The sequence below is a fragment of the Pseudomethylobacillus aquaticus genome, from assembly GCF_003730115.1.
Taxonomy (GTDB): Bacteria; Pseudomonadota; Gammaproteobacteria; order Burkholderiales; family Methylophilaceae; genus Pseudomethylobacillus; species Pseudomethylobacillus aquaticus.
The window spans coordinates 1-229859 of sequence record NZ_RJVP01000003.1; the positions used below are offsets into that span (position 1 = coordinate 1).

The 229859-nt window shown below is 57.3% G+C and carries 233 protein-coding genes and 4 tRNA genes; 91 read left to right on the forward strand and 146 right to left on the reverse strand.

All coding sequences use genetic code 11. From position 1 onward, the window contains the following. The 11 genes from ED236_RS06395 to flhD form a co-directional block, all read right to left on the reverse strand. Positions 1-2065: methyl-accepting chemotaxis protein (locus ED236_RS06395; protein WP_275669218.1), on the reverse strand; the 2065-nt coding region annotated here is incomplete at its 3' end. Between the two features lie 41 nt (positions 2066-2106). Next, positions 2107-2238, reverse strand: coding sequence for a hypothetical protein (locus ED236_RS12730; protein WP_275669220.1), 132 nt, complete (start codon positions 2236-2238; stop codon positions 2107-2109). Between the two features lie 7 nt (positions 2239-2245). Beyond that, on the reverse strand, positions 2246-2746 hold the full coding sequence (locus ED236_RS06400; RefSeq protein WP_123237153.1) for a chemotaxis protein CheW: 501 nt from the start codon (positions 2744-2746) through the stop codon (positions 2246-2248). Continuing rightward, positions 2743-5028, reverse strand: a complete 2286-nt coding sequence (gene cheA / locus ED236_RS06405) for a chemotaxis protein CheA (protein ID WP_123237154.1) — start codon at positions 5026-5028, stop codon at positions 2743-2745. Before cheA ends, ED236_RS06400 begins: the two co-directional genes overlap by 4 nt. Positions 5029-5065: 37 nt before the next feature. Continuing rightward, complete coding sequence (locus tag ED236_RS06410) at positions 5066-5431, reverse strand: response regulator (RefSeq protein ID WP_123237155.1); 366 nt, start codon at positions 5429-5431, stop codon at positions 5066-5068. A 53-nt stretch (positions 5432-5484) separates the two neighbouring features. Continuing rightward, a complete protein-coding gene (locus tag ED236_RS06415) occupies positions 5485-6027 on the reverse strand; it encodes a chemotaxis protein (RefSeq protein WP_123237156.1) in 543 nt (180 codons plus the stop codon). A 66-nt stretch (positions 6028-6093) separates the two neighbouring features. Then, positions 6094-7029: a flagellar motor protein MotB gene (motB, locus tag ED236_RS06420; RefSeq protein WP_123237157.1), complete on the reverse strand. Its 936-nt coding sequence runs from the start codon at positions 7027-7029 to the stop codon at positions 6094-6096. A gap of 2 nt (positions 7030-7031) precedes the next feature. Further along, positions 7032-7895, reverse strand: coding sequence for a flagellar motor stator protein MotA (gene motA / locus ED236_RS06425; RefSeq protein WP_123237158.1), 864 nt, complete (start codon positions 7893-7895; stop codon positions 7032-7034). Positions 7896-8055: 160 nt separating this feature from the next. Further along, positions 8056-8850, reverse strand: coding sequence for a class I SAM-dependent methyltransferase (locus ED236_RS06430; protein ID WP_205125648.1), 795 nt, complete (start codon positions 8848-8850; stop codon positions 8056-8058). Beyond that, on the reverse strand, positions 8816-9394 hold the full coding sequence (gene flhC / locus ED236_RS06435; protein ID WP_123237160.1) for a flagellar transcriptional regulator FlhC: 579 nt from the start codon (positions 9392-9394) through the stop codon (positions 8816-8818). Before flhC ends, ED236_RS06430 begins: the two co-directional genes overlap by 35 nt. A 65-nt stretch (positions 9395-9459) precedes the next feature. Next, positions 9460-9777 (reverse strand): flagellar transcriptional regulator FlhD, encoded by a 318-nt coding sequence (gene flhD / locus ED236_RS06440; protein ID WP_123237161.1) that lies wholly within the window; start codon positions 9775-9777, stop codon positions 9460-9462. Positions 9778-10179: 402 nt separating this feature from the next. Here flhD and ED236_RS06445 point away from each other — a divergent pair, with 402 nt between their 5' ends. Beyond that, on the forward strand, positions 10180-11640 hold the full coding sequence (locus ED236_RS06445) for a sensor histidine kinase (protein WP_162299586.1): 1461 nt from the start codon (positions 10180-10182) through the stop codon (positions 11638-11640). Between the two features lie 204 nt (positions 11641-11844). Beyond that, positions 11845-12486, forward strand: coding sequence for a response regulator (locus ED236_RS06450; RefSeq protein ID WP_123237163.1), 642 nt, complete (start codon positions 11845-11847; stop codon positions 12484-12486). Between the two features lie 432 nt (positions 12487-12918). Here the strand turns inward: ED236_RS06450 and ED236_RS12785 are convergent, their stop codons facing one another. The 5 genes from ED236_RS12785 to ED236_RS06475 form a co-directional block, all read right to left on the reverse strand. After that, the gene (locus ED236_RS12785; RefSeq protein ID WP_205125659.1) at positions 12919-13083 is read right to left on the reverse strand and encodes a putative holin; all 165 of its coding nucleotides are present in this window, start codon (positions 13081-13083) and stop codon (positions 12919-12921) included. Between the two features lie 96 nt (positions 13084-13179). Beyond that, positions 13180-14046, reverse strand: a complete 867-nt coding sequence (locus ED236_RS06460; protein ID WP_123237164.1) for a DNA adenine methylase — start codon at positions 14044-14046, stop codon at positions 13180-13182. Between the two features lie 41 nt (positions 14047-14087). Beyond that, on the reverse strand, positions 14088-15524 hold the full coding sequence (locus ED236_RS12380) for a hypothetical protein (RefSeq protein ID WP_148042259.1): 1437 nt from the start codon (positions 15522-15524) through the stop codon (positions 14088-14090). 33 nt (positions 15525-15557) lie between these two features. Further along, entirely contained in the window at positions 15558-15926 is a 369-nt protein-coding gene (locus ED236_RS06470; protein WP_205125650.1) for a VpaChn25_0724 family phage protein, read from the reverse strand. Positions 15927-16165: 239 nt separating this feature from the next. Further along, positions 16166-16708, reverse strand: coding sequence for an NYN domain-containing protein (locus ED236_RS06475; RefSeq protein WP_123237166.1), 543 nt, complete (start codon positions 16706-16708; stop codon positions 16166-16168). Between the two features lie 491 nt (positions 16709-17199). Between ED236_RS06475 and ED236_RS06480 the strand changes: the two genes are divergently transcribed. The 11 genes from ED236_RS06480 to ED236_RS06525 all read left to right on the forward strand — a co-directional run bounded on the left by ED236_RS06480 (position 17200) and on the right by ED236_RS06525 (position 24754). Continuing rightward, positions 17200-17817: a hypothetical protein gene (locus ED236_RS06480; RefSeq protein ID WP_123237167.1), complete on the forward strand. Its 618-nt coding sequence runs from the start codon at positions 17200-17202 to the stop codon at positions 17815-17817. A gap of 177 nt (positions 17818-17994) precedes the next feature. Then, positions 17995-18165, forward strand: a complete 171-nt coding sequence (locus ED236_RS12455; RefSeq protein WP_155522420.1) for a hypothetical protein — start codon at positions 17995-17997, stop codon at positions 18163-18165. Then, positions 18159-18989, forward strand: coding sequence for a flagellin N-terminal helical domain-containing protein (locus tag ED236_RS06485; RefSeq protein ID WP_123237168.1), 831 nt, complete (start codon positions 18159-18161; stop codon positions 18987-18989). Before ED236_RS12455 ends, ED236_RS06485 begins: the two co-directional genes overlap by 7 nt. A 146-nt stretch (positions 18990-19135) precedes the next feature. Next, a complete protein-coding gene (locus tag ED236_RS06490; protein WP_123237169.1) occupies positions 19136-19534 on the forward strand; it encodes a flagellar protein FlaG in 399 nt (132 codons plus the stop codon). 46 nt (positions 19535-19580) lie between these two features. Then, positions 19581-21551 (forward strand): flagellar filament capping protein FliD, encoded by a 1971-nt coding sequence (fliD, locus tag ED236_RS06495; protein ID WP_123237170.1) that lies wholly within the window; start codon positions 19581-19583, stop codon positions 21549-21551. Positions 21552-21565: 14 nt separating this feature from the next. After that, entirely contained in the window at positions 21566-22024 is a 459-nt protein-coding gene (gene fliS / locus ED236_RS06500) for a flagellar export chaperone FliS (protein ID WP_123237171.1), read from the forward strand. 1 nt (position 22025) lies between these two features. Beyond that, positions 22026-22370: a flagellar protein FliT gene (locus ED236_RS06505; RefSeq protein ID WP_123237172.1), complete on the forward strand. Its 345-nt coding sequence runs from the start codon at positions 22026-22028 to the stop codon at positions 22368-22370. Positions 22371-22427: 57 nt separating this feature from the next. Beyond that, the gene (fliK, locus tag ED236_RS06510) at positions 22428-23294 is read left to right on the forward strand and encodes a flagellar hook-length control protein FliK (RefSeq protein WP_123237173.1); all 867 of its coding nucleotides are present in this window, start codon (positions 22428-22430) and stop codon (positions 23292-23294) included. After that, positions 23291-23602 carry an EscU/YscU/HrcU family type III secretion system export apparatus switch protein gene (locus ED236_RS06515; protein ID WP_240032058.1) on the forward strand — a complete coding sequence of 104 codons (312 nt, stop codon included), beginning with the start codon at positions 23291-23293 and terminating at the stop codon, positions 23600-23602. The genes fliK and ED236_RS06515 overlap by 4 nt, the downstream gene beginning before the upstream one ends. 239 nt (positions 23603-23841) lie before the next feature. Continuing rightward, positions 23842-24462, forward strand: coding sequence for a nucleotidyltransferase domain-containing protein (locus tag ED236_RS06520; RefSeq protein WP_123237174.1), 621 nt, complete (start codon positions 23842-23844; stop codon positions 24460-24462). After that, positions 24410-24754 carry a hypothetical protein gene (locus ED236_RS06525; protein WP_205125651.1) on the forward strand — a complete coding sequence of 115 codons (345 nt, stop codon included), beginning with the start codon at positions 24410-24412 and terminating at the stop codon, positions 24752-24754. The genes ED236_RS06520 and ED236_RS06525 overlap by 53 nt, the downstream gene beginning before the upstream one ends. A gap of 241 nt (positions 24755-24995) precedes the next feature. On the opposite strand, the gene fliE is transcribed toward ED236_RS06525, so the two are convergent. Beyond that, positions 24996-25346, reverse strand: coding sequence for a flagellar hook-basal body complex protein FliE (fliE, locus tag ED236_RS06530; RefSeq protein ID WP_123237175.1), 351 nt, complete (start codon positions 25344-25346; stop codon positions 24996-24998). A gap of 190 nt (positions 25347-25536) precedes the next feature. Between fliE and fliF the strand changes: the two genes are divergently transcribed. The 13 genes from fliF to fliR all read left to right on the forward strand — a co-directional run bounded on the left by fliF (position 25537) and on the right by fliR (position 36868). Further along, positions 25537-27213, forward strand: a complete 1677-nt coding sequence (gene fliF, locus ED236_RS06535) for a flagellar basal-body MS-ring/collar protein FliF (RefSeq protein WP_123237176.1) — start codon at positions 25537-25539, stop codon at positions 27211-27213. Continuing rightward, positions 27206-28201 carry a flagellar motor switch protein FliG gene (gene fliG, locus ED236_RS06540; RefSeq protein WP_123237177.1) on the forward strand — a complete coding sequence of 332 codons (996 nt, stop codon included), beginning with the start codon at positions 27206-27208 and terminating at the stop codon, positions 28199-28201. The genes fliF and fliG overlap by 8 nt, the downstream gene beginning before the upstream one ends. 65 nt (positions 28202-28266) lie before the next feature. Continuing rightward, on the forward strand, positions 28267-28971 hold the full coding sequence (locus ED236_RS06545) for a FliH/SctL family protein (RefSeq protein WP_123237178.1): 705 nt from the start codon (positions 28267-28269) through the stop codon (positions 28969-28971). Beyond that, positions 28968-30410, forward strand: coding sequence for a flagellar protein export ATPase FliI (fliI, locus tag ED236_RS06550; protein ID WP_123237179.1), 1443 nt, complete (start codon positions 28968-28970; stop codon positions 30408-30410). The genes ED236_RS06545 and fliI overlap by 4 nt, the downstream gene beginning before the upstream one ends. Beyond that, a complete protein-coding gene (fliJ, locus tag ED236_RS06555) occupies positions 30407-30859 on the forward strand; it encodes a flagellar export protein FliJ (protein ID WP_123237180.1) in 453 nt (150 codons plus the stop codon). The genes fliI and fliJ overlap by 4 nt, the downstream gene beginning before the upstream one ends. 2 nt (positions 30860-30861) lie before the next feature. After that, positions 30862-32355 (forward strand): flagellar hook-length control protein FliK, encoded by a 1494-nt coding sequence (locus ED236_RS06560; RefSeq protein ID WP_162299587.1) that lies wholly within the window; start codon positions 30862-30864, stop codon positions 32353-32355. Positions 32356-32484: 129 nt separating this feature from the next. Continuing rightward, on the forward strand, positions 32485-32976 hold the full coding sequence (fliL, locus tag ED236_RS06565) for a flagellar basal body-associated protein FliL (protein ID WP_123237182.1): 492 nt from the start codon (positions 32485-32487) through the stop codon (positions 32974-32976). Positions 32977-32985: 9 nt separating this feature from the next. Beyond that, complete coding sequence (gene fliM, locus ED236_RS06570) at positions 32986-33990, forward strand: flagellar motor switch protein FliM (protein WP_123237183.1); 1005 nt, start codon at positions 32986-32988, stop codon at positions 33988-33990. Then, on the forward strand, positions 33980-34429 hold the full coding sequence (gene fliN, locus ED236_RS06575; protein WP_123237184.1) for a flagellar motor switch protein FliN: 450 nt from the start codon (positions 33980-33982) through the stop codon (positions 34427-34429). The genes fliM and fliN overlap by 11 nt, the downstream gene beginning before the upstream one ends. A 22-nt stretch (positions 34430-34451) precedes the next feature. Next, complete coding sequence (gene fliO, locus ED236_RS06580) at positions 34452-34970, forward strand: flagellar biosynthetic protein FliO (RefSeq protein ID WP_123237427.1); 519 nt, start codon at positions 34452-34454, stop codon at positions 34968-34970. 16 nt (positions 34971-34986) lie between these two features. Further along, positions 34987-35772 (forward strand): flagellar type III secretion system pore protein FliP, encoded by a 786-nt coding sequence (gene fliP / locus ED236_RS06585; protein WP_123237428.1) that lies wholly within the window; start codon positions 34987-34989, stop codon positions 35770-35772. A 9-nt stretch (positions 35773-35781) separates the two neighbouring features. Beyond that, complete coding sequence (gene fliQ, locus ED236_RS06590; RefSeq protein ID WP_123237185.1) at positions 35782-36051, forward strand: flagellar biosynthesis protein FliQ; 270 nt, start codon at positions 35782-35784, stop codon at positions 36049-36051. A 37-nt stretch (positions 36052-36088) separates the two neighbouring features. Next, positions 36089-36868: a flagellar biosynthetic protein FliR gene (gene fliR, locus ED236_RS06595; protein ID WP_123237186.1), complete on the forward strand. Its 780-nt coding sequence runs from the start codon at positions 36089-36091 to the stop codon at positions 36866-36868. A gap of 219 nt (positions 36869-37087) precedes the next feature. On the opposite strand, the gene ED236_RS06600 is transcribed toward fliR, so the two are convergent. Beyond that, positions 37088-43309 carry a DEAD/DEAH box helicase gene (locus tag ED236_RS06600; RefSeq protein ID WP_123237187.1) on the reverse strand — a complete coding sequence of 2074 codons (6222 nt, stop codon included), beginning with the start codon at positions 43307-43309 and terminating at the stop codon, positions 37088-37090. Between the two features lie 14 nt (positions 43310-43323). Then, the gene (locus ED236_RS06605) at positions 43324-46758 is read right to left on the reverse strand and encodes an STY4851/ECs_5259 family protein (protein ID WP_123237188.1); all 3435 of its coding nucleotides are present in this window, start codon (positions 46756-46758) and stop codon (positions 43324-43326) included. A 344-nt stretch (positions 46759-47102) separates the two neighbouring features. Between ED236_RS06605 and ED236_RS06610 the strand changes: the two genes are divergently transcribed. The 5 genes from ED236_RS06610 (at position 47103) to ED236_RS06630 (ending at position 50066) form a co-directional block, all read left to right on the forward strand. After that, positions 47103-47366 (forward strand): BrnT family toxin, encoded by a 264-nt coding sequence (locus tag ED236_RS06610; protein WP_123237189.1) that lies wholly within the window; start codon positions 47103-47105, stop codon positions 47364-47366. Next, complete coding sequence (gene brnA, locus ED236_RS06615; protein ID WP_123237190.1) at positions 47356-47607, forward strand: type II toxin-antitoxin system BrnA family antitoxin; 252 nt, start codon at positions 47356-47358, stop codon at positions 47605-47607. Before ED236_RS06610 ends, brnA begins: the two co-directional genes overlap by 11 nt. Positions 47608-47865: 258 nt before the next feature. Then, positions 47866-48207, forward strand: a complete 342-nt coding sequence (locus ED236_RS06620) for a helix-turn-helix domain-containing protein (protein ID WP_123237191.1) — start codon at positions 47866-47868, stop codon at positions 48205-48207. After that, on the forward strand, positions 48191-49462 hold the full coding sequence (locus ED236_RS06625) for a type II toxin-antitoxin system HipA family toxin (RefSeq protein ID WP_240032059.1): 1272 nt from the start codon (positions 48191-48193) through the stop codon (positions 49460-49462). Before ED236_RS06620 ends, ED236_RS06625 begins: the two co-directional genes overlap by 17 nt. A gap of 31 nt (positions 49463-49493) precedes the next feature. After that, positions 49494-50066 (forward strand): DNA-3-methyladenine glycosylase I, encoded by a 573-nt coding sequence (locus ED236_RS06630; protein WP_123237192.1) that lies wholly within the window; start codon positions 49494-49496, stop codon positions 50064-50066. Between the two features lie 255 nt (positions 50067-50321). Here ED236_RS06630 and flgL read toward each other — a convergent pair whose 3' ends face one another. From flgL to ED236_RS06685, 11 genes are all read right to left on the reverse strand, one after another. Continuing rightward, a complete protein-coding gene (gene flgL / locus ED236_RS06635; protein ID WP_123237193.1) occupies positions 50322-51236 on the reverse strand; it encodes a flagellar hook-associated protein FlgL in 915 nt (304 codons plus the stop codon). A gap of 26 nt (positions 51237-51262) precedes the next feature. Further along, a complete protein-coding gene (gene flgK, locus ED236_RS06640; RefSeq protein ID WP_123237194.1) occupies positions 51263-52900 on the reverse strand; it encodes a flagellar hook-associated protein FlgK in 1638 nt (545 codons plus the stop codon). A 57-nt stretch (positions 52901-52957) separates the two neighbouring features. Beyond that, on the reverse strand, positions 52958-53944 hold the full coding sequence (flgJ, locus tag ED236_RS06645) for a flagellar assembly peptidoglycan hydrolase FlgJ (protein ID WP_123237195.1): 987 nt from the start codon (positions 53942-53944) through the stop codon (positions 52958-52960). A gap of 12 nt (positions 53945-53956) precedes the next feature. Then, positions 53957-55057 carry a flagellar basal body P-ring protein FlgI gene (locus ED236_RS06650; protein ID WP_123237196.1) on the reverse strand — a complete coding sequence of 367 codons (1101 nt, stop codon included), beginning with the start codon at positions 55055-55057 and terminating at the stop codon, positions 53957-53959. Between the two features lie 3 nt (positions 55058-55060). Continuing rightward, positions 55061-55738, reverse strand: a complete 678-nt coding sequence (locus ED236_RS06655; protein WP_123237197.1) for a flagellar basal body L-ring protein FlgH — start codon at positions 55736-55738, stop codon at positions 55061-55063. A gap of 13 nt (positions 55739-55751) precedes the next feature. Further along, a complete protein-coding gene (gene flgG / locus ED236_RS06660) occupies positions 55752-56534 on the reverse strand; it encodes a flagellar basal-body rod protein FlgG (RefSeq protein WP_123237198.1) in 783 nt (260 codons plus the stop codon). A gap of 105 nt (positions 56535-56639) precedes the next feature. Next, the gene (gene flgF / locus ED236_RS06665; RefSeq protein ID WP_123237199.1) at positions 56640-57374 is read right to left on the reverse strand and encodes a flagellar basal-body rod protein FlgF; all 735 of its coding nucleotides are present in this window, start codon (positions 57372-57374) and stop codon (positions 56640-56642) included. A gap of 159 nt (positions 57375-57533) precedes the next feature. After that, a complete protein-coding gene (gene flgE, locus ED236_RS06670) occupies positions 57534-58769 on the reverse strand; it encodes a flagellar hook protein FlgE (RefSeq protein ID WP_123237200.1) in 1236 nt (411 codons plus the stop codon). Between the two features lie 54 nt (positions 58770-58823). After that, on the reverse strand, positions 58824-59492 hold the full coding sequence (locus ED236_RS06675; protein WP_123237201.1) for a flagellar hook assembly protein FlgD: 669 nt from the start codon (positions 59490-59492) through the stop codon (positions 58824-58826). Positions 59493-59542: 50 nt separating this feature from the next. Next, positions 59543-59950 (reverse strand): flagellar basal body rod protein FlgC, encoded by a 408-nt coding sequence (gene flgC / locus ED236_RS06680; RefSeq protein WP_123237202.1) that lies wholly within the window; start codon positions 59948-59950, stop codon positions 59543-59545. A 51-nt stretch (positions 59951-60001) separates the two neighbouring features. Continuing rightward, entirely contained in the window at positions 60002-60502 is a 501-nt protein-coding gene (locus ED236_RS06685) for a flagellar basal body rod protein FlgB (RefSeq protein ID WP_193726071.1), read from the reverse strand. 251 nt (positions 60503-60753) lie between these two features. On the opposite strand from ED236_RS06685, the gene flgA reads away from it, so the two are divergent. The 4 genes from flgA (at position 60754) to ED236_RS06705 (ending at position 63046) form a co-directional block, all read left to right on the forward strand. After that, the gene (gene flgA, locus ED236_RS06690) at positions 60754-61473 is read left to right on the forward strand and encodes a flagellar basal body P-ring formation chaperone FlgA (protein ID WP_240032060.1); all 720 of its coding nucleotides are present in this window, start codon (positions 60754-60756) and stop codon (positions 61471-61473) included. A gap of 170 nt (positions 61474-61643) precedes the next feature. Beyond that, on the forward strand, positions 61644-61955 hold the full coding sequence (gene flgM, locus ED236_RS06695) for a flagellar biosynthesis anti-sigma factor FlgM (protein WP_123237204.1): 312 nt from the start codon (positions 61644-61646) through the stop codon (positions 61953-61955). A 10-nt stretch (positions 61956-61965) separates the two neighbouring features. Next, complete coding sequence (locus tag ED236_RS06700; RefSeq protein ID WP_123237205.1) at positions 61966-62421, forward strand: flagella synthesis protein FlgN; 456 nt, start codon at positions 61966-61968, stop codon at positions 62419-62421. 163 nt (positions 62422-62584) lie between these two features. Further along, entirely contained in the window at positions 62585-63046 is a 462-nt protein-coding gene (locus ED236_RS06705; protein ID WP_148042260.1) for a hypothetical protein, read from the forward strand. Between the two features lie 48 nt (positions 63047-63094). Here the strand turns inward: ED236_RS06705 and ED236_RS06710 are convergent, their stop codons facing one another. Genes ED236_RS06710 through flhB form a run of 7 tightly spaced genes read right to left on the reverse strand, consistent with a single transcriptional unit; the run spans position 63095 to position 70797 of the window. After that, positions 63095-63898, reverse strand: coding sequence for a flagellar motor protein MotB (locus tag ED236_RS06710; protein ID WP_123237207.1), 804 nt, complete (start codon positions 63896-63898; stop codon positions 63095-63097). Further along, a complete protein-coding gene (locus ED236_RS06715; protein ID WP_123237208.1) occupies positions 63895-64635 on the reverse strand; it encodes a flagellar motor protein in 741 nt (246 codons plus the stop codon). Before ED236_RS06715 ends, ED236_RS06710 begins: the two co-directional genes overlap by 4 nt. Further along, positions 64617-65363, reverse strand: a complete 747-nt coding sequence (locus ED236_RS06720; RefSeq protein WP_123237209.1) for an RNA polymerase sigma factor FliA — start codon at positions 65361-65363, stop codon at positions 64617-64619. The genes ED236_RS06715 and ED236_RS06720 overlap by 19 nt, the downstream gene beginning before the upstream one ends. A 9-nt stretch (positions 65364-65372) precedes the next feature. After that, positions 65373-66062, reverse strand: coding sequence for a MinD/ParA family ATP-binding protein (locus ED236_RS06725; RefSeq protein ID WP_123237210.1), 690 nt, complete (start codon positions 66060-66062; stop codon positions 65373-65375). Beyond that, entirely contained in the window at positions 66055-67542 is a 1488-nt protein-coding gene (gene flhF, locus ED236_RS06730; RefSeq protein ID WP_123237211.1) for a flagellar biosynthesis GTPase FlhF, read from the reverse strand. Before flhF ends, ED236_RS06725 begins: the two co-directional genes overlap by 8 nt. Further along, positions 67539-69614 carry a flagellar biosynthesis protein FlhA gene (gene flhA / locus ED236_RS06735; RefSeq protein ID WP_123237212.1) on the reverse strand — a complete coding sequence of 692 codons (2076 nt, stop codon included), beginning with the start codon at positions 69612-69614 and terminating at the stop codon, positions 67539-67541. Before flhA ends, flhF begins: the two co-directional genes overlap by 4 nt. Before the next feature lie 19 nt (positions 69615-69633). After that, the gene (flhB, locus tag ED236_RS06740; protein ID WP_123237431.1) at positions 69634-70797 is read right to left on the reverse strand and encodes a flagellar biosynthesis protein FlhB; all 1164 of its coding nucleotides are present in this window, start codon (positions 70795-70797) and stop codon (positions 69634-69636) included. A gap of 224 nt (positions 70798-71021) precedes the next feature. Here flhB and ED236_RS06745 point away from each other — a divergent pair. Further along, positions 71022-71098: transfer RNA gene (locus ED236_RS06745), tRNA-Arg, on the forward strand. 110 nt (positions 71099-71208) lie between these two features. Here the strand turns inward: ED236_RS06745 and ED236_RS06750 are convergent. The 9 genes from ED236_RS06750 to pqqA form a co-directional block, all read right to left on the reverse strand. Next, entirely contained in the window at positions 71209-72468 is a 1260-nt protein-coding gene (locus ED236_RS06750; protein WP_123237213.1) for a type II toxin-antitoxin system HipA family toxin, read from the reverse strand. Beyond that, on the reverse strand, positions 72458-72811 hold the full coding sequence (locus ED236_RS06755; protein WP_193726072.1) for a helix-turn-helix domain-containing protein: 354 nt from the start codon (positions 72809-72811) through the stop codon (positions 72458-72460). The genes ED236_RS06750 and ED236_RS06755 overlap by 11 nt, the downstream gene beginning before the upstream one ends. 337 nt (positions 72812-73148) lie before the next feature. Next, the gene (locus ED236_RS06760) at positions 73149-76307 is read right to left on the reverse strand and encodes a type I restriction endonuclease subunit R (protein WP_123237214.1); all 3159 of its coding nucleotides are present in this window, start codon (positions 76305-76307) and stop codon (positions 73149-73151) included. A gap of 248 nt (positions 76308-76555) precedes the next feature. Then, on the reverse strand, positions 76556-77977 hold the full coding sequence (locus tag ED236_RS06765; protein ID WP_148042261.1) for a hypothetical protein: 1422 nt from the start codon (positions 77975-77977) through the stop codon (positions 76556-76558). Positions 77978-77991: 14 nt separating this feature from the next. Further along, positions 77992-79188, reverse strand: coding sequence for a restriction endonuclease subunit S (locus ED236_RS06770; protein ID WP_123237216.1), 1197 nt, complete (start codon positions 79186-79188; stop codon positions 77992-77994). Then, a complete protein-coding gene (locus ED236_RS06780) occupies positions 79178-80899 on the reverse strand; it encodes a type I restriction-modification system subunit M (protein ID WP_205125652.1) in 1722 nt (573 codons plus the stop codon). The genes ED236_RS06770 and ED236_RS06780 overlap by 11 nt, the downstream gene beginning before the upstream one ends. 364 nt (positions 80900-81263) lie before the next feature. Beyond that, a complete protein-coding gene (locus tag ED236_RS06785; protein WP_205125653.1) occupies positions 81264-82004 on the reverse strand; it encodes an RES family NAD+ phosphorylase in 741 nt (246 codons plus the stop codon). Beyond that, positions 81970-82350, reverse strand: a complete 381-nt coding sequence (locus ED236_RS06790) for an MbcA/ParS/Xre antitoxin family protein (RefSeq protein ID WP_123237218.1) — start codon at positions 82348-82350, stop codon at positions 81970-81972. The genes ED236_RS06785 and ED236_RS06790 overlap by 35 nt, the downstream gene beginning before the upstream one ends. A 196-nt stretch (positions 82351-82546) precedes the next feature. After that, positions 82547-82618 (reverse strand): pyrroloquinoline quinone precursor peptide PqqA, encoded by a 72-nt coding sequence (gene pqqA, locus ED236_RS12735; RefSeq protein ID WP_123236554.1) that lies wholly within the window; start codon positions 82616-82618, stop codon positions 82547-82549. A 273-nt stretch (positions 82619-82891) separates the two neighbouring features. On the opposite strand from pqqA, the gene ED236_RS06800 reads away from it, so the two are divergent. After that, positions 82892-83551, forward strand: coding sequence for a pyridoxamine 5'-phosphate oxidase family protein (locus ED236_RS06800; RefSeq protein WP_123237433.1), 660 nt, complete (start codon positions 82892-82894; stop codon positions 83549-83551). A 128-nt stretch (positions 83552-83679) separates the two neighbouring features. On the opposite strand, the gene ED236_RS06805 is transcribed toward ED236_RS06800, so the two are convergent. Continuing rightward, positions 83680-85452, reverse strand: coding sequence for a monovalent cation:proton antiporter-2 (CPA2) family protein (locus tag ED236_RS06805; protein ID WP_123237219.1), 1773 nt, complete (start codon positions 85450-85452; stop codon positions 83680-83682). Positions 85453-85624: 172 nt separating this feature from the next. On the opposite strand from ED236_RS06805, the gene ED236_RS06810 reads away from it, so the two are divergent. Next, entirely contained in the window at positions 85625-86245 is a 621-nt protein-coding gene (locus tag ED236_RS06810) for a 3'-5' exonuclease (protein ID WP_123237220.1), read from the forward strand. Between the two features lie 205 nt (positions 86246-86450). Here the strand turns inward: ED236_RS06810 and ED236_RS06815 are convergent, their stop codons facing one another. Both ED236_RS06815 and ED236_RS06820 read right to left on the reverse strand, forming a co-directional pair. Then, complete coding sequence (locus ED236_RS06815; protein WP_123237221.1) at positions 86451-86978, reverse strand: group I truncated hemoglobin; 528 nt, start codon at positions 86976-86978, stop codon at positions 86451-86453. 69 nt (positions 86979-87047) lie between these two features. Continuing rightward, complete coding sequence (locus ED236_RS06820; RefSeq protein WP_123237434.1) at positions 87048-88028, reverse strand: DUF3034 family protein; 981 nt, start codon at positions 88026-88028, stop codon at positions 87048-87050. 264 nt (positions 88029-88292) lie between these two features. Here ED236_RS06820 and azu point away from each other — a divergent pair, with 264 nt between their 5' ends. The 3 genes from azu (at position 88293) to ED236_RS06835 (ending at position 90506) form a co-directional block, all read left to right on the forward strand. Further along, a complete protein-coding gene (azu, locus tag ED236_RS06825) occupies positions 88293-88748 on the forward strand; it encodes an azurin (protein ID WP_123237222.1) in 456 nt (151 codons plus the stop codon). 320 nt (positions 88749-89068) lie between these two features. Next, positions 89069-89956, forward strand: coding sequence for a polysaccharide deacetylase family protein (locus ED236_RS06830; RefSeq protein WP_148042262.1), 888 nt, complete (start codon positions 89069-89071; stop codon positions 89954-89956). Between the two features lie 316 nt (positions 89957-90272). After that, positions 90273-90506 carry a TIGR02450 family Trp-rich protein gene (locus tag ED236_RS06835; RefSeq protein WP_205125654.1) on the forward strand — a complete coding sequence of 78 codons (234 nt, stop codon included), beginning with the start codon at positions 90273-90275 and terminating at the stop codon, positions 90504-90506. A gap of 37 nt (positions 90507-90543) precedes the next feature. On the opposite strand, the gene ED236_RS06840 is transcribed toward ED236_RS06835, so the two are convergent. Together ED236_RS06840 and ED236_RS06845 are read right to left on the reverse strand one after the other, a co-directional pair. Further along, entirely contained in the window at positions 90544-91869 is a 1326-nt protein-coding gene (locus ED236_RS06840; protein ID WP_123237224.1) for a M48 family metallopeptidase, read from the reverse strand. A 188-nt stretch (positions 91870-92057) separates the two neighbouring features. Then, positions 92058-92798, reverse strand: a complete 741-nt coding sequence (locus ED236_RS06845) for an SDR family NAD(P)-dependent oxidoreductase (RefSeq protein ID WP_123237225.1) — start codon at positions 92796-92798, stop codon at positions 92058-92060. Positions 92799-92995: 197 nt separating this feature from the next. On the opposite strand from ED236_RS06845, the gene ED236_RS06850 reads away from it, so the two are divergent. Then, on the forward strand, positions 92996-94000 hold the full coding sequence (locus tag ED236_RS06850) for an NAD(P)/FAD-dependent oxidoreductase (protein ID WP_240032063.1): 1005 nt from the start codon (positions 92996-92998) through the stop codon (positions 93998-94000). A 58-nt stretch (positions 94001-94058) separates the two neighbouring features. On the opposite strand, the gene ED236_RS06855 is transcribed toward ED236_RS06850, so the two are convergent. After that, on the reverse strand, positions 94059-95003 hold the full coding sequence (locus ED236_RS06855; RefSeq protein WP_240032064.1) for a response regulator transcription factor: 945 nt from the start codon (positions 95001-95003) through the stop codon (positions 94059-94061). Further along, entirely contained in the window at positions 94996-98415 is a 3420-nt protein-coding gene (locus ED236_RS06860) for a hybrid sensor histidine kinase/response regulator (RefSeq protein WP_123237226.1), read from the reverse strand. The genes ED236_RS06855 and ED236_RS06860 overlap by 8 nt, the downstream gene beginning before the upstream one ends. 257 nt (positions 98416-98672) lie before the next feature. Between ED236_RS06860 and ED236_RS06865 the strand changes: the two genes are divergently transcribed. Continuing rightward, positions 98673-100688, forward strand: coding sequence for a TonB-dependent receptor (locus ED236_RS06865; protein ID WP_123237438.1), 2016 nt, complete (start codon positions 98673-98675; stop codon positions 100686-100688). Positions 100689-100768: 80 nt separating this feature from the next. On the opposite strand, the gene ED236_RS06870 is transcribed toward ED236_RS06865, so the two are convergent. Next, positions 100769-101263, reverse strand: a complete 495-nt coding sequence (locus ED236_RS06870; protein WP_123237227.1) for a FlgO family outer membrane protein — start codon at positions 101261-101263, stop codon at positions 100769-100771. 38 nt (positions 101264-101301) lie between these two features. Beyond that, positions 101302-101997 (reverse strand): hypothetical protein, encoded by a 696-nt coding sequence (locus ED236_RS06875; RefSeq protein WP_148042263.1) that lies wholly within the window; start codon positions 101995-101997, stop codon positions 101302-101304. A 328-nt stretch (positions 101998-102325) separates the two neighbouring features. Here ED236_RS06875 and ED236_RS06880 point away from each other — a divergent pair, with 328 nt between their 5' ends. After that, entirely contained in the window at positions 102326-103852 is a 1527-nt protein-coding gene (locus tag ED236_RS06880; RefSeq protein WP_123237229.1) for a helicase-related protein, read from the forward strand. Between the two features lie 377 nt (positions 103853-104229). Here ED236_RS06880 and ED236_RS06885 read toward each other — a convergent pair whose 3' ends face one another. The 16 genes from ED236_RS06885 to ED236_RS06960 all read right to left on the reverse strand — a co-directional run bounded on the left by ED236_RS06885 (position 104230) and on the right by ED236_RS06960 (position 118185). Further along, entirely contained in the window at positions 104230-104802 is a 573-nt protein-coding gene (locus tag ED236_RS06885) for a HupE/UreJ family protein (protein WP_123237230.1), read from the reverse strand. A gap of 164 nt (positions 104803-104966) precedes the next feature. Next, positions 104967-105572: an urease accessory protein UreG gene (gene ureG / locus ED236_RS06890; protein WP_123237231.1), complete on the reverse strand. Its 606-nt coding sequence runs from the start codon at positions 105570-105572 to the stop codon at positions 104967-104969. Positions 105573-105632: 60 nt separating this feature from the next. Further along, positions 105633-106349 carry an urease accessory protein UreF gene (locus ED236_RS06895; RefSeq protein ID WP_193726074.1) on the reverse strand — a complete coding sequence of 239 codons (717 nt, stop codon included), beginning with the start codon at positions 106347-106349 and terminating at the stop codon, positions 105633-105635. Continuing rightward, positions 106346-106843 (reverse strand): urease accessory protein UreE, encoded by a 498-nt coding sequence (gene ureE, locus ED236_RS06900; RefSeq protein WP_123237232.1) that lies wholly within the window; start codon positions 106841-106843, stop codon positions 106346-106348. Before ureE ends, ED236_RS06895 begins: the two co-directional genes overlap by 4 nt. 50 nt (positions 106844-106893) lie before the next feature. After that, a complete protein-coding gene (gene ureC, locus ED236_RS06905; RefSeq protein WP_123237233.1) occupies positions 106894-108600 on the reverse strand; it encodes an urease subunit alpha in 1707 nt (568 codons plus the stop codon). Positions 108601-108715: 115 nt separating this feature from the next. Then, on the reverse strand, positions 108716-109024 hold the full coding sequence (locus tag ED236_RS06910) for an urease subunit beta (protein ID WP_123237440.1): 309 nt from the start codon (positions 109022-109024) through the stop codon (positions 108716-108718). Between the two features lie 45 nt (positions 109025-109069). Then, positions 109070-109372, reverse strand: coding sequence for an urease subunit gamma (gene ureA, locus ED236_RS06915; protein WP_123237234.1), 303 nt, complete (start codon positions 109370-109372; stop codon positions 109070-109072). A gap of 28 nt (positions 109373-109400) precedes the next feature. Then, positions 109401-110246, reverse strand: a complete 846-nt coding sequence (locus ED236_RS06920) for an urease accessory protein UreD (RefSeq protein WP_123237235.1) — start codon at positions 110244-110246, stop codon at positions 109401-109403. A gap of 70 nt (positions 110247-110316) precedes the next feature. Next, positions 110317-111006, reverse strand: a complete 690-nt coding sequence (gene urtE, locus ED236_RS06925) for an urea ABC transporter ATP-binding subunit UrtE (RefSeq protein WP_123237236.1) — start codon at positions 111004-111006, stop codon at positions 110317-110319. Between the two features lie 12 nt (positions 111007-111018). Further along, complete coding sequence (gene urtD, locus ED236_RS06930) at positions 111019-111762, reverse strand: urea ABC transporter ATP-binding protein UrtD (protein WP_123237237.1); 744 nt, start codon at positions 111760-111762, stop codon at positions 111019-111021. Next, positions 111759-112910 carry an urea ABC transporter permease subunit UrtC gene (gene urtC, locus ED236_RS06935; RefSeq protein WP_123237238.1) on the reverse strand — a complete coding sequence of 384 codons (1152 nt, stop codon included), beginning with the start codon at positions 112908-112910 and terminating at the stop codon, positions 111759-111761. The genes urtD and urtC overlap by 4 nt, the downstream gene beginning before the upstream one ends. 11 nt (positions 112911-112921) lie before the next feature. Then, positions 112922-113839 (reverse strand): urea ABC transporter permease subunit UrtB, encoded by a 918-nt coding sequence (gene urtB, locus ED236_RS06940; RefSeq protein ID WP_123237441.1) that lies wholly within the window; start codon positions 113837-113839, stop codon positions 112922-112924. Between the two features lie 260 nt (positions 113840-114099). Continuing rightward, positions 114100-115344, reverse strand: a complete 1245-nt coding sequence (gene urtA, locus ED236_RS06945) for an urea ABC transporter substrate-binding protein (protein WP_123237239.1) — start codon at positions 115342-115344, stop codon at positions 114100-114102. A 76-nt stretch (positions 115345-115420) separates the two neighbouring features. Further along, complete coding sequence (locus ED236_RS06950; RefSeq protein WP_123237240.1) at positions 115421-115780, reverse strand: FmdB family zinc ribbon protein; 360 nt, start codon at positions 115778-115780, stop codon at positions 115421-115423. Between the two features lie 16 nt (positions 115781-115796). Further along, positions 115797-117020, reverse strand: a complete 1224-nt coding sequence (gene fmdA / locus ED236_RS06955) for a formamidase (protein WP_123237241.1) — start codon at positions 117018-117020, stop codon at positions 115797-115799. A gap of 49 nt (positions 117021-117069) precedes the next feature. Next, entirely contained in the window at positions 117070-118185 is a 1116-nt protein-coding gene (locus ED236_RS06960; RefSeq protein WP_123237242.1) for a porin, read from the reverse strand. 206 nt (positions 118186-118391) lie between these two features. On the opposite strand from ED236_RS06960, the gene ED236_RS06965 reads away from it, so the two are divergent. From ED236_RS06965 to ED236_RS06985, 5 genes are all read left to right on the forward strand, one after another. Then, positions 118392-119171, forward strand: a complete 780-nt coding sequence (locus tag ED236_RS06965; protein ID WP_148042264.1) for a hypothetical protein — start codon at positions 118392-118394, stop codon at positions 119169-119171. 92 nt (positions 119172-119263) lie between these two features. Next, entirely contained in the window at positions 119264-119836 is a 573-nt protein-coding gene (locus tag ED236_RS06970; RefSeq protein WP_123237244.1) for a thermonuclease family protein, read from the forward strand. 186 nt (positions 119837-120022) lie between these two features. Beyond that, positions 120023-120472 carry a hypothetical protein gene (locus tag ED236_RS06975; protein WP_123237245.1) on the forward strand — a complete coding sequence of 150 codons (450 nt, stop codon included), beginning with the start codon at positions 120023-120025 and terminating at the stop codon, positions 120470-120472. 55 nt (positions 120473-120527) lie between these two features. Further along, on the forward strand, positions 120528-121139 hold the full coding sequence (locus ED236_RS06980) for a 2OG-Fe(II) oxygenase (protein ID WP_123237246.1): 612 nt from the start codon (positions 120528-120530) through the stop codon (positions 121137-121139). Between the two features lie 24 nt (positions 121140-121163). Further along, positions 121164-122612 (forward strand): pyridoxal phosphate-dependent decarboxylase family protein, encoded by a 1449-nt coding sequence (locus ED236_RS06985; protein ID WP_240032065.1) that lies wholly within the window; start codon positions 121164-121166, stop codon positions 122610-122612. 17 nt (positions 122613-122629) lie between these two features. On the opposite strand, the gene ED236_RS06990 is transcribed toward ED236_RS06985, so the two are convergent. The 24 genes from ED236_RS06990 to ED236_RS07100 form a co-directional block, all read right to left on the reverse strand. Further along, a complete protein-coding gene (locus ED236_RS06990; RefSeq protein ID WP_123237248.1) occupies positions 122630-123562 on the reverse strand; it encodes an NAD-dependent epimerase/dehydratase family protein in 933 nt (310 codons plus the stop codon). Continuing rightward, complete coding sequence (locus ED236_RS06995) at positions 123544-124116, reverse strand: NUDIX domain-containing protein (protein WP_123237442.1); 573 nt, start codon at positions 124114-124116, stop codon at positions 123544-123546. Before ED236_RS06995 ends, ED236_RS06990 begins: the two co-directional genes overlap by 19 nt. Before the next feature lie 76 nt (positions 124117-124192). After that, positions 124193-125032 (reverse strand): L,D-transpeptidase Cds6 family protein, encoded by an 840-nt coding sequence (locus ED236_RS07000; protein ID WP_123237249.1) that lies wholly within the window; start codon positions 125030-125032, stop codon positions 124193-124195. Between the two features lie 49 nt (positions 125033-125081). Further along, positions 125082-125378, reverse strand: coding sequence for a DUF2818 family protein (locus ED236_RS07005; protein ID WP_123237250.1), 297 nt, complete (start codon positions 125376-125378; stop codon positions 125082-125084). A 1-nt stretch (position 125379) separates the two neighbouring features. Then, positions 125380-126825 carry an NADH-quinone oxidoreductase subunit NuoN gene (gene nuoN / locus ED236_RS07010; protein WP_123237251.1) on the reverse strand — a complete coding sequence of 482 codons (1446 nt, stop codon included), beginning with the start codon at positions 126823-126825 and terminating at the stop codon, positions 125380-125382. Positions 126826-126845: 20 nt separating this feature from the next. Next, entirely contained in the window at positions 126846-128333 is a 1488-nt protein-coding gene (locus ED236_RS07015; protein ID WP_123237252.1) for an NADH-quinone oxidoreductase subunit M, read from the reverse strand. A gap of 112 nt (positions 128334-128445) precedes the next feature. Beyond that, the gene (nuoL, locus tag ED236_RS07020; RefSeq protein WP_123237253.1) at positions 128446-130458 is read right to left on the reverse strand and encodes an NADH-quinone oxidoreductase subunit L; all 2013 of its coding nucleotides are present in this window, start codon (positions 130456-130458) and stop codon (positions 128446-128448) included. A gap of 7 nt (positions 130459-130465) precedes the next feature. Next, complete coding sequence (nuoK, locus tag ED236_RS07025; RefSeq protein WP_123237254.1) at positions 130466-130774, reverse strand: NADH-quinone oxidoreductase subunit NuoK; 309 nt, start codon at positions 130772-130774, stop codon at positions 130466-130468. Further along, on the reverse strand, positions 130771-131403 hold the full coding sequence (locus ED236_RS07030) for an NADH-quinone oxidoreductase subunit J (protein WP_123237255.1): 633 nt from the start codon (positions 131401-131403) through the stop codon (positions 130771-130773). The genes nuoK and ED236_RS07030 overlap by 4 nt, the downstream gene beginning before the upstream one ends. After that, positions 131400-131891, reverse strand: coding sequence for an NADH-quinone oxidoreductase subunit NuoI (gene nuoI, locus ED236_RS07035; RefSeq protein ID WP_123237256.1), 492 nt, complete (start codon positions 131889-131891; stop codon positions 131400-131402). Before nuoI ends, ED236_RS07030 begins: the two co-directional genes overlap by 4 nt. Before the next feature lie 14 nt (positions 131892-131905). Continuing rightward, a complete protein-coding gene (gene nuoH / locus ED236_RS07040) occupies positions 131906-132922 on the reverse strand; it encodes an NADH-quinone oxidoreductase subunit NuoH (protein WP_123237257.1) in 1017 nt (338 codons plus the stop codon). Beyond that, positions 132922-135330 (reverse strand): NADH-quinone oxidoreductase subunit NuoG, encoded by a 2409-nt coding sequence (gene nuoG, locus ED236_RS07045; protein WP_123237258.1) that lies wholly within the window; start codon positions 135328-135330, stop codon positions 132922-132924. The genes nuoH and nuoG overlap by 1 nt, the downstream gene beginning before the upstream one ends. 144 nt (positions 135331-135474) lie before the next feature. Next, positions 135475-136779: an NADH-quinone oxidoreductase subunit NuoF gene (gene nuoF, locus ED236_RS07050; RefSeq protein WP_123237259.1), complete on the reverse strand. Its 1305-nt coding sequence runs from the start codon at positions 136777-136779 to the stop codon at positions 135475-135477. Further along, on the reverse strand, positions 136779-137252 hold the full coding sequence (nuoE, locus tag ED236_RS07055) for an NADH-quinone oxidoreductase subunit NuoE (RefSeq protein ID WP_123237260.1): 474 nt from the start codon (positions 137250-137252) through the stop codon (positions 136779-136781). The genes nuoF and nuoE overlap by 1 nt, the downstream gene beginning before the upstream one ends. Next, positions 137239-137397 (reverse strand): hypothetical protein, encoded by a 159-nt coding sequence (locus ED236_RS12460; protein ID WP_155522421.1) that lies wholly within the window; start codon positions 137395-137397, stop codon positions 137239-137241. Before ED236_RS12460 ends, nuoE begins: the two co-directional genes overlap by 14 nt. Continuing rightward, on the reverse strand, positions 137394-138647 hold the full coding sequence (locus ED236_RS07060; RefSeq protein ID WP_123237261.1) for an NADH-quinone oxidoreductase subunit D: 1254 nt from the start codon (positions 138645-138647) through the stop codon (positions 137394-137396). Before ED236_RS07060 ends, ED236_RS12460 begins: the two co-directional genes overlap by 4 nt. Beyond that, a complete protein-coding gene (locus ED236_RS07065; protein ID WP_123237262.1) occupies positions 138640-139251 on the reverse strand; it encodes an NADH-quinone oxidoreductase subunit C in 612 nt (203 codons plus the stop codon). The genes ED236_RS07060 and ED236_RS07065 overlap by 8 nt, the downstream gene beginning before the upstream one ends. A 16-nt stretch (positions 139252-139267) precedes the next feature. Then, positions 139268-139744 carry a NuoB/complex I 20 kDa subunit family protein gene (locus ED236_RS07070; RefSeq protein WP_123237263.1) on the reverse strand — a complete coding sequence of 159 codons (477 nt, stop codon included), beginning with the start codon at positions 139742-139744 and terminating at the stop codon, positions 139268-139270. Between the two features lies 1 nt (position 139745). After that, positions 139746-140102, reverse strand: coding sequence for an NADH-quinone oxidoreductase subunit A (locus ED236_RS07075; protein ID WP_123237443.1), 357 nt, complete (start codon positions 140100-140102; stop codon positions 139746-139748). A gap of 61 nt (positions 140103-140163) precedes the next feature. Continuing rightward, a tRNA-Leu gene (locus tag ED236_RS07080) sits at positions 140164-140248 on the reverse strand. Positions 140249-140281: 33 nt separating this feature from the next. Continuing rightward, positions 140282-140617, reverse strand: a complete 336-nt coding sequence (gene secG, locus ED236_RS07085; RefSeq protein ID WP_123237264.1) for a preprotein translocase subunit SecG — start codon at positions 140615-140617, stop codon at positions 140282-140284. Positions 140618-140629: 12 nt separating this feature from the next. Then, the gene (gene tpiA, locus ED236_RS07090; RefSeq protein ID WP_123237265.1) at positions 140630-141433 is read right to left on the reverse strand and encodes a triose-phosphate isomerase; all 804 of its coding nucleotides are present in this window, start codon (positions 141431-141433) and stop codon (positions 140630-140632) included. A gap of 114 nt (positions 141434-141547) precedes the next feature. After that, a complete protein-coding gene (recJ, locus tag ED236_RS07095) occupies positions 141548-143245 on the reverse strand; it encodes a single-stranded-DNA-specific exonuclease RecJ (protein WP_123237266.1) in 1698 nt (565 codons plus the stop codon). After that, positions 143232-144167, reverse strand: coding sequence for a hypothetical protein (locus tag ED236_RS07100; RefSeq protein ID WP_123237267.1), 936 nt, complete (start codon positions 144165-144167; stop codon positions 143232-143234). The genes recJ and ED236_RS07100 overlap by 14 nt, the downstream gene beginning before the upstream one ends. 164 nt (positions 144168-144331) lie before the next feature. Between ED236_RS07100 and ED236_RS07105 the strand changes: the two genes are divergently transcribed. The 5 genes from ED236_RS07105 (at position 144332) to ED236_RS07125 (ending at position 148295) form a co-directional block, all read left to right on the forward strand. Next, the gene (locus ED236_RS07105) at positions 144332-144784 is read left to right on the forward strand and encodes a SixA phosphatase family protein (RefSeq protein ID WP_123237268.1); all 453 of its coding nucleotides are present in this window, start codon (positions 144332-144334) and stop codon (positions 144782-144784) included. Positions 144785-144916: 132 nt separating this feature from the next. Further along, complete coding sequence (locus ED236_RS07110) at positions 144917-145537, forward strand: ParA family protein (RefSeq protein ID WP_123237269.1); 621 nt, start codon at positions 144917-144919, stop codon at positions 145535-145537. Between the two features lie 19 nt (positions 145538-145556). Further along, entirely contained in the window at positions 145557-146186 is a 630-nt protein-coding gene (locus tag ED236_RS07115; RefSeq protein WP_123237270.1) for a CYTH domain-containing protein, read from the forward strand. Positions 146187-146198: 12 nt separating this feature from the next. Continuing rightward, the gene (locus ED236_RS07120; RefSeq protein ID WP_123237271.1) at positions 146199-146573 is read left to right on the forward strand and encodes a DUF6394 family protein; all 375 of its coding nucleotides are present in this window, start codon (positions 146199-146201) and stop codon (positions 146571-146573) included. Between the two features lie 60 nt (positions 146574-146633). Beyond that, positions 146634-148295 carry a potassium channel family protein gene (locus ED236_RS07125; protein ID WP_193726081.1) on the forward strand — a complete coding sequence of 554 codons (1662 nt, stop codon included), beginning with the start codon at positions 146634-146636 and terminating at the stop codon, positions 148293-148295. Between the two features lie 200 nt (positions 148296-148495). Here ED236_RS07125 and ED236_RS07130 read toward each other — a convergent pair whose 3' ends face one another. Further along, a complete protein-coding gene (locus tag ED236_RS07130) occupies positions 148496-149110 on the reverse strand; it encodes a glycine zipper 2TM domain-containing protein (RefSeq protein WP_240032066.1) in 615 nt (204 codons plus the stop codon). A gap of 261 nt (positions 149111-149371) precedes the next feature. On the opposite strand from ED236_RS07130, the gene ED236_RS07135 reads away from it, so the two are divergent. After that, positions 149372-150397: a pentapeptide repeat-containing protein gene (locus ED236_RS07135; protein ID WP_123237273.1), complete on the forward strand. Its 1026-nt coding sequence runs from the start codon at positions 149372-149374 to the stop codon at positions 150395-150397. Between the two features lie 157 nt (positions 150398-150554). Here ED236_RS07135 and ED236_RS07140 read toward each other — a convergent pair whose 3' ends face one another. The 7 genes from ED236_RS07140 to cysS form a co-directional block, all read right to left on the reverse strand. Next, entirely contained in the window at positions 150555-152681 is a 2127-nt protein-coding gene (locus tag ED236_RS07140; RefSeq protein ID WP_123237274.1) for a molybdopterin-containing oxidoreductase family protein, read from the reverse strand. Positions 152682-152810: 129 nt separating this feature from the next. Next, positions 152811-153146, reverse strand: a complete 336-nt coding sequence (locus tag ED236_RS07145; protein ID WP_123237276.1) for a P-II family nitrogen regulator — start codon at positions 153144-153146, stop codon at positions 152811-152813. 28 nt (positions 153147-153174) lie between these two features. Next, the gene (locus tag ED236_RS07150) at positions 153175-156276 is read right to left on the reverse strand and encodes an efflux RND transporter permease subunit (protein ID WP_123237277.1); all 3102 of its coding nucleotides are present in this window, start codon (positions 156274-156276) and stop codon (positions 153175-153177) included. A 3-nt stretch (positions 156277-156279) separates the two neighbouring features. Then, positions 156280-157458, reverse strand: a complete 1179-nt coding sequence (locus ED236_RS07155; RefSeq protein WP_123237278.1) for an efflux RND transporter periplasmic adaptor subunit — start codon at positions 157456-157458, stop codon at positions 156280-156282. Then, on the reverse strand, positions 157459-158703 hold the full coding sequence (locus tag ED236_RS07160) for a TolC family protein (protein WP_123237279.1): 1245 nt from the start codon (positions 158701-158703) through the stop codon (positions 157459-157461). A gap of 185 nt (positions 158704-158888) precedes the next feature. Beyond that, complete coding sequence (locus tag ED236_RS07165) at positions 158889-159182, reverse strand: hypothetical protein (RefSeq protein WP_123237280.1); 294 nt, start codon at positions 159180-159182, stop codon at positions 158889-158891. 23 nt (positions 159183-159205) lie between these two features. Beyond that, entirely contained in the window at positions 159206-160606 is a 1401-nt protein-coding gene (cysS, locus tag ED236_RS07170; protein ID WP_123237281.1) for a cysteine--tRNA ligase, read from the reverse strand. A gap of 140 nt (positions 160607-160746) precedes the next feature. Between cysS and ED236_RS07175 the strand changes: the two genes are divergently transcribed. From ED236_RS07175 to ED236_RS07195, 5 genes are read left to right on the forward strand one after another with little or no spacing between them, the layout of a single operon-like run. Continuing rightward, the gene (locus ED236_RS07175; RefSeq protein WP_123237282.1) at positions 160747-161715 is read left to right on the forward strand and encodes a tetratricopeptide repeat protein; all 969 of its coding nucleotides are present in this window, start codon (positions 160747-160749) and stop codon (positions 161713-161715) included. Positions 161716-161747: 32 nt separating this feature from the next. After that, positions 161748-162971, forward strand: coding sequence for a L,D-transpeptidase family protein (locus ED236_RS07180; protein ID WP_193726076.1), 1224 nt, complete (start codon positions 161748-161750; stop codon positions 162969-162971). A gap of 56 nt (positions 162972-163027) precedes the next feature. Next, positions 163028-163696 carry a peptidylprolyl isomerase gene (locus ED236_RS07185; RefSeq protein WP_123237446.1) on the forward strand — a complete coding sequence of 223 codons (669 nt, stop codon included), beginning with the start codon at positions 163028-163030 and terminating at the stop codon, positions 163694-163696. Positions 163697-163747: 51 nt separating this feature from the next. Continuing rightward, positions 163748-164239, forward strand: a complete 492-nt coding sequence (locus ED236_RS07190) for a peptidylprolyl isomerase (RefSeq protein ID WP_123237283.1) — start codon at positions 163748-163750, stop codon at positions 164237-164239. A gap of 10 nt (positions 164240-164249) precedes the next feature. After that, complete coding sequence (locus ED236_RS07195) at positions 164250-164999, forward strand: UDP-2,3-diacylglucosamine diphosphatase (protein WP_123237284.1); 750 nt, start codon at positions 164250-164252, stop codon at positions 164997-164999. Between the two features lie 4 nt (positions 165000-165003). Here ED236_RS07195 and nusB read toward each other — a convergent pair whose 3' ends face one another. Together nusB and ribH are read right to left on the reverse strand one after the other, a co-directional pair. Then, positions 165004-165477: a transcription antitermination factor NusB gene (gene nusB, locus ED236_RS07200; RefSeq protein WP_123237285.1), complete on the reverse strand. Its 474-nt coding sequence runs from the start codon at positions 165475-165477 to the stop codon at positions 165004-165006. A gap of 20 nt (positions 165478-165497) precedes the next feature. Next, a complete protein-coding gene (gene ribH / locus ED236_RS07205; RefSeq protein WP_123237286.1) occupies positions 165498-165947 on the reverse strand; it encodes a 6,7-dimethyl-8-ribityllumazine synthase in 450 nt (149 codons plus the stop codon). A 286-nt stretch (positions 165948-166233) separates the two neighbouring features. Here ribH and phoB point away from each other — a divergent pair, with 286 nt between their 5' ends. Genes phoB through ED236_RS07220 form a run of 3 tightly spaced genes read left to right on the forward strand, consistent with a single transcriptional unit; the run spans position 166234 to position 169011 of the window. Beyond that, complete coding sequence (gene phoB, locus ED236_RS07210) at positions 166234-166920, forward strand: phosphate regulon transcriptional regulator PhoB (protein WP_123237287.1); 687 nt, start codon at positions 166234-166236, stop codon at positions 166918-166920. Between the two features lie 37 nt (positions 166921-166957). After that, entirely contained in the window at positions 166958-168259 is a 1302-nt protein-coding gene (gene phoR, locus ED236_RS07215; RefSeq protein ID WP_123237288.1) for a phosphate regulon sensor histidine kinase PhoR, read from the forward strand. 23 nt (positions 168260-168282) lie between these two features. Next, positions 168283-169011: a hypothetical protein gene (locus tag ED236_RS07220; protein WP_240032068.1), complete on the forward strand. Its 729-nt coding sequence runs from the start codon at positions 168283-168285 to the stop codon at positions 169009-169011. A 242-nt stretch (positions 169012-169253) separates the two neighbouring features. On the opposite strand, the gene ED236_RS07225 is transcribed toward ED236_RS07220, so the two are convergent. After that, entirely contained in the window at positions 169254-173072 is a 3819-nt protein-coding gene (locus ED236_RS07225) for a DUF3683 domain-containing protein (protein ID WP_123237289.1), read from the reverse strand. Positions 173073-173194: 122 nt separating this feature from the next. On the opposite strand from ED236_RS07225, the gene ED236_RS07230 reads away from it, so the two are divergent. Genes ED236_RS07230 through ED236_RS07240 form a run of 3 tightly spaced genes read left to right on the forward strand, consistent with a single transcriptional unit; the run spans position 173195 to position 174883 of the window. Continuing rightward, positions 173195-173710 (forward strand): peroxiredoxin family protein, encoded by a 516-nt coding sequence (locus tag ED236_RS07230; RefSeq protein WP_123237448.1) that lies wholly within the window; start codon positions 173195-173197, stop codon positions 173708-173710. A gap of 1 nt (position 173711) precedes the next feature. Further along, on the forward strand, positions 173712-174125 hold the full coding sequence (hemJ, locus tag ED236_RS07235; protein WP_123237290.1) for a protoporphyrinogen oxidase HemJ: 414 nt from the start codon (positions 173712-173714) through the stop codon (positions 174123-174125). A gap of 14 nt (positions 174126-174139) precedes the next feature. Beyond that, the gene (locus tag ED236_RS07240; RefSeq protein WP_123237291.1) at positions 174140-174883 is read left to right on the forward strand and encodes a hypothetical protein; all 744 of its coding nucleotides are present in this window, start codon (positions 174140-174142) and stop codon (positions 174881-174883) included. A 108-nt stretch (positions 174884-174991) separates the two neighbouring features. Here the strand turns inward: ED236_RS07240 and ED236_RS07245 are convergent, their stop codons facing one another. Further along, complete coding sequence (locus tag ED236_RS07245) at positions 174992-175510, reverse strand: SRPBCC family protein (protein WP_123237292.1); 519 nt, start codon at positions 175508-175510, stop codon at positions 174992-174994. 259 nt (positions 175511-175769) lie between these two features. On the opposite strand from ED236_RS07245, the gene ED236_RS07250 reads away from it, so the two are divergent. The 5 genes from ED236_RS07250 to ED236_RS07270 all read left to right on the forward strand — a co-directional run bounded on the left by ED236_RS07250 (position 175770) and on the right by ED236_RS07270 (position 179480). Continuing rightward, positions 175770-176324: a TetR/AcrR family transcriptional regulator gene (locus tag ED236_RS07250; protein ID WP_123237293.1), complete on the forward strand. Its 555-nt coding sequence runs from the start codon at positions 175770-175772 to the stop codon at positions 176322-176324. Between the two features lie 60 nt (positions 176325-176384). Beyond that, entirely contained in the window at positions 176385-177341 is a 957-nt protein-coding gene (locus ED236_RS07255; RefSeq protein WP_123237294.1) for a carbohydrate kinase family protein, read from the forward strand. Positions 177342-177409: 68 nt separating this feature from the next. Continuing rightward, positions 177410-177862, forward strand: a complete 453-nt coding sequence (locus tag ED236_RS07260; RefSeq protein WP_123237295.1) for an outer membrane lipoprotein — start codon at positions 177410-177412, stop codon at positions 177860-177862. Between the two features lie 98 nt (positions 177863-177960). Beyond that, positions 177961-178707: a GNAT family N-acetyltransferase gene (locus tag ED236_RS07265; protein ID WP_123237296.1), complete on the forward strand. Its 747-nt coding sequence runs from the start codon at positions 177961-177963 to the stop codon at positions 178705-178707. A 59-nt stretch (positions 178708-178766) separates the two neighbouring features. Beyond that, positions 178767-179480 carry a lysophospholipid acyltransferase family protein gene (locus tag ED236_RS07270; RefSeq protein WP_123237297.1) on the forward strand — a complete coding sequence of 238 codons (714 nt, stop codon included), beginning with the start codon at positions 178767-178769 and terminating at the stop codon, positions 179478-179480. Positions 179481-179519: 39 nt separating this feature from the next. Here ED236_RS07270 and ED236_RS07275 read toward each other — a convergent pair whose 3' ends face one another. Beyond that, positions 179520-180350, reverse strand: coding sequence for a symmetrical bis(5'-nucleosyl)-tetraphosphatase (locus tag ED236_RS07275; protein WP_123237298.1), 831 nt, complete (start codon positions 180348-180350; stop codon positions 179520-179522). A 57-nt stretch (positions 180351-180407) separates the two neighbouring features. After that, positions 180408-180923, reverse strand: a complete 516-nt coding sequence (locus tag ED236_RS07280; RefSeq protein ID WP_123237299.1) for a c-type cytochrome — start codon at positions 180921-180923, stop codon at positions 180408-180410. A gap of 118 nt (positions 180924-181041) precedes the next feature. Between ED236_RS07280 and ED236_RS07285 the strand changes: the two genes are divergently transcribed. After that, positions 181042-181118 (forward strand) — tRNA-Arg (locus ED236_RS07285). A 262-nt stretch (positions 181119-181380) separates the two neighbouring features. On the opposite strand, the gene ED236_RS07290 is transcribed toward ED236_RS07285, so the two are convergent. From ED236_RS07290 to ED236_RS07305, 4 genes are read right to left on the reverse strand one after another with little or no spacing between them, the layout of a single operon-like run. Next, positions 181381-184737: an SNF2-related protein gene (locus tag ED236_RS07290; RefSeq protein WP_148042265.1), complete on the reverse strand. Its 3357-nt coding sequence runs from the start codon at positions 184735-184737 to the stop codon at positions 181381-181383. Beyond that, the gene (locus ED236_RS07295) at positions 184721-186154 is read right to left on the reverse strand and encodes an EH signature domain-containing protein (protein ID WP_123237301.1); all 1434 of its coding nucleotides are present in this window, start codon (positions 186152-186154) and stop codon (positions 184721-184723) included. The genes ED236_RS07290 and ED236_RS07295 overlap by 17 nt, the downstream gene beginning before the upstream one ends. Further along, on the reverse strand, positions 186138-186866 hold the full coding sequence (locus ED236_RS07300; protein ID WP_123237302.1) for an OmpA/MotB family protein: 729 nt from the start codon (positions 186864-186866) through the stop codon (positions 186138-186140). The genes ED236_RS07295 and ED236_RS07300 overlap by 17 nt, the downstream gene beginning before the upstream one ends. Before the next feature lie 4 nt (positions 186867-186870). Next, a complete protein-coding gene (locus ED236_RS07305) occupies positions 186871-188736 on the reverse strand; it encodes a methyl-accepting chemotaxis protein (protein ID WP_123237303.1) in 1866 nt (621 codons plus the stop codon). 146 nt (positions 188737-188882) lie between these two features. On the opposite strand from ED236_RS07305, the gene ED236_RS07310 reads away from it, so the two are divergent. Next, on the forward strand, positions 188883-189332 hold the full coding sequence (locus ED236_RS07310; RefSeq protein ID WP_476704265.1) for a helix-turn-helix transcriptional regulator: 450 nt from the start codon (positions 188883-188885) through the stop codon (positions 189330-189332). A gap of 208 nt (positions 189333-189540) precedes the next feature. Further along, positions 189541-189930 (forward strand): DUF3293 domain-containing protein, encoded by a 390-nt coding sequence (locus ED236_RS07315; RefSeq protein WP_162299589.1) that lies wholly within the window; start codon positions 189541-189543, stop codon positions 189928-189930. Positions 189931-190087: 157 nt separating this feature from the next. Here ED236_RS07315 and ED236_RS07320 read toward each other — a convergent pair whose 3' ends face one another. Both ED236_RS07320 and ED236_RS07325 read right to left on the reverse strand, forming a co-directional pair. After that, complete coding sequence (locus tag ED236_RS07320; RefSeq protein WP_123237306.1) at positions 190088-190768, reverse strand: HAD-IA family hydrolase; 681 nt, start codon at positions 190766-190768, stop codon at positions 190088-190090. Positions 190769-190833: 65 nt separating this feature from the next. After that, entirely contained in the window at positions 190834-191616 is a 783-nt protein-coding gene (locus tag ED236_RS07325; RefSeq protein ID WP_123237307.1) for a PD-(D/E)XK nuclease-like domain-containing protein, read from the reverse strand. 120 nt (positions 191617-191736) lie between these two features. Between ED236_RS07325 and ED236_RS07330 the strand changes: the two genes are divergently transcribed. Next, entirely contained in the window at positions 191737-192315 is a 579-nt protein-coding gene (locus ED236_RS07330) for a LexA family protein (protein WP_123237449.1), read from the forward strand. Positions 192316-192457: 142 nt separating this feature from the next. Here ED236_RS07330 and ED236_RS12465 read toward each other — a convergent pair whose 3' ends face one another. Further along, positions 192458-192634: a hypothetical protein gene (locus tag ED236_RS12465; protein WP_155522422.1), complete on the reverse strand. Its 177-nt coding sequence runs from the start codon at positions 192632-192634 to the stop codon at positions 192458-192460. 290 nt (positions 192635-192924) lie between these two features. Here ED236_RS12465 and ED236_RS07335 point away from each other — a divergent pair, with 290 nt between their 5' ends. Beyond that, positions 192925-193842, forward strand: a complete 918-nt coding sequence (locus ED236_RS07335) for a ChaN family lipoprotein (RefSeq protein ID WP_123237308.1) — start codon at positions 192925-192927, stop codon at positions 193840-193842. On the opposite strand, the gene cyoE is transcribed toward ED236_RS07335, so the two are convergent. The 4 genes from cyoE to ED236_RS07355 are packed head-to-tail and all read right to left on the reverse strand — an operon-like array spanning position 193832 to position 197132. Then, on the reverse strand, positions 193832-194749 hold the full coding sequence (gene cyoE, locus ED236_RS07340) for a heme o synthase (protein WP_123237309.1): 918 nt from the start codon (positions 194747-194749) through the stop codon (positions 193832-193834). The genes ED236_RS07335 and cyoE overlap by 11 nt on opposite strands. Before the next feature lie 13 nt (positions 194750-194762). After that, the gene (locus ED236_RS07345; protein ID WP_240032069.1) at positions 194763-195782 is read right to left on the reverse strand and encodes a COX15/CtaA family protein; all 1020 of its coding nucleotides are present in this window, start codon (positions 195780-195782) and stop codon (positions 194763-194765) included. 10 nt (positions 195783-195792) lie between these two features. Continuing rightward, the gene (locus ED236_RS07350; RefSeq protein WP_148042266.1) at positions 195793-196353 is read right to left on the reverse strand and encodes an SCO family protein; all 561 of its coding nucleotides are present in this window, start codon (positions 196351-196353) and stop codon (positions 195793-195795) included. Between the two features lie 8 nt (positions 196354-196361). Then, positions 196362-197132, reverse strand: a complete 771-nt coding sequence (locus ED236_RS07355) for an SURF1 family protein (RefSeq protein ID WP_162299590.1) — start codon at positions 197130-197132, stop codon at positions 196362-196364. A 127-nt stretch (positions 197133-197259) separates the two neighbouring features. On the opposite strand from ED236_RS07355, the gene ED236_RS07360 reads away from it, so the two are divergent. Further along, the gene (locus tag ED236_RS07360) at positions 197260-197454 is read left to right on the forward strand and encodes a twin transmembrane helix small protein (RefSeq protein ID WP_123237313.1); all 195 of its coding nucleotides are present in this window, start codon (positions 197260-197262) and stop codon (positions 197452-197454) included. Positions 197455-197517: 63 nt separating this feature from the next. On the opposite strand, the gene ED236_RS07365 is transcribed toward ED236_RS07360, so the two are convergent. The 7 genes from ED236_RS07365 to ED236_RS07390 form a co-directional block, all read right to left on the reverse strand. Further along, the gene (locus ED236_RS07365) at positions 197518-198408 is read right to left on the reverse strand and encodes a cytochrome c oxidase subunit 3 (RefSeq protein WP_123237314.1); all 891 of its coding nucleotides are present in this window, start codon (positions 198406-198408) and stop codon (positions 197518-197520) included. A gap of 79 nt (positions 198409-198487) precedes the next feature. Then, positions 198488-199045, reverse strand: coding sequence for a cytochrome c oxidase assembly protein (locus ED236_RS07370; protein WP_123237315.1), 558 nt, complete (start codon positions 199043-199045; stop codon positions 198488-198490). Beyond that, the gene (locus ED236_RS12740; protein ID WP_275669227.1) at positions 199033-199158 is read right to left on the reverse strand and encodes a hypothetical protein; all 126 of its coding nucleotides are present in this window, start codon (positions 199156-199158) and stop codon (positions 199033-199035) included. The genes ED236_RS07370 and ED236_RS12740 overlap by 13 nt, the downstream gene beginning before the upstream one ends. Positions 199159-199253: 95 nt before the next feature. Continuing rightward, positions 199254-200846: a cytochrome c oxidase subunit I gene (gene ctaD / locus ED236_RS07375; protein ID WP_123237316.1), complete on the reverse strand. Its 1593-nt coding sequence runs from the start codon at positions 200844-200846 to the stop codon at positions 199254-199256. A gap of 31 nt (positions 200847-200877) precedes the next feature. Then, positions 200878-202041, reverse strand: a complete 1164-nt coding sequence (gene coxB / locus ED236_RS07380; RefSeq protein WP_123237450.1) for a cytochrome c oxidase subunit II — start codon at positions 202039-202041, stop codon at positions 200878-200880. A 27-nt stretch (positions 202042-202068) separates the two neighbouring features. Then, positions 202069-202521, reverse strand: a complete 453-nt coding sequence (locus tag ED236_RS07385; RefSeq protein ID WP_123237317.1) for a DUF2244 domain-containing protein — start codon at positions 202519-202521, stop codon at positions 202069-202071. Positions 202522-202853: 332 nt separating this feature from the next. Then, positions 202854-202938, reverse strand: a tRNA-Leu gene (locus tag ED236_RS07390). Positions 202939-202972: 34 nt separating this feature from the next. On the opposite strand from ED236_RS07390, the gene queA reads away from it, so the two are divergent. Further along, complete coding sequence (gene queA / locus ED236_RS07395) at positions 202973-204001, forward strand: tRNA preQ1(34) S-adenosylmethionine ribosyltransferase-isomerase QueA (protein ID WP_123237318.1); 1029 nt, start codon at positions 202973-202975, stop codon at positions 203999-204001. Positions 204002-204063: 62 nt separating this feature from the next. Continuing rightward, positions 204064-204963 carry a hypothetical protein gene (locus ED236_RS07400; RefSeq protein ID WP_123237319.1) on the forward strand — a complete coding sequence of 300 codons (900 nt, stop codon included), beginning with the start codon at positions 204064-204066 and terminating at the stop codon, positions 204961-204963. 115 nt (positions 204964-205078) lie between these two features. On the opposite strand, the gene ED236_RS07405 is transcribed toward ED236_RS07400, so the two are convergent. The 12 genes from ED236_RS07405 to ED236_RS07460 all read right to left on the reverse strand — a co-directional run bounded on the left by ED236_RS07405 (position 205079) and on the right by ED236_RS07460 (position 214340). Further along, a complete protein-coding gene (locus ED236_RS07405; protein WP_123237320.1) occupies positions 205079-205582 on the reverse strand; it encodes a DUF1097 domain-containing protein in 504 nt (167 codons plus the stop codon). Positions 205583-205744: 162 nt separating this feature from the next. Further along, positions 205745-206296, reverse strand: a complete 552-nt coding sequence (locus ED236_RS07410; RefSeq protein WP_123237451.1) for a lytic transglycosylase domain-containing protein — start codon at positions 206294-206296, stop codon at positions 205745-205747. A gap of 29 nt (positions 206297-206325) precedes the next feature. Next, on the reverse strand, positions 206326-208059 hold the full coding sequence (locus tag ED236_RS07415) for a proline--tRNA ligase (RefSeq protein WP_123237321.1): 1734 nt from the start codon (positions 208057-208059) through the stop codon (positions 206326-206328). Positions 208060-208203: 144 nt separating this feature from the next. Continuing rightward, the gene (locus ED236_RS07420; RefSeq protein ID WP_123237322.1) at positions 208204-208830 is read right to left on the reverse strand and encodes a hypothetical protein; all 627 of its coding nucleotides are present in this window, start codon (positions 208828-208830) and stop codon (positions 208204-208206) included. Continuing rightward, complete coding sequence (locus tag ED236_RS07425; RefSeq protein ID WP_240032070.1) at positions 208811-209359, reverse strand: TPM domain-containing protein; 549 nt, start codon at positions 209357-209359, stop codon at positions 208811-208813. Before ED236_RS07425 ends, ED236_RS07420 begins: the two co-directional genes overlap by 20 nt. Further along, positions 209316-210185, reverse strand: a complete 870-nt coding sequence (locus ED236_RS07430) for a TPM domain-containing protein (RefSeq protein ID WP_123237323.1) — start codon at positions 210183-210185, stop codon at positions 209316-209318. Before ED236_RS07430 ends, ED236_RS07425 begins: the two co-directional genes overlap by 44 nt. Positions 210186-210197: 12 nt before the next feature. Next, positions 210198-210785: a LemA family protein gene (locus ED236_RS07435; RefSeq protein ID WP_123237324.1), complete on the reverse strand. Its 588-nt coding sequence runs from the start codon at positions 210783-210785 to the stop codon at positions 210198-210200. 33 nt (positions 210786-210818) lie between these two features. Next, positions 210819-211712 carry a uracil-DNA glycosylase gene (locus ED236_RS07440; protein WP_123237325.1) on the reverse strand — a complete coding sequence of 298 codons (894 nt, stop codon included), beginning with the start codon at positions 211710-211712 and terminating at the stop codon, positions 210819-210821. A 19-nt stretch (positions 211713-211731) separates the two neighbouring features. Then, positions 211732-212193 (reverse strand): ribosomal protein S18-alanine N-acetyltransferase, encoded by a 462-nt coding sequence (rimI, locus tag ED236_RS07445; RefSeq protein WP_193726077.1) that lies wholly within the window; start codon positions 212191-212193, stop codon positions 211732-211734. Continuing rightward, the gene (gene tsaB, locus ED236_RS07450) at positions 212190-212882 is read right to left on the reverse strand and encodes a tRNA (adenosine(37)-N6)-threonylcarbamoyltransferase complex dimerization subunit type 1 TsaB (protein ID WP_123237326.1); all 693 of its coding nucleotides are present in this window, start codon (positions 212880-212882) and stop codon (positions 212190-212192) included. The genes rimI and tsaB overlap by 4 nt, the downstream gene beginning before the upstream one ends. Before the next feature lie 77 nt (positions 212883-212959). Beyond that, complete coding sequence (gene arfB, locus ED236_RS07455) at positions 212960-213385, reverse strand: alternative ribosome rescue aminoacyl-tRNA hydrolase ArfB (protein WP_123237327.1); 426 nt, start codon at positions 213383-213385, stop codon at positions 212960-212962. Beyond that, positions 213372-214340: a LysR family transcriptional regulator gene (locus tag ED236_RS07460; RefSeq protein WP_123237328.1), complete on the reverse strand. Its 969-nt coding sequence runs from the start codon at positions 214338-214340 to the stop codon at positions 213372-213374. The genes arfB and ED236_RS07460 overlap by 14 nt, the downstream gene beginning before the upstream one ends. 164 nt (positions 214341-214504) lie before the next feature. Between ED236_RS07460 and ED236_RS07465 the strand changes: the two genes are divergently transcribed. The 3 genes from ED236_RS07465 to ED236_RS07475 are packed head-to-tail and all read left to right on the forward strand — an operon-like array spanning position 214505 to position 218197. Next, complete coding sequence (locus ED236_RS07465) at positions 214505-214963, forward strand: (2Fe-2S)-binding protein (RefSeq protein ID WP_123237329.1); 459 nt, start codon at positions 214505-214507, stop codon at positions 214961-214963. An 11-nt stretch (positions 214964-214974) separates the two neighbouring features. Then, a complete protein-coding gene (locus ED236_RS07470) occupies positions 214975-217152 on the forward strand; it encodes a xanthine dehydrogenase family protein molybdopterin-binding subunit (protein ID WP_123237330.1) in 2178 nt (725 codons plus the stop codon). 7 nt (positions 217153-217159) lie between these two features. After that, on the forward strand, positions 217160-218197 hold the full coding sequence (locus ED236_RS07475) for an XdhC family protein (RefSeq protein WP_123237331.1): 1038 nt from the start codon (positions 217160-217162) through the stop codon (positions 218195-218197). 30 nt (positions 218198-218227) lie between these two features. Here ED236_RS07475 and ED236_RS07480 read toward each other — a convergent pair whose 3' ends face one another. After that, positions 218228-218920 (reverse strand): nucleotidyltransferase family protein, encoded by a 693-nt coding sequence (locus tag ED236_RS07480; RefSeq protein ID WP_123237332.1) that lies wholly within the window; start codon positions 218918-218920, stop codon positions 218228-218230. Continuing rightward, positions 218889-219785: an NAD(P)-dependent oxidoreductase gene (locus ED236_RS07485; protein ID WP_193726078.1), complete on the reverse strand. Its 897-nt coding sequence runs from the start codon at positions 219783-219785 to the stop codon at positions 218889-218891. Before ED236_RS07485 ends, ED236_RS07480 begins: the two co-directional genes overlap by 32 nt. 106 nt (positions 219786-219891) lie before the next feature. Here ED236_RS07485 and ED236_RS07490 point away from each other — a divergent pair, with 106 nt between their 5' ends. Then, positions 219892-220317: a globin family protein gene (locus ED236_RS07490; RefSeq protein WP_123237334.1), complete on the forward strand. Its 426-nt coding sequence runs from the start codon at positions 219892-219894 to the stop codon at positions 220315-220317. On the opposite strand, the gene ED236_RS07495 is transcribed toward ED236_RS07490, so the two are convergent. Next, positions 220314-221198 (reverse strand): DMT family transporter, encoded by an 885-nt coding sequence (locus ED236_RS07495; protein ID WP_123237335.1) that lies wholly within the window; start codon positions 221196-221198, stop codon positions 220314-220316. The genes ED236_RS07490 and ED236_RS07495 overlap by 4 nt on opposite strands. Positions 221199-221400: 202 nt before the next feature. Next, positions 221401-221529: a DUF2798 domain-containing protein gene (locus tag ED236_RS07500; RefSeq protein WP_123237336.1), complete on the reverse strand. Its 129-nt coding sequence runs from the start codon at positions 221527-221529 to the stop codon at positions 221401-221403. 439 nt (positions 221530-221968) lie between these two features. On the opposite strand from ED236_RS07500, the gene ED236_RS07510 reads away from it, so the two are divergent. Next, positions 221969-222211 (forward strand): AbrB/MazE/SpoVT family DNA-binding domain-containing protein, encoded by a 243-nt coding sequence (locus ED236_RS07510; protein WP_123237338.1) that lies wholly within the window; start codon positions 221969-221971, stop codon positions 222209-222211. Then, positions 222205-222513: a type II toxin-antitoxin system PemK/MazF family toxin gene (locus ED236_RS07515; RefSeq protein ID WP_123237339.1), complete on the forward strand. Its 309-nt coding sequence runs from the start codon at positions 222205-222207 to the stop codon at positions 222511-222513. The genes ED236_RS07510 and ED236_RS07515 overlap by 7 nt, the downstream gene beginning before the upstream one ends. Before the next feature lie 122 nt (positions 222514-222635). Here the strand turns inward: ED236_RS07515 and ED236_RS07520 are convergent, their stop codons facing one another. Genes ED236_RS07520 through ED236_RS12830 form a run of 3 tightly spaced genes read right to left on the reverse strand, consistent with a single transcriptional unit; the run spans position 222636 to position 225267 of the window. After that, positions 222636-224570: a DNA repair helicase YoaA gene (locus ED236_RS07520; RefSeq protein ID WP_123237340.1), complete on the reverse strand. Its 1935-nt coding sequence runs from the start codon at positions 224568-224570 to the stop codon at positions 222636-222638. A 3-nt stretch (positions 224571-224573) separates the two neighbouring features. Continuing rightward, positions 224574-224999 carry a tyrosine-type recombinase/integrase gene (locus ED236_RS12825; RefSeq protein WP_123237341.1) on the reverse strand — a complete coding sequence of 142 codons (426 nt, stop codon included), beginning with the start codon at positions 224997-224999 and terminating at the stop codon, positions 224574-224576. Further along, positions 224947-225267, reverse strand: coding sequence for a phage integrase N-terminal SAM-like domain-containing protein (locus ED236_RS12830; protein ID WP_123237342.1), 321 nt, complete (start codon positions 225265-225267; stop codon positions 224947-224949). The genes ED236_RS12825 and ED236_RS12830 overlap by 53 nt, the downstream gene beginning before the upstream one ends. Positions 225268-225411: 144 nt before the next feature. Here ED236_RS12830 and ED236_RS07535 point away from each other — a divergent pair, with 144 nt between their 5' ends. The 6 genes from ED236_RS07535 (at position 225412) to ED236_RS07565 (ending at position 229842) form a co-directional block, all read left to right on the forward strand. After that, positions 225412-226017 carry a hypothetical protein gene (locus ED236_RS07535; protein WP_148042267.1) on the forward strand — a complete coding sequence of 202 codons (606 nt, stop codon included), beginning with the start codon at positions 225412-225414 and terminating at the stop codon, positions 226015-226017. Positions 226018-226123: 106 nt separating this feature from the next. Then, the gene (locus ED236_RS12560; protein ID WP_205125655.1) at positions 226124-226666 is read left to right on the forward strand and encodes a hypothetical protein; all 543 of its coding nucleotides are present in this window, start codon (positions 226124-226126) and stop codon (positions 226664-226666) included. 113 nt (positions 226667-226779) lie between these two features. Beyond that, positions 226780-227763 (forward strand): hypothetical protein, encoded by a 984-nt coding sequence (locus tag ED236_RS07545; RefSeq protein ID WP_162299591.1) that lies wholly within the window; start codon positions 226780-226782, stop codon positions 227761-227763. Between the two features lie 421 nt (positions 227764-228184). After that, entirely contained in the window at positions 228185-228820 is a 636-nt protein-coding gene (locus ED236_RS07555) for a glycoside hydrolase family 19 protein (protein ID WP_123237346.1), read from the forward strand. Between the two features lie 82 nt (positions 228821-228902). Next, complete coding sequence (locus ED236_RS07560) at positions 228903-229307, forward strand: hypothetical protein (protein WP_123237347.1); 405 nt, start codon at positions 228903-228905, stop codon at positions 229305-229307. Continuing rightward, the gene (locus tag ED236_RS07565; protein ID WP_148042268.1) at positions 229273-229842 is read left to right on the forward strand and encodes a hypothetical protein; all 570 of its coding nucleotides are present in this window, start codon (positions 229273-229275) and stop codon (positions 229840-229842) included. The genes ED236_RS07560 and ED236_RS07565 overlap by 35 nt, the downstream gene beginning before the upstream one ends. Positions 229843-229859: the final 17 nt, after the last annotated feature.

Sequence of the window (229859 nt, forward strand, 5' to 3'; positions counted from 1 at the left end):
GCTCACCCGCACGCGCCGCTTCCACCGCCGCATTCAACGCCAGGATGTTGGTCTGGAACGCAATCCCGTCGATCACGCTGATGATGTCTTCGATCTTGCGCGAGCTGTCCGAGATGCCGCTCATGGTAAGCACCACTTCGCTCACCACCTGGCCACCACGTACCGCCACACCCGACGCCGCCGATGCCAGCTGATTGGCCTGCTTCGCGTTCTCCGCATTCTGCTTCACCGTCGAAGCCAGTTCTTCCATGCTGGAGGCCGTCTCTTCCAGGCTGGAGGCCTGCTCTTCCGTCCGCTGCGACAGGTCGTTGTTCCCCGCCGCGATCTCGTTCGCCGCCGTGTTGATGGTGTCGCCCGCTTCCTTGATCTGAGTGATGATGTCGGCGGTACTGGAGATCAGTGCATTGATGCCACTGCACAAATCAGCGATGTCGCCCGTCTTGTCACTGGTCTCGATATGTTGTGTAAGGTCACCCGCTTTGGCTGCGGCGACCACTGCCTGCGTCTCTTCCACGGCTTTGACCAGTGCACGCTGTGCCTGCACTGCGGCGGTGATGTCAGAAGCGAACTTGACGACCTTGACCACCTTGCCTGTGACGTCCTTGATGGGGTTGTAGGAAGCTTGCAGCCAGACCTCGCGCCCACCTTTGGCAAAGCGCTGATACTGACCTGCGTAGAATTCACCATGCCCCAGTCGTTCCCAGAAAGCACGGTATTCAGCACTATTACGGTAAACCGGATCAACGAATGTGCTGTGATGCTGGCCGATCGCTTCGGCCTCGCTGTAGTCCATCAACCGCAGGAAGTGCTCATTGACACGCGTCACCTTGCCATCTGGTGTGAACTCGATCACCGGCTGGTTGGCGTTGATGGCGGCCAACTGGCTGCTGTAATCCTGGTTGAGCGCCTCCTGTGCACGGATGGTGGTGACATCGGCCCATTCCAGGATGTTGCCTTCATAGTTGCCCTGCGCATCGAAGCTGGCCCCCACATTCAGTGCGAACTTGAGGTCACCCACCTTGATGTCGGTGCGATAAGGCAGATTCTTCGGATCTGCCAGCAGATTGCGCTGGTGTGACGGGTTCTTGTGGAACATGTCGATGCAACTGCCGATGATCTTGGCCGGGTCGAAGGTAGGCCAGATCTTGCGGAAGTTATCGGCATTCTTTTGCAACATGGATTTGGTGGTATCGTTGACGTAGGTCACCACAAAATCGCGGTCCACCATCATGATGGCCGTGCTGGTATTGCGAATGGCCGCTTCCAGCCGTAGCGAAACGCGGCGTGACTGCATCTCGTCTGTGGCACATACGGCATACTTGACCACCTTGACCACCTTGCCGGTCTTGTCTTTGATCGGGTTGTAGGAGGCTTGCAGCCAGATCTCGCGCTTGTCCTTGGTGTAGCGCTGATAGTAGCCGGTGTCATGTTCACCACGCGCCAGCTTGTCCCAGAAGGCACGGTATTCGTTGCTGACCCTGTGTTCAGGGGAGACGAACAGACTATGGTGCTGCCCCAGGATTTCATTCAACTGATAGCCGGAGGCCTTGAGGAAATTGTCATTGGCATGAATGATCCTGCCATCGGGCGTGAAGTGGATCACTGACTGAGTGTTGCTGATCGCAGCGATCTGACCGGCATAGTCGATGTTCTCCAAGGCCTGCGAGCGCTCAGCCGTCACATCACGCCATTCCAGCACGTTGCCGATGTAGTTGCGCTTGGCATCGTAGCTGGCGGTGATGTGCAGGGTAATGGTGAGCTTGCCCACCTTGATGTCAGTCTTGTAAGGCAGATTGGCAGGGTTGGCCAACAACTGGCGCTGATGTGCGGGGTTCTTGTGGAACACATCAATGCAGGTGCCGATGATGCGGCCTGGATCAAAACTCGGAAACGCCGAGCGGAATTCTTCAACCGCGTCGTTGAACAGTCGCTTGGACGATTCATTGACATAGGTGACCATAAAATCACGGTCCACCATCATGATGGCAACCGAGCTTTGATCCAGTGCACCTTTAACGGCCGTCTGGGTATTTTTCGCCTTGCGGCTGAAGAGTTGTTTAAACATGTCGCATGCTCCTGAGAAACGAGTTCTGTCAATGATCTGGATTAAAGCGGATAGGCCGCCAGCCATGAAGCCCACAGCACCAGCGCCTGGCCGATGGCATGCAGCGTGTCGTGTAATGTCTTCATGGTGGTGCTCCTTGTGATGTCGCGGTTGTAATAGCGCTCGTGGTGCAATACCGGCTTAATGCACCGTCACGCTGTCGAGCAGTTCCATCTCCTGGCTGCCCATCAGTCGTTCGATGTCCACCAGAATCAGCATGCGTTCTTCCACCGTGGCCAGCCCCAGGATGTACTGGGTGTCGATACTGCTGACCAGTTCTGGCACATTGCGGATGTGTTCTTGTTGCAAAGCCATCACGTCGGAGACACCATCCACCACGATGCCGACCACGCGGCCGCCCAGGTTGAGGATGATGACCACGGTGAATTCGTCGTACTCGATCTTGCCGAGATTGAATTTGATGCGCAGGTCCACGATGGGCACGATGCGGCCACGCAGATTGACCACCCCCTTGATGAAGGCTGGCGTGTTGGCGATCTTGGTCACCGTGTCATAACCACGAATCTCCTGCACCTTGAGGATCTCGATCCCGTAGGATTCTTCCCCAAGTACAAAGGTCAGGTATTCGCCCGCGACACTGGGCGTGGTGCTGGCAGCCGTTGCCATGCTGGTGGCGGTCATTGCGTGTACTCCTTGGTCTGTGGTGGCCTGCTGGCATAGGCTGCAGCACCGGTGATGTAGTTATGGCTTTGCCCCATCTGGATGATGGCGGGCACGTCCAGGATCAGCGCCACCGAGCCATCGCCCATGATGGTGGCGCCGGAGATGCCGCGTACACGGCGGTAGTTGGTTTCCAGGCTCTTGATGACCACCTGCTGCTGGCCGACCAGACCGTCCACGAACAAGGCCGATTTGCGGCCTTCGGCCTCGATCAGCACCAGCACGCCCTGGGTCGGGTCGGTGATGTCCGTGTCATGGTTGAACAGGCTGTGCAGCGCGATGATGGGCAGGTATTCGCCGCGCACATGCACCATGCGGCCTTCACCGGTCACGGTCTTGATGTCCTGCGCGCGCGGTTGCAGGGTCTCCACGATGAGGTTGAGCGGGATCACATAGATATTGCTGCCCAGCGACACCGACATGCCATCCAGGATGGCCAGTGTCAGCGGCAGCGCGATAGAGATGGTGGTGCCCAGGCCAGGCACGGAGCGGATCTCCACCGTGCCGTTCATGGCGGTGATATTGCGCTTGACCACGTCCATGCCCACGCCACGGCCGGACACATCGGTGACCGCTTCTGCGGTGGAGAACCCAGGCGCGAAAATCAGCTGATACACCTCGGCATCGCTCATGTTCTCGCTGACCGGCAGGCCGTTCTGCTGCGCTTTGGCGAGCAGGCGTTCCCGATTGAGGCCGGCACCATCGTCAGTGACTTCGATGACGATGCTACCGCCCTTGTGCGCCGCCGACAGGGTCAGTTGTCCGGTCTCGCTCTTGCCGCGTGCACGGCGCTGTTCAGGCAGCTCGATACCATGATCCACGCTGTTACGCACCAGATGCGTGAGCGGGTCCACGATGCGTTCGATCAGGCCTTTATCCAGTTCGGTGCTAGCCCCCTGGGTGACCAGTTCCACCTTCTTGCCCAGCTTGCCCGCCAGATCGCGCACCATGCGCGGAAAGCGCGAGAACACGAAATCCATGGGCATCATGCGGATGGACATCACCGCTTCCTGCAAGTCACGCGTGTTGCGCATGAGCTGGCCGGCACTGTTGATCAGACGCTCATGCTGCACTGGATCCAGCGCCGCGATGCGCTGCTCTATCATGGCTTGCGTGATCACCAGTTCGCCCACCAGGTTGATGAGCTGATCCACCTTCTCTACCCCCACGCGGATGGAGGTGGTCTCGGCGGTGGATGCCGCCTTTTCGTTGTCCTTTTTGACCGGTTTGTCGCTGAGCTTGTCTGTACTTTTTTGAGTGCTGATTTCAGTGTTTTTTTCTGGCTGCCGGGTTGTGCGTTGCGCAGCCTCCACTGCCGCTGGCAAGGGGGTCTCGTCACCTATCATGGTGGTGACCACCGCGTCGGGATGCGGGGTGAACGGCGCAAAGAAGCCATAGCCCTCTTCCACCTTGTCCTGCTCCAGCGTCTCGAACAGGCCATATCCCACTTCCTCCTGCACCTCCACACCTGATTTGCTCTTGGTATCGGCCCTGGCTTCCAGGCCGACTTCGATATCATGCTGTGCTGCTGCAGCGACTGCCTCAAGCGCCGGCATGTCCTCGCGGCTGACCCGCATCTGGTCCACATCGATCACGAAAGAGCAGATGGACAGGATGTCATCGGCGCTGGAATCGGTATCCAGCAGCCACTGGCTGCGGCCATCGGCCAGCACATGCTGACTCACGCTGCCCAGCAGGCCCAGTTCGTCACGCAGGTTGCGGTCATCACGCTCATTGAGCACAGGCAGATCAAGACAGAAGCGCGTCAAACCCGGAGCGGCAGGGGGCATGGCGCTGACCACTGCGGCAGGCGCTGCAACAGGCGCCGTCAGGGTGGGCACTGGCGCGATCGCCACGCCTTCCGACAGCCCCTTCAGCATCATGGTCACGTCGGCCACCTGCTCGGGGTCCACGGCAGTGGCCAGCCTGTGGCCATCCAGCTGCATCTTGAGCACGTCCTTGGCGGCCAGGAAAGCATCCACATGTTCGGCAGTGAGTGCCATCTCCTGCTTGCGGATCTTGTCCAGCAGGTTCTCCAGCACGTGGGTGATCTCGGCCATGTCCATCATGCCGAAAGTGGCTGCGCCACCCTTGATGGAATGGGCTGCGCGGAAGATGGCATTGAGGTCTTCCATGTCCGGGCTTTGGATATCCAGGCCCAGCAACAGATGCTCGGCCTCGGCCAGCAACTCGTCCGATTCGTCGAAGAACACTTCGTAGAACTGGCTCATGTCGATGCTCATGACCGGCCTCCTGTATCGATTGGAGTGGCAGGCATCATCAGCCGATCACTTTCTGTACCACTTCGATCAAGCGCTTGGGATCGAACGGTTTGACCAGCCAGCCGTTGGCACCGGCGGCTTTGCCCTTGGCTTTCATCTCGTCGCTGGATTCGGTGGTCAGCATCAGGATAGGCACTTTCTGATAAGAGCCCAGGCCGCGCAGCTGACGGATCAGTGTGAGGCCGTCCATGATGGGCATGTTCTGGTCGGTGAGCACCAGGTCCACGGTCTTCTCCTTGGCCTTGCTCAAGCCATCCTGGCCGTCCACGGCCTCCACCACCTGATAACCCGCCGCCTTGAGGCTGAACGCCACCATGGCGCGTAATGAGCCTGAGTCGTCAACGGTTAAAATCGTTTTTGCCATTGTTGTTTCATCCTGAAGATATGCATCGTTATCGGTTGATCTGGTGTGGCGCTTTAGAACAGCTCCACATCGCCACTGGCCATGTGTTGTTGTTTCACGGACTGTCGCAGGCCACCATTGAGTGCCTGACTCTTGTCGCGCACACGCTCGTGCATGTTGTGCAACAGCAGGCTCAGCGCTTCGTGTTCGTCCGCATGCGGCATCGCCGTCTGGCCGTTCTCCAGCGGCGCGAGCAGGTCGCGCAGACCGTCGATGCGTTTCAGCATGCGGCCTATGAGCTGGCTGGTCATGTCCTGGAACTGCATGGCGGTGATCGCGGCACCCACTTGTGCGCCTATCTCCTCGCGCAACTGCCGTAGCGGTTGTGCGGCTTCGGCCTGCACACCTTGTGCGGCCAGCAGTTCATCCAGCGCCAACTGCTGTGCCGCCACAGCGGCATGGATGGCGTTGAAGCTGGCCGACAGCGTTTCGATGGCCTCGCCCAGCAATAGCGCGGTCTGCTGCAGGTCTGCTTCCACTTCACTGAGGTGCTGGTTGCCGTGGCCGGAGACACCGGTCAGCAACTGTTTCAAGGCTTGTACGGGGATGATGTTCATGGAGTTAAGAATATCCGCACCGGGCTTAGGGCAATCGGAGGATAAGAAGGCGAAACACCGGCTGTTTCATGGTGCTGGCACGGCCATGCCATCCGCAAAGGCATCACCGAAGGCTTCGGCAGAAGGCAGCTGCATGGCGGAAGCATCTTCGATGGCGTTCAGCTCGGCCTTTTTGTTCATGATGATGATGCTGATACGGCGGTTGACCGGGTTGAGCGGGTTGGTCTTGTCGAACAGCACCGCGGACGACAGCCCCACCACGCGCAGCAGCTTGGTCTCGTCCATGCCGCCCTTGACCAGCACGCGACGCGAGGCATTGGCGCGGTCTGCGGACAGCTCCCAGTTGCTGTAGCCCTTCTCGCCATTGGCATAAGCCACCGCGTCGGTATGGCCGGACAGGCTGATCTTGTTGGGCAGACCATTCAGCATCTGGCCGATCTCGGTGAGGATCTCGCGTGCATAGGGCTGCAGCTCGGCCTTGGCAGAAGCGAACATGGGGCGGTTCTGCTCATCCACGATCTGGATACGCAAACCTTCGCTGGTGATGTCGATCAACAGCTGGTTCTTGAACTGGCGCAGTGTGGGGCTGGCGTCGATGGCCTGCTCGATCTTGCGCTTGAGCTGCTGCAGGCGCTCGTTCTCCAGCCGTTCCAGCTCGGCTTGCGCGGCTTTCATGTCGGTCTTTTTGATCTTGACGTCGGAATCGGTCTTGCGTACCTGACCGTCTTTCTTGGTGACATCCTTGCCGCCACCCTTGATGACGATGGCACTGGTGCCGGAGGATTGACCACCCGCCATGGCCGTTTGCAGCGGGGTCTTGAAGTATTCGGCGATGCCTTCCAGATCACCGCGCGTGGTGGAGCCCAACAGCCACATCAGCAGGAAAAAGGCCATCATCGCGGTGACAAAGTCGGCATAGGCGATCTTCCAGGCGCCGCCATGATGGCCAGCGGCAGTGCGCTTGATGCGCTTGACGATGATGGGACGTGCGTCTTCCGCCATGATCAGCTCTTGTTCTTGGCTTGCTTGACGTAGTCTTCCAGCTCAAGGAAGCCGGGGCGCTCGGTGGAATACAGCACCTTGCGGCCGAATTCGACCGCGATGGCCGGCGCATAGCCGTTCAGACTGGCGATCAGGCTGACCTTGATGCACTGCAGCATCTTGCTGGATTCTTCGGTCTTCTGTTCCAGCAGCGTCGCCAGCGGGCCCACAAAACCATACGCCAGCAGGATGCCGAGGAAGGTGCCCACCAGCGCATGCGCGATCATCATGCCCAGTTCGGCCGGTGGGGCACCCACCGATTCCATGGTGTGTACCACGCCCATCACCGCCGCCACGATGCCGAAGGCCGGCAAGCCGTCGCCGATACGGGCGATACAATGCGAAGGCACCAGGCTTTCGTGATGGTGCGTGTCGATCTCGTTATCCATCAGGTTCTCGATCTGGAACGCATCCATATTGCCGGTGACCATCAGACGCAGGTAATCACACAGGAAATCGACCAGATGATGGTCGGCCAGCAGGCGTGGGTATTTCTGGAACAAGGGGCTCTGTTCCGGCGCTTCCACATCGGCTTCGATGGACATCAGGCCGTCTTTACGCACCTTGGCCAGCACTTCGAAGATCAGTGCCAGCAGATCAAGATAAAGTGCCTTGCTGAATTTGGAACCTTTGAGTATCTGGGGCAGCGCTTTCATGGTGGCCTTGATGGACTTGGTGTCGTTACCGACCAGGAACGCACCCAGCGCTCCGCCGCCTATCATCAACAGTTCCAAGGGTTGGAACAATGCCGCCAGATGGCCCCCGGCGAGCGCAAAGCCGCCGAACACCGAACCAATGACCACCAGATAGCCTAGAAATACAAACAATTGACGCCCCCGTTACCCAGTCACTTCTTGATTGCTCACAGCCTAACAAGGCGTGGCTGAGGACTATCCCTGAATGAAACAGGGATTTACCCCTCAGTAACTTGCTTACGGCTTAAACGGGGAAAACTTGAACCGGCGGGGGCCGTTATCAGGCGATGGATCAGAACCGCCAGATATACAGTGCCGGTTTATCCGGCAGCGGGCGCACGGCACAGCTAGGTGCGGGCGCACCGGGGATGTCGAACTCATAACTCACCAGCTGGCTGCCGGCACGCATCTCGCGGCTGGCTTTTTGCCACAAGGCCGGCATGACCGCGGGCGACAGGTAAGCGAACACCAGGTCATAGCGGGCAAAATCCAGCGCCTGATAATCGCCACGCGTGAACGCCGCGGCTGAACGACGCCAGCGGGCGCGCAGCCAGCTCAGCAGCCAGGGCAAAGGCGCGATCTCGATACCGGTGACCCGCGCGCATGGACGCTGCGCCGCCACGTGCATGGCAAGATCACCCAGACCACTGCCGATGTCGATCATGTGCACCTCGCCCTCGGCAGGCAGTAACTGCGTGACCTGACGCCACACCGGCAAACGTGAAGGATAGAACGGCACCTGGGTGCGGTAGGTGGACCAATAGAGCGTGAGGAACAACAGGAACAGCACGAGGTAAAAAGCCGGCGGCAGCCCCAGCTGCTGCACCGTATAGACCCCCAGCGGGAACAGCAGCAGCATGCCACGCCACCACCAGGCCAGCCGCAGCAGACAGGCCAGTGTCAGGGCGATGGCGCCCTGGGCGGCAAGGAACAGTACGGGATGCTGGTCGGGCACGCCGAACAGCAGCAGCATCGCGGCCAGCGCGGCCAGACTGATCAACAGGGCACTGACGGCAGGGCGCAAGCTGCGCCGCTCACGCTGCATGACAGGCTCAGGCCGCGATGTGCCCGGCAGCCTCAACGCCATGCATGTCGGCATTGTGCTGCTCGCGTGCCAGTTTGGTCTTGCCGGCGCGCGACGGGATATGACAGATGCCGCAGACAAAGTCGCTGTTCAGGTCGTAGCTGTCCACCACGAACTGGCCGCTGCAGCAACGGCAAGGGGTGAGTTTCAACATGTGGCTGTCAACAAAACGTACCAGGGTCCAGGCACGCGTGAATGACAACACCGGCTCATGACCTTCGTCCAGTGCGACCTGCTGCTGATACAGCTCATAGGCCTTCATGACCGCCTGGATACCGCTGATACCGGCATGCTTGAGCATGAAATTGTAGATATTGAGGAAGATGGACGCGTGGATGTTCGGCTGCCAGGTCAGGAACCAGTCGGTAGAGAACGGCAGCATGCCCTTGGGTGGCGAGACGCCCTTCAACTCCTTGTACAGTTTGATCAGCTTCTCGCGCGACAAGGTGGTTTGCGATTCCAGCAACTGCAGGCGTGCGCCCAGTTTGATCAGCTGGATGGCGAGTGTGATCTGCTCTGATTCACCGACGATGGTCTTGGTCTTCATGATATCCCCCCGGATAGATACGACTTGAATGCCTGGTGCTAATGCTTGGTGCTAATGCCTGCTGCTCAGGCGAATTCTTCTACGCGCTGATTGGCCATCAGGATCGCGGCCTGCGAGTTGCTCAGTGCGCGGTCTTTCTTGTGGTCAGTCAACATGCCCAGGATCAGCCCGTCTTCGAAACGGAAGCGCGCCAGCATCATGTTGGAACTGGCCAGCTTGAGCAGCTGTGCGGTGCTCAACTGCTCGATCAGGGTAGCGATCTCGGCACTGATGCCCAGGCGGAAGATGGCGGCCGGGCGGTCTGCGCGTACCAGTTGCTGGGCCAGCATCAAATAACTGAGGTTGGCATCACGGATCTCATTGAGGATTTCGTCTTCACGCATGTTATTGCTCCCTGTTCGTCTGTTATCGATCAAATTTGGCGCTGTTGCATGAGACGTACTGTGCGCTTATGACCAAGAAAGCAATATCGGACGACACCGGTATTTTGTGACGGAAGAATGGCGGACGACCTTGTAGGTGTTTGTCCTACAAGCGCGCAAATGGTTGGCACAGCAAGGGGTTGAGATGCCGCAAGGTGAGCACAGAGCGACTCGCTCAATCAGCCCGGCATTTGCTATATTGTGACGCATGCGTCTGGGGTAGCCCTCAGGCTATATCGGCCAGTGCTTTTGTTTCTTTAGGCCGATTATCAAAATAGATTTCAAAACAATCGACATGACCATCAGCGCCCTCGTTAAGCTGACGCGATCCAGTTATGACGCAAGTATGGGATGGTAGAACACATGCAAACCATGGCAAGCCCAATGGCACCACCGGACGAGCTGGAGTTCTGGCTGAGTACGCTGTTCAACGTCAGCGGCAAGGAGATCTACATCATCGACGCGCATAGCCTGCGCTTCGTGCAGGCAAGCGCCAGTGCGCTGAAGCGCTTGCGCCTCAGTCTGCCGCTGCTGCGCGAGATGAGTCCGCAGGATGTGTTCAGCCGCGTGGACGACAACACCCTGCGCACCGTGATGCAGGCACATGCCGACCAGCATCAGGCTTGTGTGCTGATCGAGCGCATCAAACGCCCGTTCGACCGCGACAGCACCGAGCTGCGCTTGTACTACGCCAAGCAGGGCAAGCATGAGGCCCTGCTGGCGCTGGGTCACGACCAGGCCACCGTGCATGCCATGCACGACAGCGAGGAGCGCTTCCAGGCGATCGTGGCCAATATCCCCGGGCTGGTGTTCCAGTGCCGTGTGGGCAGTGACAACCGCATCCAGTTCGATTACCTGAGCCAGGGCTGCAAGGCGCTGCTGGGCTTATCCCCGGACGAGTTGTACCTGGTGCCGGAGCGCTTCGTGAGCCTGATTCTGGTGGATGACCAGATGGATTTCATCACCAGCATGCGCCATGCCGCCAGCGAGCAGCTGAGCTGGAACTGGGAAGGCCGTATCTGGATCGAGGCCTGGCAGGATATCAAGGTGATCAACCTGCGTGCCAGCTTCCGCCGTGGCAATGCCGAAGAAGTACAGTTCGCCGGCATCATGAACAACATCACCGAAAGCAAACGCGAAAAGCTGGAGATCGAACAATCCCATGCACGTCTGGCCGAACTGTCGGCCCACCTGGTCAAAGCGCGCGAGGAAGAGCGTATCCATATCGCCCGCGAGATCCATGACGACCTGGGCGGCAACCTGAGCGCCATCAAGATCGGGCTGATGTCGCTGAAGAACAAACTGAGCGGCGAGCAGGCGCCCGTGCTGCAGCAGCTGGAACGGTTGTCCATGGTGATAGACCAGACCTTCGAATCGGTACACCGTATCGCCAGCGACCTGCGCCCGGATATCCTGGAGCTGGGCATCGTGGCCGCCATCGAGTGGCAGGCGCGCAGCTTTGAGCAGCAGATGGAGACCACCTGCGATTTCAGCTGCAATCAGGAACACATCAAGGTCAGCCCGGAACAGGCCATCACCTTGTTCCGCATCTGCCAGGAAGCGCTGTCCAACATCGCCAAATATGCACAGGCCAGCCAGGTGGATATCCTGCTGCAGCTGCGCGGCGACGAGGTGGTGCTCATCATCAACGACGACGGCATCGGCATTTCGCCGGAAGACCAGCTCAAACAGAACAGCTTTGGTCTGCGCGGCATGATGGAACGCGCCGCCGCCGTGAACGGCAGTTGTGCGATCGGGCCCGGTGTGCAAAAAGGCACACGCGTGCGCGTCACCTTGCCCCTGTCCGCACAGGATGAAAGCTAAACACTTGCATGCGAGGGAATGACGTGACAGCATAGGCCATGTTGATATGGCAAGACGGATCGCTACTCAAGATGGCGACCGCAACCAAAGCAAGCTTAAACAAGCAATACTGTAAAAAAGACCAAGGCAGCGGCCACAGGACATTTTGTCACTGCGCGACCGGGATCGCCAACCAGCACTGACGCGTGGGGAGCGTAACAGAGCATGACAGAGAAAATCCGGGTATTCATCGTGGACGACCATGCCATTTTGCGCACCGGTCTCAAGCAGATACTCAATGAGTCAGATGATGTCTGCGTGATCGGCGAAGCCGATTGCGGCAGCAAAGCGCTACACAGCCTGAGCCAGCTACCCAGCGATGTGGTGCTGCTCGATATCTCCCTGCCTGATCGCAATGGGCTGGAAGTGCTCAAGCTGATCAAACGCGACCAGCCCAAGACAGCGGTGCTGATGCTCTCCATGCACCGTGAAGACCAGTACGCCATCCGCAGCCTCAAGGCCGGCGCCTCCGGTTACCTCAGCAAACAAAGTGCCGACAGCGAACTACTCAACGCCGTGCGCGTGGTGGCCTGTGGCAAGAAATACGTCAGCCCGGAAGTGGCGCAAGCGCTGGCCAACCAGATCGGCGAACCGGAAGACAAACCCCGTCACGAAACCCTGTCAGACCGTGAATTCGAGACCCTGCGACTGATCGCCTCCGGCCTCACTGTCGGCGACATCGCAGAAAAACTCTGCCTGTCGGTCAAAACCGTCAGCATGTACCGCGCACGCCTGCTGGAAAAGATGCAACTGCGCCACAACGCAGAACTCACCCACTACGCCATCCGCAACAACCTCATCGACTAACACCGCTTGGTCTGCGTGTCGGCATAGCACGTACCACGCAACAGCAGCCACTCACTAGCGGTCAGCGCCATCTCGCCAATCTTGCATTGGGGAACATCACTGTGAGGGCTAGCGCGACTCCAATATGCCGACCAACAAGTAGGACGCAATAGCAAAGTGTATTGCGCCGGATCAGCGAATCAATTGAACAAGCCTAGTGCGGCGCAATCATGGGTAGGCGTCGCTATCGAGAGGCAGAGCGAAATAAAAATGGTGTCAGACATTCATGTCACAAGTTTAAGCTCCGCCTTGCCTAGATTTGCTCACGTGCGATGTGACGCTGCGGATCATGGCGGCGACAAACACCGGCTGGCATGCTGCGCTGACTGATTTATTCGGGATGAACGGTGCGCCGATACTCACGGCCTGCTGCATAAAGTCATGCGGTCAGGCTTAGGGGAATGCACTGCGGTCGATCCAGTAGCCAATGACGGCCGCCATCGTGATCAGTGAAAGTTTGTAGAGTGAGATGGGAGTTGCTGCGGGGCTACCTGGTCGATCAGGTACATCAGCAACAGCGTGACCAACAGCCAGTCGGTCATGTGGGGCGGGCGGAATTTAAGTAGGGTTTTCATGGCGCCAGCATAGGCAGCATGAGAGATGAGTCACATTAACGCAGATTAAAATCGAGGTGAGACAGATTTTTAAAGTCCCTCAAACTGCTTGTTCTAAGTTGCAGTTAGGAGCATCGACAGGTACACGCAGTTTGGTGGAAAACACAACCAACTCATTGGCCTTTCGTTTCACTTGCGCTGAATATAACAAGCTGTTTCTGTAAGTGGGATGACCTTTGTATAGCTCTTCAATGCTTGGGACATCATCGTAAGTTAGCATCCAGCGCTGGCCCAATGAAAGGATTACCGTCGATAACGAAGTGTGGTCTTCTGGCTGGAAGTGGTTCAAATACAAAGCCTGGCCTTGTTCGTAGTATGGTGGATCAATATTGATCAAAGATCTTTCAGGAAGAACACTATCCCAATACGACAGACATTCTGAAGCGTCCAGATTGCTCAGCTTTATGACTGATTTATGAATAGCTATTCGGCGAATTTTCCTGCAGATATCTGCTTTGTTAAATCGACAATCAAGTTTGTAATTACCAGCCTGCGACAGGCCTCCGATTACACCACCTTTGAGAATGCCAGAACGATTAGTTCGATTCAAATAAAGGGTGGCGAACCCAAGTTGTAAAGGGTCGTAGGCGTCAGGGTTAGAAAGGATATTACGTTGAGATTGCCATTCCTTGAGATTGATACCCGTACTGTCTATCAGTTTGCAAAGGTCTTCCGGCTGATTCAAGACGCTATTCCAGAAAGCATATATTGCTGGATCCAGATCGTTGATCCAAAGCTCGGCTGCCCATCCACTGAACAGAAGTTCTAAGCCAAGGCCAGATCCGCCTGCAAAAGGCTCTGCATAGACGCATTTGCGGAGATCATTTTCAATAATGATATCTCTGAGCAAAGGGAAAAGTTGCGTCTTTCCCCCCGGATAACGTAGCGGGCTATGTGTGACGGGCATAATGCAAGCAGGATAATCAATCGGAGCAGACTTGCACAGACCTAGTTACCATGATCCAACATGAAAATTAATGCGGCTCTCCAAGTATCAAATTTAGAAAGCAATTCCCGCTTAGTTGGAATGTGACTACCATGTACTGCGCTCCCGAGCGCAGATAGGCTATGACCTATCATAGGATTTGATGCTGCCTGCCCAAGTACTTGAGTTACGCCTCGATCTGCATTTAAAGTAGTAGCTAAGTCACGGGCGTGCTCAGTTATTTTCTGATCAGTAAGATTCGCGCCTTTAGCAATCTTATTATTGCTAAGCAAAAACCGTATCATTACTCGCTCAACGAAAGCCCTCAGCAGGTAATTCGCTGAGAACTCATGTCCATCTACTGGCAGCCGTCTCATTTCAGTCAGCAACCTAATTAATACCTTATCGTCAGGTGCTTTCACCACAAAACTGGTATCAACTAGATAGACCCTACTGCTTGGGTCCGCTGTGCTGCGCCTTTGACTAGTTTTATTGGAATTAGGCTGTTCATCAGACTTTTCGGTATTGGCATTATCACTTTGGTGGACGCCAGTATTATTTGCATCTGATTGCGAATCTGACGGTTCATGAAAAACGATTTCACTTGGAGGTCCTGGCGGTAAGCGAACTGAAGATGGCCTGACATTTCGAGTTGCGAACTCAACTGCGTATGCCCTCCGGTCTGAGGCATCTGTTCTTGAATTTAAGAGTTCATTCCCACCTTCACTCAATGGTAATGAATCCAAAACAAATATATGCAGCGCGTGATCTACTTCACTATCCTCAAAGTTATAAATTAATTCCGAGTTGTCACCAAGCCCTAAGACATCACGGACTGTTGGCGTGCTTAAGTATCTGCTCAAGGTTGTAATTGGAACCATACTTTTTTGACTGTCCGACAGCAGTCTCAGCTTTGACAGGCGATCTATGATTGCTTGCGCTAGTATATTTTGTGATGCTGCTATAGCCCTCCCAGGGATGGAGTTGCTTCTTGCTAGACTACGCGCTTGCTCCTGAGCGCCCCATGCTCTAGTACCCACCCCATCTAGTTCCCCCAAGTGGCGTCTATCCATCCAAGGAAGGGCCTCTTCCAGATTCTGTAACAGCGATACGGTTATCCGTTCTGGAAGAGGTGATTCAATAAGTAGCTTTGCTTTTGCGATTTGTGATTTTATCTGTTCAGTTGGAGCAAGATTTTCATCTGTCAAAAGCTTAAGTGCGCATATTCGACGATTTCCTTCTACAACTAGGTAATGCCCCTCAATGTCAGCAATCGGAATAACTCCAATCGTCTCAAATGGCGACAAGCCACGAATTGCAACATCTCTGAGTAATTTTCCGACTTTTTCATTCTCGTATAAGTGCTTCACGATAAGTGATTCATCAAGAATTTGATTGTGCCTTGGGTTTTCACTGTCTAGGTGCAAATTCTGAACCGATACTTCAATGTACGTAGCCATTCACATCCCCATTGCTTGTTGAAAACTAAATTTTTATGTTGGCCTTGTGACTGAAACCCCAGGAACAGTGGCCCTACCAGTTGCAACATCTTGTCCGCGCTGAGTCAATCGAGCGACAAACAGACTATCGGTAGCAAGCAATTCAATCAGTGTCATTTCTGCCAGCCATGCAAGCTCTACCCTAGTTTTGTCTGACGATATCAAGTGACCAAGCTGCGCGAGCATTTCATTCAATACAACTTGATTAGCTGTATAGCCTGGCGATTTATCTAGCACTTCGAGTATGCGTAGCCGCCGATCCTCAGCAAAAATCCTTTCAAGAGAAACTGATTCAATCTCGCTCCTGGCAGAAAATGTCTGACTCGCTAGCTTATCCATTGCTGCCTCTTTGGTGTCTCTCATAGGCTATCTTGTCCGCGCCGCGCCAAGCAGTCGCAGCGAATGGTGCTGCGATGCACTCGCGACCCTAAAGCTCTCGCATGATGTCAGCAGGCGGCCAGCCCTGCGAATGTAAAAATGAGGTCAGACTCCATAAAAACTCAATAAAATCAAAAAATGGCTGTGAATATCGTGTCTTATCCCATTCGTTCCATCCAATCGGGTACGCCCTACCGCGCTGGCTCGAATACAGGGTTGGGCACTTATTTATGACTAAGATGAGAAAGGTAATCATCAAGCGAGATAAATTTCGTAGCGGCATCTTTCAGTTCTCTGGCGGCATGCCCCCAGAATACAACGTGAACCGGGATGTTGCGTTTTCTAAGTTTTTCGATGGCAGGGACGTAATCTGCATCTCCAGCGACAAGGGTAACTTCATCCTTTCCAATAGTGAGGATTTCATATGAGTCCTCAATCATTGTTGCCACAATATCGGTATCGATTTTCTTTTCGTGATTTGCAACATTTCGGTCATAGACAACGACAGTAAACCCTTTTCTTTTTGCAATGTCCCAAAGGGAGTCGTTTTTGGGTGGGCGAGAACCAAAAAGGGTTGCTTTCTTTACCTCGGTTTTGTCGCCCCCTGCGAATTCATACAGTTTTCCGAAGTCAAGCTTCCAGCTATAGTCACATATATCGGCCTTTACGGCAGTCCAGACATCTGGAGCCTTCCCAGATTTGAATGCCGCGACATGCAGCCCCTCAATCCAGATGTTTGAGTTATCCACATAAAGCAAATTTGCCATGCAAAACTCTCCTTTTGTCTAGGCCCAACGTAAATTAGACACCAACTAACGTGCCTAGCAATTTAGCAGGTCTGGTGTATAAACTGGATTCACGTTCTGATTTTTTCATTCAATCAATCCTTTATCGTTTTCAAATGCCCCACAAACGCGCATATCAACATAGCAAACACACCAGCACATTCTTAGCCACCTAAATGGCTTGATCCCATGTTTTTGCCTGCGGGGCATCACACTCATCCACCTGCTGAGCACATATACCTCGCTTGAGTTAAACGATACCTCAGATACCCCCCGATGTAACACCCCCGAAAGTTAGGGGCTGGGCATGTATAGCGTTTAAGCCACAAGCCAGTAAAGCACACCGCTTCCGCCCGTACCGCCCCTGGCATCAAGTCTGGAACAGGCACCCTTTCCCTCGCCTGTTATGCGTTTTGCCGACCCACGCGCGGCATTACCATGCTTCATCCCTGATCGCATGCCAGTAAAAGGCCATGACTGACAACGTAGAACCCCTTTCCGCCGAAGCCGTCCTGATCGCGCTATCGCGCAGTTATGCCCTGCTTGGCACGGATAGTGCCCTGCGCATGGCCTCCGCCATCGAAGAGAAGCAGTGGCCTTTGCTGGGGCAGGAGCTGCTGCAGTTACTCAAGGCCGAGCAGCCGCAACACCATGATCACTTGTCGCACTTCGCCGAAGCCGATGGCGATCCGCAGATCTGGAAAGACCTGCTGGCACGCCTGCTGATGCTCACCTTGCCCACCCTGCTGCGTGAGGACAACCCGCTGGCGAACACCAGCATGCAACTGGGTAAACGTGTCAAAGCGGCACGCACCTACGGCACCAGCAATGCATTGGCGCATGACGTGCGCGACCTGGTGCTGCAGATCGATCAGTACCAGCAGGCACTGGATCGTCAGGAACAAGCCTTCAACCGTGTGCTGGCCATGCTGGTGGAAAGCTTCCGCGAGCAGACCCTGCTGGAAGACTGGCTGGACCGCGCGCTGCTGCAGTTTCAGCAACTGATGCAAAGCGCACCCGGCAGCCGCACGCGTGAACAGGGCATGCAGCACATACGCGATGCCATCATCAAGCACCGCACCACGCGCTGAAGCCGGGACAAGCGCCGTATTCAACAAATACCGCACGTGCATTGAACGCCATTGAAACAAACGCATTAAAAAAACGCGTTAAAACTAACGCGTTAAAACCAAAGAGACCAGACCATGAAAGGAGCCAGGATTAAAGATTGGGCGTAAGCCGTCGTTACAGGAATCAGCACTGCCACTTTGCAGCGCAAGCAGAAAAAAAAGATTCAACTTTCTGATTACGCTGCCGATAACAGTCTTAACAGCGAGACCTCCGGCAAGTTTGGTGGTGGCGCTAGTGGCAAAAAGCCGATTCATAAGTTAACGACCTCAAGCGCAGTATCAATTTTTAATTTAGGAGAAATATCATGACTGGCATCAACACCAACATCGCTTCCCTCAACGCTCAACGTAACCTGTCGTCCTCGCAGACCAGCCTGAGCACCTCCCTGCAACGTCTGTCTTCCGGCCTGCGTGTGAACAGCGCCAAGGACGACGCAGCTGGCCTGTCGATCGCCACCCGTATGGATTCCCAGGTTCGCGGCATGAACGTGGCCATCCGTAACTCCAACGACGCCATCTCGTTCAGCCAGACCGCTGAAGGCGCACTGGGCAAGGTGACCGATGCACTGCAACGTATGCGTGAACTGGCGGTTCAATCCTCCAACGCCACCAACAACGCCGGTGACCGTGCCAACCTGGGCACTGAATTCTCCGAGCTGCAGGCCGAGATCACCCGTCTCACTGGCAACACCAAGTTCAACGGCACCAACGTACTGTCCGGCGGCACCAATGTGTATCAAGTGGGTGCAGACACCACCGATACCATCAGCGTCACCACCACCGACCTGACCGCTGGTGCCAGTGCCACCGCTACCGCCGCTGCCAACACGGTGCTGATTGATGACGCTGCCAACTCGGCACTGGCCATCACCGCCATCGACGACGCGCTGGACGAGATCAACACGGAACGTGCCACCTACGGTGCGGTACAGAACCGCTTTGAATCGGTGATCAGCAACCTGAAGGTGTCGGTTGAGAACTCCTCCGCAGCCAAGTCCCGCATCATGGATGCCGACTTCGCAACGGAAACTGCCAACCTGACCCGTGCGCAGATCCTGCAACAAGCCGGTACGGCGATGCTGGCCCAGGCCAACCAGTTGCCTAACAACGTACTGACCTTGCTGCGTGGCTAATCAGGCACCACAGACCGCCGGCCCTGACGGCCGGCTTGTCTGGTCCAGTCGGCGTTGAGCATGCCGTACGCTCAAACTGCACCAGCAGCAATGTGTGACAAGCCCCTGTGGTCGGATGACTGCCGGGGCTTTAAGGAGTCTGCAAAATGACGACAATTTCAGAGAACATCAGCGTGATGAGCGCCACATTCGGCAAAGTCGCCCAGACAAGCACGCCCGCCACCAACCCGGCTACCAGTTCAGTGAGCAGTGCCGCAGCCACATCCGCCCCGGCAAGCCCTGCGCCCGAGATATTCGGCAGCAGCGCCAATGCGCAAGATAGCGCCAACACCATCGACGATGCCGTCGGCAACATCAACAGTTTTATCGCCAAGGCCGCGCCTGGCATCGAATTCTCCATCGACGAAGAAAGTGGGCGCGCCATCGTCAGCATCATAGACCGCGAGACCGACATGATCATCCGGCAGGTACCCACCGCAGAAGCGCTGGCCATCTCCAAGACCCTGGATCGTCTGCAAGGCCTGCTGATCCGGCAATTCGCCTGATACGGCCACCACTTTAACGGCAACCTTTTAGCTTACGGATACCACCATGGCGCTTACCTCAGCTGGCATAGGATCAGGTCTCGATGTGGCCAGCATCGTGCAAAATCTGATGACCACCGAACAAGGGCCATTGACCAATGTCACCCAGCAGAAGACCAGCACCCAGGCCAAGATTTCGGCCTATGGCAGCCTGCAGAGTGCCTTGTCCAGCTTTCAGACCACGCTGGGCAATCTGTCCAACATCAGCAAATTCAATGCGTTGACCGTGCAGAGCAGCGATGCCAGCACGGTGAACGCCACCGCCACGGGCAGCGCCACTGCCGCCAGTCACAGCCTGCAGGTAGACCAGCTGGCACAAAGCCACAAACTGGCACTGGCGCCCAAGACCAGCCTGGCAGATATCGTCGGCATGGGCACGCTGACTATAGACTTCGGCAGCTATGACAGCACCGGCAACACCTTCACGGCAGGCAACAAGGCGGCGCTGACCATCAACATCACCACCGGCAACAACACGCTGAGTGGTGTGCGTGATGCCATCAATGCCGCCAATGCCGGCGTGAGTGCCAGCATCGTCAATGACGGCACTGGCTATCGCCTGGTGCTGAGCAGCAAGGACAGTGGTGCGGGCAACAGCCTGCGCATCAGCGCCAGCGATGCTGACGGCACCAACACCGACAACAGCGGCCTGTCGCAGCTGGCTTACGACCCGACCGCGCTGGCGGGCAGCGGCAAGAACCTCAGTCAGGTGCAGGAGGCAAAGAATGCGCTGCTCAGCATCGACGGCATCAGCATCAGCAAGCCCAGCAATGTCATCACCGATGCGCTGGAAGGCGTGACACTGACGCTCAGCAAAGTGAGCGCCAGCCCGCAGACCCTGACCATAGGCCGCGATACCAGCACGGTGGAAGCCAACGTCGCCAGTTTCGTCAAAGCCTATAACGACCTCAACCAGACACTGCGCAACCTCACCAAATATGACGAGGCCAGCAAGACCGGCGGCGCGCTGCTGGGCGACAGCACCGCACGCGGCCTGGCCTTCCAGCTCAAGTCCGTGCTCACACAAAGTGTGGGCAGCACCGGCGCGCTCACCTCGCTGTACCAGATCGGCGTGACCTTCCAGAAGGACGGCACGCTGGCGCTGGACAGCAGCAAACTGAAATCCGGCATGGAAAGCAATTTCAGCGAGATCGCCGGCCTGTTCGCGGCCACCGGCAAAGCCACCGACAGCCAGATCAGCGTTGCAGGCAACAGCAGCAGCACGCTGGCCGGCAACTATGCGGTGAACGTGACCCAACTCGCCACACGCGGCAGCCTGGCTGGCAGCGATGCGGCCGGGCTCACCATCACCGCAGGCGTCAACGATGCCATCGCCCTCAATATCGACGGGGTGGATTACAACCTCACCCTCACCGCAGGCAGCTACGCCAGCAGCAGCGCCCTGGCCGCCGAACTGCAGAACCGCATCAGCGCGGCAGGCTCCGCTGCCAGCGTCAATGTCAACGCGGGCATGCTCAGCGTGACCTCGGTCAACTATGGCAGCAGCTCCAGCATCCTGCTCGGCAGCGCCAATGGCAACGCCAACCTGTTCGGCAACAGCGCCGTGAGCAGCGCCGGGCTGGATGTCGCAGGCAGCATCAACGGCGTGGCCGCCACTGGCAAGGGACAGAACCTGATCGGCGCCACGGGCGATGCCAACGGCCTGATCCTGAAAGTGGATGGTGGCGCACTCGGTGCACGCGGCACAGTGAATTTCACCCTGGGTTACGCTTATCAATTGCGCCAGCTTGCCGATAACTATCTACGCAGTGATGGTCTGCTCACCGCGCGTACCGAAGGCCTCAGTGCCAGCGTCACCCGGCTCACGCGTCAGCAGGAAACCTTGCAAGCCAGGTTGGCCGTGATCGAGCAACGTTACCGCGATCAGTTCACGGCACTGGACACGCTGATCAGCAGCATGCAGAGCACCAGCAGCTACCTGAGCCAGCAGATCAGCATGTTGCAATCGAATAGTTAGTCACGGAGAGAAGCATGTTCGGAACGCAAACACTGGGTGTACAAGCCTACGCCCGTATCGGACTGGAAACGGGTGTCGCGGCCAGCAATCCACATCAGTTGATCGTGATGCTGTATGACGGTGCACTCACCGCCTGCCGCAGCGCACTGGTAAGACTGCAATCGCAGGACCTGGGCCAAAAGAGCGCAGACCTCTCCAAAGCCATCATCATCATCGAGAACGGCTTGCGCCAAAGCCTGGATAAAGAGGCAGGCGGCAGCCTGGCGGACAGCCTGGACAGCCTGTACGGTTACATGGTGGACAAACTGTTCCGCGCCAATCTGGATAACGACCGTGCCGCCATCGAAGAAGTGATCGCCCTGCTGGCCGATATCCGTGGCGCCTGGCTGGCCATCGCAACACCGGCCATGCCGGCCAGCGGCCTGGCCGCCTATGCCGCCCCAAGCACCGCCAACGCACCGTTCAGGGCCTGATATGCACGCCAACCCCTCCCTCGCGCAATACCAGACCATCGCCGAGATCACAGCGCAGATGCTCACGGCTGCCCAGGCAGAAGACTGGGAGACGCTGACCCGGCTGGAGCAGCAATGCGCAGAATGCGTGCGCAAACTGCAGATGCAATCCCTGCTCAACCCGGCGGCACCGCTGGCCGGCGCCGAGCGCGAGGCCAAGCTGCATTGCCTGCAGAACATCCTGGCGCATGACCGCCAGATCCGCGAACTGGTCAACCCGTGGATGCGCAAACTGAGCAGCATGATCAGCAGCAACATCGCTGAGCGCAAGCTGGCGCGCCACTACGGCAACTCGCCGCCGATGTGAATCCGGCGGCAGCTTCCAGACCCAGCACTCAGACCCAGCACTCAGACCATAGCCCGCATGGCCAGCGCACTCCAAGACAGCCTCAACCCCGTCACCCGCATAGGCGAGAACCCGCTCGGCATGCAGGTGCAACAGCAGAGCCTGCGCAATACCCTACTGGCCTCGCTACTAGGCACCCAGCCTGCGCTGCCCGGTGCGAACAACGCGGTCAGCACCCAGCTCAGCGCCGGGGCGCAACTCATCCAGCAAGCCTTGCAGCAATCCGACCTGCCCGCCACGGTGCGCCCGGCCAACAGCTTGTTGAGCCTGTCTGCCACGGCAGCGCTACCCGACAGCCGCCAGATCGCACAGGCGCTGCAACACTCCCTGTCACAAAGCGGCTTGTTCTACGAAGCCCATCTCCATCAAACCCTGCAAGGCAAACGCAGCAGCGACAGCCTGCTGCAAGAACCACAGAACCAGCCGTCACGCCCGCCCGCCGAAGCCGCCAGCCTGCTATCCCAGCAATTGCAGGTACTGGAACAGCGCCGTGTGCACTGGCAGGGGGAGGTCTGGCCCGGCCAGCCCATGCACTGGGAGACCGAGCTGGAAGAGCAGGGCCAGGCTCGGCGTAATAAGGAAGACGGCCGCTCCAGCCATGCCGACATAGAGGCCGCCCCTGCCGTCACCAGCCGCTTGCAGCTGCAGCTGCCCGCACTGGGCAATGTCAGCGCCGTGATCAGCTTGCGTGAACAATGCCTGCATATCCGCCTGCAAGCGGATGAGGCCGAGACCGGTGTGCTGTTGCAGACGCGCCTGGCAAAGCTGGTCAATGCCCTGCAGCAACTGCCAGCCGCGCGGTTGGATAGCCTGCAGGTACAAAGCGGCAAGCCTGCTGCTCCAAGTGCAGCAAGCGCACACAGCGCGGTCGCACCGCTGGCATGATGCGCAAGGACACCAATAAGCCAGAAGGCGGCCAGCCCTGGGCCAAGCCGCCGGAAGCCGTGGCGCTGGCCTATGAAGCGGGTGCCTACGCACCCAGCGTGGTGGCCAAGGGCCGTGGCCTGGTGGCGGAGCAGATCATCGCCAGGGCCAAAACGCATGGCGTGTTCGTGCACGAATCCCCGGAACTGGTCGCGCTATTGATGCAGGTGGATCTGGATCAGCATATCCCGCCCGTGCTATACCAGGCCATCGCCGAGATCCTCGCCTGGCTGTACCAGCTGGAACAGGGCAAGCCGCTAGGTAAATAGCTCAATAACCAGGACAGCCCGCTAACTGTCTAGCCCCTTGATCAGACGGCTGGCAGCAGGTTCAACCAGGCGGCTTCTTGTCCGTTGAGAATAACAAGCAAGGTTCCAGAAAACGCCCAATCACTCCAAATGCACTGCATGAAGCACGTGATGCTGAATTCGACTTTGGCTGATGTCACTTGATTTGCTCCTTCTTATGTAGCAAAATTTGCTTCATTCGTAGCCATTAAAGAAACATCATGCTATCCAATCTGCTGTTTGGTGAATATCGGAAACGTGTTCTGGGGCTTTTGCTGTTGCATCCCGAGCAAAGCTACCATGTGCGCGAATTGGCCAGGCTTACGCATACCAGTGCCGGCACCCTGCATAAAGAACTCAGCAAACTGTCTGAGGCGGGCATTTTGCAGAGCACAAAAGTGGGCAACCAGCAGCGCTACAGTGCAAACGTGCAATGTCCCATTTTCGAAGAGTTGGCTAGTATCTTGCGCAAGACATCCGGTTTGGTGGAGGTGATAGCGAATGCGCTATCCAGCATCAGCCATCAGATCGAACTGGCTTTTGTATTTGGTTCGGTCGCTCGTGGTGAGCAACAGACCAACAGCGATATTGATGTCATGATCATCGGCGACATCGGCTTTGGGGATGTTGTGGGCCTGTTGCATCCATGCCAGACCACTCTCAAACGGGAAATCAACCCTGTGGTGTATTCCATCGACGGATTCAACAGTCGCATGGCAAAAAACGACTCCTTCTTGAAAGAAGTCCTGCAAAAACCAAAGCTGTTCATAGTGGGTGATGATCATGAGCTTGGAAAATTTACTGAAAACCAAACAGCTGCAATCACATCAACCCTCCAGTGAAGCGCTGCTTCGCTTACTGGACGCCATCAAGCGCAATATTTCCGACTCCAGGATTGAAGCTGTCAGTGACGAAACAAGATTTGATGCGGCTTACAAGGCCATTATGCAATGTGCGATGCTGGGTTTGTGGTTACACGGCTATCGCACATCGACAAGTCAGCCGGGACATCATCAAACAGCGATTCAAACACTGCAAACGACACTGGGCACACATGCATCGACGGTCATCGTTCTGGATGCCCTGCGCAAGCAAAGAAATATCAGCGATTACGCAGGTGATCCGGGCAGGTGATCCGGTAAGTGACGAGGCCGTTATTGAGTGTATCAAGCAAGCCGAAACGCTGTACCAGCAGACGCTAGACTGGATCAGGTCTAATCGCGCCGAATTATCCAGATAAATTCACCTGCCCATGCTTAGGCGCAGCGCCTCCACCATGCCCTGACCGGAAGCGGATTCAAAGCTTAGGGCGGGCAGCCGCCTCCAGGTCCACATAGCCTCAAATTGGCTCGCCATGGGCATGCTGAATGCTTGATCACACCTGCATGTTCATGATGTCCTGATACGCGCTGACCAGCTTGTTGCGCACCTGCACGGTGGCTTGGAAGGCGATGCTGGCCTTTTGCCCGGTGATCATCACGTCGGACAGGCTGACCTTGTCGTCGCCCAGGACGAATTGCTGGCCCAGCTTCTCCGATTGCAGCTGCATGCTGTTGACCTGGTTCAGCGAGGCTTTCAGCGCTTCGGCGAAATCCAGCTTTTGTGTGCCCTGCGCACTCGCCGAGCCAGCGGCAGGCAAGGCGGCCGTGTCTGGTCGCTGCGCGGCCTGTTTCAGTTGCGACAGCATGGACTGGATGCGACTGGCATCTATGCCTTCGATGGCCATGTTGTTTCCCTTCTTCACGAAGTAAGTGACGACGAATTTCTACACGCCTACTTTAGCAGCCCGTCCTGGCGCGACTAGCGCAAATAAGGCGGGTAAATACGCTCTGTTCCAGCCTTTGAATTGGCAGGCCAGCGACATAATGGCTCCCAATATGGCAGTCATGCCAGCTTTAGCAGATTGAGGAATCGATATGGCAGCGGTCACGGATGCGACCTTTTCGAACAGCCCACCGGGTGGCATGTTCTCGTCAGCCCTGGGCAACCGGCTGTTGCTGGGGGTCGGCATCGCGGCGGTGATCGCGGTGATGAGCGCCTTCTGGCTGTGGAGCCAGCAGCCGGATTATCGCGTGCTGTTCTCCAACTTTTCCGATAAGGATGGCGGTGCCATCGTCGGGGCGCTGGAACGGATGAACGTGCCTTACAAGTTCTCGGAAGGCGGCTCGGCCATCCTGGTGCCCGCCGCACAAGTGCATCAGGCACGTCTGCGCCTGGCTGCCGAAGGCCTGCCCAAAGGCGGCAATGTGGGCTTCGAGATCATGGAGCAGCAAAAATTCGGCGTCTCGCAGTTTCTGGAGCAGGTGAATTTCCAGCGCGCGCTGGAAGGCGAACTGGAGCGCAGCGTGCAATCCATCGCGGCGGTACAGAACGCCCGCATCCACCTGGCCATCCCCAAGAGCAGTGTATTCGTGCGTGACCAGCAGAAACCCACTGCCTCGGTGCTGCTCAACCTGCAGCCTGGCCGCACGCTGGACGCCCAGCAGGTCAGCGCCGTGGTGCATCTGCTGGCCAGCAGTGTGCCGGAACTGACCGCCGCCAACGTCACCGTGGTGGATCAGAACGGCAACCTGCTGTCCGACAGCGGCCGCCAGGACAAGACCAACAAGCTGGACCCGAATCAGATCAAGTACGTAGAAGCCCTGCAGCAGAGCATCGCACGCCGCGTGGAATCCATCATCAGCCCCATCGTCGGTGCCGAGAACGTACGCGCTGAGGCCAGTGCCGATGTCGATTTCGCCAACGTGGAACAGGCCGCCGAGATCTACAAACCCAACCAGACACCAGACAGCACGGTGATCCGCAGCCAGCAATCCAGCGAATCCGCCACCGTGCCCGGCAACAACCTGAATGGCGGTGTGCCGGGCGCACTCAGTAATCAGCCGCCTGCCGAGGCAAGCGCCCCGCTGGTACAGCCCGCGCCTGCCGAAGGCGCAGCCACTGCCGCACCTGCCGCCGCCAATACTCCGCCGCTCATGAACACGCAAAAGAACGCCACCACCAATTATGAAGTGGACAAGACCGTGCGTTACTCCCAGCAGGCCATGGGCGGCATCAAGCGCCTCACGGTAGCCGTGGTGGTCAACTTCAAGCGCGAAGCCGGCAAGGACGGCAAGCTGCAGGACAGGCCGCTCAGCGACGCCGAAAAGACCCAGATCGCCGATCTGGCGCGTCAGGCCATGGGCTACAACGAAGCGCGTGGCGATACGCTCACCGTGGTGAACAGCAGTTTCGCTGGCAACTTGCCTGTGCTGGAGCCCGAAGTACCGCTGTGGAAACAACCGCAGAACATCGCCATGGGCATGGAAGTGCTCAAGCTGCTGGCTGGTGTGCTGGTGATGCTGATGCTGTACCTGCGCCTGCTGAAACCCATGCTGCGCAAGCTGGTGACCCCGGCGCTGCCAGCCCCGGCTGCGCCTGCACTGGCCGATGACAGCGAGAACCCTGTCCTACTGGAGGCAAGTGGCCCGGCCACACCGGCCATCACGCAACGCGGCTATGTGCAGAACCTGGAGACCGCCAAGAGCATCGCCAAAGACAATCCGAAGATGGTCGCCAACGTCGTTACCAACTGGGTGAGCAATAATGATTGAGAACGGGATCATGAAAGGCGCCATCCTGATGCTGGCGCTGGGGGAAGAAGAGGCCGCCGAGGTGATGAAACACCTCGGCCCGCGTGAAGTGCAGAAGCTGGGCGCGGCCATGGCCACCATGAAGAGCATAGGCCACGACGATGTGGAAGCCGTGCTCAGCGAGTTCGTCACCAAGGTGGACGAAAGCACCTCCATCGGCCTGGATTCCGACGACTATATCCGCTCCGTGCTGACCAAGGCACTGGGCGATGACAAGGCCTCCGGCCTGCTCAACCGCATCCTGCAGGGGCGTGACGCTAGCGGCATCGAAAGCCTGAAATGGATGGATGCGCAGACCGTGGCCGAATTCATCCGCAACGAACATCCGCAGATCATCGCCACCATCCTGGTGCACCTGGAACGTGACCAGGCCTCGGAGATCCTCAGCCATTTCACCCCGCGCCTCAGGGGCGATGTGATGCTGCGCATCGCCACGCTGGACGGCGTGAAGCCCGCTGCGCTCAAGGAACTCAATGACGTGCTGACCAAGCTGATGAGCGGCAACGAGAACCTCAAGAAGATGCCGATGGGCGGGGTGCGCACCGCCGCCGAGATCATGAACTTCATGAACAGCGACAACGAGACCTCGGTGATGGAAACGCTGAAAGACCATGACATCGACATGGCGCAGAAGATCATGGACCAGATGTTCGTGTTCGACAACATCATCGACATCGACGACCGTGGTATCCAGACCATACTGCGCGAAGTGCAGTCCGAAATGCTGATCCTGGCCCTCAAGGGCGCCACCAATGAGCTGCGCGAAAAGATCTTCAAGAACATGTCCACACGTGCCGCCGAAATGATGCGCGAAGACCTGGAGGCCAAAGGCCCGGTACGTCTTTCCGAAGTGGAAGCACAGCAGAAGCAGATCCTGCAGATCGTGCGCAGACTGGCCGACGAAGGCCAGATCATGCTGGGTGGCAAAGCCGAGGATGCCTATGTTTAAGCAGGGTGCTGAGCCGGTCGATGCTATGTGTGCCGCGATGTGCAATGCCGTGACGAGGGACGCGCATGTCTGACCCGGCCGCATTACCCAAAGAACAACAGACTGCCTACCAGCGCTGGGAGCTTTCCTCGCTGGAACAGGTGAAGGTGACGCCACCGCTGGCCAGCCTGCCGGAAGTGGCCGCGCTGATCAGCCAGGCTGAAAAAGAAAGCTATGCCAAAGGCGTACAGCAGGGCTATGCCGCTGGCGTGCAGCAGGTGAACAACGCCGCGCAAGCCGAGCGCCAGCAGTTGCTGAACATCGCCCAGCAGTTCAACGCCACCTTGGCCGGACTGGAACAGCAGATGGCTGCGCCGCTGGTGAAACTGGCGCTGGATATCGCGCAAGCCATGCTCAAACAAACGCTGCAACAGTCGCCAGAACAGCTATTGCCCGTGGTGCGCGAATGCCTGAATTATCTGCCCAGCGTGGAACAACCCGCCCGCCTGACCCTGCACCCGGACGATGCGGCCATCGTGCGCAACAGCCTGACCGATGCGCTGCGTGAACAACACTGGATCATTCAGGAAGACCCGCATCTGGAACGCGGCGGCTGTCTGGTGGACACCCCGGCCAACCATATCGATGCCAGCATGGCGACACGCTGGCAACGCATCAGCGAAGCACTGGGTCAGCCACATGTCTGGGCCAGAACTGAGACCAGCAGTGAAATCAGCAGTGAGGCGAAAAGCGCAATGAGCAGCGAGATGCGCACGGGGCTCGCAGCATGACCGCCTACGCCGCGCCCGCCATCAGCCCCGACCATACATTACGCCAGTGGCAATACCACCTGCGCGACTGCAGCGAACTGCTCAATCTGCAACAACAACTGGCGCCGCTGCAGGTGGCTGGCCGCATCACCAAGCTCACCGGCCTGGTGATGGAGGCGGTGGGCATCCAGCTTTCCGTCGGCAGCGTATGCCATATCGCGCTGTCCGATGGCCACCATGTGGAAGCCGAAGTGGTCGGCTTCGATGGTGACCGCCTGCTGCTCATGCCGCAAAGCCATGTAGGCGGCATAGGCCCGGGCAGCAAGGTGCTGCCGCTCAATGTCTCCGAGACCCTGCCCGGCCCGCATGCCAGCCCGCATCCACGCCGCCGTGCCGCGGACCGCTCGCGTCATCTGCCGGTCGGGCCGGAACTGCTGGGCCGTGTGGTGGATGGCGGTGGCAAGCCGCTGGACGGCCTGGGCCCCTTGCGTACCAGCCACAGTGCACCGCTGCATACCCGCCCGCTCAACCCGCTGGAACGCGACCCCATCCAGCACACGCTGGACGTGGGCGTACGCGCCATCAACAGCATGCTTACCGTGGGGCGCGGCCAGCGCATGGGCCTGTTCGCCGGCTCGGGCGTGGGTAAATCCATGTTGCTGGGCATGATGGCGCGCTACACCAGCGCCGATGTCATCGTGGTGGGGCTGATCGGTGAACGTGGCCGTGAAGTAAAGGAATTCATCGAACAGATCCTGGGCAGCGAAGGCCTGGCGCGTGCCGTGGTGGTGGCCGCCCCTGCCGATGTACCCGCACTGATGCGCTTGCAGGGCGCCCATTACGCCACCACCATCGCCGAACATTTCCGTGATGCTGGCCTGAACGTGCTGCTGATCATGGATTCACTGACCCGTTATGCCATGGCGCAGCGCGAGATCGCACTGGCCATAGGCGAGCCACCGGCTACCAAGGGCTATCCGCCTTCCGTGTTCGCCAAGCTGCCTGCGCTGGTGGAACGCACCGGCAATGGCCGTGCCGGTCAGGGCTCGATCACCGCGTTCTATACCGTGCTGACCGAAGGAGATGACCAGCAGGACCCCATCGCCGATGCGGCACGCGCCATCCTGGACGGCCACATCGTGCTCAACCGCAGCCTGGCCGAGAGCGGCCACTACCCCGCCATCGACATGGAGCAATCCATCAGTCGCGTCATGCACAGCATCACCAGCACCGCCCATCAGCAGGCGGCGCGGCGCCTGAAACAGCTCAATTCACGCTATGCACGCAGCCGCGACCTGATCAGCGTAGGCGCGTATCAGGCCGGTAGCGACCCGCTGCTGGACGAGGCCATACGCAAGCACGAGGCCATCGCGCATTTTCTGCAGCAGGGCATCGCGGAATCCGCCAGCCTCGCCGACAGCATCGTACAACTCACTGACTTGACTGCGACCCCGGCATGACCAGCAAACCCAACACCAGCCTGCAACTGCTCATCGAACTGGCCACCCAAGCCACGGAAGCCGCCGCCCTGCGCCTGGGTGAACTGAATCAGAAACTGGCACAGGAGCAGGACAAACTCGCCATGCTGCAATCCTTCCATGCCGATTACCTGCAACGTCTGCAAGGGCAGTTGCAGCGCGGCCTGTCGCCACGGGAATACCAGAACTACCAGGCTTTTGTAGGCAAGCTGGAAACCGCCATCAGCGGGCAGCAGGACCTGCAGAAGCAGTTGCAGGCGCAGATCGGGGCGCAGCGCCTCAACTGGCAGGAATGCCAGAAGAAACAGCTGTCTTACGAAGTGCTGGTAGCGCGTCAGGAAAAAGCCGAACAGCAGCACCAACGCAAAAAAGAACAACAACAACTGGACGAATTCGCTGCGCGTGCCGCACGCCTGCGCACCGCCTCCTGACCATGATGATGAACCCGACCAGCTCGGCAGCCAGCAATGCGGTGAACAGCCAACCCAAGCCAACAGCCACAGAACTTAGGGCGTCCGAGGCGAATACCCCGCCTTTTCAGCAGGTGCTGGCTGCGCACACGCGGACAGCTGAGGCAGAGCCGCCCTCGCCCGTCATGTCCGGCAACCCCAGACTCAAAGCCAGCGGGGTGCCAGGCAAACCGGTCAGCCCGCCAGCCCTCGGCGACAAACCGCTCAACCGCCAGGCGGTCAGCACAGACAAGGTCACCAGCACAGACAAGTCCATCAGCACAGACCAGCCCGCCAAGACCGAAACGCTCAACACTGCACAGGCTAGCGGGGGCCATAGCAACACGGCTGATGCCGCGCTCGAACCCCAGGATAGCAGCAGCCAAGCCGCACGCGAGTCGCTGCAGGTGCTGAATGAATGGCTGGGCATACCTGCATCTACAGCAGGCACGGCGGCAGAGATTGTGACGGGAATACCCCCTGCACCTGCTGTAGCAGTAGCGGCCGTGCCGGATCGGAACCTAGCAGGCTCAAGCGCAGCAAAAACAAGCGCAGCTGAAACAAGCGCAGCTGAAACAAGCGCAGCAGAAATAAGCGCAACACAGTTCAGCACAACGCGTTCAGGCTTGCCCGCTACCGACAGGCTGGCGGGGCAACACACCGAACCCAAGCAAGCGCCGACGGCAGGCAAAAGTGCTTATCTGGCTTTAGCAGACGACACGTTGGCAGACACGCCGCAGCAAAGCCGCAGCGCACCGCTGTTGCAGGAAGTGCCGGGCCGTTCCGAGCTTGGCGCTCGTCAGCCGGATGCCGCGCTGGCGGCAGTCAGGCCGGATACACCAGGCAGCACCGCTGCTCATGGCGCCAACAGTCCTCTGCCCAATCACGCACTCGCTGAAAGCGGTCAGATAACTGAAAACAGTCAGATAACTGAAAACCGTCAAATAGCATTCACACCTGCACCACAAACCAGCAGCGCGCCCGCCACGCTAACGATCACAACGGCCAACACAGTGGCCAGCCTGTTGCCGCCCGCGCCTTATATCGACCGCTATCCGGGCCACAGCGGTTGGAACCAGGCCATCAGTCAGCAGGTGCTGTGGATGGTGGGCGCACAGGAACAAACGGCCACCTTGAGCCTGAACCCGCCCGATCTCGGGCCGTTGCAGATCGTGATCCAGGTGAGCAATGAGCAGGCCAGTGCCAGTTTCAGCTCCGAGCATCAGGAGGTGCGCCAGGCCTTGCAGGACGGCATGGAGCATCTGCGTGAACGCATGAAAGAAGCCGGTGTGACGCTGGGCGAGACGTCGGTCGGTAGCGGTCAGGCGCAGCAACAGGCACAGCGCGATGGCGCGCAGGCCACCCGTCATGCAGCTGGCCATGCACTTCAACCAGACAGCGGTACCACGCTGCAAGCGCTGAGCAGCGCAAACCCGCGCACCACCCTGCAGCAAGGCCTGGTGGATCTGTATGCCTGATTGCAGCATGGCTGGCGCCACGCGCTGCCAAGCAGCAAAATAGGCGGCCTTTCCCTTTCTGTTCCGCGCATGCGTGGAGGTGCTTTTCTTCAATAATGCAGCCATCACCTCTGATTCAAGGAATTCGGTATGGCACAGCAGGCAGAAGACGCCGTCTCCGCGACAGCGCCCACATCACGCAAGAAGCTGCTGATGGCACTGATCGCCCTGCTGGTGGTGGGTGGCGCAGGTGGCGGGGCCTGGTATTACCTGCAGGCCAAACCCGCACACGCCAAGCCGGTGGAAAAGCCGGTGGAAGTACCCAAGCCCCCGGTGTTCGTCACGCTGGAGACCTTCACCGTCAACCTGCAATCCGATGTCACCGATGAATACCTGCAGGTGGACATCACCCTGCAGGTGCAGGACGAACTGGCCATGGCCGCCCTCAAGGAGAACATGCCGCAAGTGCGCAATCGCCTGCTGATGCTGCTCACCAGCAAGCAAGCCAGCGCCCTGGCCACCGTGGAAGGCAAGCAGCAACTGGCGGGCGAGATCCGTCAGCAACTCAACCTGCCCTTCAACAGCAGCGACAAGACCGAAGAAGTCAGCGCCGTGTTCTTCACCTCGTTCGTGATCCAGTAGGCACCCACCATGGCCGATACCTTTTTATCGCAGGAAGAAGTCGATGCGCTGCTGCGCGGCGTCAACAATGACGGCGACGATGCGGTCGAGGAGATCGACCGTACCGGCGTGCGCGATTACAACCTGGCCACCCAGGAACGCATCGTGCGGGGCCGCATGCCCACGCTGGAGATCATCAACGAGCGCTTCGCGCGCCTGCTGCGCATCAGCCTGTTCAACTTTCTGCGTCGCAACGCGGAAGTGTCGGTAGGCCCGGTACGCATCTCCAAATACAGTGATTTCATCCGTAATCTGGTGGTGCCCACCAACCTCAACCTGGTGCAGGTGAAGCCGCTGCGCGGCACTGCACTCATGGTGTTCGACCCTGGCCTGGTGTTTATGGTGGTGGACAACCTGTTCGGCGGCGATGGGCGTTTCCATACCCGTGTGGAAGGCCGCGATTTCACCCAGACCGAGCAGCGCATCATCCAGCGCATGCTGGACATCGTGTTCGAGACCTATGCCAAATCCTGGGAGCCGGTGTACACGCTGGAATTCGAGTACATCCGCTCCGAGATGAACACCCAGTTCGCCAATATCGCCACTCCCAACGAAGTGGTGGTGGCGGTGACTTTCAGTATCGAGATCGGCTCCTCCACGGGCGACATCCATTTCTGCATGCCGTATTCCATGATAGAGCCCATTCGCGATCAACTCACCTCCACGCTGCAAGGCGAGATCCTCGGGGTGGACAAGCGCTGGGTGCGCCTGATGACCCAACAGATCCAGAGCGCCGAAGTGGAACTGATCGCCGACCTGGGCAAGATCAACATGCGGCTGGGCGACATCCTCAACATGCAGGTCGGTGACGTGATCCCGATGGCCGTGCCCGAGGAAGTGGAAGCCCGCGTGGACGGCATCCCGGTGATGCAATGCCGCTACGGCGTGTTCAACGGACAGTACGCCATGCGCGTCGAAAAGCTGTTGCGCGCCAATTCAACCGAATACATCAAAGGAGAAAGCCATGGCGACTAATGCCAATGCACTGGATGGCAACATCACCCAGACCATCGCCGAAGACGACTGGGAGGCCGCCATTGCCGAGCAGAAAGCCTCGGCCAGTGCCGCCAACCCGGTGCTCACCGGTCAGAACGAACGCAATCAGGTGTTCACGGAATTTTCAGCGCAGGGCAAGAATACGGGCAGCACGCAGAATGACATCGACTTCATCCTGGATATCCCGGTGCAACTCACCGTGGAGCTGGGCCGCAGCAAGATCGCCATCAAGAACCTGCTGCAACTGGCGCAAGGCTCGGTGATCGAGCTGGACGGCATGGCGGGCGAACCCATGGACGTGCTGGTCAACGGTTGCCTGATCGCGCAGGGCGAAGTGGTGGTGGTGAACGACAAGTTCGGCATACGCCTCACTGACGTGATCACGCCTGCGGAACGCATCCGCAAGCTGAACAAGTAAGCGCACCAGAAAGCAGATGACCATGCGTGTTTCCTCATCGCTGCACCTGAACGCCAGCCTGGGCTTAGCCAGCCTGCTGTGCCTGCCCGGCCTCGCCCATGCCGAGGCGCCTGTTTCCGGCACCGGCAGCCTGCTGCAAGTGGTGCTGGGCTTGTCGGTGGTGCTACTGGTGATGATGGCGCTAGCCTGGCTGGCCAAGCGCTATCAGCTGAGCAACCCGCATGGCGGCAGTGTGGCGCGCGTGGTCGGCGGGGTCAGCGTAGGCACACGTGAACGCGTGGTGGTGATCGAGGTGGGTGAGCGCTGGCTGGTGGTGGGCGTGGCCGCTGGCCAGGTCAGCAGCATCGCCAACCTGGCTGCAGGCGAGTTGACGGGCAGCAGCGCTGTGGCGGCTACTCCGCTGCAAGGCAGCTTTGCAGCGCGTTTCAAACAGGCGCTAGGCAAGGTCATCGTCGGCGACCAGAACAAGCCGAGCCAAGACAAACCGCTCCAGGGCAAGTCAATTCAAGACAAACCCACCCAAAGCAAACCGGATGCCTGAGCAGATGACGCGCCTGATGCATACCCTGCAAACCACCTTAAGGCATGCGCTATCCAGGACAGGCTGGCTGCTGCCTCTGCTGGTGCCCGCGCTACTGCTGCTGCCTTCCAGCAGTGTTGCCGAAACTGCCGGGCTCACCGTGCTATCGGCACAACCCGCCGCCGGTGGCGGCCAGAATTACACCCTCAGCCTGCAGACCCTGCTGCTGCTCACGTCACTGAGCTTCCTGCCCGCCGCCCTGCTGATGATGACCAGCTTCACACGCATCATCATCGTGCTGTCGCTGCTGCGTCAGGCACTGGGTGTGCAATCCGCACCGCCTAACCAGGTACTGGTGGGGCTGGCCCTGTTCCTGACCCTGTTCGTGATGGGGCCGGTGATCGACCGCATCTATGCCGAGGCCTACCAGCCGCTGCAGGAGAACCGCATCACCATGCAGGAAGCCATGGAAAAAGGGGCCGCGCCACTCAAGCAGTTCATGATGAAACAGACCCGCGAGAATGATCTGGCCATGTTTCTGAAGATGTCGCGCAGCCCGGCTGTGAATGGCCCGGACGACGTGCCGCTGCGCGTGCTGATCCCCGCCTTCATCACCAGCGAACTCAAGACCGCGTTCCAGATCGGCTTTGCCATCTTCATCCCCTTCCTCATCATCGACATGGTAGTGGCCAGTGTGCTGATGGCCATGGGCATGATGATGGTGTCGCCCGCCATCGTGGCACTGCCGTTCAAGCTCATGCTGTTCGTGCTGGTGGATGGCTGGACCCTGCTGCTGGGCTCGCTGGCACAAAGTTTCTATTAAGGGAGGCGTATGAGTCCGGAAAGTGTCATGGTGATGGGCCGCCAGGCCATGGAGATCACGCTGTGGGTGGCCGCCCCCATGCTGGGCGTGGCGCTGTTCATCGGCCTGCTGGTCAGCATCTTCCAGGCCGCCACGCAGATCAACGAAACCACCTTGTCCTTCATCCCCAAACTGCTGGGCGTGTTCCTGGCGCTGGTCATCGCCGGGCCGTGGATGCTGACAATGATGCTGGACTACATGCGTCAGGTACTTACCGGCATCCCCGGCATGGCCGCCTAGGCCCGGCTCAGCACTAGCCGCCTCAACACTAGCCGCCATGATCACCATTAGCCAGGAACTGCTGCTGGGCTGGGTCAATGGCCTGCTGTTACCACTGACGCGCATCCTTGGCCTGATCGCCATCGCCCCCATCTTCGGGCACCGCTCCGTGCCCCGCCGCGTCAAGCTCGGCTTGGCGCTGGCGCTCACGCTCATCGTGGCGCCCACCCTGCCCTCGCAAGCCACTTTCGACCCGCTCACCCTGCCCGGCGCACTGATACTGGCGCAGCAACTGCTGATCGGCGTGGCCATGGGCTTCAGCATGCGTATCGTGTTCGCGGGGGTGGAAATGGCCGGCCAGGTCATCGGCATGACCATGGGCCTGGGCTTCGCCATCTTCTTCAACCCGATGACGCAGGGTCAATCCAGCCCCATCGGCCAGTTCTACATGGTGATCGCCATGCTGCTGTTCCTATCCATGAACGGCCATTTGCAACTGCTGGCCACACTGATCCAGAGCTTCGACAGCCTGCCCATCAGCCTCGCAGGCAGCAACAAACTCGACTTCTTCGCCATCGCCAGGTGGGGCGAGATCATCTTCCGCGCCGCGCTGCAGATCTCCCTGCCCGTGGTCGCCGCGCTGCTGGTCACCAACATCGCGCTGGGCATCCTCACCCGCACTGCACCGCAACTCAACCTGTTCGGCATCGGCTTCCCCATCACCATCTTCGTCGGCCTGCTCATGGTCGCACTCGCCTTCGCCAGCATGGAAGCGCCGCTCAGTCACTATATCGAGACGGGGCTTGGTCAGTCGCAGCGTATCGCCAACCCCGGTTAAGGTGCTGAATAACGACTGAACTTCCTGCGATCTAACAAGTACGAATCACGCAAGTAACTTTCAGCAAACAATCCATCCAGTAGAATTGCCAGCAGCTCATAAAAACCCAATTTGGGAATCTTAATACCCAAATTGGGAATGTTAGTTGCTCGGTTCCATGCCAAGTCACAAAGGACCAGCAGACTTAAACAAAACCACCTCCTCGAAACTCCGGACGATTCACTTTCGGAGTGTGATAAATAACTCTGTTGGGATACTTTCTCCCACAATCATAATATCTTTGAGCTCAAGAACAGCCTTTGCCTGATTTACTTCTTCAGCACTAAAATCAAACTGGTTAGATGTGCTGTATCTGTTTAGTTTATTATTCACACGCCAGTAAGAAACGCCTTTATCTAGTTTTATTGCCAAAGTTGTGTTGTTTTTAAAGTGAACAACCAGTGAACGACTATGCTGTTGGGTTGCTTTAACAGTAGCGTCTATGCCAACTTCCTTGAACACATTAATCAGCACTTGATTTCGCTCTTGCGAATTTAGCCAATCTGAATAAATCATGCCCTGTGGCCCCTTATATTCAGAGTAGCTTCGCTTTTCCACGGTATGCACAACAAAATTAACTGATTTCCAATGATCAAACCCAACGCACTGTCTCAGTCCAACTACTATCTCTTTCAGCAATCCGATTGAAATTGGGGTGAAAATGTATTTATCGCTATATTCGACAGAGACTACTTCATCTGATTCTAATAACCTCTTTAACTCGCTATGTTCTTGTGACAGGTATTCCCAGAATCTTGAGCCAAAGCCAAGGAGTTTGCCGTCGAGTTCGTCTTTTACCAGAACCTCTTTATCTCCTTGCACAACCACAGGCAATTGAATTTCAGTATTGTTAACGGTGCGAGGGTTTTGTAAATGAGTGGCTTTAGATTTACCTCGAACGATAGGGGTACATTTGCCCCACATTTCATTGGCATTCATGAATGCGACATCTGATATCGCCCATGCCCAATATTCACCATTTTGAAATACGACTTCTGCAATCACATGGCCATTTTGGGCTTTAGGCATTTCTTTAACAGCAAGTGCATTTATTTGTTCATGGTCAACAAGGCTTCTCAAGGTGATGAGGTCATCTTGCGGGTAGCTTTTTAACGCACTTTCTTTGAGTATGAGATTTACTTCTTTTTTGCTAACAATTGCCAAGTCATAAGCCAGTTTTCTAAAATCAGCCATCGCAAAATCAGCATGATCTGTTGACTCACCCAAACACATATTGATTTTAGTCACAGTCGGGCGCTTGCCAGCTGAAAAGATGGATTCAGAAAGTGTTTTAACTTCCACCTCTGACGAGTCACCAAAGTAGCTAATTTCTTTGGGGATGACCAGGCTATTGAGCCAATCACGAGTTAAAAATTGCTGTGCACTTCTGCGGTTTAATTTGTCAAACTCATGTCTATGTTCAAAATCAAGAAGACACGATGGACAAGCGCTATCACATCCACGAGAACAATCAAGTTGCTCAAATGTTTTCTCAAAAAGTGGATTGATTAAGTAGTCAATGTTGGAAGTGTAGCCAGCATTATTTTCATCATAAATAAAAATAGACTGAACATAATTACCATCTTCGGTTTTTATCTCCTGAACTGATGCCCCAAGTTCTGATGCTTGAATACCTAATTCTTCAGCCAGTGCGTTGCGCATAGCAACTGAGACGGTGTTGGCAACCGTTGAGTCATTAAGCCATTTACCGTTGAGATCTTTTAATTGAATTTCAAAAATATCTGTAAAAGTTTCAAAGCCAAAGCTAATAGATTTCTTTATCATCCATGACTGATCACTGGCAGAGCACCGGCGTTCGTCTTTCTTTGCAATCAAACGATTATGTCCTTTTTTGGGGCTAAGTGTTTTGGGATACTCTCTGTCTTTTGTCATGGGTTCAGCACGACCGCATCCTAAGCATAGTGCATAACCAGTGCCATTTTCGCCTTTGGATTGATAAAATATTTTCCCAGTGTCACTCGAACGATATCTTCCTAAATTAGGGTTTTTGAGCGGTGACCACTCACCATGAATAGATAGCGTTGGACTTTCAGGTTTAATGAATTTTTGTTTAGTAATGTCATTAGTGACTGGTTCGTAAAAATCAACTGCGAAACCCGCTGGTTCAATATATTCTGAGAATTTTTTCTCTAAATCAGCTTGGCAATTAGAGCACTTACTTGGTAGCGCACCTGTAACAGCTGAAGCGCCACATTTTTGGCATTTCCAAAAAAATTTAATGAGTTGAAGTTCATTTTTGGCTTGTAACTCGCTTGCAGGCACATGCCAATTTAATGTGATTCCTGCAGACTTATAAACGGCACCATCCATGACAATGTCTGAACCAGGAGCGTATTCTCTCAGTGCCGTAACTATATCTCTAGTGGGTAACTCTGCACGAAAGCGACGGTTATCTTCTCTCTGTTTTGATTCACTATCATATTTTGGTTTATGTTTAAGATTGTTAAATGTCACTAGAGAGGTAGGAAACCCATAGCCAGGTAAAAAGCCATAGTTAGCTAAATCACTAAGTAAATATTCCCCTTTGTGGCGCTCTTTACGATATTCCAATGCATTTGCAGCAGGATCGTTTTGATTAGCCTGCAGTCTTTCTTGCTCCGCAATCAGTGCAGACCATTCTTCATGCCATATCCCCCTAACCTTATTCATCATTCCAGCAGAGTTGGCCATAAAAGTCTCATATGATTGATGCTCATATGGCGAGTTCTTAACCAGTTGCTCTATCGCCTTTTTATAACTTTCGTTATGTTTGCTGTATTTGTTAAGGTTATTTACAAAGCTTTTCCAAGGGCCTTCTTCACCAATAAAGAAATCGCCACTCGTCAATTTTAGTGCACTATCAGTACTGCCATTTAAGAACATGCCAAGCAAATAAGAATTAATGTGCCTTTGAATAATTACATCACTCGAAAGGGAGACTTTAGGCGTCGGAAACTTACTGCCGAATGCCCAGCTAGTGTTTTCAAAAACGTGCTGGTCATGCGGATTGGCTTTGCAAAGTGTCACTGCCGCTGACTTGGTTTCAGAACGTCTACCAGCTCGTCCAGCACGTTGTAAATAGTTAGCGGGGTGGGGTGGTACATTATTCATTGCTACAAGCTGAATGCCGCCAATATCAATCCCCATTTCCATCGTCGTAGAGCAAGATAGAATATTGAGTTTTCCTGATTTAAAGTCTTTTTCGTAATTCTCTAAGGTTTTAGATTTTTGCTGTGCAGAATGCTCGGCTGTTTTGTAAAAAGGCGCATTTTCCAACACTTGATCAGCATAGGTTGACCATATCGCTTGTTGTCTTAGTTCTTGAATTTTTTCTGAGTTCAAAATCCAATTGCGTGCTTCAGTCATAAAGCCTAGTGATGACACATCAAAATCTCTAGGAAAAATCGGTGCATCAATCTTTTCGCATTTCACACGCTCCCTATTTCTAATCGGGGTGTACGGGCTAAATCCATTTAGCGTAACATCAAGAAACCGTCTTGAATATGGGCATATCCAAAGTTGTTTGGGGGCAGTGAAAGAAATGGATTCTAGTTTTAGATTGTATCCACTTGCGCTGTTTTGCAATAAATCCACTTTAATTAAATCATTCCACGCTCTTTTTAATATCTCATCAAGTATGTCCTCACCATACTCTGTCTTTGCATCTAAATTGGTCACAATAGACAAGAGTGATACTAGGACACTTTTGGAGTTTGATTTTTTTACCGATGGCCATCGCCTTTGATTTTTTGCTTTATCCCTATCCGCTGGAATTAGCCAATTATTTGGTAATTTAATTGATAGCCAATTTCGCCAGTCTTTACCATGCAGGTCTAGAGAGCTTCCAGCCCGCACAAAAAAATCCATACAAATTTTTAAAAAGTCACGCCAGTCATCAATTTTTAAACCAAACTCACTCCACCTTTCAGGTGCTGAATCAATTTTTTGTAATTGTGGGTAGATCAATGAAATTAAACCTAATGTTTCTAAGTTATTGCTTTTTTTAGGTCTGCGCGCCAGCTCCCTAAATATAAGCATTTCAGCGACTTTGTCTGCACCATCGGCGGTACCAAAAGTATTTGATTCATAGTTCTTATATATTTGATGAACCCTATCAAAATCTTGACCTTGGTTACAGATGCTTCTTTTTAAATCAGAAAAGGTAATCCCTGTTGGCACAGCAGATTTGCTCAAGGCTTGTTGTAATTTTTCTTCAATATCTCTCTTAATGTCCTCGGAAGTATTAGCAAACTTACTGTACAGGTCCCTTAAACTTGCTACTTCAGCACTCTCTGGCACTTCACTTGATAGTTTATTAATTTGATGGAATACCCAGCTTCTTACTTTTGCTCTTTCAGCGTCTTGTTGTAACTTTGTCGCAATCCTCGCTGTCCCTTGACGGCTATCATTAAAAGTCAACAAACGACGACCGTTGTATGGCTTGTTGATTGGGTCATCTTGTCCGTCAGGCGCATACTCAAGCAAAGTAGGCAAAATGCCACTAAGCAAGTATGGTGTGCCTACGCGACCGTTTTTAATTTTGCTTCGTTTGCCGTTAAGAATCGCAGAACATGATGGACATTCAAGCACGTCTGATGATTGCGTGATTTGAATGGTTAAAGCATCAGGATGATTGGACTCGCAAAATTTTCTTGTTTTTTTATTTATGGATTCAGAAGCTATGACAGCGTCTTGAAAAGGTCGGTTGGTAATCAGTAACCTAGCTTGTTTTCCTGCATGACTCTCATCAGCATCTTCTTCCTCGTCACCCTCACGCTCTAGCTCAAATTCATCAACGGTTTTTTTATCATCAAAGGGAGTAAGTTCAATGCTGTTTTCTTGCGCATTAAGGTAAACCTCACCACAGTCATCGCAAAAAATCAGTTCGTATACTGGTGCGCCACAAAGGCAGTGGTTTCTCGGAGATAAATATACTTCACCATAAGGCCAGTCTTTATGAACTAACTTAGGGCTATCTTGATGTTTTTCTGAGCAATTTTGATCTGCGCAGCCCCATAACCCGGTCATGGTTTGATGGTAAATGTGTGCCCGAAGCGGCAAATACGCTAACCCTTTGGCGTCTTTTGCGCTTGCAAGCAGGTCTAACCATTGCAAAGCTTGGGTTTGTTCTCCAAGTGTGTATTGTTCCTTTTTGCCGAATAGCCGAATGCAAACATGTCCAATATCTAAAGTTTGGGTGGGTGACGAGCTGCCTATTTTTTCAGTAGGTGCAAATAACTTTCGGATTTTATAAGCGAGTGAATGCTTCAATAATTCATCATAAAGCGCTTCATGTCCTTCACAAGACTGAAGTGCGTTTAGCGATTTTGGCTGATTATTTTGTGGCTCTGCAATGGCAGGTACTTCCCGCACACCATAACGTAACTCAACTTGGCTGATATCAATCCCACCAACATCTGCCAAGAACCGACGAAGTGACTGACCGGCCTCCCCTTCAGGGTCACCAATGGTTGCAGAGGTTGCAATAAAACGCACTTCACTGGGCTCAACGTCAAAAGCATGAATTACACGCCTAATCAGTAAAGAAAGCTCTGCCGCCTGCGAGCCCACATAAGAGTGAGCCTCATCAAGCACAATCCATTTTAATTTGCCTTTAGACTTTTCAATGATGGGTCTGTCGTCATTGCGCACCAACATGTATTCCAACATGGTCGCGTTAGTGACCAAGATTGGCGGGGGAGAGGCTCGTAAGGTTTTTCTGTCAGCTACTTCACAAAGATTCTTGCTGCCACCACGCTCAGGTTGCTCTGGTGTGTTTCCATTAAAAAGACAAAACCTAACATTGCGTTCAAAGTGGCCTGTCCAGGCTAAGAGGCGATCTTTTTGGCTATTGATAAGGGCGTTTAGTGGATACAAAAGCAGTGCTTGCACACCAACTAATGGCTTTCTTTGTTGTTCATGCTCTCTTACTAGACAATCAAGAATAGGAATCATGAAGCATTCTGTTTTCCCAGAGCCAGTACCGCTAGTGACTACCAAAGATTTTGGTTTGCTATCGCTGAGGACTTGCCATGATTCGAGCTGGTGTTGATAAGGTTTAATGTCTTTAAAAAAACGATAGTCCTCGATCTTTGACTTAGTTCTTTTAGCTTCTTGTAGCTTCTCTTCGGTAATATATGGCTTATCTAAAGCATCCACCAATTTTTTTGACAGTAAGCTATTGCTTAATTCTCCCATGGTTTGTTGGCATGGTCGCCAGCCAAAAACAGGCTCAAATGTCGGGCTGGCAATAAAACTGCCCTCAGCGCCATATGGGCGATTAAACAGTTCAAACAGATGCTGCCTTAAAGGCAAATTGCTCACATTGAGCCAACTCATCACACCAGAGGTGGTGCGCTGAGAGAGGTCGTTGATTAAGCCCGTGAAATATTGGGTCTGCATGAATATCCTAATTTTTATAACTGCACATAGCCAAGGGTTATGCCCCTCGCAATGGTTTTGTCAAAAGCTGAATCAAACCAGTCTTTATCAAAATTTTTAAGCTTTTTCAAATCAATAAAAGCACTTTCATCTACCAACCATTGGGGTAACTCTTGGGTCAGCGTGTTAATTGCAACTACAAATGGAAAATTAATAACAGGGTCTTTAAAAGCAAAGTCTTGTAGGCACATCAAGTGTTGATGTTCAGATTGCTTATAAGCCCTAATTTCATTAAAAAAATCACTAGGCCAACTGGCTGTTTTAGTACGTAACAGATTTTGTAAGTCGGAGTTTTCACCTTCAAAAATCTGAGATTTGAATACATCAGCAAAGATTTGGGGATGATTTATAGCCTTTTGCATCTCCTGATTTACAGCCAACTGATTTTTATGCTTAATTACCTCAAACACCATATTCAAAGCTGGATATTCATTAAGCAAGATACTCAGCTTGTTTTGAAGCAAATACTCGAAATATTGTTGAGCCGACTTTTCTTCTTGATAACGTTGGAATATCTGTTTCTTTAGATAAAAGGCAGCATCCAACCAAGCCTCTAAACTGACTAGCTCCCACATAAAAGGCAACTCAGCTGCAAAGCGCAAAATAAACTGCGTTGTAAACTTAGACTCCCTTAACGCTAAAGCCGCCATGGCACGCTTATTTTTTGCAAACAACCGCCACAAATGCAAACTAGTTAAATTTAAATGGCCAAGGCGTTCTGCCAAGTACTCAACATGCTGCCAAGCTGAATCATCAAAGTCTGATGTCAGCTCTTCAAGAACAAGGTTTATCGCTGCTTCGCGTTGTTTATCATGCGCAATATTCAATGCAAACTTTAGACTCCCAACGTCTTCTTCAACCTCTTTTGTGTCATTTCTCAAAGGTAAAATCATTGCTCTAAACTGAATAGAGGAATTGCTTGAGGGGTGAATCATCCATGTGCCATCAGCATACTTGTGAGTAGGAAACCCCCATATACCACTATAAACACCCCCATTGATAGATTGTTCAAGCGTCACAATGTCATCGGACTCATCAATGCGTGTAGCTACAACTTCGCAACGCTCAACCACCTCATTGGTAAAGTTAGCTAACTGAGATTGCTTAATCATAAAATAAGGCTCAGCCACCTTATGCTCAAACTCAATTTCGTACTTGTTGACAAACAATACAAAATCGCTGGCACCAGTCACCTTCAATCTAAACTCCACTTTTGTATCAAGCTGATCTACTGCATATAACAAATCAGCAATCTGCTCTTTATAATCAATCAGCCTAATTTCAACTCTAGAGCTATCTTTTTCGCGTTTAAGTCTGATGGTTGTTGGCTCAATATTAATGCCACCTGTGTCTTTTAAATTGAGCTCAATTTCAACATGGTTTCCTTGACTCAATAATGAAACCACACGCACCCCATAAAGTTGACGCAGGCTTAGCGTTTTTCGTTTTTCAATTCGGTGACTATCGCCGTCAAACGCCATTACCCCACTCGATGGAAAAGGTAACTGAATGATTGCAGCTTTCGGGTTGTGTGCCCAATAAATCTCCAGCTTGATAAGTTCTTGCGGCGTGGATGAGCCTGTATAGCTGCACTCAATCGTTACGGAATCGCCATTGATAAGTGGCTTGATACTAACTTTGTCATCCAAGCATTTCACGTTGGAAATTTGCCATTTGTTAAGCAATAACTTCCCGTGGCTTGCGTCACTGCCTGGCAGAATTTGATAGCTTGCGTCTGATGGTAATACCGCTAATTTTGCACCCCAAACATGGCTGCTTTGCTCTTTCACGCTTAAATTGAGCGGCCCATAAACCCCTAATTCAGGATTAAGTGGTTTGTTGTCTAAGTTTTTACAAAATACACTGGCGGTTGATTTTTTATGTAACGACGTGGCGCTAACATATTTAACGACCTGAGGGAAACCACAGAAGGCAATGGCAGGTTTTTGAAAAACATGCCATATGCGATTACCCATCAGCGCAAAATCTTCTTCATCCGCATCCCCACAACTAGGCTTAATCTCATATTGCTCATCCTCATCACTTAAACAAGCGACTGGCACATCAATGACATAACATTTCTTCTCACGGTCACGCGACCAAGCAATTGGCTCAAACGAACTCATTTCACTCAAAGCTTGTAAATGAAATCGCGCAGGCACCACAACATAAAGGCTAGGCGATCTAAACTTACCACCACCTATTTTTAAAAACTTACCTTCATCACCCTCACTATCGGCATCAAACACCCAAGGAGTGTCATCATCCAGTTCAAAGCCGTTGGCTAAGGTAATATTTTTGCGCACATTGTCAGCGTTTTTAAGTATGGCAACATGCTCCTCATGCGCGTGTTTAAAAAGTGGTGTTGTCTCAAGATTAAAACGATAGTTAAGTTGGCCTGCTAATCTACCAAGTGTGATTTCATGTTTTTCAGCTTGATTGCTCACCTGAAGCAGCATGACCCTCGTGATAAATCCTTCAGCAATATCAAACGCTTTGATTACTGACTCTTGATCAATATTGTTCTTGGGAAAATCAATTCGCGCCTCGACATTAAAAATACCATCAAGGGTGTGTAAGTAGCGTTGTAGCGTCAAACTAAAAGCGAGTTTGTCAGCTTTAATTTTGACACCTTCTTGGATAAACCTTTCCAACACACCACGTGCATTTTCGTCGTCCATAGGCAATGGAAAACTATCACGCCAGTTAGATTTGTGTTGATCCAGTTTCTCAAGCGGGTTTAATGCGCCGCTAAGGTTGGCATCATTTTTAAAGTGCACAAAGGTGATAATAATTTCTGCTAACAAGCTAAAAATTAAAGGCTGTCGGTAAGATTTAGGAAGCTCACCGCGATGACTTTCAATAATGCTTAAAATGCTTTTCTCATCAGGAAAGCCAAGATTGACTGTGTCTTTAAGGACGCGATTTAAAAGGCGATTTAAATTACCACGGCCACTGGCAATAAGATTCAAAGGCAAACCACCTTGACTAGCAATATTTCCAATGAACTTTAAATTTCCAATATCTGCATTTAAAGCTAAGTTCCATTCACGGAACCCACTTTCAATCATCTCCGAGCGTGTAACACTGTTTAATTCAGAGTAATCAATTCCAATCGATGTAAAAATCGGGTCCCATGACATACCTGTGCCATCATATTTGCGCTGCCACCAATTGGCGGCGTACAAGACAAATAGAGGAGAAAAATATGATGACTTCTTGCAGATTTCGTCAATTTGGTAATGACTCAAATAAATCTCTAAATTTGAGGCCAAGCAATGTTGCAAGCTCATGAACTCTTCGGCTGTCATCTTGTAGGAATAGAGTGGTGCACCATTAAGAAGACCTTCATTGAGACCTTGTCGATTATTCTTTGCTAAGAAAGCATTTCTCCATTCGTCAAATCTCATTTTTCTCCCCAAATCATCTAGAGCACTCGGTAGTAGTGCTTAATTTTCTCTGCCGTCAGCTTTTTGTGAGTTTTTAAAAAGCCTTCAAAATTACCAAAAGCATACTGTAACCCGCCCCATTTTTAGCAGCTGTCAGGAGTAGAGTATGTTAAAAAGAGCTGCCTTCTGTTCCAGGGTAATGTCGGCTAGAACCATATTGGATCGTTCGTGATTGTAGTTGCGCATCCAGTCATTAGCATAGTGCTGCACCTCTTCTATTTGATTGGCTTTCTCAAGCACTAAACCAGTTATTCAAATGATCCTGCTGCTTGAGTTTTTGTCAAGAAAGGTATAATTTTTATACTATGGCAACGTTTGAATTTGACGAACAAAAAAGTCAAAGCAATCATCAAAAACATGGCATCAATTTTATTGACGCTCAAGGATTGTGGGATGACCCGAGCTTGCTCGAAATTCCTGCAAAAACAGAAGATGAACCACGCTACCTAGTGATTGGGATGATTTTTGGCAAGCACTGGTCTGCCGTGATCACTTATCGAGGTAGCAATGTGCGGCTTATTTCCGTACGCCGCTCACGCATTGAGGAGGTACAACTTTATGAAGGCTAAAGATTTTGATACGCAGTTCGATGAAGCTGTCGATATCACCAGTGCACTGGACTTAAGCAAAGCAAGCCGTGTGCAGCAAACCCAGAAGCGCGTGAATGTGGACTTTCCCACCTGGATGATTGAATCACTGGACCGGGAAGCCAGCAAACTTGGCGTCACCAGACAGTCCATCATTAAAGTCTGGCTGGCCGAACGCTTGGAAAAAGCGGCGTCAAGTCATCCAACAAGCGAGCCCCGATAGGGCCATTCTGTGATGGCCAAACCGATTTTTGGTAGCGACCAGAAAGATATTTAACGAGTCGTCTATATATCAGGTTTGCTGTCAGGTTTGATTGTTTTCGGCGCGATGTTTTCTTATTGGATACCTCGCTAACCGCTCACCGATTTGTTTCTCAAACAACAAGCGGACACCTCATTAGCACCCCCGCTTAAATACCGCTTGCTTGGCAGTTAAAAATCAATAGAATGTATTTTATTAAACTTAATAGTTATTCTATTGATGCCTAGACAGGAACCCGACATCGTCAACACCAACCAGGAAGTGCGCAGTGCGCTGGACGCACTGGGCGCCCGCTTGCGTGCGCATCGCATTCAACAGGGCTGGACGGTGGACAATATGGCTAGCCGTCTTTTTTGTTCCGCCACCACGTATCGCGCACTTGAAGCGGGCAAACCCGGCACCAGCATCGGCATGCTGGCCAACGCGCTATGGATGCTGGGGCAGCTCGATAGTCTGGACAGCGTTGCACCGCCCATCGCGGCGTTTCAGTCCGTACGCCGGGTAAGGCGCAAGGCACAGCAGGCGCCCGGCCAGATTGGCGATGATGAACGTGACTTCTGAGCGCACCATCTACCTCGGCCTGGCTGACCAGTCGAGTGAGCCAACCAGGCCAGTCGGCATACTCAAGCTGGTGCGGCGCGGTGTGATCGAATCCGGCGAGTTCGCTTACGGCACGCGCTACTTGCAGGCAGAGGATGCCGTGGCGCTGAACCCGGAATATTTGCCGCTGCAGGAGGGTATTTTCAAGCTGAGTGAGCGGCGTCTGCGTGATGGCGGCGCGCTGCCGCTGACCTTGCGCGATGCCTTGCCCGACAACTGGGGAAGAGCAGTGCTGGAGGCCAGACAAGGTGGCCCGGTGGACGATATCGATGCCTTGCTGATGACCAACCGCCACCGCATCGGCGCCATGGTGTTCAACGAAACACTGCCCTTGCCTAGCCCTTTGGCCACCGAAGCCACACACGATGCAGACGCGCACGATGACGCCATACCCCTGACGGCGCTGCACGAGGCGGTGATGCGCATTGAACGGCACCTTGAGATCACGTCCGAGATGCGCCGCCTGTTGCAGCGTGGCGGAACGCTGGGCGGCGCACGTCCCAAGATGAATTTCATTCACGACAACAGGCGCTGGATCGCCAAATTCCCGTCCGCCAGCGACGACCATGATGTTGAAGTACTCGAAGCAGCCACTCTGGAACTGGCTGCGCAATGCGGCATCGAGGTGCCGGCAAGGCAACTGGTCGCCATTCCGAACGGTCACGCGCTACTGGTGCAGCGCTTCGACCGGCTTGGTCCACTGGGGCAGGAACGCTGCTTGCATTACCTTTCGGCAGCGGCACTGCTGGATGCCCCTTACGAAAGCAGCCTGGGCAGTTATGTGGAACTGGCGCAGTTGATACGTCGCATCTCGGCGCAGCCCAGACACGACTTGGTGCAATTATTCCGGCGACTGGTGCTCAATCTGATCGTCGATAACACAGACGATCATGTAAAAAATCATGGCATGCTCTACGCAGGCAATGGTCAATATCGCTTGTCGCCCGCTTTTGATATGGTGATGCAACTAAACAACCTGGGCTATCAGCAACTGGCCATCACGCCGGGCGTGATGCAATCCAGCCTGTCACTGGCACGGGATGCCGCGGTGCAGTTCGGTCTGGATAAAACAAGCACCGAAGGCATCATCACCCACACCAGACAGCAAGCCGAAAACAGTCTGGCGACTATCGTGCGCTCGCTAGGCGGCAATGAAGTGTTGATCGCACGTGTACGCACCTGCCTGGAACGGCAATGGCGCATCATCAACGCGTGATACACCGCAATATCAGGCATAAGGAAACAACATGCACACGTCCGACTCACTCCACCGCTGCGCCTGGGCCGGCAGCAATGCGCTGATGCGCCATTACCACGACACCGAATGGGGGGTGCCGCAGCACGACAGCCGCATGTTGTGGGAGATGTTGATGCTGGAGGGGTTTCAGGCCGGTTTGTCCTGGCTGACGGTGCTGCGCAAACGCGAGGCGTTCCGGCTGGCGTTCGCCAACTTCGAGCCTGCCCTGGTGGCGGCGTTAGGTGAGGCCGATGTGCTGCGCCTGATGGCAGACCCCGGCATCATCCGCGCACGCGCCAAGATCGAGGCCACCATACGTGGTGCGCAGATCTACTGCCAGATGGCCGAGCGCGGCGAGGCGTTCAATGATTTCTGCTGGGCGTTCACCGAAGGCCAGGTACTGCCTGGTGATGGGCAGTCGGTGCCGGTACAGACGCCGCTTTCGGAGCACATCTCGAAACAGCTGAAGAAACGCGGTTTCAAGTTCGTGGGGCCTACCATCGTCTACGCCTGGATGCAGGCGATCGGCATGGTGAACGACCACAGCGCGGCTTGCTTCCGGCGCGACACGCACCGGGTTTAAAGCGCGGCGCTGTAGTGCCTGCGGCATGGGGATTAGGAGCGATGGGCCATTAACGGCTTGGGTGGGGGGAAAGCCGATAACGACCCACCGTCCTAAAGTTGACTGTTAAATCTTGTTAGTAAATCTTGGTGCTGAATCTCACTGCTGAACCTTAACCCTGCACTTGAGCGCTCAAGTTAGGTGCTCAAGTTAAGTGATAGCACACCCGTCTGCAAGGCCCGCTTTCATAGCTGACGACAGCTTAGCTGGCCTGCATTACAGCAAGTCGAACAGCGACAGGCTGGTGGTTTGTACAAACGATTTCTGTGCCGCTTCCAGGATGGTCTGTTGCTGGCTCAGATCGGATAGCGCTTTGGCATAATCCAGATCCTGCAAGTCAGACAGCGATTCGGCGTACTGCAGCTCGCGGCTCTTGCCCGCCTCGTCCAGTTGTTCCAGCTCGTTCAAATAGGTGCCCACCTGGGCGCGCTTGGTGAGCACCTGATCCAGCGTGGTGCCCAGCTCGCCGGTCAGCGTGGCCAGGCCCGCGTTCAATGCGTCCTTGTCGGCTTGGGTCGTGATCGGCGTCTCCAGCAGGCTGGCCAGGTCGTTCAGGGTGGCGAACACATTGCGCGTGCCCACCTGGAACAGGCTGCCGCCGTTCTCGGACACCGGCATCGTGCGTGCCGAAGCGACCTGCACCAGTTGCTGCCCGTTATCGCCCTGATAGGTGGCGCCACCCGGGCTGGCAACGAAGGCAGGGGTGGCGCTCTGATACCCGGAGAACAGGTAATTGCCAGCCCCATCGCGGCTGTTGGCGAGGCCGATCAGCTGGTCCAGCGCACCACGCAGCTCGGTGGCGAGGTAACCGCGTTGCTGGTTATCCAGCGTGGGGTTGGCCGCGCCGACCAGGTTGGATTTGGTGGCCACCAGCAGGTCGGTGATGCTGCCCAGCGTGCTTTCCACCTGACTCATCTGTGTGGTGGCGTGTTGGCGGTTGTCGGCATATTGCGCGTTGAGGCTCTGTGCCTGCTTGATCTCCAGCGCACGCGCAGCGGCGACCGGGTCGTCCGAGGGCGTCAGGAGGCGTTTGTTGCTGGCGATCTGCTGCTGCAGGCGCGCCTGCTGTGATTGCAGCTCGCTGATGCGACTGATGCCAGCCTGATAGAGGGTGTTGGTGCTGATGCGCATGGCGGCTCCTGATTAGCGTCCTGAACTTAACGACCTAGCGCGAGCAGAATGTCGAACATCTGATCCGCGATCTGCATGAACTTGCCCGCCGCCTGATACGCCTGCTGATAACGCAGCAGATTGGTGGCCTCTTCGTCCAGGTTCACCCCCGATTCCGATTGTTGCGCGGCGACACTGTAGGCCAGCACGCGCTCTTCTGCGGCGCCGGTGATGCTGAGCTCGCGGGTCTTGTTACCCACCATGCTGATCAGCTGGTTATACGCGCCCTGATAGGTGGTGGTGCCGCTGTTCAAGGTGTTGCTGGTCTGCAAGCCAGCCAGCAACAGCAGATTGCGGTTATCCGCACTGCCACTGGGGGCCGGGCCACCTGCGGCGATCTGGCTGATGTCATCCAGCGTGACCTTGATGGTGCTGGCCACGTTGTACGTGGGCTTGATCACAAATTCGTCACCGGCCGCCAGGCTGCCGGATGCCAGGGCGATGCGGATGCCATCCACCGTCTGCGGCAGGCTGTCGTACGCTTGCACCTGGCCATCATTCAGGCGGGTGAGCTTGTACTGACTGCCATCGTATTGCAGCCGGTAGTCGCTGGCGGTGACCGCCCCGCTCTGCACCACATTCACGCTCAGTTCAGCGCTGCCGGTATTGCGGCCACTGGCACTCACCAGCGGCGCGGCCACACTGAAAAAATCCGTTCCGGCTGCACCAGTGCTGTCCAGCCCCTGCTTGTGCTGGGTGTTGAAGGTATCGGCCAGCACCAGGGCGATACGCCCCAGCTGGTTCTGCATGGCATCCAGCGACTCGGTGCGGAATTCCAGCAAGCCGCCCAGGCTACCGCCTGCCAGCGTGCCGGGCGCCAACAGACTGGTGCTGCTCTTGCCCTGATAAGCGATCTCGAGACGGGTAGGGTCGGTGGGGGACGCCATGGTTTGCAGGCCATAGGATTGCGTGCCCACCACCAGCGGCAGGCCGTTGCCGATGAACAGGTTGTACTCGCCGTTACCCTGATTGACCACCGAGGTCTTGACCAGCTTGCTGAGTTCGCTAACCAGCAGGTCTCGCTGATCCATCAAGTCATTGGGTGGGTAACCCTCTGCGCCGATGGCCTTGGAGATCACGTCATTGAGCCCGGCGATCTGCTTGGCATAGCTGTTCACTTCGGTGACATGGCCCTGCAGCTGCACGTTGATGCCGCTGCGTATCTCTTCCATGCGCTCACCCAGGTCCTGAAAGCGCCCCACGAAGGAATGCGCGGTGGACAACATGGCCTGACGGCTGGGAGCATCACCCGGGTTGGTAGATAAGGTCTGCAGGCTGCTGAAGAACTGCTGCATGGCCGATGAAAGCCCAGCGCTGTCGTCGGCCAGCAGGTTATCGAGTTGTTTGATCTGTGCCGAGTAGGCGTTGATGGCGGCGCTGCTCGACTGGCTGCTGGTCACCTGCCGCGACAGCAGCTCGTTGTAGACACGCGTGACTGCCGTGACCTGCGCGCCCTGCCCCACATAGCCATAGCCGAAGTTCTGCGATTGCGCAGCCGACTGCACCACCACCTGGCGCGAGTAGCCGGGCGTGGCCGCGTTGGCGATATTGTGGCCAGTGGTGCTGATACCCACTTGTGCCGCTGCCAGCGCGCTCTGGCCGATGTTAAGGATATTGGAAGCCATGATGCTTTCAGATCACCTGATATGTTTGAGCTGTTGACGGCATCAAAATCAAAAACTTTAAGCGCTCATGCTGCGACGGATCACTTGCGCCAGCTTGCTGGCGTAGTTGGGGTCGGTGGCATAACCGGAAGCCTGCATGGCCTGAGCATAGGCTTTGGCGTCACTCACATTGGCCATCACGCTCTGGTAGCGCGGGTTGCCGCTGATGAGCCTGGCAAAATCGGCGAACGCATCGGCATAGGAATCATAGGCGCGGAATTTCTCCACGCGGGTCTGTTTGACGCCGTTGATATATTCGGTGGTAGGCACCTCGGCCACCTTGCCCTGCCAGTTGCCCGTGGCCTTGATGCCGAACAGGTTGTGGCTGCTGGAGCCATCGGCCTGACGGATCTGATGACGACCCCAGCCACTTTCCAGTGCGGCTTGTCCCACCATGAAGGCGGCCGGGATGCCGGTGGCAGCGCTGGCGGCTTCCGCATGTTGCAACATGGTTTGGCGGAACTGCGTCACATGACGGGGGGCGTTACGGTTGGCAGCGCTGTCGACAGCCGGCATGGCCGTCATCGGCGCTTTGACCTCGGGCCGGTTCGACACCAGCAACTCCGGCACTGGTGCCAGCATGGCGCCGATCTGCTGATAACGACTGAGCGGTTTGCTGAGCTCAAGCTTGTTTATTTCGAGCTTGCTGGTTTGTGCACTGTTCAGGTCAGGCACGGCGGGGGCGCGTGCGCCCAGCTGGCGTGCCAGCACATCGGCCAGGCCCAGGCCACGCTTGGCCATGGATTGACTCAGCTGCTGGTCCAGCATGGAGGTGAAGGTGCGGGTCTGTTCATTATCCAGCATGCCATTCTGCGGACTGGCGTCGCGCATGCTTTTCAGCATCATGTTCACGAACATGGCCTCGAACTGCACCGCCGTGGCTTTGATGGCTTCAGGAGCGTTGCTGCGTGCGGAGCGCTTCAGCGCTTCCAGGCTGCCGGCATCGGCGGCGAGCTGCCCGGTGGCGGCCGGCAGTTTGTTGGTGTTTTGTGGGGAGTCGATCATGGCCGGTCTGCCTTAGATGATTTCCAGCTCGGCACGCAGCGAGCCAGCCGCCTTCATGGCTTGCAGGATGGCCAGCAGGTCCTGCGGGCTGGCACCGATGGCGTTGAGTGCCTTGAGCACATCGGCCAGCGAAGCGCCGCCTTCCAGCAGCATGACCTTACCCGGTTCTTTGTTGATCTCGATCTGCGAGATGGAGGTGGACACCGTGTCGCCACGTGAGAATGCGCCGGGCTGGCTGATCACTGGCGCGGTGTTGATCACCACCGACAAGTTGCCGTGCGAAACCGCGCAATCTTCCAGCGTGACGTTCTGGTTCATCACCACCGAACCGGTACGCGCATTGAGGATGACCTTGGCACTGGAAGCACCCGGTTGCACATTGAGGCTTTCCAGGCGGCCAAGGAAGGCGACACGCGCCCCGCTGTCGGCTGGCGCACGCACGCGGATCACGCGGCCGTCCTGCGCCGTGGCGGTGCCCGGACCGAACTGGCGGTTGATGCCTTCCACCACCAGGCCGGCGGTGCTGAAACTGGATTCGATCAACTCCAGGTTGATGGTATCGCTGTGTAACAGGGTGCTGGGCAGGGCGCGTTCCACCGTGGCGCCGCCCGAGACGCGGCCCACACTCAGGTGGTTGATCTGTGTGCTGCTGCCACTGGCCGCCGCGCCCACGCCGCCCACCAGCAGGTTACCCTGCGCCATGGCATACACCTGACCGTCGGCCCCCTTGAGTGGGGTCATGAGCAAGGTGCCACCGCGCAAGCTCTTGGCGTTACCCATGGACGAAACGGTGATATCGAGTTGCTGACCCGGCTGCGCAAAGGCGGGCAGGCTGCTGGTGACCATCACCGCCGCCACGTTCTTGAGCTGCAGATTGGTGCCTATGGGCAAGGTGATGCCCATGGACTGCATCATGTTGATGATGCTTTGTACCGTGAACGGGGTTTGCGTGGTCTGGTCGCCGGTGCCATCCAGGCCCACCACCAGGCCATACCCCAGCAACTGGTTGCTGCGCACACCTTGGATGGTGGCCAGGTCTTTCAAACGCTCGGCATGCAGCGGCAGGCTGGTGAGCAGCAATAAAAGCAAGGAAAGGCAGCGCATCATGGTCATGGCCTACAGCGGGATGAAACTCAAAAAGAAACGCGACAGGATGTTGGCGATCTGCGCGGCATCCACCTTGGCGCCGGAACGGTACTCCACACGGGCATCGGCCACGCGGTTGGACGGCACCACATTACCCAGTGCGATGGTGTCCGGGTTGACCACGCCAGAGAAGCGCACGAACTCGGTGCCCTTGTCGAAGGACACCTGTTTCTCGCCACTGACCAGCAGATTGCCGTTGCTGTAGACCTCGATGACGGTCACGCCGATGTTGCCAGTGAAGTTGTTGCTGGCATTGCTGGCCGCCTTGTCCTCGTAGCCGAGATCGGAGCTGGCCGACATGGTGGCACTGCCGATGGGGTTACCACGGAAGGCGGCGATGGCACCGCTCACCTCACCTGATTTATTGGCCGAGCTGGTCCCTGCCTTGTTGGCGCTGGTGTTCTCGCTGATGGTGATGGTGAGGATGTCCCCCACCAGACGTGCACGTCTGTCCTCGAACAGGGGACGATAGGCACCCGCTTTGTAGATGCTGCCGGAGGTGCCGGCCACCTGCTCGTTGGGCACCGGTTTGGCCGTCATGGGGGTTTTGACGATGCTGTCCGGCGTCACGGCACAGCCGCCCAGTAACGCCAGCATCAGGCTAGCGGTCAGGCTAGCTATCAGAATCGGATTAGCGTGCAGGCGCATCAAGGTCTCCAGGTTAGAGCTGGGTCAGACGCTGCAGCATCTGGTCCGAGGTGGTGATGGCTTTGCTGTTGATCTCGTAGGCGCGCTGGGTCTGGATCATGTTGACCAACTCTTCCACCACGTTGACGTTGGAGGTCTCCACATAGCCTTGCACCAGCAGACCGGCCCCGTTGGTGCCCGGCGTGTTGGTGTTGGGGGTGCCTGAAGCCGCAGTTTCGGTGTACAGGTTCTCGCCCCGGCCCAGCAGGCCGGCCGGGTTGATGAAGGTGGCCACTTGCAGCGTACCCACTTGCACCGCCTGAGCAGAATCCGGCTGCGTCACCGACACCACGCCGTCACGGCCTATGGTCAGGCTCTGCGCATTGGCCGGGATGGTGATGGCAGGTTGTACCGGGAAGCCGCTGGAGGTGACCAGTTGGCCGGTGCTGTCGGCATGGAACGCACCGTCACGCGTATACGCGGTGCTGCCATCCGGCATCAGCACCTGGAAGAAACCGGCGCCCTGGATGGCCACATCCTTGTCGTTGCCGGTCTGCTGCAGATTACCCTGGGTGAAGATGCGCTCTGTGGCCACCGGACGCACGCCAGTGCCGACCTGCAAACCGGTGGGCAGTTGCGACTGTTGCGAAGATTGTGCACCGGGCTGACGCACGGTCTGGTACAGCAAGTCTTCGAACACGGCACGCGTGCGTTTGAAGCCATTGGTACTGACGTTGGCCAGGTTGTTGGCGATGGTGTCCATCTGGGTTTGCTGCGCATCCAGACCGGTCTTCGATATCCACAATGAACGTATCATGCTGGTTTCCTTTTTGCCTGACGGCTGTCACCGCTTGCCCGTGACATGCATCGGTTTTTCATGGCCCGAGGCCAAGTTGATGAGCTCATACTAAAGCCTGTGTGCTCAAGTCAAACTGAGGAGCTGACCGGCTTTATTGGCGTTATTCTCGGCGTTCTGCAATAACTTCATCTGTGCCTCGAACTGCCGCGCCAGCGAGATCATGTTGACCATGGCCTCGATGACATTGACATTGCTGCCTTCCACCGCCCCGCTCACCACCGTGACCCTGGCATCCGACTCGGCGGCCTGACCGTTCCTGGTCTGGAACAAGCCGTCGGCACCGCGCAGCAGGCTGTCCTGCGGCGGATTCACCAGCTTGAGACGGCCGATCACGGCGGGGGGCGTGTTGTTGCTGGCGATGGCCGACACCGTACCGTCCTTGGCGATGCTGACCGTGGTGTTGGGGGGCACACTGATGGGGCCACCGTCACCCAGTACGTTGAGGCCGCTCTCGGTCTGCAACATGCCGTTCTCGTTGATACGCAGCGAACCGTTGCGGGTGTAAGCCTCGCTGCCATTACCGCGTGCCACCGCCAGCCAGCCCGCGCCGGGGATGGCCACATCCAGCTCGCGGCCGGTCTCGTGCAAGGGCCCAGGGGTGAAATCACTGCCCACCTCGCTATCCACCACAAAGGCACGCGTAGGCAGGCCTTCGCTCAGTACCGGCACCGCGCGGAACGCGTCGATCTGCGCGCGAAAGCCATTGGAGGACACGTTGGCAAGGTTATGCGCCGTGGTGGCCTGCTGCTCCAGGATGTTCTTGGCGCCTGTCATGGCGGTGTAGATCATGCGGTCCATGGAAATCTCCGATTCAGTCTAGTCAGGCAAAGCAAGGCAAGTTAAAACAAGCGACGCCTGCAAGCCTGACGTGAACGGGTGCGCGGGATGCAGCGACTGGCCCGTTCAGGCCAGCCATCACGCCGCGATGCCCCCGCCGCCTCATTCATGCCGTTCTAGTTAACGCAGGTTCACCAGGGTCTGTAGCACCTGGTCCTGGGTCTTGATGGTCTGCGCGTTGGCCTGATACACGCGCTGTGCGGTGATCATGTTCACCAGCTCGGCGGTCAGGTCCACGTTGGAATCCTCCACTGCGGAGGATTGCAGCACGCCCATGCTGCCAGTGTTGGGTGCGCCCACCAGCGCAGCGCCGCTGGTAGAGCTTTCTGCCCACACGTTATTGCCCAGACTGCGCAAACCGTTCGGGTTGACGAAGTTGGCCAGCGCCACTTGCGCGAGGTTGGCAGACTGACCGTTGCTGTAACGGCCGACGATCATGCCATCGGCTGCGATATCAAACCCGGCCAGACGCCCGGAACCATAGCCGTCCTGGGTCAGGCTGTTGACACTGAAATTGGCACCGAACTGGGTGCTGCCGGAAAGATCGACGGTCACGGCCAGCGGTGCTGCACCGGTAGCCACCGTGAAGTTGACGGTCGGAGTGGCCGGGTTGATGGTGGGTTGCACACCGGTGCCGGAGAAGCTCATGGTGGCGGTGGCGACAGGCGCGGCCGGTGGCGTGTAGGCGCTAGGCGTGCCGTCCACGGTGGTCATCACGCTCCATTCGCCGGGGGCGGTCTTCACAAAATAGTTCTGCAGCGTGTGGCTGTTGCCCAGGCTGTCGTAGACGGACACCGAGGTGGAATGGTGATAAGTGGTGGGATCTTCCGGGTCAAAACCGGCCAGTGTCATGGCGTCCTTGCGCGAATCCAGGTTGACCAGACCGGTCACCGCAGCGGAAGCGCGGGGTGCCAGATCCTGGGTGTTGATGTTGATGTCGGTCGCTACACCTGTCGCCACCTGGCCTGCTGGATTGGCCGTGTAGCCGGTGAGGCGCTGGCCTTCGGCATTGACGATGAAGCCTTCCTTGTCCAGCTGGAACTGGCCGTTACGGCTGTAGCTGATGTTGCCATCGTTGCTGAGGCGGAAGAAGCCGCCACCGTTGATGGCGAGGTCCAGCGAATTGTTGGTGGTGGTGATGTTGCCCTGGGTGAATTGCTGCTTCACCTGTGCGACCTGCACGCCGATGCCGGTCTGCGAGCTACCGCTGCCATTCAGCGAGCTGGCATATACATCAGCGAACTGGGTCTGGCCCTGCTTGAAACCCACCGTGTTGGCATTGGCGACGTTGTTACCGATGACTTCCAGATTCTTGCTGGCGGCGTTCAAACCGCTTAAGCCCTGTTGAAAACTCATGTCGTGCTCCTCGTGATAACCACCCGAAAAATGGACTGCTTGTGTTTGCTGCGTTTAGAAGATCTGCTGCACCTGACCGATAGGCGTGCTGCCGCTGCGGCTCAGCAGCAGCTCCACGCCCTGCGCGGTATTGGCCACGCCGGTGACCACATCACGTACCTGTGTGCTGACATCCACGGTCTTGCCGCTCTGGCTGGCCTGTACGGTCAGCTTGTAATGGCCGTCCGGCAACTTGGCGCCCGTGTTGTCCAGTCCGTCCCAGCTGGCATTGCTGTTACCTGCAGGCAAGGCACCCAGCGCGATCTCGCGCACCAGCACACCGGCGCTGTTGTGGATCTGCGCGCTGACCTTCTCGGCAGAGCTAGGCAATTCGACGATAAACGGGCTGGCTGCCCCGTTGTTCAGTGCCAGGCTGTTACCGGGCAGTTGCACCTCGCGGCCGATGGCACTGGACGCCTGCAGCGCCTGGCTGGCCTGCACGCTGCCGATCAGGCCGGACATGGTGCTGTTGAGCTTTTCGATGCCGGTCACCGTGGACAGCTGCGCCATCTGGCTGGTGACCTGGGCATTGTCCAGTGGATTCAGCGGGTCCTGATTCTTCATCTGCGTCACCAGCAGTTTGAGAAAGCGGTCCTGCGTATCGGCAGTCTGCGTGGCGGCCGCCGCCTTGCTGCCGTTGACGCTGTCTAGCAGCGTGGGTGAGACGTTCTGTACTGTGCTCATGGGGCTACCTTTTTAGTGGCGAGTGTTTAATGGCGCGTGATGCGGGCCGGTCAGGACTGGCCGATGTTGAGGGTCTTCATCAGCATGGTCTTGGCCGTGTTCATGGTTTCGACGTTGTTCTGATAAGCGCGTGAAGCCGAGATCATGTTCACCATCTCCTCGGTGACATTGACGTTGGGCATGGCGACAAAGCCCTCTTCGTTGGCATTGGGGTGTTGCGGGTCGTACACCAGCTTGGCGGCAGACTGGTCTTCCAGCACCTGCTGCACACGCACACCGGCCGCCCCGCCCTCACCCAGCGGGATGGCCGCGAACACCACCAGTTTGGCCTTGTAAGGCTGGCCGTTGGCACTGGTGGTGCTGTCGGCATTGGCGAGGTTGCTGGCCACGGTGTTGAGACGCTGCGATTGCGCGTTCATGGCCGAGCCGGAAATATTGAATACATTGAAGAGCGACATGCTGGACTCCTTATCGTGGCAGCGGGCTAGCGGCTGGGGGCTAGCGGCGACTTAACCCTGGATCGCCGACATCAGCTTCTTGATCTGACCGTTCAGCATGGTCAGGCTGGCTTCATAGCGCACTGCGTTATCGGCGAACTGGGCACGCTCGATGTCCATGTCCACCGTGTTGTTATCCACACTGCCCTGCAGCACATTGCGGTACTGGATCAGGCCGTGACTGACGGCAGGCGCGTTGGCAGCGTCCAGTGGCCGATGTTGTGCCGATGACATGGCCAGCGGCAACGGCCCCAGGCTGCCTCCCATCACCGGTGCCAGTGGCAGGGGCCCGAGCCCACCGGAGGGGGCGGCAGCAAGCGATGAAGATCGCCCTCCAGCGGTGGCCTGCGGGTTCAGTGCCGCCTGCATGGCAGCGGCAAAATCCATGTCGCGCGCCTTGAAATTGGGCGTATCGGCATTGGCGATGTTGGCAGACAGCAATTCCTGGCGTTGCGCGCGCAAGCGCAGCGCGGTCTGCTGGAAATTGAATGCGGCATCCAGTTGGTTGATCATGCAGTGCTCCTGCGGCCTCAAGTTATTTGCGGAACGGCCGTTAATCCCATCAACAGCCAGTCCATCAGATGAAGGCGAGTGTAGGCGTGCGCGCAAGCGTGCAATCGGTGGAGCAACAGCAGAAACATCCCTTTATTTGAAGCTTGACCAGACAAGGGCGTGCGTACACTGCATGGTGTATTGTTCCCGCAGCACCTGTAGCCAGGTGGACTGCTACCACCACCAAGCGCTGACCGCGCATGGAGATGCTCATGCTCAAACACACACGCCTGCCCGGCTGGCTGACACTGATATTGGCGCTGGTAACACTGGCACTGCTACCAGGCGTAAGCCGGGCCGCTAACGGCTGGCAGGAGTTGCCGCAATTGCGGCAACTGGCCACGCATTGGCTGCAACAACAAACCACCGGCCTGCCCGGCCAGGTGAACGTACAGGTCGGCGCCATCGACACCAAGCTGAAGCTGGCCAACTGTGTTGCGCCCGATGTGTTCCTGCCGGCAGGCAGCCGCGCCTGGGGCAAGACCAGTTTAGGTATACGCTGTGCGGAAAGCAGCCCGTGGACCATCTACCTGCAGGCGGAGGTGAGTGTGATCGGCCAGTATCTGGTGACCGCCACCCCGCTGATGCAAGGCCAGGTGATCACGGCACAGGATCTGGTGTTCCAGTCCGGGGATTTGAGCAAACTGCCACCCGGCGTGCTCACCGACCCGAGTCAGGCCATTGGTCGCAGCGTGAATGTGGCCTTGATGGCGGGTGCCATGCTGCGCCCTGAGCAACTGCGCATGCAGACCGTGATCAAACAAGGCCAGACCGTGCGCCTCAATTCCACAGGCAAGGGCTTCAGCATCAGCGCCGAAGGGGCCGCCATGGGCAATGCCGGTGACGGCCAGACCGTGCAGGTCAAAGTGGCAGGCGGCCAGATCGTCAGCGGGGTCGCACGCGGCAATGGCGTGGTGGAAGTGGCGTTTTGAGCCTGCCTGAGCAGCACCAGTGCAGATTACAGCGGGCTGCAAAACAAAATGAACAAAAAAACGTCTTGCACATTAAAGTTCAAGCACACCTTGCCGATAACTGACGTAACAGGCAATGCGGCGAGCATTGCGCCATTCAAGGCATGAGGTCAACGCATGAGGACAACACCATGAAAATCGACGATACGCTGGTCAACCAGGTGCGACTGAAACAGGAAGCCCAGGAAACCGCATCAGACAAAAAAGCCAAGGCAGTAGCCAGCCCGGAAGCCGGCAGCAATGGCAATGTCACGCTGTCCCCCCTGGTGGCGCAGCTGAAAGCGCTGGAAGCAGCGGCCAACGGTCAGCAGACCTTCGACACCGAAAAAGTGGAGGCCATCAAGGCCGCCATCCGTGACGGCCAGTTCAGCATCCATCCGGACAAGATCGCAGCCGGCCTGATCGACAGCGTCAAAGACCTGCTCGGCACCAAGCCTGCCTGAGGCCTGAGCCATGACTGCCTTGATGCTGGAAACCGAAACCACGCAAGCCGCCGGGCTGCTCAAGCTCTTGCTACGTGAGCAGGAGCTGCTGGTGGCGGGCGAAGTGGCCACGCTGCAAGCGCTGCTGCACCAGAAATCGTCACTGATCCAGAGCCTGCAACATAGCAGCAAACTGCGTTATCAGAAGCTGGCATTGCAAGGCTTGCTCGCCAATGAGCAAGGCATGCAAGCCTGGCTGGCAAAGCACCCGGAAGCCGCTGGTGAATGGGAGACGCTGCGCCGTATCCTGGAAGAAGCCAAAGAGACCAACCGCGTCAACGGCCTGTTGATCCAGAAACACCATGGCCGTACCCAAAGCACGCTGGGTATGCTGCAAAAAGCCCGCAACGGCGACAGCGGCCAACTGTATGGTCCCAGCGGCCTGACCCGTCATCCGCTGCAGCTGGGTAACAGCATCGCCAGCTAGTCACGTCTCTCAGCGGATAACTTCTCGACAAACAGCGGATGCCCCGTGAGTTTGACCAACAGCTACACTCAAAACGCTCCATAATCCGCTCTGTTTCATTGGTACAAGAGTTGGTACAGTGTGTTTATCGCCGTGCCAACTCACTCTGATGAAAGCCCATCTCATGAAACCATCGCTACATTTTTTCGCGCCGTTACTTGTCTTGTTGTTAATAAGTCCGCTGGCTGTACACGCCGAGCCGCGCTGCAACACGCCCGAAGGCGCCGCCACGGTCAATAGCGAAGTGGAAGCCGAGTTGCAGACCATCAAGGAAAAGCAGCGCAACACCGAAGCCGGTATCGACAAGGATCTGGACGCCAAGGCTGAAGAAAAAAACTGGAGCAAGGAGCAACGTTCTGCCTTTGTGGTGGGCATCCTGAAATCCGCCGAATTCCGCGCCTTCGAGCAGGAGAAGAAGCCCTATACCGAAGAGATCACCGCGCTGATGACGGCCCCGCTGGACCGCTCCGACACCAAAGCCAGCTGCCTGTCCGTGTCCAAACTGCAGGCCATCGTGCGCAAGATCGACGCCATCAACGTGCGTCAGTACGGCTATCTGTCGGCACAGGTCAAGGCCGCAAAGTAAACTGCACACCCAACTCAACCCTAGCCTTTCAGCCTAGGCTCGCAAGGCTCAGGGCTGATACGGCATATCGGTTGCCTGTGCCTGCTCTGCTGGCTTCTGGTACATCACCATCACCGACACGCGCCGGTTGCTGGCGCGCCCTTCCGGCGTGCTGTTGTCCGCCACCGGCCGCGTATCGGCAAAGGCCTGCGCCGCCAGACGCGACGCGGCGATGCCCGCCTCCGCCATCACATGCAGCACCGCCGTGGCGCGCATGGCCGACAGTTCCCAGTTGGAATCGAATAGCAGGTTACGGATCGGCCTGTCGTCGGTGTGGCCTTCGATCTGCAATGGATAAGGCAAGCCACGCAGCGTGCTGGCGATCTCGTTGAGCGGCGGCAACGCGGCCTCTGCAAGCGCAGCAGAACCACTGGCGAACAGCAGGCTGTCGGCGATGTCGATGCGGATGCCCTGATTGGTCTGCATCACACGCACCTTGCCCTGCGCCACCAGCGGAGCCAGCTGCTGGTTGAGCGCCAGGCCGGTGGCCACCATGCGTTCTCGCTCACGCCGGTATTGCTCGCTTTTCACCACCAGCGGCGGGATAGGGTTGAGGCGCAGGCTGTGGCTGCTGGTGCCCAGCGGGCTTGCGGTGCTCCTGGCTTGCGGCCTTAGTTGATCGTTGCCGCCGAAGGCGTTGCCCAGCGCGTCACTGAGTTGCAGATACTTGGTCTGATTGACGGAGGACACACCGTACATGACCACGAAAAAGGCGAACAGCAAGGTGATGAAATCCGCATACGACACCAGCCAGCGGTCGTGATTTTCCGGCTCTTCAACAAGGGCACGGCGGCGTGTCCCGCGACGGCTCATTGCAGATAGCCCTGCAGGCGCTCTTCCAACTGGCGCGGATGTTCATAATTGGCGATGGCGGCCAGCGCTTCGACCACCATCTCGCGCTGGCTGACATCCACCTGGATCAGCATCTTGAGTTTGTTGAAACAGGGCAGGAACACCAGATTGGCCAGCCCCACGCCATAGATGGTGGCCACGAAAGCCACCGCGATGCCGCTGCCCAGCAGGGCCGGGTCGGACAGGTTCTCCATCACATGGATGAGGCCCAGCACCGCCCCCAGGATGCCCACCGTAGGCGCGTAACCGCCCGCGGCTTCCCAGATGCGTGCTGCGCTGCGCATGCGTGCTTCGTACTGATCCAGCTCCAGATTGCAGATCTCGCGCATGCGCTCTGGCGGCGCACCGTCGATAAGCAGGCGCAGCCCTTTGCGCGCGAACGCATCCTGCTCCAGCTCCAGTTGCGGCTCCAGTTGCAAGATGCCTTCGCGGCGGGCGATGTTGCTCCACATGGCGATGCGGCGCAGCATGGCACGACGGTTGTCCACAGGCGGCACGAACACCCAGCGCAGCAGGCGTACGCCTTCCATCACATGATGCATGCGGCTTTGCAGCAGCACCGCGCCCAGCGTGCCGAACACTACTACCAGGAACGCGGCCGGTTGCAGCAGGGAGGACAGATGCCCGCCCTCCACCGCCTGCCCGAGCACGATGCCGAGCAGCGCGAGCGCAAGCCCGACTAGGCTACTCCAGTCCATGCCTGTTCCCTGAGCCCTGCGCGCAGGCGACCAACGGCCTGGCTATGCAATTGACTCACGCGCGATTCGGACACACCGAGCACCGCGCCGATCTCCTTGAGGTTGAGCTCCTGCTCGTAATACAGCGCCATGAGCAGCTTTTCGCGTTCAGGCAGCTCGGAGATGGCCTCCACCAGCGCGCTGCGGAAGCCTTCCGACATCAAGGTCTTGAGCGGATCGCCACTGATTTCGCTGCTATCGTCCGCTACGCCATGCCGGTCCAGAAAATGCGCGTCACCGTCATCACCGAAATCATCGTAATAGATCAGCTGGTGGCCACTGCAATCATCCAGCATGGCATGGTAGTCGGTGATGGAAAGGCCCATGTGCCGCGCCAGTTCGGCCTCGGTGGGCGGACGGCCCAGCTGTTGTTCCAGCTGACTGATGGCGCTCTCCACGGTGCGCATGTTCTTGCGCACGCTGCGTGGTGCCCAGTCGGCACTGCGCAACTCGTCCAGCATGGCACCACGGATGCGCTGCACGGCGTAGGTCTCGAATTGCGCGCCGTGGTTGTCTTCGTAGCGGTTCACCGCATCCAGCAAGCCCATCATGCCGGTCTGGATCAGGTCGTCCACTTCCACGCTGGCAGGCAGCTTGGCTTTGAGCTGGTAAGCCAGCTTCTTGACCAGTGGCGCATGTTGCTTGAGCAGCTGGTCCTTATGGTTCAGTTTGCCATTGCAGGTATACATGGCGGCCTCCTAGGCGGCAACGGCAGCGAAGGCCGCATGCGGTAGGGTGGTGAGCGTGGCGTCGCCGATCAGGCGCTGTGCCAGCTCACGGAATGCGCGCGAAGCCAGTGCCAGCGGGAAGGCTTCCTGCACGGCACGGCCACTCTGCGCCGCCAGTTGCAGGTGCTGGTCCACCGGGATCACGCCGAACAGCTCGATCTGCAGACGCAAATAACGATGCGCCACATCGGCCAGGGTCTTGAAAGCCTGCTGTGCGCGCTGCGGGCTCATACCGTGCACCACCACACCGAACGGCTGGCCGCCCTGGCGGCTGTAGATGGCTTTGATCTGGCTGTAGGCCTGCTTGATGCCTTCTGCACCCGGCCCCAGCGGCAGCAGCACGGTGACGTCTTGCAAGTGTTTGCTGGCAAGCACCGCGCTATCGGCCAGATCCACCAGCAGCAGGTCATGCTGACTGGCCAGTTGTTGTAGCTGTTGCCCCACCTCGGCCGGGTCAGCGGCCTGCCAGGCATCGCTGCGCAGCCATTGCACATTGACTGCCTGCGCACGCAAGGAGAACACCAGGTTATCGGCGATGTCGAGCTGATCATCCGGCGCAGACAACAAGGCCACGATACGCGGCTTGGGTTTGTGCATCATGCGGCGCAGACCGGCCGCCTGATCGCCACGGCCCAGCATGGGGGTACGGACATCAGACATGGCGCACCTCCGTATGCTGCTGTGGCGCCTGCCCTTGTGCCGCCATCACCAGCGGCAGTTCGTCGTCCAGCAATTCGAACGGTCGGCTGAAGCGCGGTCGGCTGTTCAATACCATGTCCACCAACTGGTCGCGGTCGGCCAGGGCGATGTCCTCCGGCACGCGCTGGCCGTTGCAGACGAAATACAGTTTGAGGCGTTCGCGGATGACGATATCCAGCGCACTGCCCAGGCTGGCCGCTTCGTCCAGCTTGGTGATGATGCAGCCGTCGATCTGGCGCTGCGCGCCCTGACCGCGGTAAGCACTCACCACGTCCATCAGCGTCTCACCGCCGCAAGTGGCGTTCAGGCACAGGATGCGCTTGATGCTGCTGTCGGCGTTGCGCAGCATGGCGATCTGCTCGGCCACCATCTGGTCGCGCTGGCTGACGCCCACGGTATCGATGAGGATGGTGTGCTTGCCACGCAGCTCTTCCAGCGCCAGCTTGAGGTCGGTCTCGTCCTTCACCGCATGCACCATCACGCCCAGGATCTTGCCGTAGATGCGCAGCTGTTCATGGCCGCCGATCCGGTAACCGTCGGTGGTGATCAGCGCCAGCTTCTGCGTGCCATGCTTCATGACATAGCGCGCCGCCAGCTTGGCAGTGGTCGTGGTCTTGCCCACGCCGGTGGGGCCGATCAAGGCGTACACACCGCCCTGATCCAGCATCTCCTGCTCGGAGTCCAGCGTATTGAGGTTACGCAGCAAGGTGTTCCTGGCCCATTCCAGGGCCTGGGCATCGTCATGCCCTGCGGGCAGCTTGTCGGCGATGAGGCGCGCAAAGCTGGCACTGAAACCGCTGCCCAGCAAACGCTTGAGCAGACCGGACTTGGCCGGTTGCTGGCGATGGGCATGCTCCCAGTGCAGCTCGGTGAGTTGCGATTCTATGGTGTGGCGCATGGCGCGGATCTCGTCCATGACGCGGGCGATCTCCAGTGGCGAGCCTGTCGGCGCTGCTGCAGATGCTGTCGGCTGCGCTACTGGGCTAGCACTGGCTAATGGGCCAGCACTGGCCAGTGCTGCAGGCGCGGCTGCTTGTGCAAGCACGGCCTGCGGCATGCGCGGCGCAGTGCTCGGGATGACACGGCCATCCCGTAACGGGCGCACGATGCTGGCTGGGTTGCTGATAGCTGGGTCGATGCTGGCTTGATGGCTGCTCTGGCGACGCTGGTTGAGCAGCGACATCAGTGTTTGCGGCTCATCTGCTTGAGGCGCTTGCTGCATGGCCGGCATGAGGTCGGCCGGTGTGGCTACAGAGCTGGCTGCAGGTGTCGCGGCCGGTTGGGCCACCATGCGGCTCACGTCCTGATCGCGCATGGCGAGGATCTCGTTACCGCCGTCCACACGACGGTTGGCAAGGATGATGGCATCCTCGCCCAGTTCCTCACGCACCAGGCCCATGGCCTGTCTGGAAGTGGCGGCGAAATAACGTTTGATACTCATGGTTGTGCTCCAATCAGGCTAGTCACACGTATGGTTTTGGTTTCGGGGAGTTCGTCCTGCGACAGCACGCGCAGATGCGGCACGGCGCGGCGCAGGAACTTGGCCAGGGCCATGCGCAGGCTGGCGCTCACCAGCAGCACCGCGGGCATGCCCATCTGTTGCTGTTGTTGTGCGCCCTGCTCGGTCTGGCGGATCAGGGTGTCGGCCAGGCCGGGTTCGATGGCGGAATTGCTGCCCGCCTGCATGGCCTGCATCAGCAGGCGTTCCAGCTGGTGATCCAGTGCCATCACGTTCAATTCATGTGCATCCGGATACAGCTGCTGCACGATGGCACGGCCCAGCTTGACGCGCGTGACGGCGGTCAACTCATCCGCGTCCTGAGTGCGCGTGGCATGCTCGGACAGCGTTTCCAGGATGGTGCGCATGTCGCGGATATGCACGCCTTCGGTGAGCAGGTTCTGCAACACTTTTTGCAGCAAGGCCAGGGACAGTGCCTTGGGGATCAGGTCTTCCACCAGCTTGGGCGCGCTCTTGGCCACGTGGTCCAGCAGTTGCTGTACCTCCTGACGGCCCAGCAGCTCCATGGCATGGGTGCTCAGCATGTGGTTGAGGTGGGTGGCGATCACGGTGCCTGCATCCACCACGGTATAGCCCATGCCTTGTGCCTGATCGCGCAGCGGGCTTTCCACCCACACTGCGGGCAGGCCGAAGGCCGGGTCGGTGGTGGCGACGCCGGGCAGACTGCCCGCCACCATGCCCGGATTGATGGCCAGGAACTGGCCGTTGTGGGCTTCACCACCGGCGATGGTCACGCCCTTGAGGGTGATGCGGTATTCGGAAGGCTTGAGTTCCAGGTTGTCCCGGATGTGCACGGCGGGTGAGAGGAAGCCGACCTCCTGTGCGAATTTGCGGCGTATGCCCTTGATGCGCTTCAGCAACTCGCCGCCTTGCGCGTTATCCACCAGCGGGATCAGGCGATAGCCCACTTCCAGGCCAATGATGTCCACCGGCAGCACATCGTTCCAGCTGGCTTCTTCGCTCTCTTGCGCAACTGGCGCGGGCGCATCGTCCACCTTGCTGGCGGCCACGGCCTGACGTTTCTCCACCAGCCAGCCCAGGCCGGTCAGCAACAAGGCCAGCATCAGGAAGGCAAAGTTGGGCATGCCGGGGATGAGGCCCATGCCACCGACGATGCCGGCCGTGGCGTACATCACCTTGGGGTTGCTGAACATCTGCTGGGCCAGCTGCGCGCCCACGTCATTGTCATTGGCCACGCGCGACACCACCACACCGGCGGCGACCGAGATGATCAGCGAGGGGATCTGCGCCACCAGGCCATCACCGATGGCCAGCAGCGTGTAGTTCTTGACCGCATCACCAAATGCCATGTCGTGCTGCAGCATGCCGACGATAAGGCCGCCGAAGATGTTGATGACCGTGACCAGGATGCCGGCGATGGCGTCACCGCGCACATATTTACTGGCACCGTCCATGGCACCGTAGAACTCGGATTCCTGACCCACTTCTTTACGGCGGCGGCGGGCTTCGTCCTCGCCGATCAGGCCGGCATTGAGGTCCGCGTCAATGGCCATCTGCTTGCCGGGCATGGCATCCAGCGTGAAGCGTGCGCCGACTTCGGCGATACGGCCTGCGCCTTTGGTGACCACCACGAAGTTGATGATGGTGAGAATCACGAACACCACGATGCCTACCGCGTAGTTGCCGCCGATCAGAAAGTGACCGAACGCCTCGATGACCTTGCCAGCAGCATCCGGGCCGGTATGGCCTTCGGTGAGCACCACGCGCGTGGAAGCCACGTTGAGCGACAAGCGCAGCATGGTGGTCATCAGCAGCACGGTCGGGAAGGCGATGAAATCCAGCGGGCTGCGCGTTTGCAGGCCTATCATCAGCACCATGATGGACAGCGCGATGTTGAAGCTGAACAGCACATCCAGCGCGATGGCGGGCAGCGGCAGCACCATCATCGCCAGCAGCATCACGATCAGCAGCGGCGCAGCGGTATTGCGGCCACTCAGCATGCCTAGCCAGTTGGGGAGTTTGAGCTTATTCATCAGCGCATCGACTCATTCATCAGACAGGCATCAAATTGATGGGCGAGGTTTGCAGGTGCGGGTCCAGTGCGTCCGGCACATCCAGCGCCTCCGGCTGCTGCGGCTGCTGACCGCCGTGGCTGTGGTAGACGCGCAGCTGGTACACATAAGCCAGCACTTCGGCCACGGCCGCGTACAAGGCTTCGGGGATCTCGTCACCCAGCTCGGTATGGGCATACAGGGCACGCGCCAGCTTGGGCGATTCCAGCACGGGCAAGTGATGTTCAGCAGCGATCTCGCGGATCTTGAGTGCCACCGCATCGGCACCCTTGGCCAGCAGCACCGGCGCACGCATGCCGTCTTCCTTATACTGGATGGCCACGGCATAGTGGGTAGGGTTGGTGATCACCACGTCGGCATTGGGGATCTCGGACATCATGCGGCGGCGTGCCATCTCGCGCTGTTGCTGGCGGATGCGCGCCTTCACCTCGGGGTTACCTTCCGATTCCTTGGATTCCTGACGCAGATCCTGCTTGGTCATCTTGAGCTTGTTGGCGTAGTGATGCAGCTGATATGGCACATCGATCATGGCGATCAGCACCAGCGCACCCACGATGGCCATGGTGCTCTTGAACAGCAGGCTCTCCATATAGCCTATGCCCTCGTCCAGCGGCAGCATGGCCAGGCCCAGCATCTCGTCAAGGTCGGCGACGATCACCAGATACGCCACCGTGCCGACCAGCACCGACTTGGCCACGGCCTTGATCAGCTCAACCAGCGAATTCTTGGAGAACAGATTGCCGAAGCCGCTGATGGGGTTAAGGCGACTGAACTTGGGCATCAAGGCCTTGGCGCTCATGTTCCAGCCGCCGATGAACACCGGCGACGCGATCGCCACCAGCAACACGATCAGGCCCAGCGGCGCGAACGCCAGCAACAGGTCGGCGATGCGGTCCACCAGATGCAACAGGAACTGGGCCGGATCGAAGATCTCCTCGCGCGTGAAGCGCAGGCCCAGCGTCATGTTCAGCTTGAGTGCCTCGTTCATCTGCCCGGCCAGGCCCCAGAAGGCCAGCCCGGAAGCCAGCAGCACGGCACAGGTGGCCAGCTCGCGCGAGCGTGGCACATCGCCGTCTTCCCGCGCTTTCTCGATGCGCTTGGGTGACGCCGGTTCTGTTTTCTCTAGATCGCTGTCTTCAGCCACACTCACTCCGTCATTGGGAGACCACTGCTGCGACTACAGGGAGTCGCACTGATTAGGGTGGATTATTGGTGGCGCACGAGCAAAACAAAGCGTGGAATAAGGGGAGGAAAACGTCGGTAATCACCCGCAGAGGGCGTCAGCACGCCATTTCGGCGGGGTGTGAATGGGCTGTGAAAATTGCGCTTCGCAAATCAGGACAGATTACGTATAATGCACGCCTCGACGCGCCCGTAGCTCAGCTGGATAGAGTACTTGGCTACGAACCAAGGGGTCAGGAGTTCGAATCTCTTCGGGCGCGCCATTTCAAGACTTAGGCTACTTTTTGGTAGCCTTTTTCTTTTTCTACAGGGAAAACGTCACAATTCCCCGCCAGACGTCGGCGTGGCCGCCGGTTGGATGTTGGCAAGCTTGCTAAATCCAGCCCTCCAATGCAAACGGATTAAGAAACTGCCGCCCCCACAGAAATGCACGCTCTACTTCATTAAGGTTAGCTTCATTACATACAGCCTCCCATTGAGAGCGAATTGTCTCAAGCTGGTCGTCAATAATTGCGCGCGCGCGGCCCTCTTGAAGCAGAAAATGTGGTGCAACTTCCATGCAAATCGTTAATTGACTGAATCTGTTCTGGCCAGTAATCAACATCGCTTGCGTGGCTTCGCCGCCTGTCCGTCCTTGCGGACAGATATCATAGGCAGGCGTTAATGTAAGTGCCTGACCATCCCAGAAGGCAGCATGGTTGCGGGCATGGTCATCGGTATTACCAGACAGGATGTTAAATACAATCCGTCCAAACAACTCTTCGAGTGTTCGCGTGGGTTCAGTGAAACGGTGTCTGATCAATGTTGCTAAATCTTCATAGCTGGCATATCGCGCCTCTGTTTCATCCAGTTCCAACATCGTCAACGCCGATACCAATGCGCGTCGTGTCCAGCCGTTTTCAACAGAGATACGATCAAACCGTTCAATCAAAAGCACATCTTTACCTAAGGCGCGGGTTAGCCTAACTGGCGCAACATTTAGACCAACAACAGAAGCAAGCCTCATAGCAACGAACTCTGCTTTCACGACGTTGTAGAGGTCATTGCTTGCTGAGAATTTGGCAATGTATTTTCTATCTCCGTCAACAATCAAAGCCTTGGGACGCGCTCCTCCCAAAGAGGTACCGTGTTGAAGCGCAAGATCAAATTCAGGGCTGAGCGGAACACCTTGTTCCACACGCTCTGCTGATTGAATCAATTCATCCAGCGTTGCATTCTGGCGCTCTCGCGTTACGTATTGCGTGGCCGAGCCTTGAAAATCCAGTGCGCCAATACGATCAGAGCCAGACTCTAAAAGATAGGTCAGCTCATCAAGTTCAACAGGATCAGCATTACGTCCTTTCAGCCCCAATGTCCGGTTGATAATGACGCGTCGCCCCCATGCATCCGGGGATGCATCGCGGATACAACTAGGCAACTTCATATTTTCACGCAACGGAATTTCACCTGATTGAAGCGGCAATTCCGGTGCATAAATAGCAATCGCATTGTTCCGGGCTAAATAGCTTCGACCATAGTTAAATAGCAGCCTTCCATCGTCTTGGCGGGCAATACGACCGGCAACGACTGGCTCACTTTCATTTGGCAGCCATATCCAGACATACGCTTCAGCAGCAGGATGATTAGAAGTCATCTTTTACCACCGTTCTTGTTTTATGAACGGCTTTAGGAAGCAGACGTAACTTATCTTCCTGCTCCTTGATATGCATCGTCAGTGTATTGCTGCTATCCGCTTCAAACAGCGCAACCCCTACAATCGTAGCGGCTTCGATCACAACACCGATACCACAGCGCGGATCACCTTGCTCAATCCGTTGCATCATGTCGCGCGAAATGCCGACGCGTTCAGCCAGCGCTTGAACAGTTAGCTTGCGTTCGATGCGATTAATACGAATTAAACTGCCGAGCAAAGTCACCGCCTCCCGCGCATAGCGGGAGTAAGTACGTACAATTGTTGGGCGTTGAGTGGTGTCCATATCCAAAATCCTGTTTACACAGCTTAACTTTAACTAAAAAAACGAACACCATCAATAAAAAATAACTATATGTAAGTCATATATAGACTAAATGTATTTTAAGTAAGTCAAATAAATAATTTAAGTGTATGCGCGGACAAGTTGGCTCCAGAGCGTCTAAAAATAGTGGCAATTCCGCGCCACATCACAAAAAGGCTTGCAACTTAACGGTTACAAACCTTTTTTGTATCCATCATTCCGGCGGTAACGCAGCGAACCACAAAGGTAGCCCAGCGAACCACAAAACCATTTCGCGGCTTAGCTTGTTTTCCATATCGCCAACCCGAGCGGGATCGACTCAACTCCAGGCTTCACCCAACGCTTCTGCCTGCTGCAACACAAGCGTGATGGCGTTTTCCTGCTGATCCGGTGGGTATTTGTATTTGCGCAGGATGCGTTTCACCATCAACCGCAGCCTGGCGCGCACGCTTTCCCGTGCAGACCAGTCCACAGAAAGGTTCTGACGCAGGTTTTCGGTCAGTTCGTGGGCGATTTTTTTGAGTGTTTCGTCAGTCAACTCACGCACTGCGGATTCGTTGTCGGCCAGCGCATCATAAAAGCGCAGTTCATCCTCGCTGAGGCCCAATTCCACACCACGGTTTGCCGCCGTGCGGAATTTTTTGGCCATGTCGATCAGTTCCTCGATCACCTGAGCAGTCTCGATGGCACGGTTCTGATAGCGCTTGATGACATTGGCCAGCAGCTCGGAGAATTTCTTTTCCTGCACCACATTGCTGTTGAATTTGCTCTTGATCTCGCCTTGCAGCAGGCGCTCCAGCAGCTCGATGGCCAGGTTACGTTCCGGCAGATTACGCACCTCGGCCAGGAAAGCATCATCCAGTATGCCAATATTGGGCTTGTCCAGGCCCACGGCCTGAAACACATCCACCACGTCTTCTGACACCACGGCCGAGCCGATAATCTGCCGGATAGCCAGTTCGCGTACTTCATCGGTGCGCTTTTGCTGGCTGATGTCACGCTTGGTGAGTATCACCTTCACGGCCTGCATGAAGGCCACCTCATCGCGGCGCGCCTTGGCTTCATCCAGCGTACAGCACAGACTGAACGCCTTGCTCATGCCTAGCGCTGTGTCCGCAAAGCGCTTTTTTCCGTCGCGCTGGCCCAGCACATGGTTGGCGGCACCGGCCAGGCGCTTGTGACCCACCGTGGTAAAGTCACTGTAATCATAGCCATGCAGCAGGCTACGCAGTACATCGAGTTTTTCTTCCAGCACGGCGTAGGCTTCTGCCACATCCACCGTGGGGCGGCCACGCCCCTGACTGGCGGTGTATTCCTTGAGCGCACTCTTTAGCTCATTGGCAATGCCGATATAGTCCACCACCAGCCCGCCCTGCTTGTCCTTGAACACGCGGTTAACCCGGGCGATGGCCTGCATCAGGTTATGGCCTTTCATGGGTTTATCCACATACAGCGTGTGCACGCACGGCGCATCAAAGCCAGTCAGCCACATGTCCCGCACAATCACCATCTGCAGCGGGTCTGCCGGGTCTTTGAAACGCTTTTCCAGACGCTTTTTCACCTGCGCACTGTAGATATGCGGGCGCAACAGCGCCTTGTCACTGGCCGAGCCTGTCATCACAATCTTGATGGCGCCTTTTTCGGGGTCGGCATCATGCCAGTCCGGGCGCAAGCGGATGATCTCGTTGTAAAGGTGCACGCAAATCTCGCGGCTCATGGCCACCACCATGGCCTTGCCAGTCTGGGCGTGATTGCGCTGTTCAAAATGAGCCACCATGTCTGCGGCCACACTGGCCACTCTGGGTTCAGCGCCCACCACCTTTTCCAGCGCGGCCCACTTGCTCTTGAGGCGGCTCTGCTGGCTTTCTTCCTCGTCTTCCGCCAGCTCGTCCACTTCCTCATCCAGCTGCGGCAACTCGGCCTGATTCAGCGACAGCCTGGCCAGCCGCGACTCAAAGTAGATCGCCACCGTGGCGCCGTCTTCCTTGGCCTGCTGCATGTCATACACATGAATGTAGTTGCCAAACACCGCGCGCGTGTCGCGGTCCTCACTGGAGACCGGCGTACCGGTAAACGCCACAAAAGTGGCATTGGGCAAGGCGTCACGCAGATGCTGTGCATAGCCCACCTGAAAACGGGTTTGGTATTCCGCATCCGGCTGGGCAGCCTTGAGCGTTTGGGTTTGATTAGCGGCAGGCGCTGGCGCCTTCAGGGTTTTCAGCTTGGCTTCAAAGCCGTATTGGGTGCGATGTGCTTCATCGGCAATCACCACGATGTTGTGACGGTCGGAAAGCATGGGGAAACTGTCTTCATCTGCGCCCGGCATGAATTTCTGGATAGTGGCAAACAGAATGCCGCCCGAAGGCCGGTTAGTGAGCTTGTCGCGCAAATCCTGGCGCGTTTCAATCTGCACCGGCTGCTCGCGCAACAAATCCTGCGCCAGCGAAAACACACCGAACAACTGGCCGTCGAGGTCGTTGCGGTCGGTGATCACCACAATGGTGGGGTTCTGCATGGCGGCTTCCTGCATCACACGTGCCGCAAAGCAGGTCATGGTGATGCTCTTGCCGCTGCCCTGCGTGTGCCACACCACACCGCCCTTGCCGCGCACCTTGGCATCACCATCGGCACGCGAAGCGGCCACCACCTGCTGGATGGCGGCACGCACTGCATGAAACTGATGGTAACCAGCCACCTTCTTCACCAGTGTGCCGTCGTCCTCAAACAACACAAAAAAGCGCAGATAATCCAGCAGCGTGACCGGGGCCAGCAAGCCCTGCACCAGCGTTTCCAGCTCGTTGAACTGGCCCAACGGGTCCAGCGTCACGCCGTCGATGGTGCGCCACTGCATGAAGCGCTCCGCATTGGCAGAAAGTGACCCCAGACGCGCCTCGCTGCCGTCCGAGATTACCAGCAGCGCGTTGTAGTGAAACACATCCGGGATCTGTTCCTTGTAGGTTTGCAGCTGCTCGTAGGCCTTCCAGATATCGGCGTTTTCGTCCGCCGGGTTCTTCAGCTCCAGCAGCACCAGCGGCAGGCCGTTCACAAACAGGATGATGTCCGGGCGGCGGGTGTGGTGCGGCCCCTTGATGGAAAACTGGTTAATGGCCAGCCACTCGTTGCGGGCCGGCTCGGCCCAATCCATCAGGCGCACCAGATCGCCACGCGTTTCACCCTCCTGCTGGTATTGCACCGGCACACCGCCCACCAACAGCTTGTGGAAATGACGGTTGGCTGACAACAATGCCGGGATACCCAAATCCAGCACCTGCTTGATGGCATCCTCGCGGGCCGCCGTGGGAATGTGCGGGTTTAGCCGCTGCACTGCCTCACGCAAGCGGAACGGCAGCAGCACCTGCCGGTAATCGCTGCGCTCGGGCTGCTCGCCATCGGGCGCAATGTCCGGGCCGTAACGATGCTGGTAACCTTGCGCCTGCAGCCAGGCCAGGGTTTCTTGTTCGAGTTGGTCTTCGGTCATAAATGTTGACGGCAAGGTTTTGTGTTTAAGCACTTAAATTGTTGATTTAGTTGCAACATCCGCCAGAATCCTCAAGAGGTTCATTTTGAGTTTAAGCCCTCTCATGCCCAGAATGGAAGATACCGGGCATAACGGGTAGAGGTTGTCTTCGATTCTAAACCCGTTGTTAACGCATGCTTTAATTTGATGCATGGGTTTTAAGGTGTTCGTTAATAACAAGCGTTGTGAAAATACACAATCGAAAGCCGTTATTGCTTCACAAGAGTTTGTTTCTGGAGGTTCTCCCAGTAAGCTCGTTCATACCAAAACTCGCGTCGCAGTATGTTTGAACCGGGCTGGATCGCCACTGGAGCTGGCAACTCAAGCAGCTTGAACACCAGCCTTTCCAGAAGGATGGTCAAATGCCACTGTGCAACCGCGAGGCTTTGATGATGGATGCTGCGTGTATCCGTATGACTCAGTGTATCTCGTATCTCCTTCAAGCCTGGCTTTTCATCAGTGCCCGCAATTGGCCACAAATCCTCCACACTGCCTTTCATAAAGGATGAAATAAAACCATCAATTTTGTGCCTGAGGGAAGGTTTATCTTGTTGAATATTATTGATAAAACCATCCAGACGTTTATTTAAAGCCGAGGCTTGATCGGAATCAGGATTTTCTATTTTCGCCTTCTTCAGGTTGTTAATAAAACCGGACAAGATTTCAGTTTCAATTAGCGTGGTTCGAGCTGCCACCTTTGGCGTGATGATAAATTTCTCAAGCATTCGATACTGAAAAATAAACTTTTCTTCCGTGGATTCATCAAGATGCGGCGCAAGTGCGTATGAAAAATCCGATAACTGCTCTTGTTCCTCGGGATTTTTATCCGGCCATGATGCCAGGCCCGATAAGGCCACTTCTGTGAACTCATCATCCTCAACAATGAATCTACCCGGCTTAGGTGGCATGAATGGAGTTAGCCGCTTATCAAGCGGATCAAGATAGACCTCTATTCGTTGCCCTGCATTCTCAATCGTCCAGCCTAGCAAAACAATACGCTGTCGAACCAGAATCGATAGCCAATCCAGCATCTTTCTAAAATGGCTAATCAATAACTCATGTTCACCATCCGGCATTGTGACGGCGGCGTAGTAGCCGTAATGTACGGTCGCCGTTCCATTGCTGGCTTCAGCAAGATCAAACACCCACTCCTTGCTAAAAACAATCTGGCCCAACTCAGGTGTAGCCAGCGTGAAAAGTTCAGCTGTCTGGTCCGCACTCGCACCGTAATTGAGCTGTGCATTCAAATGCTCTACAAAAAACTTGGTCGTAGAGAGGTGAAATCTGATGATTGGTGTACTACATGCACCTGACATTGCAACACGCCTGGTTTCGACTTTTCCGACATGCGTAATCAAAATTGCCGGCATTGAAAAACGACGGTGTGGCAACTGAGACCGAGGCAAGGAGCGACACTGAAAGTCACTTATTTCAACATGCACATCAGGCGTAATACTCGTGATGCTGCATGGGTTTTTAATCTTTGGTATCTGCTGCAACCCAATCGGCACACGGACAATGATATTGGCCACCTCCCCAGCGACCAAAGGCGGTGTAACAGAACAATCCACCTCGATTTTTTGACCGCATGCACCCGTCAACACACCATCAAAAGCAATCTCTCTGCACATGCTCTCGCTCCGGTTTAATTATCGTGTGGCAGGCGCAACTGACCCGAGATCAGGCGGGGTAGCAGCGTGTCGCGGAGGGTGGCGAGGGTTTGGGCTTGCACCAAATTCACAACGATACGCTCAATAAACGGACTAAGGATTTCATCAACAGCCTTCAAGACGGTATCCGATGCCACAACCACCTTGGCATCCGATAAATGGCGTCTCTGAATATGCCCCATAGTTGTCGCTTTGCTGGCTGCGATCTGTCGAAAGTTATCAAGATGTTGGCGCGTCCACAGGTAATAGAACCACTTTGGATAGTCCGACGAAGTAACTTTGAACAGATGCTGATTCAGAGCGCCCTCACCACCACACCAAATCTCAACTTCGAGACTGCCTGACCAAGAAAATAATACATCACCATTTTTAACAACATATTCAGGCTTGATCGTGCGCGATGCCAAGTCAGATCCTACCGTGTCCCCCTTTCTGAGCTGCGCAATCTTGATAACTGGCAAGTCGTCGATGCCAGTTGGCGGAAATTTCTGTAGAGCCAGTCCGTTTAGGAAACTAGCAACGGCATCAAGCGACGTGACGCCCCACCCCTTCGGGACCAACCCCAATTCCGATTCCTCGAAGCTGTCCGGGAACAGGGTGGCTGTGGCTTCATCCATGCCTTCGGGGGCGCGGCCTTCCATCTTGGCGCGCACGGGGTCGAAATCGACAAACCACGACTTGAACAGCGCATGGGCGATGGCTTCGAGGGTGGCGTTGGTTTCGCGCAGGAGGGAGATGCGGTCGTCGAGTGCACCGAGAAAAGAGGCGATTTCGGCCTGCATAGCAAGTGAAGGTATGCATACTGCGACAGCATGTGCGTTTTCGCGGTTTAGGCCTGGAACCGCGCTATCCGAATTCATTTCGGATAGCGCCAGTGTCTTAAGTAAATAGTAAGTAAAGCGGATGTCCCGATTTGTGGGATCATCCTCAACATAGAACGCAGTGTCGATTGGCCAGAATGGACCAGGTGCGAACGTAACGCTCCCTGCCGTTCCCTTTCGCCCGATGACGATGCCAGGAGACTTCACCAAGGGCTCAGTGTGACTCGCCACAACACCCGCTGAGCTCATCACTGGAAACAATCCTGCCACTCGCGCCCGCTGAGGAAGCCCTTTTCCGTACTTGAACGGACAAAACTCACCAACGGTGCTGGTAGTCCACTCAGAACCCATACCCCAGCCCCCCCAGCTTCTGCCGAATCAGCGCATCCAGTTCTGCGCCCTTGGCCATCTGCTCACCCAGTTGTTCGGTGAGTTTTTGCATCTTGTCGGCAAAGGCTTCATCGTCGTCCTCCACCTCTTCGGCGCCCACATAGCGGCCCGGGGTCAGCACATGACCGTGCTGGGCGATTTCGGCCAGGGGCACGCTGCGGCAATAGCCCGGGATATCCTGATAAGGCTGTGGATTCCGGCTTTCGCCGGAATGACGGGGGGTGTTGAGCTGGGCTACAGTTACGCCGGAATGGCCGGGGCTATTGGGCTGGGTTGCAGTTTCGCTGGAATGACGAGATGTATTGGGGTGGGCTATGGCTTGGTCGGAATGACGGGCTGCGTCAGGCTGGGCTGACAGCTCACCAGCAAGTGACGGCTCGCCGCGCCAGGCGGCCACCGTGGCGGCGATGCGGGCGATGACCTCATCGGTGAGTTCAGACTGCACGCGGCTGATCATGCTGGCCTGCTTGCGGGCGTCGATGAACAGCACTTCGCCTTTGCGTTGTTTTTGCTTGGCCAGGAACCACAAACAGGCGGGGATTTGCGTGTTGAAGAACAACTGCCCGGGCAGGGCGATCATCACTTCTACCACGTCGGCCTCTACCATGGCGGCGCGCAGCACACCTTCGTTGTTCTGGCTGGAGCTCATGGAGCCGTTGGCCAGCACAATGCCGGCGCGGCCCGTTTCTTTCAAGTGGTGCAGCATGTGCTGCAACCAGGCGTAGTTGGCGTTGCCTTGCGGCGGGGCGCCGTACACCCAGCGCGGGTCGCCTTCCAGGCTGCCGTGCCACCAGTCGCTGATGTTGAACGGCGGGTTGGCCAGGATGAAATCCGCACGCAAATCGGCGTGCTGGTTGCGCGTGAAGGTGTCGGCGGGCTCGCGGCCCAGGTTGAAATCAATGCCACGGATGGCCAGGTTCATGGCCGCCAGCCGCCAGGTGGTGGGGTTGGCCTCTTGCCCGTAGATGGACACATCGCCCAGCTTGCCGCCGTGGGCTTCGATGAATTTCTCGCTCTGCACAAACATGCCGCCCGAGCCGCAGCAGGGGTCGTACACCTTGCCGTGGTGCGGGGCCAGCACCGCCACCAGAGTTTTGACGATGCTGGCCGGGGTGTAGAACTGCCCGCCCCGCTTGCCTTCGGCGCTGGCGAACATGCCCAGAAAGTATTCGTACACCTGCCCCAGCACGTCGCGGGCCTTGCCCGGCTCCACCCCGAACCCGATGGTGGAGACCACATCTACCAGCTCGCCCAGCTTGCCGTCTGGCAGTTGTGCGCGGCCATAACGCTTATCGAGAATGCCCTTGAGCTTGGGGTTTTCCGCCTCGATGCTGGTGAGCGCATCGTCGATGCGCTTGCCGATATCCGTCTGCTTGGCTGCCGCCCGCAGGGTTTCCCAGCGGGCAGTCTCGGGCACCCAGAACACGTTCACCTCTTTGTAGTAATCGCGGTCTTCCAGCTCGCCCGCGGTCAGCGTGGCATCGTCCAGATAATAATCATCGGCCGGGTCGGCAAAACGCCGCTGCAGCTCCGCACGGCGTGCGGCGAAGGTGTCCGAGATGTATTTAACAAAGATCAGGCCCAGCACCAGGTGCTTGTATTCGGCAGCGTCCATATTGGCGCGCAGCTTGTCAGCAGTGGCCCAGAGGGTCTTTTTGATGTCTTCCAGCATGGGGTATCGGCTTCTTGATGTGTGGTGACGGTTCGGCACTGATTATAGAGGCTAGCCGGCTGATGTGGCGGCCAACTTCAGGCCACCAAGATAAGCCCAGGCCGGCTCACTGAGTGAGCCTGTGCTGCGCAAACTTCGTTGGGATGAGGTTACCGAACAGACGCACAGCGAGTGCCAGGTAATGATGGATGCTGGGTGCGCAAGGACACATGTGTCGACAAATCAAGCTTTTAACGACACATTTTGGCTGCGTGTCGATTCAAACGACACATCCCCCCACGGAATGCATACCTCGGTTAGTTTGCTTGCCTGGATTCCGGCCTGCGCCGGAATGACGAGCGGTAAATCAGCGCTTGTAGGCTGTTCAACCCAGTCTGGAATCGACCGGGAATTGGAAAGCCCAGCTTTCCCCAGCAATATCACGCTGCCAAACCGTGAGATTAGGCGGTTGAATCAACAGCGTCCAGCTTTGCTGGTTGTTCCTGTACGGTTCCTGCACTGCTTTGAACACGTGCGGGGTCAGCAACGCCAGGCAGTTACCACCGCTGTGACGCACTGACTGATAACGGATCACCTCGATATTGGCCGCCCGTGCCTGCTCCGCCAGTGCTTGTGTGCCGCTGTAGTCATGCGGGTGCATCCAGATTGCCTTGTCCTCAATCAAGGGCGGCAGGCTGAGGTCTATGCTGCGCTCGCTTGCGGCGTGAAACTCGAACAGTGTCAGCGGCACAGCTTTTTGCTTAGCCGCCAGACCTTCACTGTCCATCCACATGCGCAAGCGCCAATAGCCACTTTCTGCGCAGGCGGTCTGCCGGTCTTCCGCGCCGTAAAAGACGCCAGGGTCGTTATGGCCACGGAAGCGGGAACCGCCGGGCAAAGGATAATAACGGAATGGCGTGGACAACAGCCAGTGCAGGCCCTGGGCGGCGGCCGGGATCAAGGGCTTGGCTTCGTCCAGAATGGCTTCCAGCACAGCCTGATCCGCCAGCGAGCCGTGCACCAGGCTCATGGTGGAGATTTTGTGCTGCGCCTCTACCGCCCGCCAGCCACTGCCCTGCCAGGGGCGCGCTTCAGATGCGAGCGCGGTGGGCGTCCAGGTATTCACAGGCACGTACCAGCCCTTCGACACGTTTGATCTCTTGCGCAGGATGCCTTCCGCCCATGGCGCGGTTAGGGCTGTGCATCCATGCGCGGGCGAGTGCGTCGTCCCCGCCGACCATGGAGGAAAGCGAGCGGTACATGCGCACCAGCAGGGCCGACAACTCCCACGGCTTGCTGCCTTCGGGGATGCCATAGTAGCCGTTAAGCAAACGTGATGCGGTGGACTGGCTTACGCCGATGATGTCTTTGAGCTCGGTGGAGCCCAGCTCAAAACGCTGGGCGACCTCTTGCACGGCGCTGGTCAGCACGCGTGAGCGGTCTGGATTGATGTGTGCAGCTTGGGCGGTCATATTGAACTCTAACTTATTCTAAAGAATAAATAGTAAAACTATTATTCTACTGAATTAGCACTAAGTCAATGCGCGTTATTCGCTATGCGCAGATAGATCAGGCTCGCGGGCTGGAATGTGCAAGCAATATACGCTGACGAAACACAAATAAAAACGGCGCACTGGGCGCCGTTTTTATTGCCGTTGCAAGCGCTGATTAGCGGTTGCAAACGTACATGGTGACTTCAAAGCCAAAACGCATTTCGGTCGCTGCTGGGGTGGTCCACATGGTGTATCTCCTCGTCTCGTTTTTGATAGGTATGCGTTAGCGCATAAGTTGCATGTTACGCCGCCGCGTGCGTTTCCTTCTGCCTGTCATCATGAGTTGCGGCTCAGGATTATCATGATTGCGAGTGAGTATGACTTTCACCCCCCAGCCCGGATTTTTACTGCCAGATAGCCGCAAGCAGCGGCAGATTCTTTATCATCGGGCATGGCCATGACGCGGCAGCCAGCCAGCTGGCCAGCCTGTAACACCCCGATCAACGCGCAAGGAGACCCCATGAGCCGATTATTTGGCGACACACACCGCAGCCTGCAGGACGAGCTGGGCACCCGCAAGCTGGCAGACCGCATCGAGGAGATCGCCTGCAAAACCGAGTTTGACGAGGAGACCAAGGGCTTCATCGCAGCCATGGACATGTTCTTTCTGGCGACGGTGGATCACAACGGCCGCCCGACCGTGTCCTACAAAGGCGGCTTTCCCGGTTTTGTGAAGGTGATCGACAGCACCACGCTGGCCTTCCCCAGTTATGACGGCAACGGCATGTACCTGTCCGTGGGCAATGTGGTGCAGAACAGCGAGGTGGGCCTGCTGTTCATCTCCTTCGAAACGCCGCACCGCATCCGCGTGCAGGGCGTGGCCACTGCCTCGCGTGACGACCCGCTGATGGCGGAATACAAGGAAGCCGAGTTCATCGTGCGCGTGAAGCTCAGCGAGCTGTGGCAGAACTGCCCGCGTTATATCCACCGTTACACGCGTGAATCCGCCTCACGCTATGTGCCCAGCCCGCAATGCGAAACGCCGGTGGCGGGCTGGAAGCGTATCGACCTGATGCAGGACGTGCTTAGCCCGCAAGAACATGCGCGTGCTGAAAACAGCGGGCTGATCGGCATAGAGGAGTGGATAGGCCAGGTGAAGACTGGCGACCCGCAAGCCTGACCGACTGGAGCTAGTCGCGAGTTTTGGTGGCTGGGCGATGACAGGCGCCATCGCCACCATGCACTTCGCTGTGCTCCTCCTTGGCTATGCTCCTCTCTAGCTATGCTCCTCTCTAGCTATGCTCCTCTCTAGTTAGGCTCTTCCGGGCTGGCGCGCTCCATCTGCAGCAAGGCCTTCAAATCCTGCCTGCCCTGCTCGGTGATGTTCAAAATGGCTTCGCGGTCGTTGCGCACCTTGAGCGTGGCATCCAGTTGTTCCGTATCGTGCTTTTCGAAGTGTTTGACGATGCCGGCCGCCGCGCGGCTGGATTCACCCAGCGCCATCAACGCCTGTCTGGCGGCTTCCAGCGAGGAGTGAAAGGTCTCGCGGATGGGCTGCAGGCCCAGTTCACGGAAATCGAAGGCGTCGGTACGGCTGCGCGCCCGCGCCACGATCTTCACCTGCGGCCAGCGCGCTTGCACCAGCCTGGCCATGTCCAGCGCGGCATGCGTGTCGTTGACGGCAATGACCAGCAGGCGGGCGTGGTGGATGCCCGCTTCTTCGAGCAGATCCATGCGTGACGCATCCCCGTAATAACATTTCCAGCCGAATTCACGCATCAGCTCGACCTGATTCGGGTCCTTATCGATCAAGGTGGCCGGGGTGCCATGAGCCAGCAGCACACGGCCGACGATCTGCCCGAAGCGGCCAAAGCCGGCGATGATGACCTGGTTGGATTCGGTGATGGCCTCACGCGGACCTTCTGGGCTTTTCATGCTGACCAGGCGGCTGTACAGCACCATGAGCAAGGGCGTGACCAGCATGGAAACCGCCACGATGGCATTCAGCAGATCATAGGTTTCGCGTGGCAGCAGCTTTGAGCCCAGCGCCACGCCGAAGATCACGAACGCAAACTCGCCCACCTGCGACAAGGTGACCGCCATCAGCAGCGCCTCACGGCTTTTCAGGCTGAACAGCTTGCCCAGGCCGAACAGGATGGCCATTTTGACCACCACGATCAGCAGGGCCAGGCCGATGACCGTGCCGGGCTGTGCGGCCACCAGCGACACATCCACCGACATGCCCACGGCAATGAAGAACAAGCCCAACAACAGGCCTTTGACTGGCTCGATATCCAGACGCAGCTCATAACGGTATTCGGAATCGGCCAGCAGCACCCCGGCCAGAAAGGTCCCCAGCGCCATGGACAGGCCTACCGCCTGCACGGACATGGCGACGCCGATCACCAGCAGCAAAGAGAACGCGAAGAAGATCTCGCGCATGCCGGTCTGTGCCACGATGCGCATCACCGGGCGCAACACGGTGCGGCTGGCGATGATGATGAGCGCGATGACGCCCAGCGCCTTGGGCACGGCATACAGGTCTACCGCATGCTGCGAAGCCGCTGGTGCGATCAGCGCCAGCAGAATGAAGATCGGGATCACCGATAAATCCTGGAACAGCAGCACGGCGAACGAGGACTGGCCGCCCGGCGAGCCCAATAGCTTCTTTTCTTCCAGCGAAGCCAGGCCGATGGCCGTGGACGACATGGCGATGCCCGCCCCGGCGACAGCGGCGATCTGCCATGAAGCGCCCGTCAGCATGGCCACGCCCATCACCAGCGCGATGGTCCACAGTACCTGCTGACCGCCCAGCCCCAGCAAGGGTTTGCGCAGCTCCCAGACTTTTTCCGGCTCCAGCTCCAGACCGACCAGGAACAGCAACAACACCACACCGAATTCGGCAAAGTGCAGCACCTGTTCCGGGTCCGGAATCAGCGCCAGCGCATACGGGCCGATGAGGATGCCCGCGATGAGGTAGCCCAGCACCGAGCCCAGCCCCAGCCGTTTGAACAAGGGCACGGCGAGTACCGCCGCCGCAAGATAGATGCAGGCCTGCGCCAGAAAACCGGTGGATTCCATGCCAACTCCGTATGTCGATGATGGTGAGAGTTTACCTGCGCGCATGGCAGCCCGGCATGCGCATTTGGGCGTGCGCGTTTGGACATCACCGCATGCTGCTAACGCAAGCGCCACTACGCTCAGCGCGAGGCCGGGGTATCATCCGGGTTGACCATCCTGCCACCTGAAGCCCATGACACGCCCCGCCACCCCCACCAAAACCGAACTCAGCCTGCTGGAACCCTACCAGGGGGTGTCATTGGCGCAGATCATATTGCCCAAAAGCAGCACGGAACTGGCCGAAGCGTTGCACCACCTGGCTCTACAGCGCGTGGTCGGCTTCGATACCGAATCCAGACCCACCTTCAAGGTGGGGGAGGATTCCGGCGGGCCGCATCTGCTGCAATTCGCCACGGCCGAGCGTGTGTATCTGTTTCAGCTTGATTCAGAAGCGGCTATCCAGGCGGTACGTCAGTTGCTGGGGGATGAACACCTCATCAAGGCCGGCTTCGGCCTGAAATCGGACCGTTCCAAGATACGTCAGCGACTGGGCATGCAGGTGGCCGCCATCCTGGACCTTAACGACGTGTTCCGTGCGCGCGGCTACCACAAGGAGATCGGGGTGCGCATGGCGGTGGCGGTGCTGTTCGGGCAACGCTTCGCCAAGAGCAAAAGCGTCACCACCTCCAACTGGGAATCCAAGCTGCTCAACGACAGACAAAAGCTGTATGCCGCCAATGATGCCTACGCGGCCTTGCAGGTGTTCCAGCAACTGGGGATGTCTGAGCAGGCCTGGGCGGAATTTCTGGCTTAAGCGCTATGCACTTCTAGGTTAAGCGCTATGCGCTGTGGGCCTGAGTGTTATGCCTTAGCGGCTGCGCCGGGGCAGGAACATTGGCAAGTACGGCAGGCTGCTGCACCAAAAACAACAACGGGCTTGATGTCATGCATCAAACCCGTTGTGCGGTCAGTGCCGCGATAGTCTGCCCGGAAAGACAGGCTACCAGATCAGCGGCGGCTTACTTGGCGACTGGTGGCACCAAGGTCGCGGAAGCCGCGCCCGTGGTGGTTTCAATGTCACGGTACATGGGCGCCAGCTTGGCCAGCAGCTTGTTTTGTGACGAGAACGGCACATTGTGTTTGTCCATGGCCAGCTGGAAATCCTCGACCAACGCATTGAACGCCTCGCGGTTCACCCGCATGGTGGCATGCGAGCTTTTCATGTCGCGGCCCGGATACTTGCAACCGCCATTCAGGATCTCGCACATCTGCTCGACCAGCATGGCCTTGATGAAAGCCTGCTTTTCGTTATCAAAGAATGGTTTGGTTCTTGGGTCGGCGATCAGCAGCACCATGAAGTCATCCATGATCTTGACCAGACCTTCCTTGCCACCAAAGTCCTTGAAAACAGTGGGGTCCTGGATGATGGTGGTACCCAGATTCGGGCTGGGTACCGGTGTGCCGTCTGCTGCGCTGGCAGTGAACGATGCAGATAGCATCAGGCCAAGCACGGCGAGGGCAGACTTCATTTTTACATTGTTGAACATGATGATGTTTCCTTTAATGATCTGAACTTGAATGATCTGAATTTGGGAGATGGATGCCGGTGACCTGCATCAGAAGCCGACCTGGGCCGACAGATAAACGCCGTCTTGTCTGCCGAAATCGGCACCCACGGCTTTTACCGTGGCGATGTTGCCCAGATTCACATAGGCCAGCGTCAGCGAGACATTCTTGTTGGGTGCATAGGCCACAAACAGGTCGAAGGCATCCTGTTCCTTCAGTTCAACCACATTGGCACCACCGAACAGCAGGCCGTTGGCCGGGCTTTCAAGGTTGTTTGGCTTCATGCGGTATTCAGCACCGATGGCGACATTCTTGCTGAGCAGATAAGCGGCTGACAGCTCCAGCTGTGGTTGGTAGTTGTCATGCCGGTCGCCACCAAAACCAAGCAAGCCGAACTGATTGGCTTTGGTCATGCGCAAGGTCGTGTTCAACAACAAACTTTGTGCCAGAAACAATTTGGTGGCCGCTACATAGAAGTCATAGCCGCTGTCGTCCTTGGCACCCACCACTGCACTTTTCACAAAGTCACCATCATGGTTCTTTTTGTACTGCACACCGATGGCCACTTGTGGGAGCCAGGTATCGGCATCGAGTACCGCTTCACCGAATACACGCAGCTTGGCGCCTACGATGGTCTGGCTTAACTCGCCACGCCCGATGGCGCCAGGCAAGGCGGCATCGACTTTGTTACGCAAGTTGCCAACATCAAACTTCTGCTCGGCGATGGACAGCTCGAAGCGATCGTAGAAGCCCACCGTGATGCCGTAACTATCCAGATTGAAGTCGCCCGTCTTGGCATAGGTGTAGTGCACGTTGGCACCGATCTCATTGTTGGTGCCGTAACCACCGATGACCGCCCATGGGGTCAAACCACCGCCTGCAGCGCCTTCCACTTGGGAGACGCCACCGGTCAACAGCAGCTTGTTGCTGACCGAGGTTTCTGCCAGAACGTTGGTGGACAGCGCAGAACAGAGGCTGGCGACTGCAAGCATGGCCATCCGTGTTGATCGGGTATTCAGACTGTGTTTCATGTTCATCCTTTTATGTGAAGGTACTGGAATCTGATGTGAAGTTTTACTTCCCCTCACTAATACGTCTCACAATTTATTTGGATGCAAAATAATTAACTTTTCTTTTGACCTCACACGCTGGCCGCAGGTGCAGCCAACACAAATGTCCTTAATAAAGCGATAACTTCAGTACGCAATGTCTCAATTTTTGAGTGCGGTGTTTTGCGTGCGAACTAATTTCCATCACCCCCTTCTTAATCATGTAAATCAACTATGGAGACACACATGAAATCAATCGCAATGGTAGGTGCTGTGATGCTGGCTGGTTTGTTCGCACAATCGGCGAGTGCCAATGAATGCGTGCATACGGTGGAAGCCACCGCTTCCATGGCCTTCAACGTGAAAGAGATCGCGGTCAAGAAGAGCTGCAAGGAAGTGACCATCAATCTCAAAAACACCGGCACCATGGCCAAGGCCGTCATGGGCCACAATATCGTGATCACCAAAACAGCTGACATGAGCGCTGTGGCGAATGACGGTATGGCGGCAGGTGCAGACAAGAATTACGTGAAGCCGAATGACGCACGCGTGATCGCGGCCAGTACGGTGATCGGTGGCGGCGAAACCACCACCTTCAAGTTCAAGACGGACAAGCTCAGCGCCAAGGAAGCCTATTCGTTCTTCTGTAGTTTCCCTGGCCACTCCGGCATCATGAAGGGCACCTTCAAGGTGGTTGGTTAAACGCCCGGTGCGATTCTGATGGTTCATTCGCGCATGTGAATGAGCTCACCATAAAAACGGCGCCTGGAGCGCCGTTTTTATTGGTTGTTTTTATTGCAGTGCTGTTATTGCGTTGCCCTCGCAAACGCGCCGTCTGCAGCAGACGTTATGATCGGTCGTGGTGATCAATACCGTGTCTGTTATGGGCGTGTGGTTTAACATACGCCGAATCCATCACCACCCGAAGCCCACACCCGATGCACCTGCCCAGACTGCTGCTAGTACTGTTGCCTTTACTGATAGGGGGCGCTTGCAGCCACACCCCCCCCAGCGCCAGCCCTGTGCAGAAAACGCTGCAAGTCTACGTAACGGTGGATTGGGAAGGCGCCACGCTGGATGAAGAAAACATCGAGGCGATGCAAGCCTTCCGGCAGAAATTCCCACAGGTGCCCTTGTGGCACTTTCTCAACCCGGCCTACTTCGTCAAACCCGGCATGGATGCCCAACTCGCCGCCAGCAGCATACGGCGCACCTTGCGGTCGCATGACCATCTGGGCTTGCATCTGCACGGCTGGCAGTCCCTGATGCGCTATTGCCGCGTTCCGTTCGTCGAGGCACCCAGCATCGTGACGTTGCAAGAAGATTGTGAGCATCAGGATTGTGGCTATGCCGTCAGCCTGGAGCTGGCCTACGACACGGCCGCGCTAAGCCGCCTGCTGAGCTGCAGTCAGGCGCTGATGGTGAAGCATGGATTTCCACGTCCGGACAGCTTCCGCGCCGGTGGCTGGCAGGCCGGCCCGAAACTCAGGGAGGCGCTGGTAGCGAATGACTTTAAGGTGGATAGCTCGCATATCGACTATCGCCAGATCAGCAGTTCCTGGACGGAACGCAGTGCGCTGGTAAAGTCGCTGACCAGGCTGCACCCGGGCGCCTCCGTGCTGGACCAGCCCTACCCTGTACCCGGCGGGCTGACGCAATACCCGAACAATGGCAGCCTGGCCGACTATTTCACGCCAGAGCAACTGGTGGGTTATCTACAGACACTGATCGCCGCCGACAAGCAGGTGCTGGTCACCGGCTTCCATCAGGAAACAGCGGTGGATTTTCTGCACAGGCTGGAGACCGCCATTCCCATGATGGAACAGGCAGCTGCCGATGCAGGGGTGACGTTACGTTGGATGGCAAGCCCCAAGCTGTTAGAATCGCACAATACAACATCGAATAAATGATTAGCGCACAATGAACCTGCGCCTGATTAATACGTCTATGTAAGTGCATGATTTATGCGCGTAACTTACAAGGCCGGGCGACCCCCGGCCTTCTTTTTATTCGCTGCCTGGCCAGCGCATGCATTTGACAGGATGGACGTTGAAAACCAAACCTTGCCAGTTATGCCAGCAAGACCACAGCACGCTTTACCGGGTACGGCTAGAAGCGCATGCGGACTGGTGCTTTGTTTGCAGCGCATGCTGCAAACGTGCAAAAGTACTGGAGGGCTACCGCTATGGCGGTACCTGGCAAGGCAAGCGTCACTAAAGGAAGCCTATGCACCAGATGACGTCACGTAGACTCAACCCGCAAAAGCTGCTCAACAGCAAATGGAGCAAGGTCGCCGCTGAGCACAAGGAAAAGCACTTCATGGTGGTGAAATTGCTGCTCGCGGAGGACGAAAGCAGACGAGTCGAGCAAGTAGTGCTGGAGGCGGTACTGACCAGACGGCAATGGACCATGCCCTGGCAAAAGCTGCTGGACGAGACACAGTGGAAGCAGGGCTGGTGACCTCGGCCTGGCCACCAAGCACTCACCATACGGTTACTTAAGGGTTGACTGCCAAGGCGTCGAGATCCACGCCATCACATTTATTGAAGCTGGCTTTGGCGCAGGAGAACTGTTCTGAGCCGGACAGGCTCTGTGCTTTGCTGAAGTAGCCGGCAGCGGCTTCCGTGTAGCCCAAGCCGCGTGCGGCCAGCCCCAGATAATAATAGGACAGGTCGAAGTGATAGCCCACCTTGACCACTTTCTGCATCAGCCCGCGCCAGTCCTGCTTTTCCTGCAAGGCTTTGAAATCGCTCTGATTCAAATAGAACTGCAGGCCGCAGCTTTGACACGGCAGCTCGGTGCGCCCTTCCTTGAACGCTTCCTGCTCAGGCGAGTAGAACGCCAGCGCTTTGCTGGCATCCACTGCGGGGGGCTCAGCCAGATTGACCTTGCCCTCCTCGATCACGCGCACATTGGAGGAATTGAACCCGGCCGTGTCCGTGCCCACACGCACATATTGATATTCGGCGGCATCGTCACGCGCGGCCAGCGCAGCGCGGTAGATCTTCTGCATCGGTGCCTGCAGCGCCTGCAGTGCTTCGATACGCTTGTCGGAAGAAGGGTGGGTGCTAAAAAAATCGGCTTGCTGTCCGCTGGCACTGTTGTTGGCAGCGCCCATCTTTTCCCATAAGGTCACCGCCGCAGCCGGGTCATAACCGGCCTGTGCGGCCAGTTCGATACCCAGTTTATCGGCTTCACTCTCGGCACCACGGCTGTTGGGCAAGGTGATGAAGGCAGCAGCAGCCAGGCCTGCGGCGCTGTGTGCAGTCTGCTGATTGTACTGACGCTGGCGTGGCGTGGCATTGGCATCACCACTGGTGGCGGCCACCGCCACCGCTGCCACCGCGATCTGGGAAAGGATCTGCATGGACATCTTCTCGGCGCCGTGATTCGCCAGCGCATGCGCGATCTCATGGCCCATCACCTGGGCCAGTTCGTCATCGGTGGGCTGGATCTTGTCCAGCAGGCCCTTGAACACTGCCATCTTGCCGCCCGGCATGCACGTGGCATTGATGGCGTCGTTGTCGATGACATTGACCTGCCATTCCCAGCTCTGTGAATCGGGACGGTATTGCACCGCACGCGCGATCAGCCGGTTGGTCAGTGTCTGCAGGCGCTTGTTGATGGCCGGGTCGTCGATGAGCTTGTTCTGTTTGCCATAGCCTTCGATCATGGAGGCATACAGTTGCGTGCTCTGATTGATGGCCGAGGCTTCAGACACCAGACTCAGTTGCGAGCGGCCTGTCATCGGATTGGTGGCACAGCCGCTGAGCTGGCTCAACAACGTCAACACGATCAAACACCACAAGCCACGCATACGCATCCCGCCTCCCTCATGCCAATCCATCCTAGCGCCAATAAATCCTAGCGCCAATAAATTCTAGCGCCATCATGCCATATCCGGACAGGTTTTCTAGCCCCGCCAGCCAGCTTGACCAGTCAGCACGATAGGCACGGTTCTCCTGCCAGGCACTGCGCGCGCGATGACACCACAGGCGATGGCGCGCTGCCTTATTTGACCAGCGGACGGATGGCGGCATAACCACCATCCAGCGACCACACCTGGCCGGTCACCCGTGCCGCCTGCTCCGACAGCAACCAGGCCATCAGGCTGGCCAGTTCCTGCGGCTGACCGATACCGGCCAAGGGATATTGGCGCGCTGCCAGTTCACGGCCAGCTTCACTGGCCAGCAAGGCACTGGCGGCTGGCGTTTCCATGAGGCCGGGTGCCACGGCGTTGATGCGTATCTGGTATGGCGCATAAGTCGCTGCGGCACCACGCACCATGGCCTCCAGTCCGCCTTTGGCGGCCGCGATGGCCTCATGATTGGGCGTGCCTATGCGTGCTGCCGCCGACGACACCAGCACAGCAGCACCCGGCTGTTTGGCGACACGCAGCGCCTTGAGGAACGCTGCCAGCATGAAATAGGCACTGAACAGATTGGCCTGCATGCATGCCATGAAATCGGCTTCGCTCATGCGGTGCATGGCACCCAGACGGATGTTGCCCACGCAATGCGCGAGCAAGGTCGGCACAGGCCGTCCACGGCTTTCCAGCTGTTGCAGCACCGCGTCGGCGCCGGCCAGGCTGGTGCAATCGGCCTCGATCTGCACATGGTCATCGCCATACATCTGCTGCAAGCGGGCCGCGTCGCGGCTAACCAGCACCAACTGGTGCCCGGCGGCCAGTTGCGCGGCCATGGCTTGCCCCAGGCCACCGCAGGCCCCCGTGATCAATGCAACTTTTTCCATGCGTATTCCTCTACCAGACCAGCCCGTGGCTGGCGATCGATAAAAAAGCAGGCTGACCGTGTTGACAGCCCGGCGATCAGTCCCGTTATAGTCTGACAGCGCTGCTTGGTCAGCGCCTGCAGGCAAAGATTCAACCTTAGTTAAGCAATCACACCTTAGTTAAGCAATCACAAAAGCAACGACAGAAAGTGAACGACGTGAACACACCACATCAGGTCGCCATCATCGGCGCCGGCATGGCAGGTCTGGCCTGCGCACAGGCCCTGCAGGCGCAGGGCATACGCAGCCTGATCTTCGAAAAGAGCCGTGGCCCCTCCGGCCGCATGAGCACGCGCAGAACCGACCAGTGGCAGTGCGACCATGGCGCGCAATACTTCACCGTGCGCGATGCGGTGTTCCAGGCCGAGGTGGCACGCTGGCAGGCTGCCGGTCTGGCAGCGCCCTGGCACGGCAACATCACCATACTGCCTGCGCATAGCGGCGCAGGCCGACACACCCAGCCCGTGACCCGCTATGTGGGCGTACCGCACATGACCTCGCCCGCCCATGCACTGTATGCAGGGCTGGACCATACTGACCAGTCTACGGTGCAGTCCATCCGCCATGACCGGGGCCAATGGCACATCACCACGGCCGAGCATGGCTTGCACCCGGCCGGATTCGACGCTCTGGTGCTGGCCATCCCGGCACCGCAGGCAGCCAGGCTGCTGGCGACGCAGGACAGCCCGGTGGCAGGCTTGCCGGCACAGGCGGTGATGCGCGGTTGCTGGACGCTGATGCTGCAATATGTCGCGCCCGTCCGCATGGACTTCGATGCTGCTTTTGTGAACCAGGGACCGATCAGCTGGCTGGCACGCAACAGCAGCAAGCCGGGCCGCAGCGGTCAGGAATGCTGGGTGGTGCAGGCCAGCCCGACCTGGAGCGAGGCGCATCTGGGACAGGAGGCGGCCTGGGTGACCACGCAACTGCTGGAGGCAGCGGCCTTGCTTGGCCTGCCTGCACCTGTCAGCAGTACCGCGCATCGCTGGCGCTATGCCGACACCGAAAACGCACTCAGTGTGCAGTTCGGCTGGGATGCCGACAAAGCGCTGGGACTGTGTGGCGACTGGCTCAATGGGGGACGCGTGGAAGGTGCCTGGACCAGCGGCCATGCGCTGGGCACACAGGTGGCAGCAGCGTTGCGGCGTAAGGCGGCAGGCTAAAGCAAAGGCAACTCACCACACCGCCCAGCCAAGGTCGAGCCCGTGAGCGCAGCTGGGCTCAGGACAGGTGGCGCAGCTTGCGTGTGACCAGGGAGGCGGCGGCGGTGCGCGTCTCCACCCCCAGCTTGGTGAACACATGCTCCAGATGCTTGTTCACGGTGCGCGGGCTGGTGCCCAGGATGTCGCCGATGTCACGGTTGGTCTTGCCTTTGACCGCCCAGTACAACACTTCGGATTCGCGCCTGGTCAGCGTGAAGTTGGCCATCAGTGCCTCGATCTGCGCGGCGTCCGACTCCTCGCGCAGCAGCAGGATCCATTGCTCCTCGCTCTCCAGATCGGCAGGCGTGAAGATCAGTCGGCCATCCGGATGGAAGATGGTGAGCGGCAACAGCTGGTTCTCGCGGCTAGTGGCCAGCTTGTTGACCCAGGCCAACAGGGTGGCGGCCGGGTCATCCGTAGCCTCCGGGCGTTCCAGATATTTCTGCATGAGCTGGCGCGCCAGCGGTGTCTGCCAGACGATCTTGCCGTTGCCCGGCAACACGGCGATCGCGGCCTGACCAAAGGCATCCAGTGCGCCGCGTGTCTGGTGCATCAAGCGCGAGGCCTGCAGATGGGTGGCGATGCGCGCCAGCACTTCGGCGGTGCGTATCGGCTTGGTGACGTAATCGGTGCCGCCTGCCGAGAAACCCGCCACCACATGCTCGGATTCGGTCAGGCCGGTCATGAAGATCACCGGGATGTGGCGCGTGTTGAGGTCGGCCTTGAGCTGACGGCACACCTCGAAACCGTCCATGCCCGGCATGATGGCATCCAGCAGGATGATGTCCGGGCTGGCTTCAACAGCCTGTTTCAGCGCACGTTCACCGCTATTGGCCACCAGCACGATGAAGCCGGACTCGTCCAGCGCATCGTGCAACACCGCCAGGTTCTCGGGCACGTCGTCCACGATCAATACCACGGTGGTCGCCTTGGCCTGCATGCTCAGCTCGGTGGATTCAGTCATGGCTTAGCACCTCCTCCATAACGTGCTGCATGGCCTGCAGCTGGAACTGCTGGGCCATGCTGCGCAGGCGCGTGATGAACGGCCCGCATTCCGGCTCCAGCGTGGCCAGCTCGTCCAGCTTTTTCTGGATGCCACGCATATAGCCGAGGTTGATCAAACGCATCAGCTCATCCAGATGCGCGCGCGCTGGATAGCGCATGGTGGTTTGCGCCTGTGTGACCGGCGTGGTCAGCGCGGCCACATCGGCAGCGCTGATCCAGCTGATATTGAGGCGGTCGCCCAGCCAGCGCAACAGCTCTTGCACATTGACCGGCTTGAGGATGAAGTCAGCGGCGGTGATATCGGCCGTGTTCTCCAGGCCCTTGTCGAAGGCATTGGCCGACACGATGGCGATGGGCACATCCGACTCGTGCACCTTGCGTATCATGTAGCTGGCCTCCCAGCCATCCATTACAGGCATGGCCAGATCCATCAGGATGAGGTCGGGGCGGAACTCGGTATACATCTGCAAACAGTCACGTCCGGTGGCCGCTTCGGCCAGCTCGAAGCCCAGCGGCTGCAGGATGTTGATGATCAGTTCGCGGTCCACCGGCTCGTTGTCCACCACCAGGATGCGGCGGCGCGGGCCTTTGTAACCGATGGGCCGCAATGGCGTCACCGATTCGATATCGTGCTCCACACGCACTTGCGGCAGGAACAGACGGATGTAGAAAATGGTGCCCTTGCCTACTTCACTCTTCAGGCTGAGCTCACCACCCATCAGCTCGGTGAGCATCTTGCTGATGGTGAGGCCCAGGCCGGTGCCGCCTATCTTCTCGGCCGCACTGCCGCGCGAGAAGGGCTCGAAGATCTGCTCCAGCTCGCTCTCGCGTATGCCGGGGCCGGTGTCTTCCACTTCGATGGCCATCATTTCGCGCGCATAGTGGACGCGGAACACCACGCCACCGTGACGCGTGAACTTGACCGCATTACCCAGGATGTTGATGAGGATCTGGCTCAGACGCTTGTGGTCGGCACGCACCACACGCGGCAGCTCGCCACTGAGGATGTAATTGAAGGTGATGCCCTTGTTGCGCGCCTGCAGCTCGAACATGCTGACCAGCTGCTGGATGAATTCCGGAAAGCGCAGCGGCCGGGTATCGAAGGTGAGTTTGCCGCCCTCGATGCGTGCGATGTCCAGTGTGCCTTCGATCAATGACAGCAAGTGCTCACCACTGCGACGGATGACGCGTATGCCCTGCATGCGACTGTCGTTGATGGAGGTGTCGTTATCGAGCAGCTGCGCGTAACCCAAAATGCTGTTGAGCGGCGTGCGCAGTTCATGGCTGATGCCGGTGATGTAACGGCTCTTGGCCTGATTGGCCTGCTCCGCCAGCAGGCGCGCCTGTTGCAGCTCGGCATCGGTCTGGCGATGCAGGGTGATCTCGCGTTGCAACAGCCGCGTCTGCCGGTTGGATTCTTCCTGTGCCACGCGCCGACTTTCCGAGGTGAGCACCAGCCACCAGGCGATGATGCCGCTGATCAGCACCAGCGCCGCAAAGGCTTTCATGTAGCCCAGCTTGAGTTGCGGCAGCAGCTGGCTGGCATGCTCGGACAAGGTCAGCGATTCGTGCAGGTAGATCAGGCCGAAGATCGCCCCCAGCAGCGACAGGGTCACCGCCATCAGCAGCAGATAATGCCCCATGCCACTGTCCAGATACCGCCACAGCGAGCGCGGCAGGATCTTCTTCATGGCCGTTTCCCACTGCCGGCTGATGCGGGCATTGGGTTTGCAGGCGTCGTTGCAACGCGCGTCCAAACAGCAGCACAGGGAGCAGATCGAGCCCTGATAGGCCGGGCAGTAGGCGATGTCGTCGATCTCGTATTCACGCTCGCAGATGCTGCATTTGTCGGTGCGCTTGCCCGGCTGGTAGCTGACCGGTTTGCGGGCGATGTAATACTTGCCTCTGGTGTACCAGGCGATCAACGGGGAAGTGACCAGCGCCGTGATCAGCGCGATGAAGGCCGAGAAGGCCTGTGCCTCGATGCCGAAGGTGCCGATGAAAGCCAGCACCGACAACAGCGAGGCGATGGCCATGGCCCCCACCCCTACCGGGTTGATGTCGTACAGGTAGGCGCGGCGGAACTCGATGCCTTTCGGGCTCAGCCCCAAGGGCTTGTTGATGACCAGGTCGGCCACCACGGCGGTGATCCAGGAGATGGCCACGTTGGAATACAAGCCCAGCACCTGCTCCAGCGCCTGGAACACGTCCAGCTCCATCAGCATGATGGCGATCAGCGCGTTGAACACCACCCACACCACGCGGCCAGGATGGCTGTGGGTGAGCCGCGCAAAGAAGTTGGACCAGGCCAGCGAACCGGCATAGGCATTGGTCATGTTGATCTTGAGCTGCGACAACAACACAAAGAACACCGTCACCGCCAGCACCAGCTCCGTGTTGGAGAACACCTGGCTGAAACCCACCAGATACATCTGGTTGGGGTTGACCGCCTCCTCCACCGAGCGCCCGGCCGTGAACGCCATGTACGCCAGCAGCGCGCCACCCAGCATCTTGGCCATGCCCAGGAAGATCCAGCCCGGCCCCGAGATCAACACCCCGGCATGCCAGCGCCAGCGGTTGCTTGCGGTCTTTTCCGGCATGAAGCGCAGAAAATCCACCTGCTCGCCGATCTGCGGGATGAGTGCCATACCGATGGCCATGGCGGTGCCGAACATGTATAGATTGAACCCATCGTCATAACCGGACTTGCCAGCAAAGCCCATCAGGCCGTCCAGCACGCCAGGGTCTTTGTACAGGATGAAGATGAACGGCAACGCCATCAGCGTGAGCCAGATCGGCTGGGTGATCATCTGGATACGGCTGATCAGGGTGACGCCGTGCGTGACCAGCGGCACCACCACCAGGGCACACACCAGATAGCCTATGTACAAGGGCATGCCGAAATACAGCTCCAGGGCATAGGCCATGATGGCCGCTTCCAGCGCGAACAGGATGAAGGTGAACGAGGCGTACACGAACGAGGAGATGGTGGAGCCGATATAACCGAAGCCAGCCCCGCGCGTCAGCAAGTCCATGTCCAGTCCAAACTTGGCCGCGTAGTAGCTGATGGGCAGACCGGTCATGAAAATGATCATGGACACCGCAAGGATGGCCCAGAACGCGTTGATGAAGCCATAGTTGATGGCGATGGTGCCGCCTATGGCCTCCAGCACCAGAAAGGAGATGGCGCCGAATGCCGTGTTCGACACGCGAAAGATCGACCATTTGCGGAACGAGCGCGGCGTGAAACGCAAGGCGAAATCTTCCAGCGTCTCGTTGGCGACCCAGGTGTTGTAGTCGCGGCGTATCTTGACGATGCGCTGCGGCGCATTCTGGTCGTCCACGTCCAGTCGTTCGTTCACCGTGTTCAAATGTGTTCCGTGTGCTGCTCTGATGGGTGGTTGGAATGAAATAGCGGGACATCGGCGTGTGCAGTCGTTTGCTGAAGCAAATACGTTGCAGTCGCGTTCAAATCAACATTCACAACAAGTACGCGCAACAACTGTGCCAAAAGCACCCCACCGTATCCTAAAACAGTGCGGCTTGTCTGCCTGTACGCAATTTGACGTATTGCTGCTGGCAGCCTGCCCGCTAAAGTCTGGGCATCCGCAACCTCTCCATGGACGCCATGCACAAAGCTCTCGGCCTGCTGTTGTTGCTGAGCAGCCCGCTACACGCCGAACTCGTCACCGCGCCTGTCAAGGTCACCAGCCAGCGCGACAATCTGCTTGGGGTGGCTGAAAGCGCCAGCGAAGGCAGCGTCAGCCAGGCACGCATCAGCCAATTGCCGCTGTCGCGCCCTGGCGAGGTGCTGGAGCTCACGCCGGGCATGGTGGTCAGCCAGCACTCGGGCGATGGCAAGGCCAACCAGTATTATCTGCGCGGCTTCAACCTCGACCACGGCACCGACTTCTCTACCTGGCTGGAAGGCATGCCGCTCAACATGCCCACGCATGCGCATGGCCAGGGCTATACCGATACCAATCTGCTGATCCCGGAACTGATCAGCGGCCTGCACTACCGCAAAGGCCCTTACTACGCCGAGGCTGGCGACTTCTCCGCCGCCGGCACGGCCAGCCTCCGTTATGCACGCACGCTGCCCAAAGGCATCGCCCAGATCAGCATGGGGCCCAATCAGTACCAGCGCCTGCTGAACGCGGATTCCATAGCGCTGGCGGGCGGTGACCTGCTGTATGCCCTGGAATTGCAGCGCGATGACGGGCCGTGGGACAGCCCGCAGGACCTGCGCAAACTGAATGGGGTGTTGCGCTACAGCCAGGGCACACAAGCGCAAGGGTTTGATATTCTGGCCATGACCTACCAGAACCACTGGGATGCCAGCGACCAGGTGCCGCAACGGGCAGTGGAGAGCGGGCAGATCGGCCGCTTCGGCAATATAGACCCCAGCAGTGGTGGCGAAACGCAGCGTACCAGCCTGTCGGCTGACTGGCGCCAGGGCCCCTGGCAAGCCAGTGCCTATGCAGTTTCCAGCCACCTCAACCTGTTCTCCAACTTCACTTATTTTCTTGACGACCCGGTCAACGGTGACCAGTTCGAACAAGCGGACCGGCGCCGCATCTACGGCGGCAAGCTCAAATACGGTTGGGATCAGGCCCTGTTTGGCATACAAGGCCTGCATGATGTGGGCGTGCAGATCCGCTTTGATGACATCCGCAATGCAGGGCTTTACCACACGCGCGACCGGGAACGTCTGGACACGGTGCGGCAGGACAAGGTCAAGCAAGCAAGCGCAGGTTTATGGTGGCAATCCAGCTGGGCGCTTGCACCAAATTGGCGCGTGATCACCGGTTTGCGTGCAGATCAGTACGCGTTCGACGTGAACAGTGACCTGGCCGCGAATAGCGGCACCGAGCAGGCGCATATCCTCAGCCCCAAACTCGGTCTGGCCTGGCGCGCCGGGCCAGACACCGAACTGTATGCCAACTGGGGGCGCGGTTTTCACAGCAACGATGGCCGAGGCTCCACCATACGCATGGACCCTGGCACGGCTGACCCGGCCAACCGTGTCGATCCGCTGGTGCGCGCGGTGGGGCAGGAAGTCGGCCTGCGCGCGCACTGGCTGCCGGGCTGGCAAAGCACGCTGGCGCTGTTCCAACTGGAGCTGGATTCAGAACTGCTGTTCATCGGCGACGCAGGTGCCACCGAAGCCAGCCGGCCTAGTCACCGGGTCGGGGTGGAGTGGAGCAACGCGCTGCAAGTAGGGCGCTGGGGGGAGCTTGAAGCCGATGTGGCACTGACACGTGCCCGGTTCCGGGATGCCAGTGCCGACGGTAACCACATCCCGGGCGCAGTGGAAAGCACTGCCTCGCTAGGCTACCGCCTGCAACGCGGCCCCTGGTCGGGAGCCGTGCGCTTGCGTTATCTGGGTCCACGCGCCCTGATCGAGGATAACAGCGTGCGCTCGGAGGGCGCACTGCTGGTCAACAGCCGGGTGGGCTATCAGATCAACCCGCAACTCGGCATCGCCGTCGATGTGCTCAACCTGTTCGACCGCGAAGTTTCCGACATCGACTACTTCTACCTGTCGCGCCTGCCCGGCGAAGCAGCAGGCGGTGTAGCCGACCTGCACAGCCATCCGGCACAACCGCGCATGCTGAGAGTGAGTGTGCGGCTGAGCTATTGAACATCACTAACTCTAGCCTGAATGGCACCAGCCTGAATGTAAGCACTCAGGCCGGCGTCAACGATAGGTCGAAGCAATGTTTAACGCAGCATGTCCACCATGTTGCGGGTTTTTGGAATCGAATAACTTGAAGCAGCAAGAACCAGATTGGTATTGGGCTGCACCACCTTGAGATTCACGAAGACATCAGTTCCATTCACTGCATAAGTGCCAACTACCACAGCCTGTGAACTTACCGATGTCGCCAGGTCTTTCAACTCGCGTGTCAGCAGAAACTCGCCCTGATCATCCTTGATCAGCACATCATTTCTCATCTTCATCTCGACGACACTGTATTTTTGCTGAGTGAAGCGACCAGAGATCTGCTCCGTCAGCAGGCGTCCAAACGAGGACGTTTGCGACAACTGGTTCATATTGACGATGGTGGATATCACAATCGGATAATCCTTGTGCACCTTGCCGGACATTTGTGTCGTCAAACTATCGACGGCTTTGTGGTTTCTGTTGATGAACTCCTCGCCGGAGATGTTCTTGTTACGCAGGTTGCTTGAATAGGTGTTGCAGCCCAGCAGCATGGATAACGCGACCAGACTAAGCGCTGTAATTAAGATTCTCACTTGGCTTCTCCGACCAGTCTGTAGTTCTTCAGTAAATTCTCATAAAGCCGCTTGTCAGACTCGGCGACATAGTAAATGTCCTTGGTCACAGCAAGGTACTCTCCGTCTTTGGAGGTAACCAGATCAATGATGATTTCCGTTTTTGGCACCGGTCCATTGATCTTTTGCTGGTTGAACCAGTTGTACGCATCGAACCCGAATGCCGCCAGTGTCAAACCACCCGCAGGCGTCGTTTCAAGCAGATCAAGCACCCACAACCCGGAAGCAATCATGCTAGGAACGCCAACGGCAGCCGCCTGGGTTCGTCCTTTTGAAAACTCCAGCACTTCTGTTTCCACGTCAATTTTTACGGAGTAGCTCAGCGCATCAGGCCGGACACTGCCACTGGGCTTGATCACGCGGTAACCAGTTTTGGTCAGCGCTGCAATCAGATCGAGTGAAACCGAACGTGAGAAAGCGGATTTCTGCGCCGTCTCCACGTAAATCCTGTCGCTCTTGCTGACCTTGGATTGAATATCGGCAATCAGCCTGCCGGATATGTTTTTGGCAATCAGCTCCCAATGTCTGGCGGCCTGCAGCTTGCCTTGTTCACTGGCTTCAAACTTGGTTGGTGTCGGTGCTTCCGCATATTTTGATGCGCATCCAGCACTCAATAGCGCAGCAATCAGCAGCATAATGGGGTAGTTAGGCATTCTCACTTGGGTAAATCTTTCAGTAAAAAATTTAGGAAAACAAAGACTGCACCCGCCAAAAAATGGCTTATATCAACCAATGGTGGCTGCTATAAACCAGATTGCCGTTGCCATCTGAGCCAAGTCACTGATTTGCAGTAGCAGGGCTGCTAGTGCGCAATATCCGTACCATCAAGGCCGCAGTGAATTCCATTTCATCGAACAAACAAAGACGAACAATTCACCCACGTAAGCCGCATGCAGCATGCGCCGAGGTCAAGCAATGTCGGTTTCCAGGCCGGAGCTGGATTAGCGGACTGGATTAGAATGACAGCTCAGCTCACCTGACATGACCATGACACGCTCAACCTCTCCAGACCTCAGCTACCCAGCCAGTTTCCCGGTCGCCCGCAGCCTGGGCCGGCATCTGCATTTCCATCTGGGGCCGACCAATTCCGGCAAGACCTACCATGCCCTGCAGGTACTGCAGCAAGCCGAGTCCGGCGTGTATCTGGCGCCGTTGCGCCTGCTGGCCATGGAAGTACGTGACCGTCTGCTGGCCGCCGGGGTGCCCTGCAATCTGGTCACAGGCGAAGAGCGCCAGCTGATTCCGGGTGCGCGGCACACCGCCTGCACGGTGGAGATGATGCGGGCGGACCAGATCGTGGACGTGGCCATCATCGACGAGATCCAGATGCTGCAGGATGAAGCACGCGGCCACGCCTGGACTGCGGCACTGGTTGGCGCGCCTGCCAAACAGGTGTTCATCTGCGGCTCGGATGCGGTCACCGGCCTGTGCCTGCAAGCGGTCGAGGCCATGGGTGAGCACTACGACATCACGCGACTGGAACGCATGACGCCGCTGCATCTGGAGGAACAGGCCTTGTGCGGCGCACGCTATCGTCGCGCCTCTCTGAAGGGCAAGCTGCAAAAAGGCGATGCGGTGATCGCCTTCTCGCGCAAGGATGTGCTGACCCTGAGCGCACGACTGCGGCAATGGGGTTGGCGCGTGGCCTCCATCTACGGTGCGCTGTCGCCCGAAGTAAGGCGTACCGAATCACGGCGTTTTTCAGAAGGTGAGGCGGATATCCTGGTGGCCACCGATGCCATCGGCATGGGCTTGAACCTGCCGATACGCCGCGTAGTGTTCAGCACACTACACAAGTTCGATGGCCTGGCGAGCCGCCTGCTGGGGGCCACCGAGACGCGGCAGATCGCCGGGCGTGCCGGGCGTTATGGCCTGTACCCGACCGGCTACGTCACCGCCTTCGAGAACGACGAACTGCTGCATCTGCAGCACATGCTGACCACCTCGGACCACAGCGAGCTGCAACGTCTGCCGGTAGCGCCGGTGTGGAGCAGCATAGAACAAAGTTCGGCGCGCCTGCATACCGGCCGCATCGGTGAACTGCTGGAACGCTTCGGCGAGCGGCAGACGAAAGGGAACCTGTTCGAATATGCCAGTGCAGGGGTGCAGATCGCGCTGGGCCAGCTCATCGACCTGCATACGCCGCAACTGGATCTGGCTGACAAATTCCGCTTCGCCTGCGCGCCCGTGTCGCTGGACAAGGCACACGAACTGGATTACTTCCTGAGTTGCCTCAAGGCGGTGGCCACGCACACACGCAAATTCCTGCCCGACGATGTGGATTGGCTGGCAGGCACCGGGCCGCAGCATCTGGAGCGTGCTGAGCGCTTGAGTCAGGACATCAGCCTGTATGCCTGGCTGAGTTTCAAATATCCGGCGACGTTTGTGGACGCAGCACGTGTACCCGTCCTGCGTGCGCAGGTCAGCCGCTACATCGAGCGTGCCCTGCTGGTGCAGGCTGGCTATGGCGATATCACACGTGAGTTGATGCAGGCGGAGTTTCGGTAGCCAGCGCGACGACCAGGCTGCAATTTTAGACTCAGCGATCAAAATCGACAGCACGACTCAGCCTGACTGACTGGATTCCGGCCTACGCCGGAATGACGGATCTGGATATTCGAGATGGCCTGGGTGGCAATGATGACCTGGACGCGTAGGGCAATAAAATGGACACCCCCCCTGATGGCATCGAGATGTGCCAGCGCGTAGGGTGCACCCGCTTGCGGTGCGCCGCATTCTTGGATTCGGCGGACTGCTGAAGCGAGTCCGCCCTAGCTTTCTGCAGCTTTAGACTAAGCCATCAAAATCGATAGCACGATTCAGCCTGAACTGCCTGGATTCCGGCCTACGCCGGAATGACGGAAGAATAATCCTCATACATCCAGTCAAGCCAGCAGCATCCAGGCGCCCGCCATGGCGATGCCTGCGCCCAGCGTACGTTGCAAGGTTGCTGCCAGCGCAAAGCGCTGGTGCGCGAGCAGCAGGCCGATGCCGTGCAGCAAGCCTGTTGCCAGCAACATCCCCACCAGGGCCGCCACTTGCGCGCCCAGCTCGCCGCCGTGTGCCCAGCCATGCAGCAGCGCGAACAGGCCGACCAGGCCAAGTTGCAGCGGACGCTGCAGTGACAGGCGCATGGCAAGGATGAGTCCCAAGGCCAGCACACTGGCGGCGATGCCGCTTTCCAGACCCGGCAGAGGGCTGCCTGCCAGACCGGTCAGCGCGCCTAGCATCATCACCGCCATGAACATCAACGGCAATTGCCAGCGTGCTGCGCCGCCCAGACGCCCGGCCCACAGGCCGACCGCCAGCATGGCCAGCAGGTGATCGAGGCCACTGAAGGGGTGCAGGAAACCCGCATTGGCACTGGCCAGCACATGTCCGGGGTGTGCAAGCGCCAGCGATGGCAATACAAGCAGGCCCAGTGCCAGCGCCCAGTTGGATGGAAATGGTGTTCTCATGGTGGACCTTTCTATTGGTATTGATCGCAGCATTGCAGCTGCCAGTTTAATGCTGGCGGCTGCACGGCCCTGATAGACACGTCACAGCAGCACATGGTGATGGGCAGCGATTGCGCACTGTGCCGACCCACACGTTACATACTTGCCCTGTCATACATCGCACATCACTGCATCAAGCCCTGTTTTTCGATGAACCTGACGATAGCTTCCAGGCCATGGCCAGTCTTGAGGTTGCTGAACTGGAACGGGCGTTCGCCGCGCATGCGCCGCGCGTCACGGTCCATGACTTCCAGCGAGGCACCCACCATGGGGGCAAGATCGATCTTGTTGATCACCAGCAGATCGGACTTGGTGATGCCGGGCCCGCCCTTGCGCGGGATCTTCTCGCCCGCCGCCACGTCGATGACGTAGATGGTCAGGTCGGACAACTCGGGGCTGAAGGTGGCCGCCAGATTATCCCCACCACTCTCCACAAACACGATATCGAGCGGTGCGAAGCGTTTGCTGAGCTGCGCCACCGCTTCCAGGTTCATGGAGGCATCTTCGCGGATGGCGGTGTGCGGGCAACCGCCTGTCTCCACCCCGATGATGCGCTCCGGCACCAGCGCTTCATTGCGGGTGAGGAATTCGGCGTCTTCCTTGGTGTAGATGTCATTGGTGACCACGGCGATGTTGTACACATCGCGCAGCCGTTTACACAGCGCCAGCGTGAGCGCGGTCTTGCCTGAGCCGACCGGCCCGCCTATGCCTACGCGTAGAGGTTCTTTCATGATGAGGTCACTTTCTGGTTTGCAACAAGGTACTTAGTTGGGTCGTTGATGGCTGCCGCCTCATGAGCGGAACAGCCGCGTGTACTGGGTCTCGTGGCGACAGCCCGCGATGCTGAGTGCCGGGCAGAAATTACTGATGCCGTCATCATCGCGCTGCATGGCCGTTGCCACCAGCGCAGGCAATTCCGCGCCCAGTGCGAACAGCATCTTTTGGCCGGCCACCTGACCCAGCGGCACGGTCTTCATGGCCGCGCTGACCTGATTCTCCACCCAGGACCAGGCATAGGCCTGCATGGCCTGCGCCAGCGGAATATGCCAGTGGTAAGCCACGCCTGCGTAAATGGTCGGAAAGGCAGGCTCGGCCAGTTGCTCGAATCGCGCCAACACCGGCTCGGGCAGCGTCTGCAGCCCTTGCAGCAGGCGCACCAGCGAATAGCCCATCTGGCGGCTCTCGGCGTGTGCTTCGGCGGTATCGCGCCCGGCCTGGAAATAGGCATCCCAGTGCTGTAAAAGCGTCATATCGTCCGCCTGCCAGGCCTGATGCAAGCGCTGCAACACGGGCAGCTCGAACCCGGCCTGATAGATGTGCAGCACATCGCCTATCCAGGTTTGCGCACTGGCCAGGTCATGCACATCGCCACACTCGATGGCCCATTCCAGGCCTTGCGAATAGCTGTACGCCCCGACTGGCAGCATGGGACTGGCCAGTTGCAGCAAGCGTGTCAGCGCCAGCGGGGAGCCGATGACAGGCACAGCCTTGATGTGGGCGGCACTCATGCCGGCTTCTTCAATCGCAATATCGGCCGCAGGCTGGGGGCTTCCTCATCGCCGTGATGACGATGGCCGCTGCCGTAGGCACCGGCTTCGGGTTCGAATGGCGCCTGCCAGTCGCGCACCTGGACGCCCAGCCCATGTAGCATGTCCTTGAGCACATGGTCCTGCTCCAGCCGCAGCCAGTCCGGGCCGACCTGCAGTGGCACATGACGGTTACCGAGGTGATAGGCAGCACAGGTCAGCGCCTGTGCGCTATCGGCATACACATCCATGACCGCCTGCGGGGCCGCCTGTACTTCCACAATCATCCCGTCCTCGGCACGCAGCAGGTCACCACCGCGCAGGATGGTGCCGCGCGCGACAAACAATGCAGCTTCGCGCCCCGAGCGCAGGGTCAGGCGCAAGCGGCTCTTCTGGCGCAGGTCGAACGGCAGCGCCACCGCATCGTCGATGCGTGGCTCACTGCCAGCGGGGAGCACTTCAATCAGGTGTATCATCGCGTTTTGGCTTAATCCAGCATTGGTCAACAAGCGCTTTAATCCAGCACTCAGAACAGGAAATAACGTTGCGCCATGGGCAGCACACTGGCGGGCTCACACACTAGCAGCTCGCCATCGGCACGCACCACATAGGTTTCCGGGTCCACATCGATGACAGGCAGCGCGTCGTTGAGCACCATGTCGGTCTTTTGCACACCACGACAATCACGCACGGCCACCAGCGGTTTGTGCAACCCCAGCGCAGCAATGGCGGGGTTAGCTAGCGCAGCTTGCGACACGAAGGTGACCGAGGTATTGAGCGCCTTGCCGAAGCTGCCGAACATGGGCCGGTAATGCACGGGCTGTGGCGTGGGGATGGAGGCATTGGCATCGCCCATGGCGGCCGCCGCGATCATGCCGCCCTTGAGGATGAGGCTGGGTTTCACGCCAAAGAAGGCCGGTTTCCACAGCACCAGATCGGCCAGTTTGCCGGGGGTGATGGAGCCGACTTCATGCGAGATGCCATGCGTGATGGCCGGGTTGATGGTGTATTTGGCGATATAGCGACGTACGCGGAAGTTATCGTGCTGGGGGCTATCCTGCGGCAAAGTGCCGCGCTGCAGCTTCATCTTGTGTGCGGTCTGCCAGGTGCGGATCACCACCTCGCCCACGCGGCCCATGGCCTGCGAATCGGACGACATCATGGAGAAAGCACCGGTGTCGTGCAGGATGTCCTCCGCGGCGATGGTCTCGCGGCGGATGCGGCTCTCGGCAAAGGCGATATCCTCGGCGATGGAAGGGTCCAGGTGATGGCACACCATGAGCATGTCCAGATGCTCGTCTATGGTGTTCACCGTATAGGGGCGGGTCGGGTTGGTGGAGGACGGTAGCACGTTGAGCGAACCGATGGCCTTGATGATGTCCGGCGCATGGCCACCGCCCGCGCCTTCGGTGTGAAACGTATGGATGGTGCGGCCCTTGAACGCGGCCAGCGTGGTTTCCACAAAGCCGGATTCATTGAGCGTGTCGGAGTGTATGGCCACCTGGATGTCCATCTCGTCGGCCACGGTGAGGCAGTTGTCGATGGCGGCAGGCGTGGTGCCCCAGTCTTCATGCAATTTAAGGCCGATCACACCGGCTTCCACCTGCTCACGCAGCGGTTCCGGCAGGCTGGCATTGCCCTTGCCGAAAAAGCCCATGTTCATGGGGAAGGCTTCAGCAGCCTGCAACATGCGGTGGATGTGCCAGGGGCCGGGCGTACAGGTGGTGGCATAGGTGCCGGTGGCCGGACCAGTGCCGCCACCCAGCATGGTGGTCACGCCGGACATCAGCGCTTCTTCGATCTGTTGCGGGCAGATCCAGTGGATATGGCTGTCGATGCCACCGGCAGTGAGTATCATGCCTTCGCCCGCGATCACCTCGCTACCCGCGCCCACCGGGATGGTCACGCCGGGCTGGATATCCGGGTTGCCGCCCTTGCCTATCTTCCAGATGCGGCCGTTCTTGAGACCCACATCGGCTTTGATGATGCCGAGTTCGGCGTCGATGATGAGGGCGTTGGTGATGATGGTATCGGCCACTTCAGCCGCCAGACCCTGACCCTGACCCATGCCGTCGCGGATGACCTTGCCGCCGCCGAATTTCACTTCCTCGCCGTAGATGGTGTAGTCCTGCTCCACCTGCACCCACAGCTCGGTGTCGGCCAGGCGCAAACGGTCGCCCACGGTGGGGCCGAACATCTCGGCATAGGCTTGTCGACTGATCTTGACGCTCATAAACGCACTCCAGCACTTGCGAACTTCACTCGATCACTACCTACTTCTAGATCGCTCATTCGAGCGCTGCTCAACCCTGCCGCACTCCTTCGAGCGCTGCTCACTTCCGCCGCACTCACTCGAGTGCTCCCATGACCCGACCGGCAAAGCCATATACCTTGCGGGCACCAGCCAGCGCCACCAGTTGCACGGTGCGGGTCTGGCCGGGCTCGAAGCGCACGGCGGTACCGGCAGCGATATCCAGCCGGAAGCCATAGGCAAGCGCACGATCGAACGCCAGCGCGTCGTTGGTCTCGAAAAAGTGGTAATGCGAACCGACCTGGATAGGCCGGTCGCCGGTGTTGGCCACGGCCAGCGTCACGGTGGCGCGCCCGGCATTGAGTTCGATCTCGCCCGGTGCGGCCTGCAGTTCGCCGGGGGTGATGTTTGTTGTGGTACTGGCAGTATGGGCTGACGTCATGCGGCCTCCTTACACGATAGGGTTGTGCACGGTCACCAGCTTGGTGCCGTCGGGGAAAGTGGCTTCCACCTGGATCTCGGGGATCATCTCGGCCACGCCGATCATCACGTCTTCACGTGTCAGCAGGGTCGCGCCATCGCCCATCAGTTCAGCCACGGTGCGCCCGTCACGGGCGCCTTCCATGATGGCAGCCGAGATATAAGCCACCGCTTCCGGGTAGTTCAGCTTGAGGCCGCGTGCACGCCTGCGCTCGGCCAGCAAAGCGGCCGTGAACAGCAGCAGCTTGTCTTTTTCACGTGGGGTGAGTTCCATAAACCGTCTTGTGCTCCTTCATGCTGACTCAGGTGTTCCATACGCGTGGTGCCAAAGCGGCGCGTGCTGCATACCAGGGACGCAGCACCTGACGCAGCGCTTCAAAATAACGGCGTGCCTGGCTCGCAGAGTGTCCCAGGTAGCGCACCGCCAGCACGTTCTGCACCACGCTGACGCCATGCCATGCACCCGCATCGGGCACGATCTCGCGGCAGGTGTCGATCAAGGCGGCAGGTACGGCACCGGCCGCCACCACAAAATTGCCCACCACCGGGCAGCCACGCAAACCGGCCACCGACTGCATGCACAGCGCATCCGGCTCTAGTTGACTGCGTTCCTGCCACAACAGCCTTTCTTCGCGCTGCAAGGTCAGGCGCTGTCCGAGCACACCGCGTTGCCAGTGTTCGCCACTGGCCTGACGCCCGAAACAGAGGATGTCCCAACCTGCGTACACTGCCGTTGCGCTCAGCTGCATACGACTGTTCCAAGCAACTTCAGCGCCATCGAACAGGATGTTCTCCTGTGGCAGCCATTCCAGCACTGCGCCATCCGCCACCTCGAACTGCAGGGACTGACTGGCAAGACGCCCTCCGGATTTGTACCACTTGCCTGCACCAGGCGTGGTCAGCAGCGCGTGCGCGGAGCTAGCCAGCTGCACTTGCAGACTGAGCTGATCGCCGCCCACCACACCCCCTGGCGGGTGCACGATGATGGCGTGACAGACGGCATCGCCTTCCGGATAGAGCGGCTTTTGCACCACCAGCGGGCCGCGATGCGCACGTCTGGCCAGCAAGCTGCGGCCCATGCGCTGCTCGAATTGCAGCTTGAGCTCCGCCTGCCAGCCGCCGGGCGTCGTCGCCTGCATTGATGTCATGGGCACGTCACTTGCGCCAATGCCATACGCACTTCACCTGCGTCAATGTCATGCGCACCTAAGCTGCCACTTAAACAGACAGATAGCCTTTGATCTTGGCGGCGTCCACGTTGTCGCGCAGGTCTTCGTGGATGAAGGTGCCCTTGTCGATGACGATGATGCGGTCGGCGATGTCCATGGTGAAACTCAGCACCTGCTCCGACACGATGATGGTGATCTCGCGCATCTTGCGGATCTCGTTGAGCACCCTGGCGATGTCCTTGATGATGGACGGCTGTATGCCCTCGGTAGGCTCATCCAGCAGCAGCACCTTGGGGTTGGTGACCAGCGCGCGTGCGATGGCCAGTTGTTGTTGCTGACCGCCGGACAGGTTGCCGCCCTTGCGGTGGCGCATCTCGTGCAGCACCGGGAACAGGGCGAAGATGTCTTCCGGGATCTCGCGTGATTTGGATTTCTCCAGCCCGGTCTCGATGTTCTCCTGCACCGTCATGTTGGGGAAGATCATGCGGCCCTGCGGCACATAAGCCAGCCCGCTGGCCACACGCTGATAGCTGTCGGCACCATTCAGATCCACGCCATCCACCACCGCCTTGCTGCTGGTGCTGGGCAGGATGCCCATCAGGGATTTGAACAAGGTGGTCTTGCCCATGCCGTTACGGCCCATGATGGCCAGCGTTTCGTTCTTGTTCGCCTTGAAGCTGAGGCCGTGGATCACGCGGCTCTGGCCATAGCTGACGTTCAGGTTTTCGATTTCAAACATGTGATGACCCTCTCAGTGACCCAGATAGACTTCGATGACCTTCTCGTTCGCCTGCACCTTGTCCATGGGATCTTCAGCAAGAATCTTGCCTTGATGCAGCACGGTCACCTTGTGGGCGATTTTTTTGACGAACTCCATGTCGTGTTCGATCACGATCACCGAGCGGTTCTTGCAGATCCGGTTGAGCAGGTCGGCGGTCTGGTCGCGCTCCTTGGCGCTCATGCCGGCCACCGGTTCGTCCAGCATCAACAGTTCCGGGTCCTGCATCAGCAGCATGCCGATCTCCAGCCATTGTTTCTGGCCGTGACTGAGCAAAGCGGCTTCCATGTCCAGCGCATCGCTGAGCAGGATCTCGGCGGCCACTTCGCGCACCCGGTTCTCCACTTCCGCGGTCTGCTTGAAGAACAGGCTGCCGAACACGCCACGCCCCTTGGGGTAGGACACTTCCAGATTCTGATACACGCTGAGGTTCTCGTAGATGGACGGCGTCTGGAACTTGCGCCCCACACCGGCCCGCACGATCTCGTGCTCGGAAAGTTTGGTCAGCTCCTGGTTCTTGAACTTGATCGAGCCCGAGGTGGATTTGGTCTTGCCGCAGATCAGGTCCAGCACGGTGGTCTTGCCGGCACCGTTAGGGCCGATCACCACGCGCAGTTCGTTCTTGTCGATATACATGGTCAACTTGTCGACCGCCTTGAAGCCATCGAACGAGACCGTGAGGTCTTCCACTGCCAGCACAAAGTCGGTGATGCTCATGCTTTTGCTCCCTGTGTATTGCTGTCAGCACTGGTGTTGTCTGCCTTGCCCTTGCCTTCCATGATGCGGCGGATGAAGCCCACCCGTTTGGCATACTTGTCCCACACACCGGCCAGGCCGTTAGGGAAGAACATCACCACGGCAATGAACAAACTGCCCATCAGGAACAGCCACAGTTCCGGGTAGGTTTCCGAGAACATGGTCTTGCCGAAGTTGACCAGCAGGGTGCCGTACACCGCACCGATCAGCGACATGCGCCCGCCCACGGCGGCGAAGATCACCATTTCGATGGAAGGCACGATGCCCACGAAGGACGGTGACATGAAACCCACCTGCAGCGTGAACATCGCGCCACCTACCGCCGAGATCAGCGCTGACACGCAGAAGATGAAGATCTTGAAGTTGGATACGTCATAACCGGAGAAGCGCACACGCTCCTCTTTGTCGCGCATGGCCAACAGCAGCATGCCGAACTTGCTGGACAGGATGTAGCGCGACAGCAGGATGCTGCCGATCAGCAGCAAGGCGTTGACGTAGTAGAGCATGTACTTGGCGCCGTCGTTGCGGATGTCCCAGCCCAGCATGGTCTTGAGGTCGGTGATGCCGTTGACGCCACCGGTATAGCCCTGCTGACCGACGATGAGGATGCTCAGGATCAGCGCGATGGCCTGGGTGATGATGGCGAAATACACGCCGCCCACGCGCCGTTTGAACATGGCAAACCCGATGATGAAGGCAAACAGCGCCGGGATGGTAAGGATGGCCAGAATGGTGAATGGCAGGCTGTTGAACGGCTCCCAGAACCAGGGCAAGGCAGTCAGCTGGTTCCAGTCCATGAAGTCCGGGATGCCGGGTGTGGTCTGGATCTTGGTGCTGATCGGGTCCGAGGCTTCCAGCTTGAGGAACATCGCCATCAGGTAACCCCCCAGGCCGAAGAAAATGCCCTGCCCCAGGCTCAGAATACCGCCATTGCCCCACAACAACACCAGACTGACCGCCACGAAGGCATACGTGGTGTACTTGCCTACCAGCCCCAGCCGGAACAGGTCCAGCGACAAGGGGAGTATCACCAGGATCAGCAGGGCCAGCACGGCCAGGCCGATGGCGCCCTCCCTGCCGCCCAGAATCTTGCTCATGGTTACCGTCATACGATCTCTCCTTATTTGCGAAGCTTGGATGCGAACAGGCCTTCAGGGCGCATCATCAGGATGCCGACGATCACCATCAGTGTGGCGACCTTGCCCATGGAGCTGGTCATGAAGAACTGGAGGATCGATTGCGCCTGGGCGATGCCGAAGGCAGACGCGATGGTACCCAACAGGCTGGCGGCGCCACCGAACACCACCACCATGAAGCTGTCCACGATATACAGAGAACCGGTGGTCGGCCCGGTAGAGGCGATGGTGGTGAACGCTGCACCGGCCACACCGGCAATGCCGCAACCGAGGGCGAAAGTCACCCGGTCCACCTTCTTGGTGTTGATGCCCACGGCACCGGCCATGATGCGGTTCTGCACCGTGGCGCGCATGCGCAGGCCCCAGCGTGAGCGGAACATGAAGATGTACACACCGACCGTGACCACTGCGGCCAGTACCAGCACGAACACACCGTTGATGGGGATATCGATATCGGGCGTAGGCTGGAACGAACCCAGCAGCCAGTCCGGCAGCGTAGCGCTGACTTCCTTGGCCCCGAAGATGGAACGGAAGGTCTGCTGCATGATGAGGCTCAAGCCCCAGGTCGCGAGCAGCGTGTCCAGTGGACGTTTATACAGATGCCGGATCAGGCCGTATTCGACCAGATAACCGACAATGAAGGCGACGATGAATGCCGCCACAATGGCGAAGATGAAGTAGTAGCTGACGATGTCATAGCTCACCGCCACTTGCGAGAACAAGACCGTGGTGTAGGCGCCCAGCGCCATGAATTCACCATGGGCCATATTGATGACCCCCATCTGGCCGAAGATGACAGCCAGGCCGAGTGCCATCAGCAGCAGGACACTGAACAGGCTGATGCCGGAAAACCCTTGCATCACCACGATATTGCCTATTTCTGCCATTGAATAATCGAACATCATCCGACCCCTTGCATTTGACTCTTGCGTTAACTATGGGAACCCGCATGCGCGTACAAACTCACGCTTGTAGCCATGATTAGTAGTACGTTCAGTGGTGTATCTGGTTGGCACTACACGGCAACCCTTGCGGGTTGCCGTCAGGCCTGGTTGATAAACGCTATCCATTGCTCGACTTGTGACTGCTCAGGCTGTAACGGATAACGCTGCGCTTGTTTCTAAAGCTTTAGCTTCTAAAGCCTTACTTGATACGATGGCTATTATTGATAACCCTTTGGGAACGGATCCGGTGCGATCAGCTCGGACTCGAATACCACGTCGGCCTGACCATCGGTACGCCACTTGCCGATACGCAGCTTGCTCCACAGGTGATGGTTGGCATCGACCTTGACGTAGCCTTCTGGCGCATCCTTGAACTCATAGCCAGGCAATGCAGCAGCCACCTTGTCCACATCGAAGCTACCGGCACGCTCTACTGCAGCTTTCCACAACCATGGGCCCAGATAAGCGGCTTGGGTCACATCACCGATCACGGATTTAGGCCCCCACATCTTCTTGAACTCGGCAACGAATTTCTCGTTGCTTGGGTTCTTCTGGCTCTGGAAGTACTTCATTGCCGAGTAGAAGCCGGCCAGGTTCTCACCACCGATACCCAGCACTTCGTCCTCGGTCACCGAGATGGTCAGCATGGTCTGCTTGCTGGAGTTCAAACCAGCGGCGTTCAGCTGCTTGAACCAGGCCACGTTACTGCCACCCACCACAGCCGCGTAGATCACATCCGGCTTCTTCAGCTTGATCTTGTTGATGACGGAACCAAATTGCGTGTCACCCAGTGCGATGTACTCTTCACCCACCACCTTGCCACCCAGATGCTGCTCGATGTGTTTACGGGCGATCTTCATGGAGGTACGTGGCCAGATGTAGTCAGAACCGATCAGGTAAAAGGTTTTGGCTTTCTTTTCCTTGGCGATCCAGTCCAGACCAGCAAGGATCTGCTGGGTGGCTTCCTGGCCGGTGTAGAACACGTTCTTGGATTGCTCCAGGCCTTCATAGAAGGTCGGGTAGAACAGCAGACCGTTTTCCTTTTCGAACACCGGCAGCGCCGCCTTGCGTGAGGCCGAGGTCCAGCAGCCGAACACGGTGGCGACCTTGTCGTTCACCAGCAGCTTCTTGGACTTTTCCGCGAAGGTAGGCCAGTCACTGGCGCCATCTTCCTGGATCACTTCGATCTTGCGACCCAGCACACCGCCCATGGCGTTGATCTGGGCGATGGCCAGCTTCTCGGCCTGGATGGAACCGGTTTCACTGATGGCCATGGTGCCGGTGGCCGAGTGCAGGATACCGACCTTGACGGTCTTGTCCGTCACAGCCAGCTTGGTGGTGTTGACCTTGGCAGTCGGGAAATCAGCGGCCATGGAAGGCGCGCTCATGATCCCGGCTGTCAGCAGTGCGCCCACCAGGGCGCCCATGCCAGTCATGAATCGACGTCGGTTAAAGTATGTCATCAGATTTCTCCTGGTAAAAAAAGGGGTAGCGCGTGTTGCTTAGCGAGCGTGGCGATCCACGCCGTGGATGGGCGGCCTAATGGCCCAGCATCCATGGACGTGCGGTCTTTTTGGTTTGCATCTTCAATAAGCTTCCTTTCTGTTTGGCGGGCGCACTGGTGTTGCTGGCTTGCGTATCCGCGGCCGGTTTGCAGGTGTGACCACCGGTGCAACCACAGCTGGAACGGCGCGCAGCGCGCGGTGCATGTGCAGATTTCTCGTTGCGTTCATGGGCGATACGACTGGCCTTATCCAGCACCGCGAGGCGCGGTGCGGACTGGATGCGCTGGCCCAGGTCGCCACAGAATTCGCATGGCGCAGGGTCCTGCGACTCGCTCATCTTGCGCAGCGCCGTGAAGGTGCCGCAGTGCGCGCATTCATACTCGTAAAGTGGCATGTGGTCGCTCCCGTGCTCAGCTCGTGGACGCCATGTCGGCACCCGGGGTCACCAGTTTCAGTGGCCCGTCGGCATTGGGTTTGAGGTCGAAATCGAAGATCTCGGTGGGCAGCCACAAGGTGGCGCAGGCATTGGGGATATCCACCACCCCGCTGATATGCCCTTCCACCGGCGCCGTGCCGAGGATGGACAAGGCCTGTGCACCGCTGTAGCCAAACTTCTTGAGATATTCGATGGCGTTCAGGCAAGCCTGGCGGTAGGCCACATGCACGTCCAGGTAATGCTGCTTGCCCTGCTCGTCCACCGAGATGCCCTCGAAGATCAGGTAATCGCGGTAGTTGGGGGTGAGCGGGCTGGGCTGGAACACCGGGTTCTTGATGCCGTACTTCTTGACGCCGTCCTTGATGAGGCTGACCTTGATGTCCAGATAACCGGCCATCTCGATGGCGCCACAGAAGGTGATCTCGCCGTCGCCCTGCGAGAAGTGCAGGTCACCCATGGACAAGCCGCCGTCCTTGACGTACACCGGGAAGAACACCTTGGAACCCTTGGTCAGGTTCTTGATGTCACAGTTGCCGCCGTGATCGCGTGGTGGCACGGTGCGCGCACCTTCCATCGCAGCGGCCTTGGCCGCCTCGCCTGACATGCGGCCCATGACCGCTGCGGTGGCATTGGGTGGCAGGCCCAGCGGTGGCACCCGTTCCGGGTCGGTGGCGATCAACTCCGCCTCGCGCTTGTTCCAGCTGTCCAGCAGCTCACGTGAAGGCAGACAGCCGATCAGACCCGGGTGCATGATGCCGGCGAACTTCACATTCGGCACATGACGCGAGGTGGTGTAGATACCATGAAAATCCCAGATCGATTTGCGTGCCTCCGGGAAATGGTCGGTCAGGAAACCACCGCCGTTTTCCTTGGCAAACAGGCCGTTGAAGCCCCATTGCGAGTCATCAAAGGTGCCGACATCGAGAATATCGACCACCATCAGGTCGCCAGGCTCGGCGCCCTCGACCCCGATAGGGCCGCTCAGGTAGTGCACCTGCAGCAGATCCACATCGCGTACGTCGTTGGCACTGTCATCGTTCTTGATCTGGCCGCCGGTCCAGTCCATGCACTCGACGCGGAACTCATCGCCGGGCTTGACCATGGCAATCATCGGAATGTCCGGGTGCCAGCGGTTGTGTATCTGTCCGTCCTGTTCCCAGGGCTTTTTGTCCAGATCGAGTTTCACCAGGGTTTTCATGCATCCACCTCCTGTGTTGAAGTCAAATAGTTAAGATTGCAGCCAGGCTCTAGAACTGCAGCTGTACGCCCACGATGAACTTGTCCACTTCCTTGCCCGTGGTCTGCTCCACCTTGCTGTAGGTTGCAGCGAGCTTGGCGTTGAAGCCGTCGATCACGTAATTGAGGCCAAAGTCATACTGCTTCTTGTCGGCCGCCAGCACCGGATTGTCATCGCGGTCGAATTTCTGATAACGGACATGCGGCTGGAATCTGCCCCAGCCGAAGACTTCATTGAAGATGTAACCCAGGCCAAGCAGGTAGGCGGTGCCGTCCTCGGACTTGATGACGCCGTCGGTGTCGTACTTGTAGTAAGCGCCTTCAGCCGTGACCGCGCCTGGGCCTGCCTTCTTTTCCATCAAGCCATCCAGGTTCCAGCCGGTGTAATCGCCGGTGCTGGTGGCACTCACTGCCCCATCCTTCTGGTATTGCGCGGCTACACCGACGGACAGCACATCGGCTGCGCCAAAGGTGGTGCTGCCGGTGTAGAAGGCTGGCGCGCCGTTCGGCGTCCAGAAGTCATACTGCAAGCGGGCTGCGACCAGCGGCTGATCCGAGGTGCCAGGGGTGGTGCCGACACGGGTGCCGACGTTGTGGCCTTCGAACGCGCCCAGGTTATAGATCAGGCGGCTATCCAGCAGCTTGCCCCAAACGGCCGCACCGTCATCGCGGCCTGTGGTTCTGCTTGGGTAGCGCGACACGATACCTGGGTAGGAGAACGGCAGCAGGTAGTAAGGGCCATTCAGGTTGGAACGGTCACTGGCTGGCAGCATGCGGCCCGCCCAGATATTGAACTCAGGCATGAACTCGAACTGCGCGATGGCATCGATGACCCCGATCGATTCATCGGCTTTCTTTTCGGTGTTGAAGGTGCCCTTGATGTACTTGTTGAGCGAAGCGTTCATGTACAGACGCACACTGTCCAGCGCGAAGTCGTTACTGTTGGAACTGCCGTTGGTGGCGCCGTCCTCGGTACTGGTGAAAGTGGAGCGTATGCCCAGACCGACCGACACCGATTTATCTTCACCGAAGGTGATGGTGCCGGCGGCCTGCGCCAACGGTGCTGCCATGCCTATGGTGCTGGCAACAGCAGCGAGCAAAGCGGATTTCCTTAACGTCTGTTTCATGTCACACCCCTTTGTCATAGTCAAAAATCAAAAAATCTGCAAAATCTGGAAGCTGCCAGTCATGTGAGGCTGGTGGTCTGTGTGCAGCTAGATTAGCGAGCGGGGGTGGTGACTCAAATACGTCAAATTGCGTAAGTCATGCCGCGGAAGCGCGGCGCGAACTGTGCTAACTTGGCTGCAGCAACCACTTCATGGAGCTTGTGCCTATGTCTGCCATCCTTGCCCGCGATGCCTGTGCTTACGCCCGCGTAGTCAGCCGCGCAGTCGCAGCGATTTCCCACCGTACGGCGTCGCGCATACCTGGCCGCGCGGTAGCGCTATCAGTCGGTCGCGCACTAGCGCTGGTAAGCGCCGTGCTGTGCCTGCAACTCGCCGCCTGTGGCGAGTTCTCCTACAAACGCGGGGCCAGTGCCGGGGATCTGCAGCAAGCAAAAAGCCGTTGTGAACGCCTATACACACAATCAGCCACACAGGCCGCCGAGGTGGAACGTTGCCTGGCCGCCGAAGGGTGGGTAGTGAAGGATTTTGATAAGGACGATCCGGTGCTATCGGTGATGTTCACCGATAACCAGCGTGCGCCGGGGCCGGTAACCAGCTATGAGCGCCGTGAGGCCGATATCCCGGCCCGGCCCGCTACCAGCCCGGCCTCGGAACCCGGCGATCTGGCAGCCAGCGATCCTGCATCCAGTAACCCTGGCAAAGCGCAGACCGCTGCCGATAGCGCGACCACGCTGGCGACGCCAGCAGCGCCAGCAACGCCATCTGCGCCCGCCGCCGCTCCAGCGCCCAAAGACCCGCTGGATATCTTTCTGATCAGCTCCTGGTGGAAAGTGGGCGGTGGGCCGGACGCCTTGAAGGCTGACACCGATGCCTGCGTCACGACATTGGGTGAGGCGCATCGCCCCGACCGAACCACGCTCAAGACCACACGCGGCCTGCTGCTGTGCATGCGTGATCGCGGCTGGCGGGCACTGCAGGCCAAATAGGCTGCTACAGCCAACGCCCAAGGGCTGGCGATCACGCGCGTCAGCCGGTCTGCGGTGTGACCACAGGGCGGGAATTGCGCTACCATCCGGGCATGCCAGCGATTTCACACCAGCACCCGCACATCAGGCCGGGATACGCCCTGTTACTCACTACGCTCGCTGCCCTGCCCTGGATGGCTTCCATGGCACTGGCCGACAGCACGCTGGATGCACGCGTGCTACGCGTCCACGATGGTGACACCATCACCGTGCAAGCCGCCGATGGCGCGAAACTGAAAGTGCGCCTGATCGGCATCGATACGCCTGAACTGCATCAGACCTGCGGCAAGCGTGCGCGTGAGCGTCTGTACACCCTGGTGCAGGGACGCACGGTCAGCCTGCAATGTGCCAGGCAGGACCGCTATCAGCGTCAGTTGTGCACGGTGTATGCCGGGCAGCAGGACATCAACCTGCAGCTGCTGGCGGAAGGTCTGGCCTGGCACTATGCACAATCCCGCGAGCTGTCGCCGGAATTGCATGGTGACTATGCCGCCAGCGAACGCGCGGCGCGTGCTGCCGGTCTGGGCCTGTGGCAGCAGGACGAACCACTGCCGCCCTGGCAATACCGTGCCTTGCAACGGCAGGGCGGCACTCCGCCGGCCGCTCTCCACAATGCCTGTGGGTAAGTTTGTGGTCAGCCTGGGTACAGATGACTTAACACGCTGTCCTGTATCCGGAATGACGATACGGTGAAATTTTGAGCACGCGCGCGCGTGCGTTGCGGTTTGCTACACTGACAGAAAATGTCAAGTCAAGATCTGAACGGCAAGGTCAGGCCACTGGTCTGAGCCTCACATCCCGGGAGAAGCTGCATGAAGAAACTGGCTGTTGTGGTGGCAGTGATCGTGTCCGTGTATCTGGGCATGCACTATTTTGGCTCGATGCAGGATGGCAGCAAGGACAGCGCCACCCTGGACCATGCTCTGGTCACGGCCATCGACCACTGCCGCGATATCAGTGTACGGGCCACGGCCAGCCGCACCGCCATCGTGGAGTTCCAGCGTCTGGAGATCGCTGGTGTGCAAGCCTCGTCCTTCCAGCGCTGCATGCAGGACCAGGGCTATCAGCAGAACCCGGACTGGCTGCAACAGGCACGCCAACAGCGGAGCGCAAACGCCGGATCAGCCCCCTCGGAAGCACTCTCCGACGAAGCCGCATTGGAGGCGATGCGCCGCGAGCACATGAACAGCGTGACCCTGCTGCAAGGCCTGCCCAGCTACTGGCGCAAGGCCAGCGGCACGACGACGCCCGCGGCTAAATAAGCCCGGCCAGCACGCGGCTCTTGCCCTCCGCCGCCGCAGCGGTAAACTGCCGTGTATGACCCCCATCCCTCATAGCATCATCAGCGCACTGGAAACCAACGGCTATAGCATCTACGATGACTTTCTGCCAGACAGCGTCATCCGCCAACTGGCACAGGAAGCGCGCGACATGGCCGCCGCGGGCACACTCAAACCAGCCCGGGTCGGTCTGCAAGCGCAGTCCCAGCGCGATATCCGCGGTGACCTCACCCACTGGCTGGAAGATCGCGGTGACAGCCCGGCACAGCAGCACTACACGCATGTCATGAACGAGTTGTGCGGGGCATTGAACCGCAGCTGCTTTCTGGGCCTGCACACGCTGGAAACGCATTTTGCCGTGTACCCGCCCGGCACCGCTTATGGTCGACATCTGGACCAGTTCCGCGATTCCCAGCAACGCATCATCAGCAGCATCCTCTACCTCAACGACGACTGGTCGGCCAGTGATGGCGGTCAGTTGCGCCTGTATCTGGAACAGCCGGAGCGGCCGCATCTGGACGTGGTCCCGCATGGCAACCGCTTGGTGTTGTTCGAATCGGCACGTTTCTGGCACGAAGTGCTGCCCGCCAGCCGCGAACGCATCAGCCTGACCGGCTGGTTCCGCGCGCGCGACCCCTCGCCGCTGTGAGCGCTCTGCTGTGACCACGCTGCTGTGACCAAAGCTGCCAGGCTGGCCGGGATGTTCAGCCCGGAGATGTTCCGTTTGCATGGCCATAGCCTGATCGACCTGCTGGCAGATCGGCTGAGTGCTCAGTTGCAAGGTCAGGGGGCCGTGCTGCCCTGGCGTGATCCTGTCACCGAGGACACACGCTGGCAACGGCCGCTACCACAGCAGCCCACACTCGATGCCGAACACTGGCTGCAACAGCTGCAGCAGGACATCCTGCCGGGCGGTCTCGCCATCCACCATGTGCGCAATATGGGTCATCAGGTGGCAGCGCCCTTGCCGATGGCCGCCTTGTGTGACCTGGTGGCCTCGCTCAGCAACCAGGCCATGGCGGTGTATGAAGCCGGGCCGACCGCCACCATGCTGGAGCGTCAGGTGATACGCTGGCTGAGTACCCTGGTGGGTTGGGACAGTCCCAGACTTAACGGCCTGCTCACCTCGGGTGGCAATCAGGCCAACCTCACTGCCCTGCTGGCGGCACGCCAGCGTGCCTTGCCCGGCAACAGCTGGCAGCAGGGTGTGCCAAGCCAAGGCCGGTTATGCATCCTGGCTTCTGAACACAGCCATTATTCCATCAGCCGCGCCGCTGGCATCATGGGATTGGGCACGGCAGCCGTGGTCACCGTCGCCTGCGATGCCGAGGGGCGCATGCAGCCCGCTGCGCTGCAGCAAGCGCATGCCGCCTGTGTGGCGCAAGGTCAACAGGTGATGGCCGTGGTCGCCAGCGCAGCCTGCACGCCCACTGGCAGCATAGACCCGCTAGGCGCGATCGGCCTGTACTGCCGGGCTCACCAGCTCTGGCTGCATGTGGATGGCGCGCATGGCGCTTCCGGCCTGCTCTCGGCCCGGCACCGCATGGCGCTTGACGGCATCGCGCTGGCGGATTCCGTGGTGTGGGATGGTCACAAATTGTTGTACATGCCGGCCACCGTGTCCGCCGTGCTGTTCCGCGACCCGGCCAACCGTCATGCCGCCTTCGCACAGGAAGCGTCCTATCTGTTCCAGGGCGATACGATGGATGATTTCAACACCAGCACCAGCACACTGGAATGCACCAAGCGCATGATGGGGCTCAAGCTGTGGACGGCATTCTCACTGTATGGCGTGGAGGGATTGGGGGCGCTGGTGGATCAGGTGTATGGCCTTGCGCAGCAACTGGCGCACAAGCTGGCAGCAGACCCGGCCTTCGAACTGCTGATGGCGCCGCAGACCAATATCGTCTGCTTCCGTCACCGAGGTGAAGATAGCGACCGCCACGCCATGAATGCACACCAGGCCGTATTACGGCAGCGGCTGGTGCAAAGTGGCGCATTCCATATCACCCAAGTGACCCTGGATGGCCAGATCTGGCTGCGCACGGCACTGATGAACCCGTTCACTTCGGCAGAGGATCTGGATGCGCTGCTAGCGGCATTGCAGCAACCTTTGCAGTAACGCTGGCGGCTTGGTGCCTAAATGGACTGTCCGCGTGCGAGCAGGCTGGCGTAGCCATGTTGATAATCCGGATACTGCAATACAAACCCCGTGTCACGCATGCGCCGGTTGCTGAGTCGTTTACCGCCCGTGACCGGCGGCACGGCCTGGCCGGCAACATCGACGCCTAGCTGGCCTGCGATCCAGCCCAGCACCTCGTACTGGCTCACTGGCGCGTTGTCGGTGACCACATAGCGGTCCGCGAGCGGCTGTTGTGCCAGCACCTGGTGGATCAGATGCACGATGAACGCGGCCGCGTCATCGCGGTGGATACGGTTGGTCCAGCTGTTCTGTGCCGGCCACAACGCAGGGTCTGCCGCCAGGCGCAGCATGCGGGTGCGGCCCGGGCCATAGATGCCGGACAGCCGTAATACCGTCGCCGCGCAAGGCAAGGCCGCCAGCAGGCGCTCCGCTTCCAGCAGGCGTACTCCACCGAAGTCCGCAGGTTCGGCTGGCGTGGTCTCATCCAGCAAGCTGTCAGTCTGCTGACCCGTGGTCTGTTGCCCAGTTGCCTGTTGCCCAGCGGTCTGCTGACCATAGACGCGGGTGCTGGACACGAACAACACCTGCTGCAAGCTGTCGTGCACTATCGCATTCAGCACATTGCGCAGGCCGTCCACATAATGCGCACGGTAGTTGTCATCGCTCTGCGCACTGGCAGCGACACAGTAGAGCAGGATGTCGGGTTGCAGGCTGTTCAGTACCGTCAGTGTGCTGGCGTCCGTGACATCCGCCCGGATAGGCTGCACACCAGCAGGCAGCGGCCTGGCGCTGTAGCGCAAACCGTGGATCTCGAATACAGAAGTTGCGGATGCCTGGTCAGGCGGGGACTGCAATCGGCTTGCTAACAGGCGCTCCGCCACGGCACAGCCCAGATCGCCACAGCCTGCGATCAGGATGCGGCGGGCCATGTGCCTTGCAGGTATTTCTCGGCCCAGAACAGGGCGATGATGGTCTTGCCGTCGGTGATCTCGCCGCGCTGCACCATGGCGAGGCACTCATGCAGGCTGGCGTCGAACAGCTGCAATGCCTCGTCTGCATCGCGCTGATGGGCACCGGCGCTGAGCCCACGTGCCAGATAGACATGAATGACTTCGTTGGAATAGCCTATGCAGGGATGCTGCGCACCGAGATAGACCCATTCGGTGGCCGTATAACCGGTCTCTTCCAGCAGTTCGCGCTGGCCAGTCTGCAGCGGAGGCTCACCCTGGTCGATCTTGCCTGCCGGCAACTCAATGAACACGCGGTGCAGCGGATAGCGGTACTGGCGTTCCAGCACCAGCTGGCCGTTGTCGAGCAAAGGCACCACCAGCACCGCGCCCGGATGCAGCACATATTCACGCGTACTTTGCATGCCATTGGGCAGCCGCACTTCATCGCAGCGCACCTGCAGCATGCGCCCCTGAGCAAGCACCTGACTGCTCAGGCCGACTTCTTCCAGCGCCGGGTCGTGGTGATCAAGCATGCTGGAGACTGCATTCGCTGGTGTCAGATGCGCCAGCCGCAAGTCGTTGCCATTGTCACGCTGCGCACTCATGTGCTCACTGCTTGCTGAAGGTTTCAGCGCGGATCAGCCAGCGGCCGTTGTCACGCACCAGCTCCAGCATTTTCTCGCCTACATCCCGATAACGCTTGGCGCTGTAGGTCTGGGTGAAGCTGATGTTGGCGTTATCACTGTCAACGACATCGATCTGCAGCGCCGTCATGCTGACCTGTATGCCCGCTTGCGGATTCAGACGTGCGCTACGTGCCTTGCGCCAGGCAGAGGCCGAAGCCGCCTCGCCCTTGAAGTCGGTCACATAGTGCGCGAAATAAGCGGCGGGCTGTCCGGACTGCCAGTCTGTCAGCCAGGCTTGCAGCATCTGCTCGATGTCGGTGCGGGTGGCCTGCAACGCCTGCTCTTCTGCTGCACGTGCTTCGGCTTCGGGGTCTGGTTTGACCTCGGCTACCGCCACCTCCGGGCTGTCATCCACTTCGAGGCGATAGCCCAGGGCCGCCTGCAATTCACGCGCCTGATTGATGGTGGCCTTGTTGTCATTGTTGACAGGCAGGTTGATCACCATCTGGTATTGATTGTAGGCCTGGGCCAGATGGCCTTTGGCGGCGTAGATCTGGCCTTGCAGCAGCATCACGCGCGCGCTTTGCGGTTGCAACATGCGGGCTTGTGCAGTGCGATTCTCGGCCTTCAACAGATTGCCATCATGCAAAGCGGCCTCAGCTTGCACGATATGGCTATTGAACTCACTATTGGGGAGCATCTTGTCATACAAGCCACAGCCGCTTGTGAGCATCATGCTGAACAGCAGCAGTGCGGAGCAAAGATGGCGGGCAGAGAATGGCTGGGCTACAGGGTCAATGGTAGGGTCGATGGTCGTTTTCATGTGAGCACCTTATCAAAAAAAGGCCGATCGCGGTGCCCCCACGTTCTGGTTATCGCGCTTGCGGCAACCAGAAATTCCGGTAGATGAAGCCCGGGAATGAGAACACCAGAAACAGACAGGCATTGATGGTATAGAACTCCCAGCCCTGCGGACTGGTTTGTCCCAGCGTGGCAAACTCGGCATACCAGGCCAGCAAGCCCATCACGACAAAATACACGGCCAGTTCCAGCATGCTCCAGTAGACGCGTTTGGGCTGCGCCACCGGGATCAGCAGGAACAGGCGGCTGGACAACCAGGGCAGGTTGGCCAGCAGTATGGCCAGGATCAGCAGCGTGATCTGCGCCATGCTAGAGGCTCTGCACGATGGCGTAAGCGCAGATCGACATCAATATCTGTGGCAGCAGACCCAATACCAGCAGAGACAGCGCGTTGACGCTGAGTGCGGCCTTCATCCCGAACGGAGCGACGATGGGGCTGTGATCCTGTGGCTCGTCGAAATACATGAGCTTGACGATGCGCAGGTAGTAATAGGCACCGATGGCGGCCATCAGCACGGCGAACACCACCACCCACAGGTAGCCCGCCTGCAAGGCGGCCTGCAACACGGTGAACTTGGCATAAAAGCCCAGTGTGGGCGGAATGCCCGCCATGGAGAACATGGTGATCATCATCAGGAAGGCATACCAGGGACTGCGCTGGTTAAGGCCTTTGAGATCGTCCAGCGTATCCGCTTCAAAGCCTTGGCGCGACAGCAACAGGATGACGCCGAATGCCGCGAGCGACATGATGGTGTAGGAGGCGATATAGAAGAATGCCGAAGCCAGGCCATTGCCACTGACGCTCATGAAACCGAACAGCAGGAAGCCGATATGCGAAATGGTGGAATACGCCAGCATGCGCTTGAGGTTGGTCTGCACGATGGCGGTGATGTTACCGATGGCGATGGACAGCACCGCCATGATGACCAGCATGTTTTGCCAATCGACGGCCAGCACGGCCAGGCCCTGGATCAGCAGACGGATCACAAACGCGAACGCAGCCAGCTTGGTGACAGAACCGATCAGCAGGGTCACCACGGTAGGTGCACCTTCATACACATCCGGGATCCACATCTGGAACGGCACCGCACCCAGTTTGAAGGCCATGCCCGCCACCACGAACACCAGGCCCAGCACCATCACCGCATGGTGATCACCGCCATTCATGAGGCGGCTGCTCACTTCGCTGATATGCAGGCTGCCAGTGGCGCCATACAGCATGGACATGCCGTACAGCAACATGCCGGAGGCGAGCGCCCCCAGCACGAAATACTTCATGGCCGCTTCGGTAGCGCGCACATTGTCGCGGTCCAGCGCGACCAGTGCGTACAGGCTCAACGACAGCAATTCCAGCCCGATATAGAGCGTGAGGAAATGCTGACCGGACGCCATCACCATCATGCCCGCCAGTGAGAACAGCACCAGCGCGTAGAACTCGCCACGGAACATGCCACGCAGCTGCAGGTATTGGCGCGAATACACCAGGATCAGCGAGGTGCCGATATACATCATCACCTTGATCACATCGGACAAGGTGTCGTCCACGAACATGGCATTGAAGGCATAACCCACCGTGGGCACATGCGTGACGATGGTCAACACGCCTGCGCCCAGCAAGGTGAGCTGCGATGCAAGGTAGATCAGGATGCGCTGTTGCGGCTTCAGGAACAGGTCCAGCAACAGGATGACCATGGCCATGCTCAGTACCCACAGCTCGGGCAAGGCGGAGAACAGGTCGGATTGTAAGGCGTTCATTATCTAGGTTCCGTTCAGCTTTACAGGGCAGGCAACTTGCTCTGCGCCAAATGCGACAGCAACTGGCTGACACTGGCGTGGGTCATTTCGGTGATGGGCTGCGGATACACACCGAAGCCGATCACCAGCACAGTCAGCACACCCAGGATCAGGAATTCGCGGCGGTTCAGATCCTTGAGTTCGGCTACATGCGCATTGGCGATCTCGCCGAAGAACACGCGCTTCACCATCCACAAGGTATACGCCGCACCGAAGATCAGCGTGGTCGCGGCCAGGAAGGCATACCAGAAATTCACCTGCAGGCTGGCCAGGATCACCATGAACTCACCCACGAAACCGGAGGTGCCCGGCAGACCGGCATTGGCCATGCCGAACAGCACGGCAAAGGCAGCAAAGGTGGGCATGGTGTTGGCTACACCGCCGTAATCAGCGATCTGGCGGGAGTGCATGCGGTCATACAACACGCCTACGCACAGGAACATGGCGGTGGAGATGAAGCCGTGCGAGATCATCTGCACCACGGCACCTTCCATGCCCAGCGGGTTGAACAGGAAGAAGCCCAGCGTGACAAACCCCATATGCGAGATGGACGAATAGGCGATCAGTTTCTTCATGTCCTGCTGCACCAGCGCCACCAGCGCGATATAGACGATGGCGATCAGCGACAGCGTGACCATGAAGCCGGTCAGGTAGTGTGCGGCATCCGGCGCGATCGGCATGGCGAAGCGCAGGAAGCTGTAACCACCCAGCTTGAGTGCGATGGCGGCCAACACCACGGAGCCGCCGGTGGGGGCTTCCACGTGCGCATCAGGCAGCCAGGTATGCACAGGCCACATCGGGATCTTGACCGCGAACGCCATGAAGAAGGCCAGGAAGATCAGGATCTGCACATCCAGCGCGATCGGCATGCGGTAGTAATCGACGATCTCGAAGCTGTTGGTCTGATGGTATAGATAGATGAATGCCACCAGCATCAGCAAGGAACCCAGCAGGGTATACAGGAAGAACTTGATGGTGGCATACACGCGGTTAGGACCACCCCAGATACCGATCACCAGGAACATCGGGATCAGCATGGCTTCCCAGAACACGTAATACAGGATGGCATCCAGCGCACTGAACACGCCTATCATCAGACCGGACATGATCAGGAAGGCGGCGTTATATTGCGCGACGCGCTTCTCGATGACTTCCCAACCCGCGATGACCACGATGATGGTGGTGAAGCTGGTGAGCAGGATCAAGGGCACCGCGATACCGTCCACGCCCAGGTGATAATTGATATTAAAGGCAGGTATCCACTGGAACCCTTCCTGGAACTGGAAGCCACCATCAGCGAAATCGAAACCGGTGTACAGCGGTACGGTGACCGCAAACGCCACAATGCTGCCGATCAGCGCCAGCCAGCGTGCCTTGCCGGCATGCTGGTCGCCCCCCGTGAACAGCACGAGGATGCCGGCCAGAATGGGCACCCAGATAGCAAAACTGAGGATATGGGATTCAAACATGGTGTGGGTCGATTCCAGGCAAACCAGCCAGCAGACCAGCTGCTGGTGCTAAAACGATGGCGGGCATTGTATCTGTCGTGGCTTTGTATGGCATGGCGTTATATGGCATGGCTTAAAGCAACCGCAACAATACAAAACTCAACAACAGGAACGCGCCTATGATCATGGAGAACGCATAGTGGTAGATCAGGCCGGATTGCAGATGACGCACCACGGCAGAGATACGACCAATCAGCCCGGCGGTACCGTTCACGACGAAGCCATCGATCCATTTCACGTCACTGGTGCGCCACAGCACGCCACCCAGCAGACGTGAGCCACCGGCGAACACCTTCTCGTTGAAATCATCGAAGCCGTATTTGTTCTCAAGCAGCTGATACAGGCCGTTGCAACGCGCCTTGATCGCTGCCGGGATGTCCGGACGCTTCATGTAGAAGAACCAGGACAGCGCCACGCCAGCCGCCGCCAGCAGGAATGGCGGCGTGGTCAAAGCATGTGTGGCCATGGCCAGCGCGCCATGGAAATGATGCGCCAGCTCATGCATGGCCGGGTGCGCGGTCTGATCGATTTTGATGGCGTCGCCGAAGAAGCCGCCGAACAGCAGCGGCTCGATGGCCACATACCCGATGGCCAGGGAAGGCACTGCCAGCAGCACCAGCGGCAAGGTCACCACCCAGGGTGACTCGTGTGGTTTGTCGTGCGGGCCCAGGCCGTGGTGGTGGTCGTGTGCATGGTTGTCATGATCATGATGTGCCGCTTCCATCCAGCGCTCCTTGCCGTGGAACACCAGGAAGTACATGCGGAAGGAATAGAACGCGGTGACGAACACGCCGGCCAGCACGGCAAAGTAGGCAAACCCACTGCCCGCGATGCTGGAGAACTTCACCGCCTCGATGATGGAATCCTTGGAATAGAAGCCGGAGAACAGCGGCGTGCCGATCAGGGCCAGCGAGCCGATCAGCGAAGTGATCCAGGTGATGGGCATGTATTTGCGCAGCCCCCCCATGTTGCGGATGTCCTGGTCATGGTGCATGCCCATGATCACGGAACCGGCACCGAGGAACAGCAAGGCTTTGAAGAAGGCGTGCGTCATCAAATGGAACATGGCCACCGAGTAGGCCGATACCCCGAGCGCCACGGTCATGTAACCCAGCTGCGACAGCGTGGAATACGCCACCACGCGCTTGATGTCGTTCTGGATGATGCCCAGGAAGCCCATGAACAGTGCGGTGATTGCACCGATGACCAGCACGAAAGACAGCGCCGTTTCGGACAACTCGAACAAGGGCGACATGCGTGTCACCATGAAGATACCCGCTGTGACCATGGTCGCCGCGTGGATCAGTGCCGAGATCGGCGTGGGGCCTTCCATGGAATCGGGCAGCCACACATGCAAAGGCACTTGTGCGGATTTACCCATGGCGCCGATGAACAGCAGGATGCAAGTCACGGTCATCAGCGACCATGGCTGACCGGGGATGAGTTCGACCTTGGCATCCGCGAACTGGGGTGCCACGGAGAACACCGCCGCATAATCCAGACTACCCAGGTAATACAGCACCATGCCGATGCCCAGCAGGAAGCCGAAGTCACCGACGCGGTTGACCAGAAACGCTTTCAGATTGGCGTAGATGGCGGTCGGACGCTTGTACCAGAAGCCGATCAGCAGGTAAGACACCAGGCCCACCGCTTCCCAGCCGAAGAACAGCTGCATGAAGTTGTTGGCCATCACCAGCATCAGCATGGAGAAGGTGAACAGCGAGATGTAACTGAAGAAGCGGCTGTAGCCCGGATCTTCCGCCATGTAACCCACCGTGTAGATGTGCACCATCAGCGAGACGAAGGTGACCACCAGCATCATGACGGCGGTCAGCCGGTCGATGAGGAAACCGACTTCAAAACTGTGGCCGCCGCTGGTCAGCCAGGTGTAGACCGGGCCGTTGAATTCATAGCCCTGCAGCACATCCATGAACACATACACTGACAGGCCGAACGAAGCTGCCACGCCGGCAATGGTCAGCCAGTGTGCACTGGCACGCGGCAAGCGGCTACCGAACAGGCCGACCACAGCCGCAGCGAACAGAGGCAGCAGTGGTATCAGCAAATAAATCGTTTGCATGCTCATCAGTACATCAACCCTTCAGCGCGTCTAGATCGTCAACATGGATCGTACGCAGATTACGGAACAACACGACCAGAATCGCCAGACCAATCGCGGACTCTGCCGCCGCCACCGTCAGGATGAAGAACACGAACACCTGACCGGCGATGTCGTTCAGGTAATGCGAGAACGCGATGAAGTTGAGGTTCACGGCCAGCAACATCAGCTCGATGGCCATCAACAGGATGATGACGTTCTTGCGGTTGAGGAAGATGCCGATGATGCTGATGGCGAACAACAGCGACCCCAGGATCAGGTAATGGGAAAGGGTCACGCTCATGGCTTGGGCTCCTGCTGTGCCTGTTCGGCTTCAGGCTCCGTGTAAGACGGCATGCTGACCATGCGCACACGGTCATTACGTTTGACCTGCACCTGTGCTGCCGGGTCGATGAACTTGGAATCCTTGCGCTCGCGCAGCGTCAGGGCGATGGCCGCCACGATGGCCACCAGCAACAGCACCGCCGCCAGCTCGAAGGGCAACAGATAATCGGTATACAACACGCGGCCCAGCTCGGCAGTGTTGCTGTAACCGGCAGGTTTGGCCACAGGCGCTGCCGCTTCGATGAAGTAGCGACCGCTCAATACCAGCGCCATCTCCACGGCCATCAGCACCCCGACCACGGCCGCGACAGGCAGGTAACTCCAGAACCCTTCGCGCAGACGGTCCAGATTGATGTCCAGCATCATCACCACGAACAGGAACAGCACCATCACCGCGCCTACGTAGACCAGCACCAGTGCGATGGCGAGGAACTCTGCTTCCAGCAGCAGCCAGATACCGGCCGCTGTGAAGAACGCCAGCACCAGAAACAAGGCGGCATGAACGGGATTGCGCGCCGTGATGACGCGCAGGCCGGCGATCAGCAGGATAGCCGCCAGCGTATAGAAAACGAAGTCCTGGAATATCATCGGAATTTTGCGTCCTCGGTGCGGTCGGCGGCGATCTGCGCCTCGTATTTATCGCCAACGGCGAGCAACATCTGTTTGGTATAGAGCAGATCGCCACGTTGTTCGCCGTGGTAATCGAAGATACGCGTTTCAACGATGGAATCGACCGGGCAGGATTCTTCACACATCCCGCAGAAGATGCACTTGGTCAGGTCGATGTCATAACGCGTGGTACGGCGTGTGTTGTCTTCGCGCTGCTCGGACTCGATGGTGATGGCCATGGCCGGGCATACCGCTTCACACAGCTTGCAGGCGATGCAGCGCTCTTCCCCGTTCGGGTAGCGGCGCAGTGCGTGCAGACCGCGGAAACGCGGGCTCATCGGCGTGCGTTCTTCGGGGAACTGCACGGTGATCTTGCGCGCGAAGAAGTAGCGGCCGGTCAGGGCCATGCCCTTCAGCAGCTCGACCAGCATCAGGCTGGAAAACACGTCTTTTACTTTTCTCAACATGTGTCCGGTCTCAATTAATGGAACAAATAGGCCCAAGGAGTCTGCATCATCGCCCCCACCACGATGATCCACACCAGCGTGATCGGGATGAACACTTTCCAGCCCAGGCGCATGATCTGGTCATAGCGGTAACGCGGGAAGGTGGCGCGGAACCACAGGAAGCAGAACACCAGGAAACCGACCTTGAGGAACAGCCACAGGATGCTGTCCGGCAAGAAAGGTACCGGAGACAGCCACCCACCCAAGAACATGAGGGCAGCCAGCATGCACACCAGCCAGATGTTGGCGTATTCGGCCAGGAAGAACACGGCGAAGGCCATGCCCGAGTATTCCACATGGAAACCGGCCACGATCTCGGATTCACCCTCGGCCACATCGAATGGCGCACGGTTGGTTTCAGCGACGGCGCTAATGAAATACACGATGAACAGCGGGAACAAAGGCAACCAGTACCAGTGCCAGAAACCACCAGCCTGCGCCGTCACGATCTTGCCAAGGTTGAGGCTGTTGGCCGACATCAGCACGCCGACCAGCGCAAAGCCCATGGCGATCTCGTAGGAGACGATCTGTGCGGCTGAGCGCAGCGAGCCGAGGAACGCGTACTTGGAGTTGGATGCCCAGCCCGCGATGATCACGCCATACACGGCTACCGAGGTCATGGCCAGAATATAGAGCAGGCCTGCGTCGATGTCCGCCAGCACCAGCGTGGCATCGAACGGCACTACCGCCCAGGCCGCGAACGCTGGCGCGATCGCCAGCACCGGGCCCAGCAGGAACAGGCCCTTGTTGGAGGCGGTAGGGACGATGATCTCTTTCATCAGCAGCTTGATGCCATCGGCGAGTGGCTGCAACAGGCCAAAGTAGCCCACGCGGTTCGGACCGATACGCACCTGCATGTAACCGATGACTTTACGTTCCGCGAGGGTCAGGTAGGCAATGGCGATCATCAAGGGCAGCACGATGGCCACGATCTTGGCCAGGGTCCACACCACAGGCCAGCTTGACCCGAACAGGGTTTGCAAGGATTCCATCATGCTGTCACCGCCACGTTGGCTGCGATCTTCTCTACGGTAATGTCGCCCATCAGTTCACCCAGGCTGGCAGTCAGCGGGTTGGCGGCCTGTACGCGCACGCAACCCAAGGCCACGTGATCATCCTGACGCACTTCCAGCACGGCACTGCCCTCACCTTGCCTGACCAGTACCTGATCTCCGGCAACCAGGCCCAGCGTCAGCATCTGCTGAGCGTGCATCATGGCCATGGGCTTGCGGTTGTACTTGGTCTTCTGCAGCGGTGGCGAACGACGCACGATGGGGTCGATCTGGTACATCGGCACTTCACCGATACGTTGCAGGCCGTCGGACTTGATGTTGACCTCGATCTCCACCAGTTCCTTGAGGTTGTTGTTCAGGCTGCGCCACACCACGGCGGATGGCTTCTCGCCACCAAAGATGGCCTTCTTCACGTCTTCACTGCTGTCGTAGTCGAAGCCAGCGATGCCCAGTGTATTACCCAGCACGCGCAGCACCTTCCAGCCCGGACGGCATTCGCCCAGCGGCTTGGTGACTGCACTGAAACTCTGCACACGGCCTTCCATGCTCATCAGCGTGCCTGAGGTTTCCGTGAACGGCGCGATAGGCAGCAGGATATCGGCATCGTCCAGCGCTTCGGATTTGTACATGGTCAGGGCGATCACGCATTCCGCCTGCTGCATGGCCTTGCGTGCCGCAGCACCATTATGGCAATCCAGTTCCGGTTCCACGTTGACCAGCAGGTAAGCTTTGCGCGGGATCTCCAGCATCGCGCGCACATGCATGCCTTGCGGGCCGGGCATCACGCCCATCATGTGCTGACCGGTGTTGTTGGAACCCGCCGGGATCAAGCCCAGCGTGGCACCACACAAGCCAGAGATGGCTTCAGCCAGGCTGAACATCTCGGTGAAACGCGGATCGTTGAGTGCCAGATTGCCGACAAAGATCGCGGTCTTGGGCGAAACCAGGTCATAGCTCTCGCCCAGACCGGCCAGGCTCTCCGCAATGGCCTGCGTGTTGGCACGCACGTTGATCTCTTCAAGGAGTGCGTTCAACGAGGGTGGCAGGCACAGCGACAAACGCTGCAGGCCGGACATGGCTTTCAGCACCTGGGCCAGCACGTTGACCATGTCGTTGGGGCGCACCACCACCTTGTGCTTCACCGCCATCAGTGGGTTATTGTCCAGCGGACTGATGATGTTCAGTTCAGCGCCATTGGCGACCGCCTTGCGGATACGCTGACTCAGCAGCGGATGCTCGTTGCGCAGGTTGGAGCCGATGATGAGGATGCGGTCGAACTGTTCCAGATCCGGAATGTTGCAACCCATCCATGGTGTGCCCAGGCGCTTGCCGTCCAGACGGAAATCGGTCTGACGCAGGCGGTAATCGATGTTTTGACTGCCCAGGCCCTTGGCGATCTGTTTGGCGAGGAACCCCTCCTCCATGGTGCTGTTGGGTGACACCAGTACACCCAGCGCTTCACCGCCGTATTGGTTGGTGATGTCCTTGAGCTGGCCAGCGGCGAACTCCAGTGCGGTCTTCCAGTCGGTTTCCTGCCAGGCGCCGTTGTGCTTGATCATCGGCACTTTAAGGCGGTCCGGACTGTTCAGGCCTTCGTAGGAGAAGCGGTCGCGGTCCGACAGCCAGCATTCGTTGATACTTTCCTTCTCGCGCGGCAGCACGCGCAGCACCTTGCCGTCTTTGACATGCACTTCGATGTGCGAGCCCAGACCGTCATGCGGTGCGATGGAAGGACGGCGCGTGAGCTCCCAGCTACGCGCGGTATAACGGAACGGCTTGCTGGTCAGCGCACCCACCGGGCAGAGATCGATGATGTTGCCGGACAGCTCCGAATTGACGCTCTTGTCCACATAGGCAGTGATCTCGGCATGCTCGCCACGACCGACCAGACCCAGCTCCATCATGCCACCCACTTCCTTCAGGAAGCGCACACAGCGCGTGCACTGGATGCAGCGTGTCATGTCCGTGGACACCAGCGGGCCGATGTTCTTGTTCAATACCACGCGCTTTTCTTCGGTATAGCGCGACTTGGGCGCACCATAAGCCACGGCGATGTCCTGCAAATCACACTCACCCCCCTGATCGCAGATCGGGCAATCCAGCGGGTGGTTGATGAGCAGGAATTCCATCACACTCTTCTGCGCTTCAACGGCAGATTTGGAGCGCGTGTAAATCTTCATGCCATCGGCTACTGGCGTGGCACAGGCTGGCAGTGGTTTGTTGAACTTCTCCACCTGCACCAGGCACATGCGGCAGTTGGCCGCCACCGACAGCTTTTTGTGATAGCAGAAACGCGGGATATCGATACCGAGCTGATCTGCCGCATCGATGATGGTGGTGCCGTGATCGACTTCGACTGCTTTGCCGTCAATTTCAATATTCAGCATGTACACCCCCTGATAATCTGCTGCGCGACTGAAATTGCTGCGTTGCGCGGTGCTCAGCCCCTCGCCGTAGCTTATCTACTGTCTCGGGTCTTGCGCTCCGTGCGCCTTGCACTTCAGCCCGCTCGTTACGATTTTGAGTGGGTGTCATTCTCGGTTCTCCACCATACTGCGTCCGTGCTGGATGTAATACTCGAATTCAGGACGGAAATGCTTAACGAAACTCAGCACCGGCGTGGCCGCGGCATCGCCCAGTGCGCAGATGGTACGGCCGGAGATATTACTGCTGACATCGGTGAGCAGGTCCAGATCTTCCATGCGCCCCTGTCCTTCGCTGATACGTTTGATCACGCGATACAACCAGCCTGTGCCCTCACGGCACGGCGTGCACTGCCCACAGGATTCTTCAAAGAAGAAATAGGACAGGCGCTTGAGTGCTTTGACCATGCAGGTGCTGTCATCCATCACAATCATGGAACCTGCACCCAGGCTGGAGCCAGCTTTGGACAGGCCGTCGTAATCCAGCGTCGCGCCTAGGATGTTCTTGGCCGGCATGACCGCGGTGGAGGGGCCACCCGGGATCACCGCTTTCAGTTCACGGCCCTTCCAGATACCGCCTGCCATCTCCAGCAGCTCGGTGAACGGCGTGCCCATGCGCACTTCATAGTTGCCGGGGTTCACCACATGCCCGGACACCGAAAACAACTTGGTACCGCCGGAGTTGTACACGCCCAGGTTCTGGAACGCTTCACCGCCATGCTGCATGATCCACGGGATGGAGGCATAGGATTCGGTATTGTTGACGTTGGTGGGCTTGCCGAACACACCGAAGCTGGCCGGGAACGGTGGCTTGAAGCGCGGCTGGCCCTTTTTGCCTTCGATGGATTCGATCAGCGCAGTCTCTTCACCGCAGATATAAGCGCCGTAGCCATGTACGGCATGCAGGTCGAAACTGAAATTGCTGCCGAACAGGTTCTCGCCTATGTAACCGGCGGCGCGGGCTTCGGCCAGCGCCGCTTCGAAGATCTCGTAATCTTCCCAGATCTCGCCATGGATATAGTTGTAACCCACACGTGCGCCCAGCGTGTAAGCGGCGATGGCCATGCCCTCGATGAGCTGATGCGGGTTGTAACGGATGATGTCGCGGTCTTTGAACGTGCCGGGCTCGCCCTCATCGGTGTTACAGACCAGGTACTTGGTGCCATCGTAATAACGCGGCATAAAACTCCACTTCAGCCCGGTCGGAAAGCCTGCACCGCCACGGCCGCGCAGATTGGATAGTTTGATCTGGGTGATGATGTCGGTGGCTTTGACCTTCTCGGTCACGATGCGCTTCAACTGCGCATAGCCACCCAGCTTGACATAGGTGTCCAGCGAACCAGGGTGGGGTTCGGTGATGGTACGCAGGGTGACCAGGGTCTGTTTTTCCAGATTGTGAGCGAGGGCGGTCATCAGTTGAGCTCCTCGAGGATCTGGTCGACTTTTTCTGGCGTGAGAAATTCGCACATGCGCGTGTTGTTGATATGGAACAGGGGCGCGCCGCCACAGGTGCCCATGCACTCGCCTTCCTTGAGCGTGAACTTGCCATCCGGCGTGGTTTCGTTAAAGCCTATGCCCAGCTTGTGGTTCAGGTGTTCGACGATGCTGTCGGAATCACGCAGCATGCAGGAGATGTTGGTGCAGACAGTGATCTTGTATTTGCCGACCGGCTCCAGCTCATACATATTGTAGAAGGTGGCCACTTCCATGGCAGCGATGTCCGGGATGCCCAGGTAGCTGGAAACGAAGCTGATGGTCTCTTTGGACAGCCAGCCTTTTTCGGTCTGCGCGATGCGCAAGGCCGACATCACAGCCGCCTGACGGCGGTCAGCAGGATATTTGGTGAGTTCGTACTCGATTTTCTGGATGGACTCAGCGGACAACATAAAAAACCTCGATGAACTGTAGCGAGCGCGGCATATGCGCGAAGCCGCGCAGCGAGCGACGAGACATACCGATTGGGTAGGCGAGGAGCGAGCGAGCACGCGACAAAGCAGATGGCACGCGCAGTAAGTTCAGCAGGTTATTCATCGGTCGATCTCGCCGAACACGATATCTTGGGTACCGATAATCGCCACCAGGTCGGCGATCATGTGGCCCTTGGTCATTTCGTCCAGCGCCGCCAGATGCGGGAAGCCCGGCGCGCGGATCTTGAGACGGTACGGCTTGTTGGCACCATCGGAAACAAGGTAAATACCGAACTCGCCCTTGGGGTGTTCGACGGCGGCATAGGCTTCACCGGCCGGAATATGAAAACCTTCGGTGAACAGCTTGAAGTGGTGGATCAACGCTTCCATGTCCTGCTTCATGCCTTCACGACTGGGCGGCGCCACCTTGGTATTGGTGCTGATCACCGGGCCGGGGTTGTTACGCAGCCAATTCACGCATTGCTTGATGATGCGATTGGACTGACGGAATTCTTCGATGCGCACCAGATAACGGTCATAACAGTCACCGTTCACACCGACCGGGATATCAAAATCCAGATCGGCATAGACTTCATACGGCTGCTTGCGACGCAGATCCCACTCGATACCGGAGCCGCGCAACATGGGGCCGGTCATACCCAGCGCCAGTGCGCGTTCAGGCGTGACCACGCCAATGCCAACGGTGCGCTGCTTCCAGATACGGTTATCGGTGAGCAGGGTTTCGTATTCGTCCACATAAGCCGGAAACCGGTTGGTGAAATCCTCGATGAAATCCAGCAAGGAGCCCTGACGGTTCTCATTAAGACGATTGACGCCTTTCTGGTTATGGGCCTTGGACGCTTCATACTGCGGCATGCGCTCAGGCAGGTCACGGTAGACACCACCCGGACGGTAGTAAGCGGCGTGCATACGTGCGCCAGAGACTGCCTCGTAGACATCGAACAGATCCTCGCGCTCGCGGAAGGCGTACAGGAACACCGACATGGCGCCCACATCCAGCGCGTGCGCACCCAGCCACAACAGGTGATTCAGAATGCGCGTGATCTCGTCGAACATGACACGGATGTATTGCGCACGGATAGGCACATCCAGATCGAGCAGCTTTTCGATGGCCATCACATAGGCATGCTCATTGGACATCATGGACACGTAGTCCAGGCGATCCATATAAGGCACAGACTGCAGATAGGTACGGTTTTCGGCCAATTTCTCGGTGCCACGATGCAGCAGACCGATATGCGGATCCGCGCGCTGAATGACTTCGCCATCCAGCTCCAGCACCAGCCGCAGCACGCCGTGCGCCGCCGGGTGCTGAGGACCAAAATTCATGGTGTAGTTGCGAATCTCAGCCACGATGGAAACCCTCATCACGTATCACGCGCGGCACATTATTGCGCAGCTCGATCGAAACTGGCTGATAGATCACGCGCTGCTGCTCGGGGTCATAGCGCATCTCGACATTGCCTATCATGGGGAAATCTTTTCTGAACGGATGGCCGACAAAACCGTAATCAGTGAGCAGGCGGCGCAAATCAGGGTGGCCTTCGAACATGATGCCGTACAGGTCGAATGCTTCGCGCTCGAACCAGTTGGCCACCGGCCACACCTGCACCATGGTGGGCAGCATGGGGAAGAAATCGTCGTTGGCAAATACGCGCACACGCAAACGCTGATTCAGCGACACCGACAGCAGGTGATAGACCACGGCATAGCGCGCGCCGGACCAGGTATTCTCGCCCAGATCGTTCTGGCCAAAGTCGGCATAGTCCACACCGCACAGATCAATCAACTGCTCGAAGCGGAATTCGTCCTGATCACGCAACACCGTCATGGTCTGGATCAGGCTTTCCGCCTGGCACACCAGAGTCAGCTCACCCACATGACTGGTGATGCTGACCAGCTTGCCACCCAGGACAAGGGAGAGCGTTTCTTGTAGTTTCTGCAGCCGGGCGCTCATACGGTAAGGGGCTTTCTCAGCGGGCGATGGTGTTGGTACGTTTGATCTTGTTTTGCAGCTGGATGATGCCGTACAGCAAGGCCTCGGCCGTGGGCGGACAACCTGGCACATAGACATCGACCGGTACAATGCGGTCACAACCACGCACCACCGCATAGGAATAGTGGTAGTAACCACCGCCATTGGCACAGGAACCCATGGAGATCACCCAGCGCGGCTCAGCCATCTGGTCATAGACCTTGCGCAAGGCAGGTGCCATCTTGTTGACCAGCGTACCAGCCACGATCATCACATCAGACTGACGCGGGCTGGGGCGGAACACGATACCGAAGCGATCCAGATCATAGCGCGCGGCACCAGCATGCATCATCTCAACCGCACAGCAGGCCAGACCAAAGGTCATCGGCCACAGGGAACCGGTACGCGTGTAGTTGATGACCGTGTCCAGCGTGGTGGTGACAAAACCTTTTTCGAGGATGCCTTCGATACTCATATCATTCCCATTCCAACGCGCCTTTTTTCCACTCGTAGATGAACCCGACCACCAGCACGCCAAGGAACACCATCATCGCCAGAAAACCGAACAGGCCGATCTCCTGCAACACGACAGCCCAGGGGAAAAGAAAAGCGATCTCAAGGTCAAAAAGAATGAACAGGATGGCAACGAGGTAGTAGCGCACGTCGAATTTCATGCGCGCATCTTCAAAGGCCTCGAAGCCACATTCGTAAGGGGAGTTTTTTGCACTGTCCGGCTTGTTGGGAGACACCAACTTACCCAGAACAATAGGGGCGACACCGACGGCAAGGCCAACGATGATGAACAACAATATCGGAAAATAGTTTTCCAGCAAGATCAAACCCCAGTTTCGTCTCGGCTTTGCCTTTTGGGCGCAACCGGACAATGATCAATTTTGGTGCCGACGGTGAGACTCGAACTCACACAGCTTTCGCTACTACCCCCTCAAGATAGCGTGTCTACCAATTCCACCACGACGGCAATTACGGAGCCTATAGGCCCCTGAAACTTAAATTAGTTCGGTACATCCTTTGAACCAGCGGGCCCTGCTGGCACAGCATCCGAAGCAGGCTGCGTCACAGGTGCCGGATCAACACGCACCACACTGGACTTGGCATCACCGTGACTGGCAATGTAAGCAAGAGCCATGCTCGTTGCAAAGAACACTGCCACACAGATCGCGGTCGCGCGACTCATGAAATTCGAAGAACCACTCACACCGAACAGGCTGCCGGAAGCGCCGCTACCGAACGCAGCGCCCATATCGGCACCTTTGCCATGTTGCAGCAGTACCAGACCGATCACACCCAGTGCCGCCAGCACATGGATCACCAACACTAATTTTTCCATAATCCCATCTCGCTAGTCGCTGATTGATTGCGACGCTACACATGCTGACTCAGCCGCCGCCAAGCATATGTCCCTGAATTCATTCGCCACCAGAGAACATCGACCGATCAAGCCTCCGTCGATATCTGGCATAACGAATAATTGTGCCGCATTTGAGGGTTTTACGCTACCCCCATATAAGATCCTGACCCTGCGCGCGATGTCAGGATCACGCTCGGCGATGCGCTTGCGGATGAAGGCATGCACCGCTTGCGCCTGGTCCGGCGTGGCGGTTTTACCGGTGCCGATGGCCCACACTGGCTCATAGGCGATCACCGCCCGCAGCTGGACTGCCTTGCTCAGGATATCCAGGCCCAGGGTATTCAGGATGGCGATCAGCTGACTGCCGACCACCGCCTCCGTGACACCGGCCTGGCGCTCTTCCAGCGTTTCACCCACACAGAAGATGGGGGTGAGCCCAGCCTGCAAGGCCGCGCCGAAGCTGGCCGCTGCAGTGACATTGCTTTCGTGTATCAGCACGCGGCGCTCGGAGTGGCCGATGATGGCGTAAGTACAGCCAAAATCTGCCAGCATGCGTGCAGAAACAGCACCGGTGTAAGCGCCAGACTGGAACGGACTGACGTTCTGTCCACCCCAGCCTATGTTGCTACCCTTTAGCAGTTGCTGCGCCTGCGCCAGATAAGGATGCGGCACACAGATGGCACAATCGGCATCCCGCAGACCATTGAGGTCTGCCATCATCTGCGTCAGCAAGGCCTGGTTCTGCTCCAGGCTGCCATGCATCTTCCAATTGCCAACGACCAGCTTACGCCGCATGTGTTTTGCCATTCAAGTAGTTAGCATTCAAGACCAGCCCGCTATCAGGCTGATGGCTATAAAGTTCAGAAAGCGATGATACTGGGCCGTCATCCGCATGGTCAACGCAGCCCGTCACGCTGGCTGCCAGTGCTGCAACACCAGTTGCACGCCCTGATTGCCGTTGTAGCGGTTGGTTTGCAGCTGGTACACCGCGATGATCTGCGACGGCAGCGGGCCCGTCTGTTGAAACAGGATGGCATCCCATTGCTGCCGGCCTCGCTGCAGGTTCAGCTTGAGATGCCGCTCGCCTACGATGCGTTGCTGCGCCACGCTGAACTGGTCGCAGAACAAGGGCGGCGCGAACCCCTGCCCCCATACCTGCTGCTCCAGCCAGCAGGCATTATCCCAGACCAGCTCGGATTCGGCCAAACTACCGTCCACCTCGATCACGGCATTCAACTGCTCGGCGGTCAGCGACTCGCTCGCCACCTGCTCGAAACCGCACACAAAGCGGTCAAAATCCTGTTCACGCAGGGTCAAGCCCGCCGCCATGGCGTGGCCACCAAACTTCAGCAGCAGGTCCGGCGCGCGCTTCGACAACAGATCGAGCGCATCGCGCAGATGCAAGCCTGCGATCGAGCGACCAGAGCCCTTAAGTTCACCATTACCCGCCTGCGCAAACGCGAACACGGGCCGGTGGTGGCGCTCCTTGATGCGTGAAGCGAGAATGCCGATCACGCCCTGATGCCAGTCCGGATCATACAGACTCAGACTGTAACGGCCGCTGACATCCAGCTGATCCAGCACCTGCGTGGCATCAGCCTGCATGTCGCTCTCGATCTCGCGCCGTGCCAGGTTCAACTCATGCAAACGCTGTGCCATCACTTGTGCCGCTTGCGCGTCATCCTCCAGCAGGCACTGGATGCCCAGCGACATGTCCTCCAGCCGCCCTGCTGCGTTGAGGCGTGGCCCCAGACTAAACCCCAGATCACGCGCAGTGGTTTGGGCATAAGGTCGGCCTGACACCTGCAACAAGGCCAGGATGCCCGCACAGGCCTTGCCTGCACGCATGCGGCGCAAGCCCTGTTCCACCAGGATGCGGTTGTTGCGGTCCAGTTTGACCAGGTCGGCCACGGTGCCCAATGCCACCAGGTCCAGCAATTCGGCCAGATTGGGTGCCTGCTGGTGCTGATAAGCGCCACGCGCGCGCAACTCGCCACGCAGGGCCAGTAGCACATAGAACATCACGCCCACCCCGGCCAGATGCTTGCTGGCAAAATCACAACCATGCTGGTTGGGGTTGACGATGCAGGCTGCAGACGGGCGCGTGTCGCCGGGCAGATGGTGATCGGTGACCAGCACGCGCACACCTGCGGCATTGGCCGCTTCCACCCCGGCCACGCTGGCGATGCCATTGTCCACGGTGATGATGATGTCTGGATGACCTTGTGCGGCGAGCGCCACGATCTCCGGTGTCAGGCCGTAGCCATATTCAAAGCGGTTGGGCACCAGAAAATCGACGTTGGCGCCCATGCGCCGCAAGCCACGCACGGCGACAGCGGTCGCTGTCGCGCCATCCGCGTCGTAATCGCCCACCACCAGCAGGTGCTGGCCCGCTGCGATGGCATCGGCCAGCATCACCGCCATCTCGCTGGCATGGGTCAACTGCTCCGGGGCGATCAAACCGGCCAGCTGCACTTCCATCTCGGCAATCTCGGCCACACCGCGGGCGGCCAGCAGACGTGCCTGCAAGGGCGTCAGGCCGGACTGCTGCAAATGCGCCAGCCGATCGGCATCCACACTGCGCGAACGGATCTCAGGCGCTGACATAGGCCTCCAGCGTCAAGGGCTTGCGCCAGAGTTTCCAGGTATCCGACGGCCGCAGATACACGCTCAACACCTCGCCCCCCACACCGATATGCAACTGCAGCGCACTGAGCTGCCGCCTGCGCAAGGCTATCCATACAGGCTGCAGCCAGGCCTCATCCAGCGCAGCAGCCGTCGGCTCGTCCTCCAGCAACACCAGCATCGCATCGGCTTTCGGCCCAGAAATTTGTTGTGTAGCGACAAACTCAGCCAGCGTAGCGGGGGGCGGTGAACAGCTCAGTGTCGCGCACTGTGCCAGCCCCAGACTCAAGGCATCGCTCGCATAAAAACGCTGTGGTGGCGCAGCCAATCGCGCTGGCAGAAACCCGGGACCGGACAGCCACACGCTGTTGACCGGCCACTGCCCACGCGCCTCACGTGCCTGATTCAGTGCATGCTCATGCAGCAACATCTGCATCTCATTGACCAGACCACGCCAGCGCTGCGCATCCGGCCCGCTGAAAGCAAACGCAGCCACATTGCGACCCAGTGCTTGGGCAAGCAGACTGGCACTTAGCTCAGGGGGTTGCTGCGTGCGCAAATACCAGGCACCACTCCGGCCAGCATGAAACTGCAACCCTTGTTCAGTAAAATGGGTGTTGAGTTCAGCCAGCATGGGGATGGATTGCTCAGCCGGCAGGCGCAAGGACTCAGCCAGTGCGAAGCTGTCACGCTGCAACTGCAAATAAACCGGATCGGCGCACATCCAGCCGGCTTGTCTTGCTGCTTGGTCCTGCAGCAAGCCGTCGCCGAGCGCACTCAGCGCCCCGGCGGGGAAGTCAGCATCCAAGCCGAATTGCGCCGCCAGAACTTGTGCGAGACAGCGCTTATCGCGCTGCAGACTGGCAACGCCAAGCAAACGTGCCAGCGCCGGGCTTTGCAGCAAGTGCGGTCCAGCCTCAAGAAATAATGTTAATGTCACACAGATGTCACTTTTTTGTGCAGCGTGCTGACGGTACTATCCAGCACTTCTATGCAGTTGTCGGGCACGCAAGGCCATTAGCGCACTCAAACCAGGCAAAACCTGCAAACTGAAACGAAACGGCCAACATGGAACTGATACTCTGGCGTCACGCTGATGCCGAATACACATTGCCCGACATGGATCGGGCGCTCAGCAACAAAGGCCGCAAACAAGCCGCCGCAATGGCCAGCTGGCTGTTGCCCCGCCTGCCCGAGCACACCCACATCCTGGTCAGCCCGGCCAGGCGCACCAGACAAACCGCGCGCGCACTCGATCTGGATTTTAGCACGCTGGAGGTGCTGGCTCCCGGGGCCAGCGCAGAGTCTGTGCTGCAGGCTGCAGGCTGGCCGGATGCAGACGGCTGCGTACTCATCGTCGGGCACCAGCCCACACTAGGCATGGTGGCTGCACTGGCCATGACCGGCCAGCCTGACGCCTGGTGCGTAAAAAAAGGCGCTGTCTGGTGGCTGACCAGCCGTTTGCGAGACGAGCAATCGCAGTGTGTGCTGCGCAGCGTGTTATGTCCGGATCAGTTATAGCCCGTAGTGATAGCCTGACTATAGACCAGGTTCAGCACAAAGCGCATCCCCGCCTGCGCGACAACAACTGCTGCATGTAACACGTTCGGACAACATACCAACAAGTCACCATACCGTGCACGGAGAAGCCAATTGAACACCATCCTGATCGCCAACCCCAAAGGAGGCAGCGGCAAGACCACGCTTTCCACCAATCTGGCTGGCTACTTCGCCCACCAGGGCCGCCATGTCGCACTATCCGACATGGACAGGCAGCGCTCGGCGACCGGCTGGCTGGAACGCAGACCGGAACATCTGCCGCTGATCCATGGCATGGACGGCCGCGGCAAACACAGCGACAGCCTGAGTGCGGAATGGACCATCATCGATTCTCCAGCCGGGCTGCACGGTGACAAGCTCAGTGATGCCGTCAAGCGCGCAGACCGCGTCATCGTACCCATGCAACCTTCTGCGTTCGACATTGGCGCCACTGAAGATTTTCTCCAGATCCTGCGTGAAGAAAAAGCCGTGCGCAAAGAACGTACTTTTGTGGCCATGGTGGGCATGCGCGTCGACAGCCGTACCCGTACCGCCGTGCGCATGCAGGAATTTCTTGCCAACGCTGGCTTCCCGGTGATGACCAATCTGCGTGACGGGCAAGTGTACATGCAGGCCGCCGAGCTCGGCCTCAGCCTGTTCGACATGCGCCCTTCGCTGGTCAACCGCGACCTGCTGCAATGGAATCCGCTGCTGCAGTGGCTGACCAAAGCCTAGGCCAGCCGTCCACAGCACCATGTCTGCCGAGATCGAATTCAAACTGCGCATCGCGCGCGCCGATATCGTGCGCCTGCATCATCAGGCGGATGTGCGCGCGCTGCGTCTGGCCAGACCACGCAGTCGTCGCCTGATCAGCTTTTATTACGACACACCTGCGCTCGCGCTGATCCATCATGGCATCAGCCTGCGGGTGCGCTACATGAGCACACGCTGGTATCAATCCCTGAAGACCGCTGGCAGCAGCCAAGCGGGCCTGCACCAGCGTCAGGAATGGGAAGACCGCCTGGAGCATGGACGGCCTGACCTGGGCAAAGCGCTTGCGCATGACAGTGGCCATCAAGCCACCTTGCGCAACCACGCCGCCGATCTGCAGCCCCTGTTCCTGACCGATGTGATGCGTAGCGAATGGCAGCTGCAAACGCCTGATGCCGAGATCGAGCTGGCACTGGATGTGGGCTGGCTGCGCAGCATGCGCGGCGACCGCGTACGCATCAGCGAGATCGAGCTGGAACTCAAATCTGGCGCGGTCAGCGAGCTATCCAGGCTGGCACGGCGCCTGCAAAGTGCACTGCCGAATCTGCAGCCCGAAGACAAAAGCAAAGCAGAATTGGGGTATGCTCTAGCCCTTCAACACGCACCTGCTTAGCCGAGGTTAATCATGAATCTGGAAAAAGTCGTTTTTGGGTTTTTCATCGTCATGGCCATGACGCTGAACTTCGGGTTTTTCATCGGCGAGATCGACAATCCGCTGCATCACCATGTGTATGAGCTGTATGCCGCCATCGTGGTCAACCTGATCGCCACCGTGCTCAAGTTCGGTGACCGTACCCAGATCGGCGCCATCCACCTGGCCACCAGCCTGGTGGCCGACCTGCAACTGATCGCTGCAGCCATCGTGTGGGTAGTGTTCAGCGGCTCGGCGGACGATTCCATCACCATCACGCGCGTGGTATCCCTGTCTGGCGGTGCCCTGGTCGCCAACGTGGTATCGGTCGCGCTGCTGCTGGCAGAGACCATCACCTTGCGCCGCTAGCCTGACGCTCAAGCTTAAGCCCGCGCTTTGAACAGCATCCTGTTTCTGATCCTGCGGCGCATGCGTGCGCCCATCATCACCGTCATCATCACTTACACGGTGGCGGTGATCGGCATGACCTTGATGCCAGGCCATGACCCGGATGGCAACCACTGGCAGATGAGCCTGTTCGAGGCTTTCTACGTGATCAGTTACACCGCCACCACCATAGGCTTCGGCGAAGTCCCCTTCCCTTACAGCCCGCAACAACGGCTGTGGATGACCTTCTCGATCTACTTCACCGTCATCCCCTGGTTCTATGCCATCGGTAAGATCATTTCGCTGGCGCAGGACCCCAGCCTCAAGCAGGCCTTCATCACCTCCAGCTTCTCGCGTGGCGTGCAGCAACTGCAGGAACCGTTCTATATCGTGTGCGGCTATGGCGAAACCGGCAGCCTGCTGGTCGGTGCACTGGACAAAAAGGGCATGCGCGTGGTGGTGGTGGAGATGCTGCAGGAACGCATCAACGAGCTGGAACTGGAAGACCACCAGTCAGCCATCCCCAACCTGTGTGCCGATGCCAAGATGCCGGACACCTTGCTGAAAGCCGGCGTGCGCCACCCCATGTGCGGCGGCGTGGCCGCCCTGACCGACGACGATCATGCCAACCTGGCGATTGCCGTGGCGGTCAAACTGATGAACCCCGATTTACCCGTGCTGGCCCGTGCCGAGAACGACGAAACAGCGGCCAACATGCTGTCCTTTGGCACCGACCACATCATCAACCCCTACACCCTGTTTGGCGACCACCTCGCCATGGAAGTGCATGCGCTGGGCAGCTATCTGCTGCACGAATGGCTGACTGGCGTACCTGGCGACTCGCTACCCTCGCCCGCCTGCCCGCCCATAGGCAAATGGCTGGTATGCGGCTACGGCCGCTTCGGCAAATCCGTCGTGGAGAACCTGCAGCGCGAAGGCATGAGCACCATGATCATCGAGGCGGATCCCGAGCTGACCGGCTGTGACGACTGCATCGTGGGCAGCGGCGCCGAGGCTCACACGCTACATGAAGCGGGCGTCACCGATGCGGTCGGCATCGTCGCCGGCACCGACAACGACATCAACAACCTGTCCATCGTGATGACGGCGCGCGAGATCAACCCCAACCTGTTCGTGGTGATCCGCAAGAACAAACGCTTCAACGAGCCGCTGTTCCAGCACTTCAATGCCGACATCACCATGGACCCCAGCGACATCATCGCGCATGAATGCCTGGCGCACATGATCTCGCCGCTGCTGGCGCAATTCCTGTTACTGGCACGTGCACAGAACAACCAGTGGGCCAATCAGCTGATCAGCCAACTGGTGGAGATCGTCGGCGAAAGTGTGCCGGAAACCTGGGCTGCCACCCTGTCCATCACCGAAGCGCCTGGCGTGCTCAGCCTGCTCGATGACCATATCGAAGTGCGCCTCGCCCATCTGTTGCGCGACCCCAGCAACCGCGAGCGCGCGATGGGCATGGTGCCACTGCTGCTGGTACGCGGTAATGAACAGATCCTGCTCCCCGCCAATGACACGCTGCTGCAGGCACACGACCGGCTGCTGTTCTGCGGACAGGCTTCCGCCAAGGCCAGCCTGCCACTGCTGCTGTGCAATCGCAAAAGCCTGTCTTACATCATCGACGGCAAAGAGATCGCCGATGGCTGGGTGTGGCGCTGGATGCGCCAGCATCTACCCAACTAAGAGCGCGTCAGCATCTTCCCAACTGAGCGCCCGCAGTGTCTGCCTCAGCAACAACACCCCAGCCTCTGGCTGATCCAACGCGCATCGCATGCGCGCCCTTGAACGTCACTGCCTCCACCAGAGGGGCCGCTATCCGCTACTGCTGCAGGTACGCAAAAGGCCACCCTGGGGTGGCCTTTCACGCTGCTCAAACTGCTGGATCACCAGTAACGACGGTGGTTATTCGGGTGCGGCGGCCTGCCGTCACCATAGCCCGGACGCTGCCCATAGCCGGGCTCGTCATAACTCACCCGGCTGCCACCGCGGGAACCGTAGTCATCGCTGACCGCCACACGCACCTGGATGCGGTCGCCCGGAGGCTGCTGCGTAAAGGTGGTGTAGTTACGACCGTTGTAACGGTATTCCACATGGTAACCGCTGGTCTCGGTGCGCCAGTTCTCCACATCCACACAACGCTGCACCGGGCGTGATTCGCTGTAGACACGGCTATTGCTGTTATCCACACGGTCACCCACCATCGCCCCCACTCCAGCACCAACGGCAGCCCCCGCTATGCGGCCGTTTCCCTTACCGATCTGCGCACCCAGCAGACCACCAGCGATACCGCCCAGTATCGCACCCGCAGGCGAACGCTCCTGATAGCGCTGTTCCACGTAATCGGTATGGCAATCCTGCGTCACATAACGCACACGCTCGGTTTGCGGGGTCACCGACAGGACACGCGCGGAATCGTAATACACATCATCCGCCATCGCGGACGTAGTCAGACCGGTTGCCAGCAAGGCTGGGGCCATGATGCCCAGTTTCATCTTCATGCCACGCATTTGTTCCTCTCGCTTTCTATTGATCGCTCCGCAATGCTGCGGACTAGCCAGTAACGCCAGCTTGAAGACAGTCGTTGACGGCCTGACTGGGTGCGATGTGTAAAGTTTTGTAATCAGATCATGGCTGTTTTTCCACTATGTGACTGCAGTTACTGAATGCCACCCTCTACAGGCCGATACTCGCATCCAACATCCCACCAGCGCCCAGACTGATCGCGATGCGAAATACCCACCTACACCGAGGAGAACACCATGAAACTGATCAAAACACTGCTATTGGCTCTGCTGTTGATGGCGAGCCAGGCTTACGCCGGCGAGTTCGGCAACCACTGCACCACCGGCCTTTCGATGGAACGCGTGCATCAAACCGACTGTTCGGTGAACACTGTTTTTGAAGGCAAGACCTACTGTTTTGGTAATCAAGAAGCGCAAGCCACCTTCCAGAAAGACCCCAAGGCCATCATCGCCAAAGCCCAGGCTTTTTATGCCACGCTGCCGGAACCCGAGCGCGAGAAACTGACCCAGGCCCAGGCGGATGCCATCATCGCCAGCAAGCAATGCGACCTGTCCAACAAGGAGTTGGGCTACCTGCAACTAGACAAGGCAGATCTGCGCCACTGCACCATGGTCAATACCAGCTTCTTTGGGGCTTATTTACGCGGCGCGGATCTGAGTGGTGCCAATATGCAGCGCGCTTACCTGAACCTGGCGCGGCTGGAAGGCACCAACCTGAGCGGCGCTGACCTGACCGATGCCATCATCTTCCAGGCCATCTTCGACAAGACCAATTTCCGGGGCGCCAACCTGAGCAACGCCCGCATGATAGGCACGCTGGGGGCTGTGGATATCAGTGAAGCCACTGTCAAGAACGGCCGCTTCGGCCTGGATGTCGGCAATCAGCCCATGGGACAGATGAAGTTCGACTCGGTAGGCGGCAAGTTCGCCAACACCAACTTTGAAGGTGCCGACCTCAACATCGCCGCCTTCCGCTTTGCCGACCTGCGCGGCGCCAACCTGCGCAACACCAATCTGTACCGGGCTGACCTGATCCGTGCCGACCTCACTGGTGCAGACCTGACCGGCGCTGACTTGCGCGACGCCGAAGTCGATGGTGCCATCTTCAAGGATGTGAAGGGGCTGGACACAGTGAAACACCTGGACACCGTCAAAGGCCAATGCAAGGACTGCATGCCGAATGTCACTGAAGCGGCAGCGCCTGTGCATGCCGCAAGCGCCAGGCAAGCGCGTCTGTGCATGATGCAGCAAGCCCGGCAATAAGCGGATTGCGTTGACGGCAAGGTGCAGGCTGCACGTTGAGGCTTATCATCTGCTGGCAACTTGACGGCAAGCTGCCATTAAAAAACCGGGTTACCCCGGTTTTTTAATGGCTCGTCAACGTTGACGCTTTAGCAACAGGTCAGGTCTTCATCCAGCACTATGCCAACTCAAGCTGAACCAGATTATCCGAGAAGGTGGTCGAGTGCCCCATATCGCCAAACTCTGCCGAGCTGATGCAGTTCACCGTACCTTCATTGAGCTGACGCCAGTAACCCAGCGTAGCCACGATGATATTGGGGTTCACATCCTGTGTGATGCGCGCATTGCCTTCGAACGCGCCACGGTCGTTGAACACACGCACTTTCGCGCCCTCTCTTATACCGCGCATATCCGCGTCCACCGGGTTGATCATCACGAACTGTTCGCCCTGCCCTTTGATCTTGTCTGCCACGTTGGCATAGCAGGAATTCAAAAAGCCATGACTCTTGGGCGAGATGATGCTGAGTGGGTAACGTGCCGCCAGCGCGGGGTTGCTGTCAGCTGACTCCCGAGACGGCACATAGTCAGGCAAGGGGTCCAGGTCATTGAGTGGCTGGAAGCCTTCATACATCTGGCGGAACGGCCCGGCCACGAAGTTCTTGGCGCCTTCCACGTAGAACATGCATTTGCCGGTGGGCGTGGGGAAATTGCCATGCTTATGCGGCGCGCGGTCATCTTTGGTGCCGACCTTGAGGCGGGCAAAGCCATGCTCGCGCAGGTAGTTCAGATCGATGCCTTCACAGGCCGGGGAATCCCAGGCCACATAGTGTTCCAGGCACTCGCTGTCCGACCATTTGAAGTTATCTTCCTCAAAACCCAGACGCTGGGCCAGACGCCGGAAGATCTCGTTATTGGGCAGCGCTTCGCCTGGCGGCTCTACGCACTTGGTGTTGTAGGTGAGGTATAGATGCCCCCAGGACAGGATCATGTCTTCCATCTCGGCCCCCATGGCGGCAGGCAGCACCAGATCGGCATACGCCGCCGTATCGGTGATGAAATGATCGGCCACGATGGTGAACAGGTCTTCGCGCTGCAGGCCTTTGATGATCTTGTCGGTTTCGGGCGATTGCGTCACCGGGTTGGTGTTCCACACCATCAGCGACTTGATCGGGGTTTCCAGTGGGATCTCGCCAGTGAGTGCACGTCCGAGCTGCAGGATATTGACGACAGGGGTTCCCTCCGGGATCAGGTCCGGTCGCGAGATGACATCGAAGCGGTACGGATGCTCCCACACCGGGAACTGCAGCGCGCCGCCGCCTACATCGCGCCAGGCACCGATCAGCGCCGGCAGGCAAGTGACGGCGCGGATCGCCTGACTGCCGCCGTAATTGCGCTCCAGCGCGACACCCAGACGGATCGCAGCGGGCGCTGTGGTGGCATATTCACGCGCCAGCTTGCGGATGTCCTGCGCCGGGATGCCAGTGATGGCTTCGGCCCATTCCGGCGTGCATCGTGAAGCACGTTCGGCCAGCTCCTTGTAACCCACCGTGTAGTTGGCGACATAATCATGATCCACCAGGCCATCGGCGATGATGACGTTCATCATCGCCATGGCCAGTGCGCCGTCGGTGCCTGGTTTGGGGGCGATGTGCCAATCGGCTTCCTTGGCGGTCTTGGAGGCATAAGAGTCGATGACCACCACCTTGGCACCCTTCTTCTGGGCTTCCTTGACGATGTGCCAGTGATGCAGATTGGTCGAGACCGAGTTGCAGGCCCAGATGATGATGTACTTTGAGTGGATGAAGCTTTCCGGGTCTACGCCCGCAGTCGGCCCTACGGTTAACAGCCAGGCGGTGCAAGAGCCCTCGCCACAGAAGGTGCGCTCACACACCGTGGCACCCAGACGATTAAAGAAAGCATCGCCGCCATTCAAACCATGTACCAGGCCCTGATTGCCCAGATAGCTGGCGGGCAGGATGGCACGCGGGCCATATTGAGCGATCAAGCCCTGCCAGCGGTCTACGATGGTATCCAGCGCCTCGTCCCAGCTGATGCGCTGGAACTGCTTGCTGCCCTTGGGGCCGGTGCGCTTCATCGGATACAGCAGCCTATCCGGGTGATAGTGGCGCTTCTCGTAATCCTTGAGTTTGACGCACAAGCCGCCACGCGTCATCGGATGATCCGCATTGCCCTTCACCTCGATCAGCTTGCCCTGCTTGACCTTGTACACCATGGAGCAGGTGTCCGGGCAGTCATGCGGGCAGCCCCCATGAAATGTCTGAATCTCGTCAGTCAATGTGTTCATGCGGCTCTCCTCATTTTCGAATAAAGGCTGTTCTTATACAGACCAGTATAGTCGAATATGTTGCAGATGCAACAAAAAAAACGGGCTCCCGCAGGAGCCCGTTCTGGTCACATGAACGCGTGTCGCCAGTCAGCAATCCAGCACACGGATCTGCTCGGACAGCCGGATCATGCGCTCGACGGGCGTCACCCAGACGATGCCATCACCGACGTGACCGGTATGCCCGACTTCCACGATGATCTGCAGCAGCCCTTCCAGCATCTCGTCCGGCACCACCATCATCAGCAGCACCTTGGGGCTGTAATCAGTGAGCGTCTCGCGCACGCCAGCCGCAGGGCTGGCGACATGATGACCACAACCGTCCACCTTGGTGACCGACATGCCGGGGAATGCCTTGATGTTGCGCAAGGCGGACCGGACTTTAGGTAACCGGTGAGGCGGGATGATCGCTTTGATTTCTTTCATATTGCTATCCTTTCAAGCCTGAGATCACTCAGGCCTCGATGCGTTCTTCCTCGAACTTCTTATATAACGTTGGCACCACCACCAAGGTTAACAAGGTGGACGTGATCAACCCGCCAATCACGACGATCGCCAATGGGCGCTGGATCTCGGAACCCGGCCCGGTGGCGAACAGGAACGGCACCAGACCCAGCATGGCCACCGTTGCCGTCATCATGACCGGCCGGAAACGCTGCTTGCAGCCTTCGAGGATAGCGTCCATCTGGCTTCTGCCGTCGTCACGCAAAGTGCGGATGTAAGACACCAGCACCACCCCGTTCAACACGGCGATGCCCCACAGGGCGATGAAGCCGACCGAAGCCGGTACCGACAGATATTCGCCGGTAACGAACAAGGCCAGGATGCCGCCTATGGAGGCGAATGGCAGCACCATGATGATCATGGTGGCAAAGCGCAGCGACTTGAACAGCAGGAACAGCAGGAAGAAGATCGCCGCGATGGTGACCGGAATGATGATGGACAAGTGGCCCAAGGCGCGTTCCAGGTTCTGGAACTGACCACCGTATTCCAGATAATAGCCTTCTGGCAGCTTCATCTTGGAGCCCAGCACCTGCTGCAGCTCGGCCACGAAACCACCCAAGTCACGGTCCTTGACGTTGATACCGACCACGATACGGCGCTTGCCCAGCTCACGACTGATCTGTGCCGGGCCTTCACGCACGGCGATATCGGCCAGGTCACGCAAGGCCACACGCGAACCGTTAGCCGAGGTGATCAGGATGTTGCCGATGGCGTCGATGTTGTTACGGAAGCTTTCCGGGAAACGTACGGCCGCGCTAAAGCGGCGCTGGCCTTCGAAGATCTCGGTGGCGACCTTGCCGCCGATGGCGGTTTCGATCACATCGTGCACTTCCGATGCATTGATGCCGTGGCGTGCGATGGCCTGACGGTCGATGACAATATTCAGGTACTGCTGTCCGGTGACTTTTTCCACCTTGATCTCGGTGGCACCTTGCACGCCACCAGCAATCTTGGATAGCTCATCGGCCTTGGCTTTGAGCAAGGCCATGTCGTCACCAAAAATCTTCACCGCCACATCGGCACGCACACCGGTCAGCAACTCGTCCACGCGGTCCGAGATCGGCTGCGCCATGATCACCTGAACACCGGGCAGGCCCTGCTCAAGCACTTCACGCATCTTCTCGGCGATGGTGTCCTGGGTCCAGCCTTCCGGCCACTCTTCACGCGGCTTGAGACTGACGATAGGCGTGGATTCGTTTTGCGCCTGCGGGTCAGCCGGGCTTTCGCCACGACCGATACCGGAAATAGCCGATTTAACGCCCGGCACTTTCTCCATGATCAGGCGCATGCCCTCGGCTTCCATCTTCATGGATTCTTCCAGCGAGATATTAGGCACGCGGTTGATACCGGGCACGATAGAACCTTCCTTCATCTCGGGGATGAAAGAGGTACCCAGCAGCGGCACCACCAGCAAGGTCCCCACGAACACGGCCGAGGCAGTGACGATGGTCTTTTTCTCGTTGATCAGTGCCCAGTTCAGCATCTTCACGTAAGGACGCTTGATGGCCTGGATCATGCGCGTATCTTCGCCACTACCACCCTTGAGTACATAGGAACACAAGACCGGCGACAGCGTCAGCGACAGCACCAGCGAAACGAACAACGCGATGGCGATGGTATAGGCCAGCGGTGCGAACATCTTGCCTTCCATGCCTTGCAGCGTCATCAGCGGCAGGAACACCAGGATGATGATGCCTACACCGAACAGCACCGGGGTGGCCACTTCAGAGGCCGCCTCGAACACCACGCGGATCTTGCTCTCACCCTTGCGATGGCCCAGGTGGTGGAAGGTGTTTTCCACTACCACCACCGAGCCATCGACCATCAGACCGATGGCGATGGCCAGCCCGCCCAGTGACATCAGGTTGGCAGAGATGCCGTAGTAATTCATGGCCATAAAGGTCAGCAATGGTGTCAGCACCAGGGTGGCCACCACGATCAGGCTGGAGCGCACATCGCCCAGGAACAGGAACAGCACGATCACCACCAGGAAGATACCCTCGATGAGCACCTTGGTGACGGTGCCCAGCGCCGCGTCGACCAATTCGCTACGGTCGTAATACGGCACGATCTGCAGATTGTTGGGTAACAGGCCCTGCTCATTGATCTCCTTGACACGATCCTTGATGCGGCTGACCACTTCCTTGGCGTTACCGCCACGGATCATGATGGCGATACCACCGACCGATTCGGTCACCCCATTCTTGATCACGCCACCGACGCGCACTTCGTAACCGAGCTGCACTTCTGCCACGTCGCGCATGTAGACCGGAACGCCGTTCTGTTCCTTGAGTACGATGCTGCGGATATCGTCCAGGTTCTGTACCAGGCCCACACCGCGGATCAGGTACTGCTCGGCGTAGTGCGGCAGGATACCGCCGCCGCTATTAGCGTTGTTACGCGCCAAGGCTTCGTACACGTCCTTGAGCTTGAGGCCGTAATGGTTCATGCGGTCCGGATTGACCAGCGCCTGATACTGCTTGACGTAACCACCTTGCGAGTTGATCTCGGCGATGCCCGGGATGCCGCGCAGCAATGGACGCACCACCCAGTCCTGGATGGAGCGACGCTCGGTCAGCTCTTCCTGGGACAGTTCCTTGTTGCCATCAGCAGGATTTTCGAGCGTGTATTGGTAGACCTCACCCAGACCGGTAGAAACCGGCCCCAGAATCGGCGTAACACCTTCCGGCATGCGCTGCACGACTTCCATGAGACGTTCCATGACCAGCTGGCGCGCAAAATAGACATCGGTACTGTCCGTGAACACCAGCGTGATCAGCGACAAACCGTTGCGGTTCAGCGAACGCATCTCGGTCAGACCGGGCAAGCCGGTCATGGCGATCTCCAATGGCACGGTGATGAACCGCTCCACTTCCTCAGGCGAACGACCAGGCGATTGTGCAGCGATCAGTACCTGGACGTTGGTCACGTCCGGAAAGGCATCGACCGAAAGTTTTTGTACGGCGAAGACGCCGGCGACCAGCATCGCCAGCGCAAGCACCACCATCACGATGCGCTGCTGCAGCGCACCTCGGATTATGGATTCAATCATGGCTTATTCCAGTTCTTTGCGCTTGCGCTCGTTGTTCACATGGAACGCGCCTTCGCCAACGATGGCTTCGCCTTCGCTCAGGCCACTCACGATGGACACATAACCTTCGTATTCGGTACCCAGCACCACTTCACGCAGACGGAATTTGTTGGGTGCGACCTGCACATACACATGATCCCTGTTCTCTTCACGCACGATGGCTTGTACCGGCACGGACAATCGCGGGGTCGGCTTGCCCATGACGATCATGGATACCAGCATGTCCGGCTTGATGCTGGATTCGGAATTGGTCAGATCGGTACGCACGGTCACGGTACGGGTTTGCGGATTGACCACATCGCCCACGTAGATCAGCTTGCCGGTGATCTTGTTATTGCCCAGCGCAGGGATCTCGATGCTGACTTCTTCATCTTCCTGGATCAGGTCGATCTGTTGCTCCGGCACTTCAGCCACGGCCCACACATGCGACAGATCGGCCACGATGAACAGCTCTTCCGCCGGTTGCACCACCTGGCCCAGATTCACCTTGCGGCTGATCACGGTACCAGCCACACGCGAAGTCACATTGCTGTAGGAACGGATGGTGTTGGATTGCGCCAGCTGCTGGATCGCCTTTTCGGACATGCCCAGAATCATCAACTGGTCCCTGGCGGCATTCAGGTCGGCCTGGGCTGCGCTCAACTCCGCTTCACGGCGCTGCAGCTCGGCGGCCCCGATCACATCCGCCTCCAGCAGCAAACGGGCACGTTCGACCGCCTTGGTCTGCAAGCCGATCTGTTGCATGGATTTGATATAGGTCAGCTGGTTCTGTGCCAGCTCGGTACTGTTCAGCGTGGCCAGCAACTGACCCTGCTTGACATCCTGGCCCAGCACCACGTCGATGTCGGTGATACGACCAGTGACGGTAGCACCCACGCGTGCCACGCGCTGTTCATCGACCTGGATGCTGCCGGGGATACGCAGCACTTCGCGGATCTCGCTCTTGCCTACGGTAACCACCTTGGCGGTAGTTTTGAGCTGATTGGTCAGTTCGACCACATTCGGATCGACGGGCTCGGCCTCTACAGGCGCCGCTTCTTCCTTACAGCCGGATAACAACAGGGCCAGCAAGCTGACGACGATGAGTGCCTGTGGTTTGAAAAAAACTTGTGGTTTGAATAAAGATTGCGGAACTGCGTACATTTAGGAAGCCTCCCCAAGGAATTTTTGGCCCAACAGTTGTTCGATATCGAGTATGGCTTCGATATAACCATAGCGTGCGGCAAGATAGTCTTTGCGTACCATGCGGTAAGTCCGTTGTGCATCCAGATAATCCAGAATGCCGCGTTCACCGAAGCGGTACGCCGATTCAGCCACTTTGAGCACCGATTCAGCTTGCGACAGCAAGCCGTTCTCAAAGGCGTTCAGTTGCTGTTGGGAAATGATGTAGCGCTGATAGGCGGCGTTCAGTTCACGACTCAGCACCAATTCGCGGTCATCGAAGATGGCCTGCAGTTCTCGCAACTCAGCCGCGGCTTCGGCGATCTGGCCCTGGCGCTGATTCAACACCGGGATGGGGATGGCAAGCCCGAGGCGGAACTGGCTCAGATCCGGGTCCTGCTCGACCCCCGCCTTCAAGGTCAAGCCCGGGTTGCGCAGCTTCTCCTGCAAGGTCACGCGTGCCGTAGCCGTATCGATGGCCGCGCGGATCTGCTGCAGCGACACCGTACCACTGATGCGCGCATTAAGGTCATTGAGGGCGGGCAAGGTGCTGCCCAGCGGCAGTTGGCCGCGCACATCATAGGTTTCCGGCATCACCGTACCGACCAGACCGCGCAGGTACGCCTTGGCTTCCAGCACTTGTGTCAGCGCGGTTTGGTAATCACGCTCGGCTGCCAGCAACTCGGTGTCAGCCTTGATGAGTTCGTAACGCGGCGATTCGCCCACATCCACGCGCAGCTTCACGCGTTCGCGGATGTCACGCAGCAGCACGCGGTCACCCTCGGTCAATTGCAGTACAGCCTGACGCTGTACCACATGGTAGAACGCGCTCTTTACGTTGGCTTGCAGCCCCAGTACCGTCAATTCGGTCCCCAGGTTGGCGACCTTGATGTTGGCACTGGCCACTTCCTGACGGGCACGGCGCACGCTAGGGTATTCCAGCGGCTGCGAAATGCCGATACCCCAATTGCCGTTGCTGCCCTGTCCTCCGGGTGTGCGATAACGGGTCGGACCGGCACCGACTTCGACTTCGGGGTTGATCAGTGAACGCGCCGTGACCAGCGCAGCACTGGCGCCGTCTTCTCTGGCTTTGGCGATATTCATCCGCGGACTGTGCGTCATGGCCATCTGGATGACGTCGTCAAGCGCATAAGTGGTGGCCGCCTGCGCACTCAAAGAGTGCATTGCAAAGGCAAAACCAGCGGCAGCGACCAGCAAACGCCCCATACGGGCGCCTCTGTGTGCGTGGGTAACAGTGGATATCAAGATTCTCAAAACTTCCTCGCCCATTGAAATAACGGTCAGGACACGCCTGCCACAGGCAGACGGTCCTATTGTTTGGATTGGGTATGTGAGTGCTGGCGGACTTTATATTGCCAAGCGATGTTAGCAAGAGTCAAGCCAGAACAGGGTCAGGCGGCTGAGGGCGGCCTGAGATCTGGCGGAAGCACTGGCTGCAGGTAGGCATTTGGCGCATACGCTGGCAGCGAGGTGCTCCATGGTGGTGTCACGCCGCGCGATGCAAAGGCGCTGGAGTCGCCCAGATCGCGGTTATTGTCTTTGTCTGCCTGCAGCATATGACTCTGCAGCGAGACATTGTCGATGTGGTCATCATAGGCAGCATTGTGCTGAAACAGCATCAGCACGGCGAACACCATGCTGAGTGCGATCAGGCAATGCTTGAATGTGGATGACAGATTGATCATGGATCCATGTGGATAAACAGGTATCAGGCGCGGCGCCAGCTGGTTCCTTGAGCGCCGTCCTCTAGGATAACACCTTGTTGCAAAAGTTCTTGGCGTAAACGATCTGCCTCGGCGTAGTTTTTTTGCTGCTTGGCCAGCAAGCGCTGCGCGATAAGCAGTTCGATCTGCGCGTCAGCAGCATGTCCAGCTTGCGACTCACTGACACCTGCAGGCTGTTGCACAGACTGCTGCAAGTAACGTGCCGCATCGGCCTCAAGCAGGCCCAACAGATTGGCCAGTGATTTCAATGTGGCTGCCGCCGTGGCTGATTTGCTGCGATTCACCTCGTTCGCCAGCTCGAACAACACGGCCAGCGCCTCCGGCGTGTTGAAATCATCGTCCATGGCCTGACGGAAGCGTGCGCAGACCGGATCCTGCCAGTCTATGGTGGTGGGCGCAGCCGCTGGCACGTTCTTCAGTGCCGTGTAGAGCCGGTTGAGCGCCTGCCCGGCATCTTCCAGATGCTTGTCCGAATAGTTGAGCGGGCTGCGGTAGTGCGCACGCAGGATGAAGAAACGCACCACTTCGGCTTTGTATTGCTTGAGCACTTCACGGATGGTGAAGAAATTGCCCAGTGACTTGGACATCTTTTCGTCATCCACACGCACAAAGCCGTTATGCATCCAGTAGTTGACGAAGCTGCAGTCATGCGCGCCCTCGGATTGGGCGATCTCGTTTTCGTGGTGCGGGAATTGCAGATCCTGCCCACCGCCGTGGATATCGAAATGCGCGCCCAGATGCTGTGCACCCATGGCAGAGCATTCGATATGCCAGCCTGGACGACCCGCGCCCCAGGGGGATGGCCAGCTCGGCTCGCCCGGCTTGGCCGCTTTCCACAGCACGAAGTCCATGGGGTCCTGCTTGGCAGTGTCCACCTCGACACGCTCGCCTGCACGCAAATCTTCCAGCGACTTGCCGGACAGTTTGCCGTAGCCAGCAAAACTGTTCACCGAGTAATATACATCGCCATTGGCAGCCGCATAAGCGTGGCCTTTCTCGATCAGCGCCGCGATCATGTCCAGCATGGCGCTGATATGGGTGGTGGCACGTGGCTCGATATCCGGCCTCAGCACGCCGAGCTGGTCGGCGTCTTCATTCATGGCGGTGATGAATTCTTCGGTCAAGGCCTGGATGGTAATGCCGCGCTCGTTGGCACGCTTGATGATCTTGTCATCGATGTCGGTGATGTTGCGTACATAGGTAACGTCCAGGCCGGAGGCGCGTAGCCAGCGGCTGACCATATCGAACACCACCATCACGCGCGCATGACCCAGATGGCAATAATCGTAGACCGTCATGCCGCATACATACATGCGCACCTGGCCTGGTTTAAGCGGAACAAACACCTGCTTCTCGCGGGCGATGGTATTATGGATTTTAAGCATTTGAACCAGTACGTGGAATCTGCAACACGCAGAACAGTTAGCTGTGTCGAATGCCGTCACAAACCGCATCCAGACATGGATGTTCGGGCTTCTTGTTGATAGAATTGCCCCATCCAAAATTTGATCGCGAGTATAACATAATGCTGACCCCCCGCATTTTCGCCCTGTTGCTGCTAGGCATGAGCTATCTGCCTGTAGCGCATGCAGACAATCTGAAAGAGATCGTACAACTTGCCAACAGCGGCCAGGCGACCCAGGCGCTGGAGCGGCTGGATACGCATATTCGCGCCAACCCCAAGGACGCACAGGCCATTTTCACGCGCGGGGTGATCCTCGCTGAAGTTGGCAAACGTGACGAAGCGATCAAGTCCTTCGTCAGCGTCACCGAGATGCACCCCAACTTGCCGGAGCCTTACAACAACCTGGCGGTGCTGTATGCCGATCAGGGCCAGTACGACAAGGCCAAAAAGGCGCTGGAAACGGCCATCAAGACGCACCCAAGTTACGCAACCGCACATGAGAATCTGGGTGATGTCTATGCGCGCCAGGCCTCGGAAGCCTATGACAAGGCACTGCAGCTGGACAACAGCAATTCACGCGCGCAGAACAAGCTGTCCATGATCAAAGGCCTGTTCAACGGCTCTTACAAGCCCGTGATCGTCGGCAACAAGGAGCAGAAGCCGGCTGAACCTGCCGCCAAGCCAGCAGAGACCGCAAAGCCAGCTGAACCGGCAGCCACGCCAACCCCCGCCGCACCAGCCGCGGACAGCGCTGACCCGGCAGTGGTCGCTGCCGTCAACGCCTGGGCAGCGGCCTGGGCCAGTCAGAACGTGGATGGTTATCTGGCCAGCTATGCCAGCAGCTTCAAGACCCCGAAAGGAGAGGCTCGCAGCGACTGGGAAAACCTGCGCCGCGAACGCATCAGCAAGCCAGCCAAGATCAGCGTGGACCTGAGCAACATCAAGGTCAAGATGGACGGCGACAAAGCCCGTGTCAGTTTCCAGCAGAGCTACCGTGGCGGCGGTCTCGCCCAGCGCACCAGCAAGACCCTGTTCATGGTCAACTCCGGTGGCAAATGGCTGATCGAGCAGGAGATCGCAGACAATTAAGCTGCTCATAATCACGCATAGACGACTGTTACATGATGCATAGGCTACGTCTAACCCTCACCCTGATGCTGGTCGCGGCTGCGGCGCTGCCCTGGAACGCCACTGCCGTCGACGGGCGACCGTTCAGCAGCTTCGCCAGCTTCAACAAGTTCAGCCCCAATTACACCGAGAATCTGCTGGTCAGGAGCTTGTTCGACATCGGGCAAGGCAAGCTGCAGCCTGCACTGAACACCATCAATGAGTTGCTGAAACTGGCACCCAACTTCCAGTTGGCACACCTGGTACGCGGCGACCTGTTGATGGCTTATGCCAAACAGCCGCAAGCCTTCGCCAGCGGGGTTTCATCGCCCGAGCGCACCAAGGATTTCCGTGAAGAAGCGCGCGTCCGTATCGAGCGCTATCTGGACGAACGCCCGCAGCGCATTCCCGAACCACTGTGGCAACTGCATGATAGCCAGAAGTATGCGATCGTCATCGACACCAACCGCTCGCGGCTGTTCCTGTACAGCAATGAGCGTGGAAAACTGCGTTACCTGGCAGACTTCTACGTCACCGTGGGCAAGAACGGCGCCGAGAAACAAACCGAAGGCGACAAACGCACGCCGGTGGGCGTGTATTACGCCAGCAGCAAGCTGATCCAGAAGCTGCCGGACTTCTACGGCTACGGCGCTTACCCGCTCAACTACCCGAACGAATGGGATGTTCGGCAGGGCAAGAACGGCTCCGGTATCTGGCTGCATGGCACGCCCAGCAACACCTACAGCCGTCCGCCACGTGCCAGTGATGGCTGCGTGGTGATGACCAATCCGGATCTGAAAGCCATCGCACCGGCACTCAGCAGTGGCAACACGCCGGTGATCATCACGGACAACCTGACCTGGCAGGGCGATTCAGACAATGCGGAACTGCAGCGCGAAGCACTGATGCAGACCCTGGAAACCTGGCGCAAAGACTGGCAGTCACAGGACACCGACCGCTATCTCAGTCATTACGCCAGCGAGTTCTTTAGCAGTGGCAACACCGACCTGAATGCCTGGAAAGCGCACAAGCAGCGTATACAGTCACGTAGTGATAATGTCCAGGTCAAGCTGGGCAATGTGGACATGTACCGCTACCCTAGCAAATCCAAAGCGATGGCGATCGTGAGCTTCGATCAGGATTACAAAAGCAACCTGCTGAGCAACAAGATGCGCAAGCGCCAATACTGGGTGCTTGAAAACAAGCGTTGGAAAATACTATACGAAGGTCCAGCCTGAGTTCAGCCTTGAGCTTGGGGATGTACCGATTGCTGGAGGAGTGATAAATGCGCGGCATGTATACTCTGTTGTGGGCGCTGTTGCTTTGGAATACACCCACATGGGCTCAGCCACCACAGGTCGAATTCCAGACCGATGCGGGCAGCTTTGTGATCGAACTCTATCCGGACAAATCACCGCTCAATGTAGCGAATTTCATGGCCTACGTGAATGACGGGTTCTACAACGGTACCGTGTTCCATCGTGCTGTCAAAGGCTTCGTGCTGCAGGGAGGGGGCCTGGGCCCGGACATGAAACACAAGCAGACACGGGAACCGGTAGCACTGGAATCCAACAACGGCCTGGAGCATCTGCCAGGCACGGTGGCGATCGCACGTGGCGAATCACTGGATTCGGCCACCTCGCAATTCTTCATCAACCTCACGCACAACCGCTTTCTGAGCTTTCAGCGTATGGAGCCTGGCTATGCCGGATACACCATCGTTGGACGCGTGATACGTGGCCTGGACGTGGTCGAGCGCATGGCGGCAACACCCACCACCGTGAACGGCAGATTGAAGGATGTCCCCTTACAACCGCCACTGGTGATGCAGGCCAGCGTACTGAGTGAACCAGTGATGGCGGACATCATCCCGGTGCCGGTCGCCGAAGTGGAAAAGCCCGCCAAACCCAAGAAGAAGGCCCCGGCAAAAACAGTCAAACCGGCAAAACCTGCCACGCCATAAAAGCACCCCCAACCTCAACACCTTAAAATCTTAAAACTGAAGGAACACAACGTGGTAAAACTTCACACCAATTTTGGCGAGATCACTCTGGAACTGGACGCAGACAAAGCGCCTTTGACGGTTGCCAACTTTCTGCAATATGTGGAATCCGGCTTCTACAGCAACACCATATTCCATCGCGTGATCGATGGCTTCATGATCCAGGGCGGTGGCTTTGACACCAGCATGAAACAAAAGCCGACCGAAGCACCAATCAAGAACGAAGCCAACAACGGTCTGCAAAACAAGCGCTACACCATTGCCATGGCACGTACCCCCAACCCGGATTCGGCCAGCAGCCAGTTCTTCATCAATGTCGGTGACAATGATTTCCTGAACTACAGCGCACCCACTTCGCAAGGCTGGGGCTATGCCGTGTTCGGTAAAGTGGTGGCAGGCACCGAAGTGGTCGACAAGATCCGTCAGGTGAAGACTGGCAGCCGCAGCGGCCATCAGGATGTCCCGCTTGAAAGCGTGATCATCGAACGCGCAGAAATCTGCTAACACCAACCCCATGCACAGCGCGAGCAGCCCGCATAGCCTGTTCATCTCAGACTTGCACCTGTGCAGCTCGCGCCCCGCCATCACTGCCTTATTCCTCGACTTCCTTAGCTCGACAGCACTGCAGGCCGACGCACTGTATGTGCTGGGCGACCTGTTCGAATACTGGGCCGGGGATGACGATCTCGACGACCCGCATCACCAGGCCGTCATCACGGCATTTCAGCAGTTGCACGCTGCTGGTACCAACACTTATTTCATCCACGGCAACCGGGATTTTCTTATCGGCGCGCGTTTCGCTGCCGCCAGCGGCATGACGCTGCTGACTGACCCCCATGCCTTGACACTGTATGGTCACAACATCGTCTTGAGTCATGGCGATGCCTTGTGCACCGACGACACCGATTATCAGAGATTTCGCCAGCAGGTCAGAACCACGGACTGGCAGGCTGGCTTCCTGGGCCTGCCTCTCGCTACCCGAAAAGCCCAGATCGAGGCACTGCGTCAGCGCAGCGAGCAGGAAAAATCCCACAAAAGCATGCAGATCATGGACGTGAATGGGGATGCAGTTGACGCTTTACTGCGCGCGCAGGACTACCCGGCGCTATTGATACATGGCCACACGCATCGTCCTGGGCACCACACACTGGTGGTGGACGGACGTCAGTGCGAGCGCTGGGTATTGGGGGATTGGTACGAACAAGGCAGCTGCCTGCGGCTGGACGCCACGGGCTGCCTGCCTTTGCCGGTCAGCCAGGGCTGACGGATTAGCGGCGGACTTCGGAGGGACGTGCCTCGGCAGCCAGCTTGTCGAGCACACCGTTGACGTACTTGTGCCCATCAGTGCCGCCATACAGCTTGGCCAGCTCGACGCCTTCGTTGATCGCGACGCGATAGGGGATGCTGGCGTCGTAGATCAACTCATAGGCCGAGATGCACAGGATGGCATGTTCGATCGGGCTGAGCTCAGCGATACCACGGTCGATGAAGGCCGCGATACGCAGATCCAGCGTCGCCATGTGCTCGGTGACGCCTTCCAGCAAGGTACGCAGATACTCTTCATCGGCACGATCAAAATCCGGATCATCGACCAGGCTGCGGCGCACGGCACGCAGCTCGTTCTTGCCGATCAGCACTTCATAGATACCTTTGAGCGCCAGCTCGCGCGACTTGCGGCGATTCTTGCCAGGTTTGTTCACAGGCTTGCCTGCGGTGCTCTTGTTCGTGTCGCTGTTGTTCATATCACTATTCTTCGGATCGCTCATAGTGCCTTCAGCAGGTTGACCATTTCGATCGCCACTGCCGCCGCTTCGGCACCCTTGACCCCCATGCGCTGCAGCGCCTGATCGTCGTCCTCGGTGGTCAGCACCGCATTGGCAACGGGCACACCGGTGTTCAGTTGCACTTCAGAGATGCCGCGCGCCGATTCGTTGGCCACCACTTCGAAATGGTAAGTCTCGCCACGGATGATGGCGCCCAGTGCGATCAACGCGTCGAAATTGCCACTGTCCGCCATCTGGTGCAATACTACCGGCAGCTCCAGCGCACCCGGTACTGTGGCCAGGGTGATATCGGCATCTGCCACGCCCAGTTTGATGAGCTCGGCATGGCAGCTGGCCAGCAGGCCTTCACCGATATTGCTGTTGAAGCGCGACAGCACGATGCCGATACGCAGATCCTTGCCATCCAGATTGATTTCATGTCGTTTCAAAACGTGTCCAGTCCTTGTGTAGTGTGTGGCCGCCCGCGAGCCGGGCTGACTGCATGATGCTATGACCTTGGTGCATCACGGGATTTTGCAAAAACGACATTATACAGAATTGCGTCAGCTAAGCTCACGACTTAGCTCAGCCGACTTCTGCAGGCAGGCTCTAGCCAGCCTGCTGATGCCCACGTTCAGGGGGTGTTTGAAACTTTCTCGATTTTTTTCATATAACTGTCATATCATCTTCATACAGTGCTCGCCATGTTAAAAGTGATTAATGGAGAGAATAGACATGCCAGCCAATATTCTTGTGATTGAAGATGAACCCGCGATTCAGGAGCTGATGGCCCTGAATCTGACCCAGGCAGGCCACAATGCGCTGCGCGCCTTAAGCGTGGAACAGGCGCAACTGCTGATTCGCGAAGCCCTGCCCGACCTGATCATCCTCGACTGGATGCTGCCTGGCATGAGCGGCATCGATTTCGCGCGCAAGCTCAAATCTGACGAACTGACCAAGACCATCCCCATCATCATGCTCACCGCACGCGGTGAAGAGATCGACAAAGTGCGCGGCCTGGAAGTCGGTGCCGACGATTACGTCACCAAGCCATTCAGTCCGCGTGAACTGAACGCGCGCATCAAGGCTGTGTTGCGTCGCCGTGCGCCGCAGATGACCGACGACCCGATCGAAGTCAGCGGCCTGCGCCTGGACCCGACCACACACCGCGTGTCCGGCAACGGTGCCACGCTGGATCTGGGGCCTACCGAGTTCCGTCTGCTGCACTACCTCATGTCCAACCCGGAACGCGTGCATTCGCGCAGCCAGGTACTGGATAGAGTATGGGGTGACCGCGTGTTCGTGGAAGACCGTACCGTGGACGTGCATATCCGCCGTCTGCGCCGCGCACTCTCCGCCTCCGGCCATGAAGAATTGATACAAACAGTGCGCGGTGTCGGCTACCGTTTCTCGGCTCAGTAGCTCATAATAGGCGCGCTTTCACCGACAGGATGCATGCGTGCAGGATATTCGCTGGCGGGCCTTTTGGCTCTTACTGACATGGTTGTTCTTTTGCCTGATTCTGGGCCTGGCCACGAGCACCGAAGTTGCCTCATTGGTCTTCTCGGCCGGGCTGTTGCTGTATTACTTCAATCACCTGTTCTGGCTGCAACAACTGCTGGACTGGTTCCGCAAGCCTGAGTTGTCCACCATGCCCATAGGCAAAGGCCTGTGGGAAGACGTGTTCTCGGCGGTCTATCAACACCAGCGCCGTCATAGCCGCAGCCAGACCCAGCTGAGTTCCGCGCTGGACCGCTTCCGTCATGCGGCCAGCGCGTTACCGGATGGCGTGGTGCTGCTCAATGGCCAGGACCAGATCGAATGGTGCAACCCGCCCGCCGAACATCTGCTTGGCCTGTCCCTGCCGCAAGATACCGGCCAACCCATAGGCTATCTGGTACGCCATACCGATTTCATCGAATACATGCACAGCGGCGACTATGAAGACGCCATCAAGCTGAGATCCTGGCGCATGGCCGACGTCATGCTGGAGATCAAGCTGGTGTCGTTTGGCAGCAAACAGAAGCTGCTGATCTGCCGCGACATCAGTCAGGTGGAGAAACTGGACGCCATGCGCCGCGACTTCATCGCCAATGTGTCCCACGAACTGCGCACCCCGCTGACGGTGGTGGGCGGCTTTCTGGAGACGCTGCAGGACATCGATGGCGCCGTACCGCCCAGCACCAAGAGCTATTTCAATATGATGCAGGAGCAGACCAGCCGCATGCGCAGGCTGATCGAGGATCTGCTGATGCTGTCGCAACTGGAAAACAGCAGCATACTGCCGCAGGACAGCGAGATCGACGTGCCCAAACTGCTGGATCTGGTCATGAAAGAGGCACACAGCCTGAGCAACGGCCGTCACCACATCAAGCTGGAGTCTGACAACAGTATATGGATGCTGGGCGCTCAGGAAGAATTGCATAGCGCATTCGGTAACCTGGTCAGCAATGCCGTGCGTTACACACCCGAGGGTGGCACCATCACCCTGCAGTGGCAGGCGCGTGGCCAGGACGCTGTCTTCAGCGTCACCGACACTGGCATCGGCATCGAACACAAGCACATCGCGCGCATCACCGAACGCTTCTACCGGGTGGACCGCAGCCGCTCACGCGAGACCGGCGGCACCGGCCTGGGACTCTCCATCGTCAAGCACATCCTCAGCCGCCACCAAGGCCGCCTGGAGATCGACAGCGAACTGGGCGCAGGCAGCACCTTCCGCATGGTGTTCGCAAAAAACCGCGTGCTGCGCAAAAGCTAGCCTAGCGCATGCCCGGCATCCACATGGCTTCTGCTGTCTCGATGTCGCAACGCTGGGTTGCACTGTTCAGCGCGCTGCTGCTGGTCAGTGCCTGCAGCACGCCGGGGCCGGGCAAGCCGGTGCCACGTCAGGCCGACCGCAGCTCCATCGGTCAACTGATGAAGAACGACATGGACCGCATCGCCGATGTCGAGATCCGCGAGAACACCGAGAGTCTGCGCCTGCTCATGAGCAAGCTGTACAAGCGCAACCCGCGCGAGCTCAAAAAAAGCACCAGCGGCAGCGTGGAGGAAATGGTCAACTGGGTGTTCGATGGTGATCATCGCTGGGAATTCGAGGCCATCAACAATCGCCAGGACACTGCGGCGCTGTTCCTCGCCTTCGACCCGCAATACCAGGGTGACCGCGTGCTGCCCTATATCGTCGGCCTGCACACCATGCTGCTCAAGGCACACGGCTGGAAGACCGAGTTCTTCTTTCTGGACAGCATAGACCCGCAACGCCTGTACAACGTGGCGCGCAACGTCGAGATCGCCGCCTGGAAGCTGGCCAACGCCCGCAACAGCAAAGGCCAGCTGTATCTGCTCAGCAACGAGATCAATGAGCAGGAACGCAACCTGAGCTTCGAACGCGAGATCGGCAAGATCGTGGGCCGCACCGATCTGTACGCCATCACTCTGGCAGAAAAATCCGAGCGCACCATCACCCGCGTGATGCAGAACCTTGCAACGGCGATCTTCCTGCCGTTCTGATATCCCAGCGTTGCAATACCTTATGTCTATGGGCGCCTAAAAGGGCAGCATCAGTTGATACACCAACTAACAGAGAAAGAAGCTGGCCTGCCGGGCGAGATCGGCTCACACGATTAGCTTCGGCGGACTGCTGAAGCGAGTCCGCCCTACCTGCTTAGACGCGTGCCTGAAAACCTGTGTATGGATGTTAAAAAGCCGGGTCTCCCCGGCTTTTTAGTTGGCGTAGCTCAGGATATCCAGAATCAGAGCAGCACCTTCTCGATACCACCGTTATTGGCCTTGTGCACGTACTCCTGCATCCAGTTCTCACCCAGGATGTGCTTGGCCATTTCGACCACGATGTAATCGGCCTGAACACCAGTGTCTTCACCATAACGTGCCAGACCTTGCAGGCAGCTTGGGCAGGAGGTCAGGATCTTGACGTCCTGCTCGGGCGCACCCGGCGTCAGGCCCAGCTTCTCCATGCCCTTTTCCAGCTCTTCCTGCTTGCGCATCTTCACTTGCGTGGCAATGTCAGGACGGGCGACTGCAAACGTACCGGATTCACCGCAGCAACGGTCATTCAAGGCAACGTCAGTATTCATCAGCGCATTGGTGACCTTGAGCGGTGCGTAGGTCTTCATGGGCGAGTGGCATGGGTCGTGGTACATATAACGCACGCCGGTCACGCCCTCGATCTTCATGCCCTTTTCCATCAGGTACTCATGGATGTCGAGCAGGCGGCAGCCCGGGAAGATCTTCTCGAATTCGTATTTCTGCAGCTGATCCATACAAGTACCACAGGACACGATCACGGTCTTGATATCCAGATAGTTCAGCGTATTCGCCACACGGTGGAACTGCACGCGGTTGTCGGACGTGATCTGCTGACCCTTGTCGTGATTGCCTGCCGAAGTCTGCGGGTAACCGCAGCACAGATAGCCAGGCGGCAGTACAGTGATGGCCCCGGTTTCGTACAGCATGGCCTGCGTGGCCAGACCGACCGTGGAGAACAGACGCTCGGAACCGCAGCCCGGGAAATAGAACACGGCTTCGGAATCGTCGTTGGTCTTTTCCGGGTTACGGATCACCGGGATCATGGTGTCATCTTCGATGCCCAGCAGCGCGCGCGAGGTCTTGGTCGGCATGGCCTTGGGCATGGGGCGGTTCAGGAAGTGGATCACCTGCGCCTTGATCTCGGGCTTGCCCAGCGTGGCCGGTGGACGCTTTTTGAACGCCGTCAGCAGGCCTAGCTTCTTGGCGATGCTGTGTGCAAAGTTCTGCGCACGGTAGCCAAAGCCCACCATGAAGCTGCGCATCAGCTTGATAGTGGCCGGGTCCTTGATATTCAGGAAGGTCATCGCCAGCGAGGTGCCGGGATTGAAATGCTTCTTGCCCTGCTCGCGCAGGAAGTTGCGCATGGCGATCGATACGTCACCGAAGTCGATATCCACGGGGCACGGCTTTTCGCAACGGTGGCACACCGTGCAATGGTCTGCCACGTCGTTGAACTCGTCGAAGTGCTTGATGGAGATGCCACGCCGCGTCTGCTCTTCGTACAGGAAAGCCTCGATCAACAGCGAGGTGCCGAGGATCTTGTTGCGCGGGCTGTACAGCAGGTTGGCGCGCGGTACGTGCGTGCTGCACACCGGTTTGCACTTGCCGCAGCGCAAGCAATCACTGATGGAATCGGCGATCTCGCCGATGGCCGACTGTTCCATGATGATGGATTCGGCCTCCAGCAGGGAGAACGAGGGCGTGTAGGCATCATCCAGGCCGGAGCCAGCCATGAGCTTGCCCTTGTTGAAACGGCCTTCCGGATCGACCTTTTGCTTATAAGCCGCGAACGTGCTGATGGTCTTCTCGTCGAGGAATTCCATCTTGGTGATGCCAATGCCGTGTTCGCCCGAGATCACGCCATCCAGCGACTTAGCCAGCGCCATCACGCGCGCTACCGCAGCGTGGGCGTCCTGCATCATGCCGTAATCATCGGAATTGACCGGGATGTTGGTGTGCACGTTACCGTCACCGGCATGCATGTGCAGCGCGATGAACACGCGCGACTTCAGCACACGCTTGTGTATCTCGTCCAGCTTTTCCAGCAGGTTGCGGTATTCGCGGCCCGTGAACAGCTCCTGCAAGGGCTTTTTCAGCTCGCGTTTCCAGGACACGCGCAGCTCATACGACTGCACAGCGCGGAAGATATTCTCATAATGGCCGTAGCGTGCGGCATCCTCAGGCCCCAGCAGGGAAACCGGGCCGTCCGGGTTGTTGAGGATCAGCGTCCAGCGCTCACGCAGTTGTTGCAACAAGCCCAAGGATTGCACGCGCTTGGCTTCCAGACGCTCCAGATCAACCTTGGTGTCGTCGTCTTCATAGAGCGGCAAGTCACCGGAAATGAAGGTCTGCAGCTCGTCCAGCAGACGCAGCTTGTTGTTGATGGACAGCTCGATGTTGATGCGCTCGATGCCGTCCGAGTAATCACCAAGACGCGGCAGCGGGATCACCACATCTTCGTTGATCTTGAAGGCATTGGTGTGCTTGGCGATGGCGGCCGTGCGCGCACGGTCCAGCCAGAACTTCTTGCGTGCTTCGGCCGAAACGGCCACGAAGCCTTCTCCGCCACGCGCATTGGCGAGGCGCACGATATGCGAGGCCGACTGGCCGACCGCATCTTCATCGTCGCTGGCGATGTCCGCGATCAGCACCATCTTGGGCCGCTCGGAACGCGCCGCTTTGGTCGCGTAGCCCACCGCCTTGATGTAACGCTCATCCATGTGCTCCAGGCCGGCCAGCAGCGTGGATTCGGTCGCGTCCAGATAGTCCTTGATCTCGACGATGGCAGGCACTGCCACTGCCACGTTGCCGAAGAACTCCAGACACACGGTACGCACATGCTTGGGCATGCGGTGCAGGATGAAGGTAGCCGAGGTGATCAGGCCATCGCAGCCCTCTTTCTGGATACCGGGCAGACCGGACAGGAATTTGTCGGTCACGTCCTTGCCCAGGCCCACCTTGCGGAAGCTGGGGCCGGGGATCTCGAGGATCTCCGGATCGGCCAGCAGGGTCTTGCCGTCCGTATCAAAGCGGCTGATCTTGAAACGGGCAAGTTCGATATCGTGGATCTTGCCCAGATTGTGATCCAGACGCTCGATCTCCATCCAGGTAGCGTCTGGCGTCACCATGCGCCAGGAGGAGAGATTATCCAGCGCGGTACCCCACAGCACGGCTTTCTTGCCACCGGCGTTCATGGCCACATTACCGCCTATGCAGGAGGCATCCGCCGAGGTCGGGTCACAGGCGAATTCCAGCCCGGCGTCGCTGGCGGCTTCCATGGCGCGGCGCGTCACCACACCTGCACCACAACGCAAGGTGGCGACCTGACGGCCCACACCTGGCAAGGTGCTCATGGTGATACGGCCCAGCGTATCCAGCTTTTCGGTATTGATCACTGCAGACAGCTTGGTCAGCGGTACTGCACCGCCGGTGTAGCCGGTACCGCCTCCGCGTGGAATGATGGTCAGACCAAGCTCGATACAGGCTTTGACGATGGCGGCGACTTCTTCTTCCGTATCCGGGTTGACCACCACGAAGGGGTACTCCACGCGCCAGTCGGTGGCGTCCGTGACATGCGACACACGGGCCAGGCCGTCGAACTGGATATTGTCCTTGCGCGTGATCTTGCCCAGCTTGCTTAGCGCCTTCTTGCGCAGGGCTTCGATATCACGGAATTCGTTCTCGAAGCTGGTGACCGCAGCACGCGCGGCTTCCACCAGCTTCTGGACCTTGGTGTTACCGTTGCTACGGTCGTCGATGGCATTGATGCGGTGATGCAGGGCCTCGATCAGTGCCTTGCGACGTTTTTTGTTGGCAAGCAGGTCGTCCTGCAAGTAGGGATTGCGTGTGACCACCCACAGATCACCGAGCACCTCGAACAGCATGCGGGCAGAGCGGCCGGTCTTGCGCTCGCCGCGCAGCTCATCAAGGATGTCCCAAACTTCTACACCCAGGAATCGTATGACGATTTCACGGTCAGAGAAGGAGGTGTAGTTGTACGGTATTTCGCGTAATCGGGTGGTCATGAATCAGACGATAGTCAAAGAGGATATTGTATCACGCCGGTCAGACGCGACGAAAAGCCGGGAGTTCGACAATCAAGTGAAAACACAGGACAATGCGCCCTGATGTGGAGACTGCAAACAAGATGAACGCGTTTTTTCTCAAGCCACGTAACTGGCTGCTGCCCTTGATTTTAGTTGGCCTGCTGGCCTTTCTTGGCTTGTCCCTGAAAGACAAACCGACAGCGCCCGAGGTCACCTTCACCACGCTTAACAACGAGCAGATCACGCTGCAGCAATTGCGTGGCAAAGTGGTGCTGGTGAATTTCTGGGCCACGGACTGCCCAGGCTGCATCGCCGAGATGCCGCAGTTGATCAATACCTACAAGCAATACCATGAGCAGGGTTTCGAGCTGGTCGCAGTGGCCATGTCCTACGATCCGCCCAGCCATGTGCTCAATTACACTAAAAAGAATGCACTGCCTTTCCCGGTCATGCACGATGGCTTTGGCGAAGTCGCCAAGGCGTTTGGCGACGTGAAGCTGACGCCCACTGCCTTCCTGCTCGACAGTGAAGGCCGCATCATTCAGCGCGTGATCGGCGAACTGGATTTCACCCGCCTGCATCAACTGCTCGACACCCACCTCAAGAAAGCCTCCTGATATGTTATGGATCAAGGCCTGGCATATCATTTTCATGGTGACCTGGTTCGCCGGGCTGTTTTATCTGCCACGGCTGTTCGTCTACCATGCCATGTGCGCAGACAGCGCCAGCAACGAGCGCTTCAAGATCATGGAGCGCAAACTGTTCTACGGCATCATGACGCCGGGCGCGATCTTCACCATCGTGTTCGGCGTTTGGCTATGGCTGGGATATGGCCACGCCGGCGGCTGGCTGCATGCCAAACTGGCACTGGTCGCCGGCCTGCTTGTCTACCACATCTACTGCGGCAAACTGCTGCTCGATTTCAAGCATGACCGCAACACACGCAGCCATGTCTACTACCGCTGGTTCAACGAAGTGCCAGTATTGGCGCTGATCGCCATCGTGGTGCTTGTGGTAGTCAAGCCTTTCTAGCAGAATCGCAGCTTATGGACATTCTCAATTCCGGCTGGTTGATCAGCATGAGCAAGAAATCCGGCAAGACGCCACAGGCGCGCTTGTTGGCCCTGTTCGACCTGCTGGATGACTGGCTGGAAGCACCGCAGATACGTGACAACATCAGCAAGCAAACACCTGCCGCGACGCCTGGCACCGAGATGTTTGCTTTCCTGAGCGAACAGGCGCGTGCTGCTGGTGCGCTGCTGCCAGAGTTACTGGCTCAGCAACTGTATGCCATCGCCTACCACGGCCTGCTACAGGCACTCTGCGATGAGAAACCGCACCATGCCCTGCTGCATGCAAAAAAAGCGGCTGGCGCCCTTATCGCGGCGCTGACGGAAAAGGAAAGACGTCCAATCAAAGCGGCTTATGTCGCTACAGCAGGCCTGATGGTGGCCAGCTTCGTTCTGGGTGGCTGGTTATGGCAAAGCACGCCAGCAGTGGTGGTCGCCAGTGCCAATGCGCCTGCCCCTGTCGCCGCCATGCCGGTGCGCGTACACAACAATCCGGCTAACATCGCCGAGATCTACGCCACCATGGAGCAGATGCGCAAAGGGGTATGCCAGTTCCCGGAAGCCTTGCAACTGCCGGATGCGCATAAAAAAGTCTATTTGGAGCTGGTGGTGCAAGGCAAGATCCCCACTGAGCGCGAAGATCAGTTGCTGGCAAAAGCGCTGATGGAAAAAGTACGCTGCAACTACACGCCCATGCTGATGGCGAACTCGATCAGCTAGCATTACTCCACATCACGCAAGTCGCATCATCCCGCCCCGGCGGTCAAAAACAAAAAAGCCAACTCGCGTTGGCTTTTTTGCATTCTGAATCCCTGTAGCGACTGCAGCTTATTCGGCTGCTTTCTTGATCGCTTCCAGGCCGGATTTGAAAATGCCGGTGATGGTGTCTTTAGCCGTCTTGTCATCCTGACCCGCCTTGGCCGGATTGGATGGGTCCTGACGCTTGAACATGCTACGCCACACCACGGTCGTCTTGCCGCCTGCGCTTTGCAGCAGCAAGGTGGCGCTGTAGTCACGCACTGGCAGCACGCTTTCGGTGATCTCGTACTTGATGGTCATGCCAGCGGCATCGTAAGAAGTCAGGGTCTCGTTGATCTTGCCGCCATCTTTCAGCGTCAGTACGCGCGTAGCACCCACTTCGCCTTCCTTGCCGCCGGTGATCTCGGTCTTAGCAATGGCAGGATGCCAGCCCATTTCCCCAAACTTGCCCATGATGGCCCAGACCTTGTCAGCAGGAGCATTGACTTCGATGCTTTCCTTGACACGGATGGTTTCGTCAATCGCGGCAGTTGCCACCAGGGGCAGACACAGCGCCATGCCCAATACGCTTGCAAAAAACTTACTCATGAAACACCTCGTAATGAATTTTAATGGATATTCCCGACGCTGCTGCAATTCCAGGAGCCAACACTTTACAGGAATCCATCTCGATGTAAAGCCGCAAGACCCGCGCCGTTACTGGCTTACAGGCATACAAGGTGGGTGAAATCAACCACCACCACAACCACCAAGTGTGCATTTGGAAGTAGACTATACTGTGCGGTATATATTTTGTCAACGGCTTGCGCTAAACTAGCTTCATCTACCCGATGTGGAGACAGGCCCCATGTCCCTGCTCAAAGAAAAAATCCTGCAAGTCGCTTCGGATCTGTTTCAGACCCGCGGCATCAATTCCACTGGCGTGGACACCATCGTGGCCGTGGCCGGCACCACCAAAATGACGCTCTACAAGCACTTCCACTCCAAGGAAGGCTTGATCATCGAAGTGCTCAACGAGCACTACCGGTACTTCCACGCCTGGCTGAGCGAACGGCTGGATCGCAAGAAGCCGGCTGAACGCTTGCAGAAACTGTTTGATTTCATCGAAGAATGGGTCAGCTCGCCTGATTTTCATGGCATGGCCTTTTTGAAGGCTTCCGCCGAGTTCCCAGACGCCAGCAGCCCCATCCATGAACTGTCCAACACCCACTCGCAGCAGTTCCGCCGCTATCTGGCCGAACTCGCCGCAGATGCAGGCATCGCCGATGCCGAGGGCCTAGCACTGCAGCTGTCCCTGCTGATAGAAGGTGCGATGCAGGCTGAGCAGATCAAGCGTGGCTCGGGCGCCATCGTGTATGCAAAAAAAGCCGCCAACATCCTGATCAAGAGCAGCCTGCGTTAAGTTTGTTGCCTGTCGCCTGCGCGCTGGCGATAATCATGCTTTTGCAAACGAGTCTTCAGCATGCGCACCCTGATCTGCGGGTCCCTGGCTTATGACACCATCATGGTGTTCCCAGGCCAATTCAAACAACATATCCTGCCGGAACAGATCCACATTCTGAACGTGGCCTTTCTGGTGCCAGAGATGCGCCGTGAATTCGGCGGGACCGCTGGCAACATCGCCTACAACCTCAAACTACTCGAAGACGACCCGGTGATCATGGCCACCGTGGGTGACGATTTTGGCAGTTACCAGCAATGGCTGGACCAGCATGGCATGAGCAACACTCATGTCACCTCGGTGCCAGGCAGTTATACCGCGCAAGCCTTCATCACCACCGACCATGACGACAACCAGATCACCGCCTTCCATCCCGGCGCGATGAACCATTCGCATGTCAACAGCGTGCGTGATGCCAAAGAGATCGATATCGCCATCATCGCGCCGGACGGCCGTGACGGCATGTTCCTGCATGCGCGTGAGTGCTTTGAAGCCGGCATCCCGTTCATGTTCGACCCGGGCCAAGGCCTGCCCATGTTCAATGGCGAAGAACTGCTGCAGTTTATCGACATGGCCGACTATCTGGCCGTGAATGATTACGAGGCGCAACTATTGCAGGAGAAAACCGGTCTCACGCTTGAACAGTTGGCTGGAAAAGTCAACGCGCTCATCGTGACGCTGGGTGCACAAGGCTCACATATTTATGCCGATGGTCAACGCTATGTGATCCCTTGCGTTGAAGCCACATCAGTGGTGGACCCGACCGGCTGTGGGGATGCATACCGTGCCGGCTTGTTGTACGGTATCAGTCGTCACTGGGACTGGCCCAGCATAGGCCGACTGGCAGCTACGCTGGGTGCCATCAAGATCAGCAGCAACGGTGCACAGAATCACAAAGCCAGCCGCACAGAGATCGAAGACATCTACACCCGTGCGCTGATGAAAGAAGTGGTGGCAACAGAAAAAACGCAGGCGTAACACCCGCTCGTCAATCACTCGTTAATGCAAGTAACAAAAGACAGCAATTTCAAGCTCAGGAGCTCGATATGAACATCACCAAACTGATCATGGTTCTGATCTGCAGCGCGGTATTGGCCGGTTGTGCCAGTTCCAATTCCGGCGCAGTCTACAAACGCGGTGAGGCACGTCAGGTACAGACCGTGAAAATGGGCACAGTGGAAAGTGTACGTACTGTCAAACTGGAAGGTACCAAGAGTCCGGTCGGTACCGTAGGCGGCGCCGCTGTAGGCGGCATCGCCGGCAGCACCATAGGCGGCGGCCGTGGTTCTGCCATCGCCACTGTGATCGGCGCCATCGTGGGCGGCATCGCGGGTTCTGCGGTCGAAGAAGGTGTCACCCGATCGGATGGCCTGGAAATCACCATCAAGCTCGACAGCGGTGGCATGATCGCCGTGGTACAGGAAGCCGACGTGCAGTTCAAACCAGGTGACCGTGTACGGCTGCTGGAAAGTGGCGGCACTACGCGCGTGACCCTTTAAGCACAAGGCATTCATCCAAGCGTCAAGTTCCAGTCACGCCACTGTCATGTGGCGACCTTATCTTGCTCTGGTCTACTCAACAGGCCAGAGGAATCACCATGCTGGAACGGCGTTTATCACCCAAGGCAGCGGAGGACGATGCTCCGCTGCACATCAGTTTTGCCCGCAACCCGTCTGAAGTCGCTGAAGCGCAGCGCCTGCGCTACCGTATCTTTGTTGAAGAAATGGGTGCCAACTTGCCCAGTAAGGACGGTTACGACCGTGACGGCTTTGACGCTTTCTGCGACCACCTGCTGGTACGCAACAACAACGGTGAAGTGGTCGGCACCTACCGCATATTGAGCCCATTCATGGCCAATGAAGCCGGTGGCTATTACTCGGCGGCCGAGTTCGACCTGAGCCGTTTGAGCCCCTTGTTCGATCGTACTGTAGAAGTCGGCCGCGCCTGCGTGCATGAGGATTATCGCCATGGCGGCACCATCACCATGCTGTGGGCAGGCTTGGCCAAATACATGCAAACCAACCGTTATGAATACATGATAGGCTGCGGCAGCGTAGGCATGGGTGACGGTGGACACATGGCAGCCAGTCTTTATAATAGATTGCGTGAAGACTATTTGTCGCCCGCTGAATACCGCGTATTTCCACGTGTTCCGCTGCCACTGGATGCGTTGCGCAGCGACATGCCAGCCACCATCCCGCCATTGATGAAAGGCTACCTGCGACTGGGTGCTTATATCTGTGGCGAACCGGCCTGGGATCCTGACTTCAACACCGCTGACATGCTGGTGATGCTGCCGCTGTCGCGTTTGAACAAACGTTACGCAGCGCACTTTTTCAAATAACTGAACGGTTGCTTACGCCTTACTCTTCCAAGCTGACGCGTCACTGGCGATTGACGCGCATGGTACTGCACACGGTGTACGGTGTGATGATCGCTGGCCTGCTGTTACCCCACGTCAAACCGGCGTGGCGTGACCGGCTTATCTCGCACTGGTGCCGTGGGCTGCTGTCGCTGTTGAATGTGACCCTGCGCGTTCATGGCACACCACCACCATTCGATAGCCGCAACATCATGCTGGTCGGCAACCACATCTCCTGGTTGGATATCCACGCGCTGAACAGCGTCAAGGCGTTGCGCTTCGTCGCCAAATCGGAGATTCGTGGCTGGCCGGTGTTCGGCTGGTTCTCGGAAAAGGTGAATACGCTGTTCACCGAGCGCACGCGCAAACAGGATGCCGGACGCATGGTGGACATCACCGCCGAAGCGTTGCGCTCCGGCGATTGCATCTGCTTCTTCCCTGAAGGCACAACCTCGGATGGCAGCCACATCCTGCCGTTCAAGGGCAGCCTGATGCAGGCGGCCATCAATGCCGACAGCATGATCTGGCCAGTCACCATCCGTTATCCGGATGCCAATGACCAGCCCAACGTGGCGATGGCGTATTACGGCGACATCAGCTTGCAGGATTCCATCTTCAGTGTGATCGGGCAGAAAGCGCCTGTGGTGGAACTGCACTTCGGCAGCCCGATCGCCGCCCATGGACATGAGCGGCGTGGCTTGTCATTGCTGGCAAGGCAGGCGATCGCCAGCAACTTCCCTAACCACCCAAGCTGACATCACTGGCCGAATATCGATGGACAGATCAGCCAGAAGCTAATCGCCGACGGCCATCACTCCATCGCGCGGATCGCTAGGCACCTGAAAAACCTGCCGGTCTTGCAGGCGCAATGCCGTCAGCCGACCTCCCCACAAGCAGCCAGTATCCAGCGCCTGCACATCGTCGCGCTGTAGCAGACCCAGCGCAGACCAGTGCCCGAACACGATGGTGGTATCGCACGACTGCCGTCCCGGCATATCGAACCATGGTGCACAAGCGGCTGGCAGGTCTTGCAGCTCGCCTTTGAAACGGAAATCGATGCTGCCGTCCGGCTTGCAAACGCGCAAGCGCGTCATGGCATTGACGATGAGGCGCAAGCGGTCCATGCCACGCAAGCTGTCATCCCAGCGATCCGGCTGATTGCCATACATCTGCGCCAGAAAATCACGGGAATCAGGCGCATGCAGCACCTGCTCCACTTCCTCTGCCAGTGACACGGCCTGTGCTGCAGTCCACTCCGGCAGCAGACCTGCGTGGACCAGCAGATCACCATCGACCACATGCACCAGGCGCTGCTGGCGCAGCCAGTCCAGCAACTGAGGGGCATCTTCAGCGGCCAGCAAGGCCTCCAAGGTATCGCCACGATGGGCGCGGGCCAGACCTTCCGCCATGGCCAGTGCATGCAGATCGTGGTTGCCAAGTACGGAAACGACCGATGTTTTGTGTTCAACCGCCCAGCGCAGTACCGCCAGAGAACCATTGCCACGATTGACCAGATCGCCAAGCAGATACAGCTTGTCGTGGTCAGGGTCGAACTGGATACGCTGCAACAAGGCTTGCAGCGCGTGATAGCAACCCTGGATGTCACCTATCGCATAGTTGGCCATCAGGACTGCCTTGAGAGGGGAATCCCGGCAGCAGAGCGCACGCCGGGCATTACCGCTTTATTCTTCAGCGGCGGGCGCTTCTGGCTCGGTGAAGCTGGCGCCAGCCTGATTGCCCATATAGGCCACTGCACTCGCCACTTCGATATCACTCAAATCTGGGCTACCACCGCGGGCCGGCATCTGACGTATGCCTTCGATGGCATGCTTGACCAGCGTTTCGTAGCCCTGCGCGATACGCGGCGCCCAAGCTCCTTCGTCACCCAGCTTGGGAGCACCAAAAGCGCCAGCACCATGACAGCCCGCACAAATGCCTTGCACCACTTCCTCGCCGGTCTTCAGCGTCACCTCTGCAGAAGGGTCCGCCACATCAACAGCCGCAACGGGCTTGATACGCTCCTCGGCAGCGCTGGAAAGCACAGCAGGGTCCGCATCCGGCAGGTAGTTGTTCTGCACACCCAACACCATTTTGACGATCAGAAAAATGATCAAAGCAGGCGCGATGATCGCCCCCAATACCGCCAGGATCACCTGGGCGGGGGTGGTTTTAGGAAAATCGTGATCGTGCGCACTCATGACTATCTCATCCAGCGGTTAATCTAAAAGACCTATTATACGTGCAACCCGTGTCGCACAAAAGAACTGACCCGACTGGTATAATCGAAGTTCTTCGCATGTTCCATGCAAATTCATCGCGCCCGTAGCTCAGTTGGATAGAGTGTTGGTTTCCGAAGCCAAAGGTCACAGGTTCGACTCCTGTCGGGCGCGCCACTAACAATAATTAAACTATTGAAACTTGCACAAAACCAGTTAGTCTTGTAGTTGACTGAAGAAATTGAATACGTTGCCAACGTTTAGCCGCTAGGTTCAGCAAGCCCGCCTTGTGTTTGATGAGATTCCGTCGAACATTACTCATGAGGTTACTTATTTGCACTTGCGCGCTTGGTGGATCAAGATGCGCACCTCGACAAAACTAGGCAACTGAAGCTTTTGGTAAGGTCAAACTGTCAGACCAAATCGGAATTACTAAAAATTAATCAATCATCTTAAATATCATTTCAGGCTTTAGACCATCTTGGCCATGCAAACAAATATTGTCTTTTGAGTAATCGTTCCAGTTCTTATCGGCCGTTGTTAACCTTGTTGCATTGGTAATACCAATTTTCTTTACTGAGTGATATCTATCGCATTGATAATTTTCAAATGCTCTTTCTAGATCCTTACTAAATTCATTGGTTTTACTGGCGTCACTGACATGCTTACATTGAATTATGGCGACAATATGCGCATCAAACGATTCAATCACCAAATCAGCGCCGCCATCCCAAGATTTTGGTGTCTTTCTGACAATATAACCAAAAAGCTCTGAGTTGTTTCGAAGCTTATTGTAAACAAATTGCTCGTACTCTTGACCAGAGAAAAGATAGCTCTCCTCTAGACTTGATTGAGAATTAATACCTACACCAAATATTGGTTCAAATAAACCGTCTAACATTTCACCTTCGTTGGGTGGAGCAATAAGCACTTTTTTGCTTAAGTCACGTCTCTTGGTAAGTAAGTTATTAAGATTATGGTCAAAACATTTGTCAGGCAGTTCGGGATGAATTGCTAACAAATAGTGCACATGAACATCTGACTTTTGACCAATTCGATAAATGCGATCAGTCGCTTGATCTTCAACTGCAGGATTCCACCAGCGAGTTAAATGAATCACATGATTTGCAGCGGTCAACGTTAAACCTACTCCACCAGCTCTTGGTGATAAAAGCATCACATCAAAAACGCCTGTTTCTAATTGAAACTTATCAACCCTAGCCTGCCTCGCGCCAGAATCTACTTGACCATTTATGACCATAGGCAGCTCTTTTAACTGATACCTAGCTCTGATCATATTGCGTAAAAAGTCCGGACTGTGCCACTCGTTATACTCAACAAAAATGAGCGCTTTTTCTTTGTTTGCTGCCACCTTGTCCAAAATATCAAAACACAATTTCAACCGCGCCGAACTATTAATAAAAACATCATCACTAGAATAGTGTTTTAGTTTTTTATAATCAGGATGTAATGAATATGCCCTTAGCTTATGAAGAGCCTCTAACATAGCCCCCTTTCTATTTTCAGCATTACGCAATTGATTGATTACATCGCTGTAAACAGCAGCTTGTTCTACGGGCATAGTTAATTGATGTTCATGCACATGCTTTATCGGCAAACCTGGTAACTCATCCTGCTTCATTCGTCTCAGCATATATGCAGGCGCATTGTTGACAGGTTTAATCAAACCATCCTGCAACTCTTGCAACCGTTGCATGGCTAACTCTCCTCCATCAACCATTACTTTTTCATACTTGTTGCTAAATTCTTTAATTGATCCAAGCAAGCCAGGTTGCAAAACATCAGTAATCGCCCATAAATCAGCAAGTCTGTTTTCAACAGGAGTACCTGTCATCCCTATCCAAAAATCACAATTTAAGCTACATGCAGCTGTGTAATTCTGAATGCCAGGATTTTTCAATTTTTGCATTTCATCAAAAATAACAGCAGTGAAGCTAACGGCACTAAAACTTGTCTGATAACGTGTCAATGTGTCATAAGTAGTCAACACCAATCCAGCATTTTTCAGCTTTTGTAAATTTAATCCGTTGCCAGCGCGCATACCCTGCAATTGATGGCCGTAAACCCGTTGTAGAGCACCTAATCCCTGCACAAGGTGCTTTTCAATTTCAGCTTCCCAATTTTTTAACAACCCTGTTGGTGCAACTATCAATAAGGGCTTTTCTGACAGTTCTTTATTTTCAATCCCAGTTCTTAACCACGCAAAAAACATCAGTGACTGAAATGTCTTGCCAAGCCCCATATCATCAGCCAATAAAACACCCCTTGAGCCTGCACGGTAATGACTATATAACCAATTCAATGCTTCGATTTGATGAGGTTTAGGCTGCGACCTGACATTATGCGGTATGCCAGTCTCAGAAGGCACTGCGTTACGAGGCACTCTTAATACCGAAAACTCAACACTTTCTAGATTTTCTTTAACCAACATGACTGAGTTAGATCCAACAGTCTTTTGTATTGGCTCTTCTTTTGAACCCGTGTTGAGTGTCGGTCTTGCAGGTAACAAAGCCCTCAAAGACGACTTTGTATTATCCGTCACAGGTATTTGTGTTCCATTAAACTCAATTGTCTTAAGGCCTGCCTTCTCTCCTTTTTCTACTGAGATCAGTAAGCTCTCAATCTCTTCTGTTTTCAACTCAATTCGTGTGCCACCTATATCAATCCCTTTAGGTAAATCTGGTAACTCATGGCTGGGTATCCAATCATTAGGGGGGATTTGAACCCAAGGAATCACTTTTGCTGACCACTCACCAATCCCAACCACCCTGTCAGAAAAAATACTTTCAAGGTGAATTTCATCTATTTCACCTTCCAGCGCTTCGGCAAATGCAGCTCTAGGATTCTTTAAGAAGTTCTCTTTTTCCTCCTTACTAGCATGTTGAATACGATGCACAACTTTTAAAGTCTTATTGAGCGACTCGCTCAACATCAGATACTTACCGACACCCAAGCTGTAATAAGGCAAAAGTTGAGTGCTGTTACTAAAATATTCAGCATATCTATGCTGTTCGCTTGGCGGCAGAATGCTCTCAAACACTGGAGTATCAGATGCATGCTCAGTATGTCTTAGCAACACAGGTCGTATTTGGTAAGAGTTAGCGTCAGGAATGGCTTCTAGGCGAAATGCATTGGCAAAATAAAGCTTAAGGTTTGCAATTTCATTTGAAGTATTAAACATGCTTTGCTCTTCTGCTGGCAGCAAACTTTTCAAAGACTGCATTTGCTCAAGCACAAGCAAGCGGGCGTGCGTATTTTCCGCAGAATCAAAGATTTTTTGAATATTGTCTAGCGATTCAGCAATTTTCCAAGCGTGTGTTGTTAAAAGATATTTTTCATCACCTACCCACAAAAAACCTGACTCTCTTTTTGGTCGTGTAATTGAGCGACCGTTGCTTTGCACCCAATGGTATTCAATACTAAAGGTCTGTTGATGAAGCAACCCTTTGCTTTCAATATGGATGCCTCCAGGAAAATAGGGCGGTAAATCTAATAGCGTTTGAATAAACTGGTCTTGACCTTCGAGGCTACTCATCAAAATGTCAAAAGGGATTCGGACTTCATCCAATGACTGCAAAACTTCCGATAAATCATTCATCTTCACAAGGTCTAGCAACCAAATTGCGCCAGAATGCTTAGAATCTACCCAAGCATCAATTGGCAAGTGAGACTGACCATTGAACAACCTAAATGAAACCAGCCAACAATCTTGCAAAAAAGCCTGTGATTGCAGCGTTAGCGTTTGGGGTAGTTTTTTTCTAAATCCGAAAATCACGTTGATACACCCTTACTCCTGTATGTTCGTATATGAATTGAGCTAATCGGTTTTGCCACAAATAGTTATCACTGCTTTGATGACTAATGCCATCTTGCACATGGGAATCAACAATTTGCATTGAAGGGGCTCTTAATAAATCGCCACTATACTGAGGCTTATATATTTCGGGACAGAATCTGTCATCAACTTTCCAAGCGCGACACTTACCATCATGACTCCAGTCTGCCAGAACCAAATCACCAATTTTAACGATAAGTACACTATGGTCTTGTTTAACTGCTCCGTTCAGGTTCGCGGCTGAAATCTTTTCACCAAAAACCCTACGTGCGTAGTACTTTGCATCCACCCCCAAGACCACCCACGCGTCCTCGAATGCATGTATCTTGTAATATGCATTCCAAAAGGCTTTTCTGTAACTCCAATGACTATCCTTTGCAACTTGATCAATAATTTCAAAGAATTGATTTAACGTTTCCCCAATTAGCCAGCGAAGCATTATCTTCTTATATTCAGACCGAACAGCATGCCAATGCATCCGATCATGCACAGGTAGTCTGAGATCATTAAAATGCTGCAAAAGCCAATCTCGTACTGCTTTCTGAACTGGCTCTCCCAATTGCTTACCGTTTAACCACGGTGAAATTAAAGCTTCAATGAGTTGTGTTTTTCTTTGCGGGAATCGTAGCTTGTTTTCATGCATGTGATAGTTTTGAACAGCATTTATCAACTCAGCACTTGGACTATCAATTAATCTCTTGAGTAGCTGGTCGCCAACAACAGCAGCAAAGCCAACCTGAGCAAGCTCGCCCTCTAATCCAGTTCTTTCAGAAAACAACCGCCAATCATTTTTGCATTCTATAAACTCATTAACTATCACATCCAATTTCGGTTTTTTTGCAAAAAGTGAATACTGCATTTCACGCTTATGCCACCTTATTAACCTGTCTTTTAGTTCTATAGAATTTATTGCTTCGCGGATTGCAGAATTTTGTCGCTCAAACGACTCGTGATGGGTGCTAAGTTGTTCATAGTCTCTTAAATAAATATGAATCAACCGCCGCCAGTCACGAGCAGTGCCATATTGCTTTAACCATAGAAGATAGCTATTTAAAAAACTTAAGTCCGAACCCAGTTTCTCCGTGCCCATCCAAAGTACATAAGGCGTTTTTTTCCAATCTTTAACTAAAACAGCTTCATAACTAGCATGCTTAGCTGCATCTGAAAGCCTTTTAAATACTGCATCAAGCTCAAAACGTGATGGCTCTTTTGGCGTACCTGTGAGCTGCGATAAAATTGGCGCAACCTTTTGGGCAAAAGTAGGCAAAGTAAATGACTTAACAGTTAAATATGTTCTGACGTAATGCCTAATCGCCCCCTTGGTATAGGCTATATTTTCGCTACTTTCCAATTGCATTCTTCAACCTCTCAACATCTTTAGGTGTTGGTGAGCGCATAATAAATCTGAGTTCAATACGCCTATTTAATGCATGGTTATTAGGTTGAGAGGGGTCTGCTGGTCGTCTGGCTTGATAGCCACTCACATTTAACACTGGTACACCAATTGTGTTTTTGATGCCCTCATTAAGAAAAGGCTCTGCAAGCGTAATTTGCTTAAAAACAGAAATTGCGCGTTGAGCTGACAGTAGCCAGTTATGTTCAGAAGAGCCTGTTGAATCTGTGTGACCCTCAATAAAAACCGCATCCAACCCATCTTTACTTGCCAGATTCAGTGACTCACAAGATTGCTTTTTGCTCTCGTCATTCGACACTGAAATGCATGGCAGATACTTGGCTAAAACACCAGCTAATTTTTTAATATTTTCTTCACCGTTGTTATTCAGCTCAAACTCATTTACACCAAATAAGATACTTTCAGGCAACCGCAGAACACCTTGCTCTGTATCAATCGCAACTTGCACACCCAAATCATCCAGCGAATTTTTGATCTCTTTTAGAATTTTGTCTCGTGATTCGTTTAGCTTTGTGACCGAGTCCGCCGCAGTTTTGAAGTCATTTGCAACAATCATCAGCAAGATAATGAAAATAAAAATGATGCCGACAAGCATATCTGTGAAAGAGGCGAAATAACTCTCATCATGCGACTCATCTAAGTGTTGAGTTTCCATTTAATTATCTCGGCTTAAATGGATCTTGATTTTTGCTGGCATTTTGCTCACGCTCGTCCGTAAGCTCATTAATTGCACCACTTAACTTGCTAACTGCATCTGCAAATTGATCATTGAGCGCTTTGACATAAACTTCAACACTTGACCTAAACGACTCACTTCCTTCAGCTAACTGCGTAAATGCATTACCTAAGTCGTTATCCACTTTATTGAAGCGAGCTTCATAATGGTTCCACAATGATGGGATCGTTTCTGAAAAAGCCTCTAGCGCTTTTAACATGATCTGTAACTCGCCTTGGTTCTGCTGTATTCGCGCTTCAGTGGCTTTAATTGCCTCAAGTGCACTGGTGAACGCCAAAGATGCCTGACTTAAAGGCTGGGTTGAGTTGCTCACTTGATTGGAGGCACGCTCTAAAGCTGAAATGGTATCTGCAATACCCTCTGCGGCATCACCAAATACTTTCACATTCGCATTAAAACGTTGCCCTGCATTATCTATAGAACTAGCTGAATTCTTAAAATCACCTGACGCCAGCGCAATAGTTCCACCAGCTGATTTAAGTTGCTCAGCAGTGTTGGAAATTTTTGCAAGTGACTCATTTAATAACTTTAATAGTTCGCTTAACGGATTAAAGTTTGTAGCTATTTGATTGACCGCTTCGGCTAGCTGGTTTGAGGTTTTATTGTTTACATCAGCAGCTCCACTAATGCTAGCGCCAGCATTTTGAATCTTGTTTGCAATGATCTCTAAAGCATTAAGGGCTTCACCAAATTGACCTATACCTTGTTGTACCGGTAGAAAAGTAGTGATGAACGAGTCAAGCACGGAAGCTAAACGTGCACTGGACTCTTTGGTGTCAGTGCCAAAGTTTTTACTCATAATTTCAATACTTAAAACCAGCTTATTGAGCGATTCACGTAAACTTTTAACGCTCTCAATCAAGCCATTCATATCATCACCTGAGCTTTGACGTAGTTGCGCCAAAAACTCTTGCAACACTTTTTCCAAAGCATTTTCACTGCTGCCGGTAAATTTCTGAGCGAGATTCCTTATTTCATTTGCCAATGGTTCCAGTGCTGCTGCGACGCTTGCAGGCAGTTGATTGCTGAGCACTTCGCCAATCCCATTAGAAATATTGGTCGCCATGTCATTCAATGCCAAAGTATGCTTTTGTTGCTCAGCATAGTTTTCGTGTAGTAGCTTTTCTGTGGATTTGTACTCGGTGTACTCCTCAAGGAGCCTAGTAAACTGGTTGAGATTATTTTGGAAATTTTTAAGCCGCGAGCGTTGAACCCAAGATAAAACCAGGCTAGAACCAACTCCAGCAATAGAACTAATAAACTTAACTGAAGCTACTGCCAACAAATTTTTTAAAGCATCCTGCCCTTTACCATCAGCAAGACCTTCTTGAGCTACATGAAGCGCTGCCGCCAAACCAATAAATGTAAAGAATAAACCTAGGCCAATTAAGTAGTTTGGGAATGCCAAGAATTGTGGCAGGTTTAATTTGGAGTTAAGAATTGCGTTACGATTAAAATACTCTGCTGGCCGATGCGATATGAATATTCTTCTGTTGGGAGTATCAATAAATACACTTTCGATAAACTCATCCCACGCATGTTGAATGGATGGAATTTTTTTAAAACTTTGGTCTAATTTATCAAAATAGTCATAGAAGTTTTGATATCGATTATCAGCACCTAATTTTTTAAGTTCATTTACCGCTATCTCAATTTCTAAATTTAGTTTTCTAATACTAAAAATTGCTTGCAAAAAAGGAATAATAAAAACCACTAGAATGATTAGAACAAAAACCCAAACTGTATTTGGATTAGTGAGCAAATCTATAAAGTACTCGGTAGAAATCATTGGTAATCCATTTTTATTTGTATGCTGTTAAATTTATATAACAATGCCCATAAGTTCAAAATAATTCATAAAAATAATCCCATCTGTAGTGCCCCCCCCATTATCAACTGGGGTCAGAAGTAGCATCATGCTGCCATAGCCAGCCGCTGTTTCGGGGGGTATTACCATGTCTCCGCAGCGGCTGGTATCTGGACGCATGGTGTCACTTGCGCAACGACATCCGTAACTTCTCGCTCGATGCCATACGCAATGCCGAAATACTGGAAACCGCGTCTGCCGATGTCAGCGATGCACAACTCAATGAAGTGCTAGGCACTGGCTACGGCATTTTCACTGGCCGTGCCATTCAATGGGCCACGCTGATTTTTTCAAAGGAACGTGCACGCTGGGTTTCGGCTGAACGCTGGCATGCCAAGCAGCAATCAAAGGTGCTGGAAGATGGCCGCTATGAACTGCGTGTCCCCTTTAACGATAGCCGTGAGCTTGTGCTGGACATCCTCAGACATGGTGCCCAGGTGGGAGTGATTGCACCAGCCTCGTTACGGGAAACGATCAAAAACGAAGTCGCCCTGCTGGCTAGCGTTTATCGAAAGTAACGCTCACAGCCACTTAACTCGAATGTCAGCGCGCTAGAATCAACAACCCAATCAGGTGGTAGCCTCACCCGCACGGTGTAAACTACAATTACTTAGTGCGTGAATTTTTAAAACTGCTGTTCATATAAAAACAAAATCAATAACCAGCAAGCTGGGGGGGGGATGTATGGAAGACGCTGTCAATCATTCAGTACTTCATGATGCCTATATGAGCACGGATTATGTGGTGATGAGCGAGCCCGCCTTCACCCTCAAGGTCGGCATCGAGTCCAGCGCATTGAGTCAGTTGCATAAGTCCTATGGCGTAGACTCCAGCGTCTTCATCACCGCATGGAACCCAGGCAGCGTTCCGCGCAGCAAGATCGAGAACGAGAAGCGGCAGGTGGAATTGATGGAGATCCTGCGCTTTCGCAGCCTGGATTACTTTCATGCGGAAGGCATACACCCAAGCGGCCAGTGGCCTGCCGAACCTAGCGTGCTGGTACTCGGCCTGTCACTTGAGGCTGGCAAAAAACTGGGGCGGCAATTCAGCCAAAATGCCATCCTGTGGGCTGGTCCGGATGCAAAACCCACGCTGGTCATGATCAACGCCTTGTGATCGATTAGCCATACCAAAGCTGACTGAGCCGTCATGCCCGGCTTCACCATCGGGCTCACAAACCGGCTGGCGCTGTTGAGCCTGCTGTTCTATTTTTCAGCCTGTTCCTTTTAGCCTGTTTTGGCCCTGAGCCTGCTCCCGCCGCACGCCAACACCATCACGCAGTGCGCAACGCAGCAGGTTCATCTGGCACCGATATTCCAAACAAAGCGGCCACTTCACTGATATCCGCTATCACCCGGTCTGGCTGGTCCAGCCGCACATCGCGTCCTCCGTTGTAGCCATAAGGGACTACCCAGCAGCTCACGCCTGCATTGCGCGCGGTGGCGATATCGGTGGCGGAATCCCCCACGAACAGGCTGTCTACTGCCGCTACACCGAGTTGCGTCAGGCAATGGTCGATCACCCGACGATCCGGCTTCCTGAAATCCAGGCTATCGCCACTCAATACCAGATCAAAATACTGCAGCAGGTCATGCTGACGCAGTAGCTGGTCGGTGAAGGCGGCCTCCTTGTTGGTGATGATCGCCTGTTTGACGCCCGCTGATTTCAACAGCTGCAATGTAGTCTCCACCATGGGGAACAGCTGGCTGCGACTGCCCAGCACCTGCCTGTAGTTTTGTTTGAACAGCGCCATCAGTGCATCACTGGCGATATCCGGCTGCATTTGCTGCGCCTGTTGCATCAGGCGTGCAGCGCCGTGACCTATCCAGGCACGCACTTGCAGCTCTCCCACCGCTGGCTGACCATAGGCAGCAAGCGTGCGGTTCACCGCATCTGTCAACTCGCCGGCCGTGTCGATCAGCGTGCCATCAAGGTCGTACATCACCAGTGCCATATTGATTCCCTGTCAGGCAATTGTTTAAGGTAAATGCCCGTTGGTTTCGCAAACCAACAACACATTCACAAGTAACATCCGGCTGTTGTTTTATCCGCTTTGAGTTTGTTCAAGGCCATACGGAACAACCGCTCCCCTTCCCCCAGCATCTCGGCACTGGGCGCAAAGGTATGCACGGCATACGGCGAATGACGACACACCACTAGAAAGACGTACTGGGGCAGCTGGCCGGTTAGCTGCTGCACGCCTTGCCGGTACATGGCAGCACTAAGGTGGTAGCGCTGCATCAGGCATGTGCGTTGAAACACCGCCAGCGTGGCGTCGAAGGTAGTTTTCAGTTCCAGCATCAGCTGCGGCAACAGCAACAGATCCGGTCGTATCTTGCAGCGCACCCCACTTTGTTGATCGCGCCAGAACAGGCTACGCTCGGCCTGTCCTGTGTTCAACCAATGGGCGACTTCGGGCTGGGCTGCCACCTGTTGACGGATCGCCTGCACCGCGCTCATCTGCGCTTCGGTGATGAAATGCACAGGATGCGGTTCTTGCTGGATCAGGCGCAGGTCGTCGGCATGCAGCATATCCACATGTGCCACGGGCAAGGCGATGTATTCGCGCTCGAAGCGCTCGGGCTCCAGTAAAGCGCAGTGTACCGCCGTGCCAAAATCAAGGATGGGGCTGGAGAACTGCTGACGTTGCAGATAGCGCTGCAGATGCAGCGGCGACTGCAATATCTGTTTCAGCCCGGAGCTGGAAACGTGGCGGTGTTCGGCCAGATAATGTTCCAGACTCAGGTCGTGGATGCCACTATCGTAGGGGCCGCTGGCAGACAGGCTGTCTTGACGATTCATGTTGTCATGGTAACCCGCTTATCAGCTGCGATGACGCTGCCCGCCTACCGATTTGGGGTACTCCAACCATCAAACTTACCCCTATTGACGCATGTACGTTCGTACAGTATTGTAATGCTCATGGGAAACGACGTTGATTATCTGGCACAGCTTCAGGACTACTACGCGGAACACAGAACGCTGCCCTCGTTTGCAGCCATCGCGCAGTTGTTGGGGTTCAAATCCAAAAACGCGGTGACCGCGCTGGTGGCGCGCTTCAAGCTGCAACATTACCTGGATTCCGCCCCGGACAAACGTCTTAAACCGGGCAGCCGCTTCTTCGAGCGCATCATCGCCGAAAACTCAGTGCGCGCCGGCCTGCCTTCCGAAGCCGTGAGCGACCAGCATGACACGTTGACCATCGACGAATTCCTCGTGGAACGCCCCTCGAAAACCGTTCTGATCACCGTCAAGGGCGACTCCATGATAGACGCAGGCATCCTGCCGGATGACATCGTCATCGTGGAAAAGCGCCCGTTTGCCAACCCGGGCGACATGGTGATCGCCATCGTCGATAACGAGTTCACCCTCAAGACCCTGGGCAAGGAAGGTAGCAACTTCGTGCTCTACCCTGCCAATAAAGCCTACGCCACCATACGGCCACAAGGTCAGCTGGAGATCTTCGGCGTAGTCGTTGGCCAGTTCCGCAAATATAAATAAGCCATCGCCTTACTCATCAGCCCGGGTAGTCAGCGCATTTATATGCCGAGCCCGCCTTTGCCGAGTCAACTTCACCGCTACTCACCTGGCTGAACAAACTGGGTAAGCCGACCCAAGCCCGCGCTCACCGCTCTTTGCCGTTTCAAGCAGACCGCATGAACTCGGCATAGATATTTCGATGCCGCATGCATTCCTCAGCCTGCTTATCCGGGCAGGACTCGCGTAATTTGCAGAAGCAGGTGTGCTGCACCAGTTCCTCAAGGCTGTGGCACTCCATCAGCGTTGTTGCAACTGGCGTTACCGCTTTCGTCGTTGTCATGATCTCCCTCTACGCTTATTGATACTGGCTATTGTTTACCCACATTCGGACTCGGCATTACAAGCAGCGTTCAGGTGAACTTGCTGGCTGAGGTGAATTAATTTCCCCGGCATCAAAATGCAGGGAAATCGTGTAGGTTTTTAAGACCAGCTCAGTGACGATTCGAGATAAGCAACTTCACTCGGTGAACCTGCAACACTGCGGACCTGTCATTGCAAGGGTGACCATCTTCCACAAGACCGAAAAAATGAACTCCCACATCATTCCTTTTGTAGTTTGGCAAAGCCTCGATGCCTAGCCGGGTTGCCAATTTTCTGGCATCGCTTGCCTTGTTCACGCTAGGCACGCCGGCGTTAGCGGCCCAGGCAGCTGAACCGAACATCTTCGATGTTGGCACCGGCGCGCCGGTCAGCCGTATACAATTGATAGAACGCCTGGCTACCACGCAATTCGTGCTGCTGGGGGAGATGCATGACAATACGGACCACCACGCCAAGCGTGGTGAACTGATTGCCGCACTCAACACCCCGCATGCGCGGGTCGTGGCAGAGCACCTGGAACTCGCCAAGCAGGTTCAAGCGAGCGACGACCTGAAAGCCAGCCTGGAACAGGCCGGCTTTGATGCTCAGGGCTGGGATTGGCCTTTGCATGCGCCGTTATTCTCCGCCGTGCTGGAAGCGGGTGTCCCGCTCAGCGGTGGCAACATCAGCCGCGAAACTGCACGCAATGCGGTACGTACCGGCGCCAGTGCATTGCCTGAAGCACTGAGTCAGCTCATCGCGCTAGCACCGCTCGATGCTAGTGTGCAGTCACGCCTGAATGAAGACTTGCTAGGCAGTCACTGCGGCCATATGCCCGCCAGCATGCTGGATGGCATGCGTTTGGCACAACACGCGCGCGATGCCGCGATGTTTTCCGCATTGCGCGACAGCCAGGGCAAGCCAGCCATTCTGGTTGCAGGCAATGGCCATGTACGCCATGACTATGGTGTCCCTGCGCTGATACGCCAGCACCTGCCAGAGGCCAGCATCGTATCGGTAGGATTCATTGAGGAAGACGGAAAAACGCCCGCGCTGGAGCAGTATCGCGGGCAGTTCGACTACGTCTGGATCGTCCCGGCTATCAAACGGGACGATCCATGTCTGGCGTTTGCGCCGCCTGCCAACAAGGCGGCGACTCCGGTGCCCAGCACGACAACTACCAGGTGAAGTACCAGTAGTGATCCACCAGCAAGGCCGCGAACAACAAGCTCAAGTAGATGATGGAAAAGCGGAACATGCGCTGTGCCAGACCATCGGAATAATGCCGGTACAGCGCAATCGCATAGGCCATGAACCAGACGTTGAGGATCAGCGAGGCGACCAGATAGATCACGCCACTCATGCCATGACCGAACGGCATCAGTGCTACCGCGAACAAGATCACGGTGTAAAGCAGGATATGCAGGCGCGTGAACTCTTCGCCATGCGTGACCGGCAACATGGGCATGCCCACCTTGGCATATTCAGCGCGGCGATATAAGGCCAGTGCCCAGAAATGTGGCGGCGTCCAGGCAAAGATGATCAGGAACAGGATCAGCGATTCAGGCGAGACGACATTGGTGACGGCCGCCCAACCCAGGATGGGCGGCATGGCACCCGAGGCTCCACCGATGACGATATTCAGCGGTGTGGCCGGTTTGAGGAAGATGGTGTAGATCACGGCATAACCGACAAAGGTCGCCAAGGTCAGCCACATGGTCAGCGGATTCACCCAGAAATACAGCATGGCCAAGCCCAGCCCGCCCACTACGCTGGCAAAGATGACCGTTTGCAGTGAAGACACCTGGCCCTGCGGCAAAGGGCGACCGCGGGTGCGTGCCATGCGCGCATCGATCTGTTGTTCGATCAGGCAGTTGAATGCGGCCGCAGCACCGGACGCCATGGCGATACCAAGGCTGGCTGCCAGCAGCAGCCCCAAAGGCACCATGCCTGGCGTGGCCAGGAACATGCCTATCATGGCAGTGAAGACGATCAGCGATGTGACGCGCGGTTTGCAGAGGGCGAAAAAGTGCTGAAAACTCTGCCATAGCTGGATGCTTTTGCGCTGTGGGACAGCGCTCGTGGTTATGCTCATTGCCTCTCCTCGTTTATACGGCTTTTAACGCCGTTATCTTAGAATTCAGGACTACTGTGCAGATGACCAACAGGGCCGCTCCCAGATTGTGCGCCACTGCCAGCACAAGTGGAAGATGTAATAGCAAATTGGCGATGCCGATGCCGATCTGCAACAGCAGCAGCGTCGCCAGCACCAGTGCAAGCCTACGGTAATCAGCAAACGGACGCAGGTACAAAGCCAGCCCGGCAAACAACAAAAACACGCACAAGGCTCCGATACGATGGCTCCACTGGATTGCGGTCAACGCCGCCAGCGACAACTGGCCGCCGTCTGCACTCTGGCCCAGCTCACGCGTCAGATGGAAGGCGTTGGCAAAATCCACCTCCGGCAACCAGGCGCCATGACAGGTAGGAAAATCGGTGCAGGCCAGCGCCGCATAATTGGTACTGGTCCAGCCACCCAGGAATATCTGCGCGAACAACACCAGCAGGGCCAGCCGTATCAGCCAGCGCTGGCCGGGCTGACGGATCGGCATGGCGAACCGGCTGCGTTGACCAAGCACATGGCGGTGGCTGATCCAGGTCAGCATGGCCAATGTGGTCATGCCCCCTAGTAAGTGCGCACTTACGATGGCAGGCTTGAGCAGCATGGTCACTGTCCACATACCCAGCATGGCCTGAAAAGTCACCATCACCAGCAAGGCAGCAGGTAGCCAGGGCGTCACCAGCAAGGTGTGGCGCGCACGCCAACCCAGCACGAACAGGGCCAGGATCAACAGGCCCAAGGTACCCGCCAGGTAGCGGTGTGCCATCTCTTTCCAGGCTTTGCCGTGATGCAATGGGCTGTCTGGATAAGCCGTCTGGGCATGTGCGATCGCAGCTTCGCTTTGCGGCACCGTCAAACTGCCATAACAACCGGGCCAATCCGGGCAGCCCAGCCCGGCATCGGACAGGCGCACATAGGCCCCCAGACTCACCACACACAAAGTGAGGATGGTAGCCAGCAGGCTTAGTCTGACGAACCAGCCTTGTGCATTCATGGACGACCTCATCTAGACTACCTTACCCTGCCCAGGCATAACGCAGCAGGCGCGTCATGTCCTTGCGTATATCCGCTGCTGGCACCTCTGGTGCGTAAAACATCATCACATTGCCCAGCGGGTCCACCAGATACAGGCCAGGTCCACGCACGAACTGCTGCTGCAGTGCTGCGATGGCCGAGGCTGGCTGATGGAAGATGTGCAGGTCCGGATACTGCGCCAAAAGAACCTGGACCGGTGCCTGACTAGCCACTAGCACACGTTGCACACGCTCTACATCCTTGGCCAGCGACACTTGCAGCTGCCGCATCTGATGCAAGCGCTGCTGACAGTCTGCTGCACAGTCAGTACTCACCAACACCATGCTCCAGCGTGCATCCCAGATGGCTTTGCTGACAGGCGCACCACTGGTGTTCTGCAGATCCGGGGGCAGCGACAGCGGGTGCGGTGCGAGCATCTCGCCGCGGCTGCTGCCTTGAGGGTGCCAATCGTACTGATGCATCAACAACACCAGTAACAAGGGAGCGGCAAAGAATATGAACAGCAGCAGCAACATGCCACGACCGCGTGTACCAGATGTCATGACTGAGCTCATTTCTTTACTCCGGATGGTTTTGCTTGGGACGGACTTGCGCCAGGCTGATGGCCATGCAACGGGGTGGCTTGCGCTTGCTCGGGCGCAGCATACTCTGACACGCCGACGACATCTTTACGCCGGAAGCCCAGATACAGAAAAATAGCGAAGGCAGTGAAGGCAAAGCCGTACCATTGATAGGCGTAACCAATGTGGGTGGTGATGCGCTCGGCGGGCTTGGGCCAGTCGCGTACCAGCTCGGGCTCGGCAGGGTCTGGATTCAGACGCAGCACCACAGGTAGCACACTGAACGGCACGGCTGCCGCATATTTATCGAGATCGAGGTTTTGCCACAGAGGCTGCCAGCCAGCCTCTGCTTGCGGGCTTTCCAGTGTGTAATATTTATTGGAAGGAATAGAGACCTGTCCCTGCAAGCGCTGCGCGCCTTGCGGTACGCTGACCACAGGCAAGCGCCTATCATTGCCCACCGCGATCCAGCCACGATTGACCAGCACCACCTGCTCGGTCCCCTGCATCATGAACGGGGTGAGCACATGATAGCCCGCACGTTCATTGTGCACCTGATTGTCGATGAGTATCTGGTAGTCGGGCAGATACTGTCCAGACACATGGACCTGGCGATAGCGCCAGGCTTGCACATCGTCCAGCTGGGGAGGCAATGCAACAGGGGCAGCCTGCATGGCCTGATCCAGTTGATCCTGCAGCTGCAGCTTCTGGCTGGCCTTGTCATACTGCCAATGACCCAGCTTGATACAAGCGGAAATCACCAGCAGTGCTACAAAAAAGCTAAACCAGGACGGACGAAACTGATATCGGAGCAAACAATACCTCAGCCAGCAAATTGCAATTAATCACCCTGCACCGCATAATCAAAACACACTCAGGGAGATAGTGATGCTTATCAAGATTGCGATCGTCGTCATGTTGCTGCTGATACTCGGCAGCCTGTTTTCTGCACTTTTTTATCTGGTTAAAGATAAAGGCGGAGGTGAGAGGACAGCGCGCGCATTGACCGTGCGCATCTCTTTATCCATCTCCTTGTTTCTGTTACTGATGCTGGGGTTCTACACCGGCGTCATTGGCCACTAGGCCAATCCCACCGGCAGTACACAAAAAGGACGATGCCAACCGGCACCGCCCTCTTCGCCCCTTTTACAGCCAATACACGAACACGAACAGACCCAGCCAGACCACATCCACAAAGTGCCAGTACCAGGCCACACCTTCGAAGCCGAAATGGTGCTCAGGGCTGAAGTGTCCCTTCATCGAACGTAGCAAGATCACGATCAGCATGATGGTACCCAAGGTCACATGAAAACCATGGAAACCGGTCAGCATGAAGAAGGTGCTGCCATAGGCGCCAGCCTGCAGGGTCAAGCCCAGCTCGTTGTAAGCATGATGGTATTCATACGCTTGCAGCGCAATGAACAGCAAGCCCAGCACCACGGTCAGGAACAAGCCCATCACCAGTTGCGAGCGCTTGTTCTTGAGCAAGCCCCAGTGTGCCCAGGTCACCGTGGCACCTGAGGTCAGCAGGATCAAGGTGTTGATGGCCGGAATACCCCAAGCCCCCATGGGCGTGAACTGAGCGGTCGTGTATTCAGTGCCCAGCACCACCCCGCCAGGACCTGCAGAAGGCCAGGCACCGAGGAAGTCCTTATAGGGAGTGAACTCAGGGTCAAAGCCCGCCAGTTCAGGTACCGAAATGACGCGCATGTAGAACAAGGCGCCAAAGAATGCGGCAAAGAAGGCCACCTCGGAGGCGATGAACGCCATCATGCCCCAGCGGAAGGATTTGTCTTCCCAGGTTTTGTAGTGGCCTCCCTGGCTTTCAGCGATCACCTTGCCCAACCACAGGAAGATCATCGCCAGGATGACGCCCAGACCACCCAACATCATCCAGCTGCCTGCCGAATGCCCTGGAACAGACTCGTTCACACTGAAGATGAATCCGGCCGCCATCACCAGCAAGCCTGCAGACAGGATGAACGGATATAGACTGGGGTTGGGTACGAAATAATGGCCTTGCGATTGTGTCGCCATGCACAAACTCCTCTGCACTATCTGAATACTGCTATTGTTGTTCTACACCCGGCCTGCAACGCAGGCATCAGGACTCCCCTTATTTCGCTGGCTCGATCGCGCTGTAAAACGCATAAGACAGCGTCACCACTCGCACATCATCCGGCATGTCCGGACTGACATAGAACCGTAACGGCATTTCGCGGGTCTCGCCCGGCTGCAATTCCTGCCGCTCAAAACAGAAACATTCGATCTTCTTGAAATAACTCGAGGCCTTGCCCGGGCTCACGCTCGGTACGGCTTGGCCTGCCACGACCTGATTGGTGATGTTCTTGGCCACAAACAATACCGTTTCGATCTGGCCTGGCCGCACCTGGATGCTGGGTTGTTTGGGATAGAAATTCCAACCCAATCCCGGCATTACACTGCTGGTGAATTCCACATTCACCATGCGGCTCATGTCGACCCTGGCGTTCTCCAGACTCGCCACACCGTCCGTTTTCCCGTTCAGGCCGGTCACCTTGCAAAGCAGGTCATACAAGGGCACCAGCGAGAACACGAACAGGATGGAGGCCGCCACGATCCACAGCAGCTTCAAGCCCAGCTGCCGGTTCTCCTGGCGACGCTTGTCTGCCCAGGTCTGGTTTACTGCTGCCACATCACCACCATAGCCACTGCATACCAGAGCAGCACCCCTGCCGCGAAGATCAGGCCCAAGCGGATACTGCGTTTGCGTCGTTGTGCTTCCAATTGCTCGTCTTCCCTGCTCATCTGACCACTCTTATGATGCAGACCCGGAAGAGACCGGGCCCGCTCCTTTGTTTACCTAGCTTATGAAGCTGCTTCGCTCATTTCGCTCGATTTTCTTACTTCACAACGGGCTGCTCAGTGAAGCTGTGATACGGCGGTGGCGATGGCAGCGTCCATTCCAGGCCCTGCGCGCCTTCCCATACCTGATCGGTTGCCTTCTTGCCACCACGTGCACAACTGATGATGTTGTAAACGAACAGCAGCTGCGCGGCACCGAGCACAAAGGCAGCGATCGACGAGATCATGTTGAACTCGGAGAACTGCAGCGCGTAGTCGGGGATGCGGCGTGGCATACCAGCCAGACCCAGGAAGAACTGCGGGATGAAGGTCAGGTTGAACGAGATCGCCGTCAGCCAGAAGTGCAGCTTGCCCAGCTTTTCGTTATACATGTGGCCTGTCATCTTGGGCAGCCAGTAGTACACGCCCGCCATGATGCCCATGATGCCGCCTGCGAACAGCGTGTAATGGAAGTGCGCCACCACGAAATAGGTATGGTGATATTGCGCATCGGCGGCCACGTCCGCCAGCACCAGCCCGGTCAGGCCACCGATACCGAACAGTATGATCCAGCCCACTGCGAACAGCATCGGCGTCTCGAAGGACATGGAACCGCGCCAGATGGTCGCGATCCAGCAGTAGAACAGCACGGCCAGAGGAATGGAGATCGCCATGGTGCTATACATGAAATAGAGCAAGGCTGGCACCGGCATGCCGACCGTGAAGAAGTGATGCGCCCAGACCACGACAGACAAGGCACCGATGGCCCACAGCGAGTAAACCTGAACCTTGTAGCCATACATGGGTTTGCGGGCGAAGGTCTGCAGGATCTGTGGCATGAACCCCCATACCGGCAACAACAGGATATACACCTCAGGATGGCCAAAGAACCAGAACAGATGCTGGAACATGATCGGATCACCACCGCCCGCAGCATCAAAGAAGTGGGTACCGAAATGACGATCAGTGAGCAGCATGGTGACTGCGCCAGCCAATACCGGGATAGTGGCGATCAGCAGGAAGGCCGTGATCAGCCAGCCCCAGGCGAACATCGGCATCTTCATCAAGGTCATGCCAGGTGCGCGCATGTTGAAGATGGTGACGATGACGTTGATGGAGCCCATCACCGAGGAGATCCCCAACAAGTGCACTGCGAAGATGGCGAAATCGACGCCTATGCCACCCTGCACTGAAAGTGGTGCATAGAACGTCCAGCCAGTTGCAATCGCGCCATCACCGATGCCGAATAGCGCAAGGATATAGGGCAAGGTCAACAGGATGGCAGCAGGAGGCAGTAGCCAGAAGCCCCAGTTGTTGAGTCGCGGCAAGGCCATGTCCGGCGCGCCTATCTGCAATGGCAGCATCCAGTTGGCGAACCCGGTAGCAGCGGGCATCAGTGCCATAAAGATCATGATCAGCGCATGCACGCCGATCAGCTGATTGAAGAACTCCGGTTGCACCAGTTGCATGCCGGGCTGGAACAACTCGGCCCGTACCAGCATGATCATGCTGCCGCCTACCATGAACATGATCAGCGCAAAGATCAGGTACATGGTGCCTATGTCTTTGTGGTTGGTGGTGGTCAGCCAGCGCATGATGCCGCTTGGATGATCCTCGTGCGCATCGTGATGTGCAGTTGTCGTGTAACTCATCTAATTCTCCTTAATCCACAGCCACTTGAGATTAACGCAAAGCTTTGACTTGAGCAGGTTGCAGGACATCCCCGACCGCATTGCCCAAGGCATTGCGCTCATAGGTGACCACGGCCGCAATATCGGAATCACTCAGGGTCGCTTTCCAGGCTGGCATCACACCCTTGCCGTTCAGCACACGATCCAGATGGCTGTCTTTGAGCAACTTGCCATCGGAATCAAGGTTGGGCTCTGCCACGAGCTTGCTGCCAGTCAGCGCAGGGAAAGCAGGTGGCAAGCCTGCGCCACTCACCTGGTGGCAAACAGCACAGTTCTTGGTGTAGACATCCTTACCCAAGGCCATCAACTCATCCTTGGTCCACTCTTTGTCCGCACCTGCCGTATTGGCGGCCATCTGTTGCTTCTGGTCGGCCACCCACACGTCGAACTCTTCCTGCGGAACAGCCTTGACCACGACGGGCATGTAGCCATGCCCCTTGCCACAAAGCTCCTTGCATTGCCCGCGGTAAGTGCCCTCTTCTTCCACCTTGACCCAGGTCTCGCGCAGGAATCCGGGAATCGCATCACGTGAAGCACCAAAGGCAGGCACCCACCAGTTATGGATCACGTCACTGGCAGTCAACAGGATGCGGACCTTCTTGTCCACTGGCAGCACCAGCGGGTTATCCACTTCCAGCAGATAATGCTCGCCTTTTTCTGCCTCGTTGGTGATCTGCTCCTGCGGCGTGGTCAGATTACTGACGAACTTGATGCCTTGCGCATCCCCGTCCATATATTCATAAGACCAGCGCCACTGTGAGCCATTGACCTTGATCACCATGTCCGCATTGTTCTTGGTGTCTTCCATCATCACCACACTGTGGTAGGCCGGAATGCCCATCAGGATGAAATCGATGTAAAGCAGGATGGCGAATGGCACCAGGGTCCACAGCACCTGAGGACGGGTCCTGGGCCCCGTGAACGTGGCCGCTTGATAGTTGCGGCTTTTACGGTGATTGACGATGGAATAAATCATGATGGCCAACACCACCACAAACAGGATCATGGTAATCAGCATGAACTTGTTGTGAACGTGCAAGGTGTCGAGCGCCATCGGCGTCACCGGTTTCGGGAAATTCCAGGCGTACTCTGCATTCACAGCAAAAGACGCGAATGCCAACACCAGAAACATCCCGGTTTTTTTGATCCACTGCATCACCATACCCACTCCCTAACTCAGGTTTTAAGTAACTACTCCGACGCGTTGTTTTAGTTGTCTGGCCAGGGCGATGCGCTGCTGGTTGTCCATAAAGCGACGACCGAACTCCACCTCCTTGCCATGCGAACGAAGCAACAAGCACTGCTCGCCACCAGGCAACTCGCGCAAGGTCACGCGCGCCCAGTAACGATTAAATACAATCTGGCTGACGTTTTTGTAATCACGTTTTTCAACAGCCAGATGGTCGCCAGCGATGGTGATGCTCTCGTAATCCTCAGCATGACAGTGGATGTGATAGAAAGCATAAGCCAGGGCCAGCAGTTCGAGCCCGGCAAAAGGCAGTACTAGCCAGGCGCCGATCAAACTGAAACCGATTGCAACAAGAAGGGAAAAGGATGCGATGAGCGCAACAACAGCGACCCTGCCCCTGGGAGACAGGGAACAATTGGGCCGTGCGATCACACGATAATCTGCCATGCATGGTGCCACCGCTCATTCTCCTCACTAGCCACCTCTTTAACGGGCGGCTTAACTACAAGAATCGGGACAACTCAACTACACAAGCTTTTGGGACGTACATCGGAAGAATGGGGCTGCTATAAGCGCGAATTCTATTTATCGATACACAGGCTCGAAACTAGCATAAAAAAAATGGGAACTCAAGCGATGTCTGGTGGTCGCGTGGCTTCCTGCCTTGCTGTCAGGGCAGTCCAGTAAAAATGGCAGGGGCAAGCAGATACTTAAAAAACGAGGGGAGATTCCGCCAATCGGAGATTGATTGGCTATAATCGCGGCGGTTGCCGCGTGAGTGGTGCCGGGAGGGGGACTCGAACCCCCACACCTTGCGGCGGCGGATTTTGAGTCCGCTGCGTCTACCGATTCCGCCATCCCGGCTAGGGAGGGCGCATTATAGCAAGTACCGTGGAATATGCGAACCGAGGATTTTGATTTTGTACTGCCTGACGCGCTGATTGCGCAGTTTCCTGCACAACAGCGTACGGCCAGCCGTCTGCTGCGGCTGAATGGCCGCGACGGAGCCCTGGAAGACAGCCGGTTCCAGCAGCTACCAGTGCACTTGAACGCAGGCGACCTGCTCATCTTCAACGACACGCGCGTCATCAAAGCTCGCCTGCATGGCCAGAAAGATAGTGGCGGCGCGGTGGAGGTGCTGATCGAACGCATCATCGACGATCAGCGCGCGCTTGCCCATATACGCGCCTCGCGCAGCCCCAAACCGGGCAGCTGGCTCAAACTTTCCAGCATGCTGGATGTCGAGGTGCTGGAACGTCAGCATGATCTGTTCATGTTACGGTTCGATCACAGCCAGACCGTGCTGGACCTGCTTGAACAGCATGGCAATCTGCCCCTGCCGCCCTACATCACGCACGACCCCAACGCCGACGACGACACACGCTATCAGACGGTCTACGCCCGCGAGCCGGGCGCCGTGGCCGCACCCACTGCCGGGCTGCATTTTGACGAAGCCATGCTGCAGCAACTGCGTGCAGCCGGTATCGACATTGCTTATGTCACCTTGCACGTAGGGGCCGGGACGTTCCAGCCTGTGCGTGTGGACGACATCGCCGAACACAAGATGCACAGCGAGCGCTATCGCATCCCGCAAACTACCGTGGACGCCATCCAGCATGCCCGCGAACATGGCGGGACCATCACGGCGGTGGGCACCACCGCCTTGCGTGCACTGGAGAGCGCAGCGCGTGGCGGCATCCTGTGCGCAGGTGAAGGTGAGACCGACATCTTCATCACGCCGGGCTATCGCTTTCAGGTGGTAGAACGCCTGCTCACCAACTTCCACTTGCCCAAAAGCACATTGATGATGCTGGTATCTGCATTTGCAGGGCGCGAACACGTCATGAACGCCTATCAACATGCGATCACGCAGCAGTACCGTTTTTTCAGCTATGGTGACGCCATGCTGATCGAGCGCGGGAACTAGCGTCACGCACCACACTCCATGCTAAGCGATTATCGTTGACCCACTCACTTCTGGAATCTGTCATGCCTACCTATGCTCGCCCTCGCCACATCGTCCTGTCAGCGCTGTTCACAGGCTTAGTTGCATTGAGCAACGCCTCCTTTGCCGGCGTGTTGCCGGAAGCACAGACCCAGCTCAAGATCACACTCGCACAGCAACCGACTTCGCGCCCCATGACGGTGGCTTATCTCCCCGAGCACCGCCTGTATGTGGTCGGGGATGGCGGCCTGGGGCCTATCCCGGGTGACTACGAGAACACTCAGGCACGCTCGCTGACCCATATCTATGACGAAGAAGGCCGCTATAAACAGTCCGTCAAAACCGGCATCAGTCACCGGGCGGTCTACTTTAATGAAGACACGCGCCGTATCGAATCCGTGACCTACAATGTCTCTACGCAGGCGGGCTTCAGCCCCAATACTGGCGTGTTCGCGCTGCAATTCAATGATGCAGGCGAATTATTGCCCACTACCACGGACATCCATGGTTTCAATCCAGCGTTCGGCAGCGCCTCCACCATGCCCAGCTACGACCCGGTCAGCAAGCGCTACCTGGCCAAGCAGGAGCGCTCGAACGAGGTCTGGCTGGTCGAACTGGACAAACGTGAGAAGGTCGGTGAGATCAAGCTGGATCTGGCTGCCGCTGGCGCCAAGACCGATGACATCAGTGAGCATTTCGTCGCCTACACCGGCATTCCTGGCGAAGAGCTGGCCCTGCTGGATGTAGACCACAGATCGATCCTGGTCTATAACATCGAAGGCAAGTTCGTTGGCAAAAGCGCCTTGCCCAAGAATATCAAACTGCGTGCCCAAAACCATTACAACGGCCTGGGCTACACACGTGGCATGTTCTTTGTTTACCACGAATCAGAAGGCGAATTCGGTACTTATTACGGTTTCAAAATCTCCGACAAAGCGCAGTAAGCTGAAAATCGCAGTGGGTGCGCGCCTCTTGACCGACGTAGCCGCCAGATTGACAGCCTTGGATCGCGCACGCAAAAAAACCGCCCGAGGGCGGTTTTAGTTTGTTAACGTCAGCTTATTTGCTGATGGCTGCGGCTACCTTGCCCGAGATCATGCCAAAAATAGCGCCCAGTATGGACGACAACGCAACCAGCAGCACCGGGTTGGACATGTCAGCGGCTGTGACGCTACCGGCTCCGGTGGTTTGCAGCGCATAGCCCGCGGTAGCCGCGTAACCATAGACGTTGGCAGGCACCACCGACAGCAGGTCCACACTGGCGATGATCACCAGGAAGAACACCGTGACCGCGATATAGATCGCGGGCGCCAGCGGGCCCTCGATACCCAGTGGATTGGCGCCAACCAGCGCCAGTGCGATACCGGCGAGGATAGCCCCATAGATCATGCTTGCGATGGTCTTTTGCAGTGCGGCACCGTCTGCCCCTGCAGCAAAGTAACAGCCCCAGGCAATGAAGCCGACCCAGACCAGTACCATCCCGGCCAATGGACCCAGCGCCAGATAAGCCCAAACACCACCCAATACCGCAATACTTAATGCTAATGCCAATAACTTGGACATACACACTCCTCCCGACATAGATTGATGGAAACAACAATCCGGAAAGCGCAGCTTATTTATGTTTTGGTGCCGGTCATGCCCGGACTGCGCATGCATAGTAGTCCACATTCCAGACAAATGTAAACGGGCACCATTTCAGGGCATGCAGGTCAGGCAGATGATTTACTGAGGATAGGTCCAGTTGCGACGCCAGGCAGCGAGCACCAGATTAGGGTATTCCGCCTTGCCCAGACTGCCGTTGTAACGGCCTAGCGCGCGGAACAGATCGCCTTTTTCGATATCCAGATAATGGCGCAGGATGGTGCAGCCATAACGCAGATTGAGGCGCAGATGGAACAGATTGTGTTCAGGTGTGCCTATGGTGCTGACCCAGAACGGCATCACTTGCATGAACCCGCGCGCACCGGCACTAGACACCGCATATTTGCGGAAAGCGCTCTCCACCTGGATCAAAGCCAGCACCAACTGGGGGTCGAGCCCGGCACGGCTGGCTTCGTAATGCACGCTGCGCAGAAAATCCTCGCGTAACGGCTGGTCTGGCATGCGCTTCTGCAATCGGGCTGACATGTCCGCCAACCAGTGCGCGTCGGCGGACACCAGCGCAGGTGCCTTGTCACTGATGGATTTTTGCATCTGCGTGCGCACGCTGTTGGAGAGCGGCTCTTCCAGCTGCCGGCCTGCCCAGGCCGACGTGGTCAGTAGCAGGCCCACCATCAAGCACCAGGCCAGACCTGGCTGCAAGCTCAGGCTGAGCGGCACAGCGCTTTCTGCAACAGGCCGACGATATCGGTCAGCGCCACGGCTTGTGCTGCCGCATCCGTGCGCGCCTGATATTCCACTTCGCCGTTCTGCAAACCACGGTCGCCGATCACCACCCGGTGCGGAATGCCGATCAATTCCAGATCTGCGAACATCACCCCCGGACGCTCGCCTCTGTCATCCAGCAGCACATCGATACCGGCCGTCTGCAGTTCATCATGCAGTTTGAGCGCTGCTTCGCGGACGATGTCACTACGATCGAAGCCGATCGCGGCGATCGCCACTTCGAACGGTGCCATCGCCGCTGGAAACACAATGCCGCGTGCATCATTGCCCTGCTCGATGGCCGCACCCACGATGCGCGACACACCGATGCCGTAACAGCCCATCTCCATCACCTGGGTCTGGCCGTTCTCATCCAGATAGGTCGCGTTCATGGCCTTGGCGTATTTGGTGCGCAGTTGGAAGATATGGCCCACTTCAACGCCACGGCACAGTGACAAGGTGCCTTTGCCATCCGGGCTGGTATCGCCCTCGATGACGTTACGGATATCCGCCACCATCACAGGCTCGGGCAGATCACGGCCGAAGTTGACACCTGCCAGGTGGAACTTGGGCTTGTTGGCGCCACACACGAAATCGCTCATGGCCGCTACCGTGGCATCCGCGATCACCTTGACCTCCTCACTCACTGCTACCGGACCGATGAAGCCGGGCGGGCAATTCAAGTGCGCACGGATCTCGTCTTCACTGGCGAAACGGAAATCCGCCAAGCCGGCCAGCTTGGCCACCTTGATCTCGTTCAGGCTATGGTCACCGCGCAACAGCAGCAGATGGAACTGCAAGGTGCCAGCCTGATCCGGCGCCATCAGCGCGATCGCTTTGACGGTGCGCTGCACGGGGATACCCAGCAAAGCCGCCACATCCTCACACGCGGTCTGCCTGGGCGTCTCCACTTCGCGCAGCGCTTCAGCCGGGGCAGCACGCGGTGCCGTGGGTGGCAAGGCTTCGGCCAGCTCAACGTTGGCGGCGTAATCAGATTGCTCGCAGTAAGCCAGCGCATCTTCACCAGAATCCGCCAGCACGTGGAACTCATGCGAACCGTCTCCGCCGATCGCGCCGGTATCTGCCTTCACGGCACGGAACTTGAGGCCAAGACGCGTGAATACCTTGCTATAAGCCTGATACATGACGTCATACGTCTGCTCCAGGGATTCAAAACTGGTGTGGAAGGAGTAAGCATCCTTCATCATGAATTCGCGCGCCCGCATCACGCCAAAACGCGGGCGTATCTCGTCACGGAACTTGGTCTGTATCTGGTAGAAATTCAGCGGCAGCTGCTTGTAGCTCCTGATCTCGCGCCGCGCGATGTCGGTGATGACCTCCTCGTGGGTAGGGCCGAAACAGAAGTCACGCTCATGACGGTCGCGTATCTTCAGCATCTGCGGGCCGAACACGGCCCAGCGGCCGGTCTCTTCCCACAACTCTTTAGGCTGCACGGCGGGCATCAGCAATTCCAGCGCGCCTGCCTTGTTCATCTCCTCGCGCACCACGGCCTCCACCTTGCGCAGCACGCGCAGACCGAGCGGCATCCAGCTGTACAGGCCCGAGCCCAGGCGCTTGATCAAGCCGGCCCGCAACATAAGCTTGTGGCTGATCAATTCGGCTTCGGTGGGGGCTTCTTTTTGTGTGGCGAGGAAAAACTGGGAGGCGCGCATGAATCTTCTACAATCAAAAATGAGACAAGCTGCGGATTTTATAGGGAAACGCCGCACAGGGAAACGTGAAGCCGCACGCAAACGACTGGAAACAGTGGAATTTCTGGCAGTTGGTCAGCGGCGCGCCGACCTGGCATGGCGGGCTTATTGCGCCGGGCTGTCAGCAGGCATCCAGCCAGCCTTCCATTGTTGCAAAGGCAGGATCACCGGCGGGTTGCCGTTATCGTAGAACCAGGCATCCACGGCAAACTCCTGACCCGTCTCATGCTCGCGGATCATCGCTGTGGTGTGTGGCCAGCGGTTGAGGTAAACACCGCGTGTCCTGGTATCCTGCAGGGTGTGGAAACGCATCAGCCCGGCGTTCTGCATCAGCTTGAGATAGGTGGTGGTATTGGTGGCCTCGTCATTGCAATCCATCTGGCCAGTGTAAGCGCTGTTACCAAAGGTGCCACCACGGTCGCCCGCCGTGCCGGTCTTGGCACCGACTTCCAGCTCCAGCACAGCGATCGCCTGAGCCAGCTGGGCACGCTCGGTTTGCGCATCATAGGCACGCGGCTGGAACTGCACCAGCACCAGCTGCCATTCGGCATCCGTCAGCATGGCGTGACTCACCTTGGCACAACCACCGCCATGGCATATATCGAAGCCCGCTGTGGTCGGCGTTTGTTTGAGCAGCTGCGACATCGCGGAGAGATCCGCCTGCGCCTGCGGCATGCCCACTGCCAGCACGCTGCTGGCGATACAGATAAAACTAGAGCACCAGCGGCGCATCCGGCAGCTCGTTACGGACGGCACCTTGTGCCGGGAAGTGCTGTGCCAGATGTGCGCTGATCTGCTGGATGCCATCCAGGACGCCGTCACTGAAGCGGCCTGCGCGGAACGCCTGTTCCATGTGGTGACAGATGGTTTCCCATCCTGCCGCACCCACCAGCGCATCGATGCCGCGATCCGCCACGATCTCCACATCATGATCGGCCAGCGACAAATAGATCAGCACCCCATTGTTGCTGGCGGTGTCCCACACCCCCAGCTCGGAGAACAAGGCGATGGCCCGTTGACGCGGCGTGATGCCATGCCACAACTGCACTGGATGCAGCGCTGTTTCCACCACAAAGCGCAGCTCGCCCCGATGCGTCGCTTCACTTTCGGCAATGGCAGCTTCTATCGCCTGCAAGGCCGCAGGCGGAAAATAGCGCCGCGCTTGCCAGGGCAGGCTGAACACATGGCGCACAAAGCGGCACACTCCTGATACAGATTTACCAGCCACCAGACGCACCTCCGCCACCAAAACGACCGCCACCACCGCGGAACCCGCCACCACTGCCACCGCCGCCCATCAACATCGGCAGCATGCTGGAAATGCCGGTCATGGTCATCACCAGCGCGACCACGCCTAACACCAGCGCCAGCAGCACGCCGCCGCCCAGCACCCAGACGGCGAAGCCGACCAACCCGCCGGTGACCGTGCCACCCAGAAAACTGCCCAGCATGGCACGCAATGCACCGCCTATGGCCACTACGCCGAACAGCAACAAAGGCAGCAGATTCTCGCTCGCCTCGTCGCCCAAGCCTTGGTTAGCCTTGCCAGCTTTGGGGGCAGGCAGTTGCTCGCCAGCCAGCAGACGCGCCAGCTGATCGACGGCGGCGGCCAGCCCGCCAGCAAAATCGCCTTGCTGGAAACGCGGCGCCATGGTTTCTGCAATGATGCGCCTGGCGATCACATCCGGGATGGTGCCTTCAAGACCATAGCCGACCTCGATGCGCATCTTGCGATCATTCTTGGCCAGCAGGATCAGGATGCCGTCGTCCACCTTCTGACGCCCCAGTTGCCAGGCTTCCACCACACGGATGGAAAACTGCTCGATGGCTTCCGGCTGGGTGGTGGGCACCAGCAGGATGGCGATCTGGCTGCCATATTGCTGCTCCACCTGTGCCAGCTGGTTCTCCAGCGCCTGCTGATCCTGCGGACTCAAGGTCGCGGTCAGGTCTGTCACGCGCTGCGTCAACGCTGGCACCACCACCTCGTCAGCAAGCGGATGTGTCTGGGCCAGTCCGGTGAGTAGCCCCAGACTGAACAAGGCCAGCAAGCCAGCGCGACGCCAGCGCTTGATGAACGTCACTGTCATCGCCAGCCCGCTTTAGAAACTCACTTGCGGTGGCTTGGACAAGGCCTGTTCGTTGTCCACCGTAAAACCAGGCTTGGGCGTGTAGCTGAACATCATCGCGGTCAGGTTGCTCGGGAACGAGCGCACCAGCACGTTGTAGTCCTTCACGGCCTGGATGTAGCGGTTACGCGCCACGGTGACACGGTTCTCGGTACCTTCCAGCTGGGCCTGCAGGTCACGGAAGCCAGCATCCGCCTTCAGTTGCGGGTAGTTCTCCGCCACGGCCAGCAAACGGGACAAGGCAGAGGTCATCTGCCCCTGGGCTTCCTGGAAGCGGGCGAACGCCGCTTCATCATTGACCAGCTCAGGCGTGGCCTGGATGCTGCCCACCTTGGCACGTGCATCCGCCACCGCTGTCAGCACTTCCTGCTCATGTGCGGCATAGCCTTTGACCGTGGAGACCAGGTTAGGCACCAGGTCGGCACGGCGCTGATACTGATTGAGCACTTCGGCCCAATCTGCTTTCACCTGCTCGTCCAGCACCTGAAAGTTGTTGTAACCGCAACTGCTGAGGCTGAGTGCAAGCACCAGCATCAGTGTGGTAAAGAAGGATTTACGCATGAAGATCTCCTGCTAATGAATGAAGATGTACGGCTACAAGGTGGGGCTGGCCGCAGCGGATTGCAAGTCTTGCATGGTGCGCACCGCAAAACACAGGTCCTGCCAGGCCTTGGCCTTGTCCGGCAGGTTGCGCAGCAGATAGGCGGGGTGGTAGGTCACGATCACCGGCACGCCCTGATAGCGATGCAGCTTGCCACGCAGGCTGGCGATGGTGGCATCCGTCTCCAGCAGGGATTGGGCGGCGAACTTGCCCAGTGCGAGGATGAGCTTGGGCTGGATCAATTCCACCTGACGCTTGAGGAAGGGGTCGCACTGCAGCACCTCTTCGCCATGCGGATCACGGTTTTGGGGCGGGCGGCATTTCAGCACATTCGCGATGTAGACGTTATCACCGCGCTTGAGCTGGATCGCGGCCAGCATATTATCCAGCAACTTGCCTGCCTGCCCGACGAAAGGCTCGCCCTTGCGGTCCTCCTCGGCACCCGGCGCTTCGCCGACGATGAGCCAGTCAGCATGCGGGTCGCCCACGCCGAACACGGTTTGCGTACGCGTGCCACTCAGGTTACAGGCTTCACAGGCACTGACGCAGGTCTGCAGATCCTGCCAATCCATGCGCTGTATGCTGTCGCGGCGGCCTTCACCCAGGGTGATGCTCATGTCAGGCAACGCATGATCCTCTACCGTCGTCAGCACTGGCACCAGATGCTCCACGCTTTCTTGATCAATACTTGTTTGATCAAGCTGAGGGGCTGGCACAAGCGTCTGGTCTTTCTCGATGCCCGGCTCAGCCACAACCGGCTCAGCCACGACCGGTCCGGCTGACTGACCGGCAGCCAGTGCTGTCACGGCATCTGGCAGCGGTGCACGCAGTTGCCACATAGGCAGCAGCTCCAGCTCGCGCAGCATGTCTTCGCGGCTCAGCGCCATGCGGTATCCTCGCTCGCCATCACAAGGCCATGCCCATCAGGATGGCGTCTTCGCGGCCGGTTGTGGCCGGGTAGTAGTTGCGGCGTATGCCCATCTCGTTGAAGCCGGTGCGTTCATAGAGACGAATCGCAGGCAGGTTGGACTGACGCACTTCCAGAAACATATTGGCAGCACCCGCCTGTTTGGCCAGCTGCATCAGATGCTGCAGCAAGGCGTAACCACGTCCGGCAGCCTGATACTCTTTGGCGATGCTGATGTTGAGCAGATGGGCTTCGTCCAGCACCATCATCAACACCGCATAGCCGACGATGTTGTGCTGCTCTGCATAGATCCAGCAATCGTGGCCGGCCTGCATGGAGTCGGCAAAGTTGCCACGCGTCCACGGGTAGTCGTGCACCATGGCCTCGATACGCACCACGTCAGCGAGGTCGCGGGCTTGCATGCGCCGTACACTGAGCTGTTGTTGCGTGACCACGGTCATTTGGGCAGACCGCCCTGCAGGCGCTCACTGGTCTTCAATGCCACTTTGTTGCGGATATAAAGTGGTGCGGCCTGCGCAGCCAGCAAGCCCTGCCCGGCGGCGAATTGCGGCGCAGCCAGCTCCGCGATGGCCTGTGCCGACGGGTGACGCCCTGGCAGCACCTGACTCAACTGAGTGGCATAAGCGCCTTGCAGTGCATCCGCATAACTGTCCCAGCCACTCCCTGCGCCCACCCAGTCAGCGTCGGGCACAGCGGGCAGCACTTCGGGTGCATACAGTCCGGGCGCAAGCACCTCATGCCAGTCATTACCGTCACGCACATAGGCGGCATGGTAGACCTCACCCATGCGGGCATCCAGACAAGCGATGACACGATCAGCACTGCTGGCCTGCGCCAGTGCCAGCAAGGTACTCACGCCCACCACCGGCAGACCGGCACCAAAAGCCAGGCCCTGCGCCACACCGCAGGCGATGCGCAGACCGGTGAAGGAGCCGGGACCGGCGCCGAACGCGATGCCATCCAGCTGCTTAAGTTGCAGGCTGGCTTCATCCAGCAGTTCACGCACCAAGGGCAGGATACGCTGGGAATGGGTCTGACCGGCGTGCAGGTCGCGAACCAGCACCCGGCCATCCAGCCACAAGGCCAGCGACAGGTATTCCGTCGAGGTATCGAACGCGAGTAATCGCATGTGAAAAAACCGTAAGAATTGGAGAGTAGTTAAGCCGTGCCAGCAACATGAGGGCTGGCATCGCCAGCTTCATGCCTTTATTCGACGCCTATTTTGCCACGCATTGCCTTGGTCTGGGCACGCATCGTCTTGTCCTGACGTCGGCGTACACGCGAACCAAAGGTGGGCCGTGTGGCATGTCGCATGGCTGGTGGCCGTGCCACGCTGGCCACCAGCGCGTGCAACCGTGTGATCGCATCGGCCTTGTTGAGCTCCTGACTGCGGTGCTGCTGCGCCTTGATCACCAGCACGCCTTGGGCGGTGATGCGCCCATCACGCAGCGCCAGCAAACGCGCCTTGTGCGTTTCAGAAAGCGAAGACGCCGGGATATCGAAACGCAGATGGATGGCACTGGAAACCTTGTTCACATTCTGCCCACCCGCGCCCTGAGCGCGCATGGCGGTAAGCTGGTACTCACCTTCAGGAATGATCAGTTCGCCGTGCAAGGTGTCAGACGGGCGCATGGTCAGCGCTCCATTCACTGCCCCACGCTTTATGCTGCGCGAACTGTTCCAGCATGAAATCGATGAACACGCGCACCTTGAGCGGCACATAAGGTGTGTTCGGGTAGATCGCCCAGATCCAGCTGTCTTCGCCGCTAATGTCAGGCAGGATACGCACCAGGCGCCCGGCCTTGAGATCGTCATCGACGATGAAGCGCGCCATCAGGCTGATGCCCATACCGCCCAGTGCCGCCTGACGCAAGGTCTCGGCATTGTCGGAGCGCAGCACCGGCGTGATGGCCACCTGCGTCACCTTGAACGGGTTGCTACCGGACTCGCTCTTCAAACGCCAGTAATTGGGCGCCTTGAAGGTGCTGAACTGCAAGCTGGCGTGCTGACGCAATTCCGTCAGGCTGGCCGGTGCGCCATGCTGTTGCAGATAGTCTGGCGAACAGCACAGGATGCGCTGGTTATAGGCCAGCTTGCGGCCTATCAGGTCGCTGCTTTCCAGCGCCCCCACGCGCACGCCCAGGTCATAGCCTTCGCCGACGATGTCGGTGTACCAGTCACTCAGCGACAACTCCAGCATCACCTTGGGGTAGCGCCGCATGAACGTCGGCAGCAAGGGCGCCACATGCAGTTGCCCGAACATGGTGGGCAGCGCCACGCGTAATCGACCATTCGCTTCGTGGCCATAATCGGAAATGGCCGCCTGCGCCCGCCCCATGTGCGTCAACGCTTCTGTCACATGACTGAGGTAAAGTGTGCCAGCCTCGGTCAGCGACACATGCCGCGTTGAGCGCTGGAACAAGCGCGTCCCCAGACTGGCTTCCAGCCGCGAGATGCGGCGACTGAGCGCCGAGGCACTGATATCCAGATCCAGACTGGCGGCCGCGAAGCTGCGCTTTTGCGCAACGGCGACAAAGCTTTCCAGCGCGGTCAGCCGGTCTTCATTCGGGTGGTTTGTTTTGGTCATTGATGCATATTATGCAGCAATAAAATGCATCGGGGACAGCTTATCAAGCCCGTGTAAATCAGTGATGATGCACAAGTGCATTATTCTGCAACACCTGTGTCCAGTACGCTGCATCGCCAGTGTCCATGACACCCTGCCCATCACCTGCCTAGGGAGCATCCAGCATGACCACCTTGAACATCAATGGCGTTGACCAAGAACTCGACATCAGCGACGACATGCCCATTCTGTGGGCGATACGCGATATCGCCCAACTGACCGGCACCAAATTCGGCTGCGGCATGGCGCAATGCGGCGCCTGTACCGTGCATCTGGACGGCATGGCCATCCGCTCCTGCATCACGCCAGCGTCGGTGGCGGTCGGCAAAAAGATCACCACCATCGAGCACATCAGCCAGGACAAGGTCGGTCAGGCCGTACAAGCTGCCTGGAGCGAGATCGACGTGGTGCAATGTGGTTACTGCCAGTCAGGCCAGATCATGTCAGCCACCGCCCTGCTGGCCAGCAACCCCAAGCCCAGTGATGCGGACATCGACGCGGCCATGAGCGGCAACATCTGCCGCTGTGGTACCTATCCGCGTATCCGCGCCGCCATCCACCAAGCTGCCAGCAAACTGGCCTGAGGAACAACGCCATGAACGCTCCATTGAATATCTCCAGACGCCAGTTCATCAAGGCCACCGCCTTCATCGCCGGTGGTCTGGTCATCGCCTTCACCATCCCGCATGCCAAACGCTTTTTATTGCCGGGTAAAGAAGAGGCTGTAGCAGGTGCAGCCAAGCTGCCTGAACCCAACGCCTTCTTGCGCATAGGCACCGACAACAGCATCACCGTGCTGCTGGCCCACAGCGAAATGGGCCAGAGTATCTGGACCACGCTGCCCATGCTGATCGCGGAAGAGCTGGACGCCGACTGGGACAGCATCAAGGTCGAACATGCACCTGCCGCCCCCGCCTACATCCATACCGCTTACGGCCTGCAGATCACCGGCGGTTCGTCCACCACCTGGTCCGAATTCGACCGTTACCGCCAGGCTGGCGCGCTGACACGCACGCTGCTGCTCAGCGCGGCCGCAGAGCAGCTGGGCGTCCCGGTTGCAGCGCTTTCCACCGAGAAGGGCATGGTCATTCATGGCGATCAGCGCATCCCCTACGGCGAACTCGCCGAGGCTGCCAGCCAACTGGAAACCCCTACCGCTGTCACGCTGAAAGACCCCAAGGACTGGAAGATCATCGGCAAGGCCACCAAGCGCCTGGACGGCCCGGAAAAGATCAACGGTACGGCCAAGTTCGGCATGGACGTGCAGTTCGAAGGCCTGATGACCGCCATGGTGGCGCGTTCGCCCGTGTTCGGTGGTCAGGTCAAATCCTATGACGACAGCGCTGCACTCAAAGTCAAGGGCGTGCATAAAGTGGTGCAAGTGCCGACTGGCGTGGCCGTGATTGCAGACCATTACTGGGCTGCCAAGCAAGGCCGCGAAGCGCTCAAGGTGGAATGGGACCTGGGCCAGGCTGCCAGCATGGACAGCAAGACCCTGTTCGATGAATACCGCGCACTGGCCGCCAAGAAAGGCCTCACCGCTGCCCAGGCAGGCGACAATACCGCAGCGTTCGCTGCGGGCGGCAAGCTCATCGAAGCGGAATACCAGCTGCCCTTCCTCGCGCACTCGCCCATGGAACCGCTCAATTGCGCCATCCACATCAAGGATGACAGCTGTGAAGTGTGGACCGGCACGCAGATGCCTGGTAACGACCAGGCCGCCGTCGCCAAGGTCACCGGCCTCAAGGCCGAACAGATCACCATCCACACCCCCTTCCTGGGTGGCGGTTTCGGCCGCCGCGCCAACCCGGCGGCAGATTTTGTCACCGAGGCTGCTCATGTCGCCAAGGCGGCAGGCATGCCGGTGAAGACGGTGTGGAGCCGCGAAGATGACGTCAAAGGCGGCTTCTACCGCCCCATGTATTTGCACAAGGCACGCATCGCGCTAGGCGCAGACGGCATGCCAGCCGCCTGGGAACACCGCTGCGTGGGCCAATCCATCATGAAAGGCACGCCGTTCGAGGCCTTCATGATCAAGAACGGCGTGGATGCCACCTCGGTGGAGGGCATCGCCGATTCGGTCTACCTCAAGAACATACCCAACCACAAAGTGGAGCTGCACACCACCGAGTCCGTGGTGCGCGTATTGTGGTGGCGCTCGGTCGGCCACAGCCACACCGCGTTCGTGATGGAAAGCCTCATCGACGAGGCCGCGCATGCCAGCGGCAAGGACACACTGGAATACCGCCGCAGCCTGCTCAAGGGCCATCCTCGTCATTTGGCTGCGCTCAACCTCGCGGCTGAAAAAGCCAGCTGGGGCAGTACATTGCCAGCGGGCCGCTTCCGTGGCATCGCCGTGCATGAGTCGTTCGGCAGCTATGTCGCGCAAGTGGCGGAGATCTCGATAGAGGAAGGCGCTGTGAAAGTACACCGCGTGGTGTGCGCCATCGACTGTGGCCTGGTGGTCAACCCGGATTCGCTGGTGGCGCAGATGGAATCCTCCATCGCCTTCGGGCTGGGCGCAGCGCTGCAAAGCGAGATCAGCTTCAAGGCTGGCGAGGTGGAGCAATCCAACTTCCACAACTATCAGGTGCTGCGCATGAGCGCGATGCCGGTCGTGGAAGTGCACATCGTGCCCAGTACCGACAAGATGGGCGGCGCCGGTGAGCCGGGCGTGCCGCCTATCGCCCCGGCTGTGACCAATGCCATCTTTGCTGCCACCGGCAAACGCATCCGCAGCCTGCCCATCGGTAATCAACTGGCCGAGGCCTGAGTCCGCGATGCATTCGCTTGATCTGGAGGTGTTGCAACGTGCCAGCCAGTGGCTGGCACAGGGTCAGCGCGTGCATCTGTTCACGCTGATCCGCACCTGGGGCTCGGCGCCACGTCTACCAGGTGCCATCCTGGTGGTGCGTGAAGACGGCCATCTGCTGGGTTCGGTGTCCGGTGGCTGCATCGAGGACGACCTGGCCGACAAAGCCAAGCATGGCCAGCTGCCAGGCACACCCGCCATCATCGAATACGGCGTGAGCCGCGATGAAGCGCAGCGTTTCGGCATCCCGTGTGGGGGCCAGCTGCAGATCTTTGTTGAGCCTTTGCAACAGCCGCAACAACTGGCACCGATGATAGACGCGCTGCTCACGCGCAAGCTGCTGCGCCGCTCCATCCGTCTCAGCAATGGCGACATCCGCCTGGGCGAAGCATTGCCGGGCAGCCAGCCGGTGCTGGAAGGCGACTGGTTCCACAGTGTGTTCGGCCCGCAATGGCGGCTGCTCATCATCGGTGCCAACCAGCTCGGGGCCACCCTGGCCAGCATGGCACAGGCGCTGGATTTCGATGTGCTGATCTGCGACCCGCGAGAGGAGATGCGTGCCGAATGGCATGTAGAAGGCGCCACCTGGCTAGCCGGCATGCCGGACGATGTGGTGCTGGAACTGGCCCCCGATGCGCATACCGCCATCGTTGCCGTCACGCACGACCCCAAACTGGATGACATGGCCTTGCTGGAAGCGCTCAAGTGCGAGGCGTTTTATGTAGGCGCGCTGGGGTCGCGGCGTAATCAGGAAAAACGTCAGGAACGCCTGCGCCTGTTCGAGCTCACCGAAACCGAGATCAGCCGTTTACGCGGCCCGGTCGGCCTGCCCATCGGCAGCCGCACCCCGGCCGAGATCGCCGTGGCCATTCTGGCAGAGCTGATCCAGCTGCGTGCGCAGCAACGTGATGCCGCCAGCGCATCGGCGCAGTGTACGGCGCGCTTTGAACACGCCTGCGGGCAAGCCAGCGAAACACTACTGCAAGGCCGCGCCTGCAATATCTGACGCAGCCTTAGGTGCGCCTGCCAGACTTGGTCAGGGCTGTACCGGCCTGAGCGCCAGCAAGGCCGCAGGGGTATCCACATCCTGCAGGATGCCAGCATCGTTGACCGTGATCACCTGCACCTGGTCTGCATGCAGTTTCAGCAGTGAGCGTGCGCCCACATCGCCATGCAGCGCCATCAACTCAGCTGCATAGCGTACCGAAAAGCCCACCGGGTGCCCGCGTTGTGCCCGGCCTGCCTCAACAGACGCCTCAATAGATGCATAGACTGCATCGTCATGCTGCGGCACCACCACACTCGCCCCGGCCTGCAAGGCATCGCGTACCGCCGCGATACTGGCAGGTTGTATGCACGGCATGTCCGCCAAGGCGATGACGAAGCTGGCGGGTGCCGCCATCGCCATGATCTGCCGCACAGCGCTGGCCAGACTGTCTGCCATGCCCTGTGCCTCTGGTGCACAGCACAGCACCTGCATGCCTGCGCCCCTCAGTAACTCGGCAAGCCGGGTGTTTTCCGGTCGCACGATGGCATAGCTGAGCGGCAAGGCTGCCAGCAAATTACGTGCTGCCGCCACGGCAAGCACCTGTCCGTCCGGCAGCGATTGCCGCAGTTTATCTGCCTCGCCGAAACGCCGCGAGAACCCGGCCGCGAGCAGGATGCCGACTGGAGCTGGCACCGTCACCAGACCGCTTTCAGGCAAAGCGTGCGTAGGGCAGGCCGGCATCGGCACGGCTGTTCAGCGCGATGGAAGACCAATCCTGATCGGCGCGCCCCTCTGCCATGGCAGCCAGAAAACGCTGCTGCACCACGCTCAGGAACGGCATCGGCGTCTCGCTCTTCAAGGCCACACTCTGGATCAGGTTCATGTCCTTGAAGCCCAGCGACAGCTTGAAGCCGGGTTCATAATCCTGCGTGAGGATCAGGCTGCTGTAACGCTGATACATGGGGCAGGCAAAGATGGTGCTGGTCAGCATACCCAGTACCGCTTCCGGCGCGATGCCATTCTTTTCAGCCAGTGTGGCCACCTCGGCCATCACTTCCACACAGGAGGCGATCATGAAATTGCCGCTCAGCTTGACGATGTTGGCGGCACCGGCATCCTCGCCAAAGCTGAAGATGCCCTGACTCATGGCTTCCAGCACTGGCCGCACGCGTTCGATAGCTGCCACATCGCCGGAGGTGCAGATCCACAGCTTTTTGGTGGCCGCCATCTCGGGGCGACCGAACACCGGCGCCGCCAGATAATGTGCGCCCTGTGCAGTATGTGAAGCGGCAAGTTTGCGTGAGGTGTCCGGCGCCACGGTGCTCATGGACAAGTGGATGGCGCCGGACGCCAGGCCAGCCAGCACCCCGTCCTCACCCCCGGTGACACGCTCCAGTACCGCGTCGTTGGACAGCATGGTGATGAGCACATCGCTCGCCTCGGCTGCCGCTCTGGGCGTGCCGGCCTGCGTCGCTCCTTTGGCCAGCAAGGGCGCCACCTTGCCTGCACTGCGGTTGTACACGACAACCGGGAACCCTGCGGTCAGCAGCTTGCTCACCATACCCTCCCCCATCGCGCCCAGTCCGACAAACCCGACCTTTAACATATGCTTTTGCTCCATAGATCATTCACATCACCAGCACGGTGACGCATCAAGAACCCTGTCGATTATGCCGTAAACAGGCACACACCATTTACCTAAGGATAGCCCCATGCAAGCTCAAACCATCACCTTGGTTCAACATTCCTGGCAGCAGGTGGCGGGGATCGCCCCGCAAGCCGCCGCCCTGTTCTACCAAAACCTGTTCGAGGCCGACCCCTCACTCAAAACCCTGTTCAAAGGGGACATGACGGCGCAAGGCAAAAAACTCATGCACATGATAGGCGCCGCTGTAGGCAAACTGAATGAGCTGGACACACTGGTGCCTATCCTGCAACAGCTGGGGGCACGGCATGTGGCTTACGGGGTGGAGGACGTCCACTACCAGACTGTAGGCGGCGCGCTGCTCAAAACCTTGCAACAGGGCTTGGGTCCCGCCTTCACACCGGAAGTCAACGCCGCCTGGGCGGAAGTCTATGGCGTGATGGCGGATGTGATGATCACCTCTGCAGCGGCGGCAAAACAAACCGTTCGCTAAGACGCGGATGGCACAGACGATTTGCCAGCAAAACCAGCGCTGGCGAACAGCACCGCACCGATCACCAGCAGGCCGCCCAGCCATTGCGCGTGGTTGGGCGGATGCCCCTCGAATACCGCGATCAGCATGGACGCCACCGGCACCAGGTTCAGAAAGATGGCCGCCTGGGCCGCACCCAACTTGGCCACGCCCACGTTCCAGAACAGGTAGGCCAGCACACCACCACCCAGCGTCATGACCAGCAGCGCGCTGCCCGCATGCACACTGGGCACGATGAACGGTTTACCCGCCAGCACGGCCACGGCGGTCAGGGCCAAGGCACCCGCACTCATGATGGCTGCCGTGCTGGCGATGCCGCTCACATCGCTGGGCATGTGCTTGCGCAGCAACACGTTGTAGAACGCCCAGGCCAGGCTGGCGCCGAAGATATACACATCCCCGATGGCGGCATGCAGTGCCGCACCGCCCCCCAGCACCACCACACCCACACCGGCAAACCCGACCGGATAGGCCAGCAACTGCCGCGAGCTGGGCCGGTCGGACAACAACACATACGCCACGATACTGGTCAACAAGGGGTTGAGCGCCATGATCAGCGCGCCATTCACGGCTGAGGTGGTTTGCATGCCCAGGAAGAACAGCAGATTGAAGCCGAACACGCCCACCACACCCAGCAGCAGATACTGGCGTGCATAGCGCAGCGGGATGCGCTCACGCCGCCAGCACATGATCATCAGCATCACCGCAGCAGCCAGCAGGTAGCGCGTGGCACCCGCCACAAACGGGTGCATCTCGGCCACCACCGGTACGGCCAGGTTGAAATTGGCACCCCAGAACACGGCGGCGGTGATCACCATCAGATAGGTTGTGAAACGTTGCATGCAGACGACTCGTTATGCCGGGGTGAATAAAGCCAGATTATGGATGAAACCATAGTGGCATGGCACGGCGGATCGCGCTGGCAAGGATGCCCAGACACCCGACTGAGAAATCAGCCTCATGCTGTCCTAGGGCATCTAGCGGCTAGCGCGATGCCACGGTCAGCGTCACCAACCGCATCACCAGCGGACGCACGCCCATCACTCACAGGAAGGCCACCGGCATCGCCATCGAATAGGCATGCGCCACTTGTTTGAAGTAACCTGCACCAAGGCCAGTGTTGATCGCCACGATCACGCTGCTCATCAGCGCGGTCATGATGGCGGACATCATGTGCCTGGTAGTGGCGGGTTACGCTACGCTAACCCACCCTAGGTTAACAGCGCTCGCATCGTGATGACGTTCAAGTGAGGATGAGTGAGGATGGAAGTGCGCTCGTTTATCCTGATGAAGACGCAGACCACCTTACCCCGTCGTTCCCGCGCAGGCGGGAACCCAGACAAGTCTGTGAAACCGCGATATAAGGCTGTCAGCACGCAGCACCCAGCACCCAGGTGACAACGATGGGATGGGATCATCTGATATTGACCTTTCTGATCTGGGCCTACAGACAACACTTCCATCCTGCCAGTTTCCCACGTATGGATGATGGGCTGGAACTGGGCTACTGACATAAAGTCGGGTTCCATGCTAACGGCATAAGCGGTTTTATTGATTGCCAGGCACACCAAGGAGTTATAACATTGTGCAAACATTGTCAGCGAGTACATCCATGCGCACCCCCGTCCGCAAGATCGGCAATTCCAGAGGCATACTGATTCCAGCTGCGCTGTTGGCCGCCTGCGATATCGGCGACACGGTCGACATGCGCGTGGAGCAGCAGCGCATCATCCTAGAACCTGTCGCCCCCGAAAAACGCCAGGGCTGGTTCGATCATTACAACCCGGCCAAAGACAAAGATATGCTGCCTGAACTGCCTGACAGCACAGGCGATCAGGACGAGTGGGCATGGTAAGACGTGGCGAGGTCTACTGGGTGAATCTGGACCCGACCATAGGCACGGAGATCCGCAAAACACGTCCGGCACTGGTGGTTTCCCCCGATGACATGAATGCCGCACTGCCACGCGTGATCATTGCACCACTCACCAGCAAAGGCCAGGCACTAGGCTGCAGACCGGAATTGACTTTCGATGGCAAGCAGGCCCGGTTATTACTGGACCAGATACGTGCCATAGACAAACAGCGCTTGTGCGGAAAGCTGGGGGAAATCGAACTCTCGGTATGGCACCCGGTGCTGCTGGAGATGCTGGCCTGACAATTCAGACAAAAAGTTAGCCATCAAGTAGGGCGCAACAAGCGCAGCGCATTGCGCCGCATGCCCTCCATCACAGATGTCCAGGGCGATCCAATGCAAGGGCAAGCGTTTACACCCTTACGCTATACCGGATCGGGCTCCGCAAAGAACGCGTCCACATCCGCTTGCTGGCGCGTGCGCTTGAATGGCGGCAGGCTTTGCCAGATGCGTTTGCCATACGGTTTATCGACCAACCGCGGGTCGCAGATCATCAGCACGCCTCTGTCCTGTTCATCACGGATCAAGCGCCCGGCGCCCTGCTTGAGCGTGATGACCGCATACGGCAACTGGTATTCCATGAAGGCGTTGCGGCCTTCGGCATTCATCTTGTCGATGCGCGCCGCCAGCACCGGATCGTCCGGCGGGGCGAATGGCAGTTTGTCGATGATGACGGCTGACAGCGCTTCACCGCGCACGTCCACGCCCTCCCAGAAACTTTGCGACCCCACCAGCACCGCGTTGCCCAGCTTGCGGAAGCGTTCCAGCAATTCGGTACGCGAGCTGTCGCCCTGCAAGAGCAAGGGGTATTCCATGCCATTCACCGAGAACGCTTCCTTGAGCATGGCATGCACTTCACGCATGGCGCGCAGCGAGGTGCACAGCACGAAGGCACGGCCACGGCTGGCCTGCAGTACCGGCAAGGCTGCGGCGGCCACGGAAGCGGTATAGGCGCTGCTGTTCGGCTCCGGCATGCCCTTGGGCACATACAGCAAGGCCTGCTGCGCGTAGTCGAACGGGCTGGACCAGTAACCGGTCTCGGCTTGCTCCAGGCCCATCTGCGCCAGGTAATGACTGAAATCGCTTTTCACCGCCAGCGTGGCCGAGGTGAAGATCCAGGAACGTGGCTGTGCATTGAGCTGCTTGCCAAACCCCTCGGCGATGGACAGCGGCGTGGCATGCAGCTGCACCGATTGCGTGAACACTTCCACCCAGCGCACCAGGTTGCTGTTCTCGGCGGCATGCCAGCGTTGCAGTTGCTCGGCCAGCGCCAGCCCGCGCTGATAGCAGTTTTCCAGCGCCGGATCGCGCTCGGCCTGGGTTTCCAGCACGGCATTCAATTCGCCCAGCTTGTTCTGGATGTTGGCATAGGCATCATCAAAGCCCTTGATCGCCAGCGCCTTCTGCACCGGCAAGCGCGTGCCTTCGTAGGCGAAGATCAGCCGGAAATCGCGCACGGCTTTTTCCAGCGCAGCAGTGGCCTCGGGCAGCGCCAGACAATCCTTGGCGGTGGTGATGAACTCGGCATGCGCGTCACGCGCCAAATCCATCACCAGCGTGGTGGAGACATCCTCCCCAAAGAACAGCCCGGCCACTTCCGGCAACTGGTGTGCCTCATCGAAGATGACCGTGTTGGCGGAAGGCAGCAGCTCGGCCACGCCTTCGTCGCGCAACATCACATCGGCAAAGAACAGATGGTGGTTGACCACCACCACATCGGCAGCCAGCGCGCGTTTGCGCGCCTCCATCACGAAACATTCCTTGTAAAAAGCGCACTCCTGCCCCATGCAGTTATCGCGTGTGGAGGTCACCGACGGCCAGATGGTGGCCGACTCCGGCACATCCACCAGCTCGGCCTTGTCACCCGTACTGCTGTGCTCGGCGAAGGCGACGATCTTGTGTATGTATTGCGCATCGTCACGCGACAGAAAACGCCCCTCGTTCTGGGCGCGCTGCAAATGAAAGTGGCACACATAATTGGCGCGCCCCTTCAGCATGGAGACGGTCACCGGCACCTTGAGCGCATCGCGCACCGCCGGCAGGTCGCGGTTGAACAGCTGATCCTGCAGGGTTTTGGTGCCGGTGGAGACGATGACCTTGCCGCCAGACAGCAGCGCAGGGATCAGGTAAGCGAAGGTCTTGCCTGTGCCGGTGCCCGCCTCGGCCACCAACTGCGTGCCCTGCTTGATGGCCGCCTCGATGGCCTGCGCCATCTCCAGCTGCTGGGTGCGCATGCGATAACCGGGGATGGTGTCCGCCAGCGGGCCGTCATCACCGAACACCAGATCGAGATCAGCCATCGCCTAACGCCCCAGCCGGTCCAGCGGACTGATCACACCGCGCCCGCCTTTGTTCAACACATGGGTATAGATCATGGTGGTGCTCACATCTGAATGGCCCAGCAGCTCTTGCACTGTGCGAATGTCGTAGCCACCTTCCAGCAGGTGGGTGGCAAAGGAATGGCGCAAGGTATGCGGGGTGGCGGGCTTATGAATACAGGCCGGATAAACTGCTTTTTTCATTGCGTGTTGCACGGTCTTATCATCAAGGTGTTGGCGCCGGATGACCCCGCTGCGTGGGTCGACCGAACGTGAATCCGAAGGGAACACATATTGCCACGCCCAGGATTTTCCGGCACCTGGATATTTGCGATCTAGCGCCATCGGCATAAATGTCTCACCATAGCCTGCCTGCAAATCCCGCTGATGCAATCGCTCCGCCTTTAACATCTGCTGACGTAGCGGTGAAACGGGCGCTTTTAGCCTGATTCTGTGCACTGGCAAAAACCGTGCGTTCTACCGCCAGATAACTCAAAAAACCTTCCACATGCTCAGCCCCTAACTTTCGGGGGTGTTGCATCTGATGATATCTGATGTATCGTTTAATCCATTCGAGGTATGTCTGCTCGGTGCGCAGACTATAGTGATTTACCCGCAGGCAAGAGATCACCTGATCAAGCAGTTTTGGCGGCTGAGATTGTGATGATGTATCTTCCATGTTGACATGCTTGTTTGTGGGGCATTTAAAAACGATAAAGGCATGATTAAATGAAAAAATCACAACATGAATCCAGTTTATCCACCAGACCCACTAAATTATTAGATCGTTAGTTGGTGTCTAATTTACGTTAGCCCTTTCAATATGGAGCACATTTATCCCGACATGGATTGGAACATCTCACGGAGCCACGACAAAAGTTTGGCTCCAAGGTGTCCCCATGCAAATGTGCATAGATGTCCGCGCTACTACCAGAGCTACTCGCTTCTTGGCGAGTCTGGCATCACCACGGCACTCACACCCGAGACTGATACCGCGCTACTTGCAAAATGGAAGAAAACCGATTTGTGGCCTGCTCTTGCAGAGCACGCCACGTCGATCAGTGGCAGCAATGGAAAGAAAAGTCACTTCTCGAACTTTTGCCCCGAAGTTGCATTCGATACCTTTGGCTTGTTCGCCTCGTCACTTTGTCGCTACGCCGATGAAATTGATCGGGCAAACGCCGAGAGCTGGCTGGTCGGGAACGGTCGCGCTTTCGCCAAGGACTGGCGCTGGGATTGGGCATCGTTAAATCCCATGCACTACTCCGAGTGTCCGTTGTATTCACAGCTCGCGGTCTCGCAGTCCATTGTGCCGGACTCTACGAAAGAAGAAATTGTTTCGATGAAACCCGGCGCTTTCGGGTTCAGCGTTGATCTGAAGAAACTAATTTCCAGGTTTTCTCGGTGGTGGCTTTCTCGTCATGGCTAGGGCTAACCCGGCAGTTGAGAGGGACTGCGCAAAAGCGCGCAGCCACTCACTTTTACGTTAGCCGTCAGATGAAGTTTTTTTCACGCGTCACCCAAGAGCTGAGCGCATGATCGAATCAACGTATTGGCGTCAGGAACTGCGCGCTGAGTTGGCGTGGCTAAAGAAGCATCGTAAATACCGTAGATGGTCGGAGAAGCAGCTTGTGCTGTATGAGCGCCGCCTGATGCTGGTGGCGTTCCAGGTGCGCTCCCTGCTAGAGCAGCCGAAAGTGAACGATCGTGCTCAGAATACGCGAATGCCGGTAGTTCGATTCAAGAAAATTGGACTTAAGCCTTTCACATATATGGGCTCAGGGTTCCCGGAAGACCGATTTGACCTTGCCAATCCGGAGTCGTCAGAACTTGGCGTCCTCGATGTCTGCAATCAGCTCATCCACTATTATTGGATGCAAACGTGGCCTGAAGGAACGGCATTCAAAGCTATGCTGGTATTCTCAGATTACATGCGCCACAAGTGGGCCTATGAGTTCCTGATTGAAGACCTCTTGAGTCTATTCAGCGTCTTCGCCAATGACTCATCGGCAGTCACCGAAATGCAGCTCCATTGGAACGAGAAAAAGCAAGATTACGTGGCTTGCTATGCTCGTTGAGATGACGGCTAACAATTCATTCAAGTCGACCACCACTTCGTGGTGGCGACTTAATTCAGGCGTTGGACGTCAAAGAAGGTGAGTCGGCTTTTCCCAATTTCTTCGGAGGGCTTATGAAAAGAGTGGCTATAGCAGTGGTGGCCTTTTGCTTCATTGGACAATGCTGGGCAGACTGCCTACAAACGGCGGGGGATTTTGCCGTTCGCATATGCGGCGAAATTCAGAGAGAGGGACGCAGCTCCATAGTTGAAGGCAACGGAGAGCTAAAAGCTTCGGTCTCGGGGATAGTTCGCAAAGCACTTGGAGAAGCGGGAGGCTCGTTCTCCGGAAAAGCGGTTAGTGATGCATATGAGAATGTGCTGAGAAAAGATTTAGGAAGAGAGTTGTTTGATGTCAGGCAGTGCCGGCAAAAAATGGCACTAGTCGGCACCGAGCAGGCATGCAAATCCTATCCAAGCAAGCCGACATCTGATAACAAACAAGGCTTGCTAGGTGGAACAAGCATCAAACTATTCACGGAGAGAAAATCTCTTGAAGGGCAGTTGTCTAGGCTAGGGAAAGCATGCAACTGGAGCATTAACGAACAGGGTTCTGCCGTTTGCTCAACATCCGTCATGTGGATGGACATTCCCGCATCCATGTCTGCAAACTTCCAAGGTGATCTACTCAGCACCCTCGTCATCTCGTCCTACTTTTCTTCGGGTACACAACGCAACGGAAATAAATATGGCCCGAGAGAGTCATCGAGCGGAGATAAAGCCTCCGTAGATAGATACTGCTCTGACCCTGTCAGGCAGCAGCTCGTATCGTCATACGTAAAAAAATACGGAGCGCCTATCAGCCCTCCAGAAAAGATCAACCAACGTCTTGCAGCTAGCTTGTTCAAAGATTGGTGCGAGGGTCGCACATATCGGAGCTGCACAGCTGACGGGGTGTCTGGTCACGAGGCTTATGTATTTCGGGCTGGTGACGATACCTTGGCTCAAGTCCGATTCGAAAGCCAAACTGGTTCCCGCAGCCTAGAAACGTATAGCGATTCCATCGGCGAAGCGCAATGGCAGAGCTGCCGTTTCACTGTTGTATTCCTTTCGGCATGAATGACGTCCAACAAGTGCATCCAGCCGACGTATTTTCCTCCGCTTCGCTGCGGCAAATCCGCGGCTGATGCTTGGCGTTAGCAGGAGGAAAACTATGAGTTTTGAGAACAGACACACCGATGACCTAGTGCGGCTAGCCGTTGCTGGAGGAGGGTTTACGCTTTCCGCAGCAAATAGGCACACAAATGACTTGGTGCGTATTGCAGTCGCTGGCAGCGGCAAAGCAGCGCGCATCACTTTCACGGACATGGCCAACCGACACATAGAAGACCTCGTCCGCATCGCAGTCGCCGACCAAGGATGCGTTGTTCTTGAAGGTTAGTCTCCTGTTAACAAGCGGTTCAAGCCGACCGCCGCGAAAAGCCGCGGCGTCGGCTTAACCTAGGCGTTAGCCCTTTTCACTTATCAACAGGAGGTTTCAATGGCATTAATTACAGAAAGCAGACTTCGCACCGCTTTCCCAAAGTGCAAAAGCCCCGACGCATGGGTTAGTGCGCTTTTACCAGCGCTCGACAAGTACAACATTTCTAGCAAGGCTCGCGTTGCCTCATTTTTGGGCCAGATCGCACATGAATCTGGTCAGTTTAATACTTTGGAGGAAAACCTCTTTTATTCCGCATCGCGATTAATGAAGGTGTGGCCAAAGCGATTCCCAACACAGGGATTTGCTCAACAGTACGAGAAAAATCCGACGAAGCTGGGAAATTATGTGTACGCCAACAGGATAGGCAATGGTGCAGAATCGTCGGGAGACGGTTACCGATTCAGGGGCCGTGGGCTTATACAACTCACCGGCCGTTCCAATTACGCATCCGCTTCCTCAGTTCTCGGCGTGGACCTTCTGAACAATCCTGATCTACTGCTGGACCCGAACGTTGCGGCAATGTCAGCGGCTTGGTTCTGGGCGTCGCGTGGCCTAAACGAACTGGCGGACGACAAAACGGACGACGACGATTTGGAAGATTTCACCACCATTACGAAGCGAATCAATGGGGGCACCGCAGGTCTTCAGGAGCGGTTCCAACTTTTTAAGGCTGCAGAGGCTGCTCTTGCATAGCGGTCTAACTACAGTTCCAGCCGACGGCCCCGCCTTCGGCGGGTCCGCGGCTGAACCTGAGCGTTAGAAGGAAATCTTCTCAATGCAATATCACACAAATACACATGGGCCCAGCGAGCCCGGGTTTAAAGCTGGGTTCATAAAAGCCATTTCAGAGGCAACAGCAAACGGAACGAATCAAGTTCTTTTACTCACGGACGGCCTTCAAAATCTTCAAGGAGTTATCAGCTCTGTTCTTGGTAAGGCTGCTGTAAAGACCTTCGAGAAAACAAGGGAAGCAACGACTGGTTCAGTAACCATTTATCTTGAAACTGAGCGCATAAAATCGATCTTTTCAAAAGGCGTTATCTTTGCACCATTTGTTTCATCAAATTTACTCGCAGTTGCCACCGCCGATTACCGAGCCACAGATATTGTTTATCTCCCTTGGGCGGAGAGCGAGTTACAAAGTTATGTTCAAAACAACCCTGCTTCAGTTCAGCTGTAAACCTTTCATTCGTTATAGCGAATCAGAACACATGCCCATCACGCCATTTCACTTCGGTCCAGGAGCATTGCTGCACGCTGTCGCGCCGAAGCATGTGAGCTTCATATCATTCTGTATGGCAAATGTGCTCATTGATTGCGAGTCGCTTTACAACCTCGTAAACCAGCAGCAACCCGTACATGCGTTCTTTCACACATACATCGGGGCCACGCTTGTGATCGCAGCCGTTGTTCTGCTATTTCTTGGTCTGCGTGGGTTCGCCTCACGGCTCTGGCTTCCCGATCTGCTTCGTTGGCGTGAACTCAGTTCAAAGCAGGTCGTCATGGGTGCAGCATTGGGCGCGTACTCGCACATCGTTCTAGACAGCGTTATGCACCACGACATTCAGCCGCTATCACCCTTCGCTTTAAGCAATGCACTGTTGGGCGCCGTCCCTCTGAGCACTCTGCACCTTGCTTGCTTGGCAGCCGGGGTGCTTGGCGTAGGGCTGGCCACCGTCAGGTGGTTTGTTGCAGGGGACGAAAACGCGCCCTAATCCTTCCATCGAGCGGA

Coding starts and splice junctions, on each gene's coding strand:
- ED236_RS06400 (WP_123237153.1), bottom strand. CDS start 2,746: ATGACCGCCACCAGCATGGCAACGGCTGCCAGCACCACGCCCAGTGTC.
- cheA (WP_123237154.1), bottom strand. CDS start 5,028: ATGAGCATCGACATGAGCCAGTTCTACGAAGTGTTCTTCGACGAATCG.
- ED236_RS06410 (WP_123237155.1), bottom strand. CDS start 5,431: ATGGCAAAAACGATTTTAACCGTTGACGACTCAGGCTCATTACGCGCC.
- ED236_RS06415 (WP_123237156.1), bottom strand. CDS start 6,027: ATGAACATCATCCCCGTACAAGCCTTGAAACAGTTGCTGACCGGTGTC.
- motB (WP_123237157.1), bottom strand. CDS start 7,029: ATGGCGGAAGACGCACGTCCCATCATCGTCAAGCGCATCAAGCGCACT.
- ED236_RS06430 (WP_205125648.1), bottom strand. CDS start 8,850: ATGGCGTTGAGGCTGCCGGGCACATCGCGGCCTGAGCCTGTCATGCAG.
- flhC (WP_123237160.1), bottom strand. CDS start 9,394: ATGAAGACCAAGACCATCGTCGGTGAATCAGAGCAGATCACACTCGCC.
- flhD (WP_123237161.1), bottom strand. CDS start 9,777: ATGCGTGAAGACGAAATCCTCAATGAGATCCGTGATGCCAACCTCAGT.
- ED236_RS06445 (WP_162299586.1), top strand. CDS start 10,180: ATGCAAACCATGGCAAGCCCAATGGCACCACCGGACGAGCTGGAGTTC.
- ED236_RS06450 (WP_123237163.1), top strand. CDS start 11,845: ATGACAGAGAAAATCCGGGTATTCATCGTGGACGACCATGCCATTTTG.
- ED236_RS06460 (WP_123237164.1), bottom strand. CDS start 14,046: ATGCCCGTCACACATAGCCCGCTACGTTATCCGGGGGGAAAGACGCAA.
- ED236_RS12380 (WP_148042259.1), bottom strand. CDS start 15,524: ATGGCTACGTACATTGAAGTATCGGTTCAGAATTTGCACCTAGACAGT.
- ED236_RS06470 (WP_205125650.1), bottom strand. CDS start 15,926: ATGAGAGACACCAAAGAGGCAGCAATGGATAAGCTAGCGAGTCAGACA.
- ED236_RS06475 (WP_123237166.1), bottom strand. CDS start 16,708: ATGGCAAATTTGCTTTATGTGGATAACTCAAACATCTGGATTGAGGGG.
- ED236_RS06480 (WP_123237167.1), top strand. CDS start 17,200: ATGACTGACAACGTAGAACCCCTTTCCGCCGAAGCCGTCCTGATCGCG.
- ED236_RS06490 (WP_123237169.1), top strand. CDS start 19,136: ATGACGACAATTTCAGAGAACATCAGCGTGATGAGCGCCACATTCGGC.
- fliD (WP_123237170.1), top strand. CDS start 19,581: ATGGCGCTTACCTCAGCTGGCATAGGATCAGGTCTCGATGTGGCCAGC.
- fliS (WP_123237171.1), top strand. CDS start 21,566: ATGTTCGGAACGCAAACACTGGGTGTACAAGCCTACGCCCGTATCGGA.
- ED236_RS06505 (WP_123237172.1), top strand. CDS start 22,026: ATGCACGCCAACCCCTCCCTCGCGCAATACCAGACCATCGCCGAGATC.
- fliK (WP_123237173.1), top strand. CDS start 22,428: ATGGCCAGCGCACTCCAAGACAGCCTCAACCCCGTCACCCGCATAGGC.
- ED236_RS06515 (WP_240032058.1), top strand. CDS start 23,291: ATGATGCGCAAGGACACCAATAAGCCAGAAGGCGGCCAGCCCTGGGCC.
- ED236_RS06520 (WP_123237174.1), top strand. CDS start 23,842: ATGCTATCCAATCTGCTGTTTGGTGAATATCGGAAACGTGTTCTGGGG.
- fliE (WP_123237175.1), bottom strand. CDS start 25,346: ATGGCCATCGAAGGCATAGATGCCAGTCGCATCCAGTCCATGCTGTCG.
- fliF (WP_123237176.1), top strand. CDS start 25,537: ATGGCAGCGGTCACGGATGCGACCTTTTCGAACAGCCCACCGGGTGGC.
- fliG (WP_123237177.1), top strand. CDS start 27,206: ATGATTGAGAACGGGATCATGAAAGGCGCCATCCTGATGCTGGCGCTG.
- ED236_RS06545 (WP_123237178.1), top strand. CDS start 28,267: ATGTCTGACCCGGCCGCATTACCCAAAGAACAACAGACTGCCTACCAG.
- fliI (WP_123237179.1), top strand. CDS start 28,968: ATGACCGCCTACGCCGCGCCCGCCATCAGCCCCGACCATACATTACGC.
- fliJ (WP_123237180.1), top strand. CDS start 30,407: ATGACCAGCAAACCCAACACCAGCCTGCAACTGCTCATCGAACTGGCC.
- ED236_RS06560 (WP_162299587.1), top strand. CDS start 30,862: ATGATGATGAACCCGACCAGCTCGGCAGCCAGCAATGCGGTGAACAGC.
- fliL (WP_123237182.1), top strand. CDS start 32,485: ATGGCACAGCAGGCAGAAGACGCCGTCTCCGCGACAGCGCCCACATCA.
- fliM (WP_123237183.1), top strand. CDS start 32,986: ATGGCCGATACCTTTTTATCGCAGGAAGAAGTCGATGCGCTGCTGCGC.
- fliN (WP_123237184.1), top strand. CDS start 33,980: ATGGCGACTAATGCCAATGCACTGGATGGCAACATCACCCAGACCATC.
- fliO (WP_123237427.1), top strand. CDS start 34,452: ATGCGTGTTTCCTCATCGCTGCACCTGAACGCCAGCCTGGGCTTAGCC.
- fliP (WP_123237428.1), top strand. CDS start 34,987: ATGCATACCCTGCAAACCACCTTAAGGCATGCGCTATCCAGGACAGGC.
- fliQ (WP_123237185.1), top strand. CDS start 35,782: ATGAGTCCGGAAAGTGTCATGGTGATGGGCCGCCAGGCCATGGAGATC.
- fliR (WP_123237186.1), top strand. CDS start 36,089: ATGATCACCATTAGCCAGGAACTGCTGCTGGGCTGGGTCAATGGCCTG.
- ED236_RS06600 (WP_123237187.1), bottom strand. CDS start 43,309: ATGCAGACCCAATATTTCACGGGCTTAATCAACGACCTCTCTCAGCGC.
- ED236_RS06605 (WP_123237188.1), bottom strand. CDS start 46,758: ATGAGATTTGACGAATGGAGAAATGCTTTCTTAGCAAAGAATAATCGA.
- ED236_RS06610 (WP_123237189.1), top strand. CDS start 47,103: ATGGCAACGTTTGAATTTGACGAACAAAAAAGTCAAAGCAATCATCAA.
- brnA (WP_123237190.1), top strand. CDS start 47,356: ATGAAGGCTAAAGATTTTGATACGCAGTTCGATGAAGCTGTCGATATC.
- ED236_RS06620 (WP_123237191.1), top strand. CDS start 47,866: ATGCCTAGACAGGAACCCGACATCGTCAACACCAACCAGGAAGTGCGC.
- ED236_RS06625 (WP_240032059.1), top strand. CDS start 48,191: ATGAACGTGACTTCTGAGCGCACCATCTACCTCGGCCTGGCTGACCAG.
- ED236_RS06630 (WP_123237192.1), top strand. CDS start 49,494: ATGCACACGTCCGACTCACTCCACCGCTGCGCCTGGGCCGGCAGCAAT.
- flgL (WP_123237193.1), bottom strand. CDS start 51,236: ATGCGCATCAGCACCAACACCCTCTATCAGGCTGGCATCAGTCGCATC.
- flgK (WP_123237194.1), bottom strand. CDS start 52,900: ATGGCTTCCAATATCCTTAACATCGGCCAGAGCGCGCTGGCAGCGGCA.
- flgJ (WP_123237195.1), bottom strand. CDS start 53,944: ATGATCGACTCCCCACAAAACACCAACAAACTGCCGGCCGCCACCGGG.
- ED236_RS06650 (WP_123237196.1), bottom strand. CDS start 55,057: ATGACCATGATGCGCTGCCTTTCCTTGCTTTTATTGCTGCTCACCAGC.
- ED236_RS06655 (WP_123237197.1), bottom strand. CDS start 55,738: ATGCGCCTGCACGCTAATCCGATTCTGATAGCTAGCCTGACCGCTAGC.
- flgG (WP_123237198.1), bottom strand. CDS start 56,534: ATGATACGTTCATTGTGGATATCGAAGACCGGTCTGGATGCGCAGCAA.
- flgF (WP_123237199.1), bottom strand. CDS start 57,374: ATGGACCGCATGATCTACACCGCCATGACAGGCGCCAAGAACATCCTG.
- flgE (WP_123237200.1), bottom strand. CDS start 58,769: ATGAGTTTTCAACAGGGCTTAAGCGGTTTGAACGCCGCCAGCAAGAAT.
- ED236_RS06675 (WP_123237201.1), bottom strand. CDS start 59,492: ATGAGCACAGTACAGAACGTCTCACCCACGCTGCTAGACAGCGTCAAC.
- flgC (WP_123237202.1), bottom strand. CDS start 59,950: ATGTCGCTCTTCAATGTATTCAATATTTCCGGCTCGGCCATGAACGCG.
- ED236_RS06685 (WP_193726071.1), bottom strand. CDS start 60,502: ATGATCAACCAACTGGATGCCGCATTCAATTTCCAGCAGACCGCGCTG.
- flgA (WP_240032060.1), top strand. CDS start 60,754: ATGCTCAAACACACACGCCTGCCCGGCTGGCTGACACTGATATTGGCG.
- flgM (WP_123237204.1), top strand. CDS start 61,644: ATGAAAATCGACGATACGCTGGTCAACCAGGTGCGACTGAAACAGGAA.
- ED236_RS06700 (WP_123237205.1), top strand. CDS start 61,966: ATGACTGCCTTGATGCTGGAAACCGAAACCACGCAAGCCGCCGGGCTG.
- ED236_RS06705 (WP_148042260.1), top strand. CDS start 62,585: ATGAAACCATCGCTACATTTTTTCGCGCCGTTACTTGTCTTGTTGTTA.
- ED236_RS06710 (WP_123237207.1), bottom strand. CDS start 63,898: ATGAGCCGTCGCGGGACACGCCGCCGTGCCCTTGTTGAAGAGCCGGAA.
- ED236_RS06715 (WP_123237208.1), bottom strand. CDS start 64,635: ATGGACTGGAGTAGCCTAGTCGGGCTTGCGCTCGCGCTGCTCGGCATC.
- ED236_RS06720 (WP_123237209.1), bottom strand. CDS start 65,363: ATGTATACCTGCAATGGCAAACTGAACCATAAGGACCAGCTGCTCAAG.
- ED236_RS06725 (WP_123237210.1), bottom strand. CDS start 66,062: ATGTCTGATGTCCGTACCCCCATGCTGGGCCGTGGCGATCAGGCGGCC.
- flhF (WP_123237211.1), bottom strand. CDS start 67,542: ATGAGTATCAAACGTTATTTCGCCGCCACTTCCAGACAGGCCATGGGC.
- flhA (WP_123237212.1), bottom strand. CDS start 69,614: ATGAATAAGCTCAAACTCCCCAACTGGCTAGGCATGCTGAGTGGCCGC.
- ED236_RS06750 (WP_123237213.1), bottom strand. CDS start 72,468: ATGACTTCTAATCATCCTGCTGCTGAAGCGTATGTCTGGATATGGCTG.
- ED236_RS06755 (WP_193726072.1), bottom strand. CDS start 72,811: ATGGACACCACTCAACGCCCAACAATTGTACGTACTTACTCCCGCTAT.
- ED236_RS06760 (WP_123237214.1), bottom strand. CDS start 76,307: ATGACCGAAGACCAACTCGAACAAGAAACCCTGGCCTGGCTGCAGGCG.
- ED236_RS06765 (WP_148042261.1), bottom strand. CDS start 77,977: ATGTGCAGAGAGATTGCTTTTGATGGTGTGTTGACGGGTGCATGCGGT.
- ED236_RS06770 (WP_123237216.1), bottom strand. CDS start 79,188: ATGGGTTCTGAGTGGACTACCAGCACCGTTGGTGAGTTTTGTCCGTTC.
- ED236_RS06780 (WP_205125652.1), bottom strand. CDS start 80,899: ATGCTGGAAGACATCAAAAAGACCCTCTGGGCCACTGCTGACAAGCTG.
- ED236_RS06790 (WP_123237218.1), bottom strand. CDS start 82,350: ATGACCGCCCAAGCTGCACACATCAATCCAGACCGCTCACGCGTGCTG.
- ED236_RS06800 (WP_123237433.1), top strand. CDS start 82,892: ATGAGCCGATTATTTGGCGACACACACCGCAGCCTGCAGGACGAGCTG.
- ED236_RS06805 (WP_123237219.1), bottom strand. CDS start 85,452: ATGGAATCCACCGGTTTTCTGGCGCAGGCCTGCATCTATCTTGCGGCG.
- ED236_RS06810 (WP_123237220.1), top strand. CDS start 85,625: ATGACACGCCCCGCCACCCCCACCAAAACCGAACTCAGCCTGCTGGAA.
- ED236_RS06815 (WP_123237221.1), bottom strand. CDS start 86,978: ATGTTCAACAATGTAAAAATGAAGTCTGCCCTCGCCGTGCTTGGCCTG.
- ED236_RS06820 (WP_123237434.1), bottom strand. CDS start 88,028: ATGAAACACAGTCTGAATACCCGATCAACACGGATGGCCATGCTTGCA.
- azu (WP_123237222.1), top strand. CDS start 88,293: ATGAAATCAATCGCAATGGTAGGTGCTGTGATGCTGGCTGGTTTGTTC.
- ED236_RS06835 (WP_205125654.1), top strand. CDS start 90,273: ATGCACCAGATGACGTCACGTAGACTCAACCCGCAAAAGCTGCTCAAC.
- ED236_RS06840 (WP_123237224.1), bottom strand. CDS start 91,869: ATGCGTATGCGTGGCTTGTGGTGTTTGATCGTGTTGACGTTGTTGAGC.
- ED236_RS06845 (WP_123237225.1), bottom strand. CDS start 92,798: ATGGAAAAAGTTGCATTGATCACGGGGGCCTGCGGTGGCCTGGGGCAA.
- ED236_RS06855 (WP_240032064.1), bottom strand. CDS start 95,003: ATGACTGAATCCACCGAGCTGAGCATGCAGGCCAAGGCGACCACCGTG.
- ED236_RS06865 (WP_123237438.1), top strand. CDS start 98,673: ATGCACAAAGCTCTCGGCCTGCTGTTGTTGCTGAGCAGCCCGCTACAC.
- ED236_RS06870 (WP_123237227.1), bottom strand. CDS start 101,263: ATGCTGCTGGGCTGCAACACCTATTCAAGCAACCTGCGTAACAAGAAC.
- ED236_RS06875 (WP_148042263.1), bottom strand. CDS start 101,997: ATGCCTAACTACCCCATTATGCTGCTGATTGCTGCGCTATTGAGTGCT.
- ED236_RS06880 (WP_123237229.1), top strand. CDS start 102,326: ATGACCATGACACGCTCAACCTCTCCAGACCTCAGCTACCCAGCCAGT.
- ED236_RS06885 (WP_123237230.1), bottom strand. CDS start 104,802: ATGAGAACACCATTTCCATCCAACTGGGCGCTGGCACTGGGCCTGCTT.
- ureG (WP_123237231.1), bottom strand. CDS start 105,572: ATGAAAGAACCTCTACGCGTAGGCATAGGCGGGCCGGTCGGCTCAGGC.
- ED236_RS06895 (WP_193726074.1), bottom strand. CDS start 106,349: ATGAGTGCCGCCCACATCAAGGCTGTGCCTGTCATCGGCTCCCCGCTG.
- ureE (WP_123237232.1), bottom strand. CDS start 106,843: ATGATACACCTGATTGAAGTGCTCCCCGCTGGCAGTGAGCCACGCATC.
- ureC (WP_123237233.1), bottom strand. CDS start 108,600: ATGAGCGTCAAGATCAGTCGACAAGCCTATGCCGAGATGTTCGGCCCC.
- ureA (WP_123237234.1), bottom strand. CDS start 109,372: ATGGAACTCACCCCACGTGAAAAAGACAAGCTGCTGCTGTTCACGGCC.
- ED236_RS06920 (WP_123237235.1), bottom strand. CDS start 110,246: ATGACATCAATGCAGGCGACGACGCCCGGCGGCTGGCAGGCGGAGCTC.
- urtE (WP_123237236.1), bottom strand. CDS start 111,006: ATGTTTGAAATCGAAAACCTGAACGTCAGCTATGGCCAGAGCCGCGTG.
- urtD (WP_123237237.1), bottom strand. CDS start 111,762: ATGAGCATCACCGACTTTGTGCTGGCAGTGGAAGACCTCACGGTCTCG.
- urtC (WP_123237238.1), bottom strand. CDS start 112,910: ATGACGGTAACCATGAGCAAGATTCTGGGCGGCAGGGAGGGCGCCATC.
- urtB (WP_123237441.1), bottom strand. CDS start 113,839: ATGTTCGATTATTCAATGGCAGAAATAGGCAATATCGTGGTGATGCAA.
- urtA (WP_123237239.1), bottom strand. CDS start 115,344: ATGACATACTTTAACCGACGTCGATTCATGACTGGCATGGGCGCCCTG.
- ED236_RS06950 (WP_123237240.1), bottom strand. CDS start 115,780: ATGCCACTTTACGAGTATGAATGCGCGCACTGCGGCACCTTCACGGCG.
- fmdA (WP_123237241.1), bottom strand. CDS start 117,020: ATGAAAACCCTGGTGAAACTCGATCTGGACAAAAAGCCCTGGGAACAG.
- ED236_RS06960 (WP_123237242.1), bottom strand. CDS start 118,185: ATGAAACAGACGTTAAGGAAATCCGCTTTGCTCGCTGCTGTTGCCAGC.
- ED236_RS06965 (WP_148042264.1), top strand. CDS start 118,392: ATGTCTGCCATCCTTGCCCGCGATGCCTGTGCTTACGCCCGCGTAGTC.
- ED236_RS06970 (WP_123237244.1), top strand. CDS start 119,264: ATGCCAGCGATTTCACACCAGCACCCGCACATCAGGCCGGGATACGCC.
- ED236_RS06975 (WP_123237245.1), top strand. CDS start 120,023: ATGAAGAAACTGGCTGTTGTGGTGGCAGTGATCGTGTCCGTGTATCTG.
- ED236_RS06980 (WP_123237246.1), top strand. CDS start 120,528: ATGACCCCCATCCCTCATAGCATCATCAGCGCACTGGAAACCAACGGC.
- ED236_RS06990 (WP_123237248.1), bottom strand. CDS start 123,562: ATGGCCCGCCGCATCCTGATCGCAGGCTGTGGCGATCTGGGCTGTGCC.
- ED236_RS06995 (WP_123237442.1), bottom strand. CDS start 124,116: ATGCTTGATCACCACGACCCGGCGCTGGAAGAAGTCGGCCTGAGCAGT.
- ED236_RS07000 (WP_123237249.1), bottom strand. CDS start 125,032: ATGAAAACGACCATCGACCCTACCATTGACCCTGTAGCCCAGCCATTC.
- ED236_RS07005 (WP_123237250.1), bottom strand. CDS start 125,378: ATGGCGCAGATCACGCTGCTGATCCTGGCCATACTGCTGGCCAACCTG.
- nuoN (WP_123237251.1), bottom strand. CDS start 126,825: ATGAACGCCTTACAATCCGACCTGTTCTCCGCCTTGCCCGAGCTGTGG.
- ED236_RS07015 (WP_123237252.1), bottom strand. CDS start 128,333: ATGTTTGAATCCCATATCCTCAGTTTTGCTATCTGGGTGCCCATTCTG.
- nuoL (WP_123237253.1), bottom strand. CDS start 130,458: ATGAGCATGCAAACGATTTATTTGCTGATACCACTGCTGCCTCTGTTC.
- nuoK (WP_123237254.1), bottom strand. CDS start 130,774: ATGAGCGTGACCCTTTCCCATTACCTGATCCTGGGGTCGCTGTTGTTC.
- ED236_RS07030 (WP_123237255.1), bottom strand. CDS start 131,403: ATGATATTCCAGGACTTCGTTTTCTATACGCTGGCGGCTATCCTGCTG.
- nuoI (WP_123237256.1), bottom strand. CDS start 131,891: ATGTTGAGAAAAGTAAAAGACGTGTTTTCCAGCCTGATGCTGGTCGAG.
- nuoH (WP_123237257.1), bottom strand. CDS start 132,922: ATGGAATCCTTGCAAACCCTGTTCGGGTCAAGCTGGCCTGTGGTGTGG.
- nuoG (WP_123237258.1), bottom strand. CDS start 135,330: ATGCTGAATATTGAAATTGACGGCAAAGCAGTCGAAGTCGATCACGGC.
- nuoF (WP_123237259.1), bottom strand. CDS start 136,779: ATGACCGCCCTCGCTCACAATCTGGAAAAACAGACCCTGGTCACCCTG.
- nuoE (WP_123237260.1), bottom strand. CDS start 137,252: ATGTTGTCCGCTGAGTCCATCCAGAAAATCGAGTACGAACTCACCAAA.
- ED236_RS12460 (WP_155522421.1), bottom strand. CDS start 137,397: ATGAATAACCTGCTGAACTTACTGCGCGTGCCATCTGCTTTGTCGCGT.
- ED236_RS07065 (WP_123237262.1), bottom strand. CDS start 139,251: ATGAGCGCCCGGCTGCAGAAACTACAAGAAACGCTCTCCCTTGTCCTG.
- ED236_RS07070 (WP_123237263.1), bottom strand. CDS start 139,744: ATGAGTATCGAAGGCATCCTCGAAAAAGGTTTTGTCACCACCACGCTG.
- secG (WP_123237264.1), bottom strand. CDS start 140,617: ATGGAAAAATTAGTGTTGGTGATCCATGTGCTGGCGGCACTGGGTGTG.
- tpiA (WP_123237265.1), bottom strand. CDS start 141,433: ATGCGGCGTAAGCTGGTCGTTGGCAATTGGAAGATGCATGGCAGCCTG.
- recJ (WP_123237266.1), bottom strand. CDS start 143,245: ATGTCAGCGCCTGAGATCCGTTCGCGCAGTGTGGATGCCGATCGGCTG.
- ED236_RS07105 (WP_123237268.1), top strand. CDS start 144,332: ATGGAACTGATACTCTGGCGTCACGCTGATGCCGAATACACATTGCCC.
- ED236_RS07115 (WP_123237270.1), top strand. CDS start 145,557: ATGTCTGCCGAGATCGAATTCAAACTGCGCATCGCGCGCGCCGATATC.
- ED236_RS07120 (WP_123237271.1), top strand. CDS start 146,199: ATGAATCTGGAAAAAGTCGTTTTTGGGTTTTTCATCGTCATGGCCATG.
- ED236_RS07125 (WP_193726081.1), top strand. CDS start 146,634: ATGCGTGCGCCCATCATCACCGTCATCATCACTTACACGGTGGCGGTG.
- ED236_RS07130 (WP_240032066.1), bottom strand. CDS start 149,110: ATGAAGATGAAACTGGGCATCATGGCCCCAGCCTTGCTGGCAACCGGT.
- ED236_RS07135 (WP_123237273.1), top strand. CDS start 149,372: ATGAAACTGATCAAAACACTGCTATTGGCTCTGCTGTTGATGGCGAGC.
- ED236_RS07140 (WP_123237274.1), bottom strand. CDS start 152,681: ATGAACACATTGACTGACGAGATTCAGACATTTCATGGGGGCTGCCCG.
- ED236_RS07145 (WP_123237276.1), bottom strand. CDS start 153,146: ATGAAAGAAATCAAAGCGATCATCCCGCCTCACCGGTTACCTAAAGTC.
- ED236_RS07150 (WP_123237277.1), bottom strand. CDS start 156,276: ATGATTGAATCCATAATCCGAGGTGCGCTGCAGCAGCGCATCGTGATG.
- ED236_RS07155 (WP_123237278.1), bottom strand. CDS start 157,458: ATGTACGCAGTTCCGCAATCTTTATTCAAACCACAAGTTTTTTTCAAA.
- ED236_RS07160 (WP_123237279.1), bottom strand. CDS start 158,703: ATGGGGCGTTTGCTGGTCGCTGCCGCTGGTTTTGCCTTTGCAATGCAC.
- ED236_RS07165 (WP_123237280.1), bottom strand. CDS start 159,182: ATGATCAATCTGTCATCCACATTCAAGCATTGCCTGATCGCACTCAGC.
- cysS (WP_123237281.1), bottom strand. CDS start 160,606: ATGCTTAAAATCCATAATACCATCGCCCGCGAGAAGCAGGTGTTTGTT.
- ED236_RS07175 (WP_123237282.1), top strand. CDS start 160,747: ATGCTGACCCCCCGCATTTTCGCCCTGTTGCTGCTAGGCATGAGCTAT.
- ED236_RS07180 (WP_193726076.1), top strand. CDS start 161,748: ATGATGCATAGGCTACGTCTAACCCTCACCCTGATGCTGGTCGCGGCT.
- ED236_RS07185 (WP_123237446.1), top strand. CDS start 163,028: ATGTATACTCTGTTGTGGGCGCTGTTGCTTTGGAATACACCCACATGG.
- ED236_RS07195 (WP_123237284.1), top strand. CDS start 164,250: ATGCACAGCGCGAGCAGCCCGCATAGCCTGTTCATCTCAGACTTGCAC.
- nusB (WP_123237285.1), bottom strand. CDS start 165,477: ATGAACAACAGCGACACGAACAAGAGCACCGCAGGCAAGCCTGTGAAC.
- phoB (WP_123237287.1), top strand. CDS start 166,234: ATGCCAGCCAATATTCTTGTGATTGAAGATGAACCCGCGATTCAGGAG.
- ED236_RS07220 (WP_240032068.1), top strand. CDS start 168,283: ATGGCTTCTGCTGTCTCGATGTCGCAACGCTGGGTTGCACTGTTCAGC.
- ED236_RS07225 (WP_123237289.1), bottom strand. CDS start 173,072: ATGACCACCCGATTACGCGAAATACCGTACAACTACACCTCCTTCTCT.
- ED236_RS07230 (WP_123237448.1), top strand. CDS start 173,195: ATGAACGCGTTTTTTCTCAAGCCACGTAACTGGCTGCTGCCCTTGATT.
- hemJ (WP_123237290.1), top strand. CDS start 173,712: ATGTTATGGATCAAGGCCTGGCATATCATTTTCATGGTGACCTGGTTC.
- ED236_RS07240 (WP_123237291.1), top strand. CDS start 174,140: ATGGACATTCTCAATTCCGGCTGGTTGATCAGCATGAGCAAGAAATCC.
- ED236_RS07245 (WP_123237292.1), bottom strand. CDS start 175,510: ATGAGTAAGTTTTTTGCAAGCGTATTGGGCATGGCGCTGTGTCTGCCC.
- ED236_RS07250 (WP_123237293.1), top strand. CDS start 175,770: ATGTCCCTGCTCAAAGAAAAAATCCTGCAAGTCGCTTCGGATCTGTTT.
- ED236_RS07255 (WP_123237294.1), top strand. CDS start 176,385: ATGCGCACCCTGATCTGCGGGTCCCTGGCTTATGACACCATCATGGTG.
- ED236_RS07260 (WP_123237295.1), top strand. CDS start 177,410: ATGAACATCACCAAACTGATCATGGTTCTGATCTGCAGCGCGGTATTG.
- ED236_RS07265 (WP_123237296.1), top strand. CDS start 177,961: ATGCTGGAACGGCGTTTATCACCCAAGGCAGCGGAGGACGATGCTCCG.
- ED236_RS07270 (WP_123237297.1), top strand. CDS start 178,767: ATGGTACTGCACACGGTGTACGGTGTGATGATCGCTGGCCTGCTGTTA.
- ED236_RS07275 (WP_123237298.1), bottom strand. CDS start 180,350: ATGGCCAACTATGCGATAGGTGACATCCAGGGTTGCTATCACGCGCTG.
- ED236_RS07280 (WP_123237299.1), bottom strand. CDS start 180,923: ATGAGTGCGCACGATCACGATTTTCCTAAAACCACCCCCGCCCAGGTG.
- ED236_RS07295 (WP_123237301.1), bottom strand. CDS start 186,154: ATGCAATTGGAAAGTAGCGAAAATATAGCCTATACCAAGGGGGCGATT.
- ED236_RS07300 (WP_123237302.1), bottom strand. CDS start 186,866: ATGGAAACTCAACACTTAGATGAGTCGCATGATGAGAGTTATTTCGCC.
- ED236_RS07305 (WP_123237303.1), bottom strand. CDS start 188,736: ATGATTTCTACCGAGTACTTTATAGATTTGCTCACTAATCCAAATACA.
- ED236_RS07315 (WP_162299589.1), top strand. CDS start 189,541: ATGAGCACGGATTATGTGGTGATGAGCGAGCCCGCCTTCACCCTCAAG.
- ED236_RS07320 (WP_123237306.1), bottom strand. CDS start 190,768: ATGGCACTGGTGATGTACGACCTTGATGGCACGCTGATCGACACGGCC.
- ED236_RS07325 (WP_123237307.1), bottom strand. CDS start 191,616: ATGAATCGTCAAGACAGCCTGTCTGCCAGCGGCCCCTACGATAGTGGC.
- ED236_RS07330 (WP_123237449.1), top strand. CDS start 191,737: ATGGGAAACGACGTTGATTATCTGGCACAGCTTCAGGACTACTACGCG.
- ED236_RS12465 (WP_155522422.1), bottom strand. CDS start 192,634: ATGACAACGACGAAAGCGGTAACGCCAGTTGCAACAACGCTGATGGAG.
- ED236_RS07335 (WP_123237308.1), top strand. CDS start 192,925: ATGCCTAGCCGGGTTGCCAATTTTCTGGCATCGCTTGCCTTGTTCACG.
- cyoE (WP_123237309.1), bottom strand. CDS start 194,749: ATGAGCATAACCACGAGCGCTGTCCCACAGCGCAAAAGCATCCAGCTA.
- ED236_RS07345 (WP_240032069.1), bottom strand. CDS start 195,782: ATGAGGTCGTCCATGAATGCACAAGGCTGGTTCGTCAGACTAAGCCTG.
- ED236_RS07350 (WP_148042266.1), bottom strand. CDS start 196,353: ATGACATCTGGTACACGCGGTCGTGGCATGTTGCTGCTGCTGTTCATA.
- ED236_RS07360 (WP_123237313.1), top strand. CDS start 197,260: ATGCTTATCAAGATTGCGATCGTCGTCATGTTGCTGCTGATACTCGGC.
- ED236_RS07365 (WP_123237314.1), bottom strand. CDS start 198,408: ATGGCGACACAATCGCAAGGCCATTATTTCGTACCCAACCCCAGTCTA.
- ED236_RS12740 (WP_275669227.1), bottom strand. CDS start 199,158: ATGAGCAGGGAAGACGAGCAATTGGAAGCACAACGACGCAAACGCAGT.
- ctaD (WP_123237316.1), bottom strand. CDS start 200,846: ATGAGTTACACGACAACTGCACATCACGATGCGCACGAGGATCATCCA.
- coxB (WP_123237450.1), bottom strand. CDS start 202,041: ATGCAGTGGATCAAAAAAACCGGGATGTTTCTGGTGTTGGCATTCGCG.
- ED236_RS07385 (WP_123237317.1), bottom strand. CDS start 202,521: ATGGCAGATTATCGTGTGATCGCACGGCCCAATTGTTCCCTGTCTCCC.
- queA (WP_123237318.1), top strand. CDS start 202,973: ATGCGAACCGAGGATTTTGATTTTGTACTGCCTGACGCGCTGATTGCG.
- ED236_RS07400 (WP_123237319.1), top strand. CDS start 204,064: ATGCCTACCTATGCTCGCCCTCGCCACATCGTCCTGTCAGCGCTGTTC.
- ED236_RS07405 (WP_123237320.1), bottom strand. CDS start 205,582: ATGTCCAAGTTATTGGCATTAGCATTAAGTATTGCGGTATTGGGTGGT.
- ED236_RS07410 (WP_123237451.1), bottom strand. CDS start 206,296: ATGGTGGGCCTGCTACTGACCACGTCGGCCTGGGCAGGCCGGCAGCTG.
- ED236_RS07415 (WP_123237321.1), bottom strand. CDS start 208,059: ATGCGCGCCTCCCAGTTTTTCCTCGCCACACAAAAAGAAGCCCCCACC.
- ED236_RS07420 (WP_123237322.1), bottom strand. CDS start 208,830: ATGCGCCGCTGGTGCTCTAGTTTTATCTGTATCGCCAGCAGCGTGCTG.
- ED236_RS07430 (WP_123237323.1), bottom strand. CDS start 210,185: ATGACAGTGACGTTCATCAAGCGCTGGCGTCGCGCTGGCTTGCTGGCC.
- ED236_RS07435 (WP_123237324.1), bottom strand. CDS start 210,785: ATGCGTAAATCCTTCTTTACCACACTGATGCTGGTGCTTGCACTCAGC.
- ED236_RS07440 (WP_123237325.1), bottom strand. CDS start 211,712: ATGGCGCTGAGCCGCGAAGACATGCTGCGCGAGCTGGAGCTGCTGCCT.
- rimI (WP_193726077.1), bottom strand. CDS start 212,193: ATGACCGTGGTCACGCAACAACAGCTCAGTGTACGGCGCATGCAAGCC.
- tsaB (WP_123237326.1), bottom strand. CDS start 212,882: ATGCGATTACTCGCGTTCGATACCTCGACGGAATACCTGTCGCTGGCC.
- arfB (WP_123237327.1), bottom strand. CDS start 213,385: ATGCGCCCGTCTGACACCTTGCACGGCGAACTGATCATTCCTGAAGGT.
- ED236_RS07460 (WP_123237328.1), bottom strand. CDS start 214,340: ATGACCAAAACAAACCACCCGAATGAAGACCGGCTGACCGCGCTGGAA.
- ED236_RS07465 (WP_123237329.1), top strand. CDS start 214,505: ATGACCACCTTGAACATCAATGGCGTTGACCAAGAACTCGACATCAGC.
- ED236_RS07470 (WP_123237330.1), top strand. CDS start 214,975: ATGAACGCTCCATTGAATATCTCCAGACGCCAGTTCATCAAGGCCACC.
- ED236_RS07475 (WP_123237331.1), top strand. CDS start 217,160: ATGCATTCGCTTGATCTGGAGGTGTTGCAACGTGCCAGCCAGTGGCTG.
- ED236_RS07480 (WP_123237332.1), bottom strand. CDS start 218,920: ATGCCGGCCTGCCCTACGCACGCTTTGCCTGAAAGCGGTCTGGTGACG.
- ED236_RS07485 (WP_193726078.1), bottom strand. CDS start 219,785: ATGTTAAAGGTCGGGTTTGTCGGACTGGGCGCGATGGGGGAGGGTATG.
- ED236_RS07490 (WP_123237334.1), top strand. CDS start 219,892: ATGCAAGCTCAAACCATCACCTTGGTTCAACATTCCTGGCAGCAGGTG.
- ED236_RS07495 (WP_123237335.1), bottom strand. CDS start 221,198: ATGCAACGTTTCACAACCTATCTGATGGTGATCACCGCCGCCGTGTTC.
- ED236_RS07500 (WP_123237336.1), bottom strand. CDS start 221,529: ATGATGTCCGCCATCATGACCGCGCTGATGAGCAGCGTGATCGTGGCG.
- ED236_RS07510 (WP_123237338.1), top strand. CDS start 221,969: ATGCGCACCCCCGTCCGCAAGATCGGCAATTCCAGAGGCATACTGATT.
- ED236_RS07515 (WP_123237339.1), top strand. CDS start 222,205: ATGGTAAGACGTGGCGAGGTCTACTGGGTGAATCTGGACCCGACCATA.
- ED236_RS07520 (WP_123237340.1), bottom strand. CDS start 224,570: ATGGCTGATCTCGATCTGGTGTTCGGTGATGACGGCCCGCTGGCGGAC.
- ED236_RS12825 (WP_123237341.1), bottom strand. CDS start 224,999: ATGTTAAAGGCGGAGCGATTGCATCAGCGGGATTTGCAGGCAGGCTAT.
- ED236_RS12830 (WP_123237342.1), bottom strand. CDS start 225,267: ATGGAAGATACATCATCACAATCTCAGCCGCCAAAACTGCTTGATCAG.
- ED236_RS07535 (WP_148042267.1), top strand. CDS start 225,412: ATGGAGCACATTTATCCCGACATGGATTGGAACATCTCACGGAGCCAC.
- ED236_RS12560 (WP_205125655.1), top strand. CDS start 226,124: ATGATCGAATCAACGTATTGGCGTCAGGAACTGCGCGCTGAGTTGGCG.
- ED236_RS07545 (WP_162299591.1), top strand. CDS start 226,780: ATGAAAAGAGTGGCTATAGCAGTGGTGGCCTTTTGCTTCATTGGACAA.
- ED236_RS07555 (WP_123237346.1), top strand. CDS start 228,185: ATGGCATTAATTACAGAAAGCAGACTTCGCACCGCTTTCCCAAAGTGC.
- ED236_RS07560 (WP_123237347.1), top strand. CDS start 228,903: ATGCAATATCACACAAATACACATGGGCCCAGCGAGCCCGGGTTTAAA.
- ED236_RS07565 (WP_148042268.1), top strand. CDS start 229,273: ATGTTCAAAACAACCCTGCTTCAGTTCAGCTGTAAACCTTTCATTCGT.